General features: G+C 36.7%; 229 protein-coding genes and 2 pseudogenes (2 of these 231 running past the window's edge). 56 read left to right on the plus strand and 175 right to left on the minus strand.

Going from position 1 to position 230,686, the window contains the following annotated elements; translation table 11 throughout:
* The 7 genes from ftsX to JG537_RS01155 all read right to left on the minus strand — a co-directional run.
* Positions 1–274, minus strand: the beginning of a protein-coding gene (gene ftsX, locus JG537_RS01125; protein ID WP_199542555.1) for a permease-like cell division protein FtsX. It extends 656 nt beyond the left edge of the window; the window shows 274 of its 930 coding nt (coding positions 1–274); it begins with the start codon at positions 272–274; its stop codon lies off the left edge, out of view.
* The gene (gene ftsE / locus JG537_RS01130) at positions 267–959 is read right to left on the minus strand and encodes a cell division ATP-binding protein FtsE (protein WP_074481476.1); all 693 of its coding nucleotides are present in this window, start codon (positions 957–959) and stop codon (positions 267–269) included. Before ftsE ends, ftsX begins: the two co-directional genes overlap by 8 nt.
* Positions 960–1,006: 47 nt before the next feature.
* Positions 1,007–2,102 (minus strand): peptide chain release factor 2 gene (prfB, locus tag JG537_RS01135; protein ID WP_132868944.1). Its coding sequence is split into 2 segments (ribosomal slippage): positions 1,007–2,029 and positions 2,031–2,102, totalling 1,095 coding nucleotides; the frame shifts between segments, so codons are not numbered across the junction.
* 237 nt (positions 2,103–2,339) lie between these two features.
* Positions 2,340–2,987, minus strand: coding sequence for an HAD family hydrolase (locus tag JG537_RS01140; RefSeq protein ID WP_132868945.1), 648 nt, complete (start codon positions 2,985–2,987; stop codon positions 2,340–2,342).
* A gap of 247 nt (positions 2,988–3,234) precedes the next feature.
* The gene (locus JG537_RS01145) at positions 3,235–5,916 is read right to left on the minus strand and encodes a cation-translocating P-type ATPase (protein WP_199542557.1); all 2,682 of its coding nucleotides are present in this window, start codon (positions 5,914–5,916) and stop codon (positions 3,235–3,237) included.
* Between the two features lie 351 nt (positions 5,917–6,267).
* Entirely contained in the window at positions 6,268–6,654 is a 387-nt protein-coding gene (locus JG537_RS01150; RefSeq protein ID WP_199542559.1) for a YwiB family protein, read from the minus strand.
* A gap of 71 nt (positions 6,655–6,725) precedes the next feature.
* On the minus strand, positions 6,726–7,604 hold the full coding sequence (locus tag JG537_RS01155; RefSeq protein WP_199542562.1) for a sulfite exporter TauE/SafE family protein: 879 nt from the start codon (positions 7,602–7,604) through the stop codon (positions 6,726–6,728).
* 95 nt (positions 7,605–7,699) lie between these two features.
* Between JG537_RS01155 and JG537_RS01160 the strand changes: the two genes are divergently transcribed.
* The 4 genes from JG537_RS01160 (at position 7,700) to JG537_RS01175 (ending at position 12,435) form a co-directional block, all read left to right on the plus strand.
* On the plus strand, positions 7,700–9,001 hold the full coding sequence (locus tag JG537_RS01160; RefSeq protein ID WP_199542565.1) for an HD domain-containing protein: 1,302 nt from the start codon (positions 7,700–7,702) through the stop codon (positions 8,999–9,001).
* A gap of 175 nt (positions 9,002–9,176) precedes the next feature.
* On the plus strand, positions 9,177–9,986 hold the full coding sequence (gene yidA, locus JG537_RS01165; RefSeq protein WP_199542567.1) for a sugar-phosphatase: 810 nt from the start codon (positions 9,177–9,179) through the stop codon (positions 9,984–9,986).
* Positions 9,986–11,200, plus strand: coding sequence for an aminoacyltransferase (locus JG537_RS01170; protein ID WP_199542570.1), 1,215 nt, complete (start codon positions 9,986–9,988; stop codon positions 11,198–11,200). Before yidA ends, JG537_RS01170 begins: the two co-directional genes overlap by 1 nt.
* Positions 11,200–12,435: an aminoacyltransferase gene (locus JG537_RS01175; protein WP_132869432.1), complete on the plus strand. Its 1,236-nt coding sequence runs from the start codon at positions 11,200–11,202 to the stop codon at positions 12,433–12,435. The genes JG537_RS01170 and JG537_RS01175 overlap by 1 nt, the downstream gene beginning before the upstream one ends.
* Positions 12,436–12,534: 99 nt before the next feature.
* Here JG537_RS01175 and tpiA read toward each other — a convergent pair whose 3' ends face one another.
* From tpiA to ppc, 6 genes are all read right to left on the minus strand, one after another.
* Positions 12,535–13,293, minus strand: coding sequence for a triose-phosphate isomerase (gene tpiA, locus JG537_RS01180; protein WP_009854602.1), 759 nt, complete (start codon positions 13,291–13,293; stop codon positions 12,535–12,537).
* A 189-nt stretch (positions 13,294–13,482) separates the two neighbouring features.
* Entirely contained in the window at positions 13,483–14,679 is a 1,197-nt protein-coding gene (tuf, locus tag JG537_RS01185; RefSeq protein WP_132869431.1) for an elongation factor Tu, read from the minus strand.
* A 128-nt stretch (positions 14,680–14,807) separates the two neighbouring features.
* Complete coding sequence (locus JG537_RS01190; RefSeq protein ID WP_199542580.1) at positions 14,808–15,782, minus strand: anti sigma factor C-terminal domain-containing protein; 975 nt, start codon at positions 15,780–15,782, stop codon at positions 14,808–14,810.
* Positions 15,766–16,275, minus strand: a complete 510-nt coding sequence (locus tag JG537_RS01195; protein ID WP_199542582.1) for an RNA polymerase sigma factor — start codon at positions 16,273–16,275, stop codon at positions 15,766–15,768. The genes JG537_RS01190 and JG537_RS01195 overlap by 17 nt, the downstream gene beginning before the upstream one ends.
* Before the next feature lie 143 nt (positions 16,276–16,418).
* Entirely contained in the window at positions 16,419–17,702 is a 1,284-nt protein-coding gene (gene ftsW, locus JG537_RS01200) for a cell division peptidoglycan polymerase FtsW (protein WP_199542584.1), read from the minus strand.
* A 114-nt stretch (positions 17,703–17,816) separates the two neighbouring features.
* The gene (gene ppc, locus JG537_RS01205) at positions 17,817–20,639 is read right to left on the minus strand and encodes a phosphoenolpyruvate carboxylase (RefSeq protein ID WP_199542586.1); all 2,823 of its coding nucleotides are present in this window, start codon (positions 20,637–20,639) and stop codon (positions 17,817–17,819) included.
* Positions 20,640–20,952: 313 nt separating this feature from the next.
* Between ppc and pepF the strand changes: the two genes are divergently transcribed.
* From pepF to JG537_RS01235, 6 genes are all read left to right on the plus strand, one after another.
* A complete protein-coding gene (pepF, locus tag JG537_RS01210) occupies positions 20,953–22,752 on the plus strand; it encodes an oligoendopeptidase F (protein WP_199542596.1) in 1,800 nt (599 codons plus the stop codon).
* Positions 22,745–23,224: a glutathione peroxidase gene (locus tag JG537_RS01215; protein ID WP_199542598.1), complete on the plus strand. Its 480-nt coding sequence runs from the start codon at positions 22,745–22,747 to the stop codon at positions 23,222–23,224. The genes pepF and JG537_RS01215 overlap by 8 nt, the downstream gene beginning before the upstream one ends.
* Positions 23,225–23,372: 148 nt before the next feature.
* Positions 23,373–24,230, plus strand: a complete 858-nt coding sequence (locus JG537_RS01220; RefSeq protein ID WP_132869092.1) for a glycoside hydrolase family 25 protein — start codon at positions 23,373–23,375, stop codon at positions 24,228–24,230.
* Between the two features lie 67 nt (positions 24,231–24,297).
* Positions 24,298–25,287: a peptidoglycan recognition protein family protein gene (locus tag JG537_RS01225; protein ID WP_199542601.1), complete on the plus strand. Its 990-nt coding sequence runs from the start codon at positions 24,298–24,300 to the stop codon at positions 25,285–25,287.
* Positions 25,288–25,365: 78 nt separating this feature from the next.
* Positions 25,366–25,851, plus strand: a complete 486-nt coding sequence (locus JG537_RS01230; protein ID WP_132869090.1) for an aminoacyl-tRNA deacylase — start codon at positions 25,366–25,368, stop codon at positions 25,849–25,851.
* Between the two features lie 21 nt (positions 25,852–25,872).
* The gene (locus tag JG537_RS01235; RefSeq protein WP_199542604.1) at positions 25,873–26,496 is read left to right on the plus strand and encodes a histidine phosphatase family protein; all 624 of its coding nucleotides are present in this window, start codon (positions 25,873–25,875) and stop codon (positions 26,494–26,496) included.
* A 39-nt stretch (positions 26,497–26,535) separates the two neighbouring features.
* Here the strand turns inward: JG537_RS01235 and JG537_RS01240 are convergent, their stop codons facing one another.
* Positions 26,536–27,447, minus strand: a complete 912-nt coding sequence (locus JG537_RS01240; RefSeq protein ID WP_074481457.1) for an HAD family hydrolase — start codon at positions 27,445–27,447, stop codon at positions 26,536–26,538.
* Positions 27,448–27,627: 180 nt separating this feature from the next.
* On the opposite strand from JG537_RS01240, the gene lysS reads away from it, so the two are divergent.
* Positions 27,628–29,118, plus strand: a complete 1,491-nt coding sequence (lysS, locus tag JG537_RS01245; RefSeq protein ID WP_199542607.1) for a lysine--tRNA ligase — start codon at positions 27,628–27,630, stop codon at positions 29,116–29,118.
* Positions 29,119–29,329: 211 nt separating this feature from the next.
* Here the strand turns inward: lysS and JG537_RS01250 are convergent, their stop codons facing one another.
* From JG537_RS01250 to JG537_RS01260, 3 genes are all read right to left on the minus strand, one after another.
* Positions 29,330–30,028, minus strand: coding sequence for an AAA family ATPase (locus JG537_RS01250; RefSeq protein WP_199542609.1), 699 nt, complete (start codon positions 30,026–30,028; stop codon positions 29,330–29,332).
* A gap of 43 nt (positions 30,029–30,071) precedes the next feature.
* Positions 30,072–31,793, minus strand: coding sequence for a Spaf_1101 family AAA-like ATPase (locus JG537_RS01255; RefSeq protein ID WP_199542611.1), 1,722 nt, complete (start codon positions 31,791–31,793; stop codon positions 30,072–30,074).
* 316 nt (positions 31,794–32,109) lie between these two features.
* Entirely contained in the window at positions 32,110–33,879 is a 1,770-nt protein-coding gene (locus JG537_RS01260; RefSeq protein WP_199542620.1) for a DHA2 family efflux MFS transporter permease subunit, read from the minus strand.
* A 162-nt stretch (positions 33,880–34,041) separates the two neighbouring features.
* Between JG537_RS01260 and JG537_RS01265 the strand changes: the two genes are divergently transcribed.
* The 3 genes from JG537_RS01265 to JG537_RS01275 all read left to right on the plus strand — a co-directional run bounded on the left by JG537_RS01265 (position 34,042) and on the right by JG537_RS01275 (position 36,807).
* Positions 34,042–34,581: a TetR/AcrR family transcriptional regulator gene (locus JG537_RS01265; RefSeq protein ID WP_199542623.1), complete on the plus strand. Its 540-nt coding sequence runs from the start codon at positions 34,042–34,044 to the stop codon at positions 34,579–34,581.
* Between the two features lie 149 nt (positions 34,582–34,730).
* Complete coding sequence (locus tag JG537_RS01270) at positions 34,731–35,927, plus strand: MFS transporter (protein ID WP_199542626.1); 1,197 nt, start codon at positions 34,731–34,733, stop codon at positions 35,925–35,927.
* Between the two features lie 10 nt (positions 35,928–35,937).
* Positions 35,938–36,807 (plus strand): helix-turn-helix domain-containing protein, encoded by an 870-nt coding sequence (locus JG537_RS01275; RefSeq protein ID WP_199542629.1) that lies wholly within the window; start codon positions 35,938–35,940, stop codon positions 36,805–36,807.
* 31 nt (positions 36,808–36,838) lie between these two features.
* Here the strand turns inward: JG537_RS01275 and JG537_RS01280 are convergent, their stop codons facing one another.
* On the minus strand, positions 36,839–37,591 hold the full coding sequence (locus tag JG537_RS01280; protein ID WP_199542631.1) for an HAD family hydrolase: 753 nt from the start codon (positions 37,589–37,591) through the stop codon (positions 36,839–36,841).
* Positions 37,592–37,722: 131 nt separating this feature from the next.
* Positions 37,723–37,935 carry a YdbC family protein gene (locus JG537_RS01285; RefSeq protein WP_004232736.1) on the minus strand — a complete coding sequence of 71 codons (213 nt, stop codon included), beginning with the start codon at positions 37,933–37,935 and terminating at the stop codon, positions 37,723–37,725.
* Positions 37,936–38,046: 111 nt separating this feature from the next.
* Between JG537_RS01285 and JG537_RS01290 the strand changes: the two genes are divergently transcribed.
* On the plus strand, positions 38,047–38,376 hold the full coding sequence (locus JG537_RS01290) for a hypothetical protein (protein ID WP_199542657.1): 330 nt from the start codon (positions 38,047–38,049) through the stop codon (positions 38,374–38,376).
* Between the two features lie 55 nt (positions 38,377–38,431).
* Here JG537_RS01290 and JG537_RS01295 read toward each other — a convergent pair whose 3' ends face one another.
* Both JG537_RS01295 and JG537_RS01300 read right to left on the minus strand, forming a co-directional pair.
* The gene (locus JG537_RS01295) at positions 38,432–39,721 is read right to left on the minus strand and encodes a peptidase U32 family protein (protein ID WP_132869707.1); all 1,290 of its coding nucleotides are present in this window, start codon (positions 39,719–39,721) and stop codon (positions 38,432–38,434) included.
* Between the two features lie 135 nt (positions 39,722–39,856).
* Entirely contained in the window at positions 39,857–40,783 is a 927-nt protein-coding gene (locus JG537_RS01300; RefSeq protein WP_199542660.1) for a peptidase U32 family protein, read from the minus strand.
* A gap of 270 nt (positions 40,784–41,053) precedes the next feature.
* Between JG537_RS01300 and JG537_RS01305 the strand changes: the two genes are divergently transcribed.
* Positions 41,054–41,338, plus strand: a complete 285-nt coding sequence (locus JG537_RS01305; RefSeq protein ID WP_199542663.1) for a DUF3270 domain-containing protein — start codon at positions 41,054–41,056, stop codon at positions 41,336–41,338.
* Between the two features lie 87 nt (positions 41,339–41,425).
* Here JG537_RS01305 and JG537_RS01310 read toward each other — a convergent pair whose 3' ends face one another.
* From JG537_RS01310 to JG537_RS01340, 7 genes are all read right to left on the minus strand, one after another.
* The gene (locus tag JG537_RS01310; protein ID WP_199542666.1) at positions 41,426–41,905 is read right to left on the minus strand and encodes a YtxH domain-containing protein; all 480 of its coding nucleotides are present in this window, start codon (positions 41,903–41,905) and stop codon (positions 41,426–41,428) included.
* A complete protein-coding gene (locus JG537_RS01315) occupies positions 41,898–42,317 on the minus strand; it encodes a DUF948 domain-containing protein (RefSeq protein ID WP_199542669.1) in 420 nt (139 codons plus the stop codon). Before JG537_RS01315 ends, JG537_RS01310 begins: the two co-directional genes overlap by 8 nt.
* A 23-nt stretch (positions 42,318–42,340) precedes the next feature.
* Complete coding sequence (lgt, locus tag JG537_RS01320; RefSeq protein WP_132869973.1) at positions 42,341–43,123, minus strand: prolipoprotein diacylglyceryl transferase; 783 nt, start codon at positions 43,121–43,123, stop codon at positions 42,341–42,343.
* A complete protein-coding gene (hprK, locus tag JG537_RS01325; RefSeq protein WP_132869972.1) occupies positions 43,123–44,052 on the minus strand; it encodes an HPr(Ser) kinase/phosphatase in 930 nt (309 codons plus the stop codon). Before hprK ends, lgt begins: the two co-directional genes overlap by 1 nt.
* A 317-nt stretch (positions 44,053–44,369) precedes the next feature.
* Positions 44,370–44,648, minus strand: a complete 279-nt coding sequence (locus JG537_RS01330; RefSeq protein WP_074481443.1) for a PspC domain-containing protein — start codon at positions 44,646–44,648, stop codon at positions 44,370–44,372.
* A gap of 63 nt (positions 44,649–44,711) precedes the next feature.
* Positions 44,712–45,188: a SprT family protein gene (locus tag JG537_RS01335; RefSeq protein ID WP_199542672.1), complete on the minus strand. Its 477-nt coding sequence runs from the start codon at positions 45,186–45,188 to the stop codon at positions 44,712–44,714.
* Positions 45,175–47,307 carry a Tex family protein gene (locus JG537_RS01340; RefSeq protein ID WP_199542675.1) on the minus strand — a complete coding sequence of 711 codons (2,133 nt, stop codon included), beginning with the start codon at positions 47,305–47,307 and terminating at the stop codon, positions 45,175–45,177. Before JG537_RS01340 ends, JG537_RS01335 begins: the two co-directional genes overlap by 14 nt.
* Before the next feature lie 186 nt (positions 47,308–47,493).
* Here JG537_RS01340 and JG537_RS01345 point away from each other — a divergent pair, with 186 nt between their 5' ends.
* The 3 genes from JG537_RS01345 to JG537_RS01355 are packed head-to-tail and all read left to right on the plus strand — an operon-like array spanning position 47,494 to position 49,348.
* Complete coding sequence (locus JG537_RS01345; RefSeq protein ID WP_199542678.1) at positions 47,494–47,628, plus strand: SPJ_0845 family protein; 135 nt, start codon at positions 47,494–47,496, stop codon at positions 47,626–47,628.
* 5 nt (positions 47,629–47,633) lie between these two features.
* A complete protein-coding gene (locus JG537_RS01350) occupies positions 47,634–48,539 on the plus strand; it encodes a permease (protein ID WP_199542681.1) in 906 nt (301 codons plus the stop codon).
* The gene (locus JG537_RS01355) at positions 48,536–49,348 is read left to right on the plus strand and encodes a TIGR03943 family putative permease subunit (protein ID WP_199542683.1); all 813 of its coding nucleotides are present in this window, start codon (positions 48,536–48,538) and stop codon (positions 49,346–49,348) included. The genes JG537_RS01350 and JG537_RS01355 overlap by 4 nt, the downstream gene beginning before the upstream one ends.
* A 212-nt stretch (positions 49,349–49,560) precedes the next feature.
* On the opposite strand, the gene ftsY is transcribed toward JG537_RS01355, so the two are convergent.
* Genes ftsY through JG537_RS01370 form a run of 3 tightly spaced genes read right to left on the minus strand, consistent with a single transcriptional unit; the run spans position 49,561 to position 52,521 of the window.
* Complete coding sequence (gene ftsY, locus JG537_RS01360; protein ID WP_199542685.1) at positions 49,561–50,862, minus strand: signal recognition particle-docking protein FtsY; 1,302 nt, start codon at positions 50,860–50,862, stop codon at positions 49,561–49,563.
* A 40-nt stretch (positions 50,863–50,902) separates the two neighbouring features.
* Entirely contained in the window at positions 50,903–51,724 is an 822-nt protein-coding gene (locus tag JG537_RS01365) for a Cof-type HAD-IIB family hydrolase (RefSeq protein WP_199542693.1), read from the minus strand.
* Positions 51,724–52,521 carry a Cof-type HAD-IIB family hydrolase gene (locus JG537_RS01370; protein ID WP_199542702.1) on the minus strand — a complete coding sequence of 266 codons (798 nt, stop codon included), beginning with the start codon at positions 52,519–52,521 and terminating at the stop codon, positions 51,724–51,726. The genes JG537_RS01365 and JG537_RS01370 overlap by 1 nt, the downstream gene beginning before the upstream one ends.
* 189 nt (positions 52,522–52,710) lie before the next feature.
* On the opposite strand from JG537_RS01370, the gene JG537_RS01375 reads away from it, so the two are divergent.
* The gene (locus JG537_RS01375) at positions 52,711–53,520 is read left to right on the plus strand and encodes a DUF6287 domain-containing protein (RefSeq protein WP_199542705.1); all 810 of its coding nucleotides are present in this window, start codon (positions 52,711–52,713) and stop codon (positions 53,518–53,520) included.
* Positions 53,521–53,560: 40 nt separating this feature from the next.
* Here the strand turns inward: JG537_RS01375 and smc are convergent, their stop codons facing one another.
* The 5 genes from smc to yycF all read right to left on the minus strand — a co-directional run bounded on the left by smc (position 53,561) and on the right by yycF (position 61,068).
* On the minus strand, positions 53,561–57,100 hold the full coding sequence (smc, locus tag JG537_RS01380; RefSeq protein ID WP_199542714.1) for a chromosome segregation protein SMC: 3,540 nt from the start codon (positions 57,098–57,100) through the stop codon (positions 53,561–53,563).
* A 151-nt stretch (positions 57,101–57,251) separates the two neighbouring features.
* The gene (gene rnc, locus JG537_RS01385; protein WP_199542716.1) at positions 57,252–57,938 is read right to left on the minus strand and encodes a ribonuclease III; all 687 of its coding nucleotides are present in this window, start codon (positions 57,936–57,938) and stop codon (positions 57,252–57,254) included.
* Positions 57,939–58,202: 264 nt separating this feature from the next.
* A complete protein-coding gene (locus tag JG537_RS01390; protein ID WP_132869857.1) occupies positions 58,203–59,012 on the minus strand; it encodes an MBL fold metallo-hydrolase in 810 nt (269 codons plus the stop codon).
* Complete coding sequence (gene vicK, locus JG537_RS01395; RefSeq protein WP_199542727.1) at positions 59,013–60,365, minus strand: cell wall metabolism sensor histidine kinase VicK; 1,353 nt, start codon at positions 60,363–60,365, stop codon at positions 59,013–59,015. It lies immediately after the preceding gene.
* Positions 60,358–61,068 carry a response regulator YycF gene (yycF, locus tag JG537_RS01400; protein WP_074481427.1) on the minus strand — a complete coding sequence of 237 codons (711 nt, stop codon included), beginning with the start codon at positions 61,066–61,068 and terminating at the stop codon, positions 60,358–60,360. Before yycF ends, vicK begins: the two co-directional genes overlap by 8 nt.
* A gap of 311 nt (positions 61,069–61,379) precedes the next feature.
* Here yycF and JG537_RS01405 point away from each other — a divergent pair, with 311 nt between their 5' ends.
* The 4 genes from JG537_RS01405 to JG537_RS01420 are packed head-to-tail and all read left to right on the plus strand — an operon-like array spanning position 61,380 to position 64,350.
* Positions 61,380–62,144 (plus strand): amino acid ABC transporter ATP-binding protein, encoded by a 765-nt coding sequence (locus JG537_RS01405; RefSeq protein ID WP_074564150.1) that lies wholly within the window; start codon positions 61,380–61,382, stop codon positions 62,142–62,144.
* A 10-nt stretch (positions 62,145–62,154) separates the two neighbouring features.
* The gene (locus JG537_RS01410) at positions 62,155–62,967 is read left to right on the plus strand and encodes a transporter substrate-binding domain-containing protein (protein WP_199542731.1); all 813 of its coding nucleotides are present in this window, start codon (positions 62,155–62,157) and stop codon (positions 62,965–62,967) included.
* A gap of 15 nt (positions 62,968–62,982) precedes the next feature.
* Entirely contained in the window at positions 62,983–63,690 is a 708-nt protein-coding gene (locus JG537_RS01415) for an amino acid ABC transporter permease (RefSeq protein WP_074564153.1), read from the plus strand.
* 12 nt (positions 63,691–63,702) lie between these two features.
* A complete protein-coding gene (locus JG537_RS01420) occupies positions 63,703–64,350 on the plus strand; it encodes an amino acid ABC transporter permease (protein ID WP_006532766.1) in 648 nt (215 codons plus the stop codon).
* Positions 64,351–64,387: 37 nt separating this feature from the next.
* Here JG537_RS01420 and JG537_RS01425 read toward each other — a convergent pair whose 3' ends face one another.
* The 4 genes from JG537_RS01425 to JG537_RS01440 all read right to left on the minus strand — a co-directional run bounded on the left by JG537_RS01425 (position 64,388) and on the right by JG537_RS01440 (position 67,857).
* Positions 64,388–64,996, minus strand: a complete 609-nt coding sequence (locus JG537_RS01425) for a TVP38/TMEM64 family protein (RefSeq protein ID WP_199542734.1) — start codon at positions 64,994–64,996, stop codon at positions 64,388–64,390.
* Between the two features lie 212 nt (positions 64,997–65,208).
* The gene (locus tag JG537_RS01430; protein ID WP_132869003.1) at positions 65,209–65,511 is read right to left on the minus strand and encodes a hypothetical protein; all 303 of its coding nucleotides are present in this window, start codon (positions 65,509–65,511) and stop codon (positions 65,209–65,211) included.
* Positions 65,512–65,711: 200 nt separating this feature from the next.
* Positions 65,712–67,193: a sensor histidine kinase gene (locus tag JG537_RS01435; protein WP_199543595.1), complete on the minus strand. Its 1,482-nt coding sequence runs from the start codon at positions 67,191–67,193 to the stop codon at positions 65,712–65,714.
* Positions 67,165–67,857, minus strand: coding sequence for a response regulator transcription factor (locus JG537_RS01440; RefSeq protein ID WP_199542736.1), 693 nt, complete (start codon positions 67,855–67,857; stop codon positions 67,165–67,167). The genes JG537_RS01435 and JG537_RS01440 overlap by 29 nt, the downstream gene beginning before the upstream one ends.
* Before the next feature lie 205 nt (positions 67,858–68,062).
* On the opposite strand from JG537_RS01440, the gene JG537_RS01445 reads away from it, so the two are divergent.
* The gene (locus JG537_RS01445; RefSeq protein WP_199542738.1) at positions 68,063–70,429 is read left to right on the plus strand and encodes an HAD-IC family P-type ATPase; all 2,367 of its coding nucleotides are present in this window, start codon (positions 68,063–68,065) and stop codon (positions 70,427–70,429) included.
* Between the two features lie 9 nt (positions 70,430–70,438).
* Here the strand turns inward: JG537_RS01445 and JG537_RS01450 are convergent, their stop codons facing one another.
* Entirely contained in the window at positions 70,439–71,314 is an 876-nt protein-coding gene (locus JG537_RS01450) for a DUF3114 domain-containing protein (RefSeq protein WP_199542740.1), read from the minus strand.
* 81 nt (positions 71,315–71,395) lie between these two features.
* Here JG537_RS01450 and JG537_RS01455 point away from each other — a divergent pair, with 81 nt between their 5' ends.
* Both JG537_RS01455 and JG537_RS01460 read left to right on the plus strand, forming a co-directional pair.
* Positions 71,396–71,914, plus strand: a complete 519-nt coding sequence (locus JG537_RS01455) for a TetR/AcrR family transcriptional regulator (RefSeq protein WP_074481411.1) — start codon at positions 71,396–71,398, stop codon at positions 71,912–71,914.
* Between the two features lie 114 nt (positions 71,915–72,028).
* A complete protein-coding gene (locus JG537_RS01460; protein WP_199542749.1) occupies positions 72,029–73,798 on the plus strand; it encodes an oleate hydratase in 1,770 nt (589 codons plus the stop codon).
* An 85-nt stretch (positions 73,799–73,883) separates the two neighbouring features.
* Here the strand turns inward: JG537_RS01460 and JG537_RS01465 are convergent, their stop codons facing one another.
* From JG537_RS01465 to ccpA, 5 genes are all read right to left on the minus strand, one after another.
* Positions 73,884–75,776 carry a right-handed parallel beta-helix repeat-containing protein gene (locus JG537_RS01465; RefSeq protein ID WP_199542752.1) on the minus strand — a complete coding sequence of 631 codons (1,893 nt, stop codon included), beginning with the start codon at positions 75,774–75,776 and terminating at the stop codon, positions 73,884–73,886.
* A 154-nt stretch (positions 75,777–75,930) separates the two neighbouring features.
* On the minus strand, positions 75,931–77,877 hold the full coding sequence (gene thrS / locus JG537_RS01470) for a threonine--tRNA ligase (protein ID WP_199542759.1): 1,947 nt from the start codon (positions 77,875–77,877) through the stop codon (positions 75,931–75,933).
* Positions 77,878–78,228: 351 nt separating this feature from the next.
* Positions 78,229–79,563: a glycosyltransferase family 4 protein gene (locus tag JG537_RS01475; protein WP_199542762.1), complete on the minus strand. Its 1,335-nt coding sequence runs from the start codon at positions 79,561–79,563 to the stop codon at positions 78,229–78,231.
* A 1-nt stretch (position 79,564) separates the two neighbouring features.
* Entirely contained in the window at positions 79,565–80,563 is a 999-nt protein-coding gene (locus tag JG537_RS01480) for an LTA glycolipid anchor biosynthesis glycosyltransferase, IagA/BgsA family (RefSeq protein WP_199542765.1), read from the minus strand.
* 92 nt (positions 80,564–80,655) lie between these two features.
* On the minus strand, positions 80,656–81,660 hold the full coding sequence (gene ccpA / locus JG537_RS01485; protein WP_132869361.1) for a catabolite control protein A: 1,005 nt from the start codon (positions 81,658–81,660) through the stop codon (positions 80,656–80,658).
* 340 nt (positions 81,661–82,000) lie between these two features.
* Between ccpA and JG537_RS01490 the strand changes: the two genes are divergently transcribed.
* The gene (locus JG537_RS01490) at positions 82,001–83,086 is read left to right on the plus strand and encodes a M24 family metallopeptidase (RefSeq protein ID WP_199542768.1); all 1,086 of its coding nucleotides are present in this window, start codon (positions 82,001–82,003) and stop codon (positions 83,084–83,086) included.
* Between the two features lie 105 nt (positions 83,087–83,191).
* Positions 83,192–83,701, plus strand: a complete 510-nt coding sequence (locus JG537_RS01495; RefSeq protein ID WP_132869685.1) for an NAD(+) diphosphatase — start codon at positions 83,192–83,194, stop codon at positions 83,699–83,701.
* Between the two features lie 166 nt (positions 83,702–83,867).
* Here JG537_RS01495 and JG537_RS01500 read toward each other — a convergent pair whose 3' ends face one another.
* Positions 83,868–84,755 (minus strand): LysR family transcriptional regulator, encoded by an 888-nt coding sequence (locus JG537_RS01500; RefSeq protein WP_132869686.1) that lies wholly within the window; start codon positions 84,753–84,755, stop codon positions 83,868–83,870.
* Positions 84,756–84,923: 168 nt separating this feature from the next.
* Between JG537_RS01500 and JG537_RS01505 the strand changes: the two genes are divergently transcribed.
* The 4 genes from JG537_RS01505 (at position 84,924) to JG537_RS01520 (ending at position 87,663) form a co-directional block, all read left to right on the plus strand.
* The gene (locus tag JG537_RS01505; protein ID WP_132869687.1) at positions 84,924–85,652 is read left to right on the plus strand and encodes a DUF554 domain-containing protein; all 729 of its coding nucleotides are present in this window, start codon (positions 84,924–84,926) and stop codon (positions 85,650–85,652) included.
* 185 nt (positions 85,653–85,837) lie between these two features.
* Positions 85,838–86,266 (plus strand): MarR family winged helix-turn-helix transcriptional regulator, encoded by a 429-nt coding sequence (locus JG537_RS01510; RefSeq protein WP_199542783.1) that lies wholly within the window; start codon positions 85,838–85,840, stop codon positions 86,264–86,266.
* 194 nt (positions 86,267–86,460) lie between these two features.
* Positions 86,461–86,889, plus strand: coding sequence for a MarR family transcriptional regulator (locus JG537_RS01515; RefSeq protein ID WP_199542796.1), 429 nt, complete (start codon positions 86,461–86,463; stop codon positions 86,887–86,889).
* A 96-nt stretch (positions 86,890–86,985) separates the two neighbouring features.
* Entirely contained in the window at positions 86,986–87,663 is a 678-nt protein-coding gene (locus tag JG537_RS01520) for an NAD(P)H-dependent oxidoreductase (protein ID WP_199542798.1), read from the plus strand.
* A 38-nt stretch (positions 87,664–87,701) separates the two neighbouring features.
* Here the strand turns inward: JG537_RS01520 and JG537_RS01525 are convergent, their stop codons facing one another.
* Together JG537_RS01525 and JG537_RS01530 are read right to left on the minus strand one after the other, a co-directional pair.
* The gene (locus JG537_RS01525; RefSeq protein ID WP_199542800.1) at positions 87,702–89,048 is read right to left on the minus strand and encodes a dihydrolipoyl dehydrogenase family protein; all 1,347 of its coding nucleotides are present in this window, start codon (positions 89,046–89,048) and stop codon (positions 87,702–87,704) included.
* A 10-nt stretch (positions 89,049–89,058) separates the two neighbouring features.
* Positions 89,059–89,505: a ferritin-like domain-containing protein gene (locus tag JG537_RS01530; RefSeq protein ID WP_199542802.1), complete on the minus strand. Its 447-nt coding sequence runs from the start codon at positions 89,503–89,505 to the stop codon at positions 89,059–89,061.
* A 139-nt stretch (positions 89,506–89,644) separates the two neighbouring features.
* Here JG537_RS01530 and JG537_RS01535 point away from each other — a divergent pair, with 139 nt between their 5' ends.
* Positions 89,645–90,085 (plus strand): MarR family winged helix-turn-helix transcriptional regulator, encoded by a 441-nt coding sequence (locus JG537_RS01535; RefSeq protein WP_199542804.1) that lies wholly within the window; start codon positions 89,645–89,647, stop codon positions 90,083–90,085.
* A gap of 31 nt (positions 90,086–90,116) precedes the next feature.
* Here the strand turns inward: JG537_RS01535 and smpB are convergent, their stop codons facing one another.
* The 23 genes from smpB to rplK all read right to left on the minus strand — a co-directional run bounded on the left by smpB (position 90,117) and on the right by rplK (position 108,705).
* Complete coding sequence (smpB, locus tag JG537_RS01540) at positions 90,117–90,584, minus strand: SsrA-binding protein SmpB (RefSeq protein WP_132869451.1); 468 nt, start codon at positions 90,582–90,584, stop codon at positions 90,117–90,119.
* A gap of 49 nt (positions 90,585–90,633) precedes the next feature.
* Positions 90,634–92,979 carry a ribonuclease R gene (gene rnr / locus JG537_RS01545; protein WP_199542816.1) on the minus strand — a complete coding sequence of 782 codons (2,346 nt, stop codon included), beginning with the start codon at positions 92,977–92,979 and terminating at the stop codon, positions 90,634–90,636.
* A 242-nt stretch (positions 92,980–93,221) separates the two neighbouring features.
* The gene (gene secG, locus JG537_RS01550; protein ID WP_004232859.1) at positions 93,222–93,458 is read right to left on the minus strand and encodes a preprotein translocase subunit SecG; all 237 of its coding nucleotides are present in this window, start codon (positions 93,456–93,458) and stop codon (positions 93,222–93,224) included.
* A 118-nt stretch (positions 93,459–93,576) separates the two neighbouring features.
* Positions 93,577–93,723, minus strand: a complete 147-nt coding sequence (gene rpmG, locus JG537_RS01555) for a 50S ribosomal protein L33 (RefSeq protein WP_074450694.1) — start codon at positions 93,721–93,723, stop codon at positions 93,577–93,579.
* Positions 93,720–94,928 (minus strand): multidrug efflux MFS transporter, encoded by a 1,209-nt coding sequence (locus JG537_RS01560; protein ID WP_484600439.1) that lies wholly within the window; start codon positions 94,926–94,928, stop codon positions 93,720–93,722. Before JG537_RS01560 ends, rpmG begins: the two co-directional genes overlap by 4 nt.
* 123 nt (positions 94,929–95,051) lie before the next feature.
* The gene (coaE, locus tag JG537_RS01565; RefSeq protein WP_281402424.1) at positions 95,052–95,639 is read right to left on the minus strand and encodes a dephospho-CoA kinase; all 588 of its coding nucleotides are present in this window, start codon (positions 95,637–95,639) and stop codon (positions 95,052–95,054) included.
* Complete coding sequence (gene mutM / locus JG537_RS01570; protein WP_199542820.1) at positions 95,636–96,457, minus strand: DNA-formamidopyrimidine glycosylase; 822 nt, start codon at positions 96,455–96,457, stop codon at positions 95,636–95,638. Before mutM ends, coaE begins: the two co-directional genes overlap by 4 nt.
* Positions 96,458–96,729: 272 nt before the next feature.
* Positions 96,730–96,930: a hypothetical protein gene (locus JG537_RS01575; protein WP_199542822.1), complete on the minus strand. Its 201-nt coding sequence runs from the start codon at positions 96,928–96,930 to the stop codon at positions 96,730–96,732.
* Between the two features lie 11 nt (positions 96,931–96,941).
* The gene (gene era, locus JG537_RS01580; RefSeq protein ID WP_074560727.1) at positions 96,942–97,838 is read right to left on the minus strand and encodes a GTPase Era; all 897 of its coding nucleotides are present in this window, start codon (positions 97,836–97,838) and stop codon (positions 96,942–96,944) included.
* A gap of 57 nt (positions 97,839–97,895) precedes the next feature.
* On the minus strand, positions 97,896–98,306 hold the full coding sequence (locus tag JG537_RS01585) for a diacylglycerol kinase family protein (RefSeq protein WP_074481392.1): 411 nt from the start codon (positions 98,304–98,306) through the stop codon (positions 97,896–97,898).
* Positions 98,287–98,784 (minus strand): rRNA maturation RNase YbeY, encoded by a 498-nt coding sequence (ybeY, locus tag JG537_RS01590; protein ID WP_199542824.1) that lies wholly within the window; start codon positions 98,782–98,784, stop codon positions 98,287–98,289. Before ybeY ends, JG537_RS01585 begins: the two co-directional genes overlap by 20 nt.
* 184 nt (positions 98,785–98,968) lie before the next feature.
* Complete coding sequence (locus JG537_RS01595; protein ID WP_199542826.1) at positions 98,969–101,197, minus strand: starch-binding protein; 2,229 nt, start codon at positions 101,195–101,197, stop codon at positions 98,969–98,971.
* 282 nt (positions 101,198–101,479) lie between these two features.
* Positions 101,480–102,025 carry a GNAT family N-acetyltransferase gene (locus tag JG537_RS01600; protein ID WP_199542828.1) on the minus strand — a complete coding sequence of 182 codons (546 nt, stop codon included), beginning with the start codon at positions 102,023–102,025 and terminating at the stop codon, positions 101,480–101,482.
* A gap of 51 nt (positions 102,026–102,076) precedes the next feature.
* Entirely contained in the window at positions 102,077–102,301 is a 225-nt protein-coding gene (locus JG537_RS01605) for a hypothetical protein (protein ID WP_132869205.1), read from the minus strand.
* 209 nt (positions 102,302–102,510) lie between these two features.
* Positions 102,511–102,735 (minus strand): hypothetical protein, encoded by a 225-nt coding sequence (locus tag JG537_RS01610; protein WP_199542831.1) that lies wholly within the window; start codon positions 102,733–102,735, stop codon positions 102,511–102,513.
* Between the two features lie 157 nt (positions 102,736–102,892).
* Positions 102,893–103,960, minus strand: a complete 1,068-nt coding sequence (locus JG537_RS01615; protein WP_199542834.1) for a PhoH family protein — start codon at positions 103,958–103,960, stop codon at positions 102,893–102,895.
* A 104-nt stretch (positions 103,961–104,064) separates the two neighbouring features.
* A complete protein-coding gene (locus JG537_RS01620; protein WP_199542837.1) occupies positions 104,065–104,280 on the minus strand; it encodes a YozE family protein in 216 nt (71 codons plus the stop codon).
* A complete protein-coding gene (gene msrA, locus JG537_RS01625; protein WP_199542842.1) occupies positions 104,277–104,786 on the minus strand; it encodes a peptide-methionine (S)-S-oxide reductase MsrA in 510 nt (169 codons plus the stop codon). Before msrA ends, JG537_RS01620 begins: the two co-directional genes overlap by 4 nt.
* A gap of 167 nt (positions 104,787–104,953) precedes the next feature.
* Entirely contained in the window at positions 104,954–105,820 is an 867-nt protein-coding gene (locus JG537_RS01630; RefSeq protein ID WP_074560733.1) for a CvfB family protein, read from the minus strand.
* A gap of 59 nt (positions 105,821–105,879) precedes the next feature.
* Entirely contained in the window at positions 105,880–106,437 is a 558-nt protein-coding gene (gene frr, locus JG537_RS01635; RefSeq protein ID WP_004232884.1) for a ribosome recycling factor, read from the minus strand.
* Between the two features lie 52 nt (positions 106,438–106,489).
* A complete protein-coding gene (pyrH, locus tag JG537_RS01640; protein WP_074560734.1) occupies positions 106,490–107,227 on the minus strand; it encodes a UMP kinase in 738 nt (245 codons plus the stop codon).
* 207 nt (positions 107,228–107,434) lie between these two features.
* Positions 107,435–108,124: a 50S ribosomal protein L1 gene (gene rplA, locus JG537_RS01645; protein ID WP_004232886.1), complete on the minus strand. Its 690-nt coding sequence runs from the start codon at positions 108,122–108,124 to the stop codon at positions 107,435–107,437.
* A gap of 155 nt (positions 108,125–108,279) precedes the next feature.
* A complete protein-coding gene (rplK, locus tag JG537_RS01650) occupies positions 108,280–108,705 on the minus strand; it encodes a 50S ribosomal protein L11 (protein WP_020917264.1) in 426 nt (141 codons plus the stop codon).
* A gap of 300 nt (positions 108,706–109,005) precedes the next feature.
* Between rplK and JG537_RS01655 the strand changes: the two genes are divergently transcribed.
* Positions 109,006–109,359, plus strand: coding sequence for a DUF3397 domain-containing protein (locus tag JG537_RS01655; protein WP_199542845.1), 354 nt, complete (start codon positions 109,006–109,008; stop codon positions 109,357–109,359).
* 33 nt (positions 109,360–109,392) lie between these two features.
* Here the strand turns inward: JG537_RS01655 and JG537_RS01660 are convergent, their stop codons facing one another.
* Entirely contained in the window at positions 109,393–111,807 is a 2,415-nt protein-coding gene (locus JG537_RS01660) for a DNA translocase FtsK (protein ID WP_199542849.1), read from the minus strand.
* Between the two features lie 136 nt (positions 111,808–111,943).
* Here JG537_RS01660 and JG537_RS01665 point away from each other — a divergent pair, with 136 nt between their 5' ends.
* Both JG537_RS01665 and JG537_RS01670 read left to right on the plus strand, forming a co-directional pair.
* Positions 111,944–112,768 carry a peptidylprolyl isomerase gene (locus JG537_RS01665; protein ID WP_132869011.1) on the plus strand — a complete coding sequence of 275 codons (825 nt, stop codon included), beginning with the start codon at positions 111,944–111,946 and terminating at the stop codon, positions 112,766–112,768.
* 137 nt (positions 112,769–112,905) lie between these two features.
* Positions 112,906–113,556, plus strand: coding sequence for a metal-dependent transcriptional regulator (locus JG537_RS01670; protein WP_199542852.1), 651 nt, complete (start codon positions 112,906–112,908; stop codon positions 113,554–113,556).
* Positions 113,557–113,602: 46 nt separating this feature from the next.
* Here the strand turns inward: JG537_RS01670 and JG537_RS01675 are convergent, their stop codons facing one another.
* The 13 genes from JG537_RS01675 to JG537_RS01735 form a co-directional block, all read right to left on the minus strand.
* Positions 113,603–114,295, minus strand: coding sequence for a 5'-methylthioadenosine/adenosylhomocysteine nucleosidase (locus tag JG537_RS01675; protein WP_199542855.1), 693 nt, complete (start codon positions 114,293–114,295; stop codon positions 113,603–113,605).
* Positions 114,296–114,348: 53 nt separating this feature from the next.
* The gene (gene macP, locus JG537_RS01680; RefSeq protein WP_199542858.1) at positions 114,349–114,687 is read right to left on the minus strand and encodes a cell wall synthase accessory phosphoprotein MacP; all 339 of its coding nucleotides are present in this window, start codon (positions 114,685–114,687) and stop codon (positions 114,349–114,351) included.
* A 3-nt stretch (positions 114,688–114,690) separates the two neighbouring features.
* On the minus strand, positions 114,691–115,239 hold the full coding sequence (locus tag JG537_RS01685) for an NUDIX hydrolase (protein ID WP_132870034.1): 549 nt from the start codon (positions 115,237–115,239) through the stop codon (positions 114,691–114,693).
* 190 nt (positions 115,240–115,429) lie between these two features.
* Complete coding sequence (gene glmU, locus JG537_RS01690; protein WP_199542861.1) at positions 115,430–116,815, minus strand: bifunctional UDP-N-acetylglucosamine diphosphorylase/glucosamine-1-phosphate N-acetyltransferase GlmU; 1,386 nt, start codon at positions 116,813–116,815, stop codon at positions 115,430–115,432.
* 122 nt (positions 116,816–116,937) lie between these two features.
* Entirely contained in the window at positions 116,938–117,900 is a 963-nt protein-coding gene (locus JG537_RS01695) for a Gfo/Idh/MocA family protein (protein WP_199542864.1), read from the minus strand.
* 82 nt (positions 117,901–117,982) lie between these two features.
* A complete protein-coding gene (locus JG537_RS01700; protein ID WP_199542867.1) occupies positions 117,983–118,426 on the minus strand; it encodes an ASCH domain-containing protein in 444 nt (147 codons plus the stop codon).
* A 103-nt stretch (positions 118,427–118,529) separates the two neighbouring features.
* A complete protein-coding gene (locus tag JG537_RS01705) occupies positions 118,530–119,228 on the minus strand; it encodes a 3-oxoacyl-ACP reductase (RefSeq protein WP_199542870.1) in 699 nt (232 codons plus the stop codon).
* Positions 119,221–119,457, minus strand: coding sequence for a DUF2829 domain-containing protein (locus JG537_RS01710; RefSeq protein ID WP_132869717.1), 237 nt, complete (start codon positions 119,455–119,457; stop codon positions 119,221–119,223). The genes JG537_RS01705 and JG537_RS01710 overlap by 8 nt, the downstream gene beginning before the upstream one ends.
* A gap of 64 nt (positions 119,458–119,521) precedes the next feature.
* The gene (locus tag JG537_RS01715; protein WP_199542873.1) at positions 119,522–120,754 is read right to left on the minus strand and encodes an aminoacyltransferase; all 1,233 of its coding nucleotides are present in this window, start codon (positions 120,752–120,754) and stop codon (positions 119,522–119,524) included.
* 205 nt (positions 120,755–120,959) lie between these two features.
* Positions 120,960–122,960, minus strand: coding sequence for a methionine--tRNA ligase (metG, locus tag JG537_RS01720; protein WP_199542876.1), 2,001 nt, complete (start codon positions 122,958–122,960; stop codon positions 120,960–120,962).
* A 138-nt stretch (positions 122,961–123,098) separates the two neighbouring features.
* The gene (locus tag JG537_RS01725) at positions 123,099–124,760 is read right to left on the minus strand and encodes a hypothetical protein (protein ID WP_199542879.1); all 1,662 of its coding nucleotides are present in this window, start codon (positions 124,758–124,760) and stop codon (positions 123,099–123,101) included.
* Between the two features lie 95 nt (positions 124,761–124,855).
* Complete coding sequence (locus JG537_RS01730; protein ID WP_132869506.1) at positions 124,856–125,491, minus strand: SdpI family protein; 636 nt, start codon at positions 125,489–125,491, stop codon at positions 124,856–124,858.
* On the minus strand, positions 125,478–125,759 hold the full coding sequence (locus tag JG537_RS01735) for an autorepressor SdpR family transcription factor (protein ID WP_132869507.1): 282 nt from the start codon (positions 125,757–125,759) through the stop codon (positions 125,478–125,480). Before JG537_RS01735 ends, JG537_RS01730 begins: the two co-directional genes overlap by 14 nt.
* 201 nt (positions 125,760–125,960) lie before the next feature.
* Here JG537_RS01735 and JG537_RS01740 point away from each other — a divergent pair, with 201 nt between their 5' ends.
* Positions 125,961–126,788 carry an exodeoxyribonuclease III gene (locus JG537_RS01740; protein WP_132869508.1) on the plus strand — a complete coding sequence of 276 codons (828 nt, stop codon included), beginning with the start codon at positions 125,961–125,963 and terminating at the stop codon, positions 126,786–126,788.
* A gap of 44 nt (positions 126,789–126,832) precedes the next feature.
* On the opposite strand, the gene JG537_RS01745 is transcribed toward JG537_RS01740, so the two are convergent.
* The 11 genes from JG537_RS01745 to serC form a co-directional block, all read right to left on the minus strand.
* Positions 126,833–129,016, minus strand: coding sequence for an ABC transporter permease (locus tag JG537_RS01745; protein WP_484600438.1), 2,184 nt, complete (start codon positions 129,014–129,016; stop codon positions 126,833–126,835).
* A 108-nt stretch (positions 129,017–129,124) separates the two neighbouring features.
* On the minus strand, positions 129,125–129,787 hold the full coding sequence (locus tag JG537_RS01750; RefSeq protein WP_199542884.1) for an ABC transporter ATP-binding protein: 663 nt from the start codon (positions 129,785–129,787) through the stop codon (positions 129,125–129,127).
* 8 nt (positions 129,788–129,795) lie between these two features.
* Positions 129,796–130,572, minus strand: coding sequence for an AAA family ATPase (locus tag JG537_RS01755; protein WP_199542886.1), 777 nt, complete (start codon positions 130,570–130,572; stop codon positions 129,796–129,798).
* 3 nt (positions 130,573–130,575) lie between these two features.
* Positions 130,576–131,484: an AvrD family protein gene (locus JG537_RS01760; RefSeq protein ID WP_199542887.1), complete on the minus strand. Its 909-nt coding sequence runs from the start codon at positions 131,482–131,484 to the stop codon at positions 130,576–130,578.
* A 105-nt stretch (positions 131,485–131,589) separates the two neighbouring features.
* Positions 131,590–132,189, minus strand: a complete 600-nt coding sequence (locus tag JG537_RS01765) for a response regulator transcription factor (protein ID WP_199542889.1) — start codon at positions 132,187–132,189, stop codon at positions 131,590–131,592.
* Complete coding sequence (locus tag JG537_RS01770; protein WP_199542891.1) at positions 132,167–133,939, minus strand: sensor histidine kinase; 1,773 nt, start codon at positions 133,937–133,939, stop codon at positions 132,167–132,169. Before JG537_RS01770 ends, JG537_RS01765 begins: the two co-directional genes overlap by 23 nt.
* A 153-nt stretch (positions 133,940–134,092) precedes the next feature.
* Positions 134,093–134,449 carry an arsenate reductase family protein gene (locus JG537_RS01775; protein WP_132869393.1) on the minus strand — a complete coding sequence of 119 codons (357 nt, stop codon included), beginning with the start codon at positions 134,447–134,449 and terminating at the stop codon, positions 134,093–134,095.
* The gene (locus tag JG537_RS01780; protein ID WP_132869392.1) at positions 134,449–134,958 is read right to left on the minus strand and encodes a methylated-DNA--[protein]-cysteine S-methyltransferase; all 510 of its coding nucleotides are present in this window, start codon (positions 134,956–134,958) and stop codon (positions 134,449–134,451) included. The genes JG537_RS01775 and JG537_RS01780 overlap by 1 nt, the downstream gene beginning before the upstream one ends.
* A gap of 12 nt (positions 134,959–134,970) precedes the next feature.
* A complete protein-coding gene (locus tag JG537_RS01785) occupies positions 134,971–135,198 on the minus strand; it encodes a DUF6440 family protein (protein ID WP_074564231.1) in 228 nt (75 codons plus the stop codon).
* A gap of 81 nt (positions 135,199–135,279) precedes the next feature.
* Positions 135,280–136,458: a 3-phosphoglycerate dehydrogenase family protein gene (locus tag JG537_RS01790; RefSeq protein WP_199542893.1), complete on the minus strand. Its 1,179-nt coding sequence runs from the start codon at positions 136,456–136,458 to the stop codon at positions 135,280–135,282.
* Between the two features lie 108 nt (positions 136,459–136,566).
* Entirely contained in the window at positions 136,567–137,658 is a 1,092-nt protein-coding gene (gene serC, locus JG537_RS01795; protein ID WP_039696452.1) for a 3-phosphoserine/phosphohydroxythreonine transaminase, read from the minus strand.
* 134 nt (positions 137,659–137,792) lie between these two features.
* Between serC and JG537_RS01800 the strand changes: the two genes are divergently transcribed.
* Positions 137,793–138,422, plus strand: a complete 630-nt coding sequence (locus JG537_RS01800; RefSeq protein ID WP_199542895.1) for a copper homeostasis protein CutC — start codon at positions 137,793–137,795, stop codon at positions 138,420–138,422.
* 112 nt (positions 138,423–138,534) lie between these two features.
* Here the strand turns inward: JG537_RS01800 and JG537_RS01805 are convergent, their stop codons facing one another.
* From JG537_RS01805 to JG537_RS01885, 17 genes are all read right to left on the minus strand, one after another.
* Positions 138,535–138,876 (minus strand): P-II family nitrogen regulator, encoded by a 342-nt coding sequence (locus JG537_RS01805; protein WP_199542898.1) that lies wholly within the window; start codon positions 138,874–138,876, stop codon positions 138,535–138,537.
* A gap of 79 nt (positions 138,877–138,955) precedes the next feature.
* On the minus strand, positions 138,956–140,191 hold the full coding sequence (locus JG537_RS01810) for an ammonium transporter (protein WP_199542900.1): 1,236 nt from the start codon (positions 140,189–140,191) through the stop codon (positions 138,956–138,958).
* Positions 140,192–140,547: 356 nt separating this feature from the next.
* Positions 140,548–141,414, minus strand: coding sequence for a 16S rRNA (cytidine(1402)-2'-O)-methyltransferase (gene rsmI, locus JG537_RS01815; protein WP_014335159.1), 867 nt, complete (start codon positions 141,412–141,414; stop codon positions 140,548–140,550).
* Positions 141,415–141,423: 9 nt separating this feature from the next.
* Entirely contained in the window at positions 141,424–141,744 is a 321-nt protein-coding gene (yabA, locus tag JG537_RS01820) for a DNA replication initiation control protein YabA (protein ID WP_058814171.1), read from the minus strand.
* Positions 141,737–142,537, minus strand: a complete 801-nt coding sequence (locus JG537_RS01825; protein WP_132868760.1) for a PSP1 domain-containing protein — start codon at positions 142,535–142,537, stop codon at positions 141,737–141,739. Before JG537_RS01825 ends, yabA begins: the two co-directional genes overlap by 8 nt.
* The gene (locus tag JG537_RS01830; RefSeq protein ID WP_132868759.1) at positions 142,534–143,409 is read right to left on the minus strand and encodes a DNA polymerase III subunit delta'; all 876 of its coding nucleotides are present in this window, start codon (positions 143,407–143,409) and stop codon (positions 142,534–142,536) included. Before JG537_RS01830 ends, JG537_RS01825 begins: the two co-directional genes overlap by 4 nt.
* 20 nt (positions 143,410–143,429) lie before the next feature.
* Complete coding sequence (gene tmk, locus JG537_RS01835) at positions 143,430–144,056, minus strand: dTMP kinase (RefSeq protein ID WP_199542903.1); 627 nt, start codon at positions 144,054–144,056, stop codon at positions 143,430–143,432.
* An 89-nt stretch (positions 144,057–144,145) separates the two neighbouring features.
* Positions 144,146–144,805, minus strand: a complete 660-nt coding sequence (locus JG537_RS01840; RefSeq protein ID WP_199542914.1) for a CBS domain-containing protein — start codon at positions 144,803–144,805, stop codon at positions 144,146–144,148.
* 134 nt (positions 144,806–144,939) lie between these two features.
* Complete coding sequence (locus JG537_RS01845) at positions 144,940–145,650, minus strand: ABC transporter ATP-binding protein (RefSeq protein WP_074560767.1); 711 nt, start codon at positions 145,648–145,650, stop codon at positions 144,940–144,942.
* A complete protein-coding gene (locus JG537_RS01850; protein ID WP_074481347.1) occupies positions 145,650–146,414 on the minus strand; it encodes an ABC transporter ATP-binding protein in 765 nt (254 codons plus the stop codon). Before JG537_RS01850 ends, JG537_RS01845 begins: the two co-directional genes overlap by 1 nt.
* Entirely contained in the window at positions 146,414–147,367 is a 954-nt protein-coding gene (locus tag JG537_RS01855) for a branched-chain amino acid ABC transporter permease (RefSeq protein ID WP_074481346.1), read from the minus strand. Before JG537_RS01855 ends, JG537_RS01850 begins: the two co-directional genes overlap by 1 nt.
* 3 nt (positions 147,368–147,370) lie before the next feature.
* Positions 147,371–148,255, minus strand: a complete 885-nt coding sequence (locus JG537_RS01860; protein ID WP_132868756.1) for a branched-chain amino acid ABC transporter permease — start codon at positions 148,253–148,255, stop codon at positions 147,371–147,373.
* Between the two features lie 53 nt (positions 148,256–148,308).
* A complete protein-coding gene (locus tag JG537_RS01865; protein WP_199542917.1) occupies positions 148,309–149,490 on the minus strand; it encodes an ABC transporter substrate-binding protein in 1,182 nt (393 codons plus the stop codon).
* Between the two features lie 113 nt (positions 149,491–149,603).
* A complete protein-coding gene (locus JG537_RS01870; protein WP_199542920.1) occupies positions 149,604–149,855 on the minus strand; it encodes a DUF2129 domain-containing protein in 252 nt (83 codons plus the stop codon).
* Positions 149,848–150,288, minus strand: a complete 441-nt coding sequence (locus JG537_RS01875; protein ID WP_199542923.1) for a YlbF/YmcA family competence regulator — start codon at positions 150,286–150,288, stop codon at positions 149,848–149,850. Before JG537_RS01875 ends, JG537_RS01870 begins: the two co-directional genes overlap by 8 nt.
* A gap of 252 nt (positions 150,289–150,540) precedes the next feature.
* A complete protein-coding gene (locus tag JG537_RS01880; protein ID WP_021142943.1) occupies positions 150,541–151,131 on the minus strand; it encodes an ATP-dependent Clp protease proteolytic subunit in 591 nt (196 codons plus the stop codon).
* Between the two features lie 129 nt (positions 151,132–151,260).
* Complete coding sequence (locus JG537_RS01885) at positions 151,261–152,145, minus strand: DMT family transporter (RefSeq protein ID WP_199542925.1); 885 nt, start codon at positions 152,143–152,145, stop codon at positions 151,261–151,263.
* A gap of 113 nt (positions 152,146–152,258) precedes the next feature.
* On the opposite strand from JG537_RS01885, the pseudogene JG537_RS09810 reads away from it, so the two are divergent.
* Positions 152,259–153,128, plus strand: a pseudogene (locus tag JG537_RS09810) (LysR family transcriptional regulator).
* Positions 153,129–153,192: 64 nt separating this feature from the next.
* On the opposite strand, the gene upp reads toward JG537_RS09810, so the two are convergent.
* The 4 genes from upp to JG537_RS01910 form a co-directional block, all read right to left on the minus strand.
* Positions 153,193–153,822: a uracil phosphoribosyltransferase gene (upp, locus tag JG537_RS01895; protein ID WP_021142946.1), complete on the minus strand. Its 630-nt coding sequence runs from the start codon at positions 153,820–153,822 to the stop codon at positions 153,193–153,195.
* Between the two features lie 145 nt (positions 153,823–153,967).
* Positions 153,968–155,131 carry a MalY/PatB family protein gene (locus JG537_RS01900; protein ID WP_132869482.1) on the minus strand — a complete coding sequence of 388 codons (1,164 nt, stop codon included), beginning with the start codon at positions 155,129–155,131 and terminating at the stop codon, positions 153,968–153,970.
* Between the two features lies 1 nt (position 155,132).
* Entirely contained in the window at positions 155,133–156,227 is a 1,095-nt protein-coding gene (locus JG537_RS01905) for a cystathionine gamma-synthase (RefSeq protein ID WP_132869481.1), read from the minus strand.
* 298 nt (positions 156,228–156,525) lie between these two features.
* Positions 156,526–158,160, minus strand: coding sequence for a putative polysaccharide biosynthesis protein (locus JG537_RS01910; RefSeq protein WP_199542927.1), 1,635 nt, complete (start codon positions 158,158–158,160; stop codon positions 156,526–156,528).
* A 95-nt stretch (positions 158,161–158,255) separates the two neighbouring features.
* Here JG537_RS01910 and JG537_RS01915 point away from each other — a divergent pair, with 95 nt between their 5' ends.
* The 5 genes from JG537_RS01915 (at position 158,256) to JG537_RS01935 (ending at position 163,673) form a co-directional block, all read left to right on the plus strand.
* Complete coding sequence (locus JG537_RS01915) at positions 158,256–159,707, plus strand: UDP-N-acetylmuramoyl-L-alanyl-D-glutamate--L-lysine ligase (protein ID WP_199542930.1); 1,452 nt, start codon at positions 158,256–158,258, stop codon at positions 159,705–159,707.
* 176 nt (positions 159,708–159,883) lie between these two features.
* Positions 159,884–160,666, plus strand: coding sequence for an ABC transporter ATP-binding protein (locus JG537_RS01920; protein ID WP_132869121.1), 783 nt, complete (start codon positions 159,884–159,886; stop codon positions 160,664–160,666).
* Positions 160,667–160,685: 19 nt separating this feature from the next.
* Positions 160,686–161,618, plus strand: coding sequence for an ABC transporter substrate-binding protein (locus JG537_RS01925; protein WP_132869120.1), 933 nt, complete (start codon positions 160,686–160,688; stop codon positions 161,616–161,618).
* 34 nt (positions 161,619–161,652) lie between these two features.
* Complete coding sequence (locus tag JG537_RS01930) at positions 161,653–162,675, plus strand: FecCD family ABC transporter permease (RefSeq protein WP_132869119.1); 1,023 nt, start codon at positions 161,653–161,655, stop codon at positions 162,673–162,675.
* On the plus strand, positions 162,672–163,673 hold the full coding sequence (locus tag JG537_RS01935) for a FecCD family ABC transporter permease (RefSeq protein WP_199542933.1): 1,002 nt from the start codon (positions 162,672–162,674) through the stop codon (positions 163,671–163,673). The genes JG537_RS01930 and JG537_RS01935 overlap by 4 nt, the downstream gene beginning before the upstream one ends.
* Before the next feature lie 120 nt (positions 163,674–163,793).
* Here JG537_RS01935 and JG537_RS01940 read toward each other — a convergent pair whose 3' ends face one another.
* Both JG537_RS01940 and JG537_RS01945 read right to left on the minus strand, forming a co-directional pair.
* Positions 163,794–164,450 carry a DUF1803 domain-containing protein gene (locus tag JG537_RS01940; RefSeq protein ID WP_199542936.1) on the minus strand — a complete coding sequence of 219 codons (657 nt, stop codon included), beginning with the start codon at positions 164,448–164,450 and terminating at the stop codon, positions 163,794–163,796.
* Positions 164,443–164,959: pseudogene (locus JG537_RS01945) on the minus strand (YiiX/YebB-like N1pC/P60 family cysteine hydrolase). Before JG537_RS01945 ends, JG537_RS01940 begins: the two are co-directional and overlap by 8 nt.
* A 108-nt stretch (positions 164,960–165,067) precedes the next feature.
* On the opposite strand from JG537_RS01945, the gene yaaA reads away from it, so the two are divergent.
* Complete coding sequence (gene yaaA, locus JG537_RS01950; RefSeq protein WP_199542939.1) at positions 165,068–165,799, plus strand: peroxide stress protein YaaA; 732 nt, start codon at positions 165,068–165,070, stop codon at positions 165,797–165,799.
* 49 nt (positions 165,800–165,848) lie between these two features.
* On the opposite strand, the gene JG537_RS01955 is transcribed toward yaaA, so the two are convergent.
* The 5 genes from JG537_RS01955 to JG537_RS01975 form a co-directional block, all read right to left on the minus strand.
* Entirely contained in the window at positions 165,849–166,781 is a 933-nt protein-coding gene (locus JG537_RS01955; protein ID WP_199542941.1) for a manganese-dependent inorganic pyrophosphatase, read from the minus strand.
* Between the two features lie 150 nt (positions 166,782–166,931).
* Complete coding sequence (locus tag JG537_RS01960; protein WP_199542944.1) at positions 166,932–167,573, minus strand: hypothetical protein; 642 nt, start codon at positions 167,571–167,573, stop codon at positions 166,932–166,934.
* Positions 167,574–167,633: 60 nt separating this feature from the next.
* Complete coding sequence (gene pflA, locus JG537_RS01965; protein ID WP_199542947.1) at positions 167,634–168,422, minus strand: pyruvate formate-lyase-activating protein; 789 nt, start codon at positions 168,420–168,422, stop codon at positions 167,634–167,636.
* Between the two features lie 74 nt (positions 168,423–168,496).
* Positions 168,497–169,828, minus strand: coding sequence for a hemolysin family protein (locus JG537_RS01970; protein WP_199542949.1), 1,332 nt, complete (start codon positions 169,826–169,828; stop codon positions 168,497–168,499).
* 166 nt (positions 169,829–169,994) lie between these two features.
* Positions 169,995–171,917 (minus strand): sugar MFS transporter, encoded by a 1,923-nt coding sequence (locus JG537_RS01975; RefSeq protein WP_199542951.1) that lies wholly within the window; start codon positions 171,915–171,917, stop codon positions 169,995–169,997.
* Between the two features lie 193 nt (positions 171,918–172,110).
* Here JG537_RS01975 and JG537_RS01980 point away from each other — a divergent pair, with 193 nt between their 5' ends.
* Positions 172,111–172,896 carry an ABC transporter ATP-binding protein gene (locus tag JG537_RS01980; protein WP_199542953.1) on the plus strand — a complete coding sequence of 262 codons (786 nt, stop codon included), beginning with the start codon at positions 172,111–172,113 and terminating at the stop codon, positions 172,894–172,896.
* 40 nt (positions 172,897–172,936) lie between these two features.
* Here the strand turns inward: JG537_RS01980 and mnmM are convergent, their stop codons facing one another.
* From mnmM to JG537_RS02010, 6 genes are all read right to left on the minus strand, one after another.
* The gene (mnmM, locus tag JG537_RS01985; RefSeq protein WP_132869830.1) at positions 172,937–173,485 is read right to left on the minus strand and encodes a tRNA 5-(aminomethyl)-2-thiouridylate-methyltransferase MnmM; all 549 of its coding nucleotides are present in this window, start codon (positions 173,483–173,485) and stop codon (positions 172,937–172,939) included.
* Positions 173,482–174,420, minus strand: coding sequence for a tRNA modification radical SAM protein MnmL/YtqA (gene mnmL / locus JG537_RS01990; protein WP_132869829.1), 939 nt, complete (start codon positions 174,418–174,420; stop codon positions 173,482–173,484). Before mnmL ends, mnmM begins: the two co-directional genes overlap by 4 nt.
* 85 nt (positions 174,421–174,505) lie before the next feature.
* Positions 174,506–175,162, minus strand: a complete 657-nt coding sequence (locus tag JG537_RS01995; protein WP_199542955.1) for a phosphatase PAP2 family protein — start codon at positions 175,160–175,162, stop codon at positions 174,506–174,508.
* Between the two features lie 163 nt (positions 175,163–175,325).
* Positions 175,326–175,889 (minus strand): ECF transporter S component, encoded by a 564-nt coding sequence (locus JG537_RS02000; RefSeq protein ID WP_199542964.1) that lies wholly within the window; start codon positions 175,887–175,889, stop codon positions 175,326–175,328.
* A gap of 427 nt (positions 175,890–176,316) precedes the next feature.
* Positions 176,317–176,862, minus strand: a complete 546-nt coding sequence (locus tag JG537_RS02005) for a tRNA (cytidine(34)-2'-O)-methyltransferase (RefSeq protein WP_199542966.1) — start codon at positions 176,860–176,862, stop codon at positions 176,317–176,319.
* Positions 176,863–177,144: 282 nt separating this feature from the next.
* A complete protein-coding gene (locus JG537_RS02010) occupies positions 177,145–178,992 on the minus strand; it encodes an APC family permease (protein ID WP_199542969.1) in 1,848 nt (615 codons plus the stop codon).
* A 203-nt stretch (positions 178,993–179,195) separates the two neighbouring features.
* Between JG537_RS02010 and trkA the strand changes: the two genes are divergently transcribed.
* Positions 179,196–180,545, plus strand: coding sequence for a Trk system potassium transporter TrkA (trkA, locus tag JG537_RS02015; protein ID WP_199542972.1), 1,350 nt, complete (start codon positions 179,196–179,198; stop codon positions 180,543–180,545).
* A 3-nt stretch (positions 180,546–180,548) separates the two neighbouring features.
* Positions 180,549–181,988 (plus strand): TrkH family potassium uptake protein, encoded by a 1,440-nt coding sequence (locus JG537_RS02020; protein WP_199542974.1) that lies wholly within the window; start codon positions 180,549–180,551, stop codon positions 181,986–181,988.
* A 20-nt stretch (positions 181,989–182,008) separates the two neighbouring features.
* On the opposite strand, the gene yidD is transcribed toward JG537_RS02020, so the two are convergent.
* From yidD to JG537_RS02090, 14 genes are all read right to left on the minus strand, one after another.
* Positions 182,009–182,272 (minus strand): membrane protein insertion efficiency factor YidD, encoded by a 264-nt coding sequence (gene yidD, locus JG537_RS02025; protein ID WP_199542977.1) that lies wholly within the window; start codon positions 182,270–182,272, stop codon positions 182,009–182,011.
* A complete protein-coding gene (locus JG537_RS02030; RefSeq protein WP_199542980.1) occupies positions 182,269–182,994 on the minus strand; it encodes a pseudouridine synthase in 726 nt (241 codons plus the stop codon). Before JG537_RS02030 ends, yidD begins: the two co-directional genes overlap by 4 nt.
* A gap of 59 nt (positions 182,995–183,053) precedes the next feature.
* On the minus strand, positions 183,054–183,620 hold the full coding sequence (scpB, locus tag JG537_RS02035) for an SMC-Scp complex subunit ScpB (protein WP_199542983.1): 567 nt from the start codon (positions 183,618–183,620) through the stop codon (positions 183,054–183,056).
* Between the two features lie 43 nt (positions 183,621–183,663).
* Positions 183,664–184,371: a segregation/condensation protein A gene (locus JG537_RS02040; RefSeq protein ID WP_199542986.1), complete on the minus strand. Its 708-nt coding sequence runs from the start codon at positions 184,369–184,371 to the stop codon at positions 183,664–183,666.
* Positions 184,371–185,111: a site-specific tyrosine recombinase XerD gene (gene xerD, locus JG537_RS02045; RefSeq protein WP_199542990.1), complete on the minus strand. Its 741-nt coding sequence runs from the start codon at positions 185,109–185,111 to the stop codon at positions 184,371–184,373. The genes JG537_RS02040 and xerD overlap by 1 nt, the downstream gene beginning before the upstream one ends.
* A complete protein-coding gene (gene cbpB / locus JG537_RS02050) occupies positions 185,104–185,571 on the minus strand; it encodes a cyclic-di-AMP-binding protein CbpB (RefSeq protein WP_199542992.1) in 468 nt (155 codons plus the stop codon). The genes xerD and cbpB overlap by 8 nt, the downstream gene beginning before the upstream one ends.
* A complete protein-coding gene (locus JG537_RS02055; protein ID WP_281402425.1) occupies positions 185,568–186,089 on the minus strand; it encodes a metallophosphoesterase in 522 nt (173 codons plus the stop codon). Before JG537_RS02055 ends, cbpB begins: the two co-directional genes overlap by 4 nt.
* Entirely contained in the window at positions 186,071–187,099 is a 1,029-nt protein-coding gene (locus JG537_RS02060; RefSeq protein WP_132869775.1) for a nucleoside-triphosphate diphosphatase, read from the minus strand. The genes JG537_RS02055 and JG537_RS02060 overlap by 19 nt, the downstream gene beginning before the upstream one ends.
* A gap of 17 nt (positions 187,100–187,116) precedes the next feature.
* Complete coding sequence (gene racE / locus JG537_RS02065; RefSeq protein WP_132869776.1) at positions 187,117–187,926, minus strand: glutamate racemase; 810 nt, start codon at positions 187,924–187,926, stop codon at positions 187,117–187,119.
* 182 nt (positions 187,927–188,108) lie between these two features.
* On the minus strand, positions 188,109–188,351 hold the full coding sequence (locus tag JG537_RS02070; RefSeq protein WP_006532899.1) for a YneF family protein: 243 nt from the start codon (positions 188,349–188,351) through the stop codon (positions 188,109–188,111).
* A 150-nt stretch (positions 188,352–188,501) separates the two neighbouring features.
* A complete protein-coding gene (locus JG537_RS02075; protein WP_199542994.1) occupies positions 188,502–189,743 on the minus strand; it encodes a diaminopimelate decarboxylase in 1,242 nt (413 codons plus the stop codon).
* A gap of 122 nt (positions 189,744–189,865) precedes the next feature.
* Complete coding sequence (locus JG537_RS02080) at positions 189,866–190,558, minus strand: Bax inhibitor-1/YccA family protein (RefSeq protein WP_074482462.1); 693 nt, start codon at positions 190,556–190,558, stop codon at positions 189,866–189,868.
* 33 nt (positions 190,559–190,591) lie between these two features.
* Complete coding sequence (locus JG537_RS02085) at positions 190,592–191,095, minus strand: HDIG domain-containing metalloprotein (protein ID WP_132869730.1); 504 nt, start codon at positions 191,093–191,095, stop codon at positions 190,592–190,594.
* A gap of 95 nt (positions 191,096–191,190) precedes the next feature.
* Complete coding sequence (locus tag JG537_RS02090) at positions 191,191–191,931, minus strand: TrmH family RNA methyltransferase (RefSeq protein ID WP_132869731.1); 741 nt, start codon at positions 191,929–191,931, stop codon at positions 191,191–191,193.
* 35 nt (positions 191,932–191,966) lie between these two features.
* Here JG537_RS02090 and JG537_RS02095 point away from each other — a divergent pair, with 35 nt between their 5' ends.
* Positions 191,967–192,245 (plus strand): acylphosphatase, encoded by a 279-nt coding sequence (locus JG537_RS02095; protein ID WP_199542996.1) that lies wholly within the window; start codon positions 191,967–191,969, stop codon positions 192,243–192,245.
* Positions 192,246–192,347: 102 nt separating this feature from the next.
* A complete protein-coding gene (gene yidC, locus JG537_RS02100; protein WP_199542998.1) occupies positions 192,348–193,262 on the plus strand; it encodes a membrane protein insertase YidC in 915 nt (304 codons plus the stop codon).
* Positions 193,263–193,424: 162 nt separating this feature from the next.
* Here the strand turns inward: yidC and greA are convergent, their stop codons facing one another.
* The 15 genes from greA to JG537_RS02175 form a co-directional block, all read right to left on the minus strand.
* Positions 193,425–193,907, minus strand: a complete 483-nt coding sequence (gene greA, locus JG537_RS02105) for a transcription elongation factor GreA (protein WP_132868752.1) — start codon at positions 193,905–193,907, stop codon at positions 193,425–193,427.
* An 83-nt stretch (positions 193,908–193,990) separates the two neighbouring features.
* Positions 193,991–195,679 (minus strand): endolytic transglycosylase MltG, encoded by a 1,689-nt coding sequence (gene mltG, locus JG537_RS02110; protein ID WP_199543000.1) that lies wholly within the window; start codon positions 195,677–195,679, stop codon positions 193,991–193,993.
* A gap of 96 nt (positions 195,680–195,775) precedes the next feature.
* Positions 195,776–196,270 (minus strand): GNAT family N-acetyltransferase, encoded by a 495-nt coding sequence (locus JG537_RS02115; protein ID WP_199543002.1) that lies wholly within the window; start codon positions 196,268–196,270, stop codon positions 195,776–195,778.
* Between the two features lie 54 nt (positions 196,271–196,324).
* Positions 196,325–197,656, minus strand: a complete 1,332-nt coding sequence (murC, locus tag JG537_RS02120) for a UDP-N-acetylmuramate--L-alanine ligase (protein WP_199543005.1) — start codon at positions 197,654–197,656, stop codon at positions 196,325–196,327.
* A 33-nt stretch (positions 197,657–197,689) separates the two neighbouring features.
* A complete protein-coding gene (gene zapJ, locus JG537_RS02125; protein WP_199543008.1) occupies positions 197,690–198,283 on the minus strand; it encodes a divisome accessory protein ZapJ in 594 nt (197 codons plus the stop codon).
* Between the two features lie 249 nt (positions 198,284–198,532).
* Entirely contained in the window at positions 198,533–201,625 is a 3,093-nt protein-coding gene (locus tag JG537_RS02130; protein WP_199543011.1) for a pilus expression-regulating Snf2 family helicase, read from the minus strand.
* 145 nt (positions 201,626–201,770) lie between these two features.
* Positions 201,771–203,081, minus strand: coding sequence for a ribosome biogenesis GTPase Der (gene der / locus JG537_RS02135; RefSeq protein ID WP_132868746.1), 1,311 nt, complete (start codon positions 203,079–203,081; stop codon positions 201,771–201,773).
* Positions 203,082–203,218: 137 nt separating this feature from the next.
* A complete protein-coding gene (dnaI, locus tag JG537_RS02140) occupies positions 203,219–204,121 on the minus strand; it encodes a primosomal protein DnaI (RefSeq protein ID WP_199543022.1) in 903 nt (300 codons plus the stop codon).
* 10 nt (positions 204,122–204,131) lie between these two features.
* Positions 204,132–205,283 carry a DnaD domain protein gene (locus tag JG537_RS02145; RefSeq protein ID WP_199543026.1) on the minus strand — a complete coding sequence of 384 codons (1,152 nt, stop codon included), beginning with the start codon at positions 205,281–205,283 and terminating at the stop codon, positions 204,132–204,134.
* Positions 205,270–205,764 (minus strand): transcriptional regulator NrdR, encoded by a 495-nt coding sequence (nrdR, locus tag JG537_RS02150; protein WP_199543028.1) that lies wholly within the window; start codon positions 205,762–205,764, stop codon positions 205,270–205,272. Before nrdR ends, JG537_RS02145 begins: the two co-directional genes overlap by 14 nt.
* 181 nt (positions 205,765–205,945) lie before the next feature.
* The gene (locus JG537_RS02155) at positions 205,946–207,415 is read right to left on the minus strand and encodes a sensor histidine kinase (RefSeq protein WP_199543039.1); all 1,470 of its coding nucleotides are present in this window, start codon (positions 207,413–207,415) and stop codon (positions 205,946–205,948) included.
* A complete protein-coding gene (locus JG537_RS02160; RefSeq protein WP_199543042.1) occupies positions 207,415–208,107 on the minus strand; it encodes a response regulator transcription factor in 693 nt (230 codons plus the stop codon). The genes JG537_RS02155 and JG537_RS02160 overlap by 1 nt, the downstream gene beginning before the upstream one ends.
* A gap of 241 nt (positions 208,108–208,348) precedes the next feature.
* Positions 208,349–208,885 carry a YceD family protein gene (locus tag JG537_RS02165; protein WP_199543601.1) on the minus strand — a complete coding sequence of 179 codons (537 nt, stop codon included), beginning with the start codon at positions 208,883–208,885 and terminating at the stop codon, positions 208,349–208,351.
* Positions 208,886–209,028: 143 nt separating this feature from the next.
* Positions 209,029–209,928 carry a zinc metalloprotease HtpX gene (gene htpX, locus JG537_RS02170; protein WP_199543044.1) on the minus strand — a complete coding sequence of 300 codons (900 nt, stop codon included), beginning with the start codon at positions 209,926–209,928 and terminating at the stop codon, positions 209,029–209,031.
* 117 nt (positions 209,929–210,045) lie between these two features.
* Positions 210,046–210,597 carry a LemA family protein gene (locus tag JG537_RS02175; protein WP_132869960.1) on the minus strand — a complete coding sequence of 184 codons (552 nt, stop codon included), beginning with the start codon at positions 210,595–210,597 and terminating at the stop codon, positions 210,046–210,048.
* A gap of 307 nt (positions 210,598–210,904) precedes the next feature.
* On the opposite strand from JG537_RS02175, the gene rsmG reads away from it, so the two are divergent.
* The 3 genes from rsmG to ktrA are packed head-to-tail and all read left to right on the plus strand — an operon-like array spanning position 210,905 to position 213,752.
* On the plus strand, positions 210,905–211,618 hold the full coding sequence (gene rsmG / locus JG537_RS02180; RefSeq protein WP_199543046.1) for a 16S rRNA (guanine(527)-N(7))-methyltransferase RsmG: 714 nt from the start codon (positions 210,905–210,907) through the stop codon (positions 211,616–211,618).
* Between the two features lie 58 nt (positions 211,619–211,676).
* Entirely contained in the window at positions 211,677–213,068 is a 1,392-nt protein-coding gene (locus JG537_RS02185; protein ID WP_199543048.1) for a TrkH family potassium uptake protein, read from the plus strand.
* A 12-nt stretch (positions 213,069–213,080) separates the two neighbouring features.
* Positions 213,081–213,752: a potassium uptake transporter gating subunit KtrA gene (ktrA, locus tag JG537_RS02190; RefSeq protein WP_132869523.1), complete on the plus strand. Its 672-nt coding sequence runs from the start codon at positions 213,081–213,083 to the stop codon at positions 213,750–213,752.
* 42 nt (positions 213,753–213,794) lie between these two features.
* Here ktrA and JG537_RS02195 read toward each other — a convergent pair whose 3' ends face one another.
* The 4 genes from JG537_RS02195 to sstT all read right to left on the minus strand — a co-directional run bounded on the left by JG537_RS02195 (position 213,795) and on the right by sstT (position 218,366).
* On the minus strand, positions 213,795–214,625 hold the full coding sequence (locus JG537_RS02195; protein WP_199543050.1) for an energy-coupling factor transporter transmembrane component T family protein: 831 nt from the start codon (positions 214,623–214,625) through the stop codon (positions 213,795–213,797).
* Positions 214,618–216,294: an ABC transporter ATP-binding protein gene (locus JG537_RS02200; protein ID WP_199543052.1), complete on the minus strand. Its 1,677-nt coding sequence runs from the start codon at positions 216,292–216,294 to the stop codon at positions 214,618–214,620. Before JG537_RS02200 ends, JG537_RS02195 begins: the two co-directional genes overlap by 8 nt.
* Before the next feature lie 121 nt (positions 216,295–216,415).
* Positions 216,416–216,964, minus strand: a complete 549-nt coding sequence (locus JG537_RS02205) for an ECF-type riboflavin transporter substrate-binding protein (RefSeq protein ID WP_199543054.1) — start codon at positions 216,962–216,964, stop codon at positions 216,416–216,418.
* 181 nt (positions 216,965–217,145) lie between these two features.
* The gene (gene sstT / locus JG537_RS02210; protein ID WP_199543057.1) at positions 217,146–218,366 is read right to left on the minus strand and encodes a serine/threonine transporter SstT; all 1,221 of its coding nucleotides are present in this window, start codon (positions 218,364–218,366) and stop codon (positions 217,146–217,148) included.
* 317 nt (positions 218,367–218,683) lie between these two features.
* On the opposite strand from sstT, the gene brnQ reads away from it, so the two are divergent.
* Positions 218,684–220,057 (plus strand): branched-chain amino acid transport system II carrier protein, encoded by a 1,374-nt coding sequence (brnQ, locus tag JG537_RS02215; RefSeq protein WP_199543060.1) that lies wholly within the window; start codon positions 218,684–218,686, stop codon positions 220,055–220,057.
* A 46-nt stretch (positions 220,058–220,103) separates the two neighbouring features.
* Here the strand turns inward: brnQ and JG537_RS02220 are convergent, their stop codons facing one another.
* Positions 220,104–220,733, minus strand: a complete 630-nt coding sequence (locus tag JG537_RS02220; protein WP_199543063.1) for an NAD(P)-dependent oxidoreductase — start codon at positions 220,731–220,733, stop codon at positions 220,104–220,106.
* A gap of 184 nt (positions 220,734–220,917) precedes the next feature.
* Between JG537_RS02220 and JG537_RS02225 the strand changes: the two genes are divergently transcribed.
* Complete coding sequence (locus JG537_RS02225) at positions 220,918–221,358, plus strand: Rrf2 family transcriptional regulator (RefSeq protein WP_132869948.1); 441 nt, start codon at positions 220,918–220,920, stop codon at positions 221,356–221,358.
* A 30-nt stretch (positions 221,359–221,388) separates the two neighbouring features.
* On the opposite strand, the gene JG537_RS02230 is transcribed toward JG537_RS02225, so the two are convergent.
* The 10 genes from JG537_RS02230 to JG537_RS02275 form a co-directional block, all read right to left on the minus strand.
* The gene (locus tag JG537_RS02230) at positions 221,389–222,081 is read right to left on the minus strand and encodes a methionine ABC transporter permease (RefSeq protein WP_132869949.1); all 693 of its coding nucleotides are present in this window, start codon (positions 222,079–222,081) and stop codon (positions 221,389–221,391) included.
* Positions 222,082–223,146: a methionine ABC transporter ATP-binding protein gene (locus tag JG537_RS02235; RefSeq protein WP_199543066.1), complete on the minus strand. Its 1,065-nt coding sequence runs from the start codon at positions 223,144–223,146 to the stop codon at positions 222,082–222,084.
* 206 nt (positions 223,147–223,352) lie between these two features.
* Positions 223,353–224,234 (minus strand): MetQ/NlpA family ABC transporter substrate-binding protein, encoded by an 882-nt coding sequence (locus JG537_RS02240; RefSeq protein WP_199543068.1) that lies wholly within the window; start codon positions 224,232–224,234, stop codon positions 223,353–223,355.
* Positions 224,235–224,341: 107 nt separating this feature from the next.
* Positions 224,342–225,181 carry an amino acid ABC transporter substrate-binding protein gene (locus tag JG537_RS02245; protein WP_132869803.1) on the minus strand — a complete coding sequence of 280 codons (840 nt, stop codon included), beginning with the start codon at positions 225,179–225,181 and terminating at the stop codon, positions 224,342–224,344.
* A gap of 104 nt (positions 225,182–225,285) precedes the next feature.
* Entirely contained in the window at positions 225,286–226,434 is a 1,149-nt protein-coding gene (locus tag JG537_RS02250) for an amidohydrolase (protein ID WP_199543070.1), read from the minus strand.
* Complete coding sequence (locus JG537_RS02255) at positions 226,431–227,228, minus strand: transporter substrate-binding domain-containing protein (protein ID WP_199543072.1); 798 nt, start codon at positions 227,226–227,228, stop codon at positions 226,431–226,433. Before JG537_RS02255 ends, JG537_RS02250 begins: the two co-directional genes overlap by 4 nt.
* A gap of 25 nt (positions 227,229–227,253) precedes the next feature.
* Entirely contained in the window at positions 227,254–227,940 is a 687-nt protein-coding gene (locus JG537_RS02260; protein WP_199543073.1) for a gamma-glutamyl-gamma-aminobutyrate hydrolase family protein, read from the minus strand.
* A 174-nt stretch (positions 227,941–228,114) separates the two neighbouring features.
* The gene (locus JG537_RS02265; protein ID WP_024343611.1) at positions 228,115–228,831 is read right to left on the minus strand and encodes a YebC/PmpR family DNA-binding transcriptional regulator; all 717 of its coding nucleotides are present in this window, start codon (positions 228,829–228,831) and stop codon (positions 228,115–228,117) included.
* A gap of 218 nt (positions 228,832–229,049) precedes the next feature.
* Positions 229,050–230,144, minus strand: coding sequence for a nucleotidyltransferase (locus tag JG537_RS02270; RefSeq protein WP_199543075.1), 1,095 nt, complete (start codon positions 230,142–230,144; stop codon positions 229,050–229,052).
* A 27-nt stretch (positions 230,145–230,171) separates the two neighbouring features.
* Positions 230,172–230,686, minus strand: the 3' portion of a protein-coding gene (locus JG537_RS02275; RefSeq protein ID WP_199543077.1) for a class I SAM-dependent DNA methyltransferase. It continues 223 nt past the right edge of the window; 515 of the gene's 738 nt are visible here — the last part of the coding sequence; the start codon falls outside the window, past its right edge; the stop codon is at positions 230,172–230,174.

Below are 230,686 nucleotides of genomic sequence, written 5' to 3' on the forward strand. Positions count from 1 at the left end.
AAACTTGGTGGAAAGCATCGTTTTGAACTGTTTCACCAACTTCATTTGTTTTTGTTTCTGAGTTATCAGCTGAGTTAACATCCAAGTAAACATTAATTTGGATATTTTTTTCAATACCTTGAGCAATTTTCTCAACATTCATCAATACAGTAGCGAAAATACCAACCAAAGTTAAAGTAATCGCAACTGAACTAACTGAAGCAATGGTCATCCAAATGTTACGTTTCAAACTTTTAATGGATTCCCATAAGTGGCGGAAAAAGTTTCTAATCATTATATCCGTATTCTCCTTCCTCTTCATCGCGAACAATACGTCCTTCTTCGATAGCGATAACGCGATGGCGAAGATTATCAACGATTTGTTTATTGTGAGTTGCCATTAGAACTGTTGTCCCTTGAAGGTTAATACGTTCTAACAATTGCATGATTTCCCAAGAAATTTCTGGGTCAAGGTTACCAGTTGGTTCGTCAGCAATCAAAACCTTTGGATTATTGACGATTGCACGCGCAATTGCCACACGTTGTTGTTCACCACCAGATAGTTGATCTGGGAATGAACGCATTTTATGTTTAAGGCCAACTAATTCAAGAACTTCTGGAACACGTTTTTTGATTTCACGTGGTTTTTCACCAATAACTTGCATTGCATAGGCAACATTTTCAAAAACTGTCTTTTTAGGAAGAAGTTTGTAGTCTTGGAAGACAACCCCAATGCTACGGCGCAAAATTGGAATTTGACGTTTTTTCATTTTTGTAAGGTTAAATTCCCCGACTTTAAGTGTCCCAGCAGACACTTTTTCTTCGCGGTAAAGCAATTTAATGAAACTTGATTTACCGGCACCAGAAGGACCAACAATATAAACAAATTCACCTGGGTTGACAGACACATTAATGTCTCTCAAAGCAGTTGTTGAGCGGTGATACTTTTTAGTTACACCTTTCATTTCAATTAATGCCATTTGTATTTTCCTTTACGATTTTGTTATCCTAAAATTTTACTTTCGAGTTAATCAATACGCCATTTCAAGAAAGCGTCGATGAAGCCGTCAATGTCACCATCCATGACTTTATCAACTTGAGCAACTTCATATCCTGTACGGTGGTCTTTAACCATTGTATATGGAGTGAAGACGTATGAGCGGATTTGGCTTCCCCAAGTAATTTCTTTTTTATCACCTTTAAGAGCATCCACTTCTTGCGCTTTTTTCTCTTGTTCTAATTGATAAAGTTTTGCTTGCAACATTTTCATTGCGCGATCACGGTTACCGTATTGCGTACGGTCAACTGTAGATGCAACAACAATACCTGTTGGAATGTGAGTCAAACGGACACCGGTTGAAACCTTGTTGACGTTTTGTCCACCAGCACCACCTGAACGGAAAGTATCCATCTTGATATCATCATCACGAATTTCAACTTCAATCGTATCATCCAATTCTGGCATTACTTCGACAGAAGAAAATGATGTGTGACGACGTTTAGCTGAATCAAATGGTGAAATACGAACCAAACGGTGAACCCCCATTTCAGATTTCAAAAGTCCATAAGCATTTGGACCTTCAAAAGAAAGAGTTACTGATTTAATTCCAGCTTCATCACCAGCCTGATAGTCAAGGGTTTCAACTTTAAAGCCTTTGGCATTTCCATAACGAGTGTACATACGGAAAAGCATATCAGCCCAGTCTTGAGCTTCAGTACCACCTGATCCTGGGTGAATTTCCAAGATGGCGTTGTTACGGTCATAAGGTTCTGATAATAGAAGAGTCATTTCATAACCTGTCATGATTTTATCAAGTTTTTCAAGACTTTCTTCTAAATCTGCTTGAACAGAATCATCTTCATCTAACATTTCCAAATAAAGCTCTGTTTCATCAGAAAGTTCTTGCATTTGGTTAAATGTTTCGTAGGTTTGTTTCAAACCATTTAGTTCTTGAGATGTTTTCTGCGCTGCAATATTATCGTTCCAAAAATCTGGCTCAGTCATTTTGTTTTCAAGAAGTGCAATGTCTTCTTCCAAACGATCTAAGTCAAAGAGACCTCCTGAAGCTAGTCAACTTCTCTTGATTTTCTACTATTTTTTGGCGGATTTCAGCCACTTCCATGAGATAACTCCTTTATTTAAGATATTAAGTTCGTTAAACGAGCAAAGCAATTGCACATTTTACAAGACTCACTGATTAAATCTACAAAGGGCTAAACTTAACATCTTCTAAGCCTCTATAGATTTTCTCTACTGCCTTCTTATTTTAACATAAAGCCTATAAAATTGCTATTCGATACCATTAGTAGCAAATAGCTTTCATAGCCTATTGTTGATTCAATACGTTAACAGTATCACCCTAAGCTTCTTTTTCAATGACAAACGATGCTTCTGTTAAATTATCAACTAAAAGACTTGCCTGAGACTGATCAATACCAAACACTTTATCACGGATAGCAATCACTCTAACACCTGCTGCTACACCAGCCTGAATTCCTTTTTGACTATCTTCAATGATAACAATGTTTTCTTTATCGAATCCTAATTTCGCACAAGCAGCGTTGTAAATCGCTGGATTTGGTTTTCCTTCTTTGAAGTCATCACCTGTTAAAATATAAGTGAAAAACTCAATCAAACCACATTTTGTCAAAGCTCGTTCAACATCTTCTCGCACTGTATTTGAAGCAAGCGCTAAAACATATCCCTTAGCTTTTAAATCAGCTAGGACTGTTTTAGCATCTGAAAAAACTAACTGACTATAATCTGGTCGATGAACATTCTTATAAGCTGTATATTCTGCTTCTAAAGCTTTGGTATCGTAGTCTGAAATCTTGTCCCCAAGAATTTTTTCCCAGAATTGATCCATACGCCCACCTACGAAAAATTTTGGTGGCAAATGTTTAATCGAAATATCTTTACTTCCTAGAAATGCTTCTCTACGTTCAAAATAAAAATTCTCAGTGTTAAATAAAACACCATCCATATCAAATATAACTGCTTTAATCATAAAAGCCTCCCCGAACTATTCTATCATAAAACGTTGCAAAGATTTTCAGAAAGTAAAAAAAGGGAGTGGGACAGAAATCGGTAATTTCAAAGAAATTCGATTTCGTCGTCCCACCCCCGCAAAGTTAAGTAGGGTTGTAAAAGTTGATTTATCAACGCATTAGAACCCACTTAACCACTGCGTTTTGCATATTCTAACTACGTAAATAAAGAGGTTGAGGAATTTTGTCCTAGCCTATCTATTTACACTAAATTGCTTTTTCATCTTGTCCAAGTAAACGTTGAACAGCTTTTACAATTTCTGTAAGAACAACCATCAACAGACTTCCGATAATAACCGCTAGCCATTGTGTCACACTCAAGTGTGAAACGTGGAATAATTGGTTAAATCCAGGCACTGCGATAGTTACCATCAAAAGAAGGAAGGCAACAGGAATTGCCCAGTTGAAGGTTCTGTTTTTAAAGACACCAACTGTAAAGATAGATTGGTAAACAGACTTAACGTTAAAGGCATGAAGCAATTGAATCAAACCAAGTGTTGCAAAGGCCATAGTTAGAGCATCTTCGTGCATCATACGATTTGAAGCATGTTCTGGGAACATCAAAGCCCAACCATAAACACCCAAGACAAGCAATGTTTGGAAAATACCTTGATAGATAATAGCTCCCATAACCCCACCATCAAAGAAGTTTGATTTACGTCCACGAGGTTTGTGAGTCATCACACCAGGCTCAGCTGGTTCAACACCAAGAGCAATGGCTGGTAGTGTATCAGTTACCAAGTTAATCCAAAGAAGGTGAACTGGTTGAAGAACATCCCAACCAAATAGAGTTGCAAAGAAGATTGTGAAGACTTCTGCCATGTTAGCTGAAAGAAGGTATTGAATTGATTTTTGAATATTAGAGAAGACCTTACGTCCCTCTTCAACAGCAACGATAATAGTTGCAAAGTTATCATCAGCAAGAACCATATCTGAAGCGCCTTTAGAAACTTCAGTACCAGTGATCCCCATACCAATACCGATATCAGCAGTCTTAAGTGATGGCGCATCATTAACACCGTCACCAGTCATGGCAACAACCTTACCTTCATTTTGCCAAGCTTTTACGATACGAACTTTATGTTCTGGAGATACACGTGCATAAACTGAGTATTGTTTGAAGACTTTTTGGAATTCTTCATCTGACAATTCATTAAGTTCAGCACCAGTGAAAACATGATCTTGACCATCGTCTTCAATGATACCAAGACGTTTAGCAATAGCTTCTGCTGTATCTTGGTGGTCACCTGTAATCATGATTGGACGAATACCAGCTTCTTTAGCGACAGCAACAGCTTTAGCTGCTTCTGGACGTTCTGGGTCAATCATTCCGACAAGACCTGAGAAAATCAAATCAGATTCGACAATTTCTGATTCAAGTGTGGGCACTTCAGAGACGTACTTGTAAGCCATCATCAAGACACGAAGAGCTTGTTTGGCAAGATCTTTATTGACTTGCAAAATAGCTTTCTTCTCATCTGCTGTAATATCGCGAACTTGACCATTTTCTTCGATACGAGTCACACGTTTAAGTAATTGATCTGGTGCCCCTTTGACCGCAACAAAGTATTTACCATCAGCTTCTTTATGAATAGTTGACATCAATTTACGGTCTGAGTCAAATGGTAATTCCGCAACACGAGGTTCATTTTTTAGCACTTCACGAATATCAAAACTATGATCAAGCCCAAATTGAACAAGTGCTGTCTCAGTAGGGTCACCAATCAATTTACCATTTGGATCAATTTTTGTATCATTTGCAAAGTTCATCACACGAAGTGTGTTATTGTCTGCCGCAATTTCGCTTGCAGCGCTTTGCAATTGACCATTTGTATAAACTTTTTCAACTGTCATTTGGTTCATTGTCAATGTCCCTGTTTTATCTGAGGCAATGATTTCTGTAGAACCAAGTGTTTCAACAGCTGGCAATTTACGAACGATAGAATTACGTTTAGCAAGGGTTGTTGTTCCCATTGACAAAACAATTGTTACGATGGCTGGAAGTCCTTCTGGAATAGCAGCAACAGCAAGAGCAACGGCAACCATCAATCCATTAAGCGGAGCTTCGCCGCGGACAAAAACACCGATAAGGAAAGTAACAGCAGCAATCCCAACGATCAAGTAAGTCAATACTTTAGACAATTGGTTAAGGCTTTGTTTAAGTGGTGTGTCTGTTTCATCGGCATTTGCAAGCATATCAGCAATTTTACCAACTTCGGTAAACATACCAGTGTTAACAACCACACCAACACCACGTCCGTAGGTAACGTTTGAGTTTTGGTAAGCCATATTCACACGGTCACCGATACCTGCATCAGCTGGAACATCAACAGACAAATCTTTCTCAACTGGAACAGATTCCCCTGTCAAAGCTGCTTCTTCAATTTTTAATGACGCAGCTTCTAAGAGACGCATATCAGCTGGGACAACATCACCTGCTTCAAGCATGACAATATCACCAGGCACTAATTCGCGTGAGTCAATTTCCACCACATGGCCATCACGACGAACACGCGCAATTTGACTTGACATGTCCTTAAGGGCTTCAATAGCTGCTTCTGCTTGACCTTCTTGGTAAACACCAAAAGCCGCGTTCAAGATAACAACTGCAAGAATGATTAAAGCATCTGTTAAACCGTGCATTCCTTCTGTGATAACAGATAGAGCCGCTGCAACCAACAAGATGATAATCATCAAATCCTTGAATTGATCGATGAATTTGGCAAATAAGCCACGTTTTTCACCTTCATCAAGTTCATTGTGACCAAATTCGTCCAAGCGTTTTTGTGCTTCAGCCGTAGACAAACCTTCACGTGATGACTCTAGAGCATCCAATGTTTCATCTTTGCTCTGTGTGTAAAACAGAGCTTTACTTTGTTCTTTAGACAAAATAGCTTCCTCCTATGGTCTCCTCTATAGAAAAAGAGACCTGTTTTTTTAAAACAAGTCTCGCTGTTTAAGATTATGCCGGAAATCAGTGATTTCGTAATGACGACATAAACGCGATTTTTCAGCCGCAAATGCGCGCTGAGCTTTTATCATTAATTTCACTCATCCTAAGTACTACAGCTATAGAATGGACTAAAATCCATCAAAGCAAGGCACTGATAAAGAAAGCAAAAATAAATGTAAAAATCGCCTGCTACTCCCTTGAATACAGAGTAATCATATCAATTTTCAAATCGTTTGTCAACTAAACACATGAGTCTCAAGGCTTGATATATCAAGCTTTGGTTAGGCTTACAACCATTTGATTTCTAGCTGATAATTAGCAAAAACACTATCGCCTTCAAGTTGTTTCAATTGATAATGAATTTTAAGATTTTGTTGGTCAACATCCAACTCATAGACACTGGTTTGTGTTTGTAAATGTTGCAAACCAACTGGGGTAGGAATGGCAACCAAAGCTGGATTTTCACGATGAAATCTCATGATTGATTTTGGCTTTGAAAAACGTGTCATAATCAACTCTTGGTCATTGCATTTTAGCATAACCGTTTCTTTTTCTTCATTGGTATAAGTCAGGTAAATATGACCATTTTTTTCTGTTAATTTGACTGGGTATGATTGCTCAACTAACTCAACTTGTCCATCTAAATCAATTTTATTCTTAATATGAAGTTTCATTTAATGTAAGCTTCTTCCTTTCTCTAAAATTATACCAATTCTTTCCTCGTAAAGCCAATAATAACGCTGTTTTAACGCTTAATAGCAGATGAACGAAGCAAACTTGTTCCTGTAAAGATAGCAATGAAAATAATAAGAACTTTAAAATTATTAATATCAAGCTGACTGAGGAAAAACGCCGCAGTCAGTACCCCAAAAGAACCACCAATAATAATTCCAAGAACACCCGGCCAATTCACACGTCCCGATTTAATAAAATCTGTTGTACTTGCTGACATGATAACTGCTGCGTCAAGCATCATCACTGGAAGGGCAATCGACGGATTAATTCCAAGCATTGAAAAGAAAATCAACTCAGGGGCGTAATTGCCAAGTCCCATAGTCATTAAAATTCCAATCGTGAAATTAAAAGCAATTCCAAGTACAAGCCAGACACCGTGAAGGCCATGAACACCATCACTCATACCAGCTCCTGGATTAACAATCATACGATAAACCATAATAATGGCAGCAACAATCAACAAAGTTCCGAGCACTCTTTGAACACGGCGCGTATCCCAATTTTTTGTGATTCGTGTACCAACAAAAGCTCCTGCAAATGAGGCTGTAGCCATTGTCAGTAAAGTTGGCAACTCTACCTTAACAATCGTGATAAAGCAAAGCGCCTCAATCAATACCGGAATAACGTGTGCTGTCGATAAGGTTGCAGGTATCTGCTTGTCATCCTTAATTAACTTTGTCGCTTTAAAAAGGGCTGTGCTTGTAGCAAAAGTCCCAATTCCTAATGTATCTAATAAATCTGTCAAGTAACCAATCCATAGTCCTGTCCAGAATTTTTCCTTTAAATTAATCTTATTTTTTTTGGCATGATAAAAGATATTTCCCAAAACCCAAACGATTAGGAATACCAAAAAAAGTTGGATTAAACGTAAAATAAGTTCATTTGTCATAAGCTCCATTATAAGCAATTTTTTAACTTTCGTAAACATAAACCTTTTAAGAGTTAAGCCAATATTATTTTTGGCATTTTTGTTATAATGAAACTATGAATGAAAAAGTATTTCGTGACCCTGTTCACAATTATATAACTGTCAATCATCCGGTCATTTATGACCTCATTAATAGTAAAGAATTTCAACGCCTACGTCGCGTCAAGCAAGTCTCGACAACTGTATTTACCTTCCATGGTGCAGAGCACAGTCGTTTTTCACACTGCTTAGGTGTTTATGAGATTGCTAGACGAGTTACTGAGATTTTTGATGCTAAATTTCCAGATATCTGGGATTCAAATGAAAATCTCTTAACTATGGTAGCTGCGCTTCTACATGATGTTGGGCATGGTGCTTACTCACACACTTTTGAAAAGCTTTTTGACACTGATCACGAAGCTATTACTCAAGAAATCATCACTAGCCTTGATACAGAAGTCAATGCTATCTTACGTCGTGTTTCACCAGATTTTCCTGAAAAAGTCGCTAGCGTTATTAACCACACTTATCACAATAAACAAGTGGTGCAACTCATCTCAAGTCAAATCGATTGTGACCGAATGGATTACCTTTTACGTGACTCTTACTATAGTGGCGCTAACTACGGTCAATTTGATTTAACACGTATTCTACGAGTTATTCGACCAACAAAAGATGGTATTGTTTTTGAATACAGTGGCATGCACGCTGTTGAAGATTATATCGTCAGCCGATTTCAAATGTACATGCAAGTCTACTTCCATCCAGCTAGCCGAGCAATGGAAGTTCTGCTACAAAATCTTTTAAAACGTGCCAAATACCTTTACCAAATCGATAGCCAGTTCTTTGAAAGAACATCACCAAACCTCATGCCATTTTTAGCTAATCATGCCAACTTGCATGATTATCTTTCACTGGATGATGGTGTTATGAACACTTATTTTCAAGCATGGATGACTGCTGAAGATGACATTTTAGCTGATTTAGCCAGCCGTTTTGTTAACCGAAAAGTCTTTAAATCCGTAACTTTCGAAGAAGCATCACGTCAAGAATTGAGCTACTTAGTCGACTTAGTCAAATCTGTTGGCTTTGATCCAGATTATTACACTGGTATTCATGTTAATTTTGACCTGCCTTATGATATTTATCGCCCAGAAAAGAAAGAACCTCGCACTGAGATTAACATGATTCAAAAAGATGGTTCAGTTGTTGAATTATCAACTATCTCACCAATTGTCAAAACTTTGACAGGTACCATTTATGGAGATAGACGTTTTTACTTTCCAAAAGAAATGCTCAGTGATGATGACTTGTTCGCACATACCAAAAATGAATTTATGAGCTATATCGCAAATGATCATTTTGTATCTCATGATTAAGGAGATAAGGATAAACCTTGAGACGTTTTGTCAAAGTGATATCCTGCTCCTTTTCTTTTATATTTTTAAAATGAAAACGGTACCTATTAGAATTCCTTGTGTCCCCCATGACAAATAGGCCACTTTTTAGTAAGATATATAGGTAGAGATTCTTTAGGAGGGGTAAACTAACCTTATGTCTATTAAATTAGTCGCTGTCGACATCGACGGCACACTTTTAACCAACGACCGTAAAGTCACGCCTGAGGTTTTTGAAGCTGTTCAAGAAGCTAAAAAACAAGGTGTTAAGGTCATTATCGCAACTGGGCGCCCAATTCCCGGTGTTCAGCCACTTCTTAACGAATTAAACCTAAGAGAAGAAGGCGATTATGTCATTACCTTCAATGGTGGGCTAGTCCAAGACACGTCAACTGGTGAAAATATTATCACTGAAACCATGACCTATGAAGACTATCTTGATATTGAGTTCCTTAGCCGTAAATTAGATGTTCACATGCACGCTATCACGAAAAAAGGAATTTTCACTGCTAACCGCAACATTGGAAAATACACGGTTCATGAATCAAGTTTGGTTAATATACCAATTTTTTACCGCACTCCAGAAGAAATGGGCGATAAAGAAATTATTAAAATGATGTTCATCGACGAACCTGAAATCCTCGATGCAGCCATCGAAAAAATTCCACAAGAGTTCTTCGATAAATACACTATCGTTAAATCAACACCATTTTATCTAGAATTCATGAATAAAAACGCAAGCAAAGGAAATGCCATTAAACACCTTGCTGAAAAAATGGGGCTTACTCCTGACCAAACTATGGCAATCGGCGATGCTGAAAACGACCGTGCCATGCTTGAAGCTGTTGGTAACCCTGTCGTTATGGAAAATGGTACACCTGAGCTTAAAGAAATTGCTAAATATATTACAAAATCAAACGAAGAAAGTGGCGTAGCACACGCCCTTAGAGAGTGGGTCTTAAAATAATGTATAGCTATAAAATCGGTATCTCAGCTGAAGAACACGATAATTTTGCGAAAGCAAGTAATCAAACTAATCTATTACAATCTTCAAATTGGGCAAAAATCAAGGATAACTGGGACAATGAACGTATTGGTTTCTACAAAGACGACCAATTAGTCGCTTCCGCTTCTGTCCTTATCAAAGCTTTGCCACTTGGCTTTACTATGCTTTACATTCCACGTGGACCAATCATGGACTACAGCGATAAAGAACTCGTTGCTTTCGTGATTAGCTCACTTAAAAAATATGGTAAAACAAAACATGCTCTATTCATCAAGATGGATCCAGCATTGTTATTAAAACAATATAAAATCGGTGAAGAAGTTGATGAAAACAAAGATACACTTCTTGCAATCGACAACTTGAAAGCAGCTGGTTGCGAATGGACTGGACGCACAACAACAATTGCTGAAAGTATTCAACCTCGCTTCCAAGCTAACGTCTACACACAAGAAGACATGACATCAACTTTCCCTAAACACACAAAACGTTTGATGAAAGACGCTATTCACCGAGGTGTTATCACTAGCCGTGGTACAATAGATGATGTAAAAGCCTTTGCTGATGTCGTAGCACTTACTGAAAACCGTAAAGGCGTTGCCCTTCGTAACGAAGATTACTTCCGCAAAATGATGGAAACATACGGTGATGATGCTTACCTTCACTTAGCAAAAGTAAATCTTCCAAAACGTTTAGCTGAATACAAAGAACAACTTGCTCAAATCGAAAAAGACTTGGCAGAAACAGCTGAACATCAGAAAAAACGTTTAACAAAATTAACACAACAAAAAAATTCTGTTACTAAATACATCGCTGAATTTGAAGAATTCGTTGAAAAATACCCTGATGAACTCATCATCGCTGGTATCTTATCTGTATCATTTGGTAATGTCATGGAAATGCTTTACGCTGGTATGAATGACGAATTCAAAAAATTCTACCCACAATACTCACTTTATCCAAAAGTATTTGAAGATGCTTATGCTGATGGCATCATCTGGGCAAATATGGGTGGTGTTGAAGGAACACTTGATGATGGATTAACTAAATTCAAATCAAACTTCAACCCAACAATCGAAGAATTTATTGGTGAATTTAACATCCCAGTAAATGGTTTACTTTACAAACTATCAAACTTGGCTTATAACATTCGCAAACAAAGGAGAAATGGCCATTAATGTCTCTTGAGATTATCGATAAAAAAGTTTTTGAGACTTTTTGCAATACCGTCAATTACAAATCATTCATGCAATCTGTCGAAATGGCTGATTTGCTTGAAAAACGTGGTTACCAAGTCACTTATCTTGGATTAAAGGAAGCTGATGAACTGCAAGTCGCTGGTGTTCTTTATAGCACGCCAGTAGCTGGTGGACTTCACATGGAAATCAATTCCGGTCCTACTTCTCGCAATCAAATCTATTTGAAAGCTTTCTATCAAGAACTTCAAGTTTATGCTAAAGAAAACGGCGCTATCGAGTTATTGGTTAAACCATTTGACACCTATCAACATTTCGATACCAATGGTGAACCAACAGACCAAGCTAATACAGCTTTGCTAGAAGATTTCCTATCACTAGGCTATCATCACGATGGATTGTTGACAGGTTACCCCGGTGGTGAACCTGATTGGCATTACGTCAAAGATTTGACTGACCTAACTGAAAAGACTTTGTTAAAATCATTTAGTAAAAAAGGTCGCCCACTTGTCAAAAAAGCTAAAACATTTGGTATCACGTTACGAAAACTTGATCGTGATGAGCTACCACTTTTCAAAAAAATTACTTCTGCTACTTCTAACCGCAGAGATTATGTAGACAAGTCACTTGACTACTACCAAGATTTCTATGATAGCTTTGGAGATTCTTGCGAATTTATGGTGGCAACCCTTAATTTCCAAGATTATTTACAACACCTTGAAAGCGATCAAGGAAAACTTAACCAAAGAATTGAAAAACTTCGCTCAGCTATTGAAAATAACAACGGTTCTGAAAAGAAACAAAATCAATTGCGTGAACTATCAAGTCAATCAGCTACATTTGACACTCGTATCGCTGAAGCTAAAGTCTTTATTGAAAAATACGGCTCACAGAATGTTATTTTAGCTGGTAGCCTCTTTGTTTATACCAAACAAGAAGCCGTCTATCTCTTCTCAGGTTCTTACCCAGAGTTTAATAAATTCTACGCACCTGCTCTTTTACAAGAATACGTTATGCTAGAAGCCATCAAGCGTGGTATTACAACCTATAACCTCTTAGGTATCACTGGAGAATTCGATGGCTCTGACGGCGTTTTACGCTTTAAACAAAACTATAACGGCTACATCACTCGAAAAATGGGAACCTTCCGTTATTACCCACACCCACTCAAATACAAACTTATCCATAATCTCAAAAAAATTCTTAGACGTTATTAAAAGACAAAGGCTTGGAACATAGGTTCTAAGCCTTTTTAGTACAAAAAAACTACCTGTCCTAAGACAAGTAGTTTTTAATATAACTTCAATGATTCTTGATTATTTTACAAAGTCAAGAAGAGCAAGGAAGCTTTCTGGTTGAAGTGATGCACCACCAACAAGGGCACCATCAACGTCTGGGCAAGCCATGTAAGCTGCAACGTTTTCAGGTTTAACTGAACCACCGTATTGAACGCGAACTTTATCAGCTACTGCTTGACCGAAGTCAGCTGCAACTGTGTCACGAACTACTTTACACATTTTTTGTGCGTCATCTTGGCTAGCTGATTTACCAGTACCGATAGCCCAGATTGGTTCGTATGCAATAACAAGTGAAGAAACTTGTTCTTCTGACAATCCAGCAAGAGCAGCTGAAACTTGTCCACCTACGAATTCAGCAGCTTTACCAGCTTCGTAAGTTTCAAGAGTTTCACCACAGCAGATGATTGGAAGCATACCATTAGCAAAGATTGCTTTAGCTTTTTTGTTGATATCTTCGTCAGTTTCGTGGAAGTATTCACGACGTTCTGAGTGACCGATTACAACGTAGTCAGTTCCCATTTCAGACAATACTTTAGGGCTGTTTTCACCAGTGAAAGCACCAGCGTTTTCAAAGTAGCAGTTTTCAGCAGCAACTTTAAGGTTTGAACCTTTAGCTGCAGCAAGAACTGTTGAAAGGTCAAGTGCAGGAGCTGCGATACCAGCTTCAACAAGTTCTGATGAAGGCAATTTAGAAGCTACTGCTTCAACGAATGCTTTAGCTTCTTCTGGATTTTTGTTCATTTTCCAGTTACCAGCGATAAATGGTTTACGTGACATTTCACATACCTCTTCTATTTTTATTTACCCCCTTATTCTATCATATTTTCAGCATCTTTTAAAGGTTCGAGGGGATTTTTACACATAATCATGAAAGAAATTGCAAAAAAAGAGCCCCTTACGGGACTCTTTCCACAATTACTATCTGACTAATAATTGTTATCTGGGAACTTAATTAATTAACTAAAATTAAGCTTCGATTTCTGAAACGATACCTGAACCAACAGTACGTCCACCTTCACGGATTGAGAATGTAGTACCTTGTTCAACGGCGATTGGGTGAATCAATTCAACGTCGATAGTAACGTTATCACCAGGCATTACCATTTCAGTACCTGCTGGAAGTTCGATTGAACCTGTAACGTCAGTTGTACGGAAGTAGAATTGAGGACGGTAGTTGTTGAAGAATGGAGTGTGACGTCCACCTTCTTCTTTAGTAAGGATGTAAACTTCACCTTTGAATTTAGTGTGTGGGTGGATTGAACCTGGTTTAGCAAGAACTTGACCACGTTCGATTTCATCACGTTGGATACCACGAAGAAGAACACCAACGTTATCCCCTGCAAGACCTTCATCAAGTTGTTTACGGAACATTTCAACACCAGTAACAACAGCTTTTTGGATGTCGTCACGGATACCAACGATTTCAACTTCGTCGTTGACTTTAACAGTACCACGGTCGATACGTCCTGATGCTACAGTACCACGACCAGTGATTGAGAATACGTCTTCGACTGGAAGAAGCAATGGTTTGTCAGTATCACGTTCTGGTTCTGGAATGTATTCATCTACAGTGTCCATCAATTCCATGATGATGTCTTCGTAGTGAGTGTCACCTTCAAGAGCTTTAAGTGCTGAACCTTGGATAACTGGAAGTTCATCACCTGGGAAATCGTATTCTGAAAGAAGGTCACGGATTTCCATTTCAACCAATTCAAGCAATTCTTCGTCATCAACAAGGTCAATTTTGTTCATGAAGACGATAAGGTGTTTAACACCAACTTGACGTGAAAGAAGGATGTGTTCACGAGTTTGTGGCATTGGACCATCTGTTGAAGCTACTACAAGGATAGCACCATCCATTTGGGCAGCACCAGTGATCATGTTTTTAACGTAGTCCGCGTGTCCTGGAGCGTCGATGTGAGCGTAGTGACGTTTAGCAGTTTCGTATTCAACGTGTGCAGTGTTGATTGTGATACCGCGTTCGCGTTCTTCAGGAGCAGCATCGATAGAAGCGTAGTCTTTTGGTGTGTTAACTGCGCTTGGAAGACGACGAGCAAGAACTGTTGTAATTGCAGCTGTCAAAGTAGTTTTACCGTGGTCAACGTGTCCAATTGTACCAATGTTAACGTGTGGTTTACTACGATCGTATTTTTCTTTTGCCATTTGGGTAAAAGCCTCCAATAAAATATATTTTATAGATAGACAGTAGGCAATACAGTCTAACTTTACCTTACTATTTTAACAAATTATGCAAGAATTGCAAGTATTTTACTACTTAATTTAAGATTTCTTCATTTCGTAAGGGTGTGATATGGCTGAATTATGACACTTTGACCAATATTCGAAGCGTAAATCCAATCTTTATTTTCAAGTTGTGCAAAGCTTTCAGCACGCCCTGTGAGAATAACACCAGAAAATTTGGCACTTCTAAAATCTTTACTGTTACTTAAATAATCTTCGACCTCTTCTTTTGAATCTATTTTTACTGTCTTACCATTTTGATATGTTGTTTCTACCTTATCGCTTATATAACCTTTATTAAGAGCAGTTTTTAAATTTGAACTGAATTGTAAAAAATCTTTTTCTGTTAACTTCCCATCTTCATAACTTTTTAAACCATATTGTGTATCAGGTGTTAGAGTAGCAGTATCCCCTTTACCACTACTTCCAATCCAATACCAATTAATCAATAGATTATCTGGAATCTTATTTTGAATTTCTTGATAAGTATAACCTCTATCAAAAGTAACTGCTACCTCAACAGCTTGCTTGTTCATTTCTTTAATTATACTAATATCTTTAGTTACTTGAAATGTATCTTCACTACTATAATCATGATTAACATTGAAAAACATTGGATTTTTGTAACGATTAATATGGGTATAAGAAGTAGTTTTATTACCAGTCTGCCAAACAGCACTATCCTCTAAATCAGCGATGCGCAATGAGTAATTTGCATTCATACTTTCATATGGCACCTCAATGCCATCAATAGTTTTAAAACGATCTGAATGAAACTGTCCAGAGTAATTTGATGTCGGTGTAAAATACCAATTAGTATAATAAATATTTGGATAAGCAATTTCTGACATCAATAAATAATGCTCTTTTACCTTATTACCATTATGGCTAGTCACCTCTGTCATAATTTTCATAATTAGTCCTAAACTTAATAAGGCTACTATAGAACTAATAAAAATTGTTTTTATTCTATTTCGACGTTTACTTTTTCGAGCAATTTTTTCAAAATCACTTAAATTCTTCATATGTGTATCCCTCTTTTTCCAATATTTTCTTCAATTTTCGACGACCTCTCATCAAATCAATTTTCACTTTACTAATAGAAACTCCTACCACCTGACTAATTTCTTTTACAGAAAAGTTCTGAAAGTAAAATAAATCAATTGTTATGCGATACTTTTCTTCTAGTAATAAAATAGCTTGATAGAGTGGCTCATAATCCGGTGAATCGAATACAATAAGATTCTCTTCTCTAAAAAATTCTTTCTGTAGGATTTCCCAATACTTTTTATCACGTCGATAGCGATCAATATAAAGTCTAACTGCAACACGGTACATCCATGCCCTCATTTTCTCGAAAGGAAGTATAATCTCACTTTCTAGCATCTTTACAAGAACATCTTGAGTAATATCGTGTGCACTTTCAGCACTGGCACCAGATTTTTGTAAATAATACGCAATTTCTTGTGCAAATTTTAATAATTCAACTTCATAACCATCCAGTTTAATCCTATTCACCTTCCTTTCCCTTCGAATCTCATTTTTGATATAACGCTTGAAAATCAAAATACCTAGCTAAATTTTTTCTTTTCACTATTATAACGTTAAAAAAATGGATTGGTTACAAAAAAACTCCTAATTTCTTAGGAGATTTCTATTTATTAATAAAAGCTATCTAAATCAATAACGTTATCTTCTTGAATTTGGGTAACTCGTTGCTTGGCTTGTAATTCTGCTTCTGCTTCGCGATAAATCTCTTCGCGTTTTTCATTGGCATCAATATTTAGAACAAATCCTACCGCTACTGAAAGAACCAGAACACTGTTTCCTCCCTGTGACAAAAATGGGAAAGTAACACCAGTTGACGGAATCAATCCTGAAATTCCTCCGATATTAACAAAAGTTTGCATCAAAATCATCCCACCGATTCCAAGAGCAATCATAGAGTTAAATGGATTCTTAGCCTTAATCCCAACATGCATGATGCGCAAGATTAGGAAAAATAGCAGAGCTAGGATGAGGCTTGCCCCAATCATACCAAGCTCTTCCATAACAACTGGGAAAACAAAGTCTGTCGTTGCTTCTGGAAGGTAGCCGCCCTTTTCAATAGAATTTCCAAGTCCACGGCCAAACCAGCCGCCATTACTCATCGCATAATAAGAATGTGCTAACTGGTGTCCCGAATCGGACAAATCATTAAATGGGTTAAAGAAAGCACTGAAACGTTTAGCAACGTAACCAAAGACAGGAACTTTCCCCATCTTATCAACCCCTACAATCGCAATCATACCGAGGAAGACTGTTGAAAGAGCTGTTACTGTTGCCAAGATGGCTGAGAACCAGCGGTAACCAATACCACTAATAGAATACATAATCAATCCAGTCAAAACAATGATAGCTGCATTTCCAAGGTCAGGCTGAGCAGCAACCAAAAGAATCATGACTAATGAATACACACGCCAGTCTTTCAAATCACTCATCTTAGTCGGCCACCATTTACGTTTTGTCAAGGCTTGATAATCATACGTTGAAATTAATTCCTGACGTCTAGCAAAAGTAAATGCTAAAAACCAAACAATGATGATTTTCAAATATTCAGCTGGTTGGAAACTAATCGGACCAATAACAATCCAACCGTGAGCACCGTTGACAGTCTTGGTGAAGAAACGCGCAATCAACAAGAGCACTACTTCTACCATCATCGTCATTGTCAAAGTACGAGAGTTTTTTAAAAAGTTTAATTTTAATTTATATATAAAAAGAATAGCAACTAGACTAATTATCCAAAAGACTCCTTGGTTCAGTACTGACATAAAGGGATTTATACCGTATTGAATCAGTGTCGCACTGGTTGTTGAATAGACAACAATTAATCCAATTACTGAAAGGATTAAATAAGGCACAAGGATAGAATAATTTAGGAGATGCCTTTTATCAATTTTCATAGAGTCACCTATAATATCTTCGATTTTATCATATGACATTATATCATCTTTCTGGACTAAAAAAAAGTCAAAGTCTGAGAACTTAATCCCAGACCTCGACTTTGGTTAAACATATCAGCCAGAATTACGTAATCCTGTGGCAATACCGTTAATTGTAGTGTGAATGAGTTTTTCGTAATCTTCGTCTAACTCATCATGACGCAAGCGTTTTATTAACTCAATTTGAATGTAATTCAAAACGTTAAAGTATGGAATGCGATAATCCAAGCTTGCGCGAAGTGATGGATTTTCTTCCAACAAGTTATCATGTTTTTCAATTGCCAAGATGACATCTTTTGTCAATTGCCATTCATCAAGAATAATATTGAAAACATTACGAACTTCTTCACTTTCAGCCAATTTTGAATATTGGAAAGCAATATTCATGTTTGATTTAGACAATACCATGTCTACGTTTGAAAGAAGTGAATGGAAGAATGGCCATTTTTCATACATGTGTTGAAGTTTTTCAAGATTTCCTTCTTCAGCATCGATGAAATGTTTGAAGGCTGAACCAACACCATACCAACCCGGGAACATGATACGACTTTGTGACCATGAGAATACCCAAGGAATCGCACGAAGACCAGAAATTTCTGTGATTGTCTTACGAGCAGCCGGACGTGAACCAATGTTCAAGCTTGATACTTCTTTAATTGGAGTAGCTTCGAAGAAGTAATCGTAGAAATGTGGATTTCCAAATACCAAATCACGGTAAACGCCATTTGAATATGTGACAATACCATCCATTGTTTCACGGAATGTATCAATCTCATCTGGATTAGTGATCATACGAGTTACGATACGGTCAACAGTTGCTGAGAGCAACATTTCAAGATTGTAGTAAGCAACGTCTTTATTACCATATTTGTTTTCGATGATTTCACCTTGTTCTGTAAGACGGATACGGTCTTTGATAGAACCAAACGGTTGTGATGTGATAGCTTCATATGAAGGACCACCACCACGGCCAACAGTACCACCACGACCATGAATGAAGGTTACTTTAATATCGCGTTCTGAACCGATACGAGTCAATTCATTTTGAGCTTTGTAAAGTGTCCATACTGATGATAGGTAACCACCATCTTTGTTACTATCTGAGTAACCAAGCATGATTTCTTGGTAACCTTTGTTAGCTGAAACCCAACGACGAACAATATCATAGTCAAGATATTCTTCCATGATACCACGTGAGTTTTCAAGGTCTTCGATTGTTTCAAAAAGTGGTACGATTTGAACACGTGCTTTTTGATTATCAAGCAAACCAACTTCTTTAAGCATGATAGCCAATTCAAACATATCAGAAACACTTTCAGTATGTGAAATGATGTGTTGTTTGATGACTTCATCACCTAATTTATCTTTAAGGTAACGAGCTGTTTGGAAAATAGCCAATTCTTTTTGAAGTTGTTCAGATTTTTCAGCATTTGTTGATGACAAAGTACGTGGATCTTCTTGCAACACTTTAAGAAGCACTTTAACTTTTTCTTCTTCAGAAAGAGCGCTGTAATCTTCAACAATATTTGCTGATTTCAACAATTCTGCGACACAAGCTTCGTTAACACTTGAATCTTGACGCATATCAATTGTTGCAAGGTAGAATCCAAAGACATCGACAGCTTGAAGCAACTCACTAAAGTCACCTGTCAAGAGGGCATCATCATCGTTATCAAGCAATGATTGTTTGATGATGAGCAAGTCGTCTTTAAATTCTTGAGCAGTTTTATAACTTGGAATTTCATCTTGAAGTTCTGATGAAACTTTATTAACTTTGTTTTGTAAATATTTAGCAATAACACTTGCGTTGTTAGTGCTTGCGTAAACATCTGAACCAAGTTTACTATTTTCAAGTGCACGACGTGAAATAGTTGGACCAGCTTTCAATTCAATCAATGTTTGAATCAATTTTGATTGGATGTAATTGAAGGCTTTACGGTATGGTTCATTTTCGCGGTAAATTGACTTATCGCTAGATAGCTCAGCCAAACGTTCAACTTCAGGGCTGATTTTTGTCAACGTTGTTGAAAGTGAGAATGTGCGGTAAAGGCCTGTCAATTTTTCAATGTAGTAATTGATAATGACTTCACTTTGAACAGTAGCTGACAAACGAAGTGTTTCAGCAGTTACGTATGGGTTACCATCACGGTCACCACCGATCCACATGCCCATTGTGATAGGTTTTGGATTTTCAAGGTCAATACCTTTTTCAGCGGCCAAACGTTTGTACTCTGACGTCAATTTAGTAATCGCTTGAATTAAGGATCCATTGTAATATTCCATTACATTGGTAATTTCATTTTTTACCTTAAGTTTTTTCTCACGAATGATGTCCGTTTGCATGATGATTTCAATGTAACGGCGTAAGTCAGTGTACCATTTGTCGCGGTTAACAACTCCTGCTTTCACATCACGGTATTTACGCAAAAGGTCGTGAATATGATTTGTTAATTCAAGAACCGTTTTACGTTGAACTTGTGTTGGGTGGGCAGTCAATACAGGTACAACATTTACATTTTCAAGGATTTCTTTAGAGTTTTCGCTTTCTGAAACCATGTCAACTGTCATAGAGAGCTTGCCAAGATAATCTTGATTTGTATTATTTTGGTAGTTGATTTCATAAGCAAAGTCAACGTCTTCAGAAATGTTGATTAAAAGTGGCAAAATTGAAAAATAACGAGACACAACAACCATCTCTTCGTTGGTTAACTGAGCTACTAATTCTTCAAGTTTGACGTATTCATCACTTGCTGACAATTCAACAATGTTTTGAATTTTAGCGAATACCTCATCACCAACCATCTGATGGGTTGTTTCATCGAGCAAGCTTTTTAAAACTTTGACTTCCTCGGTAATGATCGACTGGGTATCATTGTTCTCCAGTTTTTGGATTGTCACACTCTTCACTCCTTTTTTGTTCGGATTTTAATCCTTTATTACAAGCGTACTACTTAATCATACCACTTTTTACGGAAAATGTAACCCAATTTCTATAAATTGCACATTATTTTATATAATTTTCTGACTTTTTTAAACAACCTTCTTCACATTATTTCCTGACAAAGCTTGTTAGATGGGCAATGTCACCGCTTTACTAAAAAATTGATATTCCACAAAAATTTTTTTGAAAAAATTTTAACAGTTCTCTTTTTATTTCACTACTTTTTTCTGATATACTGAGTCATAATAAAGTTATAAGAAGAGGTAGAACATGGAATTAAAACAACGTTCAGAATTTCCTGAAAATGAACTTTGGGATCTAAGTGCCCTTTACCAAGACCGCGAAGATTTTTTACGAAGTATTGAAAAAACACTTGAGGATATCACACTTTTTAAAAAGAATTATCTAGATAATTTGAAAACCGTTGATGATTTCACTCGCGCCCTTTACGAAGTTGAACAAATCTACATCGAAATGAGCCACATCGACAACTATGCCTTTATGCCACAAACAACTGATTTTAGCAACGAAGAATTTGCTCAGATTGCTCAAGCTGGTGCAGATTTCTTTACCAAAGCTAACGTAGAACTCAGTTTCTTTGACACTGCTCTTGCTACTGCAGATTCTGAAATTCTAGATACTTTGGAAGCTAATCCGCATTTTAGCGCAGCCATCCGCCAAGCAAAAATTAAGAAAAGTCACTTCATCTCTCCAGAAGTTGAAAAAACACTGACCAACCTTGGTGAAGTTTTTAGCGCTCCGCAAGATATTTACACAAAAATGCGAGCTGGTGACTTCGCCATGGATGATTTTGAAGTAGAAGGTAAAGTTTACAAAAACTCTTTTGTTACTTATGAAAACTTCTATCAAAATCATGAAAATGCTGAAGTACGTGAAAAAGCCTTTCGTTCTTTCTCTGCCGGCCTTCGAAAACACCAAAATGCAGCAGCTAGCGCTTATCTCGCACAAGTTAAATCTGAAAAACTGATTTCTGACATGCGAGGCTATGATTCAGTCTTTGATTATCTCCTGGCTGAACAAGAAGTTGACTGTGACATGTTCAATCGCCAAATAGACCTTATCATGACTGAGTTTGCTCCAGTAGCCCAAAAATATTTGAAACACGTTGCTAAAGTCAACGGCATTGAGAAAATGACATTTGCGGATTGGAAACTTGATTTGGACGGCGAGTTAAATCCACAAATTACTATCGATGATGCTTATGATATAGTCATGAAATCTGTGGCACCTCTTGGTCAAGAATACGCAAATGAAGTCTCACGTTTCAGAAAAGAACGCTGGGTTGACTTTGCCGCAAATGCCAACAAAGATTCTGGCGGTTACGCTGCCGACCCATACAAAGTTCATCCTTACATCTTAATGAGTTGGACTGGTCGTATGTCTGATGTTTACACACTCATTCACGAAATCGGGCACTCTGGTCAATTTATCTTCTCTGACAATAACCAAAGTTACTTCAATACTCACATGTCAACTTACTACGTTGAAGCTCCATCAACCTTCAACGAACTACTTTTAAGTGATTATCTGGAAAAACAATTTGATAACCCACGTCAAAAACGTTTTGCACTTGCTCACCGCTTAACAGACACTTACTTCCACAATTTCATCACACACTTATTAGAAGCAGCCTTCCAACGTCGTGTTTACAGCTTAATTGAAGAAGGTAAGACTTTTGGTGCCGAACAACTTAACAGCATTATGAAAGACGTCCTAAGTCAATTCTGGGGTGATGCCATCGATATTGATGATGACGCTGCACTTACTTGGATGCGCCAAAGTCACTACTACATGGGACTTTATAGCTATACTTACTCTGCTGGTATGGTTATTTCAACTACAGGTTACCTTAACCTAAAACGTAATCGAGACGGTGACAAAGATTGGCTAAATTTCTTGAAATCTGGTGGTTCACGTACGCCACTTGACACTGCAAAATTAATCGGTGCTGATATCTCAACCGCTCAACCACTTCGTGATACCATCCAATTCTTGAGTGATACCGTCGACCAAATCATTACATACACAGAGGAGCTTAATCATGACTAATCTATACAACTTCACTGTCAAAGCCCAAGATGGATCAGACATTTCTCTTTCAAAATACCAAGGTAAAGTCCTTTTGGTGGTTAATACCGCAACTGGTTGTGGTCTAACGCCACAATACGAGGGCCTGCAAAAGATTTACGATAATTATCATGATAAAGGATTTGAAATTTTAGATTTTCCTTGTAACCAATTTATGAATCAGGCGCCGGGAACTGCTGATGAAATCAACACTTTTTGTACTTTAAATTATCACACAACATTTCCACGTTTTGCGAAAATCAATGTTAACGGAAAAGAAACTGATCCCCTATACAAATGGCTGAAAGACCAAAAGAAAGGTCCACTTGGCAAACGTATCGAATGGAACTTTGCGAAATTCCTTATTGACCAAAATGGAAATGTCGTCAAACGCTTTTCTGCAAAAACAGAACCTGAAACAATTGTTACAGAACTAGAAAGCCTTTTCAAATAACATACCCCAGAAAAGCTTATTGCAACGGCTTTACTGGCGTTACTGACTTTCGTGATGTCCATAGATAGTTTGTTAAAAAATATGACAATTTGGTTACAAAATGATCATTGTTTTGATTTTTGATTCTTTTTACGCTAAAATATGACTAATGAGAAGACGATTAAAACCAATTGTTGTTGTAGTTTTCTTCGCCCTGTGTGGGCTATTTCTCGTGATTGGTAAAGTTCACTCTGATAGCTTACGAAAGCAACAACTGGCTTCGGCTAAAGCTTCTATTCCAACTATGAGTAGCTCAAGCACGACACCTACCACTACATCAACTTCAGAAACTGATGAAGAATTTGTTCTTAATCCAATTATCGACGTTTCAGGTTGGCAACTACCAAATGAAATTGACTACGATACTTTATCTCAAAATATTTCTGGTGCTATCGTACGTGTCTATGGAGGGTCACAAATCAGTAAAGATAGCAACGCTGCCTATACAACTGGTATCGATAAATCGTTTAAGACACATATCAAAGAATTTCAAAAACGAGATGTGCCTGTAGCCGTCTACAGTTACGCCCTCGGCAAAAGCGTCAAAGAAATGAAAAACGAAGCAAGAACTTTCTATGAAAATGCTTCGCCATACAAACCTACTTTCTACTGGATTGACGTTGAGGAAGCAACTATGTCAGACATGAACAAAGGTGTACAGGCATTCTTAAGTGAATTAAAACGACTTGGAGCTGAGAAAGTAGGTATCTATATCGGTACTTATTTCATGACCGAGCAAGAAATTTCTGTCGACGGTTTTGATGCTGTATGGATTCCTGCTTATGGTTCAGACTCAGGTTACTACGATGCTGCTCCACAGACAGACTTGGATTACGATCTTCATCAATATACATCACAAGGTTACCTTGGCGGGTTTGATTCTGCTCTTGATTTGAACCAAATCGCCGTTACCAAAGATCGAAAAGAAACGTACGAAAAACTTTTCGGAAAAGCTGATAACAAATAAAGGACTAGCATTTTGATTTTGCTAGTCTTTTTATTTTTCTTTAAGCCAATCAAACTATAATTTAGACATGACAATAAAGAAACATCTCTCTCGGAGGAAACGACATCAAAAATCAGTTTACCTAAACATTTCTGTCTTAGTCATTTCCTCTGCTGCACTTATAATCATTTTTTCTAAACTATTCTTTTCGGGAATTATTACACACGCGCTTGATCAAGGCTTGGATTTGTCATCAGCTAGCAACTACACTACGTCTCAAACAGCCACTGTCTCAAACACTAAAGCTAATATTTACACAAAAAATGGCTCAAGCACCAGTCTTCCAAAAGATACCGAGTTATCTATCGATGCTTATTATTACAAAGCTAAAATCAATGAAAAAGAAGTTACCCTTGCAGAATTTGACATGAATGGTAAAACTTACTATATCGACACCAAAGATATTTCACTACAGCAAACAAACGCCATCAACCAATATATTGCTGGGACACTTACCTATTCACACAGCGAGATTACAGATAGTATTGAAAAGAGCTTTGAACAAAGCGCTTATAAAACCTCTGATGGTAAACCTCGTGGAATCATTATTCACGATACTGGCGTTGATAATTCAACTATCCAAAGTGAAGTGAACTATATGATTCAAAATTATGATGAAGAAGGCATTTTTGTCCATTCTTTCATCGACGATGCAACCATTCTTCGTATTGCTGATGAAAATTACGAAGCTCAAGGCGCTGGTGCCAAAGCCAATCCTTACTACATTCAATTTGAATTAACACATGAAACTTCACAAGACGGCTTTGCAAAGCAATTAGCCAATGCTGCTTATTACACGGCGTACATGCTAAAAAAATATGACCTTCCCGTAACACTTGGTCAAGAAAATGGAAGCGGAAGTATTTGGACACACGAAATGGTTAGCCAATATCTTGGTGGAACAGACCACGTTGATCCAACTGATTATTGGAGTGAAACTGGCTATTACTATTTTGGATGCGATTATGATGTTAATGACTTTGTTGAGCTCGTCCAAGCGTATTATAATACTCTTTAAAGGTGCAAACTTGTACCTTTTTATTTTTTTAGTAAAATAGAGAGTGAATAGACTGAAATAGAAAGATTGAGAGGAAAAATGGCAAAAAAAGCGAAATTAAAAAAGACTTTAGTCGACCAAATTTTAGATAAAGCAAAAATTGAACATGACAGCTTAGCCATCAATGCCTTAAAAGATGAGTTACCTGAAGGCGTTGAAAAATCAGATATTTTCAAAACTTTAGCGCTTAGTGGTGATAAAACTGGTCCTCTAATCGGAATCGTACAAATCACCGAACACCTTTCCGAAAAGAAATTGGCCAAAGTTTCTGGAAATAAAAAAGTCAGCATGATTCCACAAAAGAATCTTCAAAAAACAACTGGCTACATTCACGGCGCTAACAATCCTGTCGGCATCCACCAAAAACACAATTTCCCAATTTTCATTGATAATCGCGCTCTTGAAATGGGAACTATGATTGTCTCTGCTGGTGAAGTTGGACGCTCAATCCGCATCGATAGCCAAACGTTGGCAGATTTTGTCGATGCAAGTTTTGCTGATTTAATTGATGATTCACACCAATGATAGCTTAGATTGGACAGAAAAATGAAATTATATTTTGTAAGACATGGTAAAACACAATGGAATCTTGAAGGACGTTTTCAAGGTGCAAATGGTGACTCTCCACTCTTAGAAGAATCTGTTCGCGACCTCGAAAAATTAGGAGAGTATCTTCAAGATATTAAATTTGATGCTGTTTTCTCTAGTGACTTAAAACGTGCCAGTGACACCTGCAAAATCATCATGTCACGCAACAACTACCCAAAAGCCATTAGTTTTCAACCTGCACTTCGTGAATGGCATCTTGGAAAATTAGAAGGTAGCAAAATCGCAACTATGACTGATATTTATCCTAAACAAATGGATGCGTTCCGTCATAATCTTGCTAAATTTGACAACGAGATTTTCAATGCTGAATCTCTTTATCAGACAACAAAACGTGTAGAAGCTTTTATTCGTTCAATGAAAGGTCGCCCATTTCAACATGTCCTTTTAGTTGGACACGGCGCTAACTTCACTGCTTCTATTCGTAACTTACTTGGTTATGAACCAGCTGTTTTACGTTCTAATGGTGGTTTAGATAACGGCAGTGTCACTGTTCTTGAAACCTTTGATTTCAATCAATACACTTGTCTTAAATGGAACGATACATATTACAAGGAAAAATGATTTAAATAGCAAAAAGCCCTCCGTATGGAGAGCTTTTTATTATTTACTGTGTCTTGCGTATTTCATACGAAGAATTTTTTCTTGTTGTTTGTCCAAACGAAGTAGGATAACAACTTTATCGATACTCATGTTACTTTCTAGCAAACGTTCTGCTGCCATCATCAAACCGTTGTTAATTCCCATTTCAAGAATTGGGTTTTTCTTGTCATTAACGTCAAAGATGAATTTGTTATCTGGAAGGTCAAAGAGAACTTTAACAGCACCAAATAATTGTTCAAAGTTATCAATAGCAACGTCATAAACCGGTTTGATACCAGGTTTCAAGCTACGTCCACGGTGGTTAAACCACATTGAATGCCAGCCACCATTGAAGGCACCGACAACGTCGTTGTCGTAAGAATCTCCAACGTAAAGTGTTGTTGCAGGGTTCATGTCAAATTGCTCAGCAGCAAGGTTGAAAATTTCTTTTTCAGGTTTTTGGAACCCAGTTGCTTGGCTGACAAGAACACGTTTTGGATCAACGTAGTCATAAAGACCAAGTTTTTTAACTTTTTTCAATTGGTGTTCTGTTGGACCATTTGTGATAATTCCCATTGGAACGCCTTTTTCTTTAAGAAAATCAAGCGTCATGCGCATTTCGTCAAGCATTGTAATGTTTTCCAATTCTTCTTCGTAGATTTCTTGGAAATGCACGCCAGTTGCTTCATCGATTTCGCGATAACCAAATTCAAGCAATGTTTCTTTACAACGCCAGAAACGGAAATATTCAGTTGTCCATTCACCAGCCATAACACGTGGGAAGCCAACATCTGAATAATGACGGAAACGAATGTAAGCTTGATTGATTTTACTCATATCAAAATCAGGAAAACATTTCTCAACGGCAATGCGATAAGGTGCCTGTTGGTCATAAATCGTATCGTCAACATCAAAAACAATTGAAGTAATCATGAATCTCTTTTCTCTCTAAGTTATTTTTACCGTCACATATTATACTATTTTTTGCCTTTCTTTTCAATTAAAGCACGGAAAACACTTTCTTACTCCAAAGCCTGATTAAGGCAATAAAAATAAAGTGAATTCTAGCGCCATTTATGTTACAATAGGAAAGAATATATATTGGAGGAAAACATGTCAAACGAACACATCGAAGAATTAAACGACCAACAAATCGTGCGTCGTGAAAAAATGGCAGCTTTGGCTGAACAAGGCATCGATCCTTTCGGAACTCGATTTGAACGCACAGCTACTTCTGGTCAATTAAAAGAAAAATACTCTGACAAAACCAAAGAAGAATTACATGAAATTAACGAAACAGCTACTATAGCTGGTCGTCTTATGACTAAGCGTGGTAAAGGTAAAGTTGGTTTTGCTCATATCCAAGACCGCGACGGTCAAATCCAAATCTATGTCCGCAAAGATGCTGTTGGTGACGAAAACTATCAAATTTTCAAAAAAGCAGACCTCGGTGACTTCCTCGGTATCGAAGGTGAAGTTATGCGTACAGACATGGGTGAATTGACAATCAAAGCTACTCATCTTACTCACTTGTCTAAAGCGCTTCGTCCACTTCCAGAAAAATTCCATGGACTTACAGATGTTGAAACAAAATATCGTAAACGTTACCTTGACTTGATTTCAAACCGTGAAAGCTTTGAACGCTTTGTGACTCGTTCAAAAATCATCTCAGAAATTCGTCGTTACCTTGATGGACTTGGCTTCTTAGAAGTTGAAACTCCAGTTCTTCACAACGAAGCTGGTGGTGCTGCTGCTCGTCCATTCGTCACACACCACAACGCGCAAGATATGGACATGGTTCTTCGTATCGCAACTGAACTTCACTTGAAACGTCTTATCGTTGGTGGTATGGAAAAAGTTTACGAAATCGGACGTATCTTCCGTAACGAAGGTATGGATGCAACTCACAACCCTGAGTTCACATCTATCGAAGCTTACCTTGCTTATGCTGACTTCAAAGACATCATGGATTTGACAGAAGGTATCATCCAACACGTTTCAAAAGCTGTTAAAGGTGATGGTCCAATTTCATACCAAGGTACTGAAATTGCCATTGACAAACCATTTAAACGTGTTCACATGGTTGATGCTATCAAAGAAGTCACTGGTGTTAATTTCTGGCAAGAAATGACTCTTGAAGAAGCTCAAGCTATTGCCAAAGAGAAGAATGTTCCAGTTGAAAAACACTTCACTTCAGTTGGTCACATCATCAACGCTTTCTTCGAAGAATTTGTTGAAGAAACATTGATTCAACCAACATTCGTATACGGACACCCAGTTGAAGTATCTCCACTTGCTAAGAAAAACGCAGAAGATCCTCGCTTCACTGACCGTTTCGAACTCTTCATCATGACTAAAGAATACGGTAATGCCTTCACTGAGCTTAACGATCCAATTGACCAATTATCACGTTTCGAAGCTCAAGCTAAAGCTAAAGAACTTGGTGATGACGAAGCGACTGGTATCGACTACGACTACATCGAAGCCCTTGAATACGGTATGCCACCAACAGGGGGACTTGGTATCGGTATCGACCGTCTTGTCATGCTCCTTACAGATACAACAACAATCCGCGACGTCTTGTTGTTCCCTACAATGAAATAATTTAGATTAAAAACGTTGATAAATCAACGTTTTTAGTTTATAAAGAACAAAACTTACGACAATAAAAACGAAGTTAGATATCTTCTTGCATAAAAAACGAATATCTTACCTAGAAAATCATTCTAGGTAAGATATTCGTTTTTTAATATATGTTCAAGTATCAAACTATCTGAAAAATAATCATTCAGAATTTCTTCACTATCTAGACAATTTAAATTTTATTTGTATCAATTACACGTTTATATATTTTCACTTTATGTTCAAAAGATTCCTGTCCACCTTCAAGGTAATTTACAATATGTTTTTTTATTGTATCTTCACCCGGATATCCACATTTTTTAACCCATCCGTGTTCACCATCAGATTCCATCAAAATAACTAAGTCAGACATTGCATTTGTCACTATTGTAGCATTATGAGTCGCTATAATAATCTGACGTTTGTCCTTCACATCCCGTAACACTTGTACTAAATTATTATAAATATACCGTGAATCCAAATTATCTTCTGGCTGGTCTATAAGTAATGGCCGATTATCGTTTGTAAATTCTGAATATGCAAGAATAAAATCAAGCATTGCTACCACCTTCTGCCCTAAGCTTAGATTCATTACTTCTTTAAAAATTACTTTTTCATTTCCATCTGTCACTTTAGAATTGATATTAAATTCTAGAGATAATTTTTCACAACCATTATATACATCTTCCAAATATTTTTGAACTAAACTGATATCCAAATCATTCCAAAGTTTAAAAATCTCATTCAACAATGTATCATCTACTTCTTTAAGATCAACATCATAAGACAAACTACTGTCCTTAGCAAATTTTTTAATAGAATTTTCACCTTCAAGATTTCTATTATTTAATAAATTTACAAAAGTCTTAAAATCGTTTCTTTCAAAAATCATCGCAAAATATTCGATAACTTCTCCATTTGTTAAACGATATCCTTTAAAAGAATTGTCTAAATTCTTTCTGTTGAGTATATGAAATTTTCAACTTTTCTGACTGAGTATCATTAAATAAACTTATACAAGATAATATATCATTTTTCTGTTTTTCTAATCGCTTCTCTTCATTTGACATAAAAGATAAAATTTCATCAATTGAAGAGATTTGGCTAGAAGTTTGATATTTTTTTATATTATTATCTTTAGAAATTACCTCAAATAAATAGTCACTTATTCTATCATCACTAGCAATATTTACAAGTTGATTTACCGAATACCTATTATCAAACATTTGATCGATTATTTTATATTTTTGAGTTTTATTAAGTTTAATGAGGTTTGATTTTTTTTGAACCTCATATATTGATAAATACTTATCCTTAATTTTCTCCTTTAAACGATTTTCATAATACCAATACTTCGAGGTAGCTTTTGTTTTTACTCCATAGACTTCGTATATATCTTCTCCTTTTTTCTGAGTGGGTAAATTAAGTTCAACAATATATTCTTTTGATAACATCTCATACAAAATATATACTCTGGAATGAATAGATAAAAATTCAAACTTTTGTTTCGTATCTGCTTTTTGTGATAATACTAATTGAATCAAATCTAAAATGGTACTCTTTCCAGTTCCTCTTCCTCCAATTAAGCAATTTAAGGAATCTGAAAATTTTATTACAAAATCCAAGTTTTCCATTTGTAAATAAGAATTTTCAAGAGCAGGTATATAAATTCCACGTATTGTTTTAGTCTTGTTATTTTCTGGATTCTTTAGTTCAACTGATATATCATATTCAGATAATGCTTCTCGAAGCTGTTCATAAGTCCTTTTACTAAATTTTATCCACATTGAATTTATCGAATGATTTTCAATATAATGAGAGTCATTATCAAGAACAAAAAATAGTATAGTACTTTTCTTAAAAAAATCTGTAAAATAGCTATTAACGCTAGTTATTTTCTCAGGGTTCGATACACCAATAATTTTAGTATAAGCTGCAGAGAAGAGTCGTTTCTTATATGCAATTGAAAAATGTTTATTTTTAAATACATCTGAACTATTAATATGGGCTATGTATGCAAGACAATCTTCACGTATAAATGTGTCTAATACTTCTAGACTTGACTTAAAAGATTCCTCCTTAACACTCATTAAATTATCGCCAAGCCAGCCTTGTATGAATTCAAATTTACTATCTGGAAAAGCTATCAAAACATGCACTCTATCCGCACAAGAAATTTCAACTCCATTTATTACCTCAATATACTCTTTATCTTTATTTTGAGGTAAGTTAGATACTAACTTAATGGCCTTCTTTATTTTTTTTATACCTAAAGTAGTGTTGTGATCTGATACTACAACTACTGATATATTTTCATTATAAAGACTCTGAGCAACTGTTAAAAATGAAATTTTCTCTTTTCCATTTTTGAAACCGTCATCGCTATAATTTTCATACAAAATACTATCGCCTTTAGATGTCTGAAAAAATTCACCTGGAAATATTTCCCGTTTTTTCACTTCTTCCATATAATCATTAATTGTTAAGCCATTCCATTCACTCTCCGATAACTTTTCCCATTTTTTAAATAATCTATAATCATGAGATTCTGGAGTATGCACGTGAAATAAGGTCTTACGATAACTTCCAAATTTATCTTTTTCGCCCCTAATTTTGTCATATGCTCGTTTCGCTTCTAAATTAGCTATTTCCTTCATCTATTCTCTCTTTTTAAGTCAAATTTATTTTACTTTATTAACTTTGAAATACTTTTCAAAATAATACCATCGACAGCAGAATATCATTAATTGTCAAATTCTAAAATCAGATAATATAATTCTTAATTGTATTTTATCTTCCTAAAAACGTACAAAATTGTTCGCTTATCGCAAATATAATTACTATACTATAAGCACCTCACCATTCTAATACTTCTAATCATCTTTTTCAATACTCTAATTATCTAAAAATTAGATTTTTTACATCAAAAACCACCTACGTTATGTAGGTGGTTTCGTTATACTCTATTCCCCATCACTCTTTTACTTTTTTATCTGCAAAATAGGCTAGTGGTGTTGTGAGGAGGACAATTAGAGAACCGATAACAAATACTTGGTCAAAGGCTTGGCTAAGATTTTTATTTTTAGAGTCTTTTATTTGGTTGAAAGTATCGGTTAATTCTTCTTTTTGAGCTAGTAATTGGATGGCTAGACCGAGTTGCGTTTGCCCTTGAGCCAAAGGTAAAAAGGCTGAGTTTAATTGTTGTGGAAGATTTGCAACAACTTTTTCGGTACCTGCTACTAATTGACTATTTGCATCATAGAGCTTACGGTAATCACTATCTTTTTTAGGAAGTGGAAGATTATCTGTTTCTTTGGCGACAGCTTTTATCTTCTTAATCATTTTATGCTGCTTGCTAGAAGCATCAGTAGTGTTTTTACTTGATTTGAAGGTTTGTTTGATTTCAGATTTTGCAACTTTTTTCACTGAATCAGATAACTGGTGTTTATCGATTTGAGCATAGGCATCATGTCTGATATTATCTTTGGCGGTGTTAATATCAGCATTCAAAATAGTTACCAACAAAGCCATGCCAATCGCTTGTCCGATATATCTTGAGGCATTAACAATCCCAGAACCAATTCCTGCTTTAGTAACAGGAAGGTATTTTACAGAAGCAGTCAAAGCCATGGCCATAAAGCCTAAACCAAGACCGATGATAACATTACAACAAATGATAATACTTTTTGAAGTTCCATAATGAACTAAACTTAGCATAAAGAGCCCGCCAGCTGTAATAAACATCCCAATGCAAACAAGGAGTTTAGCTGAAATTTTTTGATACATTTTTGTTGCCAGTGGCATTCCGACAACAATGGCTAAAGAAGCTGGGACAATAAGATAAGCTGAATGAAGGGCACTATAGTTGCGAACATTTTGAAGGAAGTAATTCAAAATCAATGACGGAACAATAATCGCAAAGCCAAAAATCATGTAAATGATGCTTGAAGCTGTGAAGGTCTTTTCCTTAAATAAAGACAATTCAATAATTGGTGATTTTACTTTTCCTTCTACAACAATTAATAAAATGAATCCAATAATGCTAATGGCAAAGCTTGATAGGATAATCGTAGATGTCCAACCATACTCTCTACCTTCTAAAAGACCAAAGGTTAAACCACCTAGAGTACATGTTAAAAATAACATCCCGAACCAGTCAATCTCTTTAGCAATACTGAAATCGTAAGATTCCTCATTTCCCCAAAGGATCAATAAAAAGGCAAGAATGGCGATTGGAACATTGATTCCAAAAATCCAGTGATACGTTGTCCAATGGATGATTAAACCACCAATTACGGGACCGCTAGCTGCAGCTAAAGCACTGAAGGCTCCCATAACAGCAGTCACTTTACTAGTACTTGATTTTCCAAAAAGTGCAATCCCCATTGGTAAAACAATCGGTGTCAAAATAGCCCCACCAATTCCTTGGAAAAAGCGGTAGACGATTAGCAAACTTAGAGAACTTGCTGTCATACAGACAAAAGAAAAAACACCAAATAAAGCAACACCAATCAGCATCACTAATCTGCGACCATATAAATCAGCTAACTTTGAAGCTGTGATAATGAAAACAGCCATTGCCAAAACATAAATCGTTGAAACCCAGCTCGTATCCGTTAAGCTAGAATCCAAATCCTTCATGATATCTGGCAAAGCAATATTAACAATGGTAGCATCCAAAGCTCCCATAAACATGGCAAGAACCAATCCAATAAAACCAAAAGATTTTCTAATCTTTGACATACATCTATCCTTTCATCATGAAAACTTGTCCCCATTAAGATAAGTAAAGGAACAAGTTGAACTATCATCGCTTAACGCTTTGATAATTCATGAAAATAGCATATAATATTGTTAACCAATTAACCATTACACATCTTAAAAATATGTTTAAATAAGAAAAATATGACTAATATTCGAAAAACTAACAGTGTTGAAAACTTAAAAGAAGCTCTTATTGAGCTCCTTCTTGAAAAGAATTATTCAGAAATTAACGTTTCTGACATTGCGAAAAAAGCTGGTGTTAGCCGAGGAACCTTTTATCAGCATTTTCTTGATAAAGACGACCTTGCCACTACAATTGGTGAAAAGACATCTCAAAAATTTAGAACTATTTTATCCAAAGGAAACCTTGATAAACCAGATAAAATCCTTGAAAGCCTTGAATGCATTAAAACAGATGCCAAGCACTTTAAAGCGATTTTCCAAGCACCACATGTGCAATTCTCTAAAACGGTTCGCGTATTGCTAGAAGATTTGATTACTAGTAATGTGAATCTCAAAAATCGAATCAAGCAAAAAACTAAAATTTCTGATGATTTAGTTATTCAAGCCTTCTGTGCCTCTTTTGAGCGAATCATTTCTGCATGGATTGAAAGTGATTTTCAAAAAGGCCCAAAAGAAATCAGCGAAATTATCGTCAAAACAGAAAAATTATTTTTATAGAAAGTCCCACATAGTAAATATGGGGACTTTTCTATTTTCCAAAATGCAATTATCTAAAATCAAAATACTATTTTTAAAATCATTAAAATATTTTTTATATTGACAAAATAATATAAAAAGCTATAATTATAGCAACGAAAGGAAGATTTGTGATGTTAAGAAAATACAAGGATTTTAATCATTTATTTTTGGGGCGTCTTATCAGCAATTGCGGAGACTCAATTTACACCATTGTATTATCATGGTATGTGTTAGAAACAACCAATAGTGCTTGGTATGTCGGATTATTAAACTTTTTAATCTTCATTCCAAATACCTTCTCTTTTATTTTTGGTAAAAAAATTGATTCTTCACCTAAAAAAGCTTTATTAGTATTTCTAGAATTTGCTCAATTGTTAGCTGTTCTAGGAATTATTTTAGGAATCACTTTAAGAAGTACAAATACTAATCTTAGTTTAGCCATTATCTTTATCGCTGTTTTTCTAGCTTCAACAGTTGGTCTTAACACTTATACTGTCCAAGATGCTTTAGTTCCTAAAATTGTTTCCACTAAAGATTTAGCAAAAGCAGAAATGTATATGTCTGTAGCCTACAATGGTACGGAATATGTCTTTACCGCTATCAGTGGTTTCTTACTTTCTATTTTGAGCTACATTCCACTGCTATTAATCGATGTTTTAACGTTTTTAAGTTCGATTTTACTATTTCGAAAAATAAGTTTTAAAGAAAAAATTGAAAACACAAGTGAACAAACAGGCTTGTTAAGTGGCTTACATTTTATCTGGAAAAATAAAGTCGTATTCTCCATTACGTTAGGCGGTGCAATTTCCAATTTTCTTTTTGGAGGTTTTAACGTTTATCAATTATTAATTGCAAAAGATGTTGGGAATTCAACATTTTATGGTCTGTTGGTTTCTGCTTGTGCTGTTGGAACCTTGTTAGGAACAACGGTTGCTGCTAATTTTGTATTAAAAAAACTTAATTTAGGTAAAGCTTTTTGGATTGCTACTGCTATTTTTGGTATAGGAATTGGTTCCTCAGCAATGGTACATAGTCGTTTTGTGTTATTATTGATTTGGTTTGTTTCATGTCTGTTCCTAGGTGTCACTCATGTTGCTCAAAAGCCTATTTTACAGACTGAAATTCCAACTGAAAACCTTGGAGAAGTTTTTAGCGCTTTTTACACGGTGACAATTCCAACTCTTGCGATTGGTTCATTAGTTTTTGGCTACATTGCTAAATTTTTGACATGGCGACTATTTCTTGTATTATTTACATTTTCATTTCTTTTAGTTAGCTTACTTTATTTTTCAAATCAAAAACTAAGAGAATACGCTATTTCTTAACGGAGAGATTATGATAACTGATATTGCAACATTGATAAAAAATAAACGTAAAGAAAAAGGTTTAACTCAAAAAGAACTAGCTGACGGTATCTGCGTGCAGGGTGTCATCAGTAAAATAGAAAAAGGCGAAACAACGCCATCTGTGGATTTGTTTTTTAAAATCGTTAAAAGACTTGATATTGATATATCGACTGTTTCTAAAATTTTTGACTTAAATAATGTATCCCACCAAAACTTGGTTTATTCTGATAAAGTTAAGCAACTACTTTACATGAGAGACTATGAAACTTTAAGTTATCTCTTAAAAACATTAAATAGACTCAATATGACAGTAGAAGAAACTCTTTACTATGATTGGTTACTTGCAATTACTAATTACATGACAAAACAGGATACGTTATCAGAGACAATTCAACAATTGAAAAAACTCTTACCTCAAACCAAAGGTAAATATCTTCAACTTTATTTAAAAGTAGTATCCGCTATTGCAAGTATTTATAGTGATAACCATGAGGATGAAGTAGCTTTACAATATTTTGAATCTATTATCAATGACTATAAAGCTAGCGATGATTTTCGAGATCGAGTTACTTTTCTATACAGTATTTCTCGTGCTTATTTCATAGAAGAAGATTTGGACAAGTCTTTGATGCATATTACAAAAGCTCTTGATGAGATTTTGGAAGAAAAATCAATATATTTATTGGGTGATTCTCTGTTGATGAAAGCTTATATTTTAGATAAAACAAAAATATATGATGAGGCTCAAAAATACTGTCGTAACGCGATTGCAATTTTCGAATTGGAAAATAAAGAGTTACTCAAAAATATGGCACAGAAATTATTAATAGATATTGAAGTTAAACAAAAAAACGTGTAACAATCTCTGTTACACGTTTTTTCATTCCTTCTCAGCCCTTCAACTCACTAATATCATCAATCACTTTGGCGTTCATGGTGTTAAGAGTATGAACTTCATCTTTAGTGTATGGGAAAGTATTAAGCAAGATACCATCGATGCCTGCTGCTTGTGCGATTGCCATATCGCTAGTGAAGTCGTTGCCGACCATGACCGTTTCTTCTGGATTGAGGTTGTTTTCACTTAAAACTAGATTCATAAAATCAACTTGTGGTTTTTTCATTTTATGATCTGACGAGATATAAATCTTGTCTAAAAAATCTCGACAACCTGTCATTTCAATTTCTGCCTGAGTGAATGCTCGCTGAGCGTTTGAAAGTAAAATAACTGTCGCTCCTGCTTCTTTAAGTGCCTTTAAAGTGACTAAAGTATTTTTATAGACTTGCAATTTTTTACGCGACAACATTCTAAAAGTTTGAGCAATGAGATTCCCCCAAGTTTCTAAATCTAAAATAATACTGTCGGTCGCGTGTTTGTGAGGGGCTTCTAGCATGAGTTCGATAAAGATAACAACCAAATCAACTTCAACATGTTGCCAAGGATAGTGTTTGCGAAGCTTTTCTTCTTGACGTTTGATGAGTTCATCATAATTAGCTTTTAGCTCTATAGCTGAATAATCCGCACCATATGCTGCGTAAAGAGAAGCCATTTGTTGCCAAAGCATCATATCTTCTTCATCAGTTACGATATCGACTAGCGTTCCATAAAAATCAAAAATATAATTCTGATACTGCAAATTTGCCATTTTTCCTCACCTAAAAATATTATGATTACGTTTACAAGGGCTATTATAAAAGAAAAACAATGATTTGACTAGTCTAAATAATAAAAATTGGCAATCATTTCTCAACAACTGCCAACTCCTTATTTTCTAAATTAGCCGCGGAAAGCATCCAAAATGATTTTGAATTCGTCATTTGTGAGCGTAATGCCTTTACCCATTTTACTGTGGTCTGGGCTCCATGAACGAATGTCAAATTTTGGTTCAGCACCATTAAAGCTAACACGGTTCAATTCTTTTGTCCAACCTTTATCACTTTCTGATAGGGTAAGTAAGTGTTCAACGATTTCAAATTTAAATTCTGACATAATGATATCCTCCTACTTAATATATTCGTAAAAAATCTCTAAACTTTTGATTATTTATTTTTTTTCTTAAAAGGTGTATAATCATTTTATCAATTTTTAGGATAAATGACTATGAAAAATATTATCAAGCAATTTAAAAAGCAAGCACAAGCCTATATTGACTTTCGTGCACCACAAACACCAGAGATTAATCTAAAATCTAACAAAATCATTACAATTATCAAGGAAGCTCAGGAAAAACACTTAGCTCTTCATGCCATCTATGACGACGAAAGTTTTACAGGCGACTTGGTTAAATACGATGCCAAAAATAGCAAATTAATTCTGAAGAACTTTCAAAAGAATATTTCAACCATTATTCCTATCGATGACATTAAACGCTTGAGTCTTGTCCCACCAACAGTTAGAAAATCTCAACTTCAAAATCTTAACAAAAAATGAACGACCGAAACAAAAATGTTTTTAAGTCGTTCATTTTTTATTATTACTGCATTAATTATGCTCGAACTGTTTTGCTTGAGCCATCATTTTTATAAAGGTTAACTAGACCTTCTTTGCAAGCACGAATCATATCTCCAGGCTGAACGGCTTGTGGGACAGTGATTGTTAACAATTCCATTGGGTTTGGAGCGCGGTCAATTTTATTGCCATCAGCATCGTGCAAGTCTTTGATTGTTGTTTCAAAGTGACGAAGACCTGGACCGTAAAATTCGACCTTATCTCCTTCGAGGATAACGTTACGTTGACGGATTGTTGCTGTCATTGTGTTTTCATCAAAGGCAATAACTTCTCCGACAAATTTATATTGTGGTATTTTACGACGAGCGCCAAAGAGTTGCTCGTTTTCTGTTGGTGTTTGGTAGTAGAAACCAGTTGCCAATTCACGTTGGGCAACTTTCCAAAGCTCATCAAGCAATTCACCTTTGATTGCTTCAAATTTTGCTGGACTTTCTAGGTAAGCATCAACAGCTGCGCGGTAGCAGTTTGTCACTGTTGAAACATAGTGAATTGATTTCATACGACCTTCAATCTTGAAGCTATCAACACCATTATCAATCAAATCTGGCAAGTGTTCAATCATACACATGTCAACTGATGACATTGAAAATGGTTCTGGAATTTCACCTTCAAGGCTCTTGCGTTCTTGACCAAATGGCATATCGTAAAGGTCATATTTCCAACGACAAGATTGTGAACAACCACCACGGTTGGCATCACGGTGACTCATATGGTTAGAAAGGACACAACGTCCTGAGTAACCTATACACATAGCTCCATGAACGAAAGCTTCAATTTCAAGTGATGTGTGTTTGCGGATTTCTGCGATTTCAGCAACACCGACTTCACGCGCTAAAACAACACGTGTCACACCAATTTCTTCCCAGAAAGCAAAAGCTTCATAGTTAGTTGTAGAAGCTTGTGTAGACACATGGACTTCTAAACCTGGTGCTTCAGTTAAACAAATAGTAATCATGGCTGGGTCTGATACGATAACAGCATCTAAGCCCATGTCACGAAGTTGACGGAACCACTCTCCTGCACCGACTTCGTTTCCTTCGTGAGTAACCATGTTGGCTGCGACGTGCACGCGAGCACCACGAGCATGGGCATAATTAATCCCTTCTTGCAATTCTTCCATAGAGAAGTTACCAGCACGGCTACGAAGACCGTATTGTTGACCACCTACAAAGACTGCATCTGCTCCATAATCAACAGCGACTTTTAATTTTTCAAGTGTTCCAGCAGGTGCTAAAACCTCTGGACGTTTAAACGTATTTTTTGACATTATAATCTTCCTATTTTCAAGATAGTAAAAATGATTTTTGATAAAAGCTAAGCTTTATCCATTTAACTTTGTTTTTTTGCTTATCATGCCCTGAAATAGTAACTCAATCATGATAAAGCAGCGATTTGCGTGAACTTATTTCACTTCTTCTGGATCAAATTCGTAGAATCCAGTTCCAAGCGTACGACCTTTTGGATGTAATTTACGGATTTCTTCATCAAACAAGAAGGCTTGATCTGATGTAAATTCTCCAGCTTCCATCAATTCTTTTGTTTTCACAAAGATTTTTGCGATTTCAACAAAATCATGACCAGGACAATAAAGCCCTTCTAATTTCCAATGAGTGTAGTTATGCTCTACCAATTCTGTTAATTTTGGCATCATATCAAGGTCATCGGTATCAAAGATGTGTGTCCCGTGTTTGTCTTCATAAATAGAGTAGTGAGTGTCTTTATCACTTGGTTCAGCAAGGAAAAGACCACGTTCACGTGTTTTTTCATCATCGATGTGTGTAAAATTATAATAATTTTGCAACAACGGACGTTTTGAATGATGAATAACAGTTGCTCCGTAAACAAGCACTTCAGCTGGGTAACGAAGGTTTTCTGACATTTTGAATAATTCTTCTGATGGAATTTCGCGAGCTAAAACTGTTTCACTGGCACCGTGATCACCCCAGAAATTCACTTGACGACTTGATGTCACGAAAACTGATGCATCGTAAATCATCTTGAAGTTGTAGCCTTCATGTTTGTTGATGTGGAAAAGACCAGCATCACAAGCCACAACATAATCTGCTTTGATTTCTTTCAAGAAATCAAGGTATGGTCGAACGGCATTAATCATGTCTTGGTGCAACAAAGCATTGCAAGCAACACTCAATTCTTTACCAGCATCATGAACCAATGTCGCAATTTCACGAAGTTCATCGTAAGTGAAATTGTGCGGTAAACGCAAACCATAATTTTTTTCACCCACATAAATGCGGTCAACACCTGCTTCTAAGAGCTCTTTAACTTGCTCAATAGACTCAGCTGTCGCAGTAATAATTATTTTTTCCATAACGTTTTAATTATACCACTCCTATAACAATTCGTCACAGATCTCCTCAGAATCCTATTGTTATAGCTTTCTAAAGTATTTTAAGTAAGCTTCAGAATGAGCAAAACTTTATGAGAGGAGAGGCTCAAAAAGAAATCCTCATTTTGAAACAAAAAAGAGGAACAACTATTTTAAACATATTTTTAGGCAAGAGTCAAGGTCTTTTTTAAAAAAAGGTGACAAATTCATTAATTTGTGGTATCATATCAGTTGAATTAGAGGAGAGGGATTATGTCAACACCGTTAAAGCAACATAAAGACCTTGAAGAGCAACATCTTCAAGAAAACGATACCCCTAAATTTTACGAATTTCAGGAAATTAATCACAGAAGCGCTAAGCTCAAGGAACTCATGTTCTTTGCCCGTATCGCTTTATTTAGTGTTTCTACAGTTGTGGTATCTTTCTTTTTACTAGTCTTGAATCTAGCTCCAATCTGGGCTTTCCTATTTGCCTCTCTCATTAGCCTAGCAATTACTTCAGCTATTTCAAGTATTATTTGGTCACTAAGACATTGATAAACAAAACTCCCATTACTGGGAGTTTTTTAATTATTGTCATCATGACAATAAAAAAGGCTGAGACAAAATGCTCAGCCTTTTCTATTATTCTTTAGTATCTTCTTCTGATTTTTCAGATTCAGTTTTTGTTTCATTAGATGGTGTTTCATCTTTTGCTGTGTAGTCAATGATAATATCAGCAACTTCAGCTTCTGTATCTTCTTTCACATCTTCTGCTTCATCAACAGCATCAGACACTTTTGAAGTGAATTCTGATACTTTTTCAGATGCATAATCAGCAGCAGCTTGTCCTTTTTCTTTGACTACTTCAAGAAATTCATCAGTTGTTAATTCACCTGATTCAAATTTTTGTTTGTAGTCATTGAATGTATCGACTGCCAAGTCAGTATATTCTGTTGCCTTATCTTTTGCTTTTTGATGGTATTCAGAAGGATTTTCTTTATAAGCTTGATATGCTTTGGTTGCTTTTTTCTGTAATTCTTTACCTTTTTCGGTAGATAGGAAATAGGCAGCAGCAGCACCTGAGGCAACACCGATAATCACATTTTTCAATAATTTACTCATGCTTTTTCTCCTTTTTTAAAATTTTTGAGGTAACTTTACCAACAGCAAAAGCTGCACTAGCTTTACCAACATTTGATGTCGCTTGAGAAGCTTTTTGAGATAAGTGTCGAGCTTGAGCATTCAAGTCAGAAACTGTCTCTGAAAGATCAGCGACCGCCACAAACAAAGGATCAATTGTTGAAACCTTGCCATTGACATCTTCTACTAAAACATTTGCTTTAGCTAGGATTTCATTAGCTTGGTGAAGTGATACATTAACATCACTAGTCAACACTTTAATCGTTTGTTTTGATTCCTCAATAGTCTCATTAACAACATCAACTGTTTTATATAGTTTAACACCAATTGGTACAAAAACGCCAACCAAAACTGCAAAAGCAATGGCTAAAATTAATAGAGCTACTTCTAACATCTTATCTCCTATCTACAAAACACCTATTCTTGATAGTATGGAATGTCTTTTTGCTTTCTTCTCCATACAATCATCACTAAACCAACCAAGATTAATATCGCTGACAACCATTGTGACACGCGCATGCCAAGGAACATCAAACTGTCAGTTCGCATCCCCTCAATCACAAAACGTCCAAAACCATACCAAATCAAATAAAAGAATGTCACTTCACCTCGTTTTAAGAAGTGTGGACGATGTCTTACGCTCATAATAATGATAAAACCAAGTAAGTTCCATAGCGACTCATATAAGAAAGTCGGAACCCGATAACTACCATCAATGTACATCTGATTCTTAATAAAATCTGGTAAGTAATTGAGGCTTTTAACAGCTTTACCGTAAGCTTCTTGATTGACAAAGTTTCCCCAACGACCAATAGCTTGCGCAATCATAACCCCAGGAGCAGCAATATCCAAAAAGTCAAGCGGGTTAATCGCATGGTAGTAAGAAAAGATAAATAGAACAATCGCTCCAGTAATCAATCCACCATAAATGGCTAAACCACCATGCCATATCGCAAAAATCTCTGTCCAAGGTTGGCTAGTGTAATACTGCCAATCAAAGATAACATAATACAATCTAGCTCCGATAATAGCTAAAGGAAAAGCAACCAAGATAAAATCTAAGATATCATCAGGAATAATCTTTCGACGAGGGGCTTCTTTCATGGCCAAGTAAACAGCAAGAAGCATACCTGACACAATGAAAAGAGCGTACCAACGAATAGCAAACGGACCAATTTGAATCGCAATCGGATTAATCATTAATTTTCCTCATTCTTGGTAATTAATTGTGTCAAACGTTCTTCAAATGTCTTAGTAGCATCAAATCCCATTTGTTTAGCACGATAGTTCATAGCAGCTGCTTCGATAACAACAGACATGTTTCGACCAGTTTGAACTGGGATGCGAAGACGTGGGATTTTAACACCTGACAATTCAAGTTCTTCATTACCATTTCCAAGACGGTCAAAGACTTTTCCTGATTCAAAGTTTTCAAGATAGATAGCCAATTGAACTTGTGAAGAATCCTTAACAGCACTCGCACCGTAAAGACTCATCACATCAATAATCCCAACACCACGGATTTCTAGCAAATGACGTAGAATCTCAGCAGGTTCACCCCAAAGTGTTTCTTCATCTTTAGCAAAAACATCCACACGGTCATCAGCCACAAGACGGTGACCACGTTTAACTAACTCAAGACCAGTTTCACTTTTACCAATACCAGAATCACCTTGGATCAAAACCCCCATGCCATATATATCCATTAGAACCCCATGAACACTAGTACGTTCTGCCAAACAAGAATCTAGATACCATGACATTTCACCAGATAAGCGACTAGTTGGCACATGACTTTGTAAAATAGCAATGCCTTTTTCCTTAGCAGCAGTAATCATTTCTTCTGGAATGGCCAAATTACGTGCCACAATAAGGGCTGGTGTTTCTGGCTTTATCATTTCTCTCAAAACATGACGACGATTATGTGAGGTCATTTTTGTGAGATAAGACCACTCTTTCATTCCCAAAAGTTGCAAACGCTCTGGTGAATAATAATCAAAATAGCCAGTCATTTCAAGACCTGGACGTGAAATATCTGACGTTGTAATCTCTTTTGATAATAAGTCATCATCACCGTAGATAACATCAAGTTTTACCTTGTCTACTAACATTTTTACAGTAACTGACATGTCTCATACCATGAACTTTTTACAAAAAATGTAAATGAATTGAAAACATCAAAAATAGGGAACTAGTCCATTTTCAATGATTTAACAATTCTGTTCAATCCTTTTCCTCTTTTTTCATTATTATATCATAATCATGCTAAAAAGTAAGCGCTCACGCAGGGTTTTCAAAGATTAATTATTAGCCACTACGTTCACGAAATAATAAAAAAGGCTTAGAAATTTCCAAACCTTTTCTTGTTTCTTAAGACTGCAATAAGTTCCTGTTATACTTATCTAGTCTTTTTGACTGCAACATTAAAAACTCAATCTGTCAGTGATTACCAGAACCAGCCGTCATTGTCATCGTCATCATCGACAACTTCAGCATCCTTTCTTCTACGCGGACCAGTACCATATTGATCACGTGTAATATCTTCTTTGTAAGGAAGAAAAATTGCTAAGAGGATGTAAAGCACAATGCCAAAACCATAAAAGTACATTAACAATGCTGCCAGGACACGTGTTAACGGTAAATCCCAGCCAAACTTATCAGCAATTCCGGCACAAACACCACAAACCAGTTTATTTTTTCGCTGTTTATAAAGAGCTGATTTCACCATTATCCCTTCCTTCTTTTACTATAACTATTATACCTAATCCCTTCTAAAATAAAATCAGCCTTACGACTGATTTTTAGAAGCAGGATTTTTTTCAAAAAAACTTGTCTCTTCTACTTTGATTAATTTTCCGTGACAACGGCCACAGCGGTATTTTTGGGTATTAACGCGACGTTTTCTGTGATAATTTTGTCCACATTTTTGACATTTATAATAATGAAAATGCTCATTTCTTGTCATTGATGGAGCATAGCGAAGACCATCTACTTTTTGCAGTAACTGCTTGAAATCCGCATCAGTATGCTTGTAGCCTTTTCCTTCAAAGTATAGATGATAGTGACATAGTTCATGCCGAACAATTTTTCGGAAAATATCACTTCCAAATGTCTCAAATATCTTGGGATTAAAATCAAGATGACCATCAGCAGGAAAAAATCGACCGCCAGTTGTCCGTAAACGACTATTCCAAACAGCTATATGACGGAATTCTTTGCCAAAATCTTCTAGTGATACTCTTTTGACGTAATCAGTTAAATTCACGTAAATCTACCAATGAAAGATTAATTTTTTCACGCTCTTTATCAATTTTTGAAACCCAAACTGTCACCACATCCCCAACTGAAACAACTTGGCTAGGGTGTTTAACAAAAGATTTACTCATTTGTGAAATGTGAATCAAGCCATCATCGTGAAGCCCAATATCAACAAAAGCTCCAAAGTCGACGACATTTCGGACAGTTCCTTCAAGTTTTTGACCAATTTCAAGGTCTGAAATATCAAGCACATCTTGACGAAGAACTGGCGCTTCAAAATCATCACGTAAGTCACGACCGGGTTTTAGAAGATCAGCAATAATATCTTTCAACGTTTCTTGTCCGATATTAATAGTTTCAGCCATTTCTTCAATAGAAACAGCTTGTAATTTTGCTTTAGCCGAATCATCCAAGTCAGTAATCCCTAATTCTTTCAACAAGCGTTCAACAGCTTTATACGACTCTGGGTGAACTCCTGTATTATCAAGAATATTTTCAGCTCCAGGAATACGCAAGAAACCTGCGGCTTGCTCAAAAGCCTTAGCTCCCAAGCGAGGAACTTTCTTAATTTCTTCACGTGAAGTGATACGGCCATTTTCATCACGGTATTTGACAATATTTTCTGAGATTGTCTTATTAAGTCCTGAAACGTGTGATAAAAGTGCTGGGCTTGCTGTATTGATGTTAACCCCAACTTGGTTAACCACGGTATCAACGACGAAATCAAGATTTTCTGCTAATTTTTTCTGGCTGACATCGTGTTGATATTGTCCAACCCCAATTGATTTTGGATCGATTTTAACCAATTCCGCAAGCGGGTCTTGCAAACGACGTGCAATTGAAATAGCTGAACGTTTTTCAACAGTCAAATCTGGGAACTCATGACGTGCCAACTCAGAAGCTGAATAAACAGAAGCTCCGCTTTCATTGACAATAACATAAGAAACGTCTGAAAAGCCTTTTAGGACTTCTGCCACAAAAGCTTCGCTTTCACGACTTGCTGTCCCATTTCCAATAGCAATAATTTCAACGCCATAGTTACGGATTAATTCAGCCAAATCTTTTTTAGATTGTTCAATTTTAGCTTGGCTAGCTGGTGGAACAGGATAAATCACTTGAGTTGTCATCAATTTTCCTGTCTGGTCAACAACTGCTAGCTTGGCACCTGTACGAAAGGCTGGGTCAAATCCCAAGACCATTTTACCTTTTAGAGGCGAAACCAAAAGAAGGTTACGAAGATTTTCTGAGAAAAGTGCGATAGCGCCATCTTCAGCACTTTCTGTTAATTCACTATGAATACGACGTTCCATAGCTGGAACAATTTTTTTCTTAATGGTTTTCGCGATGACATCTTCGATATAGGCATTTTTATTTTTGAAACGAGATTCCATAAAACGCACCATTTTATCGATGTTGTGTTCAAAACCAACTTTCAGAACTCCCAATTTTTCACCACGATTAAGAGCTAAAATGCGGTAGCCTTGAATTTTACAAACTTTCTCTGAGAAATCATAATAAATTTGGAAAGTTTTATTATCATCAGCTGATTCGTCTTTAAGGCTTGAGACGATTGAGCTATATGACCAGATTTCATTGTAAACCCATGAACGAAGGCGATTATCTTCTGAGAATGATTCAATGAGAATTTCACAAGCGCCGGCAATAGCTTTATCAGCTGTCTCAAATCCTTCTGTTATAAAGTCTTGGGCTTCTGTTTCTAAAGAAGCTTTGTTTTGCAAAATTAATCGCGCTAATGGGAATAGCCCTGCTTGTCTGGCAATAGTTGCTTTAGTACGACGTTTTTCTTTGTAAGGAAGGTAAAGTTCTTCAACGTCAGCTAATTTTTCAGCTGCCTCAATTGCTTTTTTTAGTTCAGCTGTCATTTTTCCTTGCTCTTCAATTTTTGCAAGAACTGTTGCTTTTCGATCAGCTAAAGCTGTCATACTTTTGTCCAAATCAATGATTGCTTTGATTTGAACTTCATCCAGATTACCAGTCATTTCTTTACGATAACGAGCAATAAAAGGAATGGTATTTCCTTCGTTTGTTAACTCGAGAACTTTGGCAATTTGGTTCTCTTTAATACTTAAGTCTTGAGCAATTTTTTGTATAATTTCATTTTTCATAGCTTATCTATTATAACAAAAAAACGGTTAAATCTGTGTTTTTTACTGATTTATTGATGATATTTAACTTAAGTTTTACCGAATTTTATCAAATTCATTCTTATAAATATCCGCTTAGCTTTTGATGATTTTTTTAAATGATAGTATAATAACTGGTGACTATATTTAGAAAAGAGGTGCCCAATAATGGCTATCACTCATAAACGTCAGGACGATTTAGAGTCAATGTTTGCAAGTTTTGCAAGTTTTCCAAAAGTCTCTAGCGACCCTGAAAAAGAAAAGGAAAGCAAGGATAAAGAAGCGAAGAAAGCGACTCATTAAGTTTTATGGACATTTTTAATCAATTACCGGCTAATGTCTTACAATGGTTTGCAATTTTTATTTCCATTATCATTGAGGCACTTCCTTTTGTTTTACTGGGAAACATTCTTTCTGGTTTCATTGAAGTCTACGTAACACCAGATTTAGTTCAACGTTTCCTTCCTAAAAATAAATTCCTACGAATTGTTTTTGGAACCTTTGTCGGCTTTGTTTTTCCATCTTGTGAATGTGGGATTGTCCCTATTATCACACGTTTCCTGGAAAAGAAAGTTCCAAGCTATACTGCAATACCTTTCCTAGCGACTGCACCTATTATCAATCCTATTGTGCTATTTGCGACCTATTCTGCCTTTGGAAATAGCTGGCGCTTTCTTGGATTAAGGCTACTTGGTGCCATCATCGTTGCCATGACACTTGGTATTATGCTTGGATTTGTCGTTGACGATAATATTTTAAAAGAAAATGCGGCACCTTGTCATATCCATAATTACTCAGGCGAGCCGTGGCATAGAAAAATTTTTCTTGCTCTTGGACATGCTATTGATGAGTTATTCGACACTGGACGTTATTTAGTCTTTGGATCTCTGATAGCATCCGCTATGCAAATCTATCTACCGACACATATCTTAACCAAAATCGGTGGCAACTCTTTAACAGCTATTCTCATTATGATGCTTCTAGCTTTCATCCTATCACTTTGTAGTGAAGCAGATGCCTTTATCGGCGCTTCACTTCTTTCTACGTTTGGGACTGCACCGGTTCTTGCCTTTCTTTTGATTGGTCCAATGGTTGATATCAAAAATCTCATGATGATGCTAAAATCATTTAAAGTTCGCTTTATTGTTGAGTTCATTAGTGTATCTGTCATCATGATTGTGATTTACTGTATGCTTGTGGGGGTGATTGGATGATTCGATTTCTAATTCTAGCTGGTTATTTTGAACTGACCATGTATTTACAAATCTCAGGAAAATTGAACCAGTACATCAATACCCATTATGCTTATCTTGCTTATATTTCTATGGTTCTGTCATTTATTTTGGCAATTGTCCAACTGATTGTCTGGGTAAAAGATATGAAAATGCACAGCCATTTACATGGAAAATTTGCTAAGATTACCAGCCCAATGATTCTAGTTATTCCTGTTTTTATCGGACTTTTAGTACCTACAGTAAGTCTTGATTCAACAACGGTTTCAGCTAAAGGATATCATTTCCCACTAGCCGCTGGTTCTGTCGGGACTGTCAGTGAGGACGGGACACGTGTTCAATATTTAAAACCCGATACTAGCCTTTATTTCACCTCATCTGCTTACGACAAAGAGATGAGAAAAGAAATGGAGAAATATCAAGGTTCAGGTGATGTGACGATTACCACAGATAACTACATGGAAATCATGGAACTCATTTATCTCTTCCCAGATGAATTTGCTGGACGAAATATCACCTATACTGGATTTGTCTACAATGAACCAGGACATGAGGGTTATCAATTTCTCTTCCGTTTCGGAATCATCCACTGCATCGCTGACTCTGGCGTTTATGGACTTTTAACAACAGGTAATACCTCAAATTATCCGAATAATGCTTGGATTACCGCGACAGGAACTATTAGCCTTGAGTACGATAAAACCTTGGAACAAACTTTACCTGTTTTACATATTTCAAAACTAAAAGAAACTGATACTCCTGATAATCCTTACGTTTACCGTGTCTTTTAGAGAATTGAAAACACCTTCCAATTTGGAAGGTGTTTTTTTATGAATGCTTTTTATAAGCAAAAACTAATCTAGCAATGTTAATCAAGGTAAAAGCTCCCCAAATTAACATGATAGTCCACTTACTTTCTGCTAAATAAATCAGAGTTAAAACCAATGTCGACGAAGTTAAAAGGATTGTCGATAAATGTGCTTTAACAAAATTAAGCATGTCTTTAAATAATCCCTTCTAGGAGACCACGGATAAAGTCTTCAGAATCAAATTCACCAATATCATCGATTTTTTCACCAAAACCAATGAATTTAACTGGGATATCAAGTTCTTGACGGATAGCTAGAACGACACCACCTTTAGCAGTTCCATCAATTTTAGTTAAGATAAGACCTGTCAATGGTGTAATTTTAGAGAATTCTTTAGCCTGGCTAAGTGCATTTTGACCTGTTGAAGCATCTAAAGCAAGAAGTGTTTCATGCGGAGCATCTGGTACCACGCGCTTAATGATACGACCAATCTTTTCTAGTTCTGCCATCAAATTATCTTTGTTTTGCAAACGACCAGCAGTATCAATCAGCAAAACATCAACATTTTCAGCAACGGCTTTTTCCATTCCATCAAAAACAACAGAAGCTGGATCAGCTTTTTCAGGACCAGTCACGACTGGAACACCCACACGGCGTCCCCATTCGGCAAGCTGAGCCACCGCACCTGCACGGAAGGTATCAGCAGCAACAAGCATGACTTTTTTACCTTCATTTTTGTATTTGTAAGCAAGTTTACCGATTGAGGTTGTCTTACCAACACCATTAACACCGACAAAGAGCATCACTGTCAAATCATCTTGAAAATTGATTTTTTCATTAAAAACGCCATCTTTTTCATAAATTTCAACCAATTTTTCAATGATGACACGTTTTAAATCATCCGCTTTCTTAGCATTTTCTAATTTGGCTTCATAACGAAGGTCTTCTGTTAATTGTGTCGCTACGTTAACACCGACATCAGAAAGGATAAGCATTTCTTCAAGCTCTTCAAAGAAATCTTCATCCACACGACGGAAATTAGCCAAGAAAGCATTCAAACGAGCACTAAAACCAGTACGAGTTTTCTTAAGGCTGCGATTGTATTTTTCTTCCTCTGTTTCAACCGCTTGTGAAGTAGCTTCTTCTTTTGGTTCATCTTGACGAGTATCGACAGCTTCAAACTCAACTGTTTCACCACGATCAATTGCTTCTTTTACAGCTTCCTTTTTAGCATAGTAATCAGCCATAACGCTAGAAAAATCTGCGCTTGATTCCTCTTTGACTTCTTCAGGTTGACTAGCAGCATCTGCAGAAACTTGTTCAGAGTCTTCCACAGTTTCTACTGTATCTGTAACTTGTGTTTCAGCCTCAGTTTCTTCTGCTACTTCGTTTTTCTCATCAGCTACAGTTTCTTCAAGGTTTTGAGCTGTTTCTTGCTCTTCAACAAGCTCTTTTGTATCCTTTTTCTTTCCAAATAAACGATCAAATAATCCCATATTATATTACCAAGAAAACAAGTCAGTTTTCTTTTCCTTTCTACTTCGCATCTAAAATGTATTTTTTAACAGCTTCTGCTACGCCAGACTCATCATTGGTACGACTTGTCACAACATCTGCTGTTTCTTTTGCGATTGCAACACCATTTGCCATAGCAACACCTAACCCAGCCCATTTTAACATGGAAAGGTCGTTTTCTTCATCACCCATAGCCATAACATTTTCTGATGTTAATCCTAGGTGCCCTACTAATTGATTTAAACCAGCAGCTTTATGAACACCTTTAGGCATCATTTCTACTATAATATCACGTGATTTAAAAATTTCAAAATGTTGATGTAGTTCTTTTGGCAATTTTAAGAGTTGTTGATCCAAAAAGTCTGGATTTGTCACACTGACCACTTTGTTGTAAATCACATTTTCTGGAATTTCAGCAAAGCTATTGACATTAACAAAATCAAGTGTCGGATTAGCTTGCGGATAATGAGATTCATTACCACGACAAGCTAAACTATAAACAATGCCATCACTAAGCACATCAAATGGGAGAGCAAGTGGCTCCAAATGACTGTATAACAAATGAAGATGATCGCGAGTCAACTCACTTTTAGCTAGGATTTCTCCATTTGTCTTCTGTACCAAACCACCATTAAAAGTGATGAGGTAATCATCATCAGAAATCAAATCCAACTCTTCAAGGAGCCCACTAATTGCTTTTAGGGGACGACCGGTCGTGATAACCACTTTAACACCCTTATCACGCGCAGCTCTGAGGGCTAATTTATTTTCTCGTGTTACAACTTTTTGACTATTAAAAAGTGTGCCATCTAGGTCCAAGGCTAATAACTTGATATCTGCCATTAATCAACTAATCCTTCCATGTAAGTCATAACAGATTCTTCATCACAGTGTCCGATGATTTCACTTGAAATTTCTTTAATTTCTTTACGAGCATTTTGGGTTGCTACTGCAGTTCCCGCAAATTCAAGCATTTCAAAGTCATTGAGATTATCACCAAAAGCTACAATTTCTGATGCTTTCATGCCATAAGCAGCACAAAGTGCTTGAAGCCCTGTCTTTTTATTAACATCGCGAAGAACAATGTCAACTGATTTGAAACCAGTAGTCACGGCTTGTGCATAATCAATGCGTTCATTAAACCAAGCTTCTCCTTTACGGACAGTGTCTTCAGAGAAATTAGCCGTAACCTTCAAAATATTATCTATCACATTTGCCAAATCATCAACACGTTGGACATTTTCATAGTAATGACTAATAAACTCAAGGTATTCATCACTAGCATCTGGGTGCAAATAAGCGCCGTTTTCACCTGACAATAGAAAATCGTGTCCAAGCATATAAGGACTTTCAATCAAAGTATCAACAATTTCCAAAAATTGTGGTTTGGTTAAGCCAGATTCAAAAACAATGTCTTTTCCAACTTTAACCAAAGTACCATTTTCAGCAATAAAAGCCATTTTATCAGCATGATGCTGAAACATTTTTTCCAAAGCCAATAGAGAACGCCCACTAGCTGCTACAAAAAGCATATTATTTTCTTCAAATTTTTCGAGGACATTATGGAGACGATGACCATCAAAGTAACCTTTACTAGTTAAAAAGGTTCCATCCATATCTGTCGCAACAAGTTTTATCATTTCTATCTCCCTCATGAATTACATAATTCTATTCTAGCAAAAAACGCCAACTTTTTCCTGCTAATAATCCATTCTTTTCGACTTATCACTAGCAAAAATATTTTTTAAATTTTTTTTGAAAAAAAGCCAGTTTTTTAAAAATTTTTTCGAATATATTATTAAGAAGAATAATAAAAGGGGTAAACTATAATGAAAAAAAACAACCACTATTTTTGGATTTCAGGCTTATTAGTCTTAACAGCTTGCGGAATTGCTTTAGCTGTTAACAATCACTCTCACCACAAGCAAGCTAAAGCACAAACTAATCACCATCTCACCCATAAAACAAGTTCTAATAAAAAAGCATCTAAATCTGCTAAGAAAAAACAGGTCGATAAACGACTTGATTTATTCCAATTGCCAAATGAAAAAAAGATTACTGATGATTTAGTCAAGGACGGCAAAAATATCGTTAATTCACGCCAAGTTAGCAAACAAGCTAGCCAATTTGATTTTGCAGCGTTAGCTCAAGGTGACTTTTCAAGTCTTGCAGGAACATGGCAAGATGCCAATGGTTATACGTTTGAATTTTCTCCACAAGGATTGGTTTCAAAAGATGGAAGATTAACCTTATCAGCTTTGACTTATGATGATAAAGGAGAAGCTATTTCGCAAGTTACTTCGTTAACTGGCGGATTTATCTTGTACTACTACGCTGCTGGCAATCAAATTCCTAATTGGCATTTCAATATTACAGATACCGATCCATCAGATTATGGTCGCGATCGTCTCTTTGCTGCACAGCTTAGCCGCTTCGACTATGAATCAACACAACAATTCGTAAATAGCGTCTTTTACAAAATTTCTGATAACTATAGCAAAGTCACACAAGATGACAAAAAAGAAGCTGAACAAGAAGAAGACACTGAAAATACGCCAGAACAAGAGACAGAAACAAGAGCTGAACAAGCAAGTGAGAGTCAAGAAAATGCTCAAAATGACGTAACAAGTGAAGAATAAACACAAAAAGCCCAACAAATGTTGGGCTTTTATCTATAAATTATTCTACAAGATTTTCTGCATCTTTTAATTTAACGGATACGATACGTGAAATTCCTGATTCTTGCATAGTTACCCCATAAATACTGTCAGCGGCAGCCATTGTTCCCTTACGGTGAGTAACAACGATGAACTGACTTGATTTATCAAAGCGATTGAGATAATCCCCGAAACGTTTCACATTTGCTTCATCAAGCGCAGCTTCCACCTCATCCAGAATAACAAATGGGATAGTTTTGACGCGGATAATGGCAAATAGCAGAGCTAAAGCCGAAAGAGCTTTTTCCCCACCAGACATCAAGTTCAATGATTGAATTTTCTTACCTGGAGGCTGAACCGAAATTTCAACTCCTGCTGTTAACAAATCACCTTCTGTTAATGATAAATCAGCAGATCCACCACCAAACATTTGAGTAAAGGTTTGCTTAAATGAATCACGAATAGCATTGAAAGTCACTTGGAAGCGAGACTTCACTTCGTCATCCATGTCATTAATGGTATCAAGCAAAAGATTTTTCGAATGAACCAAATCCTCTTTTTGACTGTTTAAGAAAGTCAAACGATTATTAACTTCATCATACTGGGCAATAGCATCTAAGTTAATTGGACCTAACGCCTTAATACGACGACGTAAGTCTTGAAGACGTTCTCGAGCAGCTGCCATATCTTCAACAACTTGGCTAGCTTCTCTTGCCTCATCAAGAGTCAAATGATAGTCTTCAGTCAAATCATGGTTATAACCACGTAAACGTTCAGAAACTTGAGCCACTTGTGCTTCAACCTGTACCTGTTTACGAATCAAGTCTTCATTTTTTTGATTTTCTTTAGTGACTTGCTCTTCAAGCTCTTCAAGATTAGCTTCACAATCTTCCAACTCAAATCGAAGGCTCACTAGACGTTCTTCTTCGCTAGCTTTTCGTTCCACTGCTTCATCATGTTGTTTTTTCAAAAGCGGCAAGTTTTCAACTTCTTGATCACTAGCATGAAAGGCGAGTAAATCTTCGCATTTTGCTATCTCAGCTTTATTTTCAACTAAGCTAATGTCAAGTCGTGTCTTATTAGCTGATTCAAACTTACGTTCACTTAACAATTCACGTTCTTGCAATTTTGCTTGTGATAATTGTTGACGAAGATTTTCAACTTTTTGTGTAATAGTATTTTTATTTTCTTTGATTTGTTCAATCTCGCTTGTCAACTCTTGTTTACGTTCAGCCACTTTTGTCAATTCTGCTTCAAAGTGAGCTTTTTGAGATTCCAAATCAGTTGAACCGCTGTCCGTTTCACTTTCTTGAAGTTGTTGACAAAGTTGATTAACATCATTCAAGCGTTCAGCAAGTTGTTGGTATTCCAACTCAGCTTTTTGTTCAGCAAAACGAGCTTCTTCTCCCTGAGCTTTTAAGCTTGCCAATTCTTCTTTGTTAGCTAGAAGAGCCTCGTGAAGGCCTTGAACATGTTTTTCTTGCTCGACTTGTTTTACTTGAAGGTCTTTTAATTCAGCAACAAGGTTATCTAGTTCTGGTTTGATAAATGTGGTGTTATTTTGACGATTAGCACCACCAGAGAATGATCCACCTGGTCGAATTTCAGTACCATCCAAAGCTACTAAGCGGACTTGGTAATGCAGTGCTCGCGCAGCTTTATTGGCGTTATCAACCGTATCAAAAACTGCCGTTACACCAAGAAGATTTTGAAAAATACTTTCTAAACGGTTATCAAATGAAACCAAGTCACTAGCCATACCAAGGAAACCTTGACTTGAAGACAAAATGCCATGATTTTGTTGTGACAAATGGCGTGGTTTGATGGTCGTCAGTGGTAAGAAAGTTGCACGTCCTTGACGATTCTTCTTCAAGAAAGCAATTGAACGTTTAGCTGCTGATTCATCTTCAACAATCACATGTTGACTTGAACCACCTAGCGCAATTTCAAGAGCTGTTTGATACTTACGATCAAAACTTAAATGTTCACTAACCGCACCAATAATACCGCCAAGCTGACCTGAAGCTTGTAAGACTGATTTGACACCAGCATAAAAATTACTATGATTTCTAAGAATAGATTCAAGACTTGACTGACGAGCTTGCTTAGATTTAATGATATCTAACTGATCAAACATCTTAGATTGTTCTGCTTGATAATCTTTTTCAAGCTGACTTGTTTTAGCAAATAGCTTCTGATAGGCATCAAGCAATTCTTTGACTTGTTCACGTGACGCTTCAAAGTTTTCAAGAGCTTCTTTAGCACTTGCTTTTAGCTCAGCCAAATTAGCTTGTGTTTGAGCCAATTCTTCAGATTTTGATTCTGACAATTGTTTTTGATTGTCAATATCAGCAATCGTCATAGTCAATTGGTTAGAAAGGTCAGCTTCTTTTTGCATCAAGCTAACAAATTCTTCACGCAATTTTTCAATGACTTGATCAGGATCAGTTGAGAAGCGATCTAATTCAGCTTGTAATTTTTGGATAGTTGCTGTTGTTTGCGTCAACTGCTCATCTAATTGAGCTAACTGATTTTCTTTTTGAGCTAGTTCTTCTCGTAAGCTTTCCTGACTAGCTTTTAAGTCAGCTAATTGAGTACTTGCTGCTTGTTTTTTCTCTTCTTTTTGGCTTGATTCTAACGCAATCAAATCCATTTGGCGTTCAAGGTCAGAAATTACTTTAGTTATATCAACCAAACCTGCTTGTTTATCTGCCATTTCTTCAGATAATTGATGGCGTTTTTCTTTTAAAGATTGATTTTGCTTTTCAAATCGCTGGCGCTGTTCATAGTAAGCTGACAAGTCTGATTGAATACCAGCTAAATCTTCTCTCAAGCTAGTTAAGCGCAGTTTATCAGCTTGGATATCTTCCACTAAGATATTCAAATGAAGCTGTTTACGTTCTTCTTCCAAGCTCATAAATTCCTTAGCAACTTGTGCCTGACGTTCTAAAGGCTTCACTTGAGCTTCTAATTCGTAAATAATATCGTCCAAACGGTCCAAATTATCTTGGGTTTGATGGAGCTTAGTTTGTGTTTCTTTTTTTCGTGTCTTATATTTTAAAACACCAGCAGCTTCTTCAAAAATAGCACGTCGTTCTTCAGGTTTACTATTGAAAATTTCTTCAACACGACCTTGTGAAATCACTGAGAACGAATCGCGTCCAAGCCCAGTATCCATGAATAAATCATGAATATCACGTAAACGAACCTTACGTCCATCAATCAGATATTCACTATCACCGTTACGATAGATATGACGCTCTACTCGAATCGTCTCTCTAGCATCTTTGATAAAACCATCTGAATTATCCAAACTAACAACAACTTGAGCGTAGTTCAATGGTTTGCGGTTTTCAGCTCCAGCAAAAATGACGTCTGGCATCTTGCCACCACGTAAATTCTTGGCAGAAGATTCCCCAAGTGCCCAACGTAAACTTTCGGTAATGTTAGATTTACCAGAACCATTTGGACCTACAACAGCTGTAACTCCCTTATCAAATTCAATTGTTGTCTTGTCTGCAAAGGACTTAAAGCCCTGCATTTCAATTTCTTTTAAATACATAAAATGAGAGATGAAAAGGCAAAGACCTTCCCGAGCTAACAACTAAGAAGAGCTTAACAGACCTTCTTATCGTCTTCTAGGCTACGTCAAACACGTATCATATGACCTAGGCAGGTTGGACATTTGCCTTTACGAATTCCTTTCAAACGTCTTATTGAAGAGTGGCAAGCGCATTTTTAGCAGCATCTTGCTCAGCTAATTTCTTAGATTTTCCGATTCCTTTACTTTTAGCTTCGTCATTGACATACACAGTCACTTCAAAGACTTTAGCATGCGCAGGTCCAGATTCATTTGAAACACGGTAATCAATAGTAACATCACCATGACCTTGTAATAATTCTTGAAGTGTTGTTTTATAATCTTTAACACGTTCAAAGTTACCTTTTTCAACTTGAGGAATCATCACTTGATTTAAGAATTTATTAACCGCTTCAACCCCTTGGTCCATCAAAAGTGCACCAAGAAAGGCTTCGAATAAGTCACCTAAGATAGTGTCACGGTTACGTCCACCAGATTTTTCTTCACCATTACCAAGTTTGATGAATTCATCAAAACCACAGTAACGTGAAAAGCCTGCTAATGATTCTTCACGAACAATAACAGAACGCATCTTAGACAAATCACCCTCTGGTTTCTTCGGATATTTTTTAAACAAATACTGAGAAATCAAAAGTTGAAGAACCGCGTCTCCTAAAAATTCCAAGCGTTCGTTGTGTGAAATGTTTAGGAGGCGATGTTCATTGGCATAAGATGTGTGAGTAAAAGCTGTTTCTAGCAAGGTTTTATCTTCAAAAACGATTCCGAATTCTCGCTGAAGTTTTGTATCTAAAGCTTGCATAATAAATCTCCCTTCAAAAATTAGTCTATGATTTTATATCAATAAAGCGTTTCCTTTAGAATCAGCCACTTAGCGATTCTAAAATATTTTTTCTAGTATAGACTATTTTATTATACCAAAAAGTTTCAAAAAAAGGGTATTCTCTCAAAAATCCCTACAATTATATTTACATGACAAAGTGTCAACTAAATGATCAATTAAAGCACTAAAAAAGCCACCAACTGCTTTTTTCAGCAGCTAATAGCTTTTTTGATTTATTAGCATTTAAATCCCAGTCAGCGGTGTTGCCTCTTCAGGCGAAGTATCAAAGACAGTCATGTCATGACCAACAGCAAAATCAGCTTGCATTAAGTTATTTTCCATGGTCATATGTGCCAATTCTTTGATATTATTTTCTTTACTTAAGTGACCAAGATAGATTTTCTTTGTGCGATTACCAATGGTACGAATCATGGTATCAGCACCATCTTCATTTGACAAATGTCCACGGTCAGATAAGATACGTTGTTTCAAACTCCATGGATAAGAACCAGCACGCAAAATTTCAACATCATGGTTTGACTCAATCAAATAACCATCCGCATTCTCAATAACACCTGCCATTCGATCACTAACATAGCCAGTATCCGTTAGAACGACAAATGACTTGTTATCTTTCATTAAACGATAGAATTGCGGATCAACAGCATCGTGACTAACACCAAAACTTTCAATATCAATGTCGCCAAACGTCAATACTTTACCACGTTCAAAGACATGTTTTTGAGCCACATCAAGTTTTCCAATCATATTTCGATCGTCAATCATTTGCCAAGTTTTGGCATTAGCATAAACATCCAGATTGTATCTACGAGCAAGCACACCTACACCCTTAATATGATCAGAGTGTTCGTGTGTAATCAAAATAGCATCCAAATCTTCTGGTTTTCGGTCAATTTCAGCAAGAAGACTGGTAATTTTCTTACCAGTCAAACCTGCATCTATCAAAAGACGTTTCTGTGGAGTTTCCACATAAAATGAATTTCCAGTTGAACCGGAGGCTAAGACACTATATTTAAAAGCATTCTCAGACATCTAGTCCTCGTCATCCTCCCATTCATCATATATATCAGAATCCTTCTCATACGGAAGAACAATTGTAAATGTTGAGCCCTTTCCATAAGTACTTTGAGCCCAAATAAAACCTTTATGTTGTTTGACAATTTCTTTAGCAATTGCAAGACCAAGTCCAGAACCACCTTGAGCACGACTTCGCGCCTTGTCCACACGATAGAAACGATCGAAGATTAATGGCAAATCTTTCTTAGGAATACCAAGACCTTCATCAGAAATCGAAATAATCAACTGTGTTTCGGTTGTTTTCATGCTGACAGTGATTTTTCCACCATCTGGTGAGTACTTAATCGCATTGTTAAGGATATTATCCAAAACTTGCGTCATCTTATCAGGATCAATTTCCACCCAGATTGATTTGATTGGATAATCTCTGACAATTTCATACTGCTTACCAGCAACCGTATGTTGACTCTTAATTTGATCAAAACGATTTAAAATGGATGTCATAAAAGCCGTGAAGTTAGTCATTTCAACTTCCAATTGCACTGTCTGATTATCAATACGAGATAAGTTAAGCAAATCAGAAATCATGCGAATCATACGGTTGGTTTCATCCAAAGAAACTTTGATAAAACTTGGTGCGATATCTTCTTTCAAAGCCCCTTCATCCAAAGCTTCAAGATAAGACTTAACCGATGTCAATGGCGTACGTAACTCATGACTAACGTTAGATACAAACAAACGACGTTCACGGTCTTCTTTTTCTTGCTCAGTTGTATCATGTAAAACAGCAATCAACCCAGAAATAAAGCCACTATCGCGACGGTTTAAAGCAAAACGAATACGTAAGGTAATAAATTCTCCCGTCTCGTCACGACGATTAAGAACAATTTCTGGTGTCTTTGATACCAAATCATGATATGTGTAATCACTATCATCACCTAAAATATCAACAATATTCATTCCAAGTGCTTCTTCACGCTCAAGATTAAGTTGTTTCTGAGCGGTCTGATTAATCATGGTAATGTTTCCAGAACGGTCAGTTGCCAAGACACCATCAGTCATATAGGACAGAATACTTGCCAAACGATTTTTTTCTTGGGCAAGATTTTCCTGTGCCAAACGAAAGACAGTCGACAAATCATTCAGTTGACCAGCAAGTTCTGCTAAATCTCTATCTTTCTCAATGATAATATCTTCTGTGTATTTCCCCGTAATCAGCTCTCGAACCTTACCGCTTAAACGACGAATATTAACTGACGTTCTATAGTCTCTAATGGCCAAATGGATAAAATAAATGGCTACAAAAGCTAACAAAAAAAGAATGGCTTGTTCAAAAAAATACGGATTGTGTATCAAAGTATCATTCATAGGACTTCATGTAATACCCTACACCACGACGTGTCAAAATGTATTCAGGACGACTTGGAGTATCTTCAATTTTTTCACGCAAACGACGAATAGTTACATCGACAGTACGCACATCACCAAAGTAATCATATCCCCAAACAGTTTCCAACAAGTATTCACGAGTCATTACTTGTCCCATGTGTGTAGCCAAGTGATGAAGCAATTCAAATTCACGGTGTGTTAATTCGATATCTTCACCTCGTTTTTGGGCCACAAAAGCATCAGGTAAAATTTTCAAATCGCCGATGGTGATTTCAGAATTTGATGCAGAAGCATTTTCTTCAGCAACAGCTGATTCAATATTTTCTGTACGACGAAGGTGTGCTTTTACACGCGCTAGCAATTCACGATTTGAGAAAGGTTTTGTTACATAGTCATCAGCACCGATTTCAAGTCCAATAACTTTATCAAACTCACTATCTTTCGCAGACAACATGATAATAGGAATATGACTTGTTTTACGAACTTCTTTTGCAACTTCAAGTCCATCCAATTCTGGCAACATCAAATCCAAGATAATCAAGTCTGGATTTTCTTCTTCAAATTTTTCAATCGCTTCACGACCATCAAAAGCCGTTACAGTTTCATAACCTTCTTTAGTTAAATTAAATTTAATAATATCTGAAATTGGTTTTTCATCATCAACAATAAGAATTTTTTTCATATGTCACCTCTTCAATTCTATGTCAGTAGAATAAAAATTCTCAAACAACAATTTCTATGTCATTTCATTTACAAAAATGACCACTACCCCTAATTATATCAAATTTCAATACTAATTGGAAACATTGGACACTTTTGAAACCATAAAGTAACATTTGACGCAAGAATTCAATATTCTTTGAGTTAATCAGTTATTTAAATTTTCTGAAATATTTGACAGTTAACATTTCAATGTGGTAATATAAACTAACCTATATTGTTAGATGTTAGAAAAACTAACAAGAAAATCTTATCTTTGAAAAGGAGACAAGTGTGGCACTTATTGAATTTAAAAACGTTGAAAAATACTACGGGGACTATCATGCCCTTAGAAATATTAACTTAGAAATCGAGAAAGGACAGGTCGTAGTTCTTCTTGGCCCATCAGGTTCTGGTAAATCAACTCTTATCCGAACAATGAACGCACTCGAATCAATCGAAACAGGTAGCTTAAAGGTTAATGGTCATGAATTAGCTAACGCTTCTGCTAAAGATTTGGTTCAACTTCGTAAAGAAGTTGGTATGGTTTTCCAACACTTCAACCTTTATCCTCATAAAACTGTGTTAGAAAATGTAACCTTAGCACCTATTAAAGTCCTAGGAAAATCAAAAGAAGAGGCTGAACAAATTGCCGAAAAATTCTTAACTTACGTTAATATGTGGGATCGCAAGGATTCATATCCTGGCATGCTATCAGGTGGTCAAAAGCAACGTGTCGCTATCGCCCGTGGTTTGGCAATGCAGCCAGAACTTCTACTCTTTGACGAACCAACCTCAGCTCTTGACCCTGAAACTATTGGTGATGTTCTTGCTGTCATGCAAAATCTTGCTAAAGAAGGCATGAATATGGTTGTTGTTACCCACGAAATGGGCTTTGCTCGTGAAGTTGCTGATCGTATTATTTTCATGGCTGAAGGACAAATTCTCGTTGATACAACCGATGTTCAAGGTTTCTTTGATAATCCTACAGAGCCACGTGCTAAGCAATTCTTGAGCAAAGTCATTAATCACACCAGTGATAATGTCTCTCAACAATAAGGAGGCTCTTATGAAGAAAAAAATTTGTTTAGCCGTTCTAGCTAGTCTCTCATTGCTCTTTATGAGCTTTTTCACTGCTTCAAAAACTTTTGCTGATACAACATCTGAGCAGATTAAAAAAATCCAAGATGCTGGCGTTCTTAAAGTCGGTGTCAAACAAGACGTCCCAAACTTCGGCTATTATTCAGCTGAGAGCGGCAAATATGAAGGAATGGAAATTGATTTAGCGAAAAAAATCGCTAAGACACTTGGTGTTAAAGTTGCTTACACAGCTGTTACAACTCAAACTCGTGAAGCCCTTCTTGATAATGGACAAATCGATCTTTTGATTGCCACTTATACAATTACTGATGAGCGTAAAGCTTCCTATGCTATTTCAAATCCTTACTATTATGACGAGATTGGCTTTTTAGTTAATACAGGTAAAGGTTTAAAAACAATCTCTGACCTCTATGGTAAAACTATCGGAGTAGCTCAAGGTTCAACAACTAAACTGACAATTGAAGAATACGGAAAAGCACATAACTTAAAATTCAAATTTGTTCAACTTGGTTCTTTCCCAGAACTCGCTATTTCACTTCACGCGAAACGTATCGATGCTTTCTCAGTTGATAAGTCAATCTTGACTGGTTATGTCAGCAAAAAAACTGCCATTATAGATGAAGGTTTCAATACTCAAGAATACGGTATCGCAGCTAAAAAATCTAACCAAGCAACCATTGATTATGTCAATGACTTGCTAACCAAGTGGAAAGCTGACGGTAGCCTGCAAAAGCTTTATGATAAATATGATTTAAAACCTGCAAAAGCAGAGAATAATTAAGAGAGGAGAATTGACATGTTTTTATTAACAACCGCAGCAGCGAGTCCATTTGCCCTCTCACGTTGGGCAGATTTCTTTGCCAACTTTGGTGAATTTGTTAAGGGCTTCCTATACACTTTAGGGATGTCTTTCTGCGCTTTGCTTTTAGCCTTTGTACTCGGAGTTATTTTCGGAGCTATGTCATCATCAAAAAGCAAAGTCTTGAAAGCTATTGCTCGTGTTTATGTAGAAGTCTTTCAAAACACACCACTTTTGGTGCAATTTGTTTTCGTCTATTATGGTCTTGCCATTATGACTAATGGTCTTATCATGATTTCAACATTCTTTACAGCAGTCCTTTGTGTTGGACTTTATCACGGGGCATACATCGCCGAAGTCATTCGCTCAGGTATCGAAGCAGTTCCAAAAGGACAAACAGAAGCCGCACTATCACAAGGATTCACTTATAGTCAGACCATGAGTTTGATTATCCTGCCACAAGCTGTGCGTACTATCTTGCCACCACTAACTAACCAAGTGGTTAACTTGATTAAAAATACTTCTACTGTTGCTATCATTTCAGGAGCAGATATCATGTTCACAGCCAAAGCTTGGGCTTACGAAACAACCAACTATGTTCCTGCATTTGCTGGTGCAGCACTCCTTTACTTCATCATGTGCTTCCCACTAGCAACTTGGGCGCGCCACAAAGAAGAAGAAAACAAAAAATCATATTCACTTTAGGAGGAGAATTAAATGTCAGTATTAACACCGACCAACCTTAGCTTCATCCTCCAAGGATTGTGGCTAACCATTTATATTTCATTTATTTCCATTGTACTCTCAACGCTTATCGGAACAGTGCTTGCCGTCATGCGAAATGGAAAAAATCCTGTACTTCATTTGATTTCAAGTATCTATATTGAATTTGTCCGCAATGTACCAAACTTGCTTTGGATATTCATTATTTTTCTTGTTTTCCAAATGAAGTCAACACCTGCTGGTATCACAGCCTTCACTGTCTTTACCTCTGCTGCTCTTGCAGAAATCATTCGTGGTGGTTTAAATGGTGTTGACCATGGACAAACAGAAGCTGGTCTAGCTCAAGGAATGACAAACTTCCAGATTTTTATCTACATTGTCTTCCCACAAGCTTTTCGTAAAATGTTGCCAGCTATCATTTCACAATTTGTTACAGTTATTAAAGATACTTCACTTCTTTATTCTGTTATTGCCATCCAAGAATTATTTGGTAAAAGTCAAATCTTGATGGGACGCTATTTCGAAGCCAGTCAAGTCTTTACCCTTTATGCTCTTATTGCTGCCATTTACTTTGTGATTAACTTTAGCATTTCAACGATTTCTCGTCGCTTAGCTAAAAAATGGGAAAAAGCAGCCGAATAAAACAACAAAAAGCTCCAGCTTTAAAGCTGGAGCTTTTTTATTGGAATAAAGTAAGCAAATAGCTAAGTCCTTTGTAACCAATAATCGTATAGAGATAGAGTGTGACAGGTTTTGTAATCAGGAAAATCGTAACGAATTTCTTAAACGACATTTTCGATAGCCCAGAAACCATGCAAAGAAAGTCATCTGGGAAACCAGGTAGAGCAAAAGCAGCTCCAAGAATCATCGCATAAGATTTCCCGTTATTCTTATCCAAATAACCAATATACTTATCGTAAGTCTCTTGGGAAACAAAAGCCTTCACAAATGTTTCTCCGTAACGTCTCGCTAAAGCAAAGGCGATAAGAGAACCAATAAAGATACCGGTGAAGTTATAAACGAATCCCCAAATCGGACCAAAAGCAATATAACCAATCACACTGGTCATCCCACCAGGAACAATTGGATAAATCACCTGAACCACTTGCAAAGCCATAAAAATCAGCGGTGCAAAGAGGCCAAGATGTCCTAAATAACTTTGGAAAAGCCCGCCAACTTGGAAGTAAGCTGGGTGCTGTTTGAAGAAAATAAACAAAGCAATGGAGATAATAAATCCAATTCCAGTTAAAATCTGAATGTATTTTCTCTGTGATCCTGTTTCTGTCATCGCATCCCCTCCCTTAATTGTCGTAGTCTTATCGTCGCCAACTGATGAGTTTTAACCCAAATACTTCTAAAAGGTAACTAATCAAAGCAAGTGGCAAAACGATTAATAGCAATATATACATAATCTTCTTTTTCATTCTGATATTACATTCAATTCAGCAATAAGATTGAATTCCTCTTTCATTTCATTCTTTACCAATACCAAGCCAAGGCTTATTTTTTCTTGTAGTGTCGTTCGATGATAGAACCTGAAGAAGCATTGATGACATAGCTATACTTTCTTGTCTTTGTCTCCAACTTAACCTCATAGGTAGCCACTAAACCAAGACGCTTTTTTGAAAATTTTTGTAACTGAACGTTCTTACTTGTAACCCCAGCATTTCGGTAAGCAATCTGACTGACATCATTAATAGTCAGATGATAACCAACTTGATTATAGGCATATGCTCCTAAACATAGCAAAGCTGATAAACCAAGCAAGATAAGAGCTAATCGATACTTCTTAAATCTCTTCATCTTTTCCCCGCTTCAATATTGTAATCATATTATAACGAAGATTACTTGAGAAAGCATGGAGAAAGTCTCGAAAAGCTGTGGCAAAAGTGTGGCAAATTTCCCCTAAATTTAGTTTATCGTATTTTCAATTTTTTCCTCTTACAGAATCGTAAGAAACTTGAAAGAAAAAATGCTTGCCAGAAAAAATCTGACAAGAATTTTTAGTTCTGACGTAATGGAAGAATAATGCTAAAGGTTGTTTTCTTCTCAGTAGACGTCACTTGAATGCTGCCATGGTGACGGTCAATGATTTCCTTTGTGATAGCAAGACCAATTCCAAAATGTCCACCTTCACCTTTATAAAAACGTTCGAAGATATGCGCTTGATCCTTATCAGAAATTGACTCCCCATCGTTTGACAAACTAATTTCAAGAGCTTGATCACTTAATCGTTTACTTGAAACCCACATCGTTGTTTTAGCATAACGAACTGCATTTGATAGGATGTTGGTTACGGCACGCTCAATTAATTTTTCATCTGCTTCAATGTCCAAGCAATCTGAGGCAAATTGGTGTTTAAAAACTAATCCACGTGCATCTGCCTTAGCTTTCAAATGCCAGCTAACATCATAGAGCAAATCAACCATATTGAACTTTTCCAATTTCAAAGGCTGCTGAGCAGATTCCATTTTTGACAAGGTTAAAATATCATCTACCAGCTCTGCCATTTTTCGACTTTCATCCAAAATGACACTGGCAGCTTCCCGATTATCAGCAGCCACTCCTTCCTTGATAGCTTCTGCATAGCCTTGAATAGACATGAGCGGTGTACGCAATTCGTGAGAAGAATTTTGAAAAAAGAGTTGCTGACTACGTTGGTTCGCATCAATCATATCATTCATTTTATCAACCGTCTGCCCAACTTCATTAAACTCTCGATAAGCAAAATTTTCTGGCTGCAAATTGCTTTCACGATTACCAACTCGTAAAATATAAGACTTCAACGCCCCAAAATGCTTATCTAATTTACGTGATGTCAAGAAAATGGTTATGATAGCAATCAAACCAACAATCACCATAAGAGAAAGCAAAAGGTAGTTGATATAGGTTTCAAAATCAGCAATCGGAGTAACATTAGCAAAAACAAAAACATAGTAATTCTGTGCTTGGCTATCATCACTATCTTGTTTAATATAGCTTTCGGAAAAAGTACCTGGATATTCTTGCATCTTAACCATGTAAGTTGAATCATAGACTTTTACTTTTCTAAAATGCTGTGTACTATTATCGAATTCATCATTAAACCAGTCAATATCTTTATTATCTGAAAAATAATCAATCACCTTCTCAGAAATTTGCTTTTCAGATAAATCATAGGTCGATGCTGAAATATATTTGATGTCAAATTTATCATCCACAATGGCATAAGTTGTCTCAAAAATATTACCATCAGAAATCTTTGGCAAATCCTCTCCAACATAAAGAGCATCAAGGATATCATATTGATTTTGAACAGCGGAGAACGCCTCTTCAGCTAAAAACAGCTTTAGTAAACCATTAAATACTAATAAAATAATTGCAAAAGAAGTAATTAAAATTGTTAGTGGCTGTAAAAACAAGGTTGTCCGAAAACGTGACTGCCACTTTTTCCTCTTCAAAAGCTGACCTGACTGTTTAATCTTTTTTGATGAGTTTGAACCCATAGCCCCAAACCGTTTCAATAAGGACATGACTCTCAACCCCTCTCAATTTTTTACGCAAGCGTTTAATGGTGTCATCTGTCACACGTGTTTCGACATCACTCTCATAGCCCCATACTTGGTGCAAAAGGTCATCACGTGAAATGGCTTCCTCACTATGCGACATCAACACTTTCAAGAGCTCAAATTCTGTATTGGTTAGCTTGATGTTTTTTCCTTGATAACTAGCAGAGCGGTCTTTGTCCGAAAGAATCAAACCTTCATAGGTTAATTGTTCTGCTTCTTCATTAACCCCATCTTTTGTTGCTGGTTGGCGAGCTAAAATTGCTTTAACGCGCAGGCTCAATTTTAAAGGTGAGAATGGTTTAGTAAAGTAATCATCAACCCCAGCTGAAAAGCCCTTCACAAAATCATCATCACTATCACGCGCGGTTAAAAGAATAATCGGCACCTCAGAGCGTTTGCGCAACATAGCCGCAATATCAATACCACTTGTTCCTGGCATCATAACATCAAGAATAACCACATCTGCTGCTTCTTCCATAAAACGCAAAAGCAACTGGTCACCTGTTTCAAAGACTTCAACTTCTAAGCCTTGATCACGCAAAAATGAAGCAATCAAATCACGAATATTCTTCTCATCATCTGCTACATAAACCTTTGCCATAGAACACCTCAACTTGCTTATTTTCTTACCTTCATCATACCATAATTCCTCTCAAAAGCTCCAAAGCTAGCTAAACTTGCCACAAAAATCTTACAATTTGAGACCCCGTTTTTCCTTGATTTCCCTAAAAAAGTAAAGTAGAATTACCCTGACCTAGTAAGAATTATTAGATTTTTTAAGTATTAGATTTCAGGAGATAGCAAAAATGGATGAAAAAATGATAGCAAATAAGATTTCTGGCTTATCAAGCAAAGAGGTTGAAGAACGTCTAAAAAATGGTCAAAATAATAAAATGGTCGACGAAAATGCAGCAACAACAGGCTCTATCATTCGCCAAAATATTTTTACCTACTTCAATTTAATCTTTGCCATTATCAGCTTATTATTGATTATCGCTGGTTCTTTTAAAAGTTTAACTTTTTTACCTGTTATCATCATTAACATTATCATCGGAATCGCTCAACAACTGCGCTCTAAAAAAGTATTAGACCAGCTGAATGTCATTTCAAAATCATCCTACCAAGTTATCAGAGATGGTAAATACCAATCTGTCCCTATTGATGAATTGGTGCTTGATGACATCATTTTACTAGATGAAGGAAGACAAATTCCTGCCGATGCCACTTTAGTCGACGGGAAAGTCTCTGTCAACGAATCTCTTCTAACAGGTGAAGAAGATGAAATTGAAAAAGTAATCGGTAGTGATTTAAAATCAGGTAGCTCTATCATCTCAGGAAAATGCCTCGCAAAACTAACCGCAGTCGGAAACGATTCATATGCCGCCAAGCTAACGCAAAAAGCTAAAGAAGTCAAACACAAAAAAACAGATATGATTCGTGCTATCGAAGGCATCATCAAATTTGCTGGAATTATCATTATCCCCATTGGTATCACCTTATTTAGCCAATCGCTATTTTTAAATCACAAAACATTTAGTGACAGTATCGTGTCAACAGTCGGCGCTCTAATTGGTATGATTCCTGAAGGACTTTATTTATTAGTAACTGTTGCTCTTGCTATCAGTGCAATGAAATTAGCTAGAAAAAAAGTTTTGTTACACGATATGAAAAGTATTGAATCTCTAGCTCGTGTTGATATCTTATGCGTGGATAAGACAGGAACCATCACAGCCAATAAAATAACCGTAACGGACCTTATCTTACCTGAACATGTCACTCAAACAGACTTAACCGCTAACCAAGAAATTCTTTCTAAATACATCAATACTATCCCTGATTCTAATATTACAATGTTGGCTTTACGAGAATATTTCACCTCAAAAGAAACTTTTAAAAATACTGAAACAACCCCATTCTCATCCAAAGTCAAATATTCTCAAATCAAAACAGAAAATGCCACTTATCGTTTGGGAGCTCCAGATATCTTACTGAGCCAAGAAAAGCTAGAAATAAATCAATCCAAACTCACTCAATATGCCTCAGACGGTAAACGCATCTTAGCTTTAGTTGAAATGACCAAAGACAATGCCGTACCACTTTTATTTGTAGCTATCAGAAATGATATCCGAGCAAACGCTAAAGAAATTTTTTCATTCTTCAATGAAAACGACGTTGCCATTAAAGTCATCTCTGGTGATAATCCTATAACCGTTTCAAAAATTGCCAACCAAGCAGGAATTTTAGATTCAGAAAACTACATCGATGCCAGTACTTTAAAAACTAAGGAAGACATTGAAAAAGCTGCGTTATGTCATACTATTTTTGGACGAGTGACTCCCGAACAAAAGAAAGATTTGGTGCTTGCCTTCAAAAAGAACAAATACAAAGTCGCAATGACTGGAGACGGTGTCAATGATATTTTAGCGATGAAAGAAGCTGATTGCTCTATTGCAATGGGAAGTGGTAGCGAAGCAGCTCATCAAGCAGCCCAAGTGGTCTTGCTTGATTCAGATTTTTCAAAAATGAAAGATACTGTCTCTCAAGGTCGCCAAATTATTAACAACATCACTCGTTCAGCAACCTTATTCTTATACAAGAATATCTTTTCAATGTTGCTAGCTATCTTTTCAATCATTACGATTTTTACTTATCCCCTTGCTCCTACCCAAGTCTCTCTCATTTCAATGTTTAATATTGGAATTCCAGCTTTCCTATTGTCGTTGGAAACAAATACTGCCAAAAAGAATCAAAACTTTTTAAAAGAAACTATTTTGACTTCTTTGCCTGCTTCGCTGACTTCATTTTCAGCGATTGCTTGTCTGGTTGTCTTTGGTCAATTGTTCGATATTCCTCAAGGAGATATTGGGATTGCGAGCACTTATCTTCTGGCTGTTGTTGGATTCTTGATTTTAAAAAATGTTTCAAAACCACTTAACAAGTATAAATTTTCTATTTTTATCGCTTGCTTTTTAGGCTTCATCATTTGCTACCTCAATCCATCGCTACGCTCATTATTCATGCTAAATGAATTCAGCAACGAAAGCATGGTGCTTTGCCTTATTTTTGCTCTTGCAGAGGTGACTGTGATGAGAAGTTTAACCTTCTTACTTGAAAAAGTCCCAAGCATTCTTTCTAAGTGGCGATCAACTATTAAAAAGATGCTCGCTGATTAAAGCGGCATCTTACGAATGTTTGCGTAACTCTTTTCGAAATCTTTGAATCAAACCCTTCACCATTTTATAGCTGCTACGTCCTTGATTAGCGTAGTGGCCTTTTTTATTAAAATAGCTGCGCTCCCAGTCTACGTGACGACGACGTTTAATCCAGAGTGGAGCACGAAAAGCATTTCCTTGATTAGCTAAAATGTGTTTACGAAAAAGAGGATCATGACGTTTTATAGCTGCTACGTCAAGCTCATAATGCCTTTTATCATTGTGATTAGCATAATTAAAACTAGCACCATTAATAATACCATTGTGGGTCTGACCTTGAGGGTCAATTTCATTAGCAAATCGTCCCTTGCTATCAAGGATAAATTCCGTGTGAAAAGCCATCAAGATTTTAAAATTAACTGGCAATTCAAACCCTAAGATCGCTCGTTTAGGGGCTTTATTATGAAGACGAGCTGATTCCGTCAAATCAAAATCAAATTGTCTTCGCCAAAAACGACGCTCTCTTTTACCTTTTAAATAGGCCAACAAAGACAACCAATCCGTTTTCTCAGGGAAATGTACTCGAACCCACTGAGCTTGATAGGCAGAAATAACATAGCGAAATTGATGAACCTGGTGAGCTAATAAGGTATCCTCTGCCATATCTTCTCTTGGAAAGGCTAATTGTACCACCTCTGCTAATTCACTCCAAAAAGAATGATCAGGAGCTAGGTCATCTGAAAAATGATTTATCAACTGACGCGTCTGAGCAACTTCTCCTGATAATTCTAAAGGCATATCAGCTATTGTCATCAGTTCTCTTAATACTTGTTTTGCTTGATTACTAGTAGTTACAGCTTTGCTCTGATTCCAAAATAGGAAAAAGTCTTTATCTCCGATTTTCATAGGTCAATTATAGCACATTACAGTGCTAACACCTCTTTTAAGGTGGCTTATGATAAAATTACTATAGATAGAGGGGAATTTATGAAGACGTTAACAGAACAAGCTTTTGCTCAAGCTTTAAAAGAGATTATGACTGAAAAATCTTTTGATAAGGTCACTGTCACTGAACTCGTCCAACGCTTAAAGGTCAACCGTCAAACCTTTTACTATCACTTTAATGACTTATATGACCTTTTGGAACAAATCTACATTTCTGATGGTGAACAAATGATTGGAGACAATCGAACTGATGATTCATGGGAAAAAGGGATGCTAGCTATTTTTCATTATATTCAAGACAATAAAGCTTTTGTCTGCAATACCTACTACTCAGTTAATCGTAATTATTTAGAGCATTTTTTGTATGATCGTGCTTATGAATTAATCAAACCAGTCTTAGAAGAAAAAGGACTTGACTTAACCCAAGAAGAGGTCGAGTTTCGAGTACACTTTTATAAATATGGCTTAGTTGGTTTTATTTTAGATTGGATTGATTCAGGCTTACAAGAAAATCCCAAGCAACTAGCACATCGAATTTACCACTTGCTTGAAAAACTTTAACTAGACAATTTGGCAAATATGTCAAAATTTTAGACAGGGTGTTCACCCTGTCTATTTCATTTTCATCATAAAAGCGCTTTAATGAAAATAATCATAGAAAAGGAGTTGACACCTATGTATTATTCTAATGGAAATTACGAAGCTTTTGCTCGTCCTAAAAAACCTGAAAATGTCGATCAAAAATCAGCTTATATTGTCGGTAGTGGTTTAGCAGCTCTTTCAACAGCTGTTTTTCTTGTTCGCGATGCACAAATGCCTGGTGATCACATTCATATCTTAGAAGAATTGAAACTACCTGGTGGTAGTATGGACGGGATTAAAAATGACCGTTTAGGTTATATTATCCGTGGTGGACGTGAAATGGAACCTCATTTTGAAGTTCTTTGGGATTTATTCCGTTCGATTCCTTCACTTGAAAATCCTGAAAACTCCATCTTAGATGAATTTTATTGGTTAAATAAAGAAGACCCTTGTTATGCTAAAACACGTGTTATCCACGACAGAGGGAAAGCTATTCCAGATGATGGTCAACTAACGCTATCAGAAAAAGCCATCAAGGAAATTATCTCATTAATCTTAACGCCAGAAAGTAAACTGGCAAATGTACAAATCGACCAAGTCTTTACAGATGAATTTTTTAAATCTAATTTTTGGCTTTATTGGTGTACTATGTTTGCCTTTGAACCATGGTCAAGTGCCATGGAAATGCGCCGTTACCTCATCCGCTTCATTCAACACGTTGGTTGCCTAAAAAATCTTTCTTCTCTTCGTTTCACAAAATACAATCAATACGAATCATTAATTTTACCGATTGTTCATTACTTGACAGAACATGGTGTTGACTTTAGCTATAACACCACAGTAACTAACATTCTAGTCAATCGTAAAGGACAAGATAAAGTTGCTACAAAAATCGAATTAACCAAAGATGCTCAAGCAAAAGAACTCTTCTTAACACCAGATGACCTTGTCTTTGTCACTAATGGTTCAATCACTGAAAGTACTACATACGGTGACAACGAACACCCTGCTCCTGTTGAACACGATCTAGGAGCTAGCTGGGAACTTTGGAAAAAATTGGCTGCGCAAGATGATAGTTTTGGTCATCCTGAGGTCTTCTGCCAAAATATCCCAGATGCTAACTGGACCATTTCAGCTACTATCACTTTTAAAGATAAACGCATTGCTCCATACATCGAAGCTGTCAACCACAAGGACCCTTATAGTGGTTCCATTGTAACCAGTGGTCCAACAAGCATTAAAGATTCTAATTGGCTCTTAGGCTATTCTATCAGCCGTCAACCACACTTTAAAACTCAAAAAGACAATGAACTAGTTGTTTGGCTTTACCCTCTTTACACAGACCGCAAGGGTAATTTTGTTGACAAACGTCCTGACCAATGTAGTGGTAAAGAACTCTGCCAAGAATGGCTCTACCATATAGGTGTCCCTGAAGCTGATATCAAAGATATAGCTGAATCTGCTTCGACTATTCCATGTCATATGCCTTACATCACCACTTATTTCATGCCACGTGGTTTAAATGACCGTCCACTAGTTGTTCCAGAACACAGTAAAAACCTTGCCTTTATTGGTAATTACGCTGAAACTCCAAGAGATACCGTCTTTACAACCGAATATTCTGTAAGAACTGCTATGGAAGCCGTTTATACCTTACTTGACGTTGACCGTGGGGTACCTGAAGTCTTTGCTTCAGCCTTTGATGTTCGCATGTTACTCAATGCCCTCTACTATCTAAATGACCAAAAATCATTAGCAGAAATTGATATTCCTTGGACTGAAAAAGCTGTTCTCAAAGAAAGCCTCAAGAAAATTCACGGAACATACATCGAAGAACTCCTCAAAGAATATCATTTATTGTAAAGTTTTATAGCAAAGTTTTTATCACTAAAATAGCCCCTCGATTGAGGAGCTATTTTTTTAGATTTTCACATTTACTTTTCCTAGCTTAATAAATATTGAAAGTGACTTTTCCAGGAATTTTATTAGCTTTACAATTAGAAATAATGTTATTTCTAGTATTGTTAACAGCATTGCAGATAGATGATTGACTAGATGATGATGGTGTACTTACTGAACGACCAGCAGGTAATTTATCACCACTCTTACCAGAAAATCCTTGAACAGCTGTCCAACCTTTGATTGACAATGGTTGAATGTAATAGTTATAACCATTATCAAATGCCACACAGTGATCAAAATAACCTGTGACAGAACTATTATTGTTATCAAATCCTTTTTTAGCCTCATCAAAAGCAAGACAATATGATAACTTACGTGTGACACTTGATTTTGAATTTACCGAACCAAGCTTGAAGCCATTCGGATTACCATCAAAAGAATTTCCTGTCCATGCTGAAAGACTAATCGTACCAGCATCTGTTTTTATGAAATTACCCGAAGGTAAAGCAAATTTACCATTAGCAAAATTGGAAGTAAATGAGGCATCTTGAGCTTTAATTAATTGCACTAAATGAAGATTTTCATCCAGAGCATTTTTATGATCAAAATCATATTTCCCAGTAAAGACATCGGGATTACCATTGTTCCAAACGGCACAATTTGTGTAAGTAATATCAGGTGTAACATCCCCTGCTTTATCAAAAGAATCCCATCCATCATCAGAATTATCCCAAGCATAACAGTAAGTAAAAGTATTACCACTACCTGCACCTAATTTTGGAGCAAAACCATCAGCATTACCACCACGAGTATAAACATCACAATTACGATAGCTATAAACTGCCTCAATTGTGTTTTGATAAGCCCCTGCAGTCACCTGCAAGCCTGCATCATTATTGTATCTAACAATACAGTTAGAAATCCTGTTATTGCCTGCAGTTTTACCTTTAATTTGAATGCCGTTGTCAGGTGCGTGTTCGATAATCACATTTTGAACTGTGTAATTAGAACCCGAAATACGAACACCTACAGCAGCATCTGACGATGCTTTTCCTACATATTTAGCCATAAAGTCTGAAAAATCAAGCTCCGGATAAGACCCATCCGCATTTTGCACACCAATTATTTGGACATTAGCATTTGTTTTTGAAAGGGCAATTTGACCATCACAAGCAATTTTTGTCCCTTTCACATAAATCTTACCTCCACCAGCTTTTTCCGCCTTTGAAATAGCAGAGCGAAGGTCATTATAAGTTGATACTGTCACTGCGTTAGAAGCTGCTAATGAAGAGGAGATTAAGCTTTCATCAGAGCTTTCTGTATTTGACAGATCAACTTCAGTAGTATCACTTGAACTACTGATTTTCTCAGTTTCTTGACTCTCAGTAACTTCATCATTGCTTGCAGATTCAACCTGGATACTAAATAAATCAAGGCTATTACCTTTAGCATATAAATAGAGCTCACAAGCTTCACCAGAGTAAACATAGCTTTCCTCGCTTACTGCTGTGCCCGCAGTCATAGTGGTTAGTTCTTGACCTTGAGCATTAGCTAAAACAAGATGACTCACTTCAGTCTCTGAGTCACTTTTCAAAATGACTGTGATAACATCCTTATCAGATACTGAGAATTTAAGTGAACCATTTTCCTGATTACCCTCAGCATTTAATTGCAAAGCTGATGAATAATCTGTCCCTGAAAGATTTGCCGTTTCTGATTTAACAGCCATAGAAGACTCGTTAGCTGCTAAGATAGTCAAACCAGCAATTGTTTTTTCAGAAGTCATTTGGCCCAAATCTTTAAATTTTTGGTCACTAAAATTCCACGATAAGACAGAATCGGCTTTAACAATTACAGGTCCTAAATTGGACAATATAGCTGATAAAGCCAGCAATAAACTAAACACCAGAATTAACGGGTGTTGTTTTAAGTTTCGCATTCTTTAACTCCCCCTTTTTGCGAACGCTTTCTATATTTTATCACCTTATCCTTGACTTCCCCTTTTTTTGCAAATATGGAAACGCTTTTATTTTTAGATACAAAAGAAGCCCCTAAACGGGACTTCTTTACCGAATTTATTAGAAGCAAAAGAATTATTCAGCATCTGGACGTGATTTACGAGCGATATCAGCTAGGATATTTTCAACAAACTCATCAATTGATTCAGTGTGAGTTTGTTTGCTACCGTAGCGACGAACGTTAACAGTCTTATCAGCCATTTCTTTATCACCAACGATCAATTGGTAAGGAATTTTCTTAGTTTGGCTTTGACGAATCTTAAGTTGCATTTTTTCGTTACGTTCATCAACGTCAACACGAACACCTTTATCACGAAGAACTTTAGCTACTTCCCAAGCGTAGTCAACGTGAGCTTCGTTAGAAACTGGAATTACAGTTACTTGGTGAGGAGCAAGCCATGTTGGGAATGCACCTTTGTAGTTTTCAATCAAGATAGCTGTAAAGCGTTCCATTGTTGAGATAACACCACGGTGAATCATAACTGGACGGTGTTCTTCACCATCAGCACCAATGTATGTCAAACCAAAACGTTCTGGAAGAAGGAAGTCAAGTTGGATTGTTGACAATGTTTCTTCATTACCAAGAGCTGTTTTCACTTGGATATCAAGTTTAGGACCGTAGAAGGCTGCTTCACCTTCTGCTTCAAAGTATTCAACACCCATTTCATCCAAGGCAGCTTTCAACATTGATTGTGCATTTTCCCACATTTCATCGTCATCATAGTATTTGTGAGTATCTTTAGGGTCACGCAATGATAGACGGAAACGGTAGTCAGTCAAGTTGAAATCTTCGTAAACATCGATAATCAATTGAAGAGCTTTTTGGAATTCTTCTTGGATTTGTTCAGGAGTTACGAACAAGTGACCATCATTAAGTGACATTTCACGAACACGTTGAAGACCTGACAAAGCACCAGATTTTTCGTAACGGTGCATCATACCGATTTCAGCGATACGGATTGGCAATTCACGGTATGAGTGCACGTGGTGTTTGTAAACTTGAATGTGGTGTGGACAGTTCATTGGACGAAGAACGAATTCTTCACCATCACCCATGTCCATTGTTGGGAACATGTCTTCACGGTAGTGATCCCAGTGACCTGAAGTTTTGTAAAGATCAACTGAAGCCAATGGTGGAGTGTAAACGTGAAGGTATCCTGATTCAACTTCTTTATCAACGATGTAACGTTCCAAAGTACGACGGATTGTAGCACCATCTGGCAACCAGAATGGAAGACCTTGACCAACTTCTTGAGAAATCATAAACAAATCAAGTTCTTTACCAAGTTTACGGTGATCACGTTCTTTAGCTTCTTGACGTTGTTTAAGGTAAGCTTTAAGGTCTTTTTTATCGAACCAAGCAGTACCGTAAACACGTTGCATCATAGCGTTATCGCTATTTCCGCGCCAGTAAGCACCAGCTACGTTCAATAGGTGGAAGACTTGGATACGACCAGTTGAAGGTACGTGTGGGCCACGGCAAAGGTCAGTAAATTCACCTTGAGTATAAACAGTAAGTCCGCCTTCATCTTCACCATGTTCTTCGATCAATTCAAGTTTGTAAGGATCATTTTTGAACAATTCACGCGCTTCATCGATAGAAATTTCTTTACGAACGCATGGAAGGTTTTCCTTAACGATTTTTTTCATTTCTTCTTCGATACGAGGAAGGTCTTCATCAGTGATTTGACCTGATGTGTTATCAGTATCGTAGTAGAAACCATTCTCGATAGCAGGACCTACACCAAGGCAAAGATCTGGGAAAAGACGTTTTGCGGCTTGAGCAAATAGGTGAGCTGCTGAGTGACGTAAGATATCTAGAGCATCTTCGTGATCAGGTGTTACGACTTCAATGCTACCATCTTCAGTGATTGCACGAGTGGTATCAATCAATTCTCCGTTAAATTTACCAGCCAAAGCTTTTTTAGCTAGTGAATTACTAATACTTTGAGCAATTTCAAAAGTTGTTACTCCAGATTCAAATTCGCGCACAGCGCCATCTGGAAAAGTAATTTTAACCATACTATTCTCCTTTAAAAGATTAACATTGTTGAACATTCCTTTTTGGGAACCAGGTAAAAGGAATGTGATGAGTTTACAAGAATTTTTTCCCGAGATAAAAGAAAAACGACATCCCAAAAGGACGTCGTAACGTGGTTCCACCTTCATTTATCTACGACAAAAAAGAGTCGTAAACCTCAAATCAGCTATATCGTAGCTACCGTTTTATGTTTGCATAAAAAGCAAAGGAAGTAGTATTGAATCAGCCAATCTTGCGCCCTTCTCACCAACCGGCACTCGCTCTAAAGATTGAACCCTGTTCAACTTGTCTTCGATAGTTATTATAACACGAATTTTTTATTTTTCAAGAATTTAATCAAGGAAATCTCGAATCGAATTAATCAAGCGTTTTGGAGCCTTAAAAACTTTCGCAGATGTCTTAACCGTTGCTTTAGCTGCTTCTGCTGGTAATTTAATGGCAGAATGCGCTAATTTAACAGAAGTTTTCTCTTTTTGGCCACGAACTGTCAATGAAAATTTTTCTTTTTTCTTGTTCTTAGCAGAAATCAAAACATCCAAATAAAACGCATAAACTGATTTACCAAAATGTTCAGCAGAGATGGCATACATTTTAGCTTGATAAGCTTTATCATCCAAAGCTGGTGTATTTTTAATGGCATCTAAGATAGCATTTGCCAAATCTTCTTCCTGGTAAAAGAGAGTTCCAAACATCTTTTGATCAATGATATCATCCAAGTAAGGATTTCCGTGCGCAATAACTGGCGTTCCACTAGCAAGACTTTCCGTATAAGTCAAACCTTGTGTTTCACTGGTTGAAGCTGAGATGAAGAAATCAGCTGCTTTGTAATAAATAGCTGTTTCATCATGTGGCACCATACCAGTAAAAATCACATTGTCTTCAATATCAAGTTCTTGAACCATTTCTTTCAAGTCTGACAAAAATGGTCCGTCACCAACAATCACTAGTTTTACACGGTCATTTTGAGCTAAAACATCTGGAAATTGTTGAACAATTGCTTGAATATTTTTTTCGTAAGAAATACGTGACAAGCTAAGCAGCATTGTTTCATCTTCTGCAATGCCAAGTTGCGTACGAAGATTATTGGCATCTTCCTTGGTGATATCCTTACGTTCGTATTCTTCCACACGAATACCTGTTGGGATTACGCGTTTTGGAATTTTAATATCATATCCATCAAGAAGATTTAGAACAATACGAGACGGGCAAATAACACCATCCAAATCATTCATATAGCCACGCATGACGTATTTGACCATACCTGGTTTGATGATTTTTCCTTTAGCAATATACCCTACATAGTCTTCATATTGTGTGTGATAAGTGTGGACTACTGGGATACGAAGAGCTGCAGCAATCATTTTTCCAAGCATTCCAACACTAAATTCCGTTTGGGTATGAATAATATCTAGTTTATATTGTTTGGCAATTTTATAAGACGAAATCAATCCACGATAAACAATGCGGCGATCTGTAAATGAAATAAAAGGCACACTAGGAAGTCGGATAATCGTTGGATCTTCATAGCGTTTCACCGCTTTATCTGTGGTTGTAAAAATATAGACCTCGTGTCCTTCTTTTTCCAACTCTTCCTTGAGGGTACAAATACTCGTTGCTACCCCAGAAACTTGAGGAAAATATGTGTCCGTAAAAAGACCAATTCTCATTTTACAACTCCATTACTTTGTGATAAACATCAATTAATTCATGAGCAACTTTATCAATGCTACGACTTTGAGCAATATGATAACCTGCCTCTTGTTTTTCGCTATTTCCTGATAAAACCTTGCGAAGGGCTTTAACAAAACCAGGAACATCTTGTGCTAACTCCGCACAGCTACTGTCAACCCAGCCGTGATAAACAGGAATATCTCGCAAAACCACATGTTGGTGACTAGCAAGTGCTTCAAGAACGACAATTCCTTCTGTTTCCTCACGACTCGGGAAGAAGAATGCATCTGCCCCACTCATAGCACCTTCAAAAACATCCCCTTTAATGTAACCAGCAAAAATCACATTGTCGGGATGCTTACGTGTCACAATGCTTCGTACTTTATGAGGAATAACCCATTTATTAGTCTCACCGAACCAAATAAAACGCACATCAGGCATTTGCTCTGCTACTTTAACAAAGTCATCAATACCTTTTCGCATGAAATAAAGCCCTGCACAAATCACAACTTTTTCATCCGATTTAATTCCAAAATGACGTCTAAAGGCTTCTTCTTTTTCCGGTTTTGGAACATATCGTGACAAATCAATTCCATTTGAAACGGCATAAATCGGTTTTTCAACCCCATAGCCACTAATCAATGATTTTGAGTATTCAGTCGGTGTAATAATAGCATCCGCATTATTATAAAAATGACAAAGATACCATCTAAAAATTGGTGATACTAAATTAGAGCCGATAAAAGAGTCGCGAAAATCTTCCTCGGTAGAATGACCATGCATCAACACTTTTTTACCCGCTTTTTTGGATTTTTTCAATAATTTCCAACTCTTAAAACCATAAGTATTGATATGAACCAAATCATAGTCATCGTTTGGATTTGTTGTATAATCTTGGCCAACCATGCTAAGAGCACGCTCTTGGTGCTTGATGGCGCGGCCAATTCCTGATTTTCTTAAATAATTTTCGGCTTCCAAATACAGTAAAACTTTCATAATTTCTATTATAGCTTATTTTGTAATTTTTTTCACTAAGACTAAAAAAAATCAGCCCCAAGGCTGATTTTCTGATACTATCCTGTTTTGGATTATTGACGTGTTGTTCCACGCAATTTAAGACCATGATTAAGAATGATTTCTTTTTCTTCAAGCTCTTCTTTGTTCATGATTTTTGTCAACATACGCATGCTGACAGCTCCAAGGTCATAAACTGGTTGACTGATTGAGCTAAGATTTGGTCGTGTGTATGATGTAATTGGTGAATCATTACTTGTAATGATTTCAAAGTCTTCAGGAACTTTTTTTCCTGCTGCAAACAAACCGTTCAAAAGACCTGCAGCCAATTCATCTTCAGCTACATAAGCAGCTGTAGCACCAGAATTCATGACACGTTGAGCCAATTCGTAACCATCTTTGTAGTTGTAGTTGGCTTCAAAAACAAGTCCTTCTTTGAATGAAAGATTGTTCTTTCCAAGTCCTTCTTTGTAACCTGCAAGACGAACTTTTCCGTTAATGTCATCAATAAGTGGTCCTGAAACAAAGGCAATATCTTTGTTATTTTTAGCCAAAATATCAACAACATCAGCCACGGCAGCTTTGTAATCAATATTAACACTTGGAAGTTGGTGTTCTAAATCAACTGTTCCTGCTAGAACCACTGGTGTGCGTGAGCGAGAGAACTCTGCACGAATTTTTTCAGTTAAATGGTGTCCCATGAAGATAATACCATCCACTTGTTTTGCAAATAAAGTGTTAACAACATTAACTTCTTTATCGTCATCTTCATCACTTGACGCAAGAACGATATTGTATTTGTACATTGCTGCAATATCGTCGATACCTTTCGCTAAGATTGAAAAATAGCTATTAGCGATATTTGGAATAACAACACCAACTGTCGTAGTTTTTTTACTTGCCAAACCACGAGCAACTGCATTTGGACGATAGTCTAAACGGTCAATAACTTCAAGGACTTTTTTACGAGTGTTTTCCTTTACATTTTTATTGCCATTTACAACACGACTAACTGTTGCCATTGAGACGCCTGCTTCTCGTGCAACATCATAAATTGTAATCGTATCATCAGTGTTCATTATTGGACTTCCTTTCTATTTGAAAATTTCGCTTTCACAAATATTTTAGCACCTTTTGGAAACACTTTCAAGTGCAAACTTAGAATTTTTGAAAACTTTTCATATTTTGAAAACGTTTAATTCATATTTTTTTCCTAACTTTAAATAAAAATGATAAAATCGATAGCTTTCCTATCAATTTGTGCTATTTTTCTGTCATAAGTCCAACAAAAAAAGGGGGTTTTCAGAGACTTTTAGCCTATTTCTATGAAAATTAAGTATCTTTAATTTTTTTGTATCAAGCTCTTGATTTTTTCGTCTTTTTTTGAAAAAATGGGGATAATTAGAAAGAAGGTTTCTCATGTCAAAATTAGATCAAATCCGTTCATACCTTACTCAAGAAAAAGCAAATATTGCTGTTTTCTCTGATCCAGTTACTGTTAACTATCTAACAGGCTTCTACTGCGAACCACACGAACGTCAAATGTTCCTTTTTGTATATAGCGATCGTGAACCATTCCTTTTTGTCCCAGCACTTGAAGTTGCACGCGCTAGCCAAATCGTAAACTTCCCTGTTTTTGGTTACGTTGACTCTGAAAACCCTTGGGAAAAAATTAAAAATGGTCTTCCATCAACTGAAAGTGCCAAAGTCTTTGCCGAATTCGACAACCTTAACGTCACAAAATTCCAAGGCTTGCAAACTGTTTTTTCTGGACGCTTTGTAGACTTAACACCATTTGTTCAAAAAATGCGCCTCATCAAATCGCAAGACGAAATCGATAAAATGATGGTTGCTGGTCAGTTCGCTGATAAAGCTGTTAAAGTTGGTTTCGATAACATCTCACTTAACAACACTGAAACTGACATTATTGCCATGATTGAATTTGAAATGAAAAAACAAGGTGTTGAAAAAATGAGTTTCGACACTATGGTCTTGACTGGTAATAATGCCGCTAACCCACACGGTATCCCAGGCACAAACAAAATCGAAAACAATGCTTTGCTTTTGTTTGACCTTGGAACAGATATGCATGGTTACGCTAGTGATATGACTCGTACTGTTGCCGTTGGTAAACCTGACCAATTCAAAAAAGACATTTACAACTTATGTTTAGAAGCTCACATGGCAGCTCTAGAGTTCATCAAACCTGGTGTTCTTGCTAGTGAAGTGGATGCTGCTGCTCGTAAAGTCATTGAAAAAGCAGGTTACGGTGAATACTTCAACCACCGTCTTGGACACGGTATTGGTATGACATGTCACGAATTCCCTTCAATCATGGAAGGTAATGATATGGAAATCCAAGAAGGTATGTGTTTCTCAGTTGAACCTGGTATCTACATTCCTGGCAAAGTTGGTGTTCGTATCGAAGATTGTGGTCACGTCACAAAATCTGGCTTTGAAGTCTTCACACACACACCAAAAGAATTGCTTTACTTCGAAGGATAAAACAATTAATCACACAAAAATTCCCAGTCTTTCTGGGAATTTTTTTATTGCAGGAAAAAGCAATTGCTGTTAAAATGAGCCTAAGAAATCCCAAAAGAGGTTCTTATGTTTTATAAAACAATGACATATTGTCCTGAATGTGGACATCCTTTAGAAAAGAAATTCCTAGAACATGAGGGGGATATTCCTTACTGTTCCCAATGTGATAGTTTTCGTTTTCCAGTCTTTAACACTGCAATTAGTGCCATTTTATTCAACGAAACTCACGATAAAATTCTCCTGATTAAGCAGTATCAAATGACAGAACACATCTTATTGGCTGGTTATGTATCACAAGGGGAAAACGCTGAAACAACTCTAGCTCGAGAAATAGACGAGGAGTTGGGATTGCAAGTCAAATCGTTAACATTTAATGCTAGTCAATACTACGAACGTAGCAATTCTCTTATGATTAATTTTGCTGTGACAGTAACTGGGGAAGTCACACCCAACCATGAAATTGACGATTGGGATTGGTTTAGCATTTCAGAAGCCAAAAAAGCCATTAAAAATGGTTCACTAGCAGAAAGTTTTTTACTAGAATTCTTAGATAAAGAGCAAAAGAGACTGGGATAAAAATACCCAGCTTCTTTGTTTATATGTTAATATGTTATTTTTTACAAGACGCAGTAGCTGAGTGGAGTCTAATACGCTGATAAACCAGCTTTTACAATCCTGCTCAACCTTGTGAGGGTGAGACGACGAAATCGAATTTCTTTGAAATTACCGATTTCTGTCTCACTCACTTTTTCTCATACTTGTCTTGCATTTCTTGCCAAAATTGCCGAACAGCTTCTGATTGATTTTCCTTTAATTTCATCAAGACCATCATCGAATCTTTCTTAATATCAAGTGGCCGCCAAATAATGTTTTTTCTTTCAAAAGGTCGAACCATCTTTTCCATCATTAAAGAGATTCCCAAATCATTTTCAATCAAATCAATAATCATATTAATACGATTTCCCTTATAGGTAATCTGTGGTTCAAAATGATTCAAATGACATAACTCTAAAAAAGGTTGTAGCAGCTGTGTCTGTTCACTAAGTTGTAGGAATGTTTCTGATTTTAGCTCTTCTATGCTTATGCTTTCCTTATCAGCCAGTTGATGACTGCTTGGCAAAACCACTACCCAACAATCTTGATCAATGGTTATTTTTTCAACATTCTCTGGAAGTGTTTCATTGAACTGTCTTGCAAAAATGATATCGCACTTGTGCTTTAATAAATTATCGAGCAAGACATCCGCCTCTTCTTCTTCGACGTTTACCTCAAAGGTTGGATGGTGCTTTTTAAAATTAGCCATTTCTGAAATAATGGCATAAAAAGGCATGCTTGGAATACCATGCAACAATAATCTACGGTCTTCTTTTTCTTGTAATTGCCCCACTTCAGCAATCATTTGCTGGTAATTTTCCAAAATCTTTTTGGCATATTTTTCAACCACTTCTCCTTCTTTAGTGATTCTGATATGGCGACGATTTCGGTCAAAAAGCAGTACTCCAAGTTCCTTTTCAAGTGCCTTAATTTGCTTTGAAACATTTCCTTGGCTAATATAAAGATGCTCTGCTGTTTCAGTGTAACTCAGGGTTTCACATAAGGTTAAAAATACTTGTAATTTTTGAAGATTCATTGCTTTGCTCCTATTTATTCCATTTTAGAATATCTTATCGCCAAAAGCAAATTGATTTTTAGCTAAATCATGTTACACTAGTTAATGAACTTAGGTTTTCATTTAAGTCACTTTATAGAAGTGAGCTTATTTTTTTGTCTTATTTTTAATCATAAAAGGAGGAATTTTATGCCAACTGGTGTTATTATCAATTCTTTTGCCATCATTTTTGGCGGCATTCTAGGTGGAATTTTTGGTCATATCTTATCAGAGGATTTTAAAAATCAATTAAACCTTATTTTTGGGGTTTGTTCAATGGGAATGGGAATCTCATCTATTGGTCTTATGAAATACATGCCTGCTGTCATCTTTGCTATCGTTGTTGGAACAGCTATCGGGCTAGCTATTAGTCTAGGAGAATGGATTAATAAAGGTGGCTCATTGATGCAAAAAGCCGTCTCAAAAATCTTACCTCAAAAGCACAGTAAACTCTCAAATGATGAATTTCTAGCAACCCTACTAACCGTTATCGTACTTTTTTGTGCTAGTGGTACGGGGATTTATGGGAGCCTTGATTCAGGAATGACTGGCGATTCAACCATCTTAATCTCAAAATCTATTCTTGATTTCTTTACTGCTGCTATCTTTGCTTGTAATCTTGGCTTTGTAGTTTCTTTGATTGCCATTCCACAATTTATTATTTTTACCGCACTTTTCTTGCTAGCAGGTATCATTGTCCCTTTAACTACACCTGATATGATTGCTGATTTTAAAGCCTGCGGTGGTTTCTTAATGGTGGCAACTGGTTTTCGTATGATTAAAGTCAAAATGTTCCCAACCGGAGATATGATTCCAGCTATGGTCATTGTCATGCCTTTATCTTGGTTTTGGGTCAAAGTTATCATGCCATTATTATAAAATCTAATATTTTTAGAAAAATTAGAAAAAGTCAGTTGATATTTTAGACAACTGACTTTTGTTTATCTTGTAAAAACGCTTTTTATATCAAAGATTCTTTTATTAGTTCACTAAGCAAATAATTTGCAATCTTTTTTTAAGTTTGTTATCATACTTGCTATAAATAAAACTTTGAGGAGAACTCTATGCCCAAAACTGCTCAAGAATCTTTAGACTCTTGTCTCTTTTTCGCTATTAAAAAACTAGATCGAGCTCTTGATAAAATCACGGAAGAGGGTTTCCAAAAACTTGGCTTAAGTCCATCTTATTCTACCCTTCTTCTGATTTTAGACCATGATAATGGTAAGCTTCAAAAAGATTTGGCTAAAATGCTTTGTATTACAGCACCTACCTTAACAAGAATTGTTGAAAAACTTGGTAATAAAGGCTTTATTCAAGTTATCAGTGAAGGTCGAACAAAGCGTGTTTATATCACTGAAAAAGGTAGAAAATTAATTCCTGATATTCATCAAGCTCATATTGACACTCAAAAAGAATTTAATCGTTTAGTCAAAAACGGCTTTTCTGACACTCTCGTTTCTGAACTAAACCAAATCACTGAGCAATTGAAATAATAAAAGTTTTAGAGATACTAATCTTGGGTATGTGATTGAGTCATTTGGCTCAATTTATCCTTATAGGTTTATATGGTCGTGGTCACTCACCATGGCCTTTTTTAAAGGCTTGGAATATACTATCAAGTGGATTTGTCATCTTAATCCAAGTGTGCTAAGATATTCTTTGTAGATTTATTACTAAGGAGATTATTGTGCCCGATAACATTCAAGAAACGTTGGAGGGGTGCCTATTTTTTTCTATCAAGAGACTTGATCGAGCTCTTGATAAATACACAGAAGAAGCTTTTAGAAAAATTGGAATGTCACATTCCTATGCTTTAGTCCTTTTTATTCTTAATCAAGAAAATGGTAAATGTTATAAAGAACTTGCTAACATTCTTTGTATTGCCCCGCCTTCTCTAACAAAAATCATTGATAAACTAGCTAGTAGAGAGTTTGTCACTATTGCTCGTGATGGTCGCACAAAACGTGTTTACATCACCGATAGAGGAAGAGAACTTGCCCCTATCATCTGGGAAGTTTTTCATGACACGCGACAAGAACTCATGAAAACGACTCAAACTTATGATCTTGCTACCATTATTGATCAAATCAATTGTTTAACAAAAAGAATTAAGTAAAGAAATCCTCTCTTTCTTTACTTAATTCTTTTTCTTTTAAAAACTAGCGAAATATAAATGAAAATGCTATGATAGAAAGAAAACTAGGAGGCTAGCATGAGTAAAGAAGCTATCAAAAAACAAGTCCTCGATGCCTTTGATCATCGAGTTTCCGTCCGTGTCTATAATGACCAAGAAATCTCACGTGATGATATGGAATATATCCTTGACACTGCCTGGTTAAGCCCTTCTTCAATCGGTCTTGAAGCTTGGCGCTTTGTTGTTCTTGATCGTAAACAAATTGCTAAGCTCCGTGATGAGCTAAAGGCCGTTGCCTGGGGAGCACAAAGTCAACTTGATACAGCTAGTCATTTCGTTCTTCTTCTTGCTGAACAGAATGCTCGTTACGACTCTGAATCTGTTAAAGATAGTCTGGTTCGCCGTGGTCTTGGTGATGGTGATGCTCTTAATAGTCGCTTAGCCACTTATGAATCATTCCAGAAAAACGATATGGTTTTAGCTGACAACCCACGCGCTCTCTTTGATTGGACAGCTAAGCAAACTTATATTGCCCTTGGTAATATGATGACATCAGCAAGTATGATTGGTATTGACTCTTGTCCAATCGAAGGTTTTAACTATGAAAAAGTTAATGCCATTCTTACTAAAGCTGGTGTTATTAATCCAGAAAAAGAAGGTATTGCTAGCATGGTATCATTTGGTTATCGTCTTAAAGATCCAAAGCACCCTCGCTCACGTAAACCTAGAAAAGAAGTCATTACTTGGCTTGACTAAAATAACAAAAACCTTGAACAATAGTTCAAGGTTTTTTATTACAATAAAGCCATTTTCACTGCGCTAATTAAACCACTACTTGTTCCTGGGAAGGCAAAAATCATTTGGCTTAAATCACTTGCTGTTACTTTTTGATTAATCATTAATGTCAAAAGATTAATCATCTCGCCAGCTTCATTTCCTAAAAAGCTAGCTCCAACCAATTCTTTCTTTTGGTTAATAATCAAAGTCACATGCGCATCATCTTCTAATTTTGTCTGGAATTTTAATTGTTGTCCAAATGGGACTTCGACAACACGATAATCGTCATTACCACGAGCCTCATCAATAGTCACCCCGACTTGTGCAATACGTGGGAAGGTATAAACTAGATTTGGAATTGCTGGATAAGTAATCGCCTCAGTATTCATGCCTAAAATAAAAGCTGCAATATAATCAGATTCAAAGCTTGCTGTCGGAGTTAAACGTGGAATAGTTTTGTCAACAACATCACCACTAGCAAAAATATTTGGCACGGCAGTTTGTAAATGCTGATTAACAACAATTCCTGAACGATTGTATTCAATCCCTAACTCTTCGAGTCCAAGATTTTCAACATTTGGGATTCGACCAGTAGCATCAAGGACATAATCTGTTTCAAGGATTAACTCTTGAGCTGTTGTCACACGTAATCCATCATCAATGCTCTCAACTTTTTGAACCGCTTGATTGAAATGGAAGTGGACACCTTCTGCTGCCATTTTAGTGACGACAGTATCAACGTAATTTTCTGGATAAGCAGCCAAGGCTCTATCGGCATATTCAATCACATGTACTTCTGAACCCAGTTTTGCTGCCATAGTCGCAAATTCCATGGAAATAATTCCTGCACCGATGAATGTGATACGTTTTGGCATAACATCCAAATCAAGAAATTCTCGACTATCATGTAAGAATTCTTGTCCTTGAATAGCTAGACGAGCTGAACGTTGCCCAGTTCCTAAGACGATATAATCGGCAGTGACTTGTGTATCATCCACATCAACCGTATGAGCATCAAGCAATTTTCCATACCCTTTAAGTAAATCAATATTTAATTGCTTAAACATTCCTTCCATAAGAGGTGCATAAGTTGGAATCTCAGCTTTTTTAAATGCCATAAGTTCTTGCCAATTAACCTCTGTATTTCCTGTAATGCCAGCTTTTTCATAGCGTGATAAGGCATCAACGAATTCAAATGGACTATCTAATAAGAACTTAGCATTACAGCCATAATTCGTACATGTTCCAGCTGTAACATCCTTTTCAACAATAGCAACTTTTTTTCCAACTTTAGCTAAAGTCACTGCGGCATGCCAGTTTGCATGCCCTGAACCAATAAAGACAATATCATAATCAAAAGTCATTTTTGTCTCCTTAAAGTTGTTGTAACAACCAATTTTGATAACCAATAAAATTAATTAAATCTAATTGCTGTTGCGTCCACTGTAAATCAGCCTCTTCATCTTTGTAATAATCTTTAAGTAAATCATACGTCACCAAATCTTCAGATACCGCTTTTACCATTGGCAGTAAATCCTGCAAACTATTTTTTGAGATCTCTAGATCCTGCCTAAGCCATTCGAGAGCTGTTGTGGGAACTTCGAAAGCTTCTTGACTCTGGTAAGAGAGAATGCCACCTAAATCTAAAATACGGTTAAAAAGTTGCTGGGCAAAGTCACGTTCTTCTTCAGCATGACTTTGATATTTTTCAGCTAATTTTTTAAACCCTTGTGCTTCAAATTGCAAAGCAAGCATCTGATGTTTATTTGACTGGCTTAAAACACCATTTCCAATTTTTTGTAAAATATCAATAGTATTCATTATTCATTATCCTCTTTTTCAAAAAAATAATCGTGCGCGATTGATTAAAGTTTACTACTCAAAAAGCAAGTTGTCAACTTTTACATTTATTTTTTTCTATGTTATGATAAGAGCAAGTAAATACAAAGAAAGAGAAGTTATGACAGAACAACATCCTACCTTAACTAATCAATTATGTTTTGCGATTTATAATGCTAATAGGGTTTTCAATCAATTTTATAAACAAAAACTAGCTAAATTTGATTTAACCTATACACAATATATTGTTTTACTTGCATTGTGGGAAACTGATAATCTTCCTTTGCGTGAGTTAGGAAAGCAATTAGACCTTGCTAGTAATACACTGACACCGCTTCTTAAACGTTTAGAAGAAAAAGGTTATCTAACACGGATTCGTCCCGAAGAAGATCAGCGTCAATTAATCGTTTCGCTTACTCAAACTGGTAAAGCACTTCAAGCTGATGTTGAACAAGAATTACACACTTGCGTAGGAAGATTTACACCTGCTTTACAGGGAAAGATTGAGGAAATGATAACTGATAATCATATATTGATTGAAGAATTAAAAAAATTATTATAATAAAAAAGAGTTTGGATTTATCCAAACTCTTTTATCTTGCATTAAAATTTTTCATTTGGCGTTTGATATCGCGGTCTTGTTCACGACGTTTGACGGTCTCACGTTTATCATAATCATGTTTCCCTTTTGCCACACCAAGCAAAACTTTAGCGAAACCATTTTTCAAATAAACTTTAAGTGGTACAAGGGTCATCCCTGTTCCTTTTAGGTCATTTGATAATTTTTCGATTTCGCGTTTTTTTAGCAATAATTTACGAGTGCGCTCAGGGTCTTGATTCCAAATATTTCCTTGTTCAAAAGGTGAAATATAGACATTAATCAGCCAAGCTTCACCATTTTTGATTTGGGCATAGCCATCTTTGAGCTGAATACGTGCAGCACGAACGCTCTTGATTTCTGTTCCTGTCAAAACGATTCCAGCTTCGATGGTATCAACAATATTATAGTCATGACGTGCTTTTTTATTTTGAGCAACGACATTTCCTTCACCTTTTGGCATATTAAGCTACCTCTCTTATGTCAAATTTTGGGTTAGCAGTTTCAACCTTTTACTTTTTAGCTTTACGTGATTTTTTCTTAGCTACTTCTTTGTAAAAAGGTTTCTTACCTGATTTTTTAGAAGATGATTTTGAAGATTTATGATTACGTTGTTTGTTTGATTTGTGGTCTTTTTTACGATTTTTGTGATTATCAGATTTCGGACGGCCTTTATCCTTTCCTGAACGATCTTTACGTGATTTTTTAACTTTTTCAATCACATCATAATCACTTGGAATGTATTCAAAGTCAATGTCACCAGTCTCTTTATCAGCACGCGTCAATTTAATCTTAATTTGTTGACCAACTCGGAAGACTTTACCTGATTTCTCACCTTGAAGTGTCAATGTACGCTCGTTGTAGTTGTAGAATTCTGGAAGAGTTGTGATGTGAACCAAACCTTCAATGGTATTTGGTAATTCGATAAACATACCGAATTTCACAACACTAGCTACTACACCATCAAATTCCTGACCAACATACTCTTCCATGTATTCAGCTTTTTTCATGGCTTCAACCACACGTTCGGCATCAATAGCGCGACGTTCAAGGGTTGATGATGACGTTGCCAATTCAGGAATAATATTTCTAAAATGTTCGATTTTATCATCTGTGACTTGTGTGTACTCACGAATCATACGGTGAACAAGCAAATCAGGGTAACGACGAATTGGACTTGTAAAGTGTGTATAGTATTCAGCAGCCAAACCATAGTGACCATGATTATGTTCAGAATAACGCGCTTGTTGCATTGAACGTAGCAACATCATATTCAATACTTCAGCACCTGGTTTACCTTCCACTTTAGCCATGAAATCTTGCAGAGCTTGCTGGCTAATTTTATTAGCTGTACCATGAATTTGTACTCCAAAAATACTTGCGTAATCAAGGAATTTCTGTAATTTTTCAGCCTTTGGATCTTCGTGGATACGGTAAATAAATGGTAATTTGCGTTTTGCAAAGTGCTCTGCCACTGTTTCGTTAGCTGCTAACATGAATGATTCAATCATGCGTTCTGCAATACCACGTTCATGAAGAACAATATCAACTGGCATACCTTTGTCGTTGACGATGATTTTAGCTTCACTCGTATCAAAGTTCAAAGCACCGCGACTCACACGCATTGTTTCCAAAATATTATGCAAAGCAGCCATGTGATGAATAGATTCAACGATTGGTTGGTATTTTTCAATCAACTCTTCATCACCTGCGATAATGTCATTGACATCGCTATAAGTCATGCGGAACGTTGTATTGATGACTGATTGACAGATTTGGTGATTAACCACATGACCATTGCGGTCAATTTCCATCAAACATGATTGCGTCAAACGATCCACATTTGGATTCAATGAACAGATACCATTTGACAAACGCTCTGGTAGCATTGGCACCACGCGATCTGTTACATAAACAGATGTTCCACGTGCTACTGCTTCACGGTTAAGAGCAGATCCTTCTGTAACGTAGTACGAAACATCAGCAATGTGAACCCCTAGCTCGAAATTACCATTATCTAATAATTTGATATGAACAGCATCATCCAAGTCTTTGGCATCAGCTCCATCAATAGTAAAGGTAATTTCATTACGCAAATCAACACGACCAATCAAATCTTTCTCAGATGGTGCATCTGGTACAGCTTCTGCTTCAGCCATAACATCTTCTGGAAATTCTGATTTAATGTCCATTGATTCAAGGACTTCAAGAACATCGATACCAACATCGCCTTGATGGCCAACAATATCACGCACATGACCGACAAAATAATCATGTCCACGAGTTGGGTATTTATCAATATCAACCTTAATAATTTCAGTTCCATCTAAGACAACAGGTTCTTTTTTAATGTAGATTTTTTGTTGAATTTTTTGATTTTTAGACTTGATATAGCCAGCGTATTTTGGCTTTTCATCGTCTAGGATAAATTTACCAACAACTGTTTTTAAGCTACGTTCAACAATTCCTACGATACGGACTTCAGCAGCTGTCCCTTTAAGACGATTGGCTGGCTTTTTAATGACCGCCTCAACCGTATCTCCATCGACCGCATGACCAACATCATTACGACCAACAAACATATCATCTTCGTCTTCATCGACAGCTAAGAAACCAAATCCAGCTTTGTTAGCACGAAAGACACCAGTGACAGTGATTTCTTTTTTCTTCTCTTCTTTTTTACGAAGGGCAAGGTTCCCGTTATCATCAAAACGGAGCTCTCCCTTACTTTCTAACTGTGAAATTTCTTTGATAAGCTGTGGGAATTTTTCAGCACCAGCCATATCCAATCCACTAGCCAATTCATTAATATTTACTTTTCCATGCTCTTTTAAATAAGCAATAATATTTTCATTCATAATTGTGATTACAAGTAAGACCATTTGACAAAAAAGCCCTACTTCATTTCTATCCTCTCGTTTTCTAGCTTGATGGAAGTTGTGAAAAGTCACTGAATCTCAAATTCCAATCGGCTATTGAACAGACTCCTCACTACTTAATAATAAAAAATGAGCTGAATGACCAGCCCATGAATTTTCGTACAAAATTCAAGATGCGCAGCCAACGTAAGCTATTAAGCAGCTTTTTCGTCAGTTGCTATCTATTTACTTGATAAGATTGCTAGCGCTAAAGCAATTGCTAGCCAAAAGAATACTAGAACTGCTGTAAAACGTTGCATAAACGCTTCGAAGCCACGCGCTTTAGTACGTTCAAATAAAGCTTCTGAACCGCTGTTATCAAATACATTGCTACTTGGATTTTTCTGTGGTTGCAAAAAGATGGCAATCACGATAATAACAGATAATACCAGCAAAATTGTCAGTAGTACATTGTACATATTTTTCACTAAGAACGCGTCAGAAGGGCTTAAAATCGGAAAATCATCCACTACATCAACCTTCTGGGTTCTATTCCTTTCCTACACTATGGTCTTGATTATTCTATCATAATTATCCTTAAGATTCAACATGTAAGGTTACTTTTCGCTCTTTAGGACAATATTTCAAAACCTGAATTTTATCGGGATGAGTTGCTTTATTTTTGCTTGTCAAATAGTTTTTACTTCCGCAACTACTGCATTTTAAATTAATCTTTACTCTCACACGATTTCCTTAACTTTCAAATATTTTCTAAAATTGATAAAGCTCCATGCGAAGTTTACAAAGACAATAAGACTTGTCACGTAGAAGACCGAACGGTATCCCATTCCTGTTGCTACTGCTGAACCGACAAACGGCCCCAAGACTTGTCCAATATTCATAAACATTTGATTATAGCTGAAAATACGTGAAATACCTTCTCTTGGTGTGATTTTAGTCAACAGCGAATTAACACTTGGCATCAAGGCACCCGTACCAAACCCATACAAGAAACGAACAATTCCCAACTGTAATGAATTTTGGGCCATGGCAGACAAGACATACATACCAAAGCTATAAAACAGAGCTATCAAAAGTAGTCTATGATTACCTATTTTATCACCAATTTTACCAAGAGTCGAGCTCGATAACATACTTGAAAACCCAAGAGCAGACACAATCAAACCTGATACAAACATCAAATTCTCAGTTTGTCCGAGATTACGAATGTACAGTGTTAGGATTGGGGAAATTGATTGTGCAGAAATTTGGATAATCATACTCGTTACAAATAACCCAATAAGGATTTGTTTGTCCTTAATTGAAGAAAAGACTTCTCGAGTTGACATCGCATTTGCTTTTGTAACTGGCTGAAATTCTTCCTTAATAAAAAAGACTGTTAGTAAATTACAGATTAATAAAATGAAACCAACTAGTAGAAAAACTTGTCGAATTCCCATGATTTCAGCTAAAACGCCACCTAATAATGGACCAACTAAGCTACCTCCAATAACTCCTGTTGCCAGCGTCCCAAGCGCGTAACCAGAACGACTCTTAGGTGCTTGACTGGCAATTAAGGCATTTGAATTTGGAACATAACCTGAAAACAGACCATTTAAAACGCGTAGCGCTAGCAACCAGAAAACATTAGGAACAAAAGCTAGTCCACCCATGGTAAAAGTCATTGCAAGGCTAGCTCTTACCATCATCGTTTTTCTTCCATAGCGGTCTGCCAAGCGCCCCCAAACTGGGGCAATCAATGCTGAAGCAAGTGCTGATAGGGACACTGCCAACCCAGCATACCATTCAACTTTGTTTTTAGGAGCGCCAAGTTCTTCCACATATAAAGCCATAAATGGCATGACAAGCGAAAAGCTTGCCCCAGTAAAAAAGTTACCAAGCCAAGCTATTCGTAAATTTTGTTTCCAATTAACTTCGTTACTTATGATTGTTCACCTTCTTTTCAAAAAAACGTCAATTGCTATTATAACACATTCTAATTCAATTGAGAGAATCCTGATTCGCAAAGCGTTTTCTTGTTAAACAATCACTCTAATAAGAAAAATAATCAGCTATAATTCAGATAAAAGGTGATTTACCTGCTCCTTCAACTCCTTAATATTACCGCTATTATCGAGCAATTTATCAGCATAAGGCTTTTTGGCTTCTGTTGACATTTGACTAGCAATTCGTTTTTGAGCCTCTTCTCTTGAAAAATGATTTCGCATCACCAACCGTTCTAATTGCGTTTGTTCATCCAAATGAACAAGCCAAATATCATCAAACCAATCCATATAATCATGCTCAATGAGAAGTGGAATATCCATGAAAAAAACATCCTGTGTCTTAGCCAACTCATCTCGACGATGAGCCAGCTCATCTCGGATAATACCATTTTGAAGCTTAGCAGATTTGGTTAACATCTCTTGACTTGAAAAAATCAATTGACCTAATTTCTTTCGATCGAGTTCACCATTTTCCTGTAAAATGTCACTACCAAGCCAGTCACAGAGTGCTTGATAGAGTTTTCCTCCCTTAGCCTGAAGTTCATGAACCACTTGATCGGCATCAATGACCTGATAACCATGTTTTCTAACTTCAGCAACAACGGTAGACTTCCCAGAAGCAATGCCCCCTGTTATTCCAATAATTTTCGTCATCGTTTTTGACAAGCAGGACATAGATGTGTCCCGCGACCTCCTACTTTAATTTTTTCAATAGGCGTAGCACAACGTGGGCAAGGTTCCCCAGTTTTCCCGTATACTTGCAAATAATATTGCATGCTTCCATTTTCACCTAATGCATTTTGGTAAGTTCGAATCGTTGAGCCACCCTTTTCAATTCCGAGTTGTAAGATTCGAATGGTTTCATCATGTAATCTTTTTACTTCATCTTCTCGAAGACTATTAGCCTGACGCTCAGGATGAACTTTTGCTGCCCAGAGAACCTCATCCACGTAAATATTTCCAAGACCAGCAACCAAAGTCTGCTCCAAAAGATAAGGTTTTATCAACTTTTTAGAAGTTGATAATTTCTTAGCAAATGCTGATAAATCAAAATCCTCTTCTGTCGGCTCAGGCCCTAACTTTCTCTGGCGAAAATACTCATCAACCTGACCCTTACTCATCAATTCCATTGTTCCAAATTTACGGACATCTTGATAAACCAAGGTCGCCCCATCATCAAGTTCAAAAAATGTATGGAAGTGTTTATTTTCAGGTACCTCATCTTTAAAAAGCAAATACTTTCCTTCCATTCTCAAATGAGAAATAATTACTTGCTTATCTAGATTCAGCAACAAATATTTTCCACGTCTTCCAATAGACTGAAAGGTCTGCCCCAAAATTTCTGTCTCAAATGCAGACAAATCCGTTTTAATCATCTTAGGCACACGAACATCAACAGAAACAATCTTCCGACCAACAATTAGCTTTTCAAGACCACGTCTAACAGTCTCAACCTCAGGCAATTCCGGCATCTTTCTGATACAAAGGACGTTAAAAGACAAAGTAAAATTAGAAGGTCATCAGAAATCCTGATTTTTGAAATGACCTATCTATTTTACACAGCCTTTTGTCCGTGTTCAAAGTAACACGAACTAGTCCCTCTCCTTTCTAAACGTTATTCGAAATAACAAAACCGATTATTTTAAAATAGGAGAGGCCAAAAGGCCATCTCCTTTTTCTTTTTTCAAAATATTAATATTCTTTCTCGTTGTAACCAAAGTCAGTTATTCAATGGAAAAAATCATCATTTACCCATAAGTAAATATGCTAAAGCTGCTAAAGCAAAAGGTAATAATAAATTTTCTAAAAACTTTTGCAGTGGATATATAGGTTTAATTCCAATCAATGTACTATCTCCACCCTCTTGTTTAGGATATGCTAAAAAATGTAAAAATAAAATCAACCCTAATATAAAAATGAATCCTAAAAGTTCCAAAATTGACATAACAAAATTTCCTAATATTCTTTCTCGTTGTAACCAAAGTCTGCGAGATCAAGTTTTTTATCACGCCAGTTTTTCTTAACTTTAACCCATGTTTCAAGATAAACTTTATCACCAAGCATGATTTCAATATCACGGCGTGCCATTTTACCAATTTTCTTAAGCATAGCACCTTTTTTACCAATGATAATTCCTTTTTGACTATCACGCTCAACCATGATTGTCGCACGAATGTGAACTTTGTCTGTTTCTGGGTCACGTTTCATTGAATCAACGATAACTGCAACAGAGTGAGGCACTTCTTGTTCAGTTAATTTTAGGATTTTTTCTCGAATCATTTCTGACACCAAGAAACGTTCTGGGTGGTCAGTGATTTGATCTTCTGGGAAATATTGGAAACCTTCTTCCAAGTTATCTTTTAAGATATTAAGAAGTGTTTCAACGTTATTTCCTTGAAGGGCTGAAATTGGCACAATTTCTTTGAAATCCATTTGGCTACGGAAATCATCAATTTGTTCCAAAAGTTGGTCTGGGTGCACTTTATCGATTTTATTGATAACCAAAATAACTGGAATGTTAGCTGCTTTCAAGCGTTCGATAATCATGTCGTCACCTTTACCACGTTTTTCGTCAGCTGGGACCATAAAAAGAACTGTCTCAACTTCACGAAGTGTGCTGTATGCTGACTCAACCATGAAATCACCAAGTGCTGTTTTTGGTTTGTGAATACCTGGTGTGTCAATAAAGACGATTTGTTCAGTATCTGTTGTATAGATACCCATAATTTTATTACGAGTTGTTTGAGCTTTGTCACTCATAATTGCAATTTTTTGCCCCATCACGTGATTCAAAAATGTTGATTTACCAACGTTTGGGCGACCTAAAATCGCAACGAAACCTGATTTAAACATAAGATATAAAGGACGTTAAACGTCCCTACTCCTTTCAATTTCTCTATAAATATAGTGTTATCGACTCCCTAAAATCATGGCAATAATCTTAGGTACAAAAATAATTAATCCAGTCACAATAGCGTAAGCAGAAACAACCAAAACGGCACCTGCTGCCATATCTTTAGCATTTTTAGCTAGCATTGAAAAGTGGTAATCACTAGCAAGGTCGACCACATTTTCAATAGCTGAATTAATCATTTCCAAAGTAATGACCAAAAAGATAGCTAAAAATAAGAATAGCCATTCCATCGCTGATATACGAAAGACAGCACCTGCTGCAGTTGCTAAAATAGCTGAAACCATGTGCTTACGCATATTTCTTTCTTCCTTGAATGCTGTAATAATTCCAGTAATGGCAAATTCCATACTAGAAACCAAGGTGCGATTTTTCCACTTTTTAGGCGAATTATTGTCTCTTAAGTCCATAGGCAGTCAAAATATCTTCTTGTAAAGTAAACATTTCTTTTTCTTCTTCAGGGGTATAGTGGTCATATCCATTAATGTGTAAGAAACCATGTACCGCTAGGAATCCCATCTCACGTTCAAAAGAATGACCATATTCTTCTGCTTGTTCGCGTGCTTTATCAACAGAAATAAAGAGCTCACCAATATATGCGTCAAATTCATCTAACATTTCTGCGAGCTCAGGATTTTCAGCTAAATCTTCTTCTGAGAATGTCAAATCTGATTCAGGTTTATACTCCAAACTGATAACATCTGTTGGACGATCTGTATCACGATATTCTAAATTCAATTCGTGGCTACGTTCGTTTGTCACAAAAGTTACAGCCATTTCTTTATTTTCTTTACCAGTCTTTTCAGCTGCAAATTGCAACAAATCCAAAGTTTGTTTTTTAATTTCTTCTGAAACTTGACCAGTTTCATCTATCATTTCAACGTACATATTAATCTTCTTTCAACTCTAATTATATCATTGACATTATACCATATTAACGATAACAGCGCCATTTTAGGCACTAAGAAAGTTTCTGGTCAATCCGTTTTGAAGTAAAAAAGAAGTAGCCAGGGACAGCTACTTCTTTCTGGGAAAAGGAGTCAGAATGTGTAAAAAGTTAGTTAATAAATGACTATTTTAATCCATCTTTATTGTAGTTACCAGATTTCACTAGATCAAATCCAACGCTGTAAGGGAATTGGTTACTTGTACCTGGTTGGTTGAAGATGATTTTGGCGTTTGCATCAGCATATTCTTCTGGGAGATCTAGGTAGAAGTTACCAGCATCATCTTTTGTCATTTGTGTTCCAGGCCATGCACCAAGAGGTGTTTGTACTGGATTACCATAGTAAAGGTAAACATTGGCATTATCCCAACCGCCAGGGTTGTCAAAGGTTACGCGTGTTTTACCGGCTGGAACAGCAGGAACTAAACCTGATTTAGAGTAGACACCTTCAGCTTTAAGATCAAATCCTTCTTTTTGAGGGAATTGTGATCCTTGATTATTTGTAAAGATCACTTTAACGCCTTCTTCAGCATAAGATGCTGGAACAGAAATTGTATAACGACCTGTTGAGTCTTTTGTCATCTTAGTTCCAGGCCACGCACCTAGAAGTTTAGTATCTTTTGCTGAATACATGTAAGCATATACTTCTGACCAGTTATCTGGATTTTGGAAGTAAATATTTGTTTCAGCACTAGGATCTTTCATTGTGAAAGTATACGTTTTAGTTGTTGCTTGACCATCAGCACCTGTTGCAGTCAATATAACACTTGTTGATTGTCCCGCTTCAAGCCCTTCACCAACAGTGATTTTATCACCATCTTGGAAAGCTACTTCTTGACCATTGTCAAGTTTGTAAGTAGCAGACTCAGCATTTTTAGCTTTCAACGTTACTTCTGTTGCAGCAGAAATACTGTTATCACCCTCTTTATAACCATCGATTGAAACTTGTGCAGTACCATCAGGTTTAGCATCATACAAAACAACTGATGAGCGAGATGACACATTACCAGTGATATGACCATTTGAAACGTTAAATTGACGTCCAGAAACTTGGTCTGTATAAGTACCATCTGCCAATTTTGTATCTGAATTCAATTGTTTGTCGCCATTACCAAGGTTAACAATAACAGCACCTTTATTACCACGTTCAATCATAGCCACTTGTTCATCGCCATTAGGGTTGCGAATGTATTCTGATTCGCCAACCATAGCGTTGTGGAATTTGTTAACAGCTTTAACGGTTGGGTCTTTGTAAAGATCACTACCAGCATCACCAATTTGTGATTGACCTGGGAAGCGTGTACCATTACCACCACCTACTGGACGTGAGAAGAACAATGGAGTTCCTTTAGCACGTGCAGTAATCATTGACCAACCTAAACGGATATCATCATCACTCATCCAAGTTGATACTTGGTCATCATTAGCATAAGTATCATGAGATTCAACCCAAGTGACAAGGTTAGATGGATCAACACCTTGTGCTTGATAATTCATCAAGTTACCAGCAGCTGCACGTTTATCTTTCAAATCATTACGAATTTGATTACCATAGTTTGAAGCTGTAACGCTCATCAATTTAGAATAATCTGCTTCGTGAGAAATACTATCTTGAAGAACTTCACCATATTGGAATTCAGATCCATTGTTCAAAATAACATTCCAGAAATTACTACCATATTCGCCTGGTAACTCAATATGTTTAGCAGTATCATAACGGAAACCATCAGCACCGTCAGCAACTGCTGTTTTCAAGAAATTCAAAAGATATTGTTGAATTTGTGGATTTTGAGTATTCAAATCATACAAACCTAGAAGAGCATTTTGTGTCACATCATAACGGTCATTCCAGTTTTTAATTTCTTTGTTACCATGTGTCCAATTTGGAATTTTTTTGATTTCTGGGCTGATTTGATTGTAATCAGATGTTGTGTGGTTAAGAACAGCATCAACAATAATTTTAATACCATATTGATCAGCCACACGGTTCATTTCTTTAAATTCTTCTTCAGTACCTAGTTGGTAGTTACCAATAGTATGCAATGTTGGTTGATATTGATAGTACCAATTTTTCAAGCTCTTATTACCACCATTTCCAACAACAACTTGGTTAATTGGTGATGTTTGAACACTAGTGTAACCAGCATCCTTAATTGCTTGCATATTATCTTTAATAGTATTGAAAGACCAGCACCATGCGTGAAGTACTGTTCCTTCTTTCATTGAGACTTGTTCATCAGCCTTAACAGCATTAGCTTGTGCAAAAGCACCGGCACTGACTGCTGTCAAAACTAATAGAGAGCCTAAACCTTTTTTCATTTTCTTTTTCAAATTTACTTTATTACGAAGTGACATAAATAATCTCCTATAAAGATAAGTTAAAATACGCAACCGCTTTCAGAAATAAACAAAAAATAAAGCAGTATTATGCGTGAAACCTGTCCAATCAACAACATATACCTGCATGACTAAAAAGTATAGTTATCAAATAATTTTCTTATAGGCATACCTCCAATTTTTTGTTGCAATCGGTTGCATATTTGTCTATATTATAGCACATTTTTTTGGAAGCGCAACCAAAAATGGGAATTTTTTGACAATTTAATCAAAAAAATGACAAAAATACCATGAAACCTTTTATTTTAAATAGTTTACCTTTGTCATTTTAAAATGCTGACTACTTATCCATTGACCATTAAATTGTTTATCATTAGGAATCCGTTCCACCTCTGCCATTCCAATTTTTTCCAACACGCGTGCTGAAGCAGGATTTTGGACAGCACAAAAAGCATGAATTTCTTCAAAACCTAAAATATCAAAACAAAGTTTTAAAATCTCAGCACTCGCTTCAGTTGCAAAGCCACGTCCCCAAAACTTTTTATTAATAATGTAGCCAATTTCTGCTTGTTTTCCATCTGACCAATTCATAAGATCAATCGTTCCGATAAACTCAGATGTATCTCTCAATTCTATACCATAACGACCAAGAGGACTTTTGAGATAAATTTCCTTAATCACTTTTTGAGTTTCCTCTATAGTCTGATTAGCTGGAAAATCCCATTTTGTATTTTCTTCATCAGATGTGTAAGCAAACATAGCTTTTGTATCAGCCATTGTCACCGGTCGCAATAACAACCGCTCAGTTTTTAACTCACTATGTTTCTTTAATTGTTCTTCTAGCATCTTTTCTCCCTTAAACTCCTATCAAAAAAAAGCGACCTTAAAAAGGCCAACTTACTTTTCTTGATTGTCTTTTTGGCTTACCATCTCTTCATCAATGTGAACTATCAAATCTTGAAAATCACTGGCCAAGTGCTTTGCCTGATTTCCAAGATTCTTTAAAATGTCAGCATCAATATCTGAGTCTAAAGCTTTTAGATCTCCTTCAAGTCTTTGCGCTTGACTGGTTAACATCTCACTCATTTCAGTCAACTTCTTAAGTGAATCACGATCACACATAAATCTCCTCCTAGTTGGTAATACATATAGCAGATATAATTTCTGAAAATATTTTGAAACTTCCAAGTACAATTACCATAATCTATTTTACCCTAAAAATTAGATTTTACTAGTATTTTTAGTCATTATAGATTTTCTGTCCAAAAAGGGAAATTACTCTCATTTTTCACTTTTTCAACCCGTTTGACTTGTTGATAAGGCTAGTACCTTCACGCCTTAACTTTTGAATCCATGTGTATTAATAAAGATTGAAAATCATATGCTAAATCCTTAGCCTCTTCTCCAAGTTTGATAAAAAAATCAGATTCTGAATCAGATTCTAGATTTAATGATAATTTATCTATCATGTTTAACTTACGATTTAATTGATCTGCTTGACTTGCTAATTGAACACTCAATTCAGTTAAGCTATCGAGTACCTCACGATTATCCATAAAAATCCTCCATTAGTACACTTATTTAATATAATTTTTCTTTTTCGGTGAAAATATCATGAAAAAAAATATACCTTATTTTACCTCAAAAAAACAGTCTAAACTAACATTCGCAAATATGAAAATAAAAAAAGCCACACCTAAGTGCAGCTTGCAATTATTTGTCATCTTTATCAGCAGCAGGTTGTCCAATGGTTTCATAGCTTGCAAAACCTGATTCTGTAGCTGATTCTACAATTTTTTCACATGATTGATGCCCCTGCTTTCTCTCTGCATCTTTCTCATAAGCGTTGATAATTTCAGCAACCACAGGGTGTCGAACCACATCGCTAGCTGAGAAATGCACGAAGTCAATCTGCTTGATATGTTTTAATTTTTCAGTAGCATCGATCAAACCAGATTTAACCTTCTTAGGCAAATCAATCTGGCTTGTATCACCATTAATAATCATTTTTGAGTTAAACCCAAGACGAGTCAAAAACATCTTCATTTGCATAATAGTCGTATTTTGGGCTTCATCCAGAATCACAAATGCATCATCCAATGTTCGACCACGCATATAAGCCAGCGGTGCAATTTCAATAATATCACGTTCCATTAATCGTGCGGTTTGCTCTTTTCCTAAAATTTGATAAAGTGCATCATAAACAGGACGAAGATATGGATCAACTTTTTCTTTTAAGTCACCTGGTAAAAATCCAAGACTCTCACCTGCTTCAACTGCTGGACGTGTTAGAATTATACGTTTAACTTGTCCACGCTTTAAAGCTGTCACAGCTAAAGTGACTGCTAAGAAAGTTTTCCCTGTACCTGCAGGACCAATTCCAAAAACAACGTCATGTGATTTAACACTATCAGCATAAACTTTTTGTCCAAGGGTTTTAACACGAATCGGTTTTCCAGAATTATCCTTGATAATTTCTTCTTCATAAAGGGCAACAAATTTGTCAATAGAGCCATTTTGTGCCATAGAAAGAGCCGTTACTACGTCAGAAGTATTCACTAACATCCCACGAGAAACCAAAACTAATAATGCTTGAATGGTCACACGCGCCAACTCGACACTTTCCTTGTCATCTCCTAGAATCTGCACACGCTCTGTGCGGGCATGAATAATAACCCCAAGATTGTCTTCAATCAATTTCAAATGGCGCTCATTTGAACCAAACAGCGCTAGCACATCATCAGGATGATTTAAAGTAATTTCAACAGAATGCTCTTGCAAATAGAGTCCCTCTTTCTTTTGTGTTTGATAAGCCTATTATAGCTTATTTAAAACAAAAAATCACGGCTTACCGTGATTTCGTTTTTATTTAAAGTTAGCTTATCTTAATACGCTAGGTAATCTTCCCAAATCTTATCAAATTCACTCAGGTTGAAAGCAAAAACAGCCTCATCTTCTAGATAACGACTTATTGTTTCAAAATCATCTGTATGCTTTGGAAACATAGTATCTTCAAAAACAAGGTCAGCCAAAATTGCGACCGGCTCATGACTTTTGGGATTGCGCTGCGTCATTAACCAAGTATAAAATGACTTTCTCATTGCCAATTCTCCTCTAAAAACACATGTCTAATTGCACTGCTTTTGGCATAATGTTCAGGATTTTTCTTATAGAATCCTTGGTGGTAATCCTCTGCCAAATAAAATGGCTGCACCGGTTCAATAGCTGTTACAATTGGTTCTTTGAAACGTCCAGAAGCCTGCAAAGCAGCTTTAGATGCTTCAGCAATTTCTTTTTGAGACTCGTTACTATAGAAAATAACCGGGCGGTAGTTATCTCCACAATCCTCAAATTGACCAAAAGCATCTGTTGGATCAGTCTGTGCCCAATAAATCTCTACTAAATCAGCATAAGAGATCTTGCTCTCATCAAAAATAATTTCAACAGCCTCTGTATGACCAGTTTCATGTGCCTTGACCTGTTCATAGGTAGGATTTTCAACATGTCCTCCAGTATAACCAGAACGAACTGATAAAATTCCATCTTGTTCTTCAAATGGCTGTACCATGCACCAGAAACAACCACCTGCAAAAATCGCACGTTCCATTCTATAACCTCCAAAATATAGTGAGTCTATTATATCAAAAAAATATCCAGTGGATATTATTTTCACGAGCCCAAAAACTAAAAAGCGAATCTATCCTATGGATACTTTTAAACTGAAATGAAAAAGACTACGACTAATTAAAAAACTAAATCGCAATCTTTTTACCATTAATCTTCGTTTTCAATCAATTCTGTACCAAATTGGTCTTGTTTGACTTTGCGAGCTTTCATTAAACCACCAAGAGCTTTTTTAAATTGCCCTTTAGAGATACCAAACGTTGCTTTGATATCAGCTGGAGATGATTTATCGTTCAATGTCATAAAGCCACCATTTGATTGTAAATAAGTCAAAATCATTTGTGAGTCATTTTCAAGCATTTCAAATGAACGTGGTTTTAATGACAAATTAAGCGTACGGTCAACCTCACGGAAGCCAATAACACGTGCTGTCACCTCTTCACCAAGACGTGGTTCTGCATAACGTTCACTAGGGTGAATAAAACCAAGCATGTTGTTATCTGGCAAGTAAACAAATGTTCCAGATAATTTCAAACGGTAAACAATGGCACGCAATTTTTCATTTTGCATGTTATTGTAAGCTGGTCCAGCCATTTTTTGGAAAACTTCAGGTTGCGCTGGAATTGCCCAGATACGGTCTTTTTTATCCACGTCAAGGTGAACATAAAGTTTATCACCTTTTTTAGGCCAAAGTTCTTTCATATCAGGCAAGACATCAAGTGAGACAACAAATTGTTTGTCAGCAAGTCCTGTATCCAAAAAGACACCCAAATCGCGGCGAACTTCTGTGACAACACCCCAACCGTAGCTAGTACGAGTTGTGGCAACTTCTGCTGTTGTCATACGAGCTTTTTGATGCATATCAGTGTAGACAAATCCTTTGACCATGTCACCAATCTTGTGCTCACCCTCAGCCTTGTCTAACATGAAAGTCACGCCATCTTTTTGTACAAAATACGCTTTCGCATTTTCGTCAATCACAAGTCCTGTGATGACAGTGGCAAGTAAATTATTCATTTATTCTTCCTTTATAAAAGGGGGTGGAAAGTCCACCCCCTAACCTTTTTTCTTATTAATTAGACTTCAAGCAATTCTTTTTCTTTGTTTGCTGTCATAGTGTCGATATGTTTAACAGCTTCATCAGTTGCTTTTTGAATGTCTTTTTCAAGAACTTTCAATTCGTCTTCAGTGATTTCTTTAGCTTTTTCTTGTTTTTTAGCTTCGTCCATAGCATCACGACGGATGTTACGGATAGCAACTTTAGCATTTTCACCGACTTTTTTAACGTCTTTAGCAAGTGCTTTACGAGTTTCTTCTGTAAGGGCAGGAATAACCAAACGGATTACTGAACCGTCATTAGCAGGGTTAATACCAAGGTCTGAAGCGTTGATTGCGTGTTCGATATCTTTCAATGATGATTTATCAAATGGAGAAATCAAAAGAACACGTGCTTCTGGAACTGTGATAGAAGCCAATTGGTTAAGTGGTGTCATTGCACCGTAGTATTCAACTTGGATACGGTCCAAAAGAGATGCATTTGCACGACCAGCACGAATTGAAGCAAATTCGCGTGCTAATGAGCTGTGTGATTGTTCAAAGCGTTCTTTAGCTTTTTCGATAATAGCATTAGCCATAAATAGTATTAGTCCTCATTTCTTGTTTTTTGGGAAATAGCAGAGCTGACAATTATTTGTCGTGGTGTTCAGCTTTATTTGAAACGGTTGTACCGATAGCTTCACCAAAGACAACACGTTTAATATTACCAGCTTGGTTCATGTTAAAGACAACCAAGTCAATATCGTTGTCCATTGAAAGTGTTGATGCAGTTGCGTCCATGATTTTAAGACCACGTTTAATCACTTCACCGTGTGTCAATTCATCAAATTTGACAGCATTAGCATCTTTCTTAGGATCGGCGTTGTAAACACCGTCAACACCATTTTTAGCCATCAAGATAGCTTCAGCGTCGATTTCAGCGGCACGAAGAGCAGCTGTTGTATCAGTTGAGAAGTAAGGTGAGCCGATACCAGCAGCAAAAATCACGATGCGATTTTTTTCAAGGTGACGAAGCGCACGACCACGGATGTATGGTTCAGCAACGTTTTGCATTGGGATTGAGGTTTGAACACGTGTATCAACACCATTTTGTTGAAGGCTATCAGCCATAACAAGAGCGTTCATAACTGTTCCAAGCATACCTGTGTAGTCAGCTTGAACACGGTCCATACCAGCTGCAGCAGCTGGTTCACCACGCCAAAGGTTTCCACCACCAATAACCAAAGCAATTTCTACACCTGAACTATGTACTTCAGCAATTTCTTTTGCGATAGTTTTAACAGTTTCAATGTCGATTCCGACACCTTTTTCACCAGCTAACGCTTCACCAGATAATTTAATTAAAATACGTTTATACTTAGGTTCCACTTCAAGTTACTCCTTTTTTTATCTTTATTATTTTAACATAATTTGCCTATTTTACCTAGCAAAATTCGTTGAATTTTGAAAGATTAAAAACAGATCAACTATGTGATTCAAACAGATAAATCATTTCCCTTTTCATTTCATTAGAAAGATCACACAGCCCATAAAAAAATCCGTTTCAAAGAAACGGATTCTTCATTAATGTATCAATTAGAATGAGCTTGGATCTACTTTGATACCTACACCTTGTGTAGTAGTGATTGACAAGTTAGTCATGTAAGTACCTTTAGCAGTAGCAGGTTTTGATTTAACCATAACTTCGTGGATAGCTTTGAAGTTTTCAACCAATTTGTCTGCGTCAAATGATACTTTACCGATGATAGCTTGTACGTTACCTGCTTTATCAGCACGGTAAGTGATTTTACCACCTTTAGATTCTTCAACTGCTTTAGCAACGTCCATAGTTACTGTACCAGTTTTAGGGTTTGGCATAAGGTTACGAGGTCCAAGGACACGTCCAAGACGTCCAACGATAGCCATCATGTCTGGTGTAGCGATAACTACGTCAAAGTCAAGCCAACCGTCGTTGATTTTAGCAACAAGATCGTCTTCACCAACGAAGTCTGCACCAGCAGCTTTAGCTTCTTCAGCTTTAGCACCACGTGCAAAAACAAGAACACGTTGTGTTTTACCAGTACCGTTTGGCAATACCATTGCACCACGGATTTGTTGGTCTGCTTTACGAACGTCAATGTTAAGTTTGTATGCAACTTCTACAGATGCATCAAATTTTGCGAAGTTAGTTTCTTTTGCAAGAGCTACAGCTTCTTCTACGCTGTAAGCTTTTGTGCTGTCGATTTTTTCAAGTGCAGCACGCATTTGTTTGCTTTTTTTAGCCATTTAAAATTCTCCTTGTAATGTGGTCATATCGATTTGATTTAAAATCTCCCACGTCACTCATCAAATTACGATGAAGTCTTGCGGGTCTAGCGTGAACTAATCTCAACGGTACAGTGTGTTTACCTCAATTAATCCACTAATTGGGTTGCTATTGATTAGTCAACAACAGTGAATCCCATAGAACGAGCAGTACCTTCAATCATACGCATTGCAGATTCAACATTTGCAGCGTTTAAGTCTGGCATTTTAGTTTCAGCAATTTCTTGTACTTGTGCACGAGTAACTGTTGCAACTTTAGTTGTGTTAGGTGTTCCTGAACCTTTTTCAACACCTGCAGCTTTTTTCAAAAGAACTGAAGCTGGTGGTGTTTTAGTTACGAAATCAAATGATTTATCTTCATATACTGAGATAACAACTGGGATGATCATACCAGCTTGGTCAGCTGTACGAGCGTTAAATTCTTTAGTGAATCCCATGATGTTGATACCTGCTTGACCAAGAGCTGGTCCAACCGGTGGAGCTGGTGTAGCTTTACCAGCAGGAATTTGAAGTTTAACAACTTTTTCGACTTTTTTAGCCATTTATAAAATCCTCCTGTTGTGGTTTTGGCGGTAATTAAGATTTTTACCTCCCACAGATATGCTCAATAGCATACTTTAACATTATACATTAATTTTGTGAAAAAGCAAGGAATTTATCTTAATAATTTGTTAAAATAAGCTTGATTTAGCAACTTTCCTCTTTAATTAAGAATTCAAGCACTTTCATCTTTGAATACTAAGCATTCAAACTCCTCTAACTCTTAAAAAATTCAAAAGTATTTTTCAAGAATAATCTTCTAATTATTTACTTCTTCAAGCTTTCAGTATAAAATATAAGACATGATGATGTACAAATTATTTTCCTTTTCTTTTATCTTCTTAACACCAATTTTTGCTTATATTTTAGTTAATTTTTTCAACTTAAAACGCTTTGGAATTCTGTTTACAGATTTAGCATTTCCGCTCTTTGCTTTTGAAATCGCCTTAGTTGTAAATAAATTTTTAGATAGTAGTGTTTTCTTTTACTACGTAATCTGCTTGTGCTTACTATCGCTGATAATAACTTTTGTCTTTTTGAAGCGAAGTCAATCCTTTTCTTACCGTCGATTTGGTAAGTTTTTCTGGCGCTCAGGTTTTATTTTAACCTTTATCTTTTATATCATTGTCTTGATTTTAATTTTTACAATTGCATAGTAAAAACGTTAACCTTACGGTTAACGTTTTTTATTATGCTTCTGGATTTGAGTTCGTCATTAAAACTTTACGTGGTTTTGTTCCCTCGGCTGGTCCGATGACTCCTGCTGCTTCTAGTTCATCCATCAATCGAGTAGCACGGTTAAACCCAACAGATAAACGACGTTGAAGCATTGAAGCACTAGCTTTTTGTGTTTCAAGAACCAAAGCCTTAGCATCTTCAAAGAGTGGATCACCTTCTTGAGAACCTCCACCGCCACCAGAATTCAAATCTGATTCAGAAACTTCTCCTGGATCAAAGCTGTCATCATAATCAGCTTCAGCTTGATTTTTAATGAAACCAACAATACGTTCCACGTCATCATCAGAGATAAAGGAACCTTGCAGGCGAACAGGGTGATTTTCATCAATTGGTTTGAAGAGCATATCTCCTCGCCCAAGAAGTTTTTCAGCTCCATTTTCATCCAAAATCGTACGACTATCCGTTCCAGATGATACTGCAAAGGCAACACGAGATGGTACATTAGCCTTAATCAATCCGCTAATAACATCAACAGATGGACGTTGCGTTGCAAGAATCATGTGAATCCCTGCCGCACGCGCTTTTTGTCCCAATCGAATAATCGCATCTTCCACTTCTTTGCTAGCAACCATCATCAAGTCAGCTAACTCATCAACAATAACAACAATTAATGGAAGTGGAATTTGTTTTTGATCTGATTTAGCGTTGAATTCTTCTACCTTGGCATTATAACCAGCAATGTTTCTCACACCAAAATGGCTAAAGAGTTCATAACGATTTTCCATCTCATCAACCACTTTTTGAAGAGCTCTTGCTGCTTTACGTGGATTGGTTACTACTGGAATCAAAAGGTGAGGAATGTCATTATAAACTGATAACTCAACCATCTTAGGATCAATCATCATGAATTTAACCTGATCTGGACGAGCTTTCATCAAGATACTTGCAATGATACCATTGACCGCAACAGATTTACCAGAACCCGTAGAACCAGCAACAAGTAAGTGAGGCATACGAGCAAGGTCGAAGGTACGAGCCGTTCCGTTGACAGCTTTACCAAGCGGTACTTCTAACAGCTTGTTAGGATCCGTATTGGCTTGTTCCCAGAGTTCACGGAAAGTAACCGTTGCAATCTCTGAGTTTGGCACTTCAATACCAACCAAAGACTTACCTGGAATTGGTGCTTCAATACGAACATCTTTTGCTGCAAGAGCAAGTGCCAAATCATCAGCTAAGTTTGAAATACGATTGACTCGTACCCCGACAGCTGGTTTGACTTCGTATTTAGTCACGGATGGTCCGATTTCTGCTCGCTCAACTTTAACATCAATTCCAAAGCTGTTGAAAGTATCTTCCAAAACTTTGATATTTCTTCGAACCAGATTTTTTTCCTTAGACTGATTTTTAGGTTTGTCTGGAGCGAACAAATCAATCGTTGGAAGCTTGTAAAGAAGGTTTGCCTTAGCTGTAAAATCAACTTCCAAAGGCTCGTTATCATCTTCTTCATCTAACATTTCTTGCTCAGGAACTGTCATATCTGGCATTACAGGTTCAGGACTAGCTTCAAACGAAGGTACTTCTAAACCATCTAATGAATGATCATAAGCTAAAATTTCTGGTTCAGCATTAGCTTCTGCTGCCGGAAGATTATCAAATAAAGAAGCCTCATTATCATCCGGACCTTCAAGAATCTCACCTGTTTCTTCATCAACAGTCATTTGAGCTAGACGTTTTTCTTCCTCTTTTTGAGCTTTTTCTTGACGTTTTTGTTCTGCTAGTGCGCGTTTTTCTTCACGTTTAACAAAACGTTTTTGTTTTCTGATTTCATTTTTAGCAGCCCATTCTTGTGATTTTTCTTTAAAGAAATCTACTAAATCGTAGACTTCCCATGGGCTCATTAAAAAGAGTCCAAGGATAATGAAAAGTCCCCCAATCAAAAACGTTCCAACGTTTGAGAAAAGAAATGCTACCGGTTTGTATAGAACTGCACCAAGCATTCCCCCACCAGCAAAGGTTGTGACTTTAAATCTAATCAAATCATTATAAATCAAACTTGCTGTTGTCGAGAAGATTTCCTTGTCACGAAACTTAGCTAACGAGAATAGATAAGCATGCCATTCTAGTAAGAGACCAATCATGGTTACTACAAATCCGCCAATAAGTCCAGTTTGCTTATGGAACCATTTAAATCCGAGAAAATATATGAGGACTGCAAACATTAACACATAGGCCAAACTACCTACTGCAAATCTCACAATGTTATAAACAGTTATTCCAAAAATCCCCAAGCGAACAATCGCAAAGAAAAAAATAACCGCAATAACAATTGCTAAAATAAAACGTTCCAGTGCCTTCTGTCTTTTTATTTCTGCTTTTGTCGGTCGCCGTGTTTTACGACCTTTTCTTCTACTTTTTGATTTTGCCATACACATATTATATCATTTTTTAAGCTTTTAGGTCATTAGCTTAGATTTATGATAAAATGAAATAGCTAATAACTTCAATAATTTTATTGACACTTTGTCACTATAATACGACACTATCAGTCAACGAGGAGGTATCATGAAAAAAATTTGGTCACTTGGTTTAACCATACTCTGTCTAGCAAGCTTATCTGGTTGTGAAAGCATGACACGTGCTATCCGCGGAAATGACTATGTCGATGCTAAAACAGCAGCTAGTTCTTCTGCCGCACAAGCTAGCGCCAGCGCTTCTTCATCAAAAGCATACCAAAAAAATTTGAAAAAGGCCTTAACAGCCGACAGCTCAGCTTTTCCACAATTATCAACAGAAGTTGCTCAAAACGAAGCTGAAGTCATCATGCACACCTCTAAGGGCGACATCACTATCAAACTTTTTCCAAAATATGCCCCACTTGCTGTTGAAAATTTCTTAACTCATGCTAAAAAAGGCTATTATGATGGCCTCTTATTCCACCGCGTGATTTCTGACTTTATGATTCAGTCTGGTGATCCTAAAGGAAATGGAACAGGTGGAGAATCTATCTGGAAAGGAAAAGATAAGAAAATCGATTCAGGTAACGGATTTGCTAATGAAATCTCACCTTATCTTTATAACGTACGCGGTGCTCTTGCTATGGCAAATGCTGGCACTGATACAAATGGTAGCCAATTCTTCATCAACCAAAATCCAGCAGATCAGTCTAGTCAGCTATCAAGTGATAATTATCCAAAAGCTATTATCGATGCCTACACTAAAGGGGGCAATCCTAGTCTAGATGGCAATTATACTGTCTTTGGACAAGTCATTGATGGCATGAATGTTGTTGATGCTATCTCTAAAGTAGATACCGATAACAATGATAAACCAACTAGTGATATCACTATTAAAACTATTGACATTGTTAAAGATTACAACTTTAAATAATTCCCTTAAAAATCAAGCTAGGATTTCCTGCCTTGATTTTTTGCTTGTTTTTTTCAAAAATAATCCTATGATAACAAGCTTTCCACCTCACGGTTAAAGGATTTTTGCTATAATAGAAGGACAGAAAGCGAGATAATATGACACCAAATAAAGAAGATTATCTAAAATGTATTCATGAATTAGGAGAAACTAAAACTAAGATAACCAATAAACGAATTGCTGCCTTGATGCAAGTATCCGCACCAGCTGTTACTGAGATGGTCAAGAAAATGATTGCTGAAGGCCTTATCGTTAAAAACAAAGAAGTTGGCTACTATCTGACTAGAAAAGGACTATTATTAGTCTCTCAACTTTATCGTAAACACCGTTTGATTGAAGTCTTCTTAGCTAATCACCTTCATTACAACGCTGATGAAATCCATCAAGAAGCAGAAGTACTTGAACACACTGTGTCTACAATCTTCATTGACCGCTTAGAAGAAAAGCTCAACTTCCCTGAATTTTGTCCTCACGGTGGCACAATTCCTAAAAAAGGGGAATTGTTGATTGAAGTTCATAACCAAACACTTAGTCAAATTGAAGAACTTGGTACTTACCAAATCAGCCGAACTCACGATGAAGCTCATTTGCTAAATTACCTTGAAGAGCACGGCTTAGCTATCAATGATACTGTTGATTTAGTCAAAGTTGATGACTATGCTAAGACACACACTTTAGCTTACCAGTCACAACACTTGGTAATACCTGAAAGAATCGCTGAACAAATTTATGTTCAAAAAATCGATTAATTCATCCATACAAAAAATCCTGAGACATGTTGCCTCAGGATTTTTATTAAGCTAATTTTTCAAGAAATTCCATCAAAATCTTAGCTGATTTTTTACCAGCTTCTAAGATGAATTCATCAAAAGTAATGTTGGCATCATGTGCAGCTGTATCAGACATCGCACGAACAACGATGAATGGTTTGTGCAGATTGTGAGCTGCTTGAGCAATGGCTGCTCCTTCCATTTCAACAGCTTGAACTTCTGGAAAAGCTGCTTTAATCGCGTCAATTTTATCTTGACCAGCAATAAATGAATCACCAGTAGCAATCAAACCAATTTTGCTAGCAACATTTGCTTCGTTTAACACTTGATCAAAAGTATCAACGAATGATTTATCTGATTCAAAATAAAGTGGTTGACCTGCCATTTGACCATAATCATAGCCAAAAGCTGTTACATCAACATCATGGTAAACCAATTTGTCTGCAACCACCACATCGCCAATATTTAAGTCATGTGCTACTGCACCAGCTGATCCTGTATTAATAACAGCATCAACTCCAAAGTGATCTGCAAGAATAGCAACTGACATTGCTGACATGACTTTACCAATACCTGATTGAATAAGAACAACTTGATGATTTCCTAGGTCACCTTCGTAGTAAGTATTTCCTAAAACATCATGTTCAGCTTTGTTATCTAGATTTTCAACAAGAAGTTTCAGTTCCTGTTCCATTGCTGCAATAATTCCAATTCTCATCTCGACAATACAGGAGCCATATGATTTACCGCTCCTGCTTCTCCTTCTAGTTATTATAGATTAAATACTGCGAAAAAGAGTGCAATCAATAAAACAACAACAATAAACATAATCAGATTAAGTTTTCGTTGAAATTTACTGCGCTTCGCATTTTCAATACGACGACTTTTATAAACATGCTGATCGTCTTTTTTACGGTCTCTCCATCTGTTCACCACACCTTGTGATTCATCACGATTATCATAATCATAAGATTCATAGGTACTCAAGGTATCATAACGGTCAGTTTGGATAACCTTCGTTTCTTCATCATCTTCTAAATAATCATCATAAAAGATTTCACCACGGTTAGCACGTTCGATAATTTCGTCTGTTAAAAGTGGTCTACCCATTTTTTATCCTCCAAAATGCAGAGCATAATATTGAAGGGCTATGATTGTTTTAGCATCTTCGATTGCTCCAGATTTAACCAAATCCATACATTCTTGGTAGCTTAATTCAAGAATCTCTAAAACTTCATCATCATCTTGTGGTCGTGGATTTGGTACTTTTTGCAAATGAGTAGCTTGATAAAGCTTAATTTTTTCATTGCAAAAACCAATGGCAGTATAAAACTCATGAATTTGTTTTAAGTCGCCAGAATATCCTGTTTCCTCTTCTAATTCACGCGCAGCGGCATCTTCTTCAGAGCCATTTTCGCCAATTTCGAGTTTACCTGCAGGGATTTCATAAGAAACTTTTTCAATTGCCTTACGATATTGCTTCACCAAAATAATTTTATTATCATCAGTTACAGCTAGAACAGCTACCGCTCCACGGTGAAAAATCAATTCACGTTTTGCTTGTCCAAGATTATTTGGTAATTCAACATCATCGACAACAACTTTAATAACATGCCCATCAAAAATCTCAGTTCGCTTGAGCGTTTTTTCTTCAAAATCCATACTAAGCAATCTCCCTAAAAATATTTCCACATTAAATTTTACTACAAAGTATTCAGAATTGCTATTCCAATACGCTTAAAGTCATGAAATATCTATGAAATCTACTTAATTTTTCTAAAAAATATAAAAAGAGGGTGAACTAAAAATTGTCCAATCCTCTTTTCATCATGCCTTGATTTAGCACAAAAAATTATTTTTTCTTATTGTTTGGGTGGTGTGGTTTGTTAAGTGCGTAACCTGCTTTGTTAACTTGACGACCACGTCCGATAGCAAGAGCATCTTTTTCAACATCTTGATAAATTGTTGAACCTGCTGCTGTCAAAGCATTATCACCCAAAGTTACTGGAGAAATGATTGTTGAATTACTTCCAACAAAAACATTATTTCCAATAGTTGTATTGAACTTGTGTTGTCCATCGTAGTTAGCAATGATAGTACCAGCTCCGAAGTTAACATCATGACCAGTTGTTGTATTTCCAATGTAAGTCAAGTGACCAGCTTTTGTTCCTTTACCAACTGTAGATGATTTCACTTCAACAAAGTTACCAACGTGAACATTTTCTTCAAGTGTTGAATCTGGACGAACGTGAGCAAATGGACCAATTGTAACACCATCTTTAACTTCTGATTTTTCAATCATTGAGTTTGTAATCACAACATTTTCACCAACTGTTGCATCAACAAGATAGCTACCGTTTGTCAAAACAGAACCAGCTCCGATTTTTGTATTTCCTTTGAGGGTAACGTTAGCTTCAATCAAAACATCTGGAGCAATCTCAACATCAACATCAATGTAAGTTGCTGCTGGATTTTGGAAAGTTACACCGTTAACCATGTGTTTTTTATTGATACGGCGACGCATGATATCTTCAGCAGTTGAAAGTGCCACACGATCATTAACACCAAGACTTTCATCAAAATCATGAAGAACATATGCTCCAACTTTTTCGCCACTATTACGGAAAATTGAAATCACATCAGTCAAATAGTACTCACCTTGAGCGTTATTAGTATTGATGTTTTTAAGAGCTTCAAAAAGACGTTTGTTATCAAAGACATAAGTTCCTGTGTTGATTTCTTTGACTTGACGTTCAAACTCTGAAGCATCTTTTTGTTCAACAATTTTAAGCACTTCACCATTTTCGTTGCGGATAATACGTCCGTAGCCAAATGGATTTTCAGCTGTTGCTGTTAAAATAGTAGCAACATTTTTGTGGCTAACGTGAAACTCAATCAATTCTTTCAAACTTTCACCTGTAATAAGTGGTGTATCACCAGCAATAACAAGTGTTTGACCTTCAAGACCAGCTAATTCATCTTCTGCCATCATGACAGCGTGACCAGTACCAAGTTGTTCTGTTTGCATGACAAATTCTGATTTGTCAGCTAAAACTTCACGAACCATTTCGGCTTTATGACCAATAACTGTCACATTTTTTTCTGGATTCAAGGCTGATACAGCACGGAAAACATGTTCTAACATTGTAATTCCTGAAACTTTATGAAGAACCTTAGGAAGGTCTGACTTCATACGTGTTCCTTTACCAGCTGCTAAAATAATTGCATAATTTGACATGACTATAATTCCTTAAAAAAATAGAGTAGATTTGCAAGTTAATCAAAGATAGACTCTTTCATCAACTTACACAAGCTACTCCATTATATCACAATTATAAGTAATAGGCTTATTTTTATAGATTACAAGCTATTGACAGCTTGGTCCAAAACTTCCATCACCAAACGGCTATGATCAAGCGCTAGTTTAGTCGCAGTCATATCTTCATGTTCGATGATTGCTTGGAAAGCTACAAATTCATCATGCATACGGTGGTTAAGTGAATTTTCATTAATCATTGTCATATTTTGATTATTCAAGGTAAGGGCTAATTCTGGTAGAGTATTTGTCGCACCTAAGACAGCGATTGAGCCTTTATTTCCCTGAATGGTTGATTTAATATCTGCACCACAATCTTTAGCACCGATACAAACTGCTTTAAACTTGCCATAATCCATAACTAAGACACCTGACGTATCCACATCACGTTCTATGTTTGGTAAATAAAATACTTTCTCAGGTTTGCCAAATAAACCAACGACTAAGTGAATGTTATAGATGTTCAAATCACGAAGAGCGCCACCACCTTTTTTAGGGTCAAAAGCTGGTGCAATTTCCCCACGTTTAAAGGCATCGTAACGTGAAGAATATTGAGAATAGTTACACTCAACAATTTTAATATCCCCTAGTTTTGCAAGATTCGCCTTAATCGAAGCAAAATTTCCTAGATATTGGTTGGTGATTGCTTCTAGCAAAATGCGATTTTTTTGCTCTGCAATATTTGCCAAGTCTTCAAATTCCGCTAATGTTAACGTAAATGGCTTTTCACAGATAACGTGCTTGCCAGCAAGCAAAGCCTTTTTAGCATAGTCATAATGCAAATGATTAGGAAGAGCAACATAAACTGTGTCAACTTCTGGATTTGTCAAAATGCTATCGTAATCACTACTTGCTTGATTAATAGCATAAACTTCTGCTAATTCTTGGGCCTTTGTAAGGCTACGTGGTGTCGATAAAATAGCGACTAAGTTAATACCATTAATTTCCTTTAAAACAGGTAACACTTCATCAACAATTTTTCCTGTTCCCAAAATAGCTAATTTCATGGAGTTCCTCCTATAGGTCTTCTAAGCAAAGTTTAGCATAACTTCACTTCATTAACTGATACTATAACAAGTAATTCTCATACTATGGTGCGGGATAAACAACTTCAAATTCTTCTAAAACAATTGGACTTTTTCCACTGAAGGTTAAACCGAATTCGTCATAATAAGGCTTGAAAAAATCTTTATGAACAGCTCGCCAATAAGCAAGTGACTTATCGCCTTCTCCTTCTTTAAATGCGTGTTCTGCAGAAACCTCATCAAATGGTACCACAGAAACTTTTTTAATCTGAATAATACAAACTGCTTGGTCTTTGCTGTCTAATACCACATCATAGGAACCAACTTCAGGTAGCGGATCATTGTCAACTGCATACAAATCATAAGCCGAAGCAGTAGCTGTTTTTGTCCCTTCTAAGACTAATTGAGCTAATAAATCGGCTTCTACCCCAAATTGCCAAGCATCAACGTCATCACCAATTGAGGGATTGATTTGCTTGTATTCATTCCATAGTTCTTGTGCATTCATGTTTATCTCCTATTCTTTTCTGTCTTACTTCTTCTTACAATCCGTTTGACAGAAATTTCCACTATGGTTTTCTCCTCTTCATTTTGAAGCCTCCTTTTTGCTTCTATTTCAAACTCCAGCCGCCGTCTATTTTGACAATTTCCCCTTGCATAGATGTGGCTTTTCCTGATGCTAAAAATTCTGTCAAGTCAGCAATTTCTTCAGGCTTGCTCCAACGTCCAATTGGTGTTTCTTGGGCGACCCAGTCAGCCAAGCCTCCTGGTTCAAAATCGCTAGCTGTCATAGCTGTCTTAACCGCACCTGGTGCAATACCAAACACTTGAATCTTATCTTTGGCGTAGTCAAGTGCAAGCTGGCGTGTGAAACCTGCAAGTGCATGCTTACTAGCTGTGTAAGCTGCTCCGCCTCCACCTGCGATAAATGAAGCAATCGAGCACATGTTAATGATGATACCTGATTGTCTGTCAACCATTTTAGCTAAATAATAACGAGTGATTTTAACCGTCGCAAAAAAATTTGTTTGAAAAACACCTTCTAATTCATCATCTGACACTTCAAGCAAAGGCTTGTAAGCGTCAAGAATTCCTGCAGTATTGCACAAGATATCCACGTCTGAAACAAAATCGTAGAGCGCAGCTAAATCCGTCGTCAAATCTAACTGTAGAAAATGAAAGTTATCATCGTGAATCTCAGGCGCTTGCGACTTATCAACACCGTATACCGCGCAGCCATTTTCCAAAAAAAGTCGCGCTTGAGCAAGCCCAATTCCTGAGCTGACACCTGTGATAAGTACCTTAGTCATTTACTTCGACCCAATCAGTAGCTAGGACATCGCAAGGTGTTGGTGACCACATTGAAAAACCTTCGCCCTCACCTGACACATTGATAAGGAAGTATGGTGTCACTGGAAGTGCCACACCATTTTGCTCGATACTGTCAAAAAGCTGAACGTAATTTTCAGCACCACCCCAACCAGTACGTACATATTTTTTCCTAGCCTTCAAACCAGGCAAAATTTCTTCAAAAGTCATTTTTTCTCTCCTTGATTGTTAATACCACTAGTATACCAAAAAACGGGCCCTAAGGCTCGTTTGGTTATCGTCTTAAAATTTTCTTAGCAATTGCAATGATTTTATGCAGCATTGGTCGTGGATAGTAGCGGAAAGTTCCCATTTTGCGGACAATGTAACCATTGAAGTTTTGTTTGAAACGTAACACACCGTCACTACCATCAAAAATTCCTTGAATACCAAGGAAAGTATAGAAATTAATTCCTCGTTTCAAAGCTTCTGTCATCACGTGTTCTTGAAGTGCAACAGGAGCATAGAATTTGTTAAATTCAGTATATGAACCACTAAAAAGATAAACAGCTTCTTGCGGTGTGTAGACAAAGAGGCTACCTGCTAACACGACATCCTCTGAACCGTGTTTTTCAATCAAGGCTTTGGCTTCTTTTAGACGAACATCAAATGTCGCAATTTGCTTATCCAATTGTGCCTTTTGTTTGTTGACTTTGGCTGAGTTGACACCTTCAGCGATTTTTTGATTTAAAACAGCTAATTCAGCAGCAATCTTATCATAGCTGTCCTGAAGATTTTTAAGATAATCTTGGAAATTAAGTGTTGCAATCATGAATTCACAATTCTCACCAAAACTATCGTAAAAAACTTCATAATAATCTAAAGGTTTATCCGTGTATTCGCGTCTAGCCGATGTTGATGCGGTAATGGCTTTAAAAATATGAAGCTCATCACGTTTCAAACGTCGCACTTTAATACCAAATGAATTGGTTTTATTGACTAGCGGACGACCTTTTTTACTAAAGGATTTTTTCAAAGTCTCCGGTGCTAGTCCTGTCAAGTCCTTCACATAATGCCAATCGGGCTCACCACCAGGATAACCTGTTTGAAGCCCATCAAAATGATAACCAAGCTCAGTTAGACAAGTAATTAATTCTGGTCTTTCATCATCATTTGGCTTTCCATGACTATCAAAACTTTGATAAGTATCATAAGGTTTAACGATAAGTTCAAAAGCACCATTTACCTTGGCATAAGCCTTTAATTCTCTATAAAACTCTGAAAGATAAGCGGTGTCTGTTGAAGCTGGTCCAGAATTAATTTCCATATGAAGCCCACCGGTCATTGGCATGCTATACAAAACACCTGCTACTTGAATGGCTCCATCAGCTTCTAAACCTAAAAAAGTAATATCAAAGCCACGCTTTTCAAGCAAATCAGCCATTTCGACTGATTGCATGAAAGAACGTTCTTTAAATGAGAGTGTGATTTGTTGATAATCATCTCTCGATAATATTTTTAACGTCATTTTATTAAATCTCGATTCTAAAAAATTCTATTTTTTACGCTCCAAAAATATCAAATAAAACTTAATTGAAAATTAATGATTTATTCTCAGAATTTCCATTATCTTTTCAATTTTCCTTTCATTTAAGAGCAACATAAATACCCAGTATCTACAAACTAAATTAGTCTTAGATACTGAGTATTTTTATTATCTATGCTGACAACAATTAACCGATTTGGCTACCGTTTGGTACGCTTGGATCAACTGTTAAGACAGTTAAGTTTCCATCATGTTCAGCTGAAAGAATCATACCTTGGCTGACAAGTCCCATCATTTTACGTGGTTTCAAGTTTGCAACGATTTGCAATTTTTTACCAACTAATTCTTGTTCATTTGGATAGAATTTCGCAATTCCTGAAAGGATTTGACGATCTTCTCCGTCACCAGCATCAAGACGGAATTTAAGAAGTTTTTCAGAACCTTCAACTTTAGAAACTTCTTTGACTTCAGCAACACGAATTTCAACTTTGTCAAAGTCATCAAATTTGATAGCTTTCTTTTCGTTTTTAAGTTCTACTTCAGTTGGATCCCATTCTTTTTCTTCTGCAACGACTGCGCCAGCGCCCATGTTAGCTTTGATGTAATCAATTTCAGCTTCCATATCAAGACGTGGGAAGATTGGTGTTCCTTTGGCAACAACTTTAACACCTTCTGGGAAACCAGCTAATGTAAGATTTTCAAGGTCGAAGTTATTTCCAAGACCAAGTTGTTCCATGATTGCATTTGATGTTGTCATCATAAATGGTTGAATAAGGTGAGCTACCACACGAAGGCTAGCTGCCAAGTGAGCCATTACTGCTGCCAATTCATCACGTTTCGCTTCATCTTTAGCAAGCACCCAAGGAGCTGTTTCATCGATGTATTTGTTTGTACGTGAAATAATGCTCCATACAGCATCAAGGGCGCGTGGATAGTCAACAGCGTTCATTTGTTTATGATATTCAGCGATTTTTTCTGCTACAAGCGCAGCTAAATCAGCATCAAATTCTGTGACGTTTTCAACGTAAGCTGGAACATCACCACCAAAGTATTTATTAATCATGGCAACTGTACGGTTAAGAAGGTTACCAAGGTCATTTGCTAATTCGTAGTTAATACGTCCAACATAATCTTCCGGTGTAAATGTTCCATCAGAACCAACAGGAAGTGAACGCATGAGGTAATAACGAAGTGGATCAAGACCAAAACGTTCTACCAACATTTCTGGGTAAACCACATTACCTTTAGATTTAGACATTTTACCGTCTTTCATGACAAACCAACCGTGGGCAATCAAGCGTTCAGGTAATTTCAAGTCTAACATCATCAACATAATTGGCCAGTAAATTGAGTGGAAACGAAGGATATCTTTACCAACCATGTGGAAGACTGTTCCACTCCAGAATTTATCAAAGTTTGCGTGGTCTTCTTGACCATAACCAAGAGCTGTTGCATAGTTAAGAAGAGCATCAATCCATACGTAAACAACGTGTTTAGGATTTGAAGGGACTTTAACACCCCATGTAAATGATGTACGGCTGACAGCCAAATCTTCAAGACCTGGTTCGATGAAGTTTTTAATGATTTCGTTCATACGACCATCAGGTTGAATGAAGTCTGGGTGTGCGTGGAAGAATTCTACCAAGCGATCAGCGTATTTTCCAAGACGTAGGAAGTAAGATTCTTCAGAAACCCATTCAACTTCGTGTCCAGAAGGAGCAATACCACCGATGACTTTACCATTTTCATCACGGAAAACTTCTTCCAATTGGCTTTCTGTAAAGAATTCTTCATCTGAAACTGAGTACCAACCAGAATACTCACCTAAATAAATATCATCTTGTGCCAACAATTTTTCAAAAACTTCGGCAACAACTTTTTCGTGGTAATCATCAGTTGTACGGATGAATTTATCATATGAGATATCAAGCATTTTCCAAAGTTTTTTAACATCAGCAGCCATACCATCAACGTAAGCTTGTGGTGTGATACCTGCTTCTTCAGCTTTTTGTTGGATTTTTTGACCATGTTCGTCAAGCCCTGTCAAATAAAAAACATCATAGTTCATCATACGTTTGTAACGTGCTAAAACGTCACAAGCGATTGTTGTATAAGCTGAACCAATGTGAAGCTTACCTGATGGGTAGTAAATTGGTGTTGTAATGTAAAATGGTTGTTTACTAATCATTTTCTTTCCTTTCAAATAGGAGCTAATGAAACTCCCTTATTGATAACACCTAATTATAACATAAATTTATAACTGATTATAGGTTAAATGATGAATCACACGAGAAAAAGCTGAGAATTTCATCTCAGCCTTTATCTCTTATTTTTCATTAGTAATCTCAAACTTAGTTAAGAAATTATCATCTTGCAACTCACCTTTGAAGTGATCACCAATACTAAGAAAAGGCAATTGGTCTGTGGTATCAGTTGTTGCCTTAACTTTATAAATCTCTCCTGATGAAGAAATGTAATAAACCGTTGAGCCAGAAATCATTTGGCTAGCCAATTTATCAACAACACCTGTAATTTCCTTCACTTTTTTATCTGCCTTGCCAGAAGTACTTGCAACACCAGAAAGAGCTGACGTATCAGAATCTGTGAACTTAGCAATCAAGGTCTCAATATCATTATCAACCGTTACTTGTTGATAATCCTCAGCATCAACAATGGCATAAGATTTGACCAAACCAGCAGCATCTTTAAGAGATATTAAATAGTAAGCTTTGCCATCTAATTTAACTAAAGTTGGAGCTGTCGCTTCATAGTGTTTTTCTTGAACTTCTCCTTCAGCTGATTCTTGTGCAGCTGATTCAGTGGCTGAAGCTAATTTATAATTGGTCACTTCACGTGTTCTCATATTGACTAGAATAAAGCCAAGATTTGAAGAATCCGCAGTCGCTGACGTAATACCTGTATAAAGATAGATGTCAGAACCAATAGAAATATAGTTATAAATATCCGTTGTCTTTTTCACGCCTGTTTGGCTAAAGACTGTATTCCAAAAACCTTTTTGATAAGTGTAATAGTCATCAACACGACTAATCACATTATCAGCAGAGAAGACACGATCAACCCAATCAGGGATATCTTTGAGGTCATAACGTTTGGTTTCACCAGTCACTGCATTAAGTAAAATAGCACCTGTTGGGTCGTTTGAACTCAACACAAACTTAGGTTTGTAAGTCGTTGCGACGTAGTAAGGATTCCCTTTATCATCTACTTCAAAAGATGGATCTCCAAAAATCACCGTTGGGTATTTCAAACGCAAATAGCGAAGGGTATCGCTAAAGAAATATTCAGAATCAGAATATTTCATGCCTTTATCAAGCTTGACTAATTCTGCTTTTCCTGTTGTCTGATTAACCTTGACGTAATAGCCGATTCCTTCTTTATGGTTGGTAAACCATTTCCAGAATGATTTGTATTCTAGAGGTGAGACGCGGTAAGGTTGCTCACCAATTGTCACCTGACGATAATCATCTGAAATACCAAATTGTGAGACTTTATCAATGGTTCCAAGATAAGTATCACCAATTTTCTTAGCTGATGAACGGTCCAATAAAGCCAAATGAGAAATATTAGTTTCAGGGAAATCAGACGTAAAATCAGCTTCTTTTACTTTAATCACATTGGCATAACTTTTAGCTCTAAACAAACGTGAGTTAAAGAAAGACGAAACGCTTAATAATAGAACAATCCCCACAATGACAGCACCGATAAGTGACAAGGTTTTACCGTATTTTGGTGTTGGGGTAGAGACGACTTTGCGCACACGACTACCTGGAATTTTAAAAGTTCTATGTTGAACATTTCCAGCTAATGAAAGAATTAAAATTTCTCCAAAAGCCAACAATAAACCTCCCAAAACAAAGAACCAAAAAGCACTACTAAATAGATTTAATGGTGGTAAAAAAATCCAATAGCCAATCAACATAACGATAAACCATAGTGCCATTAGCAAAGATGATACCGTCTTTTTCATTATCATATCTCCTTTATTTTTTTGTATTATCATTATAACACAGTTTGCTCAAGACATTAATACATCAAAAGCACCCATACTGAGTGCCTTAATCATTATTTTAATTTTCGGCTGAGAGAAAATGAATACAAAATCGGTAATACAATCATAACCACCAAAGAAATTCCCAAAACATAAGGTAGAGCAAATTTAACAAAACTATCCAGAAAGACAATAACACCACCTAAAACCCAAATTTTTCCAGCCAAACGATGTGTTTTAAACCAATTACGGTCATCAGAAAGCGTCCATGGAAGACGAATACCAATGGTATAATTGCGTTTTGTTTTAGGAAGATAATTACCAATCACAATAAAGAGCATCCCTAAAAATGCAGTTACTAAAGTTGGTGAACTTTTCACAACACCAAGAGCATTAGCATAAATCGATAATTGGACAATTAAACTAAGACAAGGAATAATCCACGCATAGAGCTTTCTCATTTTAGCTGGAACCGTTACTTTCACAGACACCCTTTCAAGTGAGGCTAAAGCGATGATTTGAAAAAGCACAAATAAAATTGGGAAAGCAACAAGGGTAAAAAGCTTGCTACTATAGCCATCAGCTTGCCCATCAATTCCAAAATGAGTTGGTATTTGCTCTGGCAAAGCTTTCCAGAAAAATGCCCCAATCAAAGCTGGCAAAACAATCACAAAACTTGTTAATATAAGTTGTTTTTTATTCATTTTCATCTCCTGATCTCTCCTTTAAATCCGCAAACCAAGTCATAATATCTTCTAAAACAGAAGTACACAGCTCATAGTAAATAAAATTCTTTTCACGCCTTTCAATAACCAATCCAGCCTTTTTTAGAACGTTAAGATGATGCGAAATAGTTGCCCCAGCAAGATCGAAATGACTGGCAATTTCACCAGCTGTCAAAGATTTTTCCTTTAATAAGGTCAAAATCTCTCGTCGAATCGGATGAGATAAAGCTTTGAAAGTTTCCGCAAATCCCATATCTACTCCTTTCAAGCTTCATTATAGTATTTAAACATTTTTCTAAATAGATTGTAACACTTTTTTGGATAATCCCTAATAAAAGCCACTTTAAAGCATAAAAATCGCAGGTAGACACATTTTTTGATAAAATAGATGATAACGATTAGAATTTTAGAAAGAAGCGACTCCTGATTTTAGCTAGGAGTCTGGTAGCTCATTATGAAACTTATTTCATGGAATATTGATTCTCTTAACGCTGCACTCACTAGTGATTCTGCACGCGCCATTCTCTCACGTGACGTCATCGATACATTGGTAGCTGAAAATGCCGATATCATCGCTATCCAAGAAACAAAATTATCAGCTAAAGGACCTACGAAAAAACATTTACAAATCCTTCAAGAGTATTTCCCAGATTACGAAGTCTCTTGGCGTTCATCTGTCGAACCAGCTAGGAAAGGCTATGCCGGAACAATGTTCCTTTACAAAAATAACCTGACACCAAGCATTTCATTTCCTGAAATCGGTGCTCCGGATACCATGGACAGTGAAGGGCGCATCATCACCCTTGAATTTGATAATTTCTACGTCACGCAAGTCTACACTCCAAATGCTGGAGACGGTTTAAAACGCTTAGCTGAACGACAAATTTGGGATGAAAAATACGCTGATTACTTAGCAGAACTCGACCAAACAAAACCTGTCTTAGCAACTGGTGATTACAACGTTGCTCACAACGAGATTGACCTTGCCAATCCAAATTCAAACCGTCGCTCTGCTGGATTCACCGATGAAGAGCGTGCTGGTTTCACCAACTTATTAGCCAAAGGTTTCACAGATACCTTTCGCTTTATTCATGGTGACATTCCAAATGTCTATAGCTGGTGGGCACAACGTAGCAAGACAAGTAAAATCAATAATACTGGCTGGCGCATTGACTACTGGCTCACTTCAAATCGCATTGCTGATAAAGTTACAAAATCTGAAATGATTGATTCCGGTACACGCCAAGACCACACACCAATTCTTTTAGAAATTGATTTATAGAAAAAAGTCATCTAAGTTTCAATTAAGCTTAGATGACTTTTTCATTATTCAACTCCCTTTAGAGCTTCAACCATGTTAATAGTTTTAATTTTATGACTGATAATAAGTGTTGTAACAGCTGATGTCAACCATACCAAGACACTTGCGATTAGCAGCACTTGCCAAGTCACATAAGCTGTGTATTCAATACGAATAGTTGAAAATGTCGCTACATACCTCCTTAAGAACCAGATTCCCATTGGAATTCCCAATAACCAACCAATCGAAGTCGTCATCAAGTTTTCAATCATGGTAATCAATTGCAAATTTTTCTTAGAAAAACCAAGTACTTGCAAAGTAGCATAATCACGCATACGTTCAACAAAATTTAAAGAACCTAAATTGTAAAGGACAACAATGACAAGCAACAAAGCAAAGCCAATAATCATCAAAAAGACACTCATCAAACTATTTACAAAATCATAAGCATTCTTTTCTTGATCTGATTTATTAATGACCGATAGAATATTAGCATCATTTTTGATATCTGCTTTTGAGACTTCTTGGCCAACTAGCATTGTCTGTGGAGCAAATCTTCCACCAGCTTCTTCAAAGCTTTCTGATCTGATATAAGCACCTTGGTTTGTCTCACTAGTCACAATTCCCTTCACTTTAAATGAATAAGATTTACCATCTTGATATGGTTTTACTTCTAAGGTATCTCCTTTTTTAATGCCTGCTAGTTCAGCAAAGCGATTTGTCACATAAATGCCACCTTTTCCAATCGATTTATCATCTGCTGTTTTCGCATTGACATAATCACCATCGCTGACAATAATCAAGAGACGATTATAACCATCATCTTTTGAAAAATGCGCTTGACTAATTTGAACCCCTTGGCCTTTATATGTTTTTTCAGCCAGATTATAGTTAGCTACGGTTAGACGCTTAGCGTATGAAAAGTCATTGTTATAAGCTTTGTCCACCAAATGATTCATTGAAATCGGCATACCAACACCAGCAATGAGCAACATCATACTTCCAGCCACTCCGACAATTCCCATGAGCACCCTCACCCTGTTAATGAAAGCGTCACGTATTGCCCACTTAGTCTCATCAGAAATTCGACGCCATAATGCAGGCATTTTCTCAAGAAAAACATGATGAACTTTCTTAGTCTTTCCACGTAAGAAAATAGCTGGTAATCCCTTAATGACTTGACGCGAAGCTAAATAAGCTGACAACGTACAAATAAAAATAACAAGGAAAATAACAGCTAAAGCAGACCAAGAATAGGCAATTTGCCAATGTGGCAAAGTAAACATAGTCTTTTGTGTTTCAAGAACAAAAAGTGACATCAAAGGAGATACTGCTGCGCCGACCAAAGCACCAAAGCTCCCCACTAATAAGCCAAATGAAATATAATGCCAAGTGATTTGTCCGTTGGAGTAGCCCAAAGCCTTAATGACTGCAATTTCTTTGGTTTGACTCTCAATAAGACGTCGAATAGTAGTAAACATAGCAAGAACGGCAAGAAGAATAAAAATAAACGAAAACAGATACGATAAATTGCGAATTTGTCCGACACGTCCTGTCGCCTCAGACACCTCTGTTAATGTTTCCTGATTATAATAAGATAACAGATGCTCTCCTAAAATCTCCTCAAGATCATCTCTGATATCATCTTCTTTAGCATAAATCTCAAGAGCATTATAGCCTTTTTGATTGCTAGTGACTTTTGCCAAAGCTTTTTCTGACACATAACCGTAAGCATAGTTTTTAGAATTTGGCGCTAAATATTCAATGCTTCCCGTAAAATAAATCTTATCAGCCGATTCAACCAAGCCTTTAATCGGAAATTTAAACGTTCGATTAGCTAAAGAAAGCGTCAGCTCATCACCAAGCTTCAAATGATTTTTGTTAGCAAAATTTGTATCTAACCAAATGCCTTCTGAGTTATCATCAAATTTTTCCCCTTTATCAACAGTAATAATTTTTTCTGCTAAATCATTAAAGGTATTTAAATTGAGATATTTTTCCGAATCATCATCAAAATCAACTTTAGTCAATAAAGTGGTCTTAGCATTAACTTTATCAACAGAAGGTAAAGCTTTAATGTCTTCAATTTGATTTTTGGTAATGGTATCTGCTTGGAGCCATACCGTTGGCAAATGAGATTTTGAAATAAAATCATCTAAGCTTTTCTCCAAACCATGCCAAGCTCCTTGCAGCCCCACAAAAATTAGCACGCTTAATAAGGACATCAAAAACACTGAAAAGAATTGTTGCCAATGACGTCTGATATCCCTTCTGAGTTTTAAATTAAGATATTTCATCATTCTTCCAATCTATTCATTTTATTTGTCGACAATAGCATCAATCTTGCCATCTTTTAAATAAATGACCTTATCTGCATACTTTTCAAATTCAGCATTGTGCGTTACCATAACGACGGCAACGTCCTTATCAGCAGATGTTTCTTTTAACAGTTCAATAATTTTCTGTCCTGTCTTCGAATCAAGCGCACCTGTTGGCTCATCACACAAGAGAAGTTTTGGTTTCTTAGCTAAAGCTCTAGCGATGGACACGCGCTGCATTTCACCACCAGATAACTGATTAGGGAAATTATTTTTACGATGACTAAGTCCAACTTTTTCCAAATAGTGTTCAGACTGCTTCGCATTTTTAGTCAATTGAGCAGCAATACTGATGTTTTCTAAGGCGGTTAAACTTGGCACAAGATTATAAAACTGGAAGACAAAGCCAACAACATCTTTACGATATTTTGATAACTCTTTATCATTTAGACGTGTCACATCCGTATCCTCAAACATAAAATTACCACTTGTCGCTTGATCCATACCACCGAGTAAATTTAACATGGTACTTTTTCCAGATCCAGAAGGACCCAAAATGATGGTAAACTTACCTTTCTCAATTGAAAAAGAAACATCATCTAGAGCCTTAACCTCTTGATCTCCAACCTGATAAATCTTACTAATATTTTGAAATGTAATCATTTTTTCTCCTAAAATTCTGTCAAAAACTTCACTTTTTCTTTCAATGATGGTTCCTTATATTGTTCAATAATGCGTTTTGACACCGCTTCTCTGTTACTTGCAATGATTTCCTCCGCTTTAGCAACAGCTTCCTTAATTGGAACTACGATTGGCAGGTCGTAGTGTTTGATAATTTTTTCCAAGCGTTCCTCTTGGCTGCCAGTTACTAGCTCAGGCTTCTTCCCAATTGCCATAAAGCCTTCTTGAATTTCAATATCAGATAGTGTTCGATACTTTTCAGAAACTGGTCGATGACCATCAGGATCCATGGCAAATTCCACCGGTAAATGAACCACATCTGTGTACCACATTTTCGAATGCATTTTAGCGACTTGACCATAGGCGTCCATGTATTTGCGATAGAAATTTTTCCCAGGAATTCCTAAAATCGCTTTAGAAAGTCTATGAATAAATTTCGCTCCTGGATTCAATCCAATTTTTAAGCGTACCGTTCCGTAAATCCACTCATTAAGTACCGAACCATCTGAAATAAAGCTAGAATTTTCTTTGTATAGAATTGCTTCTTCTCGTATTCTCTCTTCAAATCTCTTTAATCCCAAAGTCATCAGCTCGGTTGCATTCATGTCTTGAAATCTCCTACCTGGATAAATTTCGGTTAGAATTTCACGAGCTGATAAGGCATTAATCAACGGTATCCCAGTTGCAATCGATAGAGCAGTTGCCGTTGTTGTTTTCCCAGTTGAATATGTTCCCGAAATAACCAGTCTAATTTCCCTTTTGTACATTTGTTATTCTCCTAAATCAGGTAATTGATGAGCAATTTTACTTGAAATACAAATGCGATTTTTTGTATCAGCACCAGACATTTCAAAAATTTTCCAATTATGGCCTTTCATATCAATTAACTTGTTTTTTCTGATTTTTCCTAATAATTCAATCTCATCGACAGGAATCGGATGAGCTAACTCAGCAGTCACATTTTTCATCCACAATGTCTGACTACAGTCTCTATCAATATTATCAGCGTGATAAGCTAACATCTCAGCCATTTGTGAAAATACAATCAACAATTCTAATAAAGAATAGCAATGAGAAAAATTAGCCGATATTCCTTTATAATCAACTAATTGACTATTTGCTCTATTTGCCTTACAAAAGATTGAACATTTATCTGCCGTATCAAGCGTATCTAGGAAACTAATATCGTAAATATCATGTTGAATATTTTTTAAATGATTACTAATAAATCCTTCAAAATCTTCTCCTGCACCAGCTACTTTTCCTGAAGAATCAATATTTTTAAAAGTCACACTAACTTTCATGTCTAGAATCAAGACATTAAATAAGGCATAATCATTTTCAGTAACTGAGCTCTTTAAAATGAGGGGAATTTCATTTAAATTCTCAATTGGCTTCATACCAGACTTGATTTCAAATTTAGTCAAGAAATAACTACTTGAATCTTCTCCGATAGATTCCAAATACTTTTCAGCCAATAAGCTAGCTAAAATAACACCATCCAGAGTACTCAAATGCGGTTGTACTTCTTGCTGTGACTTACTTGACCAAGTACCACTGTGACTAATTGAACCAAATAGATTATCATCAATCTTAGTTACACCATATAGAGTTCTCTTGTGCCCATCACCAAAATATCTTTGGCGATGATCACCTAACAATGCATCAACATTTGCCATCCATCTTCTCCTTTTCCATTTTTCCTTTACGTATCCATCATACAAGAGCAACAAAAAACAGACATCCGTAATTTACGAATATCTGTTTACCTTTTTGGTTCCGTATTATACTAATTTTAATTTAACAGCTTCGCGCACTGCCCCCACTCGACCTGTAACATTTAATTTTGTACAAATGTTGGTTACATGGGTATCAACCGTTCGACGGCTAATAAATAATTCCTTAGCAATTTGTGCATTAGAATATTCTTCAGCAATCAAGCTCAAAATTTTTAGCTCAACTTCTGTCAACAAATGATTTTCCTGACCTTCCAATAAAGTATCTGGAATCACACAATTACCGTTAGCAACATTGATAATGGTGCTTGTTAAGTCTGTACATGACGTTTCTTTTGGCAAAAATGCCTTCACTCCGAGCTCATTGGCGCGCTTATGCAAGATTGGCTCATAAAAACCTGAAATCAGAATAATCTTTGGAAATTCAATATGCATTTGCTTTAATTGTTCAATCAAGTCAAACCCGTGAATGTCTTTTAACATCAAATCCATGATTAAAACATCCACTTTCTTACACAGCAAACAAAGTTTTAACTCTTCTACCTCTGTAAATGCCCCAACAATATCAAACTTTTCTGCTTGAGATAACTGTGTGCAAATGCCTTGTAAAACCAACTCATGGTCATCAATCACTGCTATTCTTATCATTTTTATCTCCTTTCGGCAATAGCATCCTTACTCTCGTTGGTGATTTTTCAATCTGTAACTCTCCGCCAAGAAGAACTAGTTTTTCAGCAATCACATTAAGTCCAAAATGACTTTTATGATCATCAGATCGTTCAATAAATTCTCCATCATCTACTACTTCAACCACAACCTGTTCAGCGGTCTCAAAAAGAGATAATTTAATTTGCTTAGCATTACCATGCATAATACTATTAGTAATTAATTCCTTGATCGATCGCAAAATGAAATTGCTCACACGACTTTCAAAAGGCAAACGCTCAAAAGCTAGTTCATGTTCAATCAGAACAGGTTCTTCTTTTTGGAATTTATTCAAAAGTTCTAAAATTGCATTTTTTAATCCTAATTCCTTGATCATCAGAGGATAAATGTTAGAACACAATTCACGCAACTCAAAAACCACATCGTCTAAAGTATTTAAGACTTCACCTTTATTGATGCTGTCTTCAGATTCTATTTGTTTCTTATGGTAAATAACTTCTTGAATAATGGTGTCATGAATAGTGATGGCAATGTCCTCACGTTCCATCTCAACAGCAGAAAAAATCGTCTGCCTATCCAAGCGATAGTTCAATTGTTTTGCCATATCCATAAAATCTTTGATGATAGGTAGGGAACAAAGAAGAAATAAAAAACAATAAATGGCCACGAACCATACTGGCATAAATTGCATCATAACCGCAAAAGATACCATGACAAAAGTTGATACAATAGCTACCAGAATATATACCACAGGTAAAGGCAGAGGCGTTCTCGTCATCGTTAAGCGATTGACGATTAAATGATTGACAGCCCCAGTTATTGGGAGAAATAACAAAGGAATGGTACATGAGAAAGGAAGGTCATACGGTAATGGAAAAATATAGCCAATGAATAAAGGAATTAAACTAAGTATGGTTAATAATATAAGATTAACCTTCTGCAAAAGAAAAGATGAGTAATCCTTTACCAAAGAAAGAGCAGCTAAAATCAGTAAAAACGAAAAGCTAACGTAAAACACCCCATTAGATAAGTATTTAACAACAATCAATGGAAGAGAAAATTGCTCAACCAAAGCAAAAATCAGCATGGTTATCAGTGAATATGAAATAACAATTCTTGAAAACACAGATAATTTTGTTGCTTCTTCTTTTAACACACTTGCTCGCCAGAAAACATCAGTGAAGAAAGGCAATAAAGTAATATAGGAAACCACAAAGAAGCGTCCCAAAGTATTGCCCATACTTGAAGGAATCAACGAGCTCAGAAAAAAGGCTGTCGCAATTAAAAACAAACTATAGCGTCTACTCGTCTTACTCGACTTATCTTTTTTCAAAGGTAGTATTGCCCAGATCAGTAAAACCAAAGCTATGCTCTCAAAAATGACAAATAAAGAATCAAAAGACTTCTTTTCCTTAAAAGAAATACGCTTTTCTTGCTGATTATGTTCAACAAGAATTGATTTTGCCTGTTCAACAATCAACCATTTATTCAGCAAAACGTTTTTGCTGCTCTCTTGCTGATCAATTTTTAAAAGAAAATCTCCTTCAGAAAGTTCTGTTTCCTTGGCTAAGCCGCCATTGTGAATATCTGTAACTCGCCAATTACCATTCTTAAAATCAGCTTCAACTCCCAGATAATGGTGATGGCTTGTAAAAGCAAAATAATACGCCCCAATCACTAAAAATATCAGCAAGGATATTCTCAGCCAAACTTTCTTACTTATCCTAAACATCTCTCAACTCCTTTACCATAAAACTCCTCAAATCGTGTGATATGGAACTATTATAGCAAAAAATATCATGAAATAAGATAGAACTATTAAATATTCTGATTTTTTAAGGAATGCAAAACTAAAAAAATCCTGAGCAAACTCAGGAAAACTTTCTTAGTTTTTCAATAATTCCGCATATGACTTACGGTGACCAAGTTGCAAGACTTTACCATCTTTAACTAAAACAGGACGCTTAATCAACATACCATCAGAAGCAAGTAAATCAGCAGCTTCATCAACCGTTAAGCCATCAACTTTGTCTTTCAAGCCAAGTGCACGATAAGCTTGACCACTAGTGTTGAAAAAGTTTTTGATTGTAAAAGAAGAATTTTCAATCCATGACTTAATTTGATCAGCCTTTGGTGTATCGAGCGTGATATCAATCGCTTCAAAATCAGCCCCTAATTCTTTCAATTCTGCTTTAGCACGACGACATGTGCTACATTTTGGGTATTCGTAAAAAGTAAACATTATTCTTCCTCTTTTCTAAAAATAGCATTTTCATGCTCTAAAAGCCAACGTTTTCGCTCGATGCCTCCAGCATAACCAGTTAACTGCCCTTGACTACCTAAAACACGGTGACAAGGAACAATGATAGATAATGGATTTTTACCAACAGCACAGCCAACGGCTTGCGCCGAACTACAGTTAATTTGTTTAGCAATTTCTCCGTAAGTCATTGTTTGACCATAGGGAATTTGTGCTAAAATTGCCCAAACTTTCTTTTGAAAAGCAGTACCTTCTGGCACTAAAGTTAAACGGCTAAGCTCAGGATTTTTTCCTGCAAAATAATCTTCCAGCCAAATTTCTATTTCATCTAAAAAGATATTACCTTCTTCAATTATTTGTTCTGTTTCATAGACACGCTCAAAGTATTTTTGCCCCTCAAAATAAACACCTAAAATTCCATCATCACCAGCTAGCAACGAAAGATCTCCAATAGGTGACGAAAAAAACTTTCGCTTAATTTTTCCTGACATTTTAACTACCTCTTATAAGCTATTATCTTTCCAACGCTCATTGATTTTAGGAGTTCCATCAGAATTAAGTAAAGGTGTTATCCCTGAAGGATCACCAAGTCCACCAATAACTTCAAGATACTCAACCCCAGTTTCACGGTCAACTAGCAAAGTTAAATTTTGTTTTTTATTATCAAACTGAATACTGAAAAATCGTTCTTTCAACTGCTTTTGATAGTCTCTTAATTCTTTTTTCTCCATGATAAATCTCCTTTAAATCATTTTCCTCATTATATCAAATAAATACAAAAAGAGCCGAGATTTAATCTCAGCTCATCTTAATTATTTCTTAGCAATTAAACGAACACGTACGATATTGTCGCTCGCTTCAAAGTTAGCTACCAAGTGATCAACTTTGGCTTTATCTGTTTCATCAAGATCAAGAAGGGTATAAGCATAATCACCTTTTGAACGGTTGATGATATTATCAATGTTAATGCCAAGTTCAGATACCGCTGTTGAAATTTTAGCCACGATATTTGGAACATTTTTATTAATAAGAGTAATACGATATGGTGCTGTCAAAGCTTGATGGACATTAGGGAAATTAACTGAATTAGTGATTTCACCTGTTTCCATAAATTGACGAATGGTTTTACCAGCCATAATCGCACAGTTCAACTCAGCTTCTGCTGTAGAACCACCCACGTGAGGGAAAACAGTGATTTTATCTTTGTTGAGCAATTCTTCAGTACCGAAGTCAGTGATATAGCGTTTAACCACACCAGCTTCAATAGCTTCAAATAATGCTGCATTGTCAACCAATTCACCACGCGCAAAGTTAATAACGACAGTTCCCTTTTGCATCAATCCAAAAGCTTCACTATCAAATGTATTACGAGTTTCATCTGTCAATGGTACGTGAACAGTAATGTAGTCACAGTTAGCAAAAATTTCTTTGACATCATCTACACGTTTAACATGGTGAGAAATGTTCCAAGCTGTTTCAATAGAAACATATGGGTCATAGCCCAAGACATTCATCCCAAGGCGTTGTGCATAGTTGGCAATACGACCACCGATTGCTCCAAGTCCAATAACACCAAGTGTTTTACCTGAGATTTCGCTACCAGCAAATTGTTTTTTTCCAGCTTCAACTTGTTTTGGAACATCATCTCCTGAAAGAGTATTTACCCAAGCGTTGGCAGCAATATAATCACGTGCTGACATCAAAATTGAAGCAAGTACTGCTTCTTTAACTGCATTGGCATTGGCACCTGGTGTGTTAAAGACCACAATCCCTGCAGCTGTTGCATCAGCAATTGGAATATTATTTGTTCCAGCACCGGCACGCGCAATTGCTTTCAGATTTTTCGTAAATTCAATCCCATGAAGGTTTTGACTACGAAGAATGAAAGCATCTGGATTTTCTGCTAAATCACCATCAATTTGGAAATGATTTCCTAATTCTTTAAGACCTACTTGATTAATATTATTAAATGTTTTAACACTGTATACCATATTTTCCCCTTTACACCAAAAGTCTGGGATAAAATCTCAGACTTAATGGCTTATATCGCTATAAAAGAAACACGTTTATTACCCTAACCTACATAATCTACAGAAATCTTATTTATTTTCTGCTTCAAATTTTTTCATGAATTCAATCAAATCAAGCACACCTTGGCGTGGGAATGCGTTATAAAGACTTGCACGCATACCACCAACTGAACGGTGACCTTTAATATTCTTGAATCCAAGTGGTGTTGCCTCAGCAACAAACTTAGCATCAAGTTCTTTACTTGGTGTCACAAATGGAATGTTAGCCACTGAACGTTCTGCCGGATTCTTAACAGGATTTGTATAAAAATCTGATTGGTCGATGAAATCATACAAAAGACCTGATTTTTCACGGTTAGCAGCTTCCATCTTATCAACGCCACCAAATGCTTTCACCCATTCAAAGACGAGTTTTGCAATATAAATACTGTATGCTGGTGGTGTATTGTAAAGTGATCCCGCTTCAGCTTGGATACGATAATCAAGCATAGCAGAAAGCGTTGGTTCGTCGTTCAAGAAGTCTTCACGAACAATAACAACTGTAACACCAGCAGGGCCAATATTCTTTTGAGCACCAGCATAAATCAAAGCAAAATCTTCAACATTATAGCGAACCGCTAAAATATTTGAAGACATATCAGCAACGATTGGCACACCATTAGTGTCAGGAAGGTCATAGATTGAAGTTCCTTCAATAGTGTTGTTTGTTGTGATATGAACATAAGCAGCTTCTGGATCAATATCTTTTGGATCAAACGTAGGAATATGATCGTATACAGTATCTTCTGACGAGGCTAGGAGCAAGGGTTCAAAAGGAACGGATTTGGACAATTTAACAGCTTCAGCATAAGCTTTTTTACCCCATGATCCACCAACTAGATAATATGCCTTACGTCCCTTAGCTAGGTTCAAAGGAAGCATAGTGAATTGTGTAGATGCTCCACCTTGAAGGAACATTACTTTGTAATTATCAGGAATTGCCATCAATTCACGCAATAATTTTTCAGCTTCTTTAATGATATTATCAAACTCTTTGGAACGGTGGGACATTTCTAAAACACTCATGCCGCTACCTTGGTAGTCAAGCATTTCACGCTGTGCTTGTTCAAGCACTGGTTTTGGTAACACTGCAGGACCTGCAGAGAAATTGTAAATTGTCATAAAAATACCTCCGTATAATGGTATAAATTATATCACAATTTTCTGAATTTTGTAAAGATTTTTACGGGTTTTTATCCAAAATATTTATAAACAATCATGTTATAATAGTAAATAACAAACATTAAGGAGAAAAAATGATTATCAAAGAATTTTGTGCTGAAAATACAACACTGCTCAACAAACTCGACTCATCAGTTAAACGTGTTGAACTTTGTGATAATTTAGCTGTTGGTGGGACAACTCCTTCATATGGTGTCATCAAAGAAGCTGCACGCTATCTTCATGAAAAAGAAATCTCACTAGCAACAATGATTCGCCCCCGTGGTGGCAACTTCGTCTACAACGATAGTGAACTTCGTATCATGGAAGACGATATTCTTCGTGCAGCAGAACTAGAAAGCGACAGCTTAGTGCTTGGATTGCTAACTGAAGACAATCATATTGATATTGAAGGCATTGAACAACTCCTTCCATCAACACAAGGATTGCCACTTGTATTTCACATGGCATTTGACCAAATTCCTTTAGAAAATCAAAAGGAAGCTATTGACCAACTCGTTGAACTTGGTTTTGTCCGTATCTTAACGCATGGTTCTTCAGTAGCTAATGATATTTTTGAAAATGTCAGCCATCTTAAAGAACTTGTTGACTATGCCAATGGACGAATCGAAATTATGGTTGGTGGCGGCGTTACGGCTGATAATTACCAAGAACTAATTGAAAAAACTGGTGCCCAAGCAGCACATGGCACTAAAATTTGTTAATAGTGATTCAACACCTTGAAGAACAAGGTGTTTTTTCTGCCAAAAAATCCGAATTCTACTGAACTCGGATTTTCCATCACATTTATTTTTACTTTGAAGATATCTTTATTGCCTAAACGGCATCTCCTCCACGTTCACCTGTACGAATTCGGATGACTTCTTCAATGGGAAGAATGAAGATTTTCCCATCTCCAACTTCCCCAGTGTGAACGGTTTTGCGGATAATATCCACAACTTCGTCAACCGCATCATCATGAGTAACAATTTCAACTTTAACTTTTGCAAGTAATGTTGGCACAATTTTTTGACCACGAACATATTCTGCAAAGCCACGTTGGTTACCATACCCTAAAACTTGGCTGACGGTCATCCCTTTTGTAAAACCAGCCTTTGATAAGGCATCTTTCAGATCTTCCAAGCGATCTGGACGAATAATAGCCTCGATTTTTTTCATAATGTACACCCTTTCTAAACTTCTCTATTGTATTTAGTTTAACTCAGTTTTTTATTTTCAACAAGCCAAACACTATTGCTTATGAATCCAAGCCCATGAATGTTGGGTAGGCTGTTTCTTCATGTTCACTATCATCAAGACCAATAGCTTCTGCACGATCTTCAACACGAATACTTGTAAAGATTGAAATAACCTTAACAATGACAAAGGTTGCAACTGCTGACCAAACAATTGTGAAGATGATAGCTGCAATTGTTACTAAGAAAAGATGTCCATTTCCATAAATCAAACCAATGTTGTGTTTATCAAGAGCAAGCTCTGGTGTAGTGAAGAGTCCTGTTACCAATCCACCAAAGATACCACCGATACCATGACAACCAAAAGCATCAAGAGCATCATCATAACCAAATTTGCTTTTAAGAACTGAAATAGCGAAATAACAAATAGGACTAACGCAAAGACCAATCAAAAGTGAACTCCAAGTTGAAACAAAACCTGCACCAGGTGTGATAGCGACAAGTCCTGCAACCAAACCAGTTGAAGCACCAACAAGTGAGAATTTACCAGTCAATGTTTTTTCAATAAGCAACCAAGAAAGCATTGCTGCCGCTGCTGAAATATGAGTTGTTACAAAGGCATGAACAGCAAGTCCATCAGCTGCTAAAGCTGAACCTGCGTTAAATCCAAACCAACCGAACCATAGTAGACCAGCACCTAAGAAAACAAATGGAACATTGTGAGGACGGTATTCTAAACGATCATAATCACGACGTTTTCCAAGAAGAATAGCTAGAACTAAACCAGATACCCCTGAAGTGATGTGGACAACGTCACCACCGGCAAAGTCGATTGTACCCCATTGGGCCAAAAGTCCTTCGTCCCAAACCATATGAGCAAATGGGAAGTAGACTACCAAAAGCCATAGAACAACGAAAATAACTAGTGGTGTAAATCTCATACGTCCTGCTGCTGCCCCTGTTAAAATGGCAACTGTGATGATTGGGAACATCATTTGGAAAGCAGCAAACAAAGCATCCGGAATTGCTAGACCTCGTGTACTAGCTGAATCACTAACACCATTGAAAAATAGATGAGAGAAGTTACCAATAAGACTTCCGCTTCCACCAAATGAAAGGGAGTAACCACAAATCATCCACATTACAGAACCAACCGCAATAGGAATCGCACACATCATCATGGTGTTGATGACATTTTTACGTCTTCCTAAACCACCGTAGAAGAAGGCTAAGCCAGGTGTCATTAAGAAGACTAGGCCAGCACAGATAATCATAAAAGCAATACTTCCTGCATCCATATCAAAAACTCCTTTTATTTTCTAAGGTTTTAATTTTTAAAACCAAACTCAAAATCTCTAACATCGCGTTAGATTTTTATGTTAGATAATATAACACTATTTTTTGGACAAGTAAAGAGTTTTTGGATAAATTTTCTGAATTTTTTAATTTTATAACAAGTGATGTCAGAGAAATATGCTAGTCTAAATCGCACAAAAAGCCTTATTTTAAAAGCTTTTAGCAATATTTACAGAAAACATACAATGTTAGCTTTCGCTCATTTTTTATTATAACTATCAATGTTATATTTTCTGACATCTATTTGTAAGCAAACTAAAAAATCAGACAAAATGCCTGATTTTTTCAATGAATCATATCAAATACCATGATAAGCATTATAAACTTCTTGACGATTTAAGCCATACGTTTTGGCAACCTTCTTAATGGCTTGATTTGGTTTTTCACCAGCCTCAACTAGGCTAGACACAAGCTCTGCTGGATTTAAGTCTTCTGCAGCAGCTTCAGTTAAAACAGCTTGATCCTGACCAGAAACAATTAACAAACACTCACCTTTTAAGGGATTCTCAGCAATATACTCCAAGAGTTCTGAAATAGAACCACGTTGATATTCTTCGTAAAGTTTTGTCAATTCACGAACCAAAACAACTTGTCTGTCACCATAGACAGCTAACATGTTCTCTAAGGTATCTGACACGCGATAAGGTGATTCATAAAAGATTTGTGTTTCAGGATAGGCTTTTTTACTCTCAAAAAAGTCTTTTTGTTGTCCTGATTTTCGTGGTAAGAACCCATAAAAGATATGTGGCTGTGGTGCAAGTCCACTAGCAATTAACGCCGTAATCCCTGCTGAAGCCCCTGGAAGAGCCACAACAGTAATATCTTCAGCAATGGCTGCTTTTACCAAATCATGTCCTGGATCTGAAATTGATGGCATTCCAGCATCTGATACCTGAGCCAAATTTTTTCCAGACTTCAAAAGTTCTAGCAACTCTGGAATTTTTTCATAAGCATTATGCTCATGAAAGCTAATTTGCTTAACAGTAATATCAAAATGCTTCAATAGAAGACCTGTATTTCGAGTATCTTCAGCACAGATAAAATCTACTGCTTTCAACGTTTCTACTGCACGAAACGTCATATCTTGCAGATTACCAATCGGTGTTGGCACAAGATACAAGGTTCCATAGTCAGTCTGCCCCTTGAAACTTTTTTGTACTTTCATAACAGACGATTACTCCCTATCTAAGACTTCCATACAGAACATGCATTCTTCATCATTTTCACGACGTTGTCCGTAATAGTCATTACAGATATGGAAACCATCGTGATAAATACTTTCAATATATTTTTTACCTTGTTTAGAAGATTTTACAGGTGTTTCTTGTTCAAGTTGAGAAAGACGTGTACGTAGTTTATCGTTCTCAAGTCGAAGAGCTGTATTTTCTTCTAGCAAAGATTGTACTTGTTTTTTCATGGCTTCAATTTCAGCCAAGGTAATCATTAAATTTTGTGAAAAACCATCAAAGGCATCAAATAATTCTTTTTTATCCACGTACTTTGACCTCCTCTAAAGCATAAGTTAAAAGAGTATGTCGTTCAGGTAATCTCACCTTAACAGTATCAGAAAAGACATCAATTCCTGCAACTACTCCTAATCCATCAACCGTTTCAATTTCTGCTCCCAAATCAGGGAATTTCTCCTTAGAGGTTTTATAGAACTCATCTTCAAAGCTCAAACAGCACATTAAACGACCACAGATACCTGCTGTTTTACCCGTGCTAAGTGACATGCCTTGATTTTTGACCATTTTGATTGATACTGGTGGAAATTCACCCAAAAAGCTGGCACAACAAAGCGCACGACCACAAGGTCCCACACCGCCGTACACCTTAGCTTCTTCACGACTATTAATCTGACGAAGTTCAATACGTGTTTTAAAGTGAGCAGCCAAATCACGTAAAAGCTGACGAAAATCCACACGATCTTCTGCACAAAATGTAATTAAGACATAACTTCTTTCTAAAGGAAAGACAATATCAATCACTTTCATTTTAAGCTGATTGGCTTCAATCAACTCATTAACCTTATCAAAAGAATTCATGGCTAAGTCTAGGTTTTCTTGATAAGCTTGAAAATCTTTTTCGTTAGCCTTACGAAGTACTTTGTCCATCTCAGCAGGCAATTTTACTTCATCCATTTCTTCATTAGCTGTCACTGCCTGAGCTAATCGACACCCTTTTTTATTTTTGATAACGAGATAGTCACCAACTTGATAGTTTTGATTTGGCAAAACATAGACAACGTTGCCTGTTTCTTCGTACTTTACACTCAATACTTCTGTCATGAAATCACCATATATTCTAGCACATTTTGGAAGCTCACATTACTCTTCCACATCTGCTGTGCCTTATAACTTTTCTCTAAATAATCTAAACTTTCTTTTTGGTTAAATTGCTTTGCTAAAAACAAAGGCAAGAGTTGGAAAACCAATTCCTGTTCTGATTTTTCAAGCGCAGCCTGAACCAAACGACCTGTTTCCAGATAAGCTGTCGCCTTATCTTTAAATAGTATTGAGATAAAGCGTTCACAGGTCTGAAGGAGCTCTAAAATCTTCTTATCAGCCATCAACTCATCTAAGTGAGCTGGTGTTTTAGCTAACTCTGCTAAGATATCGGCCTGAGTTTTTAGAATGCCAGCTTTTTCAGCTTGTTCAACTAAGAGCTTCTTATTTTTTGGAAAACGAAAAACTTGTGTTCGGCTCTTAATAGTTGGAAGAACCTTACTTTCATCGCTAGTAAGCAAAATCATGTAAGATGAACTTTGTGGTTCTTCGATGAATTTCAACAAACTGTTAGCAGCATTTACATGCATCTTTTCACAATCTTGAATGATGAAAACCTGTGATTTTCCTTCAAATCCTGAACGTGAAAAATCACGCATCATTTCACGGATAGTATCCGTTTTGATGATTTGTCCTGTTGGCTTGACGATTTTTACATCTGAAAAATCATTATCCTCAATCAATTGACATTCACGACATTTGCCACAAGGTCTTCCTTCTTGCAAGTTCTCACAAAAACGACTTTTAGCAAGATAGAGCGCAAAATCAAAACTGGCAAAATCCCCTGAAAAAAGATAGGCGTGGTTCATCCTATCTGATTTTAAAATCTGATTAAAGTCTTTAAAAAGTTGGGGTTGCAAGCACTCTAAATCCATTTTAATTCCTTTACTCTTATTTAGCTTAGTTTCTCAAGAATTACTTGTGTCGCTTCTGCAACAACTTGTTCCAATTCACGTGAGGCATCAATCGTCACAATACGTTCTTCTGTCTGAGCTAAGTCTAAATATCCTTGTCTAACACGCTTGTGCATGTCTATTTTTTCCAAATCAAGACGATTCACTTCTCGGTCAGCATTTTTAGCAATTCGGGCTAAGCCAATTTCTGATTTAACATCAAAATAAAGCGTCAAATCAGGCTTTCTACCATCTGTTGAGAAGTCATTTAACTTAGCAATAATTTCTTTATCAAGACCACGTCCTGCGCCTTGATAAGCTACTGAACTATCAATAAAACGATCAATCAAGACCACCTTACCAGCCTCTAAAGCTGGCAACACTTTTTCTACATAGTGTTGACGTCTTGCTGCCATATAAAGTAGCAACTCTGTCTTACTGTCCATCGCAACGTGCTTAACATCCAAAATAACATCACGAATGCGTTCTGCAATTTCAACACCACCTGGTTCACGTGTGGTCACAATATCGTAGCACTTTTCTTGCAAAACTGGAAGAACTTTTTCTAAGACTGTAGTTTTTCCAGCACCATCTGGACCTTCAAATGTAATGATTATACCGTTTTTCATGAAAATTCCTTAAAATTTTTTATACTTCTATTCTATCAAAAATCGTACAAAAAAGCACTGCTAATCTTAGCAATGCTTCCATAATTCCTTTAATCAATGACTTTAGCTGAGGTTAACTCAATTGCATCAACTAGAATACCTTGATTGATTAATTTTTCACGCAAATCGGTAACATCTGCTTTGCCATCAATTTGAATTTCAATAACTACTTTACCTGATCTACGTGTTGCAACTACTGTACGTTTGATATTAAGATTATCTGCTGAAATAGTGTCGACGATTTTTGCCAAAGTTCCGACTGTATCTTCAGCAGTAATAATAACACGAACTCCTTCTTCACCATATCCTGATACTTCCAAGAATGCTTTAAAAACATCTTTTTCTGTAATCACGCCATACACCTGTCCAGATTCAACAACTGGCAAAATTCCAACATGATTTTTCATCATTGCATAGACAGCATCCTCAAGACTAGCATAAGGTGAAACTGTGACAACATCACGAATCATAATGTCACGAATTTTTGTTTTATTTAACAAATAATTCATTTCATAAATTGACAAAGAAGTCGCTTTTGATGGACTAGCTTCTGCCATTGTTCTTTCAGTAACAATGCCGACTAATCGATCATTTTCAATAACTGGTAAGCGGCGTAATCCTTGTTCTCTCATTATATCAGCTGCATGAGCAACTGTTGTATTGGGTGATACATAGACAACTTTTCTTGTCATAAAATCTTTAACTGCCATAATTAATCTCCGCTTATTTTTCTTACATTTATTATATCACAAACTGCAAGCGATTCCTAAAAAACTAAACAGTCATGAAAGAAGAGTAGACATATTTGCCTACCCTTCCTCAAAAAACTGATAAAAGATCTTTCTTATCCACCAAGATAAGCTTTACGAACTTCTTCAGATTCTAATAATTCTTTACCTGTTCCAGAAAGAACAACTTTACCTGTTTCTAAAACGTAACCACGATCAGCAATCGCCAACGCTTTGTTAGCATTTTGTTCAATTAGCAAGACTGTTGTTCCTTGTTTTTGAATATCTTGAATAATATCAAAAATTTCTTGGATAAAGATTGGAGCAAGACCCATTGATGGTTCATCGAGCAAGAGCAATTTAGGTTGACTCATCAAAGCACGTCCCATTGCAAGCATTTGTTGTTCACCACCTGAAAGTGTGGCAGCATCTTGCATTTTACGTTCTTCAAGACGTGGGAAGCGATCAAAGACTTTCTTCAAGTTCTTTTGATTTTCTTCACGATCATTGCGCAAGAAAGCTCCCAATTCAAGGTTTTCAAGGACAGTCAAGCCAGGAAAGACGTGACGTCCTTCAGGAACTTGTGACAAACCATTAGCAACAATTCGACGGGCAGGTTCTTTTTGAATCTCTTGACCAAGAAATTCAATTTTACCAGCACTTGGTCGAACCAAACCTGAGATTGTACGAAGAATTGAAGTTTTACCGGCACCATTGGCACCAATAAGAGTCACAACTTCACCTTCATTAACTTCAAAAGAAACATCTTTTACAGCTTGGATAACGCCGTAGTGTACTGATAAATTATCAACTTTTAACATTGCCATTATCCTTCACCTCCAAGATAAGCTTCAATTACGCGTTGATTATTTTTAATTTCATCAGGAGTGCCGTGAGCGATTAAGCGTCCATATTCAAGAACATAAATACGCTCAGTAACTTCCATAACTAGACTCATATCATGTTCAATCAGCATGATAGTGATATTAAATTCTTCTTTGATTTTACGGATGAGTTGTGTTAATTCTGCTGTTTCTTGTGGGTTCATACCAGCAGCTGGCTCATCTAAGAAAAGAATTTTAGGTTCAGTAGCAAGGGCACGGACAATTTCCAAACGACGTTGTTGTCCGTATGGAAGGTTTTTAGCCAAAGTTTCTGCATCACCATCAAGATCAAAAATAGCAAGTAGTTTCATTGCTTTTTGGTGCAATTTTTCTTCGCTACTGTAAAATTTTGGTAAACGAAGGAAACTTGCCAAAAGATGTGGATTATTTTGATTAGCCATACCAACAAGTACATTTTCCAAAACGGTCATATCTTTAAAGAGACGGATATTTTGGAAAGTACGTGATAAGCCAAGTGATGCGATTTTGTATGGCTTCTTACCGTTCAATAATGTTCCATCTAGAGAAACTGAACCTTCACTTGGTTCATAAACACCTGTTAAAAGGTTGAAAAGTGTTGTTTTACCGGCACCATTTGGCCCGATTAGTCCAACTAGCTCTCCTTCATCAAGATGCATGGTAACATCACCAACAGCTGTCAAACCACCAAAGTTTTTAGTTAGATTTTTAACATCAAGCAATGCCATTAGTGATTACCTCCTTTACCTTTATTAAAGAATCGAGACAAGGTAAATTCTTTTGTTCCCAAAAGTCCACCTGGACGGAAAATCATGACTAAAATCAAAGCAAGTGAGTAGATGATCATACGTAGGTTTGACACATTTTGTAAGAACATATTCAAAATACCCAAAACAATAGCCGCAAGGATGGTACCTGTAATTGATCCAAGGCCACCAAGAACAGCAATAATCAAATAATCAATTGATTTCATAATTGTGAAATCTTTTGGTACAACTGTTCCAATGTAACCAACGTAAAGTGAACCAGCAATCGCAGAAATAATTGCCCCCATAACGAAAATCATAACTTTCATTTTCGTTACGTTAACTCCCATAGCTTCTGCAGCAATTTCATCTTCACGCACAGCAATTACCTGACGACCAGTTGATGAACGCAAAAAGTTCAAAATCAAAACAGTGATACCAGCCACAAAAATGAAGATAACAGGCCAAGATGTATATGGCAAAATCCCTGTCAAACCAGCGGCACCGTTTGTCACTTCACCACCATTGACAATAAAGATACGAATAATTTCAGCCATACCAAGTGTTGCAATTGCAAGGTAATCACCTTTCAAACGAAGAGTCGGTACACCAAAAACAAGGGCTACAAGAACGGCAATCACAACACCAACTAGCATCGAGAAGTAGAAGCCACCATATGTTGGATTTTGTTGCGTAATAATAGCTGTCGCATAAGCACCAATCGCCATGAAACCAGCTTGTCCTAGCGTAAACTGACCTGAGAAACCAAGTACCAAGTTTGTACCAAGTCCCATCAAAATACTAATACCAATCCCCATTAAAATTTGGATATAGTAAAGGTTTAAAATATTTGTTTTTGTTAATACTTCTATAATTCCAAAAAGAACTACAATAAGTGCAAGCCAAGAAAGGTTAAGTTTTAGATTCTTTTTCATTTTCTACACCTTCTCTTTCACATTTTTACCGAGAATACCAGCTGGTCTTACCAAAAGAATAATGATTAAGACAGCATAAACAATAGCATCGCGGTAGCTTGAGAGGTTAACTGAAATTGATAATGTCTCTAAAATACCAATAACAAATCCACCAAGCGCAGCACCTGGAATAATACCAATACCACCAAGAACAGCAGCAACGAAAGCTTTGATACCAGGAGTCATTCCCATAAGTGGCTCGATTGAATTATAGTAAAGTCCAATCAAAACACCAGCGGCACCAGCTAGCGCTGAACCAAGTGCGAAAGTAAAACTGATTGTTGAATTAACATTAATCCCCATCAATTCAGCTGCATCACTATCAACAGAAACGGCACGCATAGCTTTACCCATTTTTGTCTTTTTAACAATTAACTGCAAAGCAACCATCAAGACAAGAGAAACAACCAAAATCAACAATTGAATATTTGTTACCGTAACAGGACCAAGCTTGTAGCTAACAATATCAATTGCTTGCGGGAATGAACGTGTATTGGCACCGACCAAGAAAACCATACCGTATTCAAGGAAGAATGACACACCGATAGCTGTAATCAAGGCAGCAATACGAGTTGAGTGACGCAACGGACGATAAGCTAAGAATTCAATTACCATTCCGATGAAGGCTGTTACAACCATTGTCACGATAAGCGCAAGCCAGAAATTCATATGAAGTGTACTAATAGCATAATATCCGATAAAAGCACCTAACATATAAATATCACCATGCGCAAAGTTAATTAATTTAATAATCCCATAAACCATGGTATAACCTAAAGCAAGTAGAGCATAAATACTACCTAGAATAATACCATTAACCAGTTGTTGGGGAAGTTGTTCTAAAAACATAAAATTACCAAACTTTCTAGTCAAATGATCAAAAAAACTAACGACAAAAGAGCTTAGTTTTTCTTAATTTCAACAGCATCTGCTGAAACTTCAGCACCATCTTTCATAATAACCATCAAAGCTGTTTTGATTGGATTGTGTTTCTTGTCGATAGTCATCTTACCAGTCACACCATCAAAATCTTTTAATTCAGCAAGGTTATTAGCAATATCAATTGAAGTTTTCGCACCTTCTGCTGCTTTTGCAATCATATAAACTGAATCATAAGAAAGTGCGGCAAACATATTTGGTTCTGAACCGTATTTTGCTTTATAAGCTTTAATAAAATCATTTGCTTTACCTGAAAGGGCTGTTTTTGTTGAATAACCAGATACGTAGTAAACACTATTAGCATTAGCTTTACCAGCCAAATCAGCAAAGCTATCATCATTGAAACCATCAGGTCCAAGAATTGGAACACTGATTCCCATATCACGCGCTTGTTTTGTGATAATACCAGTTTCTGTATAATAACCAGGCATAACAATAGCATCATAATCCAAGTTTTTAAATTTCGTCAAAGCTGATTGGAAATCCTTATCCCCTGAAGCAAAGGTAGCTGTTGTAACAATGTCGCCTTGATATTTTTTCTTGAACTCCTCAGCAATTCCTTTAGCATAGTCACTTGAATTGTCGTAATAAAGAACGACCTTTTTAGCATTCAAATTACTGTAAGCATATTGAGCTAAAACCTGACCTTGGAAGCTATCTTGGAAAGTCGTACGGAAAACATATTTTTTAACACCATCAACAGCATCAAGTGTTAAATCATCTTGAGTTCCGCTTGGTGTCAACAAAGGAACACCAGTTTTTTGTGCGTTCAAACTTGCTGCAGCAACAGCACCTGATGTCGCAGGACCAATCATGGCATTAACTTGACTTTGAATAGCCAAGTTTGTTGCAGCTGTTGAAGCTTCCGCATTTTCTGACTTGTTATCTTTTGTCACAAGTTCGATTTTTTTCCCATCAACGCCGCCAGCTTTATTAATCTCTTGAACAGCAAGTTTAATACCGTTGTTTTCTGCATTACCATAAGCAGCAACTGTACCAGTCAACTCAAGGTTAACACCGACTTTAATCGTATCGCCGATTGTTGTACCAGTAGCATTTGCAGTAACATCTGGAGATTTACTACAAGCCCCTAGAGCGATTGAGGTTAAAAAAGTTAACGCTGTTAGCGCAATCTTTTTATGCATAAGACATTCTCTCCTTAATTTTCTAATAAAAAAGTTAAGTCAAAGAATACTGAATTATCTGAAAATTTACACTATTCTTCACCCACTTCTTTCGTACCCAAATGTGTATTATATCAAAAATGTGACAAATTGCCCACAAAATCTTGATTAATATTATCGAGTTCTGACAAAGAAACTGCTTTCACAAATTTTAAAGCTGAAATTTCCTCAACAATATCTGCTGCTTCTTCCTTATTAACGTATAGCAGCTGATAATGCATTTTTCGAGAATGATAAAGAACATCGCCATACTTGTTCAATTTTCTCGCATCACGATTATAATATAAATAAACAATAATTCCCTGACGTTCTTGTTTTTCAAACATCTCTCTTCCCCCCTTTACTACAATGTTGATGGTGTGATTTATGTGGTGCCAAAGGCAAACCAGTATCTACAAAAATCGTTGGTGAAATGACTAATGAAATTTCTTTTGTTAACTCTGCTAGAATCTTTTGGACAGCCACTTCATTTTGTCTTAATAAGCTAACTGTTTGATCCAAATCAAGCGCTCTTTTTTCCTCTAGTAACTGACGACGAAGGTCTTTTACCTCAGGACGAAAAGCAGCATAATCTTTGACTTCTTCGTAAGATTGCTTTAAAGCCTGAAAATGAGAAATTCTCGCTTGTAAAGCTGTATCAGCTAAGAATGCTTTTTGAATTGCTAAATAAGATTTCACTGAATCTAATTCTAAAAAAGCTTGAGCAACCTCATCGATTGCTTCATCAATTTCAAATAATTGTTCATCAATTGCCAACATAAATCGATTATACCATATTTGATATCAAATGTATCCCTACCCTGCTTACAGCAAAAAAGGGAGTGAGACAGAAATCGGTAGTTTCGCAGAAACTTGATTTCATCGTCTCACCCCCGCAAGGTTGAGTAGGGTTGTAAAAGCTGATTTATCAGCGTATTGGAACCCACTCAACTACTGCGTCTTGTATAGAATATCCATCTAAAGAAAGAAGCTGAACACTTTTGTCTCAGCCTCTACTTATTTATTAAGAAATTAGTTCAATTCGTTGTTGACCATGATTTCATCGATAAAGCCGTATTCAAGAGTTTCTTGAGCGCTCATCCAGTTATCACGTTCAGCATCTGCGTGAACTTTTTCCAATGTTTGGCCTGAATTATCAGCCAAAATTTGTTCCAAGTTTTGACGTGTTTTCAAAAGGTGTTCAGCAGCAATTGCCATATCAGTTTGTTGAGTACCGCCACCAGTACCACCCATTGGTTGGTGAATCATGTATTCTGCATTTGGTAACATGAATCGTTTACCCTTTGTACCTGATGAAGCAATGATTGTACCCATTGATGCTGCCATACCCATAACAATAGTTTGAACATCTGATTTAATGAAGTTCATTGTATCTACAATAGCAAGACCAGCTGAAACTGATCCACCAGGAGTATTAACATAAAGGTAAATATCTTTTGTATTATCTTGCGCATCAAGGAACAACAATTGAGCAATGATAGAGTTTGCCATATTGTCTTCAACTGGTCCAGTCAACATGATGATACGATCTTTCAAAAGACGTGAGTAAATATCATATGAGCGTTCACCGCGGCTTGTTTGTTCAATAACTACAGGAATCATATCTTTTCTCCTTTACTAGGCTAGAAAATAATAGGTATAACATCTCAAAACTATTTTTCTGGCCTCTGTTTTAAATATTAACCTGAGACTATTATAGTCAAATGGTCAAAAAAGGTCAAATGAAAAATTTTAATATTCGACTTTTTCCTGAAGTAAAATAAATCGACTGCTTTTTTTCGGTTGATAAATGGCTAATAGAACACCGATAAAAATCAAGCCTGTTCCTAAAAATGCTAAACCGCTCAGCCATTCGCCAAAGAAAAGAAAGGCAAAGACTGCTGCAAAAATAGGCTCTAGAGCAAACATGACACTTGTGAATTCTGCACTAACATAAGATTGAACAGTTGTTTGCATCACCCAACCATAAGCTGAGCATAGCAAAGCTAGTCCTAAAACAGAAAACCAAACTGTGCTTGAATGAGGTAAAACAGGCGTTTCAAGTGAAAATGTTCCTATTAAAGCATATAAACTAGAGAAACCTAATTGCCAAATTCCTAAACTCATCGCATCTACTTTATCAACAAAGGTTTTAGAAAGAATAATGTATAAAGCTGCAGATAACAAACACATCGCAGCACCAAAATTTAATTGCGATAAATCAGCGCCGGTTAGTAGATAAAGGCCAAGTAAAACAATAAGAATCGCTACTATTGTCTTTACATTTGGCAGTTTTCGAGTCATGATAGCTTGAAAAATAGGAACTATGACCACTGTAGTGGAAGCCAGAAAACCTGCTGTTGAAGAAGAGGTATCAATAACACCAACAACTAAAAAATAAAAGACTGCAAATAATAAATCTCCCGCCAATGCACTATACGTCATTAACTTCCAAGAAAAATTTTTTTGTAAACGTCGATAAAAAATCAAAATCAAAGCCAAAAAAGCCAAACCACAACGGAGAGCTACTAATTCTATGGCTGGAATTTCAGATGCACCAAGTGCCATGAAAATATAGGACATCCCCCATGCGAGAGGCACAGTAACTGAAAATAGTTGAGCATATTTTTTTATCATAAATTTCACCTCTCAATTCCTAATATCATGCTTTTATTATAAGTTGATATAGGATATAAGTAAAATTAAAGCATATAATAGAAACATAATTTTTTCTTATGAGAGGTGCTGCAATGATTTCAAAATACGCTATTTTCTGCTCGGTTATTGAATCGGGTTCTTTTACCAAAACAGCCAACCTATTAAACTACTCACAAAGTGCTGTCAGTCAAACCATCAAAAATCTAGAAAAAGAAATTGGAACGTGTTTATTAACTCGGGGTCATGAAGGCGTCAAGTTAACAAAAGATGGTCAAGCACTCTATCCCTACTTCCAACAAATTGTCCAAAGTGAAAAACAGTTAACTAAAAAAATTGACGAATTACAAGGCCTGAATAAAGCTGAGATACGCATTGGTATTTTTACTTCAGCCAGCCGAAATTTTATTTTACCATTTATTAAAGAATTTAAATCTAAACATCCAGCAGTGAATTTTGTCCTCAAGTAAGGGGATTACACAAGCATTCACCAATGGTTAGATACCGGGCAAGTGGATTTAGGTTTCACGCACATCGATTATGTTGGTCAATTGCAATCTCAAATCCTTTATCAAGACTGTCTTTATGCAGTTCTACCAAGCAAACATCCTTTGGCAAAACAAAGCGAAGTTTCTCTTTCTGATTTGGCTAAAACTGAGTTAATTTTGCTTGATGAAGGTGAAAACAGTTTAACACGCGCAGCTTTTGCTAAAGCAAACATCACCCCAACATTCACCTACGAAATTTACGATGACTATACCATCCTTGAAATGATTCGACAAGATTTAGGAGCTAGCCTCCTTTATGAAAACTTTCTTGACGGCCTAGCTCTAGAAGATTTAACCGTTCGTCACATTACTGAAAAACCATTTCGGACCATCGTTTTGGCTTGGAAAAACTGGCAAACCCTTCCTTTAGCTGCTCAAGAATTTGCCAAAAATATTTCTAACCATATTCATGATTAAAAAAGGTTTGCGTTCTCAACCGAACGCAAACCTTTTTATTGTTAATTAAGCAGTAAGCTTAGCTTTATTTTGTACCAAACAAACGGTCACCAGCGTCACCAAGACCTGGTACGATATAACCATTTTCGTTCAATTTTTCATCAAGAGCAGCTGTATAGATATCGATGTCTGGGTGAGCTTCTTGAAGAGCTTTAACACCTTCTGGAGCAGCAACAAGACAAATAAATTTGATGTTTGCAGCACCACGTTTTTTAAGTGAGTCAACAGCCAAAATTGCAGAACCACCAGTTGCAAGCATTGGGTCTACCACAAAGATTTGGCGTTGATCGATATCTTCTGGTAATTTCACAAGATATTCAACGGGTTGTAAAGTTTCTTCGTCACGGTACATACCGATGTGACCAACTTTAGCCGCTGGGATAAGGCTCAAGAAACCATCAACCATACCGATACCAGCACGTAGGATAGGAACAATTGCCAATTTTTTACCAGTCAATTGTTTTTGAGTTGTTTTTGTAATAGGTGTTTCAATTTCAACATCTTCTAATGGAAGGTCGCGAGAAACTTCATAGCCCATAAGCATAGCGATTTCGTTAACCAATTCGCGAAAATCTTTAGTTGAAGTTGTTGTACGACGTAAAATTGACAATTTGTGTTGGATAAGCGGGTGTGAGATAACTTGGAATTTTCCCATGATTGTACTCCTTTATACTGAATTTAGTTTAACCTTACCAATTATAGCAGAAAATAGGGAAATTTGCTAAATTTTTATGACGAATGTCACATTTTTTATCATAATAGCGTTTTAAAATACTAAAAAAACAGGATTTCTCCTGCCATTATTTTCCAAAAACCTCAGCAATGCGTTTGCTTGCTTCTTTGATAGTCTCAAAAGGCGTTGCAGCATTCAAACGCGCAAAAGTTTTTCCTTCTTTACCAAAATGTGCGCCATCATTTAAAACCACTTTTGCTTCTTTTTGCAATTTTTCATCCAATTGCGGTTGTTCAATGCCATAAGCAGAAAAATCTAACCAAACCAAGTAAGTTCCTTCTGGTTTCATGACCTTGATTTTTGTATTTTTTTCAAAATAGTCGACAAGATAATCGATATTTTTTTCAACCACTTTTTTGAGTTCTTCTAACCAAGGTTTGCCATAAGTAAAGGCGGTTTCCGTAGTAATCATACCAATTGTTGGAACTTCATGCTGATTATTAGCCAGTTGAACACGTTGAAATTTTCGTCGCAAAGTCGGATTTTGAATAATCACGAAACTATTCTTAGTTCCTGCAATATTAAAAGTCTTCGTTGCTGACGATAAAACCAAGGTAAAGTCTTTAAAGCTATCATCAACTGTATTGAAAGAATGATGAGTGTGACCAAAAAGGGCTAAATCTTGATGAATTTCATCTGAAACCAAAATAACACCGTGTTTTTTGCAAAGCTGACCAATTTTTTGCAATTCATCCTTTGACCAAACACGTCCACCAGGATTATGCGGACTGCAAAAGACATAAAGTTTAACCTGATTTTCCACAATGTCTTTTTCCAACTGCTCAAAATCAATTTCAAAATGCCCATTTCTAATCAGCAATGAATTTTCAACCAACTTACGATCATTAAGGCGAATAGTACGAGCAAAGGGATAATAGACTGGCGAATTAATCAAGACAGCATCGCCTTTTTCTGTAAAAGCTTGAATAGCGACCGAAATGGCTGGGACAACACCGTCAATAAAAGAAATATCTTCCTTTTTAATCTCATAGCCATGCTCATTTTTTTCCCAATCAATCACGGATTGATAGAGAGAATCTTTAAAATAATTATAGCCAAAAATATGTTCCTGACCGTAATCAATGATGGCCTGTTTAATTTCTGGAACAGGTAAGAAATCCATGTCAGCTACCCACAATTGAAGTAAATCTGGATTTTTTTCTGAGCTTTGCCATTTATAAGTAAACTGATTTAGACGATTGGGTCTACTTGTAAAATCATATTTTCCCATATTACCCCTCCAAAGCATTTTTCAAATCTTCAATCAAATCTTCAACGTCTTCAATACCGATTGACAAACGTAATAAATCATTAGTCAAACCGTAAGAAAGACGAACATCTTCAGGAATATCAGCGTGCGTTTGCGTTCTTGGATAAGTGATTAGACTTTCTACACCTCCAAGACTTTCTGCAAATGTGATAATCTCTAGATGATTAATGATATCAGGAATTTTCGTTTCATCAACCACCTTAAATGAAATCATACCACCTTTTCCAGTATAAAGCACCTCTTTGACAGCAGATGAATTTTTCAAAAAGGCAACAATTTCGTGAGCATTTTCTGTGGCTTTTTCCATACGAAGTTTAAGAGTCTTGAGACCTCGCATTAACATGTAGGAATCAAAAGGAGAAAGGGTAGGTCCTGTAGTATTCAGATTATAAAAAAGTTTTTCATATATAGCTTTATCACTGGTAATCACAACGCCTGCAAGAACATCATTGTGACCCGCTAAATATTTTGTAGCTGAATGAACCACGATATCAGCTCCAAGAGTAATTGGATTTTGATAAATCGGACTATAAAATGTGTTATCAACGACTAATTTAGCTCCATTTGCATGTGCAACTTCTGCAACTTTCACAATGTCAAATTCAATCATCAAAGGATTCGTCGGTGTTTCAAGGTAAACGATATCCGTTTCTTCAGAAATGGCAGCTAAAAGGTCCGTTTCTGAATTAGCATAGGTAAACTCAAAGCGTCCTTCTTTTTCCTTGTCATTAAACCAACGGAAAGACCCGCCATACAAATCACGCGCAGCTACTACTTTTGCCCCAACAGGAAAAATTTCAAGTGCCAAAACAATAGCGCTCATACCTGATGAAGTCGCTAAGGCATAATCTGCTTTTTCAATCGCTGCCAGTGTTTTTTCAAGGGTAGCACGTGTTGGATTTTTCGTTCTTGTATAATCAAATCCAGTTGATTTTCCAAATTCTGGGTGCTGATAAGTCGTTGAAAAATGAATCGGTGCTGCAAGAGCTCCCGTTGCTTCATCCGACTTGATCCCAGCATGAGCTAAAATAGTAGCCAATCTACAGTCACTTTTCATAATAGTCCCCCTTCTCATCTCATATACGATCTGTCAAAAATTTATAGACCTTATTCTAACATTTATTTTCTAAAATGCATGCCTTTTAGCTATTCTAATTCTTGATACTTAGCTATAAGAAAAAACTATAGCTAAAAAGAAAGTGATGTTTTAAAAGCTGATTTATCAGCATATTAGAAATCAGTCAACACTATGCCTTGCTTATTATAACTACATAAAAAAGAAGCTGAGAACTTTTGTCTCAGCCTCTTTCACGAGTCTAGAAATTAAAAGCAAATTTAGCCCTATGGACTGTTTTTTACTCTAGATGGAATTTTTGACGCAATGCTTTTGCTCGACTTCCAATTAATTTATCTAAGAGATGAGTTACCAAAGCTAAGAAGCCATAAACAGCAACACCAAGTGCTCCCATAAGAACTAAATAGATGACACTACCAATACGAGTCGTTGGACTGATAATGAAGTGAAGTCCAAAAGTACCTAAAGCAACGACCACTCCCATGATGGCTGTTAAAATAGTCACCAAAAGAATGCCTCGCCATAATGCCTTGCGGTTAAAGTGTGTTACTTGGTGAATTTGATTAAACATCAGAACAATTGGAATCATCAAACCAATAGCTGTTGATAAAAGTGGACCATAAGCTTTAAATAAAAAGATAAATGGTACTTGCAAAACAATCTTGACAACTAAGCCATACGCAAAATAGTGAATTGCTTTGCGGTTTTCAAAAAGTGCTTGCAACATTGGTGCTAACAAACTATAAAGTGCCAAGAAAATCACTTGAATCAAAGCACCAACGAACAACCATAATGCATCGCTATTTGGTGCACCATAGAAAAGAGTGTAGAGAGGTTGAGCCAAAATAATAGCTCCCATCATAGCTGGGAAAAGCACCATGCACAACATTTGTAAACTATTAATCACCAAATGTGCAGCAGCTTTTCTATCTTTATTGACAAAGTTTTCTGTCAAAAGTGGAATACCTGCACCACCAATTGCTGTTGCCAGAGAAATCAAAATCATCGTAACTTTATTTGGATTACTTGACAAATAAGCGTACAAGATTTGCAATTCTTTCAAACTATGCGTGGTAAAGAGTTTCATTGAATTAATGAAAGACCATTGGTCAACAAGTTGGAACAATTGAATTGCTGCTCCAGTGATGATAAATGGAATTGCTTCTTTTACGGTTTCGATGATAATCGCATTAGCATCGATATCAATCTCTTCATTTTCCTTAGATAAAATAGCCTGTAGTTTTCCTTCTTTCCAAAGGAAGAAAATGAGCACCATCACACTGGCAATCATTCCGATAAAGGCTGCAAACGTCGATTGTACAACGGCTGAGACATAGTCGCCAGAGCCAATCTTCATAATCATAAAAGCTGTAAGCAACATCCAAATCACACGAATCACTTGTTCAGCAATTTGGCTCATGGCATAAGGTTTTAAGTTGTTAAAACCTTGAAAGAATCCACGAAGAACACTCATCGATGGGAAAATCAATACCGCCCAAGATAAGCTTTTCATAACGCGAACCAAATCTTCGCCACCACCACTCCAGGCAGCTTGAAGTGGTGCTCCAAGATACATAATTGCCGCAAAAATCAACCCAAGTAATAAGGTTAATTTTAAAATTTTGCGTAAAAGGTAATAGCTGGTCTCTTCTTGCCCAAGAGTATTATATTTAGAAACTTGCTTGGCAATGGCTACAGGAATTCCAGCCGTTGAAATTAATAGGAATACAGCATAAATGTTATAGCCCATTCCAAAAAGAGCATTAGCTTGTTCACTGTGTGTGCCCATCCATGCATACCATGGAATAATATAGAAGGCACCCAAGAGACGACTGATGAAGTTTGAAGCTGTTAACCAAGCAGCTCCACGCACCATCTGCTGTTGCTGTGTCACATTTGTTTTGTTTTCAGACATAGTATTCTTCCTAATTTTAAAATAAGCGTTACTTTTTATTATAAACTTTTGCCTGTGACTTGTAAAACAAGGACATTAAGTCTAAAATAGAGAGTATGATTACACTTGAAAAAACCCTCGACATTTTGAAAAAAGATCATAATTTCCGTGAAGTGATCTTCCATAATCATTACAGTCTTAATTGGGCAGAAAATCCTACTTTTTCTAAAATTAGTTTTGATAGCCGAGACGTAGACAGTTCAACACTATTCTTTGCCAAAGGTGCGACCTTTAAAAAAGAATATCTTGAGCAAGCTATCCAAAAAGGCTTACCTTTCTACGTCAGCCAAGTTGACTATGAACTAGATATTCCTGCTATTATCGTTACAGATATCAAAAAAGCTATGAGCCTGATTGCGATGGAATTCTACGGTCATCCTGAAGAAAAACTAAAAATTATTGCTTTTACAGGGACAAAAGGAAAAACGACTGCTGCATACTTTGCTTATAACATTTTAAAACAAAGTCACAAACCAGCTATGTTTTCAACTATGAATACAACCCTCGATGGCGAAACATTCTTCAAATCAAAACTAACAACACCAGAAAGTCTTGATCTCTTCAAAATGATGGCGACAGCTGTTGATAATGGTATGACTCACCTTATCATGGAAGTTTCTAGTCAAGCCTACCTTGTTGACCGTGTCTATGGTTTAACATTTGATGTTGGTGCTTTTCTTAATATCAGTCCAGACCACATTGGACCAATTGAACACCCAACCTTTGAAGATTATTTCTACCACAAACGCTTGTTGATGGCTAACAGTAAAGCCGTTGTTGTTAATGCAGGCATGGATCATTTTAATGTGGTTGCTGAACAAGTAGCTGATCTTCCTCATGATTTTTATGGTAAGGGTTCTGATAACACTATTGAAAATGGCCGAGCGTTTGATTTTGACGCGACTGGTAAACTCGCTGGTCATTATGACATCCAACTCATTGGCTCATTTAACCAAGAAAATGCCATGGCAGCTGGCCTTGCTTGTCTTCGATTAGGAATAAGTCTTTGTGATATCAAAAAAGGAATCGCTGAAACAAGCGTTCCTGGCCGTATGGAAGTCATTACGCAAGCAAATGGCGCTAAAGTTTTCGTCGACTACGCTCATAATGGAGATAGTCTTGAAAAACTATTATCAGTTGTCGAAGAACACCAAACTGGAACACTGCATTTGATTTTGGGAGCTACTGGTAATAAGGGAGAAAGCCGTCGTGCTGACTTTGCCCGTGTCATCAATGCTCACCCAGATCTTCAGGTGATTTTGACAGCTGATGACCCTAATTACGAAGATCCACAAGCAATCGCTGAAGAAATTGCAAGCCAAGTTACTCGTCCGCTAGCTATTCAAGTAGATCGTGAAAAAGCTATCGCCAAAGCCATGGCAGCTACTACAAATGAAAATGATGCTGTTATTATTGCTGGTAAGGGTGCTGATGCTTACCAAATCGTAAACGGTGAACGCACAGCCTATGCTGGTGACTTGAACATCGCTAAAAAGCATCTTAATTAGAACGGTTTCAATTATTATTTTGAATCATTCTAATTAATTATAATTGTGTTTAATTTTTATAAAAATTTTCAAAAAAAGGCTTCTCAGAGGCCTTTTTTCTTGTTACAATGAAGAAACAATTCTCAGTTTTTTGAGACTTGTAATCACTATCATTTTCGCAAGAAAGGAGGTCTGTTATGTCAGAAATTCGTGCTGAAAACATTTCTATCTCTTATGATGATAAATCTGTGATTCAAGACTTGTCGACTCATATTGTTAACGGTAAAATCACAACTATCATTGGAGCTAATGGCTGCGGTAAATCCACTTTACTAAAAGCCTTAACACGTATTCAGGCAGTAAAATCTGGTCAAATTTTGATTGATGGTAAAGCTATTGCTGATTTACCAACTAAGGAAATTGCTAAAAAAATAGCTTTGCTCCCACAAGTACTTGAAGCTACTGAAGGCATTACAGTTTATGAACTTGTATCATACGGCCGTTTTCCTCACCAAAAGTATTTTGGACAACTAAGTAACGATGATAAAGCTAAAATTAACTGGGCAATGGAAATGACAAAAATCACTGACCTTGCCAATGAAAAAGTCGATGCTCTCTCAGGAGGTCAGCGCCAACGTGTTTGGATTGCTATGGCATTAGCCCAAGATACAGAGACAATTTTTCTTGATGAACCTACAACTTATCTAGACATGAATCATCAATTGGAAATTTTAGAATTACTCAAAAAACTCAATCAAGAAACCCGTAAAACTATCATTATGGTCTTACATGATTTGAATTTATCGGCACGTTTTTCAGATAACTTAATTGCCATGAAAAACGGTGCTATTCAATATCACGGTCAGGTTGAAGAGGTTATGACAACTGATATTTTAAGAGATATTTTTAGCATCGAGGCACAGATCGTTCAAGATCCTATTCACAACTGTCCTATTTTGCTGACTTATCAGCTCACATAAATATCAGGAGAACTTAGACATGAAAAAGTTTTTTGTCGCTTTAACAACATTTCTAGCAACACTTATGCTGGTTGCTTGTCAAAATAACTCATCAACTTCAGATAGTACAGAACTATCAAGCATGCCTAAAATAACAGGATTTTCTTACCAGGGGGATATTCCTAAAAATCCTAAAAAAGTTGTCAACTTTGCTTACTCTTATACTGGCTATCTTCTTGAATTAGGAGTTAATGTGTCTAGTTATTCACTAGATTTAGAAAAGAATAGCCCAGCTTTTGGTAACCAATTGAAAGATGCTGTTCAATTAACTTCAGATGACACCGAAGCTATCGCTGCTCAAGAACCAGACCTCATCATCGCCTTTTCAACTGATGAACACCTCAAAGAGCTAAAAGAGATTGCTCCTGTTTTGGTTATTGAATATGGTAAAAGTGATTACTTAGAAATGATGACAAACCTAGGAAAAGTCTTTGGTAAAGAAGACAAAGCTAAAAAATGGCTTGATAACTGGAAAACTAAAACAGCCAAAGCTAAAGAAGAGCTATCACAATACCTTGATCCATCAACCAGCTTTACTGTTATGGATTTCTATGATAAAAATATCTACCTCTACGGTAATAACTGGGGACGTGGTGGAGAATTGATTTATGACTCACTAGGTTATACAGCCCCAGAAAAAGTAAAAAATGATGTTTTCAAAGCTGGTTGGTTTGGTATTTCACAAGAAGTTCTTGCCGATTATACTGGTGACTATCTTGTTCTCAATGTTAGCAAAGATACCAAGGAAGCCGCTGCTTCACTAAAAGAAAGTGATATTTGGAAAAATATCCCAGCTGTTAAAAATCAAAAAGCTCTTGAAGTTGACGAAAATCTCTTCTACTTCTCTGACCCAATGTCACTCGACAAACAATTGGAAGCTTTTATATCAGCTATCAAAAAAGCTAACAGTTGATAATTTTCAATCATTTCTCTGAAAAGGAAATACAATGAAACAACCGTACCTTCTTATTCAGAAAAATAAGCCAAGTCAAACTTGGCTTGTTTTTTTCAGCATTAGTATCTTTTTTCTTCTAGGCTGGTACTTGAGCCTACGTTTTGGTGCTATTTCTTATTCAAACAAACAACTTTTGAGTGTTTTAAAAACACCATTAACTGATTCTAGTTTGCAAGATGTCATTTTTGATTTGCGCTTACCGAGAACAATCGCTGCTATTTTAGTTGGAGCAGCCATGGCTCAAGCAGGTAGTATTATCCAAGGGGTTACTCGAAATCCCATTGCCGATCCAGGGCTCCTTGGCATTAATGCTGGAGCTGGATTAGCCTTGATTGCTGGTTATGCTATTTTCGGTAGCATGCACTACAGCCTAATTCTGATACTTTGTCTCCTTGGAGCAGGTATTGCTGCTTGTCTGATTTTCGGTATTGCCTATCATCCCCAAAAGGGATATCAGCAAGTTCGACTTATTTTAGCAGGGGCTATGATTTCAACTCTTTTTTCATCTCTTGGACAAGCTCTAACACTATATTTTGATTTATCAAAAGCAGTGATTGGTTGGCAAGCAGGTGGACTAGCGCAGACCAATTGGAGAATGCTTGCAATTATTGCACCTTTCATTATTATTGGTTTGCTACTAGCACAGCTAATGGCTCACCAGTTGACCATTTTAGGTCTCAATGAAACAGTCGCTAAATCGTTAGGACAGAGAACACTTACTGTCACTATTAGTCTTCTCAGCATTGTCCTGATCTTATCTGCTGCTGCCGTCGCTCTTGTTGGAAGTCTTGCTTTTGTAGGGCTTATCATTCCTCATTTTATCAAGATGTTTGTGGCTAGAGATTATCGTATAATTCTTCCTTTAACAGCATTTGCTGGTAGCACTTTTATGCTTTGGGTGGATTTAGTATGCCGTACCATCAACCCACCAGCTGAAACTCCTCTTAGTGCTATTATCAGTATCGTTGGGCTACCTTGCTTTCTTTGGTTAGTCCGAAAGGGGGAACATCTATGAAATTTCAAACAAGATGGATTAGCCAATTCGCTTTTCTTCTCCTTATTTTGCTGCTCGTTTTTCTCTGTTCCTTATCAATAGGCTATGCTAATACATCTTTTATTAAAGTTATCGAGGTCTTTTTAGGCCAATCAGACGCCACTATGTCTTTGATTGTTCTGAAAATTAGACTTCCTCGAATTTTAGCCTGTATGATTGGTGGTGGCTCACTTGCCATGGCAGGCGTCTTGCTACAAACACTTACTAAAAATCCACTGGCCGACTCTGGGATTTTAGGGATTAATGCTGGGGCTGGATTGGTCATTGCGATAATGGTAGGTGTCTTAGATATCACAAATCCAGCTAGCCTTGCACTAATGCCTTTCTTAGCTATACTTGGTGCTCTGTTAACCATCTGCACAGTATACGCCGTTTCTTATCAAAGGCATCAACCGATTCGTCCAATACGGTTAATCATCTCAGGTGTGGGAATATCAAGCCTGCTCTCAGGTATCATGGTTTCTATTATTGCAAATCTTGACATTGGTAAAACTGAGTATATTGTCTCATGGTTAAGTGGTAAGGTAACTGGTGGTAACTGGCAAATCTTGGTGATTTTTACACCTTTATTAATCATCACTTGGGGAATTACTTACTGGCGCAGTTATCGTCTTAACATGATGATGTTCAGTGAAGAAACAAGCATTACACTTGGACTTAATATAAAAAATGAGCGCCTTTGGACACTCATCTTATCAACAACTTTAGCCGCACTTAGTGTGGTTTTAGTTGGTAATATTACTTTTGTCGGACTACTAGCTGGTCATATCACACACCGCTTACTTGGCAACGATCATCGCCTCATCTTACCAGCTAGTATGCTCACTGGAATGATACTACTTCTCATCGCAGATACTATTGGGCGTAGCTTACTTGTTGGAACAGGTATTCCAACAGGAATTATCATCTCAGTAATTGGAGCACCTTATTTCCTTTATCTCATGATAAAAACAGCATAAACTGCCCACTGGACCTAACTCGCTTTCTTATTTCTTAGCTCGTGAAAAAAACTGTCCACTGGACTTAACTCGCTCTTCTATTTCTTGGCTCGTGAAAAAACTGTCCACTGGACAGTTTTTTTAATCTTTACTTGTAAAAACTAGAGTTTCTTTATCAAAGCTCATATTTAATTGGTATTTACCTTGATCATTTTTTCGGATATAATCCAATTTTTCCAAAGCTTCCACAAAAATATCAGGTCGTTTTTGTGCGACTTCGTCTTTTCTAGCAAATTTCAAAAGAAAAGTTGTCATGTATTTCAAGGCGTACTGTGGATTAACATCTCCAAGTAAGTCAAATAAAGGCTCTTGCGCTTCAGACATTGGTAAATTATCAGCTAATTTGAAAAAATAATTTGCAAGCGTTAATTCGCTTCTAGCAATGCTTGTTTTTTCAATAAGTACCAAATCGTTAGTCTCATTAGTCAGACGTGTCTCAAAAGATAATGCCATCAACTCATCATAAATAGCACTTTGGTCATCTACAAAAATCTGACTGTCTAAGTCAATAGTTTCTAAAGAATTTAGTAAGTCAAAACCAATTGTATAACGTTTATTGTCACGAACAATGTAGCCTGCTTGGACATATTCTTCAATCAAGCGATCAATCTTTGGCACATCTTGAAAATTGGCTTTGATTTGACGTAAGGTCACATCATCTGTCTGGTAAAGAAAATTAGCCAAATCCTTAAAAAAAGTTTGACGTGTTAATTTATCTGGATTAAAAATCTTAATCATGTAATTCTCCTAAATAGTGTAAATACTCTGATTGCGATAGCTGACTAGGGTTCGTCCCTGCTTTGTTTAACGGTACAGCAAGACCAAGCTGCTCATAGTAAAACTGCCAAAAATCAGAAATCGTATGCTTATCATCCCCAAATTGCATTGGAATGGTTTCAAAAATCGGTAAAATTTCTGCGATATACTGTGAACAATAATAGCAACCATTATCCGGATAAAAACTGTGATTGTAAGGTCTGCCCAGCAAATGCTCCGCTGCTGCCTGAACCTGCTCAGCCTTAATCCTAGGATAACGGTAAACAAAAATCCTATGCTGCTTCGTTTTCAAAAATTCCCTTAACTGCTGTTTAATAACACCTTTATCCTTGGTCGCATGATAAATCATCTGATTAAATATAAATGCCAACATGACTATACTGCCCTGTTGCCTCCTGAATAGCTTGCGACATCTCTTGGTTTCCACGCATAAAGAGCAAATCACCAGCTTGCAATTCTCGTAATTTCATATGTTCATTGTAACAAAAAACAAGAATGACTGCTATAAGAAGATAAGCTTCACTTTTAATAAGTTTTTATCTTTGAAGAACTTTTGAGGTCTATGCTATAATGCCAGTATGAAAATATTAATTCCTAACGCCAAAGAATTACATACCAACCAAGATGCTTTTCCAAGCCAACCATTATCTGCCAAGAGCCAAGTAGTGCTCAAAACCTTACAAGAATACCCCGCCGAAAATTTGGCTAATTTCTACAAAATCAATTTAAGTAAAGCTGACCAAGAATGGACACGTTGGCAACGTCTAGCGGGTAAACAAGCCAAAAACTATCCCGCATGGCTATTATATGACGGTCTCATGTATCGGTATATGAAACGAACTCAGGTAACCGAAGCGGAGCGACATTATCTTGATAACCATCTTCGTATCGCTACTGCCTTATACGGTTTAATCAGTCCCATGACGTTAATCGCACCACATCGCCTTGATTTTCAAGGCAATCTCAAAATCAATGGTACCTCATTGAAACAATTCTGGCGAAAATCATATGATGAACAAGTTCAAGAAGATGACCTTATCATTTCACTCCTATCATCAGAATTTGAGCAAGTTTTCTCTCCAAATATCCGCAAACGCATGGTTAAAATTGTCTTTATGGAAAATAGAAACGGAAAGCCAAAAGTTCACTCAACCATTTCTAAAAAAGGACGTGGTCGTTTGGTCTCACTAATGGCTGAAAAACAAATTAAAACGCTTGATGCCATCAAAACATTAACTTTCGATGGTTTCGTATTTTCCAAAGACCATTCAGACGACAAAACACTCACCTTTATCCGAAATGGGGAATAAAAAAGACGACTAACAAATGTCGCCTTTTTTATTTTATGTTGCCAATTAATTAAGCGTTGAAGCTTTCAGTCAATTGTGGGACAACTTGTTTTTTACGCGAAACTGCACCAGCAAGGAATGCGTGGTTGTTTTCAAGTTTGAAGTTGAAGGCAGCTTCAACTTTATCCATATTAGCACCAAGTGCCAAAATTTCTGAGTTTGAGTTAAGGATATCAGTAATCATAAGAACAAAGTCAGAGTAACCGTTAGCAGAGATTGCAGCTGTCATAGCAGCTTCGATTTCTGATTGACGTTCAAGAACTTCGTTGATGTCAACTGTGTTAACTTGTGCAACACGAACTTGGTTTCCGTTAAGTTCAAATGATTTTGCATCGATATCAATCAATTCTTCAGCAGATTTTGTTGCCAAGTTTGTACCAGCTTTAAGCAATGCCAAACCATATTCTTCAAGGTTAACACCTGCGATTTCTGCCAAGTCAGCAGCAACAGCTGGGTCAGTTGCGTGAGTTGTTGGTGATTTAAGAAGAAGTGTATCTGAAATCAAACCAGACAAAAGCAATCCAGCCATTTCTTTAGGAATAACAACATTGTTTTCTTTGTATAGACGGTAAACAATTGATGAAGCTGAACCAACTGGTTCTAAACGCATGTAAAGTGGGTTAGCAGTTTCAAAGTTAGAAACACGGTGGTGGTCAATCACTTCAACAACTTCAACGTCACGAATATCTGAGATTGATTGTTGGAATTCATTGTGGTCTGTCAAAATAACTTGGTCAGCACCTTCTGCTTTAGCTGATTCAACAACACGTGGTGCTTCTACACCAAAGTAGTTCAATGCAAAAGTTGTTTCTTCATTTGGAGTTCCAAGAGCAACAGCTTCAGCATCTACACCAAGTTCACGTTTCAAGTATACGTATGCGATTGATGAACCAAGCGCATCAGAGTCTGGATTTTGGTGACCAAAAACTAAAATTTTAGACATGTTTTTTACCTCATAATAATTATTTATTCTTATTTTAGCAAAATTTAAGGGAGATAGCAAAACTAGCAGACGCTTTTCCCGCATTATTCCTGCAAAAAAAGCACCTTTATCAGCAACTCTCAGCAGTTGATGATAAAAATGCTTTCATTTTTATTCATTTTCTTTTATCTCTTTTGCAGAATCATCATGAGGATTTTCTGAAATAGTGGCACTAATTTCTGAAGCTTTTTCAGATATATCATCCTTCTTACCATACTTTTCCTGTTCTAAAGCAAGGCGCAAAAGACGCTCTTCTTCCTCACGATTTTCTTGATTTCTGATAGCTTCTTGTCTCTTACGATAAGCCATAAATTTTCGACTATTATCCACAATATGTAGATTTTTAATGCCTTTAGCAAGCAAGCGCCAAATAAAAGTAATCAATGACTCAAGTAAGAGTAATAATTCAATCACAACAACACCCAGCAAACTCCAGGCCATAAATAGCGTCACTAGTAGCTGTGAAAAAATCTTTTTAAGATTTCCTAAATCATTATTATGAATAGATAAAGTTTCCAAGAAAAGATTCAAAATACCTTGTAAAAGACCTGATTTAACAGATTTATCACTGTTCAAATCCATTTCTTCTTGACTTGGCATCACCAAAACAATATCACCGTCTTGGATATAATCCACTCTATCTCCTAATGTAATATCAAAATCAAATAAGTCACGCGCTAACTTTTTTATTTTACCATCTTGTGTCAAATAAACGAACTGATCGTCAAATTTTAAAACTTTGTAACTGTTCATAGTGTCCACCTTGTGATAGAGCTTATCAAAGATTCATCTTAATGTCAATAGTCATACTGTCTAGTGATGAATACGTTTCATGTATTCCGTATAAGACTCAGTGTGCATAAGGTCTTTTGCATTTTGGACACGTTCTTTCGTTGGCGGTTTGACGCCTTCAAGGGTATAAGGAATTCCCAATTCACGCCACTTGAATTCGCCTAAGGTATGGTAAGGTAAGATTTCAAACTTATCAACATTTTTAAGCGTTGCTACAAACTTACCTAATTCGATTAAATCATCATCAAAGTCCGTTAAACCAGGAACCAAAACGTGACGAATCCATACTGGAACTCCCTTATCAGACAAATAACGCGCAAAAGCTAAAATATTGGTATTTGGTTGACGTGTTACAACAATATGTTGTTTAGGATTGATTTCTTTTAAATCCAAAAGCACAAGGTCAGTAACAGCTAACAATTTATCAACAATTTCATGGTATTCTGGTGTATCTCGAAAAGTAAACCCACATGTATCAAGGGTGCAATGGATTCCCAGTTCTTTTGCTTTGGTAAATAGCGCTGTAACAAAGTCAATCTGAAGCATCGCTTCCCCTCCTGAAACTGTGATACCACCTGTATCACCCCAGAAATGTCTATAACGCAAAGCTTCTGCCAATACATCGTCTACAGTGCGTTCACGTGAATTATTTGTCTCTAATGCCCAAGTATCGGGATTGTGACAATATTGGCAACGCATCTTGCAGCCTTGCATAAAAATGACAAAGCGAACACCAGGACCATCAACAGATCCAAAGCTTTCTGTTGAATGAATCATCCCTGTCACTTTTCCGTAGTCAATTTCAGTCATTTTCTATCATCCTTTGTAACCGTTTTTCTAATTTTCATTATACCATTTTCCAAAGAAAAAAGACTAAGTCAAGCTTAGTCTTCTTCAATACTCTGTTCTATATCAGAAAAAATAACTTTCAATTTTGTCACTCGACCATCTTTTACTTTATCATTTGTCAAAGCAATATGTTTTTCTTTTGAATCAACTTCAAACGTTTCGCGACTATCCTGACTTGGAATGTTACCAACACCTGTCAAATAGAACCCAGCAATAGTATCAACATCATCGCTATCTAAATCTAGGTCAAAGTAATCATTAAAATCATTCAAAGTCATTGTTCCTAAAACAATGTAAGTATCTTCACCAATCTCACGAACAAATTGCTCTGCTTTATCAGTTTCATCATCGATTTCACCGACAATTTCTTCAAGGAGGTCCTCAAGTGTGACAATCCCTGCAACCCCACCATATTCATCAAGTAAGATTGCCATTTGATTTTGAGTGTTTCGTAATTGACGTAACAAATCATCAACAAAAATAGTTTCTGGGACAAACAAAGGTTCCTGTAAAATTTTACGTAAAACAATATTGTCAAATCCATCACGGAAACCAGCATCAAGCAGACGTTTCGTATGAAGAACACCAATAATCTTATCCTTGTCATCATCATAGACCGGGATACGTGAGAAGTGTTTTTTCAAAATTTCTTGGATATTTTCTTGAGTATCATCATTAATATCAATCATGAAAGCATCCGTTCTTGGTACCATGACTTCACGCGCCATCAATTCGTCAAGTGAGAAGACCCCCTGAAGCATTTCAATTTCTTCTGCATCCAATGTTTCCTCACTATTTGACAACATGTATTCGATCTCATCACGAGTCATTTTTTCATCAGCATCATCAAACTGCATTGGTGTGATACGTGATAAAAGGTTGGTTGAAGCTGACAACAACCACACAAAAGGACTAACAATTTTACCAATAAGGATAATCACTGGAGCTGAAACAACCGCTAAATTTTCCTTAAGGTTCATTGCGATACGTTTTGGATAAAGTTCTCCAAGAACAATTGAGATGTAAGTCAAAAAGACAAGAGAAATCACACTACCAGCCGTTTTTGCCCACACAAAACCACCAAACCAAGAGGCAATCACACTACCAAGTGAAGCAGACAAACTAGCCCCTTGCAAAAGACCAATAAAGGTAATACCAACCTGAATAGTTGATAAAAAGTTATTCGGTTTTTCTAGAACAGACAAAAGACGGATATATTTTTTATCTCCTTCTTCTGCTTTTTGTTCAACACGTGAACGATTTAAAGAAACAAGTGCCATCTCAGATGCTGAGAAAAAGGCATTAAACAAAGTCAAAATTAATAATAAAACAAATTGAAAAACTAAATTCTGACTCGGGTCTTCCATATAAATCTTACTCCTCTTCTATATCGGTAGGCATTCTAGCCTACATCTATTCTTATACAGTGACTACATTATAGCATATTTTCTATGTAAAGTATCAAACAAATACTATTACTTTCTTCTATTAAATAAAAAAGCCCAGTTCTTTGAACTGAGCTCCTTTTTCCTTTTATTTCAAAGTAAGAACTGTATCACCAGCTTGTAAGCTTGTACCTGGTGTTGGTTTGATCACAAAGTCATTAAAGACATGTGAATTGGTTACTGTGACGATAACGGTATCATCTAAGCCTGCTTTTTGAATTACTGGATCCCAGAATTCAATTAATTTATCTCCTTTTTTAACATGTTCACCTTCAACAACGTAAGAAACAAAACCAGTTCCTTTTAGTTTAACCGTTCCAATACCGATGTGAATCAATAAGACGATACCATCTTCTGAGACAAGACCAACAGCATGACGAGTCGTAAAGACTTGACGAACTATAGCATTAAATGGAGCATAGACACAACCATCGCTAGGCTTAATAGCAAAACCTTTACCGAGACCTTCACTGGCAAAGACTGGATCAACTACTTGTGACAAAGCAAGAAGTTCACCAGAAATTGGAGCAGAGATGCTAAGACCACCATCTGTTTCAACTTTATCATCGATGAATTCATGACCCCAAGTACGTTCAAGTTCTTCGACAATTTCAGCGTGTTTTTCTTCGGTTAATTTGACACGGAAGAAGAAAACAAGACTACTTAGAACAATCAAAACAAATGGCAAAGCAAAAACATGAAGTTTGAAAGAAATGGCACCCGCTTTTGTAATAGAATCAGCTGTAGCACCAGTTGTCATTCCAGCCGCAACTGCTGCTGCACCAATAACTAAGTTTGAAATAGCACCACCAAATTTATCCAACAAAGGACGAACTGACAAAGTCAAGGCTTCGTCACGATGTCCGAGTTTCCATTGACCATATTCAACACAGTCTGTGATAATCATCAAGACAACAAGGAAAACAAGCGGTTGTGGAATAAAGAACAACTCAGCAGCAATTAAAACCAAAGCAAGTGAAGTTCCTGCTACAGAGAATAATCCAATACCACAAAGCATGACCGCAATACATGCAAAGAAAAGATTACGTCGATTCAATTTTCCAGCCAACTGTGGGAAAAGCGACACTGAAAGCAAACCAACGATGGTATTAATAGTTCCTAAAATAGAAAATTGAGCAGCGTGCCCTAAAATGTAAGTAAAGTAATACAATTCAGAAGCATTTAAAATACTAATACCAGTTGTATACAAAACATATGATAAAGCAATAGCCATCAATTGGTCGTTCTTAGTCAAAACTTTAAGAACATCTTTAAAGCCTGTTTTTTCAGTATTTTTACGAAGGTCTGATTCAATTTCATGTGTTCCAAAAGCAACAGCCAACACAGTCAAAACACCTAGTAAAGCAACGATAAAGGCAAACCAGAACCAACCATGATTATCACCAGCACCACCGTTACGATTTAGTGAGAAGAAAAGAACGATTGGCATAATGACAACACCAACAATATTTGCACCGATTGTTGAACCGATACGAGCAAAGGTTGCTGTTTTTTCACGTTCTTCTGAGCTAAATGACAAAGCTGGAACCATTGACCAAAAGCCAATATCTTTAAAAGAATAAAAAATATCCATCGTAATATAGATAAAGGCAAAGATAATCAAGTAAAGCACTGGATTAGTCTTATTGAGTCCTCCCATATCTGTAAATAAAATCAATAAAGCAATTGAACTAATTGTTCCACCAGCTACTACCCAAGGCTTGAATTTACCCCAGCGTGTCTTGGTATTGTCAATCATGTTTCCAATAAAAGGGTCAATAATCAATTCAACAATACGCAAACCTGCAATAATTTGAGTAATATATAAAACCATGCGATTATTTTGCGCCGCATCACCCGTATTAAATAAGTGTGAGGTAATAAAGGTGATAAAGTATGTTGATAGGGTCGCGTAAAAAATATCATGACCAAATGCACCAAAAGCATATGAAATGCGTGAGGTAGCTGCAGATTTTTTCAAATCTTTATTTGAATGAGTCGCTTGATTCATAAAAATCTCCTTCTTCTAACAACTTTGTTTTTTTGTTACAAGAATATAGTAAACGCTTTCCTGAATAAAGTCAATGAATTTTAGTAAAGTTTTACTAACTTTTAGTTTATATTCTCAAACTATTTCAGAAATAAATATCTGAATTTTCTGAAAAATGTTATAATAACTATCAAACAGATTACGGAGGTTCCTCATGACTCAAATTGCTTTAAAAAACGTCACCCTTAAACGACAGAACAAAACGCTTTTAAATAACCTAACTTGGGAAGTTAATAAAGGAGAACACTGGGCAATCTTAGGTCTCAATGGTTCAGGTAAAACATCTCTTCTCAAACTCATCACTGCAGAATACTGGACAAGCGACGGTAGTGTTGAAGTTCTAGGAAATAAATTTGGAGGAACAGATATTAGCAACATGCGTACAAAAATTGGTATCGTCGGCTCATTCATCGCTGAGCGACTATCTCCACACATGCTTGCTGAAAAAATCGTCCTAACTGGGAAATACAAGTCAAGCATTCTCTACACTCAATATGGTGAAAAAGAACTCAATGAAGCTAAGCAAATGTTGATTTCAATTGGTGGTGAACACCTTCTTGGCCGTATCTACGCTAGCCTTTCACAAGGTGAAAAACAACTACTTCTTATTGCACGTAGTTTGATGGAAGAACCTGAAATTTTAATTCTTGATGAAGCAACTAGTGGACTTGACCTTTTTGCACGTGAAAAATTGCTTCGACAAATTGAACAAATCACCAATCTTCCAAAAGCTCCAACAATTCTCTACGTCACACACCATGCAGAAGAAATTACTCGCTCATTTACCCACGTTCTACTTCTCAAAAAAGGGAATATCATTGCCCAAGGTCCAAAAGACCAAGTCCTAACAGAAGATATCTTATCTGATTTTTATGATCAAACCGTATCAATTGTCCCTCTTGGTGATGAACGTATTTACATCAAACCTGAATTTAAATAACGAAAAACCTCTATGACCTTAATCATAGAGGTTTTACTTATTAACGTAATTTTTCAATCATAACCAAAAATGGTGGTTGGTGAATTTGGTTCAAAGGTTTATATAGCATTGTTGCAAATTCTTTTTGATCAAGTGCTGACACAAAATCAAGCACTGCATCTTTTTCCATGTCGCCACCTTCATGGCCATAATAAATCATGATAGCTAGACGACCACCGATTTCAAGACGTTCTAAGATTTTTTCAATAGCCACTAAAGTGGTATCAGGTTTTGTAATGACTGTCTTATCGGCACTTGGTAAATAACCAAGATTGAAAATAGCTGCGCGAATTGGCTCATTAACGTATTGGTCAAGATTTTGATGACCATCAAGAATTAATTGAGCATTTGAAATAGCTTGTTTTTCTAAACGTTCTTGTGTGCTTTTTAAAGCTTGTTCTTGCACATCAAAGGCATAAACTTTTTTAGCCTTTTGCGCCAGAAAGGCTGTGTCATTCCCATTTCCCATTGTCGCATCAATGGCTACCGCGCTATCATCTAGCACTTCAGCCAAGAAATCATGAGACAAATGCAACGGACGTTTAATCATGATTTAGACTCCTCTTCTAATTTACAGCCTTGATAAGAACCGCGGCGTTCCATTTCTTTATCAATAGCGTTCAAAACTTCCCATTTTTTAAGACTCCACATTGGACCGATAAGCATATCGCGCGGAGCATCACCTGTAATACGATGAATAATGATATGTTTCGGAATGATTTCCAATTGATCACAAATAATATTGACATATTCATCCATGCTAAGGAGTTTTAAGCGTCCTTCATGGTAATCACGTTGCATTTTGGTACTTGTCATCAAGTGAAGCAAATGCAGTTTAATCCCATCAATCTCATTATCTGTCACACAACGTCTAACATTTTCAAGCATCATCTCATGCGTTTCACCGGGCAAACCATTAATCAAGTGAGAAACAATTTCCACTTTTGGTGCCAGTTCACGCAGACGCTTTACAGTTTTAACATACAAATCATAAGTGTGCGCACGATTGATAATCTTAGACGTTTCATCATAAGTAGTCTGCAAACCAAGTTCGACAGTCACATGCATACGCTCAGACAACTCAGCGATATAAGCAATTGTCTCATCAGGTAAACAATCAGGACGTGTTCCAATATTAATCCCAACAACACCTGGTTCATTAATTGCTTGCTCGTAACGCTCACGAATCACTTCTACTGTATCATGGGTGTTAGTGAAGTTTTGGAAATAAACCAAGTATTTTTTAACATCCGGCCACTTGCGGTGCATGAAATCTATTTCTTTATAAAATTGATCACGGATTGGGGCATCTGGAGCTACAATCGCATCACCAGAACCTGATACCGTACAGAAGGTACAGCCGCCATGTGCTACTGTCCCATCACGGTTTGGGCAGTCAAATCCTGCATCAATAGGAACTTTAAATATTTTTTCTCCAAAAATCTCGCGATAATAATCATTTAGAGTATTGTAACGTTTTTTCATAGCTTTTATTATAACACTTTCTACTTATCAGACAAACTCTAGTCACCTTAAAAAGACGACCAAGTGGTCGCCCTTAGCTATTAATTTAATCTTGTTTATCTTGGAAACGCCATTCAAATCGTTTTTGATCATAAATTGGATAGACAGCTGCTGAAATAGTAATAGCTAATAACCAACCACCTAAGATATCTGATGGATAATGAACACCTAGATAAATACGTGAAATAGCCGTTGTCAAAGCAATTACTAAAACCAAAATTTGTAAACAGCGTTTTGCCAAAGTTTTCGTCAAATGTTGTTCAATAATAATCATCAAACTAATGGCTACAATCATCGTTGACGCTGCATGCCAACTTGGGAAAGATGGGCCTAGTGGTTTCTTAGCCAAATACTCAAGACTTGGTCTCGGGCGATTATAGAGATATTTGAAAATTGTTGACATAACTCCCATCAAGACCAAATTACCTGATAAAAAGAGAGCTTCTGTTTTCCAATTCTTTTTGAAATAAAAGACTGCTGAGATAGCAAATGTGTAAACAAAAACCAAAGCTTCATGACCAAAATTCGTCACTGCTTTGAAAAATATACTCAAGTGATTTGGCAAATCCCCACGCACACTTGATTGAATACTTGAATCGATACTTACTAGTACCTCAGGATAAAACTTAACAATATAGCCTAATATCATAAAAAGAACAAGAAATGATGAGGCAATTGAAAAGTAAGTTTGTTTGTGTTTCATTCTAATACCTTTCACAACAATTTAGTGCTGTAGTACTATTATAACCTAGTTAATTTTTTTATCCCAGTCATATCCTTTAAAATCTGTGGCAAAATTGTGTCAGTACAATTCTAGGTAGCTAAAAAGGCTAGAAACAAGCCGTTTCTAACCTTTTGGATATTTATTATTTAACCATTGGTTTTAAAAAGCCCCATAGGATAAAGAAGGACACTGAAAAAATAAGTCCTTCAATTAAGTTAAATGGGACAACCATCGCAAAGAGGTAATTTCCCAAACCTAGGATAGCTGAAATGTCAAAATTAGCAAATTGTGCGTAAAGTGGTACCGCATAGATATAATTTAAGACCAACATTGCCACGGTCAAGCCAAGCGTTCCCACAACTGAAGCCAAAACGTAGTTTTTTAAACTTGGTTTACGATTCCAAATGAAAGCCATAGCTAACAAGAAAACACCTAAAGCAACCACATTCATTGGCATACCAATCAGAGTTGCAATGCCGCCGTTGTTTAGCATCAACTTCAAAAGTGTTCGCAAAATCAAAATTCCAAGTGCGCTTTGCAAATCAATCATCACAAGACCAATTAAAACTGGTAAAATAGAAAAATCAAATTGCAAGAAGCTAGCTGATGGAATCAACGGAAATTGCAAATACATCAACAAGAACGAAAGCGTCGATAAAATAGCAATATGCGCCAACTTACGCGTATTAGTCATAGTTTCAGGCATAAAAAAGTTCCTCCAATTTTCTCAAATTGAAAGAAGGCGTTCGAGTATAGAGCTCTACATAAAAACGAGCTAAACTCTTGGTCTTCTCCCATCCAGACTTTACTGTCGGTTCTGGAATCTCACCAGATCAACTGCAAGTGCAGCTCGCGGACTTTCAAATTGCTCTCGTTCTCTTACCAAACTAAATTGTTTGACCTTTTACTTTTAGTCTAGGCGACAACCCACAGACATAACTGATGTTAGGAAAGGGAAGTCAACGATGAATTAAAGCAAAAGTCAGGCAACGAGAGGCAACACCGCCGGTCGGGAATTACACCCTGCCCTGAAGACACTCTTAGCATATCAAAAAAACGCCGCCACTGCAATGATTTCAGCTCAAAAAGCTTATAATAAAGCAAAAAAACAACTATTTCTAGTTGTTTTTCATTTATTTTAATTTATCATGCGCGTATGTATGAGTCAATTCCAAATTTGGAAATGCTTGCTGACGTAGGGCCTCGTAAACAATCATGCAAACAGTATTTGATAAATTCAAGCTGCGCACGTGTTCATCATTCATTGGAATGCGGAGTGCTTTTTCTGGATTTGCTCGCATAAATTCTTCTGGTAACCCTTTATCTTCACGACCGAAAAGGAAATAGTGATGTTTACCATCATTGTACTGCTCGTCTGAATAAACTTTTTCAGCGAATTTGCTAATCAAATGAACTTGTCCATCACATTTTTCCATAAATTCATCTAAGCTATCATAAAAAGTCACATCAAGTTTATCCCAGTAATCAAGGCCAGCACGTTTCATCTTACGGTCATCAATTGGAAATCCCATCGGACGGATAATGTGTAATGGGGTGTTAGTCGCAGCACAAGTTCTGGCAATATTTCCTGTATTTTGTGGAATTTGTGGTTGAAAAAGAACGACATGATTGACGGCTTTAGTAGCTTCTTCTTGATAATCAAGTTCTTCGATATTCATAACGATTCCTCTCAGTTTTTTGACATAAAAATAAACCACACTGCCCGGAGTCAAGCTCAGCAAACAGCGTGGTTGGCGGCGATTCATTAACTTAAATCATAACAGGTTTGATTTAAACTAACGAATTCTTGATATTTATTATAACACTTTAACATGCAAAGTCAACGTATTTGACGCGAAAATGTCACGTTTTTATGGCTTTTTTCAAGTCTCTTTCATTGAAAACCCTTTCTTTTGTAAAATTAAGAGAAGCCTTGATATTCAAGGCTTCATGGACATCGATTATTTTTTCAAATGATATGAATAAGTTGCAATGATAATATCTTCATACCAGCGCAAACGAGCACGAATGCGTAGACTCATTTGGTTGTGAAGCATGTTTTGCCAACTATGTTTTGGAATGAATTTTGGAATAATAACCGTCATGGTGTGTTTATTTTTCTTAGCTTCATGATTCATTTTTTGAACAAACAACATGGTTGGTTTCACGATATCACGGTAATTCGATTCAATATTGACAAATGTGACATCTGGGAAATAGTGTTTAAATTCTTGTTCAACTTCCAAATCTTTTTCGCGTGTTTCCAAAGTTGACACGTGCATGGCAACAACTGTTTGTCCGATACTTTTAGCATAGTTAATAGCACGGATACTTGCTTGCGTCATATTTCCGACCAAAATCAAAACCGTATTGCCATCATAATGAATGTTCTTCACATCATCCGTTAAACGTAATTGCATGGCAACATTCCTGTAGTGATTTTTAATGGAATAAAAGAGGAACATCAAGACAAGAATGATTGGGAAGAATGGCCAGATTTCACCAATTCTAAAAATCAATAGGATAAGAATGATGAGGTAACAAATCACAGCCCCTAAGATATTTGCAATAGAATGTTTCAAATAATCCTTACCATATTGTCGTTTCCAATGGATGACCATTCCTGTTTGCGAAAGAGCAAATGGAATGAAAACACCAATGGTATAAAGCGGAATAAGGCGTTCAGTTGAGCCATTAAAGATGCAAAGTAAAGCAATTGCTCCTACTGCTAAGGTAATAATCCCATTTGAATAGCCAAGGCGTGCTCCTTTTTCCATGAAAAGGTGAGGCATGTATTTGTTTTTAGCCATGTTAAATGACAACATTGGAAAGGCAGAAAAACCTGTATTGGCAGCTACTGCCAAGATTAAGGCTGTTGACAATTGGAAAACGTAGAAGAGCGCATTTCCGATTGCTGAGTCACCAAAAATACGTTGTGCAATTTGAGCCAAAATAGTTACATGTGCCGATGACATAATTCCTAACCAATAGTTTAGAAAGGTAATACCTGCGAACATAATTCCAAGAATTAGTGACATAATAGCCAGTGTACCAGCAGCATTTTTCTCTTTAGGTTTCTTGAAAAATGGTACCGCATTTGAGATGGCTTCAACACCAGTAAGTGATGCCGAACCACTTGTAAAGGCTCTAAGTAGAAGGATTAAAGTTACTCCCGGAACAACTTTACCAACATGCGCCGTTGCAGTATAAGCCAAATGTCCTGTAAGGATTTGGAAAGCACCGTAAGCAATCAAGAATAAAATACTTACAATGAACAAATACACCGGAATCATCAATGATTTTGCCGACTCACGTAAACCACGTAAATTCATAAACATCAAAATCAAAACCAAGACAATTGAAATTTCTAAATTAAATTCCTTAATGGCTGGGAAAGCTGATGTAATGGCATCAGCACCAGATGATACCGAAACAGCGACTGTCAACATATAATCAACCAACAAACTACCACCGGCAATTAATCCCATACTTGGTGATAGATTTTCAGTAGATACCATATAGGCACCACCGCCTTTAGGATAAGCGTGGATAACTTGTTGATAAGAAATCGTTAAGCTTGCTAACAATACCAAAACTAAAAGTCCGATTGGTAATGACCACCAAATTGCTGCCGCAGAAATAGTTGTTAAAACCAAGATAACTTGTTCTGGACCATAAGCAATTGATGAAAGGGCATCGCTGGACAACATAGCTAAAGCTTGTGATTTGGATAATAGATGGTCCTCATCAGACTCGCCAGCTGATTCCAAGGGATTACCAATAAAAACATTTCGTAACTTTTCAAGCATTGAAATTTCTCCCTAAAATTAGATAACGACTCATTATAGTTCTCTCACTAACATTTCGCAAGCGTTTTGATGATTTGTAACCTAATTTTAACAATCAATGTTAGCTTTGATAAATCAAGCTTAATCCCTTATAAACAGTTGAAATGGCTAGTATTTTTAGGAAAAATAGAGTAATATAGATACGATATATTTCGGAGGTTAAAATGAAAATAATTGTTGTCGGCGGAGGTAAGGTTGGTACTGCACTTTGTCGCTCACTTGTTGAAGAAAAACATAACGTCGTCTTAATTGAAGAAAAAGAAGCTGTTTTAAAAAACATTACCAAACGTCACGATATCATGGGAATCGTTGGTAATGGTGCTAACTTTAAAATCCTTGAGCAAGCAGATGTTGCTAACTGCGATATTTTCATTGCTCTTACTGATAAAGACGAAGTTAACATGATTTCAGCCGTTCTTGCTAAACAAATGGGAGCTAAAGAAACGGTTGTCCGTGTTCGTAATCCAGAGTATTCTAACGCTTACTTCAAAGATAAAAATTTCCTTGGCTTTTCTTTGGTGGTAAATCCTGAATTGCTTACAGCGCGTTACATTGCCAATACAGTTGACTTTCCAAATGCCCTTTCTGTTGAGCACTTTGTCAATGGACGTGTCATGCTGATGGAATTTGTAATTTCTGATGGCAGTAAACTTTGTCATATGAGCTTAAGTCAATTCCGTAAAAAGTTCGGTAACTTGGTTATCTGTGCTATTGAGCGTCGTGGAAAATTGATTATTCCTGACGGTGATGCCACACTCCAAACAGCTGATAAGATTTTTGTCACTGGAAATCGTATTGACATGATTCTTTTCCACAATTCTGTTAAAACCAAATCTATCAAAAATATGATGATTATTGGTGCCGGACGAATTGCCTACTACTTGCTCAACATTCTTAAGAACACTAAGATGAATCTTAAGGTCATTGAAAACAATCCTGAGCAAGCTCAAATGTTCAGCCAAGAATTCCCAAATGTCCATGTGGTACAAGCTGATGGTACTGCTAAGAGTGTTCTCCTAGAAGAATGTGTAGAGAACTTTGATGCTGTAGCAACACTAACAGGAGTGGATGAAGAAAACATCATCACTTCAATGTTCCTTGAAACACTTGGCGTTCGAAAAAACATCACTAAAGTTAACCGTACAAGCTTGCTTGAAATTATTGACACTAGCCAATTTTCAAGTATTGTCACACCAAAAAGTATTGCCGTGGATTCAATGATGCACTTTATCCGTGGTCGTGTAAATGCTCAAGACTCAAACCTCGATGCCATGCACCACGTTGCCAACGGTCGTATTGAAACCTTACAATTTGAAATCCGCGAGAATAATAAAATGGCAGGCAAGAGCCTTTCATCACTTAAATTTAAAGAAAATATTCTGATTGCCGCAATCATCCGCAATGGTAAAACTATTTATCCAACGGGTGAGGATGTCTTTGAAGTTGGCGATAAGATTGTCGTTGTTACATTCTTGAAAAACATCACGCGCATCTATGATTTGTTAGCGAGGTAAGTTATGAATAAGAGTATGGTTCGTTACCTCCTAGCAAAACTCCTATTGATTGAAGCTTCTTTGATGCTGGTTCCTGTGATTGTGGCTTTTATCTACCATGAAGATATGCGAGTGATTAATAGCCTTGTTATTACAATTGGTATTCTCGTTATCATAGGACTTCTTGGAGTGGCTTTCAAGCCCAAAAATTACCATGTCTACACTAAAGAGGGACTTTTGATTGTTGCTCTGTGTTGGATACTTTGGTCTTTCTTTGGAGCACTACCATTTGTACTTTCAGGACAAATTCCAAGTATCATCGATGCTTTCTTTGAAATGGTTTCTGGCTTTACCACGACCGGTGCGACTATTTTGCCTGATGTAGCTGTATTATCACACTCTCTGCTCTTTTGGCGAAGCTTCGCTCACCTTATCGGTGGGATGGGAGTATTGGTGTTTGCACTAGCTATCATGGAAAATAGTAAAAATAGTCACTTAGAAGTCATGCGTGCTGAAGTGCCTGGTCCTGTCTTTGGTAAAGTGGTTTCTAAACTGAAAGAAACAGCACAAATTCTTTATGTCATTTACCTCAGTATGTTTGCCATTTTAATGGTTATTTTGATGGTAGCTGGCATGCCTGCCTTTGATAGTATTATTACTGCCATGGGCTGTGCTGGTACTGGTGGATTTGGTGTTTACAATGATTCCATTGCACACTATAATAGCTCTTTAATCACAAATATTGTATCAATTGCTGTGCTACTTTTCGGAATTAACTTCAACCTCTACTACTTCTTACTTCTTCGCAAATTTAAAGCCTTCTTTAAAGATGAAGAGTTGAGAACTTATATTGGTATTGTCGTGATTGCGACAGCTTTAATCTGGTTGAATGTTAGTGGACTTTACCCAAGTGCGGGCAAAGCCCTAGAAAATTCTCTATTTGAAGTAGCCAATGTGATGACAACAACAGGATTTGGCGTAACTGATCTGACGGTTTGGCCATTATTCGCTCAGGTCATTTTGCTCTTTCTCATGTTTATTGGTGGTTCAGCAGGATCAACCGCTGGTGGTATTAAGGTCATGCGTGCACTTATCTTGACAAAAATTGCAAGGAATCAAGTGCTCTCAACCCTTTACCCAAATCGTATCATGACTATCCATATCAACGAACAGCCACTTGATAAGGAAATTCAACACGGTGTCCTTAAGTATTTGACATTATATGTTTTCTTACTTTTAGGACTAACCTTATTGCTATCACTAGATAATAATAATTTTATGGTTGTGGTCAGCGCAGCTACTTCAACCTTTAACAATATTGGACCAATGCTTGGAACAAGTCAAACCTTTGCAATCTTTAGTCCGTTTTCAAAACTACTCATGTCATTTGCTATGATTGCAGGACGCTTGGAAATTTACCCAATGCTACTCCTCTTCATTCCAAAAACATGGTCTAAATATTAATACACAAAAAGAGGAAAGCTTTAGCTTTCCTCTTTTTTTCTTCGAAAATCTTTATTGCGTCGAAGGGTAAAATAATCTGGGACCGGATCATCACCACTCTCTACAAATGGATGGCAACGTAAAATACGTGCAATTCCCATAAGAACACCTTTTATCCCATGCTTTTCAATCGCTCCAATCATATAATTAGAACAAGTCGGACGATACCGACATGATGGAGGTGTCATAGGTGAGATATGTTTTTGGTACCATTTTACCAGTGCAATAAGTAATTTCTTTATCATTTTTGTTTGTTAACAGCCAAATTGTGTAATTGGCTAATTTCTTTTTTATTCAGACGACGTGATTCACCTGGACGAAGCCCCGCTAAATCAAGTGTACCAAACTGTGTACGAGATAATTTATCAACCAAAAGTCCAACAGATTCAAACATCTTCTTAACTTGGTGATTACGTCCTTCATGGATTGTCAATTCTACCACTGAGCGATTTTTCTCAGGATCCACTTTAATGATATTGTAGCGGGCTGGTTTAGTCTTTTTACCATCGATGACAACACCACGTGTCAACGGACGAAGATTTTCTTTCGTCGCAAGTCCTTTTACACGTGCCAAGTAGACTTTATCAATTTCATTACGTGGGTGAATCATTTCATCTGTAAAATCACCATCATTTGTCAAAATCAAAAGTCCAGTCGTATCCCAGTCCAGACGTCCAACAGGGTAAATACGTTCTGTAACATTTGGTAGCAAGTCAACAACTGTTTTACGTCCTTTATCATCAGACACACTTGAAATAACACCGCGAGGTTTATTAAGAAGATAATAAACTTTTTCCTCGTTATAAATTGGAGTGCCTTCCACTTCGACGATATCCCCAGATTTAACAGTTGTAGCTAGTTCTGTAACAACCTTACCGTTGATAGTCACCAAACCTTTTTTAATCAATTCTTCTGCTTTTCGGCGACTGGCAATTCCCGCATGGGCAATGTATTTATTAATTCTCATTTTATTTCCTTTAACTGCTTTTTTGCTATTTTACACCATTTCGTCATTTTTAGCGAGTTTTATTCTTCTTCAGCCAATTCAGGCTGTTCAAAAAGTGTCATTTCTTCATCAACCACTTCGATATTTGACACATCAATGAGTTCACTCAGATCATTAATTCCCATAAAATCTAGGAAATAATCCGTTGTCGCATATAGATTTGGTCGACCAATCACTTCTTTTTTACCAGCTTCACGAATTAAACCTAACGCCATCAATTTACTGATAGCACTGCTCGAATTAACCCCACGAATATCATCAACTTCGATACGAGTAATCGGTTGTTTATAAGCAATAATTGACAAAACTTCTAGACTTGCCCGAGATAAGCTCTGATTAACTGGTGCTTTTGCAAAGTCACGTAACAAGTCTGCAAAAATCTCTTTAGTGACGATTTTATAGCAGCCTGCCGTTTCAATCAAACAAAGGCTTGAGCTTTCATCAGATTCGTATTTCTGTGCTAATTTTTCCAATTGTTGCTGGAGTGCTGTCGGTGTTAAATTAACCATACTAGCCAAGTGGCGTAAGCTCAAGCCTTCTTCACCCGCTACAAAAAGAAGGGCTTCAATCTGAGCTAAATAGTTCATATAACTTCCTTTCTTAATTGTTGTTTACCAAGAGTTACCAATTTTACTCATTAACGCTTCGTAAAACAATATCTCCAAAATTTTCTTCTTGTTCCACTTCAACTTCGTGAACTTTAATCAATTCTAACGTTGCCAAAAATAAGGTAATCATCTCTGGAATAGATTGACATTCGTTGAAAACCTTGTTCAAAACAAGTTTTTTTGACTGAGTGAGTCGCTCAGTAATAACCGCCATCATGTCTTCAATGCGATAATCGTCTCGTTCGACAACCGTATGGCTATTTTTTAATTCTCTTTGCTTTTCAGCCATAACGTGTGAAAATGATAAAAACAGATCCATAATTGTCTTATCATGAGCCAACGCCGCATCTTCAAAAATCAATTCTTGTTTTGGTTTTGAGTAAAATTTAGCACGTTCATCGTGCTGTGCTGACATTTCTTCACTAATCGCTTTAAAACGACGATATTCTTCGATTTGTGTCAACAATTCTTGTTCAGGGTCATTTTCTTCTGGCTCTGCCTCAACAATTTTCGGAAGCAACTTACGGCTTTTTATCAGCATCAACTGACTGGCCATTACCATATATTCACCAGCCACTTCCAATTTCATGGCCTGCAAAGTCGAAATATAAGCCAAATACTGCTCAATAACTTCCACGATTGGCACATCATAAATATCCATTTGATATTTTGAAACCAAGTGTAATAGCAGGTCCAGAGGCCCTTCAAAATCTTTTAATTTAATATCCATTAGTTATAAAATTTCTCTAAAGTCACTGGACTTTTAAGCCCTAGATTGCGACTAACTTCTAACAAAGATTTTCCTTTTGCTTTTTGATGCAAAACATATTGACGACGCATATCCTGCGCTGATAAATTCTCTAATCCTAAAGAAGCTAAAAATGCCTTTAGCTGATTGAAAAACCACTGTCTTGAATAGGATTTTCCTTGATTATCAAAAAGATAGACCTGCTGATCAGATATACTTGCAGTCATATAATCGAGTAATTTGGTAGGAACCTCTAATACTCTGATTAATCCCGCTTTTTGCACGCGCAAAACCGCAAAAGTTGTATCAAGATTAGCAACCTTTAAATCTTGAATATCACTTGATGACAAACCAAGCTCAATCATCAAAAGCGCAATTAACTGACCAGCCTGATAAGGACTATCTTGATAAAAAGCTGAATAATCTAGCAACTCTTTATCAACAGGTTTAGTAGCTAATTTTTCTTTATTACTTAATTTATAAAAACGATCAATGCGATCAGTGTCATACAAAAAGTATAAAAATTGATTTACCGCTGAAATCTTACGCTTCTTAGCTGAAGTTTTTAAAGGTGACAAGGAATGCTCATAAAGAGCTAGCTTTTCTTTGCTGACCTTGCCATCAACAGCCTCGACAAACTGCTGTAAATCATAAAAATAAGCATTTTTAGAATTCTCTGAGAGAGACTTACTATCAATAAATTCTTGGATAAAATCAATCATCTTTTGGAGTAATCGTATAATAATCAGTGAAATCGTGCAAAAGACTATTAACAGCCTTTAAAATCGATTTACGAGTAATGATGCCTAGAAACTGGTTATTCTTATCTAATACTGGCAAGAATGGATAGTCCACAAGCAAGTGCATGATATCCGTCAAACTTGAAGTATCACTAATGGTTTCCAATTTTGTGTTCACCATTTTACCAATATCAGTTTGAGCCAATTCCCAATCAGTTAATTGATTTTTAGCTTGATAAGACATAATGTCTGCAATGCTGATAGTTCCTACATATTTTTTATCTTTGGTAATAACAGGAACACGTGAATAACCATTATTGGCTAGTAACAACATAGCGTGATCTGAATTATGCGTATCAATAAAAATCGCTAAATCTTCTGCCGGAATCAAATAGTGATCCAAGTGGCTAAGAAGAAATTCTTCAAATTCTTTTGCTATCATCTGTCAAATTCCTTAGAAAGTGCCGGATAGAGTTTGTGGTCACGTGTGTAAAAATCAACCTTAACAGTATCTTTAGTAATAATCACCTTAGCATAAAGCTTTTCTTTAACTTCCCCACGAGGTTGTAATACACTACCTGGATTGATAAAAATTGTTTTACCATTACGCCAAGCAGCTGCTCGGTGCAAATGACCATAAAGGCAAATATCTGCATCTTCTTCCTGAGCAAATAAATCCAATCTATCCCATGTAAAATTAATATTATAAAGATGTCCGTGAGTTTGTGCTATAACAATATCATCAAGGTAAGTTGTTAACTTGTCCGGATAACCGTTATCGTAGTCACAGTTACCACGAACAACTTTGATACCATCCCAAATGGGATCTGAGCTAGGAAGTTCAGAATCACCATTGTGAAAAATAGCATCAACTTCTCCTTGATAACGCTCTTTAATATCGCTAATAATCTCACGATCACCATGAGAATCACTCATTACAATTATTGTTCTGCTTGCCATACTGGGAATGCCTCCATTAATTTCTTAACAGCCAACCCGCGATGTGAAATTTCATTTTTTTCATCTGCTGTCAATTCAGCAGCGTGACGTCCAGTTTCACCAACTAAAAATAGTGGATCGTAACCGAAACCATTATCACCTTTAGCTTCCATAGCGATGTAGCCAGGCCAATCCGCTTCAACAACCAAACTTTCTTTACCTGGTGCAGCCACTACAAGTGTTGTGTGGAATTGCGCTGAACGATCTTTCATGTCAAATACCATTGCTAATTCGTGAAGTAATTTAGCATTGTTTGATTCATCTGTTGCATCAGGTCCAGAAAAACGAGCTGACCATACACCAGGAAGACCACCAAGAACATCCACTTTCAAACCAGAATCGTCAGCTAAGACCATTTTCCCAGTCAATTTTGAAATAGTTTCAGCTTTCAATCGAGCATTTTCTTCAAATGTCATTCCAGTTTCTTCAACTTCAGGTAATTCTGGGTGATTGTTTAGATTTTCAACTTTGATACCTAGTTGATCAAACATTTTGCGAAATTCTTTTGTTTTACCTTCATTACGTGTTGCAATCAAGATTGTATCTCCAAAAGCATTTTCAGATGTTTTTCCAAAAAAGGCTGACGCATCAACACCATCTTCTGGCAAATGCACAAACAACAAACGGTCATCTTCAGTAACCACAACAGCTCCCGCACGTTGTTGCACATCTAAATGACGATTAGTCTCTTCGTTAATCATGCCAACAACAAAACGAATCAATTGGAAATCAGATGATTTTTTAACAACTGTAACGTTATAACCATTGAATTCATCTTTATGGCATCCGCCTTCACCGTGTCCGTGACATTTACCACAGCATTTGCTGGCAACAAGTTTTGCAACTTGTTGGCTCAATTTAAAAAGGGCATCATCACTAACATTTCCAAGTCCTGAAATGGCGTTGAAGCCACCCCATTCGCCAAGGAACCAATTTTCTTTATCTTTATACTCATAAATTTTATCAGCCATTTATTACCATCTCATTTCTATTTGTTCAACTTTTCCAAATCAACATGTTGCACGTCAATCTCAGTTCCTAGCCAATTCACCGCAATTTCTTTAAAACGTTGACTACTTGCTGTTGTGTAAAAATGATGATCAACAGCATGTTCTGTGCGACTGTGATTAATTTCAAAGTAATTTAATAAGACTGATACATCGCGAATACACTCAGCACCACTATCAATTAATTTTACATTTGCTCCCATCACATTTTGAATGATTGGGCGAAGCAATGGATAGTGTGTACAGCCAAGCACTAATGTATCAACTTTACCAACAAGTGGTGCTAAACTTTCGTAAACAACTTTTTTAGCAACACTTGATCCCATTTCATTTGACTCGACAATTGGAACAAACTTGGGACAAGCCAAACCACTCACTTCCATTTTGGGTGACAATGATTTTATCTTTTCAGGATAAACCTCTGAATTAATCGTCATCGGAGTTCCGATAATCCCAATCTTGCCATTACGTGTCGATTTTATTGCAGCACTAGAACCTGGTAAAATCACACCAAGAACCGGAATATCAAGTTTTTCTTTGACTTCTTTCCACGCAACAGCTGTTGCAGTATTACAAGCAAAAACAATCATCTTAACATTTTTAGTTAATAAGAAATTAACCAATTCCCAAGTGTATTCTCTAATTTGTTCAGCAGGTCTAGGACCGTAAGGAGCTCTCGCTGAGTCTCCAATATATACAATTTCTTCATGTGGTAGCTGACGCATCAATTCACGCACAACGGTTAAGCCACCAACGCCAGAATCTAAAAAACCAATTGGTCTATTATCCAAATTTTTTTGTCTTCTTTCTAAATGTAGACTTATAAAAAACTCAGTTGGTGAGCCAACTGAGTCATTCATTTCTGAGCTCTGTGCTCGAAAACGTTTGTTAAAGACTGACTTGTATGTAAGGTCAAAAACTATCAAACAATAAGCCGTCCGCCTTTAGCATTTTTCAAACCAAAGCGTAAAGATTATTTTTTAGCTTTTGCTGCAGCTGCTTTAGATTGCTTGATAATGTTACGGTACGTTTGTTGAATTTTAGCTTCACTAGGTTTTTGACCCATTTGGCTCATCATTTCACGGATCGCATCAGGCGTCAAGCGTGGGTGTTCACCGATTTCCTTTTCAAACTGTTTACGAGCAATAAAAACGCCACCAACAAGGCCACCAAACAAAGCAACCAAAACTAACAAAATCCAAAGAAATGTTGTCATGAATATTTTCTCCTAAGTTTTTTACATAAATTATTATAGCAGAAATAGAAAGAGTTTACAAATTCTTGAAAGCTTTTTCGAAAGATAAAATAATATCAAAAAACAGCTAGTTTAGAGCTAAAAAATTACTCTAACCAACTGCTTTTAGATTTAATCAAAATCAAACCCTTTGATAGTTGCAAAATAATCATCTGGGGTTTCTGCACGACGGATGAGACGGGCGCTGCCATCTTCTTGATAAAGAATCTCAGCTGAACGCAAACGTCCATTATATTGATAGCCCATTGAAAAACCATGCGCACCGGTATCATGAATGACAAGCGTATCTCCAACACGCGCTTCTGGCAATTCGCGTTGTTTAGCAAATTTATCATTATTCTCACAAAGTGATCCAACAACATCTACCACTTCTAGTTTGCCATCAGGATTAGTCATATTAGTAATGTGATGATAGGCGTCATACATGGCTGGGCGCATCAAATTAACCGCTGATGCATCAACGCCGATATAAGTACGATAAGTTTGTTTACGGTGACGAACTTTTGTCACAAGTAAGCCATGTGGTGCCAACATAAAACGACCTAGTTCAGTGAAGATTTTGACATCACCAAGCCCTGCAGGAACTAATACCTCATCAAAGACACGGTGTACGCCTTCACCAATGACAGCAATATCATTTGGTTTTTGGTCAGGCAAATAATTGACACCAACACCCCCAGACAAGTTGATAAAGTTGATTGTCACACCCGCTTTTTCTTTGACTTCAACAGCTAATTCAAATAACTGACGTGCCAATTCTGGATAATAATCATTTGTAACAGTATTTGACGCAAGGAAAGAATGGATACCAAAGTTTTTGACACCTTCTGCTTTCAAGTCTTTAAAACCTTGAATCAATTGAGTTTTGGTCATGCCAAATTTTGATTCTTCAGGATTATCCATAATATCTGTTCCAAGAGAGAAAACACCGCCTGGATTATAACGGAGTGAAACAGTCTCAGGTAAACCTGCCACCTCTTTTAAGAAAGCGATGTGTTCATAAGCATCTAAATTAATCGTCGCTCCAATTTCCTTAGCGTACTGAAATTCACGCGCTGGTGTATCATTAGATGAGAACATAATATCAGTAAAGCCAAGTTTGTGGCTCATCAATAATTCAACTTCTGTTGCACAATCCACACCACAATTTTCCTCTTGGAGAATTTTCAAGATTGCTGGAGTTGGTGTTGCCTTAACCGCAAAATACTCCTTGAATCCCTTGTTCCAAGCAAAAGCCTTATTTAAAGCGCGAGCCTTTTCACGAATTCCTTTTTCGTCGTAAAGGTGAAAAGGAGTTGGAAATTCATTCGTAATTTTTTCAAGCTCTTTGGCTGAAATAAATGGTGTTTTCATAGCAAGTTCCTCGAATTTTCAAAATATTAGGACTATTATAACACAAAGACTAAAAATCACCAATGAAATTTGACTGAAAGCCTAAAAAAACTAGTGCAACCAAGGTTACACTAGTTAGAAAATTAATCATCACTTCCAAAAAGACGAAGTAGATTCAAGAACAAGTTGATAAAGTCAAGGTAAAGGCTAAGTGCCATTGAAATAGCCCAACCGTCACCAACATTGCCTCCGGTACTTTGATAAACACGCTTAATCATCTGATTATCATAAGCAATCAAACCAGAAAAGATTAAAACTGAAATAATACTAATGATGTAGCTCATTCCATCCAAGCCAATAAACATATTAACAACACTTGCAATGATGATACCAATCAAGGCTGCCATAGCTGCTTTAGCAAAACCGGACAAATCTTTTTTAATGACAAAACCAAGTACTGACATGACACCAAAAACTAAAGCTGAGGAAACGAAGGCTTGTAAAACAGTTGTTTGTGTGTAAGCCACAATAACAAAACTTAAGGTGAAGCCATTTAAAGCTGAATAAAATAAGAACAGTGGCAAAGCCGACGGTGTGTTTTTACGAGCGGCATTACTAGCTAAGAAAACTAAAGCTAGTTCTAAAAATATTGCACCATAGTAAACAAATGGGTGATTATTGATAATGTTGATCATATTGTCAGTAAATACATAAAGCATCAAAAATGATACAAAGGCTGACAACCCAATTCCCATACCAACTAGTCCATAGATTTTGGCAAAAAAGCGATTGAGACCACTATCAGTCTGCGTATAAATGATATTGTCTTGATTCAAAATAACCTCCTCCCAGATAACAAATTAATTCAATTAACGATGGTTACTTGGTAAAATCTTACGACTATAACGTCTTCTCTTGCCAAAACGATTGCGAAACGGAGTAATGGCTTCTTTAATAGCCCAATACTTATCTACCATCGTTACAATGTAACCTTCTTTGTAACGTGGTGGAGCAATTGTTGCTCCCCACATATGTTTCAAAATAATATCTTCTTCACGTTTGTTTAACGTTGTTAATTTTCTAGCGTTCCGTACAGCAATCCTCGGATGCACCCAAGCATGTCCTTTATTGAATTTGGTTTCTCGCCAATCATAATAAAAGAAATCATGTAAAAGACCACCACGAGCCGTTGATTTTTCATCCCAGCCAAGTTTTTTGGCAATCTTATAACTTGTATAAGCAACATTAATGGAATGTTCCATACGTGTTGAATAATGATGTTGCGTTATATTATCTAATTTCTGAAAACGAGGATGTTCAATTAAATGACCAACAAGTTCCATAAATTCTTTATCTTTTTTATATGCAACCATGAGAATCACCTTCTTTCACCCTAATTATAGCATATCAACTTAAATTAGACTGAAACCATGACTAGGAAATTCCAAGCACAAAAATTAATCGATTTTTAAATTAAATTAAAGAGAACAATCCCAGTTGCTACAGCAACATTCAAACTTTCAGCTTGTCCTGGCATAATGATATGAGCTAAAATATCTGCTTGCTTTGTCATTTGTTCAGAAATACCATTTCCTTCATTTCCCATGACAAGTGCAAAATCGCCCTTATGCTCAACGGTTTTATAATCCACAGAATCTTTAGATAGAGTTGTGGCAATTAACGGCACACCAAGATGTTGTAACTTCTGACAAGCCTCATAAACATTCGTACGCCAAACCGGAAGATGGAAATGACTACCTTGCATCGAACGAAGAGTTTTTTGATTATAAATATCAGCAGATTTGTCAGAGATTAAGACTCCGTCTAAACCAGCTGCATCAGCTGTACGAATCATTGTTCCAACATTCCCAGGATCTTGAACATCTTCTAATACCAAGTATCGACCCACTTTCAAATCAGCTAAAGGCAAGCTTGGCATCACCACTTCAGCAATAATGCCTTGAGGTGTTTTAGAATCAGTCAATTCTCTCAGAACTTCTTGTGTCACAAAAGTGACGTTTGATAAGTGCTCAACACGATTCGCAAATTCTTCAAGAACAAAAATATTTAAAAAGGTCGCACCAGCTTTTTCAGCTTCTTCAAAAAGATGCCAACCTTCAATTAAGTAAGAATGCTCACGATATTTTTTTTTCAATAATTTTTTAGTCTTTTTAATGAGATTATTTGATTTAGAAGTTATAATAGTCATAAGAAGATTATAGCACATAATAGGAGGAAATTGAGATGAAAAAAGTACGTCTAATTGTCTCAGGCCGCGTTCAAGGGGTAGGCTTCCGCTATTCAACCTACGCACTTGCTCAAAATATCGGTGATATTTACGGTCGTGTTTGGAATAACGACGATGGCACTGTTGAAGTCCTCGCGCAATCTGATGATTCCGCTAAAATGGCAAAATTTATCCAAGAAATCAGAAAAGGACCATCTCAATGGGCAAAAGTAACCTATGTTGATGTCAAAATGGCAAATTTTGAAGACTATAAGGATTTTCGCATTGCAAATTAACATTTTCTGTAACCAGTCTCTAAAATAAGGCTGGAGACGTATTGAGAAAATACTGAAAAAACAGTAAAATAATAGGGTATTATAATAAAAGGAAAAAAACAATTGAAAAAGAAATTAAATCGTGTCCTTTTTTCAGGACTTAGCTTATCATTATTGTTCTTACTAAGTGGTTGTGTAAGCCGTGATTCAAGTGGTAACCCAACAGGTACTATTTGGCACTTACTTGGAGAACCGATGGCAAAACTTATTCAATACTTTGCCAATAACATCAACCTAGGCTTTGGTTTAGCCATTATCTTAGTAACAATCATTGTTCGTTGTATCATTCTTCCGCTTGGGCTTTACCAATCATGGAAAGCAAGCTATCAATCAGAAAAGATGGCTTACTTAAAACCAATCTTTGCACCAATCAACGAACGTATGCGTAATGCGACTACACAAGAAGAAAAATTGGCTGCCCAAACAGAATTGATGGCTGCTCAAAAAGAAAATGGAATTAACATGCTTGGCGGTATGGGATGTCTTCCACTTCTTGTTCAAATGCCATTCTTCTCAGCTATGTATTTCGCAGCTCAATACACACAAGGTGTCGCTGAAAGTACTTTCCTAGGAATTGACCTTGGAAGTCGCAGCATGCCGCTTACAGCTGTCATCGCTATTCTCTACTTCTTCCAATCATGGTTATCAATGCAAGCTGTTGCTGAAGAACAACGTGCAGCCATGAAAGGAACAATGTACGTGATGCCACTCATGATGGTCTTCTTCGGTATGAGCATGCCAGCAAGTGTCCTACTTTACTGGTTAGTCGGCGGTTTCTTCTCTATCATTCAACAATTGATTACGATGTTTATCATCAAACCAAAACTTCGTAAACAAATTGCTGAAGAATTTGAAAAGAATCCTCCAAAAACATACAAATCATCAAAACGTAAAGATGTAACACCAACAGCGACTACTCAACTTAACAAACCTAAGAAAAGTAACCGCAACGCCGGAAAACAACGTAGTCGTAAATAATTAAAAAAACAGAGAGCAATCAAACTCTCTGTTTTTGATACCCTTTTTATTTTAAAAAATAGCTAATAGTGTGAATAAAAAATCTTTTTTAGTGATTATAAATTCAAAAAGAAGCGACTTAAACCTAAAATAAAAAAGGCTTAACAGCCTCTTTTTTTATGATTAAGCAGTTTTTTCAACGCTAATAATTTCAACGTCATAGCTTCCTGCAGGTGAATCAATTGTTACAATTTCACCTGTTTTCTTACCAATCAAAGCTTGAGCGATTGGACTTTCATTAGAAATACGGCCAGCGAAAATATCCGCACCAGCTGCACCAACGATATGGTATACATCTTTATCAGTTGTTCCAACTTCTTGAACAGTGACTGTTTTACCGATAGCAACTTCATCTTTAGCTACAGCATCGCTATCAATGATTTCTGCGTAACGGATTTTAGTTTCGATGATTTGGATTTGACCTTCAACGAATGCTTGTTCATCTTTTGCTGCATCATACTCAGAGTTTTCTGATAGGTCACCATATGAACGAGCGATTTTAATACGTTCAACAACTTCAGGACGACGAACTAATTTTAATTCTTCTAATTCTTGTTCAAGTTGTTCTTTTTCAGCAAGGGTCATTGGATAAGTTTTTTCTGCCATTTTCTATCTCTTTTCTAAAAATTTATTTTTTGGATAATCTACAAATACAAACATGATGTTAATCACACCATGTTTGTCATCAATTATTCATTTATTTGACTATTAACATATTTTTCAACATTAGCTTGATGGTCATCAAAGTTCTCTGAGTAGTAGACCTTACCTGTCTTAACATCAGCAACAAAATAATAGTAATTTGTTGAAGCAGGGTTAACAGTTGCTTCAATAGCTGATAGGCTAGGAGCATCAACCGGACCAGGCATCAAACCAGTGTTAGTATAAACATTATACGGTGAATCAATCGATGTGTCAATACTTGCATCAGCCGCAAGACTTGTCTCTTCACCAAGTTTACCCATCGCATACAAGATAGCAATGTTACTTTGAAGAGGCATATTGTTATTCATGCGGTTATAAAAGACACTCGCAATATTACGACGATCGTCATCAGTTGAACCTTCTTTTTCAACTAATGATGCAAGAGTAAGCACATCATTGACTGTCATTCCTTTTGCAGCAATCGTATCGTAGTACTTAGACATATAAGAATCCATTGTTGAAATCATTTCTTCAACAATATCTTCCATACTTGTTTTTTTGTAATAACTATAAGTTGCTGGGAAAAGATAACCTTCTAAACGATAAGTTACTTTATCAGCACTAGGAAGACTTCCTAAAAGTTTTGGATACTTAGCAGACATTTTTGAAATAAAGTCTTCGTCTTGAACCACTTTCAAGAAATCATCGGCTGTATAAGGTGTAGAAGCATGCTTCTTAGCTGAATTCTTTGTTACAGCTTCAGAAATTTGCTTAATAGTATAGCCTTCTGTCACTAAGATTTTACCTAGTGAAGGTTTTTCTGGCTGAGCCGTTCCTCCTTCTTTTAGGAGTTTACAGATCTCATCTAAATCCATGCTTGGTTGCAAATTGTAATAACCACTCTGAAAATTGCTATAGTTTTTAAATTTTGTATAGTAATTAAAAACCGTTGCACTCTTAATGACACCAGATTTCTCTAAAATTTGTCCAATATATTTGTTACCAGAGCCTTCTGGAATATCAACAGTAACGTATTTTGTTGACGAACTATCCAGTGGCTTAATAGAACTATCAACGTAACGATATACAAAGAATCCTGTTGCTAGTAGGGCAATGATAATTGCTGAAATTAACACTAAAGCAATTTTTCCAGCTAGGCTATTTGTCTTTTGACGTTTTCTTCTACGTTTTGTTCCCACTTTATTCTCCAAGTCTGTCTCTGTCTCATCTGATTGCTCAGAATCTTGCTCAAAATGAAGGTCATCTTTTGATTCAGACTCACCTGAAGGTTTATCAGAAATATCTGGATTACCATCATACCCCACACCATCTGTCGCTCTCACAAAATAACTTTCTTGCTCATCAGCTTCAGCTGATTGTGCGCCATCAGGATTAAAGGTTTGATCAATATTTTTTAGTACGTCCTTAATTTTTTGATTATCTATTGTTGTCTCAATCTGATTTTCAGCCAAAGCCGATTTAGCTTTTGCTTCAAGGCGTCGTTTTTCTTCTCGAATCTTAGCCTCTTGGCGCTCTCTACGATCTTCAGCCTCATATTCAGCCATCAATTGGGCAGTTCGACGGGCAAATTCTTCTGCTTCTTTTTCTTTTTGGCGAAGCTCTAAATCATGTTGTTTACGTAAGCGATTGGCTTCTTCAAGTTCTGCTAAAATCTGCTCCTTAAAACTTTTTTCTTTTCGAGTTTTTGGCTTATCGTCGTTAAATTCGGTCAAAGCTTATCCTCCTAATCTTAATCAATCGCCATTATAACCTAAAAGCATTCTAAAATCAACTGACGAGGTGGTTTGTTATCTATTCTTAATAATAAATCAGCCTGCTACTGGTGACTCCCAAACCATGTTAAACCAGCTAGAACCACCATGGGTTGACTCTGATTCTCCCTCATCATTGAAGCTATTTCTTTCATAGTAGGGAATAAGATTCTCGTGACAAGTCAGACTAATCCCCCTACGTTTTTGAGCAATCGCTAAATCTTTCATTGTCGCAAGCAAAGCCATGCCAATCCCCTGATTTTTAAAATCAGGCGCTACAGACAAGCTTGTGATGGCGATAAAACCTCCGGTAGCTGAATTTGAAACAACCTTATGAAATAAATCATCAGTTAAATAACGTTGAAAAATAACAGGTCCTTCAATATAGCCGCAAACCTTTCCATCAATCTCAGCTACCAAAAAAGTGTCTGGGATAGTCAGGATACGTTCTCTCATGTCTTCTAGACTTGCCGCTTCTTCTGCAGAGAAATTCTCACGCTCAATAGCTATAATATCTTGTAAATCCTCAAGGCGTGCATTTCTTATAATCATAGAATCCCCCTCAAAAGAAAAAGAGCTTTCGCTCCTTCTCAAGATAATCGGTTATTATTGTGTATTGTTAGCCAAGCTTGCCAACAATTCTTCAAATGAACGTTCATACATTTGGATATCACCAGCTCCCATGAAGACATAAACAGCATTGTCATGGTCAAGTAATGGTGATACATTTTCAAGGCTAATGACTTTAGCTGATTTATTAATTTTAACAGCTAAGTCTTCAACTTTAACATCACCGTGGTCAACTTCACGAGCTGAACCATAAATTGGTGCCAAGTAAACTGAATCAGCTTGATTCAAAGCATTTGCAAATTCATCCAAAAGTGCAATCGTACGAGTGAATGTGTGTGGTTGGAAAACAGCCACAATTTCTTTACTTGGGTATTTTTGACGTGCAGCATCAAGAGTTGCAATAATTTCAGTTGGATGGTGTGCAAAGTCATCAATGATTGTTGTGTTATTAACTACTTTTTCAGTGAAACGACGTTTAACACCACCGAATGTCTTCATGTGCTCTGCTACCAATTCCATATCAATACCAGCTACGTAAAGGCTAGCAATAACAGCAGTGGCATTCAAGATATTGTGACGACCAAATGCTGGAAGATGGAATGAACCAAGTTCTTCCTCACCATGTTTTACTTTGAAAACTGAGCCATTTGTTGTACGAACAACATCATATGCCATAAAGTCATCTGTATCTTTGAAACCATAGTAGTAAATATCTGCATCAGAAGTAATTTTACGAAGATATGGATCATCACCAAACAAGAACAATGCTTTTTGAACTTGTTTTGCATAATCGTTAAAGGCATCAAAGACGTCATCAATACTCTTGAAGTAATCAGGGTGATCAAAGTCAATATTCGTAATGATTGAGTATTCTGGATGGTATGGCATAAAGTGACGTTGGTATTCATCTGATTCAAATACAAAGTAGTTACTGTTAGCTGAACCACGTCCAGTACCATCACCAATTAAGTATGATGTATCAGTAATATTTTTAAGAACATGTGCCATCAAACCTGTTGTTGATGTTTTTCCGTGTGCACCAGCTACACCAAAACTTGTGAATTGGCGCATGAAATCACCAAGAAATTCATGATAACGTTTGAATTTAAAGCCATTTTTCACAGCATAGGCAATTTCGACGTTGTTATCTTCACGGAAAGCATTACCGGCAATTAATTCAACATCTGATGTGATATTGTCTTCAGAAAATGGAAGAATTTCAATTCCAGCTTGTTCTAAACCACGTTGTGTGAAATAGTATTTATTAACGTCACTCCCTTGAACTTTGTGTCCCATTTGATGCAACATCAAAGCAAGAGCACTCATACCAGATCCTTTAATTCCGATAAAATGATAGGTTTTAGACATTTTTTCTCCTCTATATATCAACTGCATAGCAGTTTATTTTACATCGTCAAAGCGTGTTAAATTCAACTCTTGAGCTATTTTATAATCTCTTTGACTTTGCAAGGCTTCCTTATTATAAATTTGACTACGTTTTAAGAAGTCATAATTATTTTTCTTAGGTTTTACTGTTGATGAATTATCTGGCTTTTTATAAGTTACGGGAATCTCTGCCAAGATATAATCATCTTGATGCAATTTTTCAGTCAAGTGACTCAAACTGTTAGTAGGCTTTGCTGATTTCTTAGGCAAAGTTGCCTTAAGTTGCTGTTGTAAAGCAGCTTTAGAAGGCGCTTTAACTTCTTTTGAAAGATAAGCTTGACGTTTTCTTCGAATATCACGTCTTGCTTCTTCACGCGCTAACTCAGCATAAGATTTACCTTGAGATACTGACTCTAATCGACTGGCATCTTTTTCATCTTTGCCAACAAAATCATAGTCTCTAGTAACATCATCATAGTTTTTATCTTGATAAGTTCCGTGAATATTGGTAATCAGATCTTCATTTTCATATAAAGCCATTACTTTAGGTGGATTGCTTACTGGCTCCCCATCTGCAACGAGAGGAAAGCGTCTTTGATTTCTAATCACAGTGTCACATCCTTTCTTAACGTGTTATGTTATTAATTATCATTACTCACTAAGAAATATAGGGAACTTATCCTTGATAACCCCTTGTCCTAGTAACTAAATGCCAAGTTAAAAAGCAGGCCTAAGCACCACAATCTTTATACTCAGCTCCAACTTTGTAGCATTTTTATTATAAACTAATTCATCCTATTTTTCAAAGTTTTCATAAAAAGAAAGTCAGTCTTTCTCGAGGGCAGACTGACTGTTCATTTAATGTTCTAATCCTAGAATTTCCTTGATTTCTTCTATTGTCATACTTGCTCTTGTTTCATTACCATCAAGAACAGTAGTCACAAGATTTTTCTTACTTTCTTGCATCTCAAGGATTTTTTCTTCAATAGTTCCACGTGTAATTAAACGATAGACTTCGACGTTTTCTTTTTGTCCAATACGGTGAGCTCGGCTGATGGCCTGCATTTCAACCGCGGGATTCCACCAAAGGTCAATCAAGATAACCGTATCAGCTCCTGTTAAGTTAAGACCGACACCTCCTGCTTTCAATGAAATCAAGAAAGTATCTTTTGACCCGTTGTTAAAGGCACGGGTCATTTCTTGACGTGCGTTAGCTGGCGTTGAGCCCGTAATTTTATAGGATGTTAAACCAAGTTCTTCAATTTCTTTTTCAGCAACATCAAGCATTCCGCGAAATTGTGAGAAGATAAGTGCTCGGTGACCATTTTCCTTGATTTGCGTTAACAAATCGCGCAAACTATCAAGCTTACCACTTTCACCATCATAATCCATAAACAAAGCTGGCGTATCACAGATTTGACGTAAACGAGTAATTCCTGACAAAATTTCAATTTTACGGCGGTTAATATCCGCATCAGAAGCACCAGCGATGGTTTCTTGCATTTGTCGAAGTTGAGCGAGATAAATAGCTTTTTGCTTACGACCTAATTCATTCGGATAATTAATTTCAATCAAATCAGGCAACTCTGGTAAAACTTCTTCTTTTCGACGACGCATGATAAATGGCTTAATGAACCGAGCCACTTGTTTAGCATCCATCTTCAAGAAATGCTTCTTATCTGGTAGTAAACCCGGTAGAACAATTTGAAAAATTGACCAGATTTCAAGTAATTTATTTTCAATCGGTGTTCCAGAAAGAGCAAAGCAATTGTTAACTTCAAACTGGCGTAAATAATGGGCAATCTTGGTTTGAGTATTTTTCATCACTTGTGCTTCATCTAAAATCAAGTAATCAAAATTCAACTGATTGTATTCCGCAAAATCTTGACGGAAAGAAGAGTAGCTTGTAATCACCACCTGATGATTTTCAGCAATAATCTCATCACGCACTGCTTTTAAACCATAAGAAACAGCCACATCTATCTCAGGAGCAAAACGTGTAAATTCATCTTTCCAATTATAAATTAAACTTGATGGCGACAAAATCAAAATACGTGTTTCTTCTTTTAGCTGAGATGCTAGAAAAGCGATGGTTTGAAGTGTTTTACCAAGTCCCATATCATCAGCTAAAATACCACCAAATCCATAGTGGTCAAGCATGGACATCCATCGCACACCTGTCATTTGGTAATCACGTAATTGTGTTTGTAAAGGTGGCAAAGTGACCTCAAAACTTTCAGGATGGGTTAAATCATGCGCTAACTGCTCAAATTCTTTTGAAAATGAAATGCGATCATTTCCTTGGAATAAATCTGAAATTTGGAAGGCTGAAATAGCATCCAGTTGCAAATGCCCATTATCTAGCTGTTTGGCACGAAGATTTTGTAAAGTAGAGCTGACACGTTGAGTTTCTTCATCAAAAACAACTAACTTACCAGCACCATTAACAAAATATGGCTGATTTTTAAAGAGTGCTTCTAAGGCATCATCAATATCATTTTCAAAAACCGTTGAAAAATCAAATGAGATATCAAGCAAACCACCTTTAGTATGAACAGAAACCTGTGGTTCTTCAAATTGACGCATCTCTTCAAGCCCATCAGACAAAGTAACCTGACCTAGCCGTGCTAATTGTCCCAAAGTTCGTGTGAAGAAATCGTACAAATCCTTATCAGCTAAAGGCGCATGATAAGACGAGAATGAGGCTGAAAAACCATTAGCTTCCAGAGTTCTAAAGACTTTTTCTTCATGTTTAAAATGACTAGCAAAAGGCAAGTCTTCTAGTTCACGTTTACTTTTGACACTAACGTCGCCATAATCAAAAGTCACATGTAGAGCTACTTCCTTATATTCATTGAGTTCTAAATCAAAAACAACCTTGAAATCACGAATATCAAAACTCTTCGGCGCTTCAACCTTACCAAGCTCTTTAAAATCTAAAAGGCTAGCAGCTAATTTTGCTTGGTCGTCTAAATCAAAGAACAAATGTTTTGCTAAATCAGCCTCAATTGGCAAACTACGAATAGCTGTTAAAATCTTTTGTTGCTTCAAATTCAAACTGAAAATAAACCCATTTGTGAACAAAAAGGCATTATTAAAGAGCGGTTGATATTCTTTTTCACTAATGATTAATTCAATCGATTGACGGTGAACCACCACTTTAAATTGAATTAAGTTTTCTGAACCACTTAGTGGTCTAAAAATCAGCTGCCCATAAGTTTGATGATTGTGTTCAAATGAAAAATCGTACAGGTCATTGAAAAGGTTGATACCTTCTTCAAAAGTCCCACTTGTTAATGATAGATTTCGACCATGATTTGGCAAAATGTAATCAATATCAAGATGATCACCATCTGGCAAAATTCGCCATAAAAATTGAATTAACTCCTGGCTAGGTTCATCAAATTGAATCAAAGACAAAGGTTCAAAATAATTTTTACCAATCTGATAGTAGCCTTCATTTTTAACAACAGTCAAAAAGGCTTTGATGTCACGAACGACATAAGCACGATCATCTGGTAATCGGTTAATCTTTAAAGTCCACCAATAATCGGATGAATAGGGACTTTGATTGCCATGAGCTGCTAGGCGATATTTTGTTGTGTCATCATCGTTGATAAGCAAACCATCCAAAAAAACACTGCCAAATGAAGTATTCTTCTTGGTTTCTTGTTGTATTTCTTGATGTGAGCTCAGTTCGTCTGATAACTCTTTTCCCTCCGTATTATTCTTTAGATAATATTCTACGGCTGCTAAATGCTCACAATATTTTTTCTTGGCAAAAAAGTCACAATCACATCTCACTTGTTCATCTTCTAATGAGTATTGTAGATGATGTGTGCCCACCTTTGCCTGAATTAAATCTTCTCGCTTACTGATAATTTCAACCAAACCTTGTTCGTAAAGTTCTATACCCTGATTGCGAATTCGACCTGGAATCATTCTACCCAATCTAAGCCACCACCTTTTTCCTTATCCTTTAATTATATCAAATTCAGCTCTCTTTAGCTTAAAAAAATGACTTTTTGATTTTATTTTTAGTGAAATTTATCAAAATACATCAAAAAAAGCACCCATTAGGGTGCTTTAAATTTTATTATTTACGTTTGCGGGCAATCAAATTGATTGGTGTTCCTTCAAAGCCGAAGGCTGCACGGATTTGATTTTCCAAAAAGCGCATATATGAGAAGTGCATAAGCTCTTCTTCGTTAACAAAGATAACAAACGTTGGTGGTTTGACGGAAACTTGTGTGCCGTAGAAGATTTTCAAACGTTTACCTTTATCAGTTGGTGTTGGGTTAATAGCAATCGCATCCATGATAACATCGTTAAGAACAGCTGATGGGATACGTTTGTTTTGGCTTTTGCTGATTTTCTTAATCATTTCAGGCAATTTATTCAAACGTTGTTTTGTCGCAGCAGATACGAAGATAATTGGTGCATATGACAAGAATTGGAATTGGTCACGAATATCTTCTTCCCATTTAGCAACTGTATGATTATCTTTTTCAATGGTATCCCATTTGTTAACAACGATAATAATCCCTTTACCAGCTTCATGAGCAAAACCAGCAATACGTTTATCATACTCACGGATGCCTTCTTCAGCGTTAATAACCATGAGAACAATATCTGAACGATCGATAGCACGCATTGAACGCATCACTGAGTATTTTTCAGTGTTTTCATAAACTTTACCAGATTTACGCATACCAGCGGTATCAATCATTGTGTATTCTTGACCTTCGCTGTCAGTAAAGTTTGTATCAATAGCATCACGTGTTGTACCGGCAATTGGACTTGCGATAACACGTTCTTCACCAAGAATAGCGTTAATTAAACTTGATTTACCAACGTTTGGACGACCAATCAAACTGAATTTAATGATATCTGGATTTTCGTCTTCTTCTTCGACTGGAAGATTTTCAACGATAGCATCCAAAACATCCCCTGTACCAATCCCGTGAACAGATGAAACTGGATATGGATCACCAAGACCAAGTGAATAGAAATCGTAAATATCATTACGCATTTCTGGGTTGTCCACTTTATTAACAACTAGAATAACTGGTTTATTAGTACGATACAAAATTTTTGAAACGTACTCGTCTGCATCAGTTACACCTTCTTTTCCTGATACAACAAAAACAATAACATCTGCTTCTGTCATGGCGATATCAGCTTGGTGTTTAATTTGTTCCATAAATGGAGCATCAACATCATCGATACCACCTGTATCAATCAATGAAAACTTGCGGTTAAGCCATTCACCTGTTGTATAAATACGGTCACGAGTAACACCCTCGACATCTTCAACAATTGAAATACGCTCACCTGCGATACGGTTAAACAAAGTCGATTTGCCGACGTTAGGACGTCCGACAATAGCAACTGTAGGTAAAGCCATAGTTCTTAATACCTGTTCGTTAAAACAATTTATCACTGCCTTAAGTGGCTGTTTGCCACACGAAAACATCACAAATGCCTTCGCCGATATTCCTTTCACATTCTTTTATCTATTATCACTATTAATGATTTGTACAATTAACGTCGATTTTCACCTTGAAGATGAATTTCTCGAGCTAAATAACGAATACGTTCCATCACACGTTTGGCTTGCCAAGTTTCGTCACCAGAACGTGAGATTGAGAAATGTTCTTCAAGTCCCTTAAAATCAAGGTTAGAAGTGAAGAACGTTAAAAGATTTTCTTGCATACGATACTGAAGAATCACTTGAAGGACATCATCACGAATCCAAGAACTTTGTTGTTCAGCACCGATGTCATCCAAAACAAGAATTTCAGATTGCTTAATTTGGTCAATCTGTTCTTTTACAGTACCTGTGTTGATAGCATTTTTGATATCCACACAAAAAGTTGGAAAATGCAAGAGAGTTATTGATTTACCATACTTAGCTGACAAGCGGTTAGCCAAATAGGCCATCAAATATGATTTCCCGACACCAAAAGTTCCAAAGACATAGAGTCCTTTTTGTGGTTTGTCCTCAAGATTTTTAATATAATCATTCAAATAATTATAAATCTCAATACGATTAGGATCTCCAAGGTCAATATCATCAGTTGAAATATGCTTAAGACTTGTTGGCAAACCAATCAATGTCACACGATTTTTGATATCCTGACGTTTTTTAGCTTCTACCAATTCACGAGTCTCTAGATAAATAACATCAGCGTAACCTTCATTCATACTAAGAGCTGGTTTATAGCCTTTTGCTACATAAGAAGCATCTTGATTTTGAAACTTCTCACGTTCCACCATAAACTGATTAAACTTAGGAAGACTACGATTAATCTGCTCTTGAGTCAAGCCATTTGACGTGATAAAATCAGCAATTTCCTTATCCGCTAAAATAGCTTGAGTCAATTCATTAAGATCAATTCGACTTTGGCGAAGCTGTTTAGCCAAGGTTTGTCCGATTTTTTCCATCACTCACTCCTTAATCTTCTAACATGCTACGTCTAAGCTCTTCAAGTTTCGCTTTTTCTTCAGCTGTCGCAACATGCTTGTATTCTTTAGCTGTCCACTCAGGGACATTGCTTTTAGTAACTTTCGCTTTTGCTTTACGTTCTTTATTTCGTTGTGCAAAACTACGCATTTTAAGAACTGCCGCTTCAGCTGTAGCAATTTTTTGGAAAGCAAAATCATTTGCTACCTTCATAATATAAGGTTTATTGATATTTGCCGACTGTGTTTTGTTTAAAGTGTAAAGAACCATAACGTTAATCACTTCATCTAGGAAATTCATATTAGCTAACTCTTCTAACACTTTACGCTCACTCTCGGTAACCACCGCACGACGAGGTGCCTTGATTTTTTCGAGAAATTCTTTAGCACTCGCTTGCTTAGCTTCTCGGATAATCACTTGTTCTTTAGCATCAAATTGGTCTTTACTTTGCGCACTACCAGATTTTTTTTGCTCAAGTTGTACAGTCATTCGTTGTGGGGAAATTTTCCCATTAATAGCTGTATTCTTTGCTAAACGATAGGTATCAAACCAATTCATTGTGTATTTATCAGCTAGGCTGTAAATTAAGACAACATCAGCCTTTTCGTCCTTAAATTGTAAGCCATCGCGTAACATCAAGCGTTCAAAACTATCTAAATCGAAATGATTCTTTGATACTGTCTTTGGAACAGAAGGATTTTCATCCACTGAAAAAATATCAGAGAATTTTTTTGAAACATCACGCGCATTATCAGGTAATGTCACATCCAATTCTGCTACAGCTACTTCGCCAATTCTTTGTTCCAATAAACGGCGATAAATGGGATTAGCCAAAAAAGTTTCGCGATTCAAAGCAGGCTGTAACTTCAAGACATAGGCGTCACGTGTTTGGTATAAAACCAATAAATCCACCGCTGTTAAAATCGCCAAAGCTTCCTCAACTTCCTGCATGCTAAGTTGTAAATGGTTGAGAATTTCACTAAACTTGTGACGTTTTACACCATCATCAAAGAAAGACAAAAGATAATCATACAACAAAACCGCATGATTTCCAATGACTGGATGATAGAGCTGAGTTAAACTATCTGAATCCAACAAAACCTTGTTATTTTTGACATAAGAAAATTCATCAATCGGTCTCATCTAGCTTACTTCTTTTCTTCTTACTACGCACGCGATTCGTAATTTGCTGAAGAAGTTCCTCAATCTCATCAACATCTTTAAATGATTTGTAAACTGAGGCAAAGCGAACATAAGTAATTTCATCAAGTTCAGCTAACTCATCCATCACAAGGTTACCAATCACAGTACTTGGAACTTCACTTTCGTATTCACTACGAATTCTTTGTTCAATACGTGACACGACTTGTTCAATATCATCACTGGATACTGGACGTTTTTGTGCACTTTGGAAAATGCCATTTAAGATTTTTTCTCGAGAAAATTGTTCACGCGTTCCATCTTTTTTAATGACTAACAAGGGTAGTTCTTCGACGCGTTCAAAGGTTGTAAAACGCGCATGACAATTTTCACATTCACGGCGTCGTCTAATAGCATTACCATCCTCAGCTTGACGGCTATCAATGACGCTCGATTTATTATAATTACATTTTGGACAACGCATACAAACACCCCATTCTACCAATTATTCTAATACTTAATTTTAACATAAATTCAATCATTATGAAAGTAATACCAGTCCTACCTGGCTCAGTTGTCGCTTTCCCTTTTCTAAGAAAATATCATGTCATACTTTATTAGAAAAACGAACAGACCGAGAAGAGAGCTCAGTCTGTCTTTTAATGTTATTCTGCCATAACTCTCGGGATAACTAAAGTAAACTCAGTCCCCTCGTCAACAACGCTGCTGACACTAACTTTAAGGTTATAAGCATCTACAATTTGCTTAAGAATGGCTAAACCAATCCCAAGCCCACCTTGTGTCGAAACACGATTTCGTGACTTATCCGTGCGATAAAAACGTTCAAAAATATGATTTAAATCATCTTGTGAAATACCTTCACCCTCATCTCGAACTTTAACAATCGCATCATCACCTAAAACATCCAAAGTCACATGGATATTTTTACTACCTGAAGAATATTTAACGCCATTATCAATTAAAATCAAAATAGCCTGTTCAAAATGATGCTTGTAAATTTCAGCATAAATACAATCATCAATTGTCGATGTCAATGAGAAACGAAAATCTGGATACAGAATACGGAAATTACCTAAAACAACTTCGATTGCCTGTCTTAAATCAGTAATTTCTCCCTTGTGAAGGTCAAAACTTCCTTGCACACGAACCATATCCAACATATCATTTACCATAATAGACATTCGATCAGCTTCATGGTATGCAGCATCAAGACTTTCACACAATATTTCAGGATCATCTTTCCCCCAACGTTGTAGCAACCCTAGGTGTCCTTTAATAACAGCAATCGGCGTTCTCAATTCGTGACTAACATCACTAACAAAACGTGTTTGCCGCTTCGCATATCCTTCAATTTGCTCCAACATATTGTCAAAAGTTGCTGATAATTTCTCAATATCATCACCAGATTTAATATCAGATCTCAAGGCTAAATCACTTGGATTTTCAGAAAGCTCTTCTAAAAACGCTTGAAAATCTCTCAACGGTTTTAACGAACGGTGAGAAACTACCATTAATAGTTTAAAAATCAAACAAGCTTCAATCAGTTCAGAAACCAGTAAAATCGCGACTAAAGCGTGACGTGCCATATAGTAAGAAGCAAAGCCTTGGTAAACTGTTACGTAGCCAATAACCTCGCGACTATCTTTAGAATAAACCTTTTCACTTTGATAAAAACCACTAAAAGCTGGTGAACGATGTGTAGTCGTTTCACCAACTTTTCCGATTTTTATTGTTGATAACACTTTATTGGTTGTCAAAACTAATTGTTTATTTTTATCATAAATAGAAACATCTTGATTATCAAAAATCAAATCATCAATACCACCTTGCTTGTCAAAAACATAGGTTTTATTGCCATCTTCAACAAGTGAACCGGTTGCATTGAATTGTTCCAACAAGTCTAATAAATTACCCTCAGTTAAAGAGGTTTCTTTAGACAAAAACTCCCTAACAACTTCAGTAGCTTGTTCAGTGTTGTAGCGGTCTTGTGCAAGAAAAACTCGAGTCACCCCGATATAAACAAGCAAATTAAAGACCGATAAAATGAGCAAGACCCACTGAAGAGACGTTAAGGAAATTTTTTTAGATAATGACTTTTTAAAGCACTTTATCATTATTTTTCTCGAATAATATAACCCATTCCACGAACAGTTTGGATATATGATTCTTTACCAGGAATATCTACCTTACCACGAAGGTAACGGATGTAAACATCCACGACATTTGTTTCAATGTCAGTATCATAACGCCAAACACTTGCCAAAAGTTCTTCACGTGTCATCACGCGATTAACATTTGAAAGAAGTACGCTTAACAAATCATATTCACGTTTTGTTAATGAAATTTCATCATCACCACGTACTGCAGAACGATTTTGTGGATTTAAACGAAGTCCTAATAGACCTTCTTTTGCTTGACCTTCTTTGTCTTGTTTAGAATTAGCATCTTGACGACGGAATACAGCACGAACACGAGCCAATAATTCTTCAATTGCAAATGGTTTTACAATGTAATCATCTGCTCCACGGTCAAGACCAGCAACAATATCCATAATAGAATCACGAGCTGTCATCATGATGATTGAAGTGTCTTTTTCTAAACGAAGTCGACGTGTGATTTCGAATCCGTCCATATCAGGCAACATCAAGTCCAATAGAATCAAATCGAAATCATCATCTAAAGCTGTTTGGAGCCCCAAACGTCCATTTGTCTCAACAACTACTGAATACCCCTCATGTTGTAATTCTAAAGACACAAAGCGCGCAAGATTTTTTTCATCCTCAATAATTAAAATCTTTTTACTCATTGTCACCAACCTTTTATTTAATGTAAAGATTATAAAATCTAATAATTTGCCTAGTACACAGCTATCGTTACCGTTTTAATTTTCGTTCAATTTATGAGAAAAAATCCATCCATCACTCTATCCCTTTTTAATACAATTCTCAAAAATGACCTACTCAGCCAAGTATACTATATTGCTCTAAAAGTATATCAAAGTGTAAACGATAATTCAAGAAAATTTTATCTTTTTAATGAAAATTATATTAATCTTCAAACAAGCCATTTAAGGCAGAAAATGGGTTATTTTCCTTTTTCTTTTCATTTTGTAATGCCTCATATTGATCTTCTGTCATGACTGACCAATTTTGACCTGAAGGCATATCATCTGATTGACGTTCGTCGTCACTCAAAACTTGCATTGGAATTGTCAAAAGAATATTATCGATTGCACTTTCTTCCAAATCAATAAAAGCATCTTCTAGTACTAAAGCAAGATTTTCTTTAACTAAATCTTCTTTAGCGTGAAGATCAGCGGACTCAACAAAAACCTCTGATACTTCTTCAACCTGGTGAACATCCACAGGTTGCATAGAGCGACTAGATGGCAATGTAATAGTATAATCCAATCGATAGTTCAAAAGATACAATCCATCATCATATGAAACAATTCCGTTTACTGAAACTTCTTTTACATCTAAAACTTCACTTGAGCGTTGCATTAATTTTTCTTTAATATTCAAAGATTCATTAAAAGCAATCCCCTCAGTATTTTTCTTTATTTCTGAAATAGCTATCATCAACATTCTACCCCTTTTAAATTTCCATACCATTATATCAGCTTTTTTAGCTCTTGTCTTTATGTTATTGATGTCAAATCCACTATCGTAAAAAAATTATTTATTATTTTATAAAAAGCTCACAATAAATGCGAGCTTTCACTATTTTACATATGACGGAGACGATCAATACGATCTGCAATAGAAGGGTGTGTATTGAATAGAGAACTTAGGCGTTCACCTTTTTTAAGTGGGTCATTAATATACAATGCAGCACTTGCTTGGTCTACTGGATGATGCATTGGTGAAGAATTTTCAAGCTTTTGAAGTGCCTTAATCATGCCTTCTGAGTTACGAGTCAATTCAACAGAGCTAGCGTCAGCAAGAAATTCACGTTGACGTGAAATAGCAAGTTGAACTAGAGTCGCTGCCAGAGGAGCCAAGATCAATGAAATCAATGATAATATTAGCACAATAATTCCCATTGCTCCTTCATCTCGATCATTAGAACGTCGACGATTGCCACCACCAAACCACATCATTCGGCTACCAAAACTAGCAATCATGGTTACAGCGCTAGCAAGAGCCACTGCAATTGTTGAAATACGAATATCATAATTGCGAATATGACTAACTTCGTGTCCAATAACACCTTCAAGTTCTTCACGATTCATTAAAGCTAACAAACCAGTGGTTGCTGCTACAGCTGCATTTTCTGGACTTGATCCAGTTGCAAAAGCATTAAGCGAGTCATCTTCCACAATAAAAACACGTGGCATTGGAATTTGGGCAACCATGGCCATGTCTTCAACGATATGATAAAGTTGTGGTGCTTCTTCTTCACTTACCTCACGCGCATTATTCATAGACATCACGACATTAGTTGATTGAAAAATCATACTCACTGCGTAAATGCCACCAATAATCAAAGCAATAACAACACCAAAGCTTAAGCTATCCAACCAAAGATAACCCACGGCTGCACCAATCGCAGCCAAAATCAAGAAGAAAACAAATAGCAAAACAACCGTTTTACGTTTGTTGCTAGCAATTTGATCATATAACATAATGTTCTTTCTAACTGAAAGAGCCCCTTTAAGCCTTATCAACTACCTAAAGAGACTCCTTACTATCCCTTTCTTTTAAGATAATTGTCTTAAAAAATTGTCGCATAATCCAATTGATTAAAAATCAAATGATACTTTTGGTGTTTCTTTTTCATCTTCAGGTGTTTCCAAGAATTGACTTGGTTTAAATCCGAAAAGACCTGCAATAATGTTAGTTGGGAATGTTTCCAATTTCACGTTGTAGTTTGCTGTAGTTGTGTTGAACAATTGACGTGAATAAGAAATTTTATTTTCAGTATTTGTCAACTCGTCTTGCAATTTAATAAAGCTATTGTTTGCTTTTAATTCAGGATAATTTTCAGCTACCGCAATCAAACCTGACAATTGTTTTGTAAGAGCGTTTGAAGCATGCATAGCTTCTGCAGGAGTTTGTGCTTGAGCTACTTGGCTACGTAATTCTGTAATTTTAGCAAATGTTTTTTCTTCGTAAGCAGCATATCCTTTAACTGTTTCAATCAAATTTGGGATAAGATCGTTACGACGTTTTAGTTGAACATCAATTTGACTCCAAGATTCTTTGGTTTGCATGCGGCTTTTAACAAGTCCATTATAAGCAGTAACTCCCCAGAGTACTAGGACAGCAACGATAGCAATAATAATAAAAATCATAAATTCCTCCTCGGGTATGACACCCATTCTAACTGAATTAAGCTTTCTAACCCCTAGGCTCTAGGTAAAAAGCTTCCTACGAAAACGATTTAAATCCTTCCAAGACCATTATATCAATTTTCATGTCATTCTAAAAGAAAATAGCTATAGAATACTAAAATACTCTGACAATTTCCCCCTTAGACCAAAATAGGTCCTAGATATCACTCCTAAATTTTTTATGGTAAAATAAGATGATATAGATTGAAATGGAAAGGACACTTAAAGAAATACGATTTTGATTAATCACTTTCTTTAAATTTAACACATGACACCTGAAGAATTTTATGACAGACTTCATCAGCAAGGTTTTGACTTGACTGATACTCAAAAGAAACAATTTGAACGTTACTTTGAACTTTTGGTTGAATGGAATCAAAAAATCAATTTGACAGCCATCACAGATAAAGAAGGCGTCTACCTCAAACATTTTTATGATTCTATCGCACCCGTTTTGCAAGGTAAAATCACTAATCAAGCCATTCGACTTTTGGACATTGGAGCTGGCGCTGGTTTTCCAAGTATTCCTATTAAAATCTTGTGTCCAGATATTGATGTTACAATCATTGATTCTCTAAACAAACGCATCAATTTCCTTAATCTCTTAGCAGAAGAGCTGGGTCTAGATGGCGTTCATTTCTACCATGGCCGTGCTGAAGATTATGGACAAGATAAAGCATTCCGCGCTAGCTATGACATCGTTACAGCACGTGCAGTAGCTCGTCTTCAAGTTTTGACTGAATTAACCATTCCTTTCTTAAAAGTTGGTGGTCAGTTAATTGCTCTTAAAGCATCTGCTGCTGAAGAAGAATTGGCTGATGCTAAAAATGCCATGTCAGTTCTCTTTTCAAAACTCATTGAAAACTATCATTATGAATTACCAAATGGTGATAGTCGTCAAATCACAATACTTGAAAAGAAAAAAGAAACTCCAAACAAATACCCACGTAAGGCGGGTATGCCAAATAAAAAACCTCTTTAATGGGATAATATTGAAAATTAAGTGGCTCTATTTAATGGCCACTTAATTACTATTCTTTATGGAAAGGGATATTCAATTGACTAGATTTTTAAAACGGCTATCTGGTACCCAACGGCTAACTTTTAGCTTCTTGATTGTTATTTTAGTAGGTAGTATCTTACTCTCACTTCCTATTACGCATTACCAAAATGCCCCAGCAACAACTTATATCGATCATTTGTTTACTGTAGTTTCTATGGTTTGTGTGACCGGCTTGTCTGTCTTTCCTGTTGCTGATATCTACAACGGACTTGGACAAGTTATTGCTGTCATTTTGATGCAAATCGGTGGGCTTGGACTGGTTACATTACTGGCTGTTAGCACCTATATTCTTAGAAAACGAATGAATTTATCTGAGCAAAACATTTTACAATCTGCTCTAAACTATGACAATAGTGGTCATCTTAAACGTTATTTATTTAACGTCTATAAAATTACTTTTATTATTGAAGCCTTGATTGCAGCACTATTTCTCATTGACTTTATTCCGAGATTTGGACTAGGGCATGGAATTTTCAATGCTATCTTTCTGGCAGTTTCCGCTTTTTGTAATGCTGGATTTGATAATCTTGGCGGAGATAGTTTAAAACCGTTCGTTTTAAATCCACTCCTTAACCTTCTCTTTATGACCTTAATTGTATCAGGGGGAATCGGGTTTACTGTTTGGGTTGATATCAAACGAGCTATTAAACAATTCTTTACTGATAGACCTCGTCGTCTGAAGACTTTTACTCGTCAATTAAGTAATCAAACGCGTCTAGTGCTAATAACAACAGCTGTTATTCTCTTACTTGGGACTGTGATAACATGGCTCTTTGAAGCTAATAATCCTAAAACAATTGGTCACTACAATCTTTTCCAACAATTTATGGTTAGCCTATTTCAAACAGTCACAATGAGGACTGCTGGTTTTGCAACAATTTCTTATTTAGATACGCATCCTGCTACCAATATCCTTTACATGATTCAAATGATTATCGGTGGGGCACCTGGTGGTACTGCCGGTGGGGTAAAAGTAACGACCGTAGCCATGACTTTCTTACTCTTTAAGTCAGAGTTAGCTGGTCAAACAGAAGTAACTTTCCGTCACCGCATTATTCCAAATCGAGTAATCAAACAAACCTTGACAGTTTTAATTTTCTTCTTTTCTGTCTTAATTGTTGGCTACATTCTTTTACTTGAATTTGAACCTAACCACACGCCAATGGCTTTACTATTCGAATCAGTATCTGCTATTGCGACAGTAGGTGTCTCTATGGATTTGACGCCACAATTATCGACAGGTGGAAGACTTATTATCATGGCAATGATGTTCATCGGACGTGTCGGTCCGCTTACCGTTCTCCTTAGTCTTCTTCAAAAGAAAGAAAAAGATATTCAATACGCACAGACAAATATTACAGTCGGTTAGAGAGGGAAATTTATGAGAAAAAAAATTATTGGTGTTCTTGGACTTGGAATTTTTGGACGAAATGTTGCCAAAGAACTTAGTAAATTCGAACAAGATGTTATCGCAATCGATATCAACCCAAGTCTCGTTCAAAATGTTTCAGATGTGGTCAAAAAAGCTGCTGTAGGAGACATTACTGATATTGACTTTTTGAAGGCTCTCGGTATTAATCAATGTGATACAGTAGTTGTTGCAACTGGTAACAACCTAGAATCATCTGTTTTAGCTGTTATGCACTGTAAAAAACTTGGTGTCAAAAACATTATCGCTAAAGCTAAAACCAAAACTTATGAAGAAGTTCTTTACGGTATTGGAGCAAGTAAAGTGATTATGCCAGAGCGTGATTCTGGTAAACACGTCGCAGCTAACATGCTTCGTCACCATATTGAAAATATTGTTCATTTAGAAGAAAAATTAGCCATGGTGGAATTCTCCGTTCCTGATTCTTGGGTAGGTAAGAACCTTATCCAATTGGACGTTCGCAACAAATACGAAATTAACATTATCGGTATTCGCCGAGATAATTCTTCTGCTATCGATACTCACGTTGACCCAACACGTGCTTTTGAAGCCGATACAGAAGTCATTGCGATTGCTAGTGATGATACTTTTGAAAAATTTGACTATCTTGGTTATTTGAAATAAATAAAAAGCGTATTGCTCTTTTAAAGCAATACGCTTTTTATTTTATTGCCATGGATTGTAAAAACGTCCATTATTCCATTTGAAAAGGAATAATGTGATAAAGACAATCACAATAGCTAAAACAATTGTCAAAATATCAGCTATGGTAAAGTTTTTATAAGTGTACCAAGTACGCTTTTTATTTTTACCAAAGCGACGTAATTCCATTGCTGTTGAAACCGTATCGATACGCTCAAGAGAGCTAAAGATCAAAGGGATAACGATTTGTAGATTTCCTTTTATACGCTTCATCAATTTTTCTTTTGAAGATAATTCAAGTCCACGCGCTTCTTGAGACATTCGAATCATATAAAATTCTTCTTGAACATCTGGAATATAGCGAAGCGTTAAACTGACCGCGTAAGCCACCTTATATGGAACCCCAATTTGATTAAGACTTGAAGCAAATTGACTTGGGTGGGTTGTCATCAAAAACAGGACTGCCAAAGGTACCGTACAGAAGTATTTTAGAGCCAAATTAAACAAGTAAAATAATTCCTGACTTGTGAGATAAAAGCGACCATAACCTTGCCATAGGACAGTCTTTACGCCATAAATAGTCTCACCATAACTTGGCTCAAATAAATAAACCATCAAAACATTTAAAAGAGCAAAGAAAGCAATGAATTTAATCACAAACGACACTTGCTGCCAACGAATGTTTGCCATTTTAAACAAAGCCAACGAAGAAAGCCCGACAAGTACAATCAAGCGTGTATCATAAGTTGTCATGCAAGCTACTGATACCAAAATGAAGAAGATTAATTTACTAGCTCCAGACAATTGATATAAGAAGCCTCGGCCACTTTGATAACCAATAAAATGATTAGTCATGACATCCTCCCTGCTGTTTAATGTAATAATGCGTCAAATCAATCGGATTAATGCCTAATTTTTCAGCTAAATCAAAGAGACTTGTCTTTTTAAGATTAGCTTGCTCTAAAATCTCTACTTGATTAAAGAGGAAAACTGGTGAACAATCCGCAATGATTTTACCATCACTCACGACAATACTACGATCTGAGTACTCTAACATCAATTGCATATCATGTGTAATCATAATGATAGTGTGTCCAGCCTGATTCAATTGATTGAGGAATGTCATAATTTCGGTGTAATGACGCTTATCTTGACCAGCTGTTGGCTCATCCAATAAAATAATTTCTGGATTCATGACTAAAACAGAAGCAATCGTGACACGTTTCTTTTGACCAAAAGATAAAGCTGAAATCGGCCATTTTCTAAATTCATATAAGCCACAAACTTTTAAAGTTTCCAAAACTCGTTTTTCAATTTCTGACTCATCTACACCTCGTAATCTTAAACCAAGTGCTACTTCATCAAAAATCATAGTTTGACTAATCATTTGGTTTGGATTTTGAAGCACGTAACCAATTTTTTCAGCACGTTCTTTAATAGAATCCTGCATAATAGATTGCCCCTGATAGTAGATATCACCATCAGGTTTAACAAACTGACATAGAGCTTTAGCTAAGGTTGATTTACCAGCACCATTTTTCCCAACAATAGCGATTCGCTCTCCCTTATGAATAGCAAAGCTAATGTCTTTTAAAATAGGTCGATTGTCTTGGTAGGCAAATTGCAGTTGCTTCACTTCTAAAATCGGATCATTTGCCAACACTTCACCAGATTGGCTTAACCCTGTGACAGTAATGTCCGACAAATCCAGTTGACTTAAATCTGATAAGTGCTCTGCCTTTGTCACATCTACATTTAAATTTTTCAAAGCCGTCACATAAAGTGGTTCACGAATCCCGTTTTCAACCAATAAGTCACTCTTTAACAAATCATCAGGATGCCCATCAAACAAAATCTGACCATCATTTATCAAAATCACTTTATCAACATGACGATATAACACATCCTCAAGTCGATGTTCAATAATAATGGTTGTTGTTTTTCCTTCTTGGTGAATACGATCGATGAGCTCAATCGTTTCTTGCCCAGATTTCGGATCTAAATTAGCCAGCGGCTCATCAAAAAGCAAGATTGGACTTTCATCAATCAAAACTCCAGCTAAACTCACGCGCTGCTTCTGACCGCCTGATAAATCTTGAGGACGACTATCTAGAAAAGCTGTTAAATCAAGTTTCTCAGCCCAATAATTAACTTTATCAGTCATTTGAGGCAAAGGGAGGCAATCATTTTCAAGTGCAAAAGCTAAATCTTCTGCCACCGTCAAACCAATAAACTGACCATCTGGATCTTGTAATACAGTAGAAACAAGATGTGACTTATCATAAATCGACAAGTCAAAGGCATCCTTGCCATCAATCAAAAGTTGACCGCTTTTTTCTCCATGATTAATATTTGGAATAATCCCATTTAAACATTGTCCAATAGTTGATTTTCCTGACCCTGATGGTCCAACAATCAGGACTTTTTGCCCTCTCTCAATGGAGAGATTGAGGGATTTTAATGTTGGCTCTGCTTGAGCATCATATTTAAAAGTGAAATCCTTAAAGTGAATAAGGGGTTCCATGATTCTTCTCCTAAGAAATGATTAAGAGTAGGATAACCTTGTCATCCTACCCCGTTATAATACTAGAATGCTATCATTATAGCTAAGACAAGACTTTCCAGTCCTGCTTTTCAAAAGAGACTTAGTCTTTTGTTAGGCTACCTGATTGTGTACGTGTTTTTGAATAAACAGCTAAAAGCAATGAACCACCAATAGCAATGGTCAAACTATTAATAACTGCTGATAAAATCCCTTGCGTAAAGACTTTACTTGCAGGTTCACTATAAATCAAAATATCACCATATGGTGCAATAATTCCCCAGCCAATCACATTAGCTAAAATTTGTACACCATTAAACCATGCAAAATCTTTTTTAGTCAGTTTACCTTTTTCAATATTGATTTTTTTAGCCACAAGACCGATAGCTAAACCAATCAATCCACTCACAATAACCCATGTCCACCATGGTGAGCCATATTGAAGAGCATCTTTCAAAGCATGTCCAATAAAGCCCGAAAAGAATCCAACCGTCGGACCGTAAACAACTGCAAACAAAGCAATAACAGCATATTGCAATTGAATATTAGTATTTGGAATAGGGGTTGGAATATTAATCAATGTCCCGATGATAATAAACAGTGCAGCTCCAATCCCAGTAGCCACAACAGTCTTGATTGAATTATTTTTCATGACTCAATCTCCTTTATAATAAACTTATCTATTTTTTCTAAGTAAAATGCTTTAGAAACCTTACTTTAATGCCGTTTTATTTTACCACAAATAAGGGATATTTTAAAGATGCTTATTTTTTGAGCTAGCCATAAGAGAACTTTATACAAAAAAAGCTGAGCTTTCACTCAGCTATCTATTATTAATTAGCTTTTTTCTTTTTGCCCCAAACAGATTTTTCAGCAACTGCTGTAAAGAGAACATCTGTTGAAGAGTTCAAGGCTGTTTCACATGAGTCTTGAACGACACCGACGATAAATCCGACACCAACTACTTGCATTGCAAGGTCGTTTGAAATACCAAACAAGCTACATGCGACTGGTACTAGAAGAAGTGAGCCTCCAGTAACACCAGATGCACCGCAAGCTGATACTGCAGACAAGACACTTAGTAAGAAAGCTGTTGGAAAATCAACATGAATACCAAGCGTATTAACAGCAGCAAGCGTCAAGACGTTGATTGTAATCGCAGCACCACCCATATTAATAGTAGCCCCAAGTGGGATAGACACTTTATAAGTATCTTTGTTCAAGCCTAAATCTTCACAAAGTTTCATATTAACTGGAATATTAGCAGCTGAACTACGTGTGAAGAAGGCTGTCAATCCAGAATCTTTCAAGCAACGGAAAACCAATGGGTATGGATTTTTGCGCATAAAGATAAAGGCAATAAATGGATTAACGACCAAAGCTACAAAGAACATTGTCCCGACAAGAGCCAAAATCAAGAAACCATAATTGGCTAAAATTTTAACCCCATTATCTGAAATTGTCTTAAAAACAAGTCCTAAAATACCAAATGGTGCCAAATTAATAATCCAACGAACCACTTGTGAAGTGACTTCTGCCATTGTTTGCAAAAGCTCTTTAGTTGCTCCATTAGAATTTCTAAAAGCTAGTCCAAAAATAACAGCCCAAGTCAATACACCGATATAGTTAGCTGAGCCCAAAGCATTAATTGGGTTATCAACCATTTTTAACAATAGACTGTGGAAAACTTGCCCAACTCCTTCAGGAGATGACAATTTTGGTTGCGTGGCAGTATCCAAGGTGAGAGTAATTGGGAAAATGTAATTCACCACAACAGCAACAAGAGCAGCTGCTAAGGTCCCAACAAGGTAAAGCCCAATGATCGTTGACATATTGGTCTTTTGTCCCTTTTCATTTTGTGACAATGCACTAGCAACCAAAACAAAGACAAGTAATGGCGCTACCGCTTTAAGCCCACCAACGAATAAATCTCCTAGGATACCAATTGCAGAAACCTTAGGAAGAGTCATTCCTAAAATAAATCCAATAATGACTCCGATGATGATTCGTTTGATGAGACTAGTTCTATTCCAAACACTAATAAATCGTTTCATGGTAGCTCCTCAAAAAAATATTAACGGTTTTAATCATAATATAAAACAGGCTCTTCGTCAAACTAATTATGGTATATTTTATGCCATGACAGCGCTTTAAATGCAGTTTTTTTCAATTTTTTGAAAATTTTGTGATTATTTCTAACATGGCTTGTCCCCGATATGACAACAAATGTCAGTTTTTTAGCAAAAAAACAGCGATTTTCTTCTATTGACGTTAGAAATGGAGTTCGATATAATAATCTGCGCATCATTTTGCTTTATGAGAGAGTTTAACTAAGCAAAATGCTATATCGTTTTTTATTAGGAGGACATTAATGAAACCTGTCAAAAATATCTATATTATCATCGGTTTCATGTTATTTGCTTTATTCTTTGGGGCAGGTAATCTGATTTATCCCGCCTTTTTAGGGATATATTCTGGAAGCAACCTAGCATTAGCCATTCTTGGTTTCTGTTTAACTGGTGTCACACTTCCTCTTTTAGGGGTTGTCGCTGTAGCCTATTCTGGTGCTAGTGACATTGAAGATTTTGCTCGCCCAGTTTCGCGCCATTATGCTTTGCTATTTTCAATCGCGCTTTACTTATCTATCGGGCCATTCTTTGCCATTCCAAGAACGGGAGCCACATCTTTCTCAATTGGTATCGAACCAATCTTTGGTGACAATCTGATTGCAAAAGCAGTTTACGGTTTGGTTTTCTTTGGGATTTCTTACTTTTTAGCGATTAAACCAAATAAAATCGCAGACCGTATCGGGAAATACCTAACACCCGCTCTTTTGATTATCATTGCAATTTTGGTCGTTGCATCATTTGTTAAACCTGCTGGTGAAATCGGAGTGGCTCATAACGCTGCTAATGACATCAGCAATGCCTTTAAAGATGTTCCGTTCGTTGCAGGGCTTATTCAAGGTTATGGAACAATGGATGCACTTGCTTCACTTGCCTTTGCCATTATCGTTATTGATGCTAGTAAATCACACGGTGCAAAAGGAAAAGCTGAAGTTGCTAGCCTGACATTCAAATCAGGACTAATTGCTACTGTACTACTTGCACTTATTTATATCTTTGTTGCACGTATCGGTGCTTCATCACAAAGTCTTTTTGATTTTGCTAACGGACACTTCATGTTCAAAGGGGAAGCCATTGATGGTGGTAACATCCTCGGACAAGCTGCTCACTTCTATCTTGGAAGTATCGGACAAATCATCCTTGCTGCAGCTATTTTCCTTGCTTGCTTAACAACAGCAACTGGTTTGATTACTGCCTGTGCAGAGTACTTCCACAAATTGCAACCAAAAGTTTCTCACGTTTCTTGGGCAACTCTCTTCACTTTGATTGCACTATTCTTCTACTTCGGTGGTCTTTCTGAATTGATCAAATGGTCACTTCCAGTACTTTACTTGCTCTATCCATTAACAGTCGTTATTATCTTCTTAGCCTTGCTATCAAAATTCTTCAAGAAAGATCGCATCGTTTACCAAATTACCATTGGCTTTGCAGCCATTCCTGCTCTTTACGATGCCCTCTCAACACTTGCTAAAATGACTGGACTTTTCAGCCTACCAGCAAGCCTTGTTAATTTCTTCAATGGATTCGTTCCACTTGGACAATTCTCCCTTGAATGGATTAGCTTTGCCATCGTTGGATTCATTGTTGGATTTATCCTACACAAGACTAAAAAAGCTTAATAATAGCAAAACCAACCTTCATAACGAGGGTTGGCTTTTTTGTTGTTTATTTTCCAAGTAAACTAATACGTTCTTGAATGTGTTTGGCATTTTCAATCTCATCAACAAATCCAAGAGCATAATCCGCATAGCTAATAGCACTTTCACCCTTGTCGTTGAATGTCAATTCTTCACCAGCAAGAATGTATTCTCCTGTACGTTTACCATCTGCTTGGAAATCAATGGCTGGACTGATGAAAGTCCATTTGACATCATGACGTTCACGGATTTCTGCTAAGGACTGACGTTGAGCACTAGCAAGTGGTCTAAATGCTTCTGGAAATTCTGGTGTGTCAACCAATTGCACCGTGTGCTCTGGGTTAACATAAAGACTTCCTGCACCACCGACAATCATCAAACGTGTGTCAGTACCTGAAAGCAAATCAGCCAAATGTTTTTGCGAATCGCTGTGAAGATGAAGCTGGTCTTCTGTCCAAGCCCCAAAAGCATCCACAACCACATCAAAGCCAGCCAAATCTTCTTTTGTTAAGTCAAATAAGTCTTTTTCAATAACTTTCTGAGCTTTTGATTTATTAGAACTACGAACAACTGCTGTGACATCATGTCCGCGATTAAGCGCTTCTTCAACAATTAATCGACCTGCTTTACCATTTGCGGCAACTACTGCAATTTTCATAATGATTCCTCCAAAATATAAATAATTTCTTTTTGTTGTAACATATTTTGTTACAACTATATCTATAGTATATTCCTCTTTAGATGTAATGTCAAGAGTTACAACAAAAAGTTGTAACTTTTTTAATGACAACAAAAATATGCTATAATACTCTTAACAAATTAGATTAGTACAAGGAGAAAAAATGCCCTATTCAACTCGACTAGCAACTTCCGTTCATATTCTGTTAGCCATTTATCATTTTGAAAATGAAGCAAAAGTGACTTCTACTTTTCTAGCTAAAAGTATCCAGACTAACCCTGTTATTGTGCGTAACTTACTAGGAAAATTGCAAAAAGCTGACTTAGTCAAAGTCGAAGCTGGTGTTGGCGGAGCACATTTGACCAAAGATCCTAAAGAGCTCACTTTCTGGGATATTTTCCAAGCTGTCGAAGATAAAGATAAACCTATTTTTAAAGCTAATGATGATACCAACCCAAATTGCCCAGTTGGTCGCGTGGTGAACTCCGTTTTACAACCACGTATTGATGAGGTTCAAGAAAATTTTAAAGCTTCTCTCGAGAATATCACTCTTGCTAGTCTCATTACAGACATGGACAATAAAATAGCACAAAACAATCATTAAGCACTTCTGTTTTCACAGAAGTGCTTTTTTCTATTTATGACTTAGTTTTTTAGTGAGGAAGTCTCCGATAAATTGGATAATAAAGACTAGGATAAGGATACAGATTGTTGCAACGATAGTGACATCTGTTGCTGAGCGGTTATAACCATAGTAAATAGCAATATAACCAAGTCCACCAGCTCCAATCGCACCCGCCATAGCTGTTTCACCGATAAGTGAGATGAGCGTTACTGTTGAGACACGGATAAGTTCTGGCAAACCTTCGCTAAGGTAAATTTTGATAATATCCCAAAGAGTAGCTCCTGAAGCTTGTGCGGCTTCAATAACACCTCTATCCATTTCTGAAAAGACAACTTGAACCTGACGAGCATAGAAGGCAAATGTCGCTGCTGATAGCGGAACTAGCGCCGCTGTTCGACCTAGGTTTGTTCCAACAATTGTATATGTGAAAGGTTTTAAAATAGCCAACAAGATGATGAAAGGAATGGCACGAACGATTGACGTAAAAATATCCAAGACTTTAAAGCCAAAACGATTACTTAGCACACCGCTTGGTCCTGTTAATACCAAGAATAGCCCCATAACAAGCCCTAAAAGACCACCAATTACAAACGACCATCCTGTCATATAAATAGTTGCTGAAAAGGCATCAGACCAAGAATTTGTCCCTTCCCAGCCGATACGGTATACATCAGGCATATTTGTAGCAATCCATTCAATCATTTAGGCACCTCGTTTCAATACTGTTAATTCAATTCCCGCAGCAAGAATAGCTTCTTGTGCACCTGCAAGAGCATCAGCATCACCAGACAAGACAACAATCATCTCACCAACTGGTGTATCGTCTAGAATTTCAATATTTCCGTAAAGAATATTGGCAGTTACTTCAAATTCTTTGTAGATTTGGTTAAGAATTGGTTCATCAGTAGATGTTCCAGCATATTTCAATTGAACAAGTAAATCATCTTTTGGAAGATTTTTCACAATAGCTTGTTTTTCAATTTTAACCAAGGCATCCTCAATACCAGTTGCTGTTTTGATGAACTCTTGCGTCAATGGTTCTTTAGGATTTGAGAAGATATCTAGAACTGATCCTTCTTCAATCAAGTGACCATTTTGCATAACGGCCACACGGTGACAGATATCTTTGACGATTTGCATTTCGTGAGTAATCATAACTACTGTCAAACCAAGTTTTTGGTTCAATTCTTGCAAAAGTGCCAAAATTTGTTTTGTTGTTTTTGGGTCAAGTGCAGATGTTGATTCATCAGAAATCAAAATTTCTGGGTCATTCGCTAACGCACGCGCAATTGCCACACGTTGTTTTTGACCACCTGATAATTGTGACGGATAATTTTCAGCACGATCTGACAAGCCTACTAATTCAAGCAAATCAGCGACTTTTTTGTCTTTTTCTTCTTTTGATAATTTTGAATGGCGAAGCGCAAAAGCCACATTTTGGCGCGCTGTTTTTTGCGCCATTAAATTAAAATGTTGGAAAATCATCCCAATTTTTTGACGTTTTTGACGAAGGGCAGCTCCTTTTAGTTGAACTTTACCATCGGCAAAAGTAACATCATCACCAATTGTGATTTTCCCTGCTGTTGGGGCTTGCAAAAGATTAATCGTACGTACTAATGTTGATTTTCCTGCCCCAGAATAACCAACAATCCCATAAATATCACCTTTGTTAATAGCAATCGAAACATCTTTTACTGCTTCTACAGTACGTCTTTTCTGACGAAAAGTAATGTCGATATGCTCCAAATTAATAATCGGTTTTGTCATAACTCTTACTCAACTCCTCAGTCATTTCAATCTAATCTTTTATCCATAACTAGCATCCTTTTCAACTCTTGAAAGTTAAAAAGACTTATTTTTCTAAACTTTCCAACTTAATATTCTACCATATTCTGGTAAATTTAAAAGCATTTTCAAAATAGAATTTGGCGTGTTTAAAAACACGCCAAATCACTTAATTTTTCAATAATCTCTTATTCTTCTGAAGAAACTTTAGCACCTTTCCAAGCTGGAATATCAACGTTATTTGAAGCTTCTTGAATTACTTTACCAACTTCATCAGTTTGGTAAACTGAAATCAATTTCTTAATAGCTTTAGCTTTGCTTGATTTTTTCCAATCTTTTTGTGCAGCAATGACGTTAACCCATTGGTCTGAGTTTTTATCAACAGCTTCTTTATAAAGTGTTGTTTTGTAATCTACTTTTGCTGCTTGCGCATATGAGTTATTAACAATAGCTGCATCAACTGATGACAATGTTGAAGCAGTTTGCGCAGCATCAACTTCTTTGATATCTAAATCTTTTGGATTTGATGAAATGTTTTTGATAGTTGCCAATTCTTTGCCATCAACATCCAATTTAATCAAACCAGCTGATTGAAGAAGGTAAAGGGCACGACTTTCATTTGAAGCATCGTTAGGAACTGAGATAGTAGCTTTTTCAGGAATGTCTTTGACATCAGTGTATTTTGCTTTGCCATTTTCTGTACCTGAGAAGATGCGAATTGGACTAAGAAGTGTGTCAGCTGCTTCAACCAAAGTTCCTTTATTTTCTGAATTCCAGTTATTCAAGAAATATTTGTGTTGGAAGGCATTGACATCCACCTCACCATTTTGAAGCGCTTCGTTTGGTTGGTTGTAGTCAGTGAACTCAACCAATTCAATTTCTACACCTTTATCTTTAGCCAATTCTTTGACTTTATCCCAAAGTGGTTCAGTTGCATCATCCAAAGTCATGATACCAACTTTAAGTTTTGAATCATCTGAAGCAGATTTTGAAGAACCACCACAAGCGGCCAACAATACAGTTGATGCAAGAGCTACACTAGCTAATCCAAATAATTTTTTTAATTTCATATCTATTTCCTCTCTCCTTTAACTCGTGATATCATTCTAACCTAATTAGTTATAGGTTTCAAATTGTTAAAATCAAGGTTTAGTTATAGTTTTAAACTATAACTAAATTATTTTTCCGATGGAACTTTTAAGTCTTTAGCAGTTGGTGTATAATCTCCGCCAAGATATTTTTGTGCTAATTCTGACAAAGTGCCATCTTTTTGCAAGGCTTTCAAGCGCTTGTTAACGAATGTTTGCAAGTCTTTTTGATCTTGTCCCAAAATGAAATAAATAAATGGTTGTTCATCAGATTTCAATTCGATGGTTTTCAAATTATCTAATTTTTGATTTTTAATGATAGTATTTACCGTTGGGGCATCAAAAATCTTGAAATCAAATTTACCGTCATTCAAGTTTGTCAAAACTTGAGTGATATTTTCATTAGTGTAGTTAAGTTCAACAGGCTTGCTATCATTTTCTGTATTGAATTTTTCAAGCTGCGCTGCTGTTGTTGTCCCTTGAACAACTTGCGTTGAATGTCCTGCTATATCGTCGTAAGACGTGATATCAGAGTCTTTTGGCACCACTAGAACCGATGGGGTTGAACCAATAGGATAAGAATATAGGTATTTAGCTGAACGTTCTTTGGTATAACTGATATTATTGCCGCCAAGCTGATATTTCCCAGAATCAAGTCCTGTGAAAATAGATGACCATTCTGTTTTCTTAAAATTCACTTTATATTGATCAGAATCTTTGAAAACAGCTTTTGCCACCTCGATATCATAACCAGTCAATTTCCCAGATTCTTCGTATGAAAATGGAGCCGTTGTCCCTACTGTCGCAAAGGTCACTTCTTCTTTACCAGAAGAGGCCTTTGAAGAGGGATCCGATGAACAAGCTGCTAAAAAAGCAGCTGACGCTAGTGCTAGTCCTGTTATTCCTATCATTTTTTTAACTAATGTCATATCGTTTCCTACCTTCTCTTTTAGAGTTGTTTACATCTTAACATCAGATAAGCTTCTTAACAAATACTTAAATTCTATCACCGCGATAAAGAAATCTTATCACCCTAGGCCTTTTGTGTCTTTGCAAAATAATCTAACAAATAAAGAGCATTTTCCACAAAATACTGAACAGCCGTTGGAAGAGCCTCATCTTTTACCGTAAATGTATCATGATGAAGGTCTGCCGCATCAGCATCACCATTACTTCCAATCAAGGCAAAAACACCTGGAATTTTCTCTTGATAAGCTGCAAAATCTTCCCCTATGGTGAGTGGTTCCACTTCTACGACTTTTGCAAATTGTTTTGAATGCTCAAAAATAAGAGGTGTCAAAATTTCGTCGTTAAAGGTCACCGTTGGGGTTCTCCCCCACTCAATCTCGACTGACGCATTAAATTGATCAGGTGTATTTTCCACAACCCTAGTGAAAGCATCACGCAAGTGCTGGCGAGTTTCTGGTGAAAATGAGCGCATTGTTCCTTCAAAATAGCCTGATTGAGGCATAACATTCCAAGTACTTCCCACATCAATATGTGTTACCGACAAAACAGCTGACTCAAAAGGAGAGACTGTACGGCTGATAATAGCTTGCGCATTATTAACAATTGTTGTGATAGCAAGAACCGTATCTGTCCCAAAATCAGGGCGAGCCGCATGCCCACTCACTCCGCTGATAGTCACTTTAAATTTATCAACAGCTGCCATGATTGCTTTTGAACGAAGTCCTATTTCGCCAGGTTTAAGATGTGGGTAATTATGATAGCCAATAATAGCTGAAACATCCTTAAGGCCACCATTTTCAATCACTTGATAAGCCCCTACTGAAACTTCCTCAGCTGGTTGAAAAATCAATCGAATCGTTCCGTTTAACTGCCCTTCTTGAGCCTTTAAAAGCTCAGCAGCACCAAGAAGACTTGTCTGGTGGAAATCATGCCCACAGGCGTGCATAGCGCCATTCTTGCTAGCATATTCAAAAGTATTTCGCTCCTTGATTGGTAAAGCATCAATATCTGCACGCAAAGCAATAACGGGCTTACCATGCCCAATTTCGGCAATAAAACCCGTTGGTAACTCTGTTTCAAGAATACGAATCCCTAAATTTGAAATGTATTCTTTCAAAAAGGCTGTCGTCTCAAATTCATTCTCCGAAACCTCAGGATGCGCATGAATACGATGACGAATCTCTGCTAATTTTGTGTAAAAATCTTTTGTCATTTATTTGCCTCTACTGCCGACTTTTCTGGTAAATAACTACCACCTAGATATTTCTGGCTCAATTTTTCTAAAGTGCCATTATCATAAAGTTTTTTAACCGCCTTGTTAAATTCTCCTTGTAACTTCTCACTGTCACTTGAGAAAATAATATAATTATTTGGATTATCATCTGTCTTTAAATCAATAACCCTCAAATCTAGTTGTTTTTGTTTGATAATTGTATCGACAGAGATTTTATCAAAAATGAGATAATCAAATTCTCCACTATCCAAGTCTAATAATCGTTTCGTTACATCTTCTCCTGAATATTCAATTATCGATGGAGAATCACTATGCTTTTTATTCCAATCATCAACAAATTTTGCAGTTGATGTCCCAGTGTCATCTTGTGTCTTTTTACCACCAATATCATCTAAAGATTTAATCTTAGAATCTTTCTTAGTGACTAAAACCAAGGGATTTTTAGCAATTGGCACAGAATATAAATACTTGCTTGCACGTTCTTTGGTATAAGAAAGATTATTAGCAGCACCCTGATAAATCTCGCTATCTAAGCCAACAAAGATAGAATCCCAGGCAGTCTTTTTAAAACTAATTTTATAATCATCAATGTATTTACTAGCTGATTTGATCACTTGAATATCATAGCCAGTCAATTGACCTTTTGCATTTTGATACGAAAAAGGCTTGATATCACCAGCTGTTGCAATGACTGCTTTTTGATCAGCCGCTTCAACATTAACAGCCAAACCAGCACTTAGTAAAACAGTTAATCCTAATAAAACTTTTTTCATTTTCACTCCTCAAACGCTGTTAACACTACAATTGCTGTACTAAGTAACTAAAAATTCTACGACTTTCTGCTTTTTCTAGGAGTAATTCTGGGTGCCATTGGAAGCCCAAAATTGGAGCACCATCTTTGCTTTCATAAGCTTCTATTGTACCATCACGAGGGTCTCGCGCTGTCGCAACCAAACTTGGTGCTAAATCTTTCACACTTTGTTGATGAAACGAATTAACCCAAGCACCTGTTGAGACTAATTGACTCACACGGCTATTGGGTACAATTTCCACTTCTTGTGACGTTCCAGAAAAGTCTTTTTGCCAGTGGTGTTCAACTTTTTGATTCAGTGTTCCACCCAAAGCCACGTTCAACAATTGCATACCACGGCAAACCGCAAAAATAGGTTTATTTTGCTTGAGTGCTTCTTTTATCAAAGCTAGTTCAAATTCATCACGCTCTAAACTATAATCATCACTATCAATGGTTTGTTTTTCCCCATAAAATTTTGGTGTCACATTTTGACCACCTGATAGGATTAATTTATCAATCATATCAATATAAGATTTAGCTAAATCTGGACTACCAACTGGAATAATAATCGGAAGTCCACCAGCTTCTTTGACGCCATCAGAAAGATGTCGTGAAACAACATCATATTCTAAGCCCGATCGAGCTGGGAGTTCTTGAATATTTCCCGAAATACCAACGATAACTTTTTCCATAGGAACGCCTCTCTTTCTTTTAGAATAGCATTATCTCTTGTAATTAGATTTATTGTAAAACAAAAGAAAAGAGAATGCCAATAGTTATTTTTTATCAGAGAGATAGTCTCTATCTATAACACAAAAACACCCAGCTTTACTAAGCTAGGTGCTTCTCTTTTTTATCTGATTAAATTAGAAATCTGATACGTTGTGGTAAACTTTTTGAACGTCTTCATCATCTTCAAGAGCGTCAACAAGTTTTTCAAATGTTTCAAGGTCTTCACCTTCAAGTGTTACTTCTGATTGAGGAATCATTTCAAGTTCAGTAACTTTGAATTCTTCGATGCCGTTAGCACGCAAAGCTTCGATACCTTTGTGAAGGTCAGTTGGAGCTGTGTAAACAGTTACCACACCATCTTCTGCTTCAACATCTTCAACATCAACATCAGCTTCTAGCAATTGTTCAAAAATGCTATCTGCGTCATCGCCATCAAAGACAATAACACCTTTTTTATCGAACATGTAAGATACAGAACCAGATGCTCCCATGTTACCACCGTTTTTACCAAATGCAGTACGCAAGTTAGCAGCAGTACGGTTAACATTACTTGTCAAAGTATCAACGATGATCATTGAACCGTTTGGTCCAAATCCCTCGTAACGTCCTTCAACGAAAGTTTCATCTGTATTACCTTTTGCTTTATCGATCGCACGGTCGATAACGTGTTTTGGTACTTGCGCTTGTTTTGCACGTTCAAGTACAAATTTCAAAGCTGAGTTTGATTCTGGATCTGGTTCACCTTTTTTAGCAGCAACATAGATTTCAACACCAAATTTAGCGTAAACTTTTGAGTTAGCACCATCTTTGGCAGTTTTTTTGGCAACAATATTGGCCCACTTACGTCCCATGGGTAGTCTCCTTTGTAAAGATTATTATTTGTTTTAGCATGATTAATGATTTGAACTATAAAAAATAGCCAAATTCTTGAACTACTGAACTAGCAGAGCTAAATTCGTAATCCTTTTTATTATAGCACTTTGACAAGCCTGTGTAAAATGTTCCTAAAAATTAAAAGCGAAAACTGAGCTCAACAAAAGCCCAGTTTTTAGTTTGTTTATGTAAACGCTTATTTTGTGATTCCAATCGGCACTTTTCCCCAAGTTTGCTCTTGAATCTGTGGATTTCCAAGTTGATAGACTTGGTCGGCTTGTTGGGTTACCACGTCCCACGGTTTTGCACCGATTCGAGCGACGATATCCACAGACTTTTTCACTGTTTTAAGGTGCTTTTGCCCTTTTTCGGTAAATCCGAGCACGTGAACCGCTTCTGGCAAGGGCTTTTCCACAGCTCCGACCAAGATGTAAGCCAAAATGCGACGGATTCGAGCCTTCGTGTAGCGTTTTGTGGCGACTTTATCCACCAATTCGTCCACAGTCGCTACGCTCCTAATAGCTGAGCTGATACGGCTAGCTAACTCTTCATTAACCTGGAAAATCCTTGTCAAATCAGGGTTTGTTACAATTTGATACTTGAGCAATTGGAAATAATCATCCCAAGTCACCTGAGGAGCGCCTAGGAAAAGGTCAGCTTGCGGCATGAATTTCTCCACAAAATCTTTGTCTTGTCTGTGGATACGCAAATTTGTCGCGGAGGCAAAAGCCACATCAGTATCAAGCGAGTGATAACCAGCTCCCTGACGCATGATTGGGCTAAGCTTGATTGATTTTCCTGCGCAAGCTTTGGCATAAGAAAGCCCCAAAATATGATTTGGCGTGTTACCTGTGAAGTTGACACCAGCAAATGTCTCCCACATTTTCTGTGTTTTCTGTGGATAAGACAAATTATCTGGCAAATTTTGCAAGTAATCCACCATTTTCTGTTGATTATCCGCATAAATCTGTGAAAAGTGTTGATAATCCAGATTTTCTTCCGTTCCAAATGCCAAGTTATCCACACCAAGGCGCTCTAAAATGTCCACCGCACCCTGTGCAAAGTAGTCCGCTGACTGAACAGCCACCAAAAATGGCAGCTCAACCACCAAATCAGCCCCGCATTTCAGAGCCATTTCCGCGCGCGTCCATTTGTCCACAACCGCAGGCTCTCCACGCTGCACAAAATTCCCAGACATGGCAACAACCTTTACCCCTTCAGCCTGTGACAACAAATACTCATGCCCATTATGAAAAGGATTAAACTCAGCAACGATACCAGTGATAGTCATGTTGTGCTCCTTAGAGAAATTTCTCCCCTACTTCTGACAGACAAAGAACCAACGTTCTGATTTTTTGCGTGGTTTTTTGTCTTCGAAATCAGCGTAGAGTTTGAATGATTTGAAACCTGCTTGTTCCAAGAGGATGTCGTAAGTCAAGACTTCATATGTACGTTCTTCGTGGACTTCGTCGTAGCGTGTGAAGCGTCCGTCTTCGTCTTGCAAGAAGAAAGTCAATTCGTGGACAACTGAGTGCGGTGCATCATCAGCGTACGTGTCCCAGACCATGGCAAATTCTTCAGCATTTTCATGGTAAGAATAACCAGGAAAGACAGTGTCAGTCTTATAAGTTGAGTGTACGTCAAAGATGAAGACACCGCCGTCATTTAAGCTGTCATAGACTTGTTTGAAGACATCACCGACTTCAACTTCATCAGCCATATAACAGATAGAATCTGAGTAGCATGTCACCAAGTCGTATTTACCAGCTTGCGACAAATCAAGCATGTTGCCTTGCTTGAACTCGATATCTTCACCAGCAGCTGTTGCACGTT

Source organism: Streptococcus vicugnae, from assembly GCF_016461705.1.
GTDB lineage: Bacteria > Bacillota > Bacilli > Lactobacillales > Streptococcaceae > Streptococcus > Streptococcus vicugnae.

Coding starts and splice junctions, on each gene's coding strand:
- ftsE (WP_074481476.1), bottom strand. CDS start 959: ATGGCATTAATTGAAATGAAAGGTGTAACTAAAAAGTATCACCGCTCA.
- JG537_RS01140 (WP_132868945.1), bottom strand. CDS start 2,987: ATGATTAAAGCAGTTATATTTGATATGGATGGTGTTTTATTTAACACT.
- JG537_RS01150 (WP_199542559.1), bottom strand. CDS start 6,654: ATGAAACTTCATATTAAGAATAAAATTGATTTAGATGGACAAGTTGAG.
- JG537_RS01155 (WP_199542562.1), bottom strand. CDS start 7,604: ATGACAAATGAACTTATTTTACGTTTAATCCAACTTTTTTTGGTATTC.
- JG537_RS01160 (WP_199542565.1), top strand. CDS start 7,700: ATGAATGAAAAAGTATTTCGTGACCCTGTTCACAATTATATAACTGTC.
- yidA (WP_199542567.1), top strand. CDS start 9,177: ATGTCTATTAAATTAGTCGCTGTCGACATCGACGGCACACTTTTAACC.
- JG537_RS01170 (WP_199542570.1), top strand. CDS start 9,986: ATGTATAGCTATAAAATCGGTATCTCAGCTGAAGAACACGATAATTTT.
- JG537_RS01175 (WP_132869432.1), top strand. CDS start 11,200: ATGTCTCTTGAGATTATCGATAAAAAAGTTTTTGAGACTTTTTGCAAT.
- tpiA (WP_009854602.1), bottom strand. CDS start 13,293: ATGTCACGTAAACCATTTATCGCTGGTAACTGGAAAATGAACAAAAAT.
- tuf (WP_132869431.1), bottom strand. CDS start 14,679: ATGGCAAAAGAAAAATACGATCGTAGTAAACCACACGTTAACATTGGT.
- JG537_RS01190 (WP_199542580.1), bottom strand. CDS start 15,782: ATGAAGAATTTAAGTGATTTTGAAAAAATTGCTCGAAAAAGTAAACGT.
- ftsW (WP_199542584.1), bottom strand. CDS start 17,702: ATGAAAATTGATAAAAGGCATCTCCTAAATTATTCTATCCTTGTGCCT.
- pepF (WP_199542596.1), top strand. CDS start 20,953: ATGGAATTAAAACAACGTTCAGAATTTCCTGAAAATGAACTTTGGGAT.
- JG537_RS01215 (WP_199542598.1), top strand. CDS start 22,745: ATGACTAATCTATACAACTTCACTGTCAAAGCCCAAGATGGATCAGAC.
- JG537_RS01220 (WP_132869092.1), top strand. CDS start 23,373: ATGAGAAGACGATTAAAACCAATTGTTGTTGTAGTTTTCTTCGCCCTG.
- JG537_RS01225 (WP_199542601.1), top strand. CDS start 24,298: ATGACAATAAAGAAACATCTCTCTCGGAGGAAACGACATCAAAAATCA.
- JG537_RS01230 (WP_132869090.1), top strand. CDS start 25,366: ATGGCAAAAAAAGCGAAATTAAAAAAGACTTTAGTCGACCAAATTTTA.
- JG537_RS01235 (WP_199542604.1), top strand. CDS start 25,873: ATGAAATTATATTTTGTAAGACATGGTAAAACACAATGGAATCTTGAA.
- JG537_RS01240 (WP_074481457.1), bottom strand. CDS start 27,447: ATGATTACTTCAATTGTTTTTGATGTTGACGATACGATTTATGACCAA.
- lysS (WP_199542607.1), top strand. CDS start 27,628: ATGTCAAACGAACACATCGAAGAATTAAACGACCAACAAATCGTGCGT.
- JG537_RS01250 (WP_199542609.1), bottom strand. CDS start 30,028: ATGATTTTTGAAAGAAACGATTTTAAGACTTTTGTAAATTTATTAAAT.
- JG537_RS01255 (WP_199542611.1), bottom strand. CDS start 31,793: ATGAAGGAAATAGCTAATTTAGAAGCGAAACGAGCATATGACAAAATT.
- JG537_RS01260 (WP_199542620.1), bottom strand. CDS start 33,879: ATGTCAAAGATTAGAAAATCTTTTGGTTTTATTGGATTGGTTCTTGCC.
- JG537_RS01265 (WP_199542623.1), top strand. CDS start 34,042: ATGACTAATATTCGAAAAACTAACAGTGTTGAAAACTTAAAAGAAGCT.
- JG537_RS01275 (WP_199542629.1), top strand. CDS start 35,938: ATGATAACTGATATTGCAACATTGATAAAAAATAAACGTAAAGAAAAA.
- JG537_RS01280 (WP_199542631.1), bottom strand. CDS start 37,591: ATGGCAAATTTGCAGTATCAGAATTATATTTTTGATTTTTATGGAACG.
- JG537_RS01285 (WP_004232736.1), bottom strand. CDS start 37,935: ATGTCAGAATTTAAATTTGAAATCGTTGAACACTTACTTACCCTATCA.
- JG537_RS01290 (WP_199542657.1), top strand. CDS start 38,047: ATGAAAAATATTATCAAGCAATTTAAAAAGCAAGCACAAGCCTATATT.
- JG537_RS01295 (WP_132869707.1), bottom strand. CDS start 39,721: ATGTCAAAAAATACGTTTAAACGTCCAGAGGTTTTAGCACCTGCTGGA.
- JG537_RS01300 (WP_199542660.1), bottom strand. CDS start 40,783: ATGGAAAAAATAATTATTACTGCGACAGCTGAGTCTATTGAGCAAGTT.
- JG537_RS01305 (WP_199542663.1), top strand. CDS start 41,054: ATGTCAACACCGTTAAAGCAACATAAAGACCTTGAAGAGCAACATCTT.
- JG537_RS01310 (WP_199542666.1), bottom strand. CDS start 41,905: ATGAGTAAATTATTGAAAAATGTGATTATCGGTGTTGCCTCAGGTGCT.
- JG537_RS01315 (WP_199542669.1), bottom strand. CDS start 42,317: ATGTTAGAAGTAGCTCTATTAATTTTAGCCATTGCTTTTGCAGTTTTG.
- lgt (WP_132869973.1), bottom strand. CDS start 43,123: ATGATTAATCCGATTGCGATTCAAATTGGTCCGTTTGCTATTCGTTGG.
- hprK (WP_132869972.1), bottom strand. CDS start 44,052: ATGTCAGTTACTGTAAAAATGTTAGTAGACAAGGTAAAACTTGATGTT.
- JG537_RS01340 (WP_199542675.1), bottom strand. CDS start 47,307: ATGAAAAATGAAATTATACAAAAAATTGCTCAAGACTTAAGTATTAAA.
- JG537_RS01345 (WP_199542678.1), top strand. CDS start 47,494: ATGGCTATCACTCATAAACGTCAGGACGATTTAGAGTCAATGTTTGCA.
- JG537_RS01350 (WP_199542681.1), top strand. CDS start 47,634: ATGGACATTTTTAATCAATTACCGGCTAATGTCTTACAATGGTTTGCA.
- JG537_RS01355 (WP_199542683.1), top strand. CDS start 48,536: ATGATTCGATTTCTAATTCTAGCTGGTTATTTTGAACTGACCATGTAT.
- ftsY (WP_199542685.1), bottom strand. CDS start 50,862: ATGGGATTATTTGATCGTTTATTTGGAAAGAAAAAGGATACAAAAGAG.
- JG537_RS01365 (WP_199542693.1), bottom strand. CDS start 51,724: ATGGCAGATATCAAGTTATTAGCCTTGGACCTAGATGGCACACTTTTT.
- JG537_RS01370 (WP_199542702.1), bottom strand. CDS start 52,521: ATGATAAAACTTGTTGCGACAGATATGGATGGAACCTTTTTAACTAGT.
- JG537_RS01375 (WP_199542705.1), top strand. CDS start 52,711: ATGAAAAAAAACAACCACTATTTTTGGATTTCAGGCTTATTAGTCTTA.
- smc (WP_199542714.1), bottom strand. CDS start 57,100: ATGTATTTAAAAGAAATTGAAATGCAGGGCTTTAAGTCCTTTGCAGAC.
- rnc (WP_199542716.1), bottom strand. CDS start 57,938: ATGCAAGCTTTAGATACAAAACTTCAGCGAGAATTCGGAATCGTTTTT.
- JG537_RS01390 (WP_132869857.1), bottom strand. CDS start 59,012: ATGTCTGAGAATGCTTTTAAATATAGTGTCTTAGCCTCCGGTTCAACT.
- vicK (WP_199542727.1), bottom strand. CDS start 60,365: ATGAATGATACTTTGATACACAATCCGTATTTTTTTGAACAAGCCATT.
- yycF (WP_074481427.1), bottom strand. CDS start 61,068: ATGAAAAAAATTCTTATTGTTGATGATGAAAAACCAATTTCAGATATT.
- JG537_RS01410 (WP_199542731.1), top strand. CDS start 62,155: ATGAAGAAAAAAATTTGTTTAGCCGTTCTAGCTAGTCTCTCATTGCTC.
- JG537_RS01415 (WP_074564153.1), top strand. CDS start 62,983: ATGTTTTTATTAACAACCGCAGCAGCGAGTCCATTTGCCCTCTCACGT.
- JG537_RS01420 (WP_006532766.1), top strand. CDS start 63,703: ATGTCAGTATTAACACCGACCAACCTTAGCTTCATCCTCCAAGGATTG.
- JG537_RS01425 (WP_199542734.1), bottom strand. CDS start 64,996: ATGACAGAAACAGGATCACAGAGAAAATACATTCAGATTTTAACTGGA.
- JG537_RS01430 (WP_132869003.1), bottom strand. CDS start 65,511: ATGAAGAGATTTAAGAAGTATCGATTAGCTCTTATCTTGCTTGGTTTA.
- JG537_RS01435 (WP_199543595.1), bottom strand. CDS start 67,193: ATGGGTTCAAACTCATCAAAAAAGATTAAACAGTCAGGTCAGCTTTTG.
- JG537_RS01440 (WP_199542736.1), bottom strand. CDS start 67,857: ATGGCAAAGGTTTATGTAGCAGATGATGAGAAGAATATTCGTGATTTG.
- JG537_RS01445 (WP_199542738.1), top strand. CDS start 68,063: ATGGATGAAAAAATGATAGCAAATAAGATTTCTGGCTTATCAAGCAAA.
- JG537_RS01450 (WP_199542740.1), bottom strand. CDS start 71,314: ATGAAAATCGGAGATAAAGACTTTTTCCTATTTTGGAATCAGAGCAAA.
- JG537_RS01455 (WP_074481411.1), top strand. CDS start 71,396: ATGAAGACGTTAACAGAACAAGCTTTTGCTCAAGCTTTAAAAGAGATT.
- JG537_RS01460 (WP_199542749.1), top strand. CDS start 72,029: ATGTATTATTCTAATGGAAATTACGAAGCTTTTGCTCGTCCTAAAAAA.
- JG537_RS01465 (WP_199542752.1), bottom strand. CDS start 75,776: ATGCGAAACTTAAAACAACACCCGTTAATTCTGGTGTTTAGTTTATTG.
- thrS (WP_199542759.1), bottom strand. CDS start 77,877: ATGGTTAAAATTACTTTTCCAGATGGCGCTGTGCGCGAATTTGAATCT.
- JG537_RS01475 (WP_199542762.1), bottom strand. CDS start 79,563: ATGAGAATTGGTCTTTTTACGGACACATATTTTCCTCAAGTTTCTGGG.
- JG537_RS01480 (WP_199542765.1), bottom strand. CDS start 80,563: ATGAAAGTTTTACTGTATTTGGAAGCCGAAAATTATTTAAGAAAATCA.
- ccpA (WP_132869361.1), bottom strand. CDS start 81,660: ATGAACACTGATGATACGATTACAATTTATGATGTTGCACGAGAAGCA.
- JG537_RS01490 (WP_199542768.1), top strand. CDS start 82,001: ATGTCAAAATTAGATCAAATCCGTTCATACCTTACTCAAGAAAAAGCA.
- JG537_RS01495 (WP_132869685.1), top strand. CDS start 83,192: ATGTTTTATAAAACAATGACATATTGTCCTGAATGTGGACATCCTTTA.
- JG537_RS01500 (WP_132869686.1), bottom strand. CDS start 84,755: ATGAATCTTCAAAAATTACAAGTATTTTTAACCTTATGTGAAACCCTG.
- JG537_RS01505 (WP_132869687.1), top strand. CDS start 84,924: ATGCCAACTGGTGTTATTATCAATTCTTTTGCCATCATTTTTGGCGGC.
- JG537_RS01510 (WP_199542783.1), top strand. CDS start 85,838: ATGCCCAAAACTGCTCAAGAATCTTTAGACTCTTGTCTCTTTTTCGCT.
- JG537_RS01520 (WP_199542798.1), top strand. CDS start 86,986: ATGAGTAAAGAAGCTATCAAAAAACAAGTCCTCGATGCCTTTGATCAT.
- JG537_RS01525 (WP_199542800.1), bottom strand. CDS start 89,048: ATGACTTTTGATTATGATATTGTCTTTATTGGTTCAGGGCATGCAAAC.
- JG537_RS01530 (WP_199542802.1), bottom strand. CDS start 89,505: ATGAATACTATTGATATTTTACAAAAAATTGGAAATGGTGTTTTAAGC.
- JG537_RS01535 (WP_199542804.1), top strand. CDS start 89,645: ATGACAGAACAACATCCTACCTTAACTAATCAATTATGTTTTGCGATT.
- smpB (WP_132869451.1), bottom strand. CDS start 90,584: ATGCCAAAAGGTGAAGGAAATGTCGTTGCTCAAAATAAAAAAGCACGT.
- rnr (WP_199542816.1), bottom strand. CDS start 92,979: ATGAATGAAAATATTATTGCTTATTTAAAAGAGCATGGAAAAGTAAAT.
- secG (WP_004232859.1), bottom strand. CDS start 93,458: ATGTACAATGTACTACTGACAATTTTGCTGGTATTATCTGTTATTATC.
- coaE (WP_281402424.1), bottom strand. CDS start 95,639: ATGACGAAAATTATTGGAATAACAGGGGGCATTGCTTCTGGGAAGTCT.
- mutM (WP_199542820.1), bottom strand. CDS start 96,457: ATGCCGGAATTGCCTGAGGTTGAGACTGTTAGACGTGGTCTTGAAAAG.
- JG537_RS01575 (WP_199542822.1), bottom strand. CDS start 96,930: ATGTCAATTTTGGAACTTTTAGGATTCATTTTTATATTAGGGTTGATT.
- era (WP_074560727.1), bottom strand. CDS start 97,838: ATGTTTAAATCAGGTTTCGTTGCGATTTTAGGTCGCCCAAACGTTGGT.
- JG537_RS01585 (WP_074481392.1), bottom strand. CDS start 98,306: ATGGACTTAAGAGACAATAATTCGCCTAAAAAGTGGAAAAATCGCACC.
- ybeY (WP_199542824.1), bottom strand. CDS start 98,784: ATGTACGTTGAAATGATAGATGAAACTGGTCAAGTTTCAGAAGAAATT.
- JG537_RS01595 (WP_199542826.1), bottom strand. CDS start 101,197: ATGTCACTTCGTAATAAAGTAAATTTGAAAAAGAAAATGAAAAAAGGT.
- JG537_RS01600 (WP_199542828.1), bottom strand. CDS start 102,025: ATGCTAGAAGAACAATTAAAGAAACATAGTGAGTTAAAAACTGAGCGG.
- JG537_RS01605 (WP_132869205.1), bottom strand. CDS start 102,301: ATGTGTGATCGTGATTCACTTAAGAAGTTGACTGAAATGAGTGAGATG.
- JG537_RS01610 (WP_199542831.1), bottom strand. CDS start 102,735: ATGGATAATCGTGAGGTACTCGATAGCTTAACTGAATTGAGTGTTCAA.
- JG537_RS01620 (WP_199542837.1), bottom strand. CDS start 104,280: ATGAGAAAGTCATTTTATACTTGGTTAATGACGCAGCGCAATCCCAAA.
- msrA (WP_199542842.1), bottom strand. CDS start 104,786: ATGGAACGTGCGATTTTTGCAGGTGGTTGTTTCTGGTGCATGGTACAG.
- JG537_RS01630 (WP_074560733.1), bottom strand. CDS start 105,820: ATGAATAATTTACTTGCCACTGTCATCACAGGACTTGTGATTGACGAA.
- frr (WP_004232884.1), bottom strand. CDS start 106,437: ATGGCTAATGCTATTATCGAAAAAGCTAAAGAACGCTTTGAACAATCA.
- rplA (WP_004232886.1), bottom strand. CDS start 108,124: ATGGCTAAAAAAAGCAAACAAATGCGTGCTGCACTTGAAAAAATCGAC.
- rplK (WP_020917264.1), bottom strand. CDS start 108,705: ATGGCTAAAAAAGTCGAAAAAGTTGTTAAACTTCAAATTCCTGCTGGT.
- JG537_RS01655 (WP_199542845.1), top strand. CDS start 109,006: ATGATGATGTACAAATTATTTTCCTTTTCTTTTATCTTCTTAACACCA.
- JG537_RS01660 (WP_199542849.1), bottom strand. CDS start 111,807: ATGGCAAAATCAAAAAGTAGAAGAAAAGGTCGTAAAACACGGCGACCG.
- JG537_RS01665 (WP_132869011.1), top strand. CDS start 111,944: ATGAAAAAAATTTGGTCACTTGGTTTAACCATACTCTGTCTAGCAAGC.
- JG537_RS01670 (WP_199542852.1), top strand. CDS start 112,906: ATGACACCAAATAAAGAAGATTATCTAAAATGTATTCATGAATTAGGA.
- JG537_RS01675 (WP_199542855.1), bottom strand. CDS start 114,295: ATGAGAATTGGAATTATTGCAGCAATGGAACAGGAACTGAAACTTCTT.
- macP (WP_199542858.1), bottom strand. CDS start 114,687: ATGGGTAGACCACTTTTAACAGACGAAATTATCGAACGTGCTAACCGT.
- JG537_RS01685 (WP_132870034.1), bottom strand. CDS start 115,239: ATGGATTTTGAAGAAAAAACGCTCAAGCGAACTGAGATTTTTGATGGG.
- glmU (WP_199542861.1), bottom strand. CDS start 116,815: ATGTCAAATTATGCAATTATTTTAGCAGCTGGTAAAGGAACACGTATG.
- JG537_RS01695 (WP_199542864.1), bottom strand. CDS start 117,900: ATGAAATTAGCTATTTTGGGAACAGGAAAAATTGTTGATGAAGTGTTA.
- JG537_RS01700 (WP_199542867.1), bottom strand. CDS start 118,426: ATGAATGCACAAGAACTATGGAATGAATACAAGCAAATCAATCCCTCA.
- JG537_RS01705 (WP_199542870.1), bottom strand. CDS start 119,228: ATGACTAAGGTACTTATCACAGGTGTCAGCTCAGGAATTGGGCTTGCT.
- JG537_RS01710 (WP_132869717.1), bottom strand. CDS start 119,457: ATGACTTTTGAAGAAATTTTGCCTGGTTTGAAGGCTAGGAAAAAATAT.
- JG537_RS01715 (WP_199542873.1), bottom strand. CDS start 120,754: ATGACGTTAAAAATATTATCGAGAGATGATTATCAACAAATCACACTC.
- metG (WP_199542876.1), bottom strand. CDS start 122,960: ATGATTAGTAAACAACCATTTTACATTACAACACCAATTTACTACCCA.
- JG537_RS01725 (WP_199542879.1), bottom strand. CDS start 124,760: ATGAAAAAGACGGTATCATCTTTGCTAATGGCACTATGGTTTATCGTT.
- JG537_RS01730 (WP_132869506.1), bottom strand. CDS start 125,491: ATGAAAATGAATAAAAAACAACTTATATTAACAAGTTTTGTGATTGTT.
- JG537_RS01735 (WP_132869507.1), bottom strand. CDS start 125,759: ATGGGATTTGCGGAAACTTTCAAAGCTTTATCTCATCCGATTCGACGA.
- JG537_RS01740 (WP_132869508.1), top strand. CDS start 125,961: ATGAAACTTATTTCATGGAATATTGATTCTCTTAACGCTGCACTCACT.
- JG537_RS01750 (WP_199542884.1), bottom strand. CDS start 129,787: ATGATTACATTTCAAAATATTAGTAAGATTTATCAGGTTGGAGATCAA.
- JG537_RS01755 (WP_199542886.1), bottom strand. CDS start 130,572: ATGTACAAAAGGGAAATTAGACTGGTTATTTCGGGAACATATTCAACT.
- JG537_RS01760 (WP_199542887.1), bottom strand. CDS start 131,484: ATGGCAAATGTTGATGCATTGTTAGGTGATCATCGCCAAAGATATTTT.
- JG537_RS01765 (WP_199542889.1), bottom strand. CDS start 132,189: ATGATAAGAATAGCAGTGATTGATGACCATGAGTTGGTTTTACAAGGC.
- JG537_RS01770 (WP_199542891.1), bottom strand. CDS start 133,939: ATGTTTAGGATAAGTAAGAAAGTTTGGCTGAGAATATCCTTGCTGATA.
- JG537_RS01775 (WP_132869393.1), bottom strand. CDS start 134,449: ATGTTTACTTTTTACGAATACCCAAAATGTAGCACATGTCGTCGTGCT.
- JG537_RS01780 (WP_132869392.1), bottom strand. CDS start 134,958: ATGTCAGGAAAAATTAAGCGAAAGTTTTTTTCGTCACCTATTGGAGAT.
- JG537_RS01785 (WP_074564231.1), bottom strand. CDS start 135,198: ATGGAGAAAAAAGAATTAAGAGACTATCAAAAGCAGTTGAAAGAACGA.
- JG537_RS01790 (WP_199542893.1), bottom strand. CDS start 136,458: ATGGTATACAGTGTTAAAACATTTAATAATATTAATCAAGTAGGTCTT.
- serC (WP_039696452.1), bottom strand. CDS start 137,658: ATGACAATTTACAATTTCTCTGCAGGTCCTGCAGTGTTACCAAAACCA.
- JG537_RS01800 (WP_199542895.1), top strand. CDS start 137,793: ATGATTATCAAAGAATTTTGTGCTGAAAATACAACACTGCTCAACAAA.
- JG537_RS01805 (WP_199542898.1), bottom strand. CDS start 138,876: ATGAAAAAAATCGAGGCTATTATTCGTCCAGATCGCTTGGAAGATCTG.
- JG537_RS01810 (WP_199542900.1), bottom strand. CDS start 140,191: ATGGATGCAGGAAGTATTGCTTTTATGATTATCTGTGCTGGCCTAGTC.
- rsmI (WP_014335159.1), bottom strand. CDS start 141,414: ATGAAAGTACAAAAAAGTTTCAAGGGGCAGACTGACTATGGAACCTTG.
- JG537_RS01825 (WP_132868760.1), bottom strand. CDS start 142,537: ATGACAGAAGTATTGAGTGTAAAGTACGAAGAAACAGGCAACGTTGTC.
- JG537_RS01830 (WP_132868759.1), bottom strand. CDS start 143,409: ATGGATTTAGAGTGCTTGCAACCCCAACTTTTTAAAGACTTTAATCAG.
- tmk (WP_199542903.1), bottom strand. CDS start 144,056: ATGAAAAACGGTATAATCATTACATTTGAAGGTCCAGATGGTGCTGGA.
- JG537_RS01840 (WP_199542914.1), bottom strand. CDS start 144,805: ATGGCAGTTAAAGATTTTATGACAAGAAAAGTTGTCTATGTATCACCC.
- JG537_RS01845 (WP_074560767.1), bottom strand. CDS start 145,650: ATGGCAATGTTAAAAGTTGATAATTTATCAGTACACTACGGCGTTATC.
- JG537_RS01850 (WP_074481347.1), bottom strand. CDS start 146,414: ATGGCATTGCTTGATGTTAAAAATCTAACTAAAAACTTTGGTGGTTTG.
- JG537_RS01855 (WP_074481346.1), bottom strand. CDS start 147,367: ATGAAAAAGAATCTAAAACTTAACCTTTCTTGGCTTGCACTTATTGTA.
- JG537_RS01860 (WP_132868756.1), bottom strand. CDS start 148,255: ATGTTTTTAGAACAACTTCCCCAACAACTGGTTAATGGTATTATTCTA.
- JG537_RS01865 (WP_199542917.1), bottom strand. CDS start 149,490: ATGCATAAAAAGATTGCGCTAACAGCGTTAACTTTTTTAACCTCAATC.
- JG537_RS01870 (WP_199542920.1), bottom strand. CDS start 149,855: ATGTTTGAAAAACAAGAACGTCAGGGAATTATTGTTTATTTATATTAT.
- JG537_RS01875 (WP_199542923.1), bottom strand. CDS start 150,288: ATGTTGGCAATTGATGAACAATTATTTGAAATTGATGAAGCAATCGAT.
- JG537_RS01880 (WP_021142943.1), bottom strand. CDS start 151,131: ATGATTCCTGTAGTTATTGAACAAACAAGCCGCGGTGAACGCTCATAT.
- JG537_RS01885 (WP_199542925.1), bottom strand. CDS start 152,145: ATGATAAAAAAATATGCTCAACTATTTTCAGTTACTGTGCCTCTCGCA.
- upp (WP_021142946.1), bottom strand. CDS start 153,822: ATGGGAAAATTCCAAGTTATCTCACACCCGCTTATCCAACACAAATTG.
- JG537_RS01900 (WP_132869482.1), bottom strand. CDS start 155,131: ATGGGAAAATATGATTTTACAAGTAGACCCAATCGTCTAAATCAGTTT.
- JG537_RS01905 (WP_132869481.1), bottom strand. CDS start 156,227: ATGAAAAGTGACTGTAGATTGGCTACTATTTTAGCTCATGCTGGGATC.
- JG537_RS01910 (WP_199542927.1), bottom strand. CDS start 158,160: ATGTCTGAAAACAAAACAAATGTGACACAGCAACAGCAGATGGTGCGT.
- JG537_RS01915 (WP_199542930.1), top strand. CDS start 158,256: ATGATTACACTTGAAAAAACCCTCGACATTTTGAAAAAAGATCATAAT.
- JG537_RS01920 (WP_132869121.1), top strand. CDS start 159,884: ATGTCAGAAATTCGTGCTGAAAACATTTCTATCTCTTATGATGATAAA.
- JG537_RS01925 (WP_132869120.1), top strand. CDS start 160,686: ATGAAAAAGTTTTTTGTCGCTTTAACAACATTTCTAGCAACACTTATG.
- JG537_RS01930 (WP_132869119.1), top strand. CDS start 161,653: ATGAAACAACCGTACCTTCTTATTCAGAAAAATAAGCCAAGTCAAACT.
- JG537_RS01935 (WP_199542933.1), top strand. CDS start 162,672: ATGAAATTTCAAACAAGATGGATTAGCCAATTCGCTTTTCTTCTCCTT.
- JG537_RS01940 (WP_199542936.1), bottom strand. CDS start 164,450: ATGATTAAGATTTTTAATCCAGATAAATTAACACGTCAAACTTTTTTT.
- yaaA (WP_199542939.1), top strand. CDS start 165,068: ATGAAAATATTAATTCCTAACGCCAAAGAATTACATACCAACCAAGAT.
- JG537_RS01955 (WP_199542941.1), bottom strand. CDS start 166,781: ATGTCTAAAATTTTAGTTTTTGGTCACCAAAATCCAGACTCTGATGCG.
- JG537_RS01960 (WP_199542944.1), bottom strand. CDS start 167,573: ATGAACAGTTACAAAGTTTTAAAATTTGACGATCAGTTCGTTTATTTG.
- pflA (WP_199542947.1), bottom strand. CDS start 168,422: ATGACTGAAATTGACTACGGAAAAGTGACAGGGATGATTCATTCAACA.
- JG537_RS01970 (WP_199542949.1), bottom strand. CDS start 169,828: ATGGAAGACCCGAGTCAGAATTTAGTTTTTCAATTTGTTTTATTATTA.
- JG537_RS01975 (WP_199542951.1), bottom strand. CDS start 171,917: ATGAATCAAGCGACTCATTCAAATAAAGATTTGAAAAAATCTGCAGCT.
- JG537_RS01980 (WP_199542953.1), top strand. CDS start 172,111: ATGACTCAAATTGCTTTAAAAAACGTCACCCTTAAACGACAGAACAAA.
- mnmM (WP_132869830.1), bottom strand. CDS start 173,485: ATGATTAAACGTCCGTTGCATTTGTCTCATGATTTCTTGGCTGAAGTG.
- mnmL (WP_132869829.1), bottom strand. CDS start 174,420: ATGAAAAAACGTTACAATACTCTAAATGATTATTATCGCGAGATTTTT.
- JG537_RS01995 (WP_199542955.1), bottom strand. CDS start 175,162: ATGAAACACAAACAAACTTACTTTTCAATTGCCTCATCATTTCTTGTT.
- JG537_RS02000 (WP_199542964.1), bottom strand. CDS start 175,889: ATGCCTGAAACTATGACTAATACGCGTAAGTTGGCGCATATTGCTATT.
- JG537_RS02005 (WP_199542966.1), bottom strand. CDS start 176,862: ATGAATATCGAAGAACTTGATTATCAAGAAGAAGCTACTAAAGCCGTC.
- JG537_RS02010 (WP_199542969.1), bottom strand. CDS start 178,992: ATGCTTGAAAAGTTACGAAATGTTTTTATTGGTAATCCCTTGGAATCA.
- trkA (WP_199542972.1), top strand. CDS start 179,196: ATGAAAATAATTGTTGTCGGCGGAGGTAAGGTTGGTACTGCACTTTGT.
- JG537_RS02020 (WP_199542974.1), top strand. CDS start 180,549: ATGAATAAGAGTATGGTTCGTTACCTCCTAGCAAAACTCCTATTGATT.
- yidD (WP_199542977.1), bottom strand. CDS start 182,272: ATGATAAAGAAATTACTTATTGCACTGGTAAAATGGTACCAAAAACAT.
- JG537_RS02030 (WP_199542980.1), bottom strand. CDS start 182,994: ATGAGAATTAATAAATACATTGCCCATGCGGGAATTGCCAGTCGCCGA.
- scpB (WP_199542983.1), bottom strand. CDS start 183,620: ATGAACTATTTAGCTCAGATTGAAGCCCTTCTTTTTGTAGCGGGTGAA.
- JG537_RS02040 (WP_199542986.1), bottom strand. CDS start 184,371: ATGGATATTAAATTAAAAGATTTTGAAGGGCCTCTGGACCTGCTATTA.
- xerD (WP_199542990.1), bottom strand. CDS start 185,111: ATGATTGATTTTATCCAAGAATTTATTGATAGTAAGTCTCTCTCAGAG.
- cbpB (WP_199542992.1), bottom strand. CDS start 185,571: ATGATAGCAAAAGAATTTGAAGAATTTCTTCTTAGCCACTTGGATCAC.
- JG537_RS02055 (WP_281402425.1), bottom strand. CDS start 186,089: ATGGCAAGCAGAACAATAATTGTAATGAGTGATTCTCATGGTGATCGT.
- JG537_RS02060 (WP_132869775.1), bottom strand. CDS start 187,099: ATGGCTGATAAAATTTATGAGTATAAAGATAAAGAAAATTGGTTCCTT.
- JG537_RS02070 (WP_006532899.1), bottom strand. CDS start 188,351: ATGACAACATTTCTTTGGATTTTGTTAGTTTTGGTTGCTTTGTTTGGT.
- JG537_RS02075 (WP_199542994.1), bottom strand. CDS start 189,743: ATGAAAACACCATTTATTTCAGCCAAAGAGCTTGAAAAAATTACGAAT.
- JG537_RS02085 (WP_132869730.1), bottom strand. CDS start 191,095: ATGGTTGCATATAAAAAAGATAAAGAATTTATGGAACTTGTTGGTCAT.
- JG537_RS02090 (WP_132869731.1), bottom strand. CDS start 191,931: ATGACTATTATAACTTCTAAATCAAATAATCTCATTAAAAAGACTAAA.
- JG537_RS02095 (WP_199542996.1), top strand. CDS start 191,967: ATGAAAAAAGTACGTCTAATTGTCTCAGGCCGCGTTCAAGGGGTAGGC.
- greA (WP_132868752.1), bottom strand. CDS start 193,907: ATGGCAGAAAAAACTTATCCAATGACCCTTGCTGAAAAAGAACAACTT.
- JG537_RS02115 (WP_199543002.1), bottom strand. CDS start 196,270: ATGATTATAAGAAATGCACGCCTTGAGGATTTACAAGATATTATAGCT.
- murC (WP_199543005.1), bottom strand. CDS start 197,656: ATGTCTAAAACCTATCATTTTATCGGAATTAAAGGATCTGGTATGAGT.
- der (WP_132868746.1), bottom strand. CDS start 203,081: ATGGCTTTACCTACAGTTGCTATTGTCGGACGTCCTAACGTCGGCAAA.
- dnaI (WP_199543022.1), bottom strand. CDS start 204,121: ATGGAAAAAATCGGACAAACCTTGGCTAAACAGCTTCGCCAAAGTCGA.
- JG537_RS02145 (WP_199543026.1), bottom strand. CDS start 205,283: ATGAGACCGATTGATGAATTTTCTTATGTCAAAAATAACAAGGTTTTG.
- nrdR (WP_199543028.1), bottom strand. CDS start 205,764: ATGCGTTGTCCAAAATGTAATTATAATAAATCGAGCGTCATTGATAGC.
- JG537_RS02155 (WP_199543039.1), bottom strand. CDS start 207,415: ATGATAAAGTGCTTTAAAAAGTCATTATCTAAAAAAATTTCCTTAACG.
- JG537_RS02160 (WP_199543042.1), bottom strand. CDS start 208,107: ATGAGTAAAAAGATTTTAATTATTGAGGATGAAAAAAATCTTGCGCGC.
- htpX (WP_199543044.1), bottom strand. CDS start 209,928: ATGTTATATGATCAAATTGCTAGCAACAAACGTAAAACGGTTGTTTTG.
- JG537_RS02175 (WP_132869960.1), bottom strand. CDS start 210,597: ATGATTTTTATTATTATTGCTATCGTTGCTGTCCTAGTACTCTGGGGA.
- rsmG (WP_199543046.1), top strand. CDS start 210,905: ATGACACCTGAAGAATTTTATGACAGACTTCATCAGCAAGGTTTTGAC.
- JG537_RS02185 (WP_199543048.1), top strand. CDS start 211,677: ATGGAAAGGGATATTCAATTGACTAGATTTTTAAAACGGCTATCTGGT.
- ktrA (WP_132869523.1), top strand. CDS start 213,081: ATGAGAAAAAAAATTATTGGTGTTCTTGGACTTGGAATTTTTGGACGA.
- JG537_RS02195 (WP_199543050.1), bottom strand. CDS start 214,625: ATGACTAATCATTTTATTGGTTATCAAAGTGGCCGAGGCTTCTTATAT.
- JG537_RS02200 (WP_199543052.1), bottom strand. CDS start 216,294: ATGGAACCCCTTATTCACTTTAAGGATTTCACTTTTAAATATGATGCT.
- JG537_RS02205 (WP_199543054.1), bottom strand. CDS start 216,964: ATGAAAAATAATTCAATCAAGACTGTTGTGGCTACTGGGATTGGAGCT.
- sstT (WP_199543057.1), bottom strand. CDS start 218,366: ATGAAACGATTTATTAGTGTTTGGAATAGAACTAGTCTCATCAAACGA.
- brnQ (WP_199543060.1), top strand. CDS start 218,684: ATGAAACCTGTCAAAAATATCTATATTATCATCGGTTTCATGTTATTT.
- JG537_RS02220 (WP_199543063.1), bottom strand. CDS start 220,733: ATGAAAATTGCAGTAGTTGCCGCAAATGGTAAAGCAGGTCGATTAATT.
- JG537_RS02225 (WP_132869948.1), top strand. CDS start 220,918: ATGCCCTATTCAACTCGACTAGCAACTTCCGTTCATATTCTGTTAGCC.
- JG537_RS02230 (WP_132869949.1), bottom strand. CDS start 222,081: ATGATTGAATGGATTGCTACAAATATGCCTGATGTATACCGTATCGGC.
- JG537_RS02235 (WP_199543066.1), bottom strand. CDS start 223,146: ATGACAAAACCGATTATTAATTTGGAGCATATCGACATTACTTTTCGT.
- JG537_RS02240 (WP_199543068.1), bottom strand. CDS start 224,234: ATGAAATTAAAAAAATTATTTGGATTAGCTAGTGTAGCTCTTGCATCA.
- JG537_RS02245 (WP_132869803.1), bottom strand. CDS start 225,181: ATGACATTAGTTAAAAAAATGATAGGAATAACAGGACTAGCACTAGCG.
- JG537_RS02250 (WP_199543070.1), bottom strand. CDS start 226,434: ATGACAAAAGATTTTTACACAAAATTAGCAGAGATTCGTCATCGTATT.
- JG537_RS02255 (WP_199543072.1), bottom strand. CDS start 227,228: ATGAAAAAAGTTTTATTAGGATTAACTGTTTTACTAAGTGCTGGTTTG.
- JG537_RS02260 (WP_199543073.1), bottom strand. CDS start 227,940: ATGGAAAAAGTTATCGTTGGTATTTCGGGAAATATTCAAGAACTCCCA.
- JG537_RS02265 (WP_024343611.1), bottom strand. CDS start 228,831: ATGGGACGTAAGTGGGCCAATATTGTTGCCAAAAAAACTGCCAAAGAT.
- JG537_RS02270 (WP_199543075.1), bottom strand. CDS start 230,144: ATGACTATCACTGGTATCGTTGCTGAGTTTAATCCTTTTCATAATGGG.